This window comes from Erythrobacter sp. SD-21, from assembly GCF_000181515.1.
In the GTDB taxonomy this organism is placed as follows: Bacteria; Pseudomonadota; Alphaproteobacteria; order Sphingomonadales; family Sphingomonadaceae; genus Qipengyuania.
Map to the genome: position 1 here is coordinate 1 of NZ_ABCG01000003.1, position 220,539 is coordinate 220,539.

The 220,539-nt window shown below is 63.7% G+C and carries 242 protein-coding genes, 1 tRNA gene, 1 pseudogene and 1 riboswitch (1 of these 245 only partly in view); of the genes and pseudogenes, 118 read left to right on the forward strand and 126 right to left on the reverse strand.

What is annotated here, in order from left to right; all coding sequences use genetic code 11:
* Positions 1–85: 85 nt before the first annotated feature.
* The 5 genes from ED21_RS06000 to ED21_RS06020 are packed head-to-tail and all read right to left on the reverse strand — an operon-like array spanning position 86 to position 4,299.
* Positions 86–1,672 (reverse strand): GMC family oxidoreductase, encoded by a 1,587-nt coding sequence (locus tag ED21_RS06000; RefSeq protein ID WP_006832952.1) that lies wholly within the window; start codon positions 1,670–1,672, stop codon positions 86–88.
* Between the two features lie 25 nt (positions 1,673–1,697).
* Positions 1,698–2,642, reverse strand: a complete 945-nt coding sequence (locus ED21_RS06005; protein WP_006832954.1) for a sterol desaturase family protein — start codon at positions 2,640–2,642, stop codon at positions 1,698–1,700.
* 9 nt (positions 2,643–2,651) lie between these two features.
* Positions 2,652–3,047, reverse strand: coding sequence for a hypothetical protein (locus ED21_RS06010; protein ID WP_006832955.1), 396 nt, complete (start codon positions 3,045–3,047; stop codon positions 2,652–2,654).
* A 1-nt stretch (position 3,048) separates the two neighbouring features.
* Entirely contained in the window at positions 3,049–3,489 is a 441-nt protein-coding gene (locus ED21_RS06015; protein WP_006832956.1) for a TIGR01244 family sulfur transferase, read from the reverse strand.
* Between the two features lie 3 nt (positions 3,490–3,492).
* Complete coding sequence (locus ED21_RS06020) at positions 3,493–4,299, reverse strand: TerC family protein (protein ID WP_034921775.1); 807 nt, start codon at positions 4,297–4,299, stop codon at positions 3,493–3,495.
* 258 nt (positions 4,300–4,557) lie between these two features.
* Here ED21_RS06020 and ED21_RS15940 point away from each other — a divergent pair, with 258 nt between their 5' ends.
* From ED21_RS15940 to ED21_RS06060, 7 genes are all read left to right on the forward strand, one after another.
* A complete protein-coding gene (locus ED21_RS15940) occupies positions 4,558–5,349 on the forward strand; it encodes a cold-shock protein (protein WP_006832958.1) in 792 nt (263 codons plus the stop codon).
* Positions 5,350–5,483: 134 nt separating this feature from the next.
* Entirely contained in the window at positions 5,484–6,674 is a 1,191-nt protein-coding gene (locus ED21_RS06035; RefSeq protein ID WP_006832959.1) for an aspartate aminotransferase family protein, read from the forward strand.
* The gene (gene argF, locus ED21_RS06040; RefSeq protein WP_006832960.1) at positions 6,674–7,639 is read left to right on the forward strand and encodes an ornithine carbamoyltransferase; all 966 of its coding nucleotides are present in this window, start codon (positions 6,674–6,676) and stop codon (positions 7,637–7,639) included. Before ED21_RS06035 ends, argF begins: the two co-directional genes overlap by 1 nt.
* Positions 7,640–7,694: 55 nt before the next feature.
* Positions 7,695–8,600, forward strand: a complete 906-nt coding sequence (locus ED21_RS06045; protein WP_006832961.1) for an Hsp33 family molecular chaperone HslO — start codon at positions 7,695–7,697, stop codon at positions 8,598–8,600.
* Between the two features lie 144 nt (positions 8,601–8,744).
* Positions 8,745–9,125, forward strand: coding sequence for a hypothetical protein (locus tag ED21_RS06050; protein ID WP_233995717.1), 381 nt, complete (start codon positions 8,745–8,747; stop codon positions 9,123–9,125).
* A 36-nt stretch (positions 9,126–9,161) separates the two neighbouring features.
* Positions 9,162–9,878: a 7-cyano-7-deazaguanine synthase QueC gene (gene queC, locus ED21_RS06055; RefSeq protein WP_006832963.1), complete on the forward strand. Its 717-nt coding sequence runs from the start codon at positions 9,162–9,164 to the stop codon at positions 9,876–9,878.
* 4 nt (positions 9,879–9,882) lie between these two features.
* Positions 9,883–11,466 (forward strand): MFS transporter, encoded by a 1,584-nt coding sequence (locus ED21_RS06060; protein WP_006832964.1) that lies wholly within the window; start codon positions 9,883–9,885, stop codon positions 11,464–11,466.
* On the opposite strand, the gene ED21_RS06065 is transcribed toward ED21_RS06060, so the two are convergent.
* The 19 genes from ED21_RS06065 to ED21_RS06155 form a co-directional block, all read right to left on the reverse strand.
* Entirely contained in the window at positions 11,467–11,994 is a 528-nt protein-coding gene (locus tag ED21_RS06065; RefSeq protein WP_006832965.1) for a superoxide dismutase family protein, read from the reverse strand.
* Positions 11,995–12,087: 93 nt separating this feature from the next.
* Complete coding sequence (locus ED21_RS06070; protein ID WP_034921711.1) at positions 12,088–13,188, reverse strand: OmpA family protein; 1,101 nt, start codon at positions 13,186–13,188, stop codon at positions 12,088–12,090.
* A gap of 199 nt (positions 13,189–13,387) precedes the next feature.
* Positions 13,388–13,840 (reverse strand): DUF2793 domain-containing protein, encoded by a 453-nt coding sequence (locus ED21_RS06075; RefSeq protein WP_006832967.1) that lies wholly within the window; start codon positions 13,838–13,840, stop codon positions 13,388–13,390.
* 29 nt (positions 13,841–13,869) lie between these two features.
* Positions 13,870–16,044, reverse strand: coding sequence for a phage tail protein (locus ED21_RS06080; RefSeq protein ID WP_006832968.1), 2,175 nt, complete (start codon positions 16,042–16,044; stop codon positions 13,870–13,872).
* An 8-nt stretch (positions 16,045–16,052) separates the two neighbouring features.
* Positions 16,053–16,463 carry an NlpC/P60 family protein gene (locus ED21_RS06085; protein WP_006832969.1) on the reverse strand — a complete coding sequence of 137 codons (411 nt, stop codon included), beginning with the start codon at positions 16,461–16,463 and terminating at the stop codon, positions 16,053–16,055.
* Positions 16,460–17,275, reverse strand: a complete 816-nt coding sequence (locus ED21_RS06090; RefSeq protein WP_006832970.1) for a DUF2163 domain-containing protein — start codon at positions 17,273–17,275, stop codon at positions 16,460–16,462. The genes ED21_RS06085 and ED21_RS06090 overlap by 4 nt, the downstream gene beginning before the upstream one ends.
* A complete protein-coding gene (locus tag ED21_RS06095; RefSeq protein WP_006832971.1) occupies positions 17,272–19,578 on the reverse strand; it encodes a DUF2460 domain-containing protein in 2,307 nt (768 codons plus the stop codon). The genes ED21_RS06090 and ED21_RS06095 overlap by 4 nt, the downstream gene beginning before the upstream one ends.
* Positions 19,579–19,730: 152 nt before the next feature.
* Complete coding sequence (locus ED21_RS06100) at positions 19,731–20,327, reverse strand: hypothetical protein (protein ID WP_006832972.1); 597 nt, start codon at positions 20,325–20,327, stop codon at positions 19,731–19,733.
* Positions 20,317–20,511, reverse strand: coding sequence for a phage tail assembly chaperone (locus tag ED21_RS06105; RefSeq protein ID WP_006832973.1), 195 nt, complete (start codon positions 20,509–20,511; stop codon positions 20,317–20,319). The genes ED21_RS06100 and ED21_RS06105 overlap by 11 nt, the downstream gene beginning before the upstream one ends.
* Position 20,512: 1 nt before the next feature.
* Positions 20,513–20,815, reverse strand: a complete 303-nt coding sequence (locus ED21_RS06110) for a gene transfer agent family protein (protein WP_006832974.1) — start codon at positions 20,813–20,815, stop codon at positions 20,513–20,515.
* Entirely contained in the window at positions 20,815–21,222 is a 408-nt protein-coding gene (locus tag ED21_RS06115) for a phage major tail protein, TP901-1 family (RefSeq protein WP_006832975.1), read from the reverse strand. Before ED21_RS06115 ends, ED21_RS06110 begins: the two co-directional genes overlap by 1 nt.
* Positions 21,223–21,227: 5 nt before the next feature.
* Positions 21,228–21,656: a DUF3168 domain-containing protein gene (locus ED21_RS06120; RefSeq protein ID WP_233995718.1), complete on the reverse strand. Its 429-nt coding sequence runs from the start codon at positions 21,654–21,656 to the stop codon at positions 21,228–21,230.
* Positions 21,657–21,783: 127 nt separating this feature from the next.
* The gene (locus ED21_RS06125) at positions 21,784–22,074 is read right to left on the reverse strand and encodes a head-tail connector protein (protein ID WP_006832978.1); all 291 of its coding nucleotides are present in this window, start codon (positions 22,072–22,074) and stop codon (positions 21,784–21,786) included.
* A gap of 68 nt (positions 22,075–22,142) precedes the next feature.
* Entirely contained in the window at positions 22,143–23,291 is a 1,149-nt protein-coding gene (locus tag ED21_RS06130; RefSeq protein WP_006832979.1) for a phage major capsid protein, read from the reverse strand.
* Positions 23,292–23,366: 75 nt separating this feature from the next.
* Positions 23,367–23,777: an HK97 family phage prohead protease gene (locus ED21_RS06135; RefSeq protein ID WP_006832980.1), complete on the reverse strand. Its 411-nt coding sequence runs from the start codon at positions 23,775–23,777 to the stop codon at positions 23,367–23,369.
* The gene (locus tag ED21_RS06140) at positions 23,774–24,082 is read right to left on the reverse strand and encodes a DUF6127 family protein (protein WP_006832981.1); all 309 of its coding nucleotides are present in this window, start codon (positions 24,080–24,082) and stop codon (positions 23,774–23,776) included. Before ED21_RS06140 ends, ED21_RS06135 begins: the two co-directional genes overlap by 4 nt.
* Entirely contained in the window at positions 24,079–25,233 is a 1,155-nt protein-coding gene (locus ED21_RS06145) for a phage portal protein (protein ID WP_006832982.1), read from the reverse strand. Before ED21_RS06145 ends, ED21_RS06140 begins: the two co-directional genes overlap by 4 nt.
* Positions 25,234–25,311: 78 nt before the next feature.
* Entirely contained in the window at positions 25,312–26,646 is a 1,335-nt protein-coding gene (locus ED21_RS06150) for a DNA-packaging protein (RefSeq protein WP_006832983.1), read from the reverse strand.
* A 1-nt stretch (position 26,647) separates the two neighbouring features.
* Positions 26,648–27,109, reverse strand: a complete 462-nt coding sequence (locus ED21_RS06155) for a hypothetical protein (protein ID WP_006832984.1) — start codon at positions 27,107–27,109, stop codon at positions 26,648–26,650.
* 225 nt (positions 27,110–27,334) lie between these two features.
* On the opposite strand from ED21_RS06155, the gene ED21_RS06160 reads away from it, so the two are divergent.
* Entirely contained in the window at positions 27,335–27,997 is a 663-nt protein-coding gene (locus ED21_RS06160) for a YqaA family protein (RefSeq protein WP_006832985.1), read from the forward strand.
* Here the strand turns inward: ED21_RS06160 and ED21_RS06165 are convergent.
* Complete coding sequence (locus tag ED21_RS06165; protein ID WP_198005819.1) at positions 27,984–28,676, reverse strand: Crp/Fnr family transcriptional regulator; 693 nt, start codon at positions 28,674–28,676, stop codon at positions 27,984–27,986. The two genes, ED21_RS06160 and ED21_RS06165, sit on opposite strands and share 14 nt — an antisense overlap.
* Before the next feature lie 56 nt (positions 28,677–28,732).
* Here ED21_RS06165 and ED21_RS06170 point away from each other — a divergent pair, with 56 nt between their 5' ends.
* Positions 28,733–29,572, forward strand: coding sequence for a sterol desaturase family protein (locus ED21_RS06170; protein WP_006832987.1), 840 nt, complete (start codon positions 28,733–28,735; stop codon positions 29,570–29,572).
* Positions 29,573–29,623: 51 nt separating this feature from the next.
* Here the strand turns inward: ED21_RS06170 and ED21_RS06175 are convergent, their stop codons facing one another.
* The 3 genes from ED21_RS06175 to ED21_RS06185 form a co-directional block, all read right to left on the reverse strand.
* Positions 29,624–30,880, reverse strand: coding sequence for an aminotransferase class I/II-fold pyridoxal phosphate-dependent enzyme (locus ED21_RS06175; RefSeq protein WP_006832988.1), 1,257 nt, complete (start codon positions 30,878–30,880; stop codon positions 29,624–29,626).
* Positions 30,877–31,122: an acyl carrier protein gene (locus ED21_RS06180; protein WP_006832989.1), complete on the reverse strand. Its 246-nt coding sequence runs from the start codon at positions 31,120–31,122 to the stop codon at positions 30,877–30,879. Before ED21_RS06180 ends, ED21_RS06175 begins: the two co-directional genes overlap by 4 nt.
* A gap of 115 nt (positions 31,123–31,237) precedes the next feature.
* Positions 31,238–31,606, reverse strand: coding sequence for a response regulator (locus ED21_RS06185; RefSeq protein WP_034921715.1), 369 nt, complete (start codon positions 31,604–31,606; stop codon positions 31,238–31,240).
* 60 nt (positions 31,607–31,666) lie between these two features.
* On the opposite strand from ED21_RS06185, the gene ED21_RS06190 reads away from it, so the two are divergent.
* From ED21_RS06190 to ED21_RS06210, 5 genes are read left to right on the forward strand one after another with little or no spacing between them, the layout of a single operon-like run.
* On the forward strand, positions 31,667–31,951 hold the full coding sequence (locus ED21_RS06190) for a DUF3572 domain-containing protein (protein WP_083800387.1): 285 nt from the start codon (positions 31,667–31,669) through the stop codon (positions 31,949–31,951).
* A complete protein-coding gene (locus ED21_RS06195; protein ID WP_006832992.1) occupies positions 31,948–32,577 on the forward strand; it encodes a hypothetical protein in 630 nt (209 codons plus the stop codon). The genes ED21_RS06190 and ED21_RS06195 overlap by 4 nt, the downstream gene beginning before the upstream one ends.
* A complete protein-coding gene (locus ED21_RS06200) occupies positions 32,574–33,032 on the forward strand; it encodes a RidA family protein (RefSeq protein WP_006832993.1) in 459 nt (152 codons plus the stop codon). The genes ED21_RS06195 and ED21_RS06200 overlap by 4 nt, the downstream gene beginning before the upstream one ends.
* A complete protein-coding gene (locus ED21_RS06205; RefSeq protein WP_006832994.1) occupies positions 33,010–33,777 on the forward strand; it encodes a glycerophosphodiester phosphodiesterase family protein in 768 nt (255 codons plus the stop codon). Before ED21_RS06200 ends, ED21_RS06205 begins: the two co-directional genes overlap by 23 nt.
* Positions 33,774–34,910: a GNAT family N-acetyltransferase gene (locus ED21_RS06210; RefSeq protein ID WP_006832995.1), complete on the forward strand. Its 1,137-nt coding sequence runs from the start codon at positions 33,774–33,776 to the stop codon at positions 34,908–34,910. Before ED21_RS06205 ends, ED21_RS06210 begins: the two co-directional genes overlap by 4 nt.
* A 1-nt stretch (position 34,911) precedes the next feature.
* On the opposite strand, the gene ED21_RS06215 is transcribed toward ED21_RS06210, so the two are convergent.
* Positions 34,912–35,241 carry an SEL1-like repeat protein gene (locus ED21_RS06215; protein WP_006832996.1) on the reverse strand — a complete coding sequence of 110 codons (330 nt, stop codon included), beginning with the start codon at positions 35,239–35,241 and terminating at the stop codon, positions 34,912–34,914.
* A 292-nt stretch (positions 35,242–35,533) separates the two neighbouring features.
* On the opposite strand from ED21_RS06215, the gene dksA reads away from it, so the two are divergent.
* The 11 genes from dksA to ED21_RS06270 all read left to right on the forward strand — a co-directional run bounded on the left by dksA (position 35,534) and on the right by ED21_RS06270 (position 43,622).
* Positions 35,534–35,992 (forward strand): RNA polymerase-binding protein DksA, encoded by a 459-nt coding sequence (gene dksA / locus ED21_RS06220; protein ID WP_006832997.1) that lies wholly within the window; start codon positions 35,534–35,536, stop codon positions 35,990–35,992.
* A gap of 141 nt (positions 35,993–36,133) precedes the next feature.
* On the forward strand, positions 36,134–36,478 hold the full coding sequence (locus ED21_RS06225; protein ID WP_050784729.1) for a PilZ domain-containing protein: 345 nt from the start codon (positions 36,134–36,136) through the stop codon (positions 36,476–36,478).
* A 50-nt stretch (positions 36,479–36,528) separates the two neighbouring features.
* On the forward strand, positions 36,529–37,992 hold the full coding sequence (locus tag ED21_RS06230) for an ABC transporter substrate-binding protein (RefSeq protein ID WP_006832999.1): 1,464 nt from the start codon (positions 36,529–36,531) through the stop codon (positions 37,990–37,992).
* A 5-nt stretch (positions 37,993–37,997) separates the two neighbouring features.
* Positions 37,998–38,468 (forward strand): DUF4112 domain-containing protein, encoded by a 471-nt coding sequence (locus ED21_RS06235; protein ID WP_006833000.1) that lies wholly within the window; start codon positions 37,998–38,000, stop codon positions 38,466–38,468.
* 37 nt (positions 38,469–38,505) lie between these two features.
* Positions 38,506–39,297 carry a tryptophan 2,3-dioxygenase gene (locus tag ED21_RS06240; protein ID WP_006833001.1) on the forward strand — a complete coding sequence of 264 codons (792 nt, stop codon included), beginning with the start codon at positions 38,506–38,508 and terminating at the stop codon, positions 39,295–39,297.
* Positions 39,294–39,941 (forward strand): arylformamidase, encoded by a 648-nt coding sequence (gene kynB / locus ED21_RS06245; RefSeq protein WP_034921719.1) that lies wholly within the window; start codon positions 39,294–39,296, stop codon positions 39,939–39,941. Before ED21_RS06240 ends, kynB begins: the two co-directional genes overlap by 4 nt.
* Positions 39,934–41,166: a kynureninase gene (gene kynU, locus ED21_RS06250; protein WP_006833003.1), complete on the forward strand. Its 1,233-nt coding sequence runs from the start codon at positions 39,934–39,936 to the stop codon at positions 41,164–41,166. Before kynB ends, kynU begins: the two co-directional genes overlap by 8 nt.
* Positions 41,167–41,275: 109 nt before the next feature.
* Complete coding sequence (locus ED21_RS06255) at positions 41,276–42,208, forward strand: CsgG/HfaB family protein (RefSeq protein ID WP_006833004.1); 933 nt, start codon at positions 41,276–41,278, stop codon at positions 42,206–42,208.
* Positions 42,205–42,510 carry a hypothetical protein gene (locus ED21_RS06260; RefSeq protein ID WP_006833005.1) on the forward strand — a complete coding sequence of 102 codons (306 nt, stop codon included), beginning with the start codon at positions 42,205–42,207 and terminating at the stop codon, positions 42,508–42,510. Before ED21_RS06255 ends, ED21_RS06260 begins: the two co-directional genes overlap by 4 nt.
* Positions 42,511–42,541: 31 nt before the next feature.
* Positions 42,542–42,901 carry a DUF4810 domain-containing protein gene (locus ED21_RS06265; protein ID WP_006833006.1) on the forward strand — a complete coding sequence of 120 codons (360 nt, stop codon included), beginning with the start codon at positions 42,542–42,544 and terminating at the stop codon, positions 42,899–42,901.
* The gene (locus ED21_RS06270) at positions 42,891–43,622 is read left to right on the forward strand and encodes a GNA1162 family protein (RefSeq protein ID WP_006833007.1); all 732 of its coding nucleotides are present in this window, start codon (positions 42,891–42,893) and stop codon (positions 43,620–43,622) included. Before ED21_RS06265 ends, ED21_RS06270 begins: the two co-directional genes overlap by 11 nt.
* 228 nt (positions 43,623–43,850) lie before the next feature.
* Here ED21_RS06270 and ED21_RS06275 read toward each other — a convergent pair whose 3' ends face one another.
* Positions 43,851–44,459 (reverse strand): HNH endonuclease, encoded by a 609-nt coding sequence (locus ED21_RS06275; protein WP_034921721.1) that lies wholly within the window; start codon positions 44,457–44,459, stop codon positions 43,851–43,853.
* Positions 44,460–44,588: 129 nt separating this feature from the next.
* On the opposite strand from ED21_RS06275, the gene gluQRS reads away from it, so the two are divergent.
* The 5 genes from gluQRS to ED21_RS06300 all read left to right on the forward strand — a co-directional run bounded on the left by gluQRS (position 44,589) and on the right by ED21_RS06300 (position 47,596).
* Positions 44,589–45,419 (forward strand): tRNA glutamyl-Q(34) synthetase GluQRS, encoded by an 831-nt coding sequence (gene gluQRS / locus ED21_RS06280; RefSeq protein WP_006833009.1) that lies wholly within the window; start codon positions 44,589–44,591, stop codon positions 45,417–45,419.
* A 9-nt stretch (positions 45,420–45,428) separates the two neighbouring features.
* Positions 45,429–45,659, forward strand: coding sequence for an HIG1 domain-containing protein (locus ED21_RS06285; protein WP_006833010.1), 231 nt, complete (start codon positions 45,429–45,431; stop codon positions 45,657–45,659).
* 11 nt (positions 45,660–45,670) lie between these two features.
* Positions 45,671–46,249, forward strand: a complete 579-nt coding sequence (locus tag ED21_RS06290) for a cob(I)yrinic acid a,c-diamide adenosyltransferase (RefSeq protein WP_006833011.1) — start codon at positions 45,671–45,673, stop codon at positions 46,247–46,249.
* A gap of 61 nt (positions 46,250–46,310) precedes the next feature.
* Positions 46,311–47,183 carry a 3-hydroxyacyl-CoA dehydrogenase NAD-binding domain-containing protein gene (locus tag ED21_RS06295; protein ID WP_006833012.1) on the forward strand — a complete coding sequence of 291 codons (873 nt, stop codon included), beginning with the start codon at positions 46,311–46,313 and terminating at the stop codon, positions 47,181–47,183.
* A gap of 53 nt (positions 47,184–47,236) precedes the next feature.
* Positions 47,237–47,596: a hypothetical protein gene (locus ED21_RS06300; protein ID WP_006833013.1), complete on the forward strand. Its 360-nt coding sequence runs from the start codon at positions 47,237–47,239 to the stop codon at positions 47,594–47,596.
* On the opposite strand, the gene ED21_RS06305 is transcribed toward ED21_RS06300, so the two are convergent.
* The 3 genes from ED21_RS06305 to mutS are packed head-to-tail and all read right to left on the reverse strand — an operon-like array spanning position 47,597 to position 51,081.
* On the reverse strand, positions 47,597–48,007 hold the full coding sequence (locus ED21_RS06305) for a YidH family protein (RefSeq protein ID WP_006833014.1): 411 nt from the start codon (positions 48,005–48,007) through the stop codon (positions 47,597–47,599).
* 38 nt (positions 48,008–48,045) lie between these two features.
* Entirely contained in the window at positions 48,046–48,432 is a 387-nt protein-coding gene (locus tag ED21_RS06310) for a hypothetical protein (protein ID WP_006833016.1), read from the reverse strand.
* 24 nt (positions 48,433–48,456) lie between these two features.
* Positions 48,457–51,081 carry a DNA mismatch repair protein MutS gene (gene mutS, locus ED21_RS06315; protein ID WP_006833017.1) on the reverse strand — a complete coding sequence of 875 codons (2,625 nt, stop codon included), beginning with the start codon at positions 51,079–51,081 and terminating at the stop codon, positions 48,457–48,459.
* Positions 51,082–51,196: 115 nt separating this feature from the next.
* Here mutS and ED21_RS06320 point away from each other — a divergent pair, with 115 nt between their 5' ends.
* From ED21_RS06320 to ED21_RS06330, 3 genes are all read left to right on the forward strand, one after another.
* Positions 51,197–53,461, forward strand: a complete 2,265-nt coding sequence (locus tag ED21_RS06320) for an NADP-dependent malic enzyme (RefSeq protein WP_006833018.1) — start codon at positions 51,197–51,199, stop codon at positions 53,459–53,461.
* A gap of 12 nt (positions 53,462–53,473) precedes the next feature.
* Positions 53,474–54,616, forward strand: a complete 1,143-nt coding sequence (locus ED21_RS06325) for an aminotransferase class V-fold PLP-dependent enzyme (protein ID WP_006833019.1) — start codon at positions 53,474–53,476, stop codon at positions 54,614–54,616.
* A 116-nt stretch (positions 54,617–54,732) separates the two neighbouring features.
* Complete coding sequence (locus ED21_RS06330) at positions 54,733–55,335, forward strand: outer membrane protein (RefSeq protein WP_006833020.1); 603 nt, start codon at positions 54,733–54,735, stop codon at positions 55,333–55,335.
* A gap of 15 nt (positions 55,336–55,350) precedes the next feature.
* On the opposite strand, the gene ED21_RS06335 is transcribed toward ED21_RS06330, so the two are convergent.
* The 4 genes from ED21_RS06335 to ED21_RS06350 form a co-directional block, all read right to left on the reverse strand.
* Entirely contained in the window at positions 55,351–55,998 is a 648-nt protein-coding gene (locus tag ED21_RS06335) for an SDR family NAD(P)-dependent oxidoreductase (RefSeq protein ID WP_006833021.1), read from the reverse strand.
* An 11-nt stretch (positions 55,999–56,009) separates the two neighbouring features.
* Positions 56,010–57,377, reverse strand: a complete 1,368-nt coding sequence (locus ED21_RS06340; RefSeq protein WP_006833022.1) for an NAD-dependent succinate-semialdehyde dehydrogenase — start codon at positions 57,375–57,377, stop codon at positions 56,010–56,012.
* 56 nt (positions 57,378–57,433) lie between these two features.
* On the reverse strand, positions 57,434–58,135 hold the full coding sequence (locus tag ED21_RS06345; protein WP_006833023.1) for a tRNA (guanosine(46)-N(7))-methyltransferase TrmB: 702 nt from the start codon (positions 58,133–58,135) through the stop codon (positions 57,434–57,436).
* A gap of 61 nt (positions 58,136–58,196) precedes the next feature.
* A complete protein-coding gene (locus tag ED21_RS06350) occupies positions 58,197–58,643 on the reverse strand; it encodes a response regulator (protein WP_006833024.1) in 447 nt (148 codons plus the stop codon).
* Positions 58,644–58,866: 223 nt separating this feature from the next.
* Between ED21_RS06350 and ED21_RS06355 the strand changes: the two genes are divergently transcribed.
* Positions 58,867–60,090, forward strand: a complete 1,224-nt coding sequence (locus ED21_RS06355; RefSeq protein ID WP_006833025.1) for a mechanosensitive ion channel family protein — start codon at positions 58,867–58,869, stop codon at positions 60,088–60,090.
* A 5-nt stretch (positions 60,091–60,095) separates the two neighbouring features.
* Here ED21_RS06355 and ED21_RS06360 read toward each other — a convergent pair whose 3' ends face one another.
* The 4 genes from ED21_RS06360 to lptB all read right to left on the reverse strand — a co-directional run bounded on the left by ED21_RS06360 (position 60,096) and on the right by lptB (position 64,223).
* Complete coding sequence (locus ED21_RS06360; protein ID WP_006833026.1) at positions 60,096–60,521, reverse strand: response regulator; 426 nt, start codon at positions 60,519–60,521, stop codon at positions 60,096–60,098.
* A gap of 379 nt (positions 60,522–60,900) precedes the next feature.
* Positions 60,901–61,596 carry a response regulator transcription factor CtrA gene (gene ctrA / locus ED21_RS06365; RefSeq protein ID WP_006833027.1) on the reverse strand — a complete coding sequence of 232 codons (696 nt, stop codon included), beginning with the start codon at positions 61,594–61,596 and terminating at the stop codon, positions 60,901–60,903.
* A gap of 359 nt (positions 61,597–61,955) precedes the next feature.
* Complete coding sequence (rpoN, locus tag ED21_RS06370; RefSeq protein ID WP_006833028.1) at positions 61,956–63,410, reverse strand: RNA polymerase factor sigma-54; 1,455 nt, start codon at positions 63,408–63,410, stop codon at positions 61,956–61,958.
* Positions 63,411–63,437: 27 nt separating this feature from the next.
* Positions 63,438–64,223, reverse strand: a complete 786-nt coding sequence (gene lptB, locus ED21_RS06375) for an LPS export ABC transporter ATP-binding protein (RefSeq protein WP_006833029.1) — start codon at positions 64,221–64,223, stop codon at positions 63,438–63,440.
* A 173-nt stretch (positions 64,224–64,396) separates the two neighbouring features.
* Here lptB and ED21_RS06380 point away from each other — a divergent pair, with 173 nt between their 5' ends.
* The 3 genes from ED21_RS06380 (at position 64,397) to ED21_RS06390 (ending at position 67,581) form a co-directional block, all read left to right on the forward strand.
* On the forward strand, positions 64,397–64,783 hold the full coding sequence (locus tag ED21_RS06380) for a hypothetical protein (protein ID WP_006833030.1): 387 nt from the start codon (positions 64,397–64,399) through the stop codon (positions 64,781–64,783).
* Positions 64,784–64,852: 69 nt separating this feature from the next.
* Positions 64,853–66,199 (forward strand): TldD/PmbA family protein, encoded by a 1,347-nt coding sequence (locus ED21_RS06385; protein ID WP_006833031.1) that lies wholly within the window; start codon positions 64,853–64,855, stop codon positions 66,197–66,199.
* Complete coding sequence (locus ED21_RS06390) at positions 66,196–67,581, forward strand: mechanosensitive ion channel family protein (protein ID WP_006833032.1); 1,386 nt, start codon at positions 66,196–66,198, stop codon at positions 67,579–67,581. Before ED21_RS06385 ends, ED21_RS06390 begins: the two co-directional genes overlap by 4 nt.
* 44 nt (positions 67,582–67,625) lie before the next feature.
* On the opposite strand, the gene ppa is transcribed toward ED21_RS06390, so the two are convergent.
* On the reverse strand, positions 67,626–68,162 hold the full coding sequence (gene ppa, locus ED21_RS06395; protein WP_006833033.1) for an inorganic diphosphatase: 537 nt from the start codon (positions 68,160–68,162) through the stop codon (positions 67,626–67,628).
* A 218-nt stretch (positions 68,163–68,380) separates the two neighbouring features.
* Between ppa and hisS the strand changes: the two genes are divergently transcribed.
* The 6 genes from hisS (at position 68,381) to metK (ending at position 75,656) form a co-directional block, all read left to right on the forward strand.
* The gene (gene hisS / locus ED21_RS06400; protein WP_006833034.1) at positions 68,381–69,613 is read left to right on the forward strand and encodes a histidine--tRNA ligase; all 1,233 of its coding nucleotides are present in this window, start codon (positions 68,381–68,383) and stop codon (positions 69,611–69,613) included.
* A gap of 324 nt (positions 69,614–69,937) precedes the next feature.
* Positions 69,938–71,005: a peptide chain release factor 1 gene (gene prfA / locus ED21_RS06405; protein WP_006833035.1), complete on the forward strand. Its 1,068-nt coding sequence runs from the start codon at positions 69,938–69,940 to the stop codon at positions 71,003–71,005.
* Positions 70,998–71,828: a peptide chain release factor N(5)-glutamine methyltransferase gene (gene prmC, locus ED21_RS06410; protein ID WP_006833036.1), complete on the forward strand. Its 831-nt coding sequence runs from the start codon at positions 70,998–71,000 to the stop codon at positions 71,826–71,828. Before prfA ends, prmC begins: the two co-directional genes overlap by 8 nt.
* A 240-nt stretch (positions 71,829–72,068) precedes the next feature.
* Positions 72,069–72,728 carry a DUF4167 domain-containing protein gene (locus ED21_RS06415; RefSeq protein WP_006833038.1) on the forward strand — a complete coding sequence of 220 codons (660 nt, stop codon included), beginning with the start codon at positions 72,069–72,071 and terminating at the stop codon, positions 72,726–72,728.
* A gap of 62 nt (positions 72,729–72,790) precedes the next feature.
* Positions 72,791–74,368 (forward strand): apolipoprotein N-acyltransferase, encoded by a 1,578-nt coding sequence (gene lnt, locus ED21_RS06420; RefSeq protein ID WP_006833039.1) that lies wholly within the window; start codon positions 72,791–72,793, stop codon positions 74,366–74,368.
* Positions 74,369–74,417: 49 nt separating this feature from the next.
* Positions 74,418–75,656: a methionine adenosyltransferase gene (gene metK / locus ED21_RS06425; protein ID WP_006833040.1), complete on the forward strand. Its 1,239-nt coding sequence runs from the start codon at positions 74,418–74,420 to the stop codon at positions 75,654–75,656.
* Between the two features lie 63 nt (positions 75,657–75,719).
* Here metK and ED21_RS06430 read toward each other — a convergent pair whose 3' ends face one another.
* The 6 genes from ED21_RS06430 to ED21_RS06455 all read right to left on the reverse strand — a co-directional run bounded on the left by ED21_RS06430 (position 75,720) and on the right by ED21_RS06455 (position 80,273).
* Complete coding sequence (locus ED21_RS06430) at positions 75,720–76,127, reverse strand: hypothetical protein (protein WP_006833041.1); 408 nt, start codon at positions 76,125–76,127, stop codon at positions 75,720–75,722.
* A gap of 85 nt (positions 76,128–76,212) precedes the next feature.
* Positions 76,213–76,761: a GbsR/MarR family transcriptional regulator gene (locus ED21_RS06435; protein ID WP_006833042.1), complete on the reverse strand. Its 549-nt coding sequence runs from the start codon at positions 76,759–76,761 to the stop codon at positions 76,213–76,215.
* Positions 76,762–76,837: 76 nt separating this feature from the next.
* The gene (locus tag ED21_RS06440) at positions 76,838–77,980 is read right to left on the reverse strand and encodes a CaiB/BaiF CoA-transferase family protein (protein WP_006833043.1); all 1,143 of its coding nucleotides are present in this window, start codon (positions 77,978–77,980) and stop codon (positions 76,838–76,840) included.
* 7 nt (positions 77,981–77,987) lie between these two features.
* Positions 77,988–78,653, reverse strand: a complete 666-nt coding sequence (locus ED21_RS06445; RefSeq protein ID WP_006833044.1) for a 3-oxoacid CoA-transferase subunit B — start codon at positions 78,651–78,653, stop codon at positions 77,988–77,990.
* 1 nt (position 78,654) lies between these two features.
* On the reverse strand, positions 78,655–79,569 hold the full coding sequence (locus ED21_RS06450) for a 5'-nucleotidase, lipoprotein e(P4) family (RefSeq protein WP_006833045.1): 915 nt from the start codon (positions 79,567–79,569) through the stop codon (positions 78,655–78,657).
* Positions 79,566–80,273: a CoA transferase subunit A gene (locus ED21_RS06455; RefSeq protein WP_006833046.1), complete on the reverse strand. Its 708-nt coding sequence runs from the start codon at positions 80,271–80,273 to the stop codon at positions 79,566–79,568. The genes ED21_RS06450 and ED21_RS06455 overlap by 4 nt, the downstream gene beginning before the upstream one ends.
* Positions 80,274–80,345: 72 nt before the next feature.
* Between ED21_RS06455 and ED21_RS06460 the strand changes: the two genes are divergently transcribed.
* A complete protein-coding gene (locus tag ED21_RS06460) occupies positions 80,346–80,672 on the forward strand; it encodes a hypothetical protein (RefSeq protein ID WP_006833047.1) in 327 nt (108 codons plus the stop codon).
* A gap of 425 nt (positions 80,673–81,097) precedes the next feature.
* Positions 81,098–83,422: a CDC48 family AAA ATPase gene (locus ED21_RS06465; RefSeq protein ID WP_006833048.1), complete on the forward strand. Its 2,325-nt coding sequence runs from the start codon at positions 81,098–81,100 to the stop codon at positions 83,420–83,422.
* On the opposite strand, the gene ED21_RS06470 is transcribed toward ED21_RS06465, so the two are convergent.
* The 3 genes from ED21_RS06470 to polA are packed head-to-tail and all read right to left on the reverse strand — an operon-like array spanning position 83,423 to position 88,646.
* Positions 83,423–84,502, reverse strand: coding sequence for a mechanosensitive ion channel family protein (locus tag ED21_RS06470; protein WP_006833049.1), 1,080 nt, complete (start codon positions 84,500–84,502; stop codon positions 83,423–83,425).
* 14 nt (positions 84,503–84,516) lie between these two features.
* Positions 84,517–85,815, reverse strand: a complete 1,299-nt coding sequence (locus ED21_RS06475) for a sensor histidine kinase (RefSeq protein ID WP_006833050.1) — start codon at positions 85,813–85,815, stop codon at positions 84,517–84,519.
* Positions 85,812–88,646 (reverse strand): DNA polymerase I, encoded by a 2,835-nt coding sequence (gene polA, locus ED21_RS06480; RefSeq protein WP_006833051.1) that lies wholly within the window; start codon positions 88,644–88,646, stop codon positions 85,812–85,814. Before polA ends, ED21_RS06475 begins: the two co-directional genes overlap by 4 nt.
* 244 nt (positions 88,647–88,890) lie before the next feature.
* Between polA and ED21_RS06485 the strand changes: the two genes are divergently transcribed.
* A complete protein-coding gene (locus ED21_RS06485) occupies positions 88,891–89,142 on the forward strand; it encodes a hypothetical protein (RefSeq protein WP_006833052.1) in 252 nt (83 codons plus the stop codon).
* 97 nt (positions 89,143–89,239) lie between these two features.
* On the opposite strand, the gene ED21_RS06490 is transcribed toward ED21_RS06485, so the two are convergent.
* The gene (locus ED21_RS06490; RefSeq protein WP_006833053.1) at positions 89,240–90,259 is read right to left on the reverse strand and encodes a serine hydrolase; all 1,020 of its coding nucleotides are present in this window, start codon (positions 90,257–90,259) and stop codon (positions 89,240–89,242) included.
* A gap of 132 nt (positions 90,260–90,391) precedes the next feature.
* Positions 90,392–90,799: a host attachment protein gene (locus tag ED21_RS06495; protein ID WP_006833054.1), complete on the reverse strand. Its 408-nt coding sequence runs from the start codon at positions 90,797–90,799 to the stop codon at positions 90,392–90,394.
* Between the two features lie 102 nt (positions 90,800–90,901).
* On the opposite strand from ED21_RS06495, the gene ED21_RS06500 reads away from it, so the two are divergent.
* From ED21_RS06500 to ED21_RS06525, 6 genes are all read left to right on the forward strand, one after another.
* Positions 90,902–92,251, forward strand: a complete 1,350-nt coding sequence (locus tag ED21_RS06500; RefSeq protein ID WP_006833055.1) for a phosphotransferase — start codon at positions 90,902–90,904, stop codon at positions 92,249–92,251.
* Positions 92,251–93,543: an acyl-CoA dehydrogenase family protein gene (locus ED21_RS06505; RefSeq protein WP_006833056.1), complete on the forward strand. Its 1,293-nt coding sequence runs from the start codon at positions 92,251–92,253 to the stop codon at positions 93,541–93,543. Before ED21_RS06500 ends, ED21_RS06505 begins: the two co-directional genes overlap by 1 nt.
* A gap of 91 nt (positions 93,544–93,634) precedes the next feature.
* The gene (locus ED21_RS06510) at positions 93,635–95,836 is read left to right on the forward strand and encodes a DUF305 domain-containing protein (RefSeq protein WP_006833057.1); all 2,202 of its coding nucleotides are present in this window, start codon (positions 93,635–93,637) and stop codon (positions 95,834–95,836) included.
* 72 nt (positions 95,837–95,908) lie between these two features.
* A complete protein-coding gene (locus ED21_RS06515) occupies positions 95,909–96,178 on the forward strand; it encodes a metal-sensitive transcriptional regulator (protein WP_006833058.1) in 270 nt (89 codons plus the stop codon).
* Positions 96,175–96,774 (forward strand): DUF2231 domain-containing protein, encoded by a 600-nt coding sequence (locus ED21_RS06520; protein WP_006833059.1) that lies wholly within the window; start codon positions 96,175–96,177, stop codon positions 96,772–96,774. The genes ED21_RS06515 and ED21_RS06520 overlap by 4 nt, the downstream gene beginning before the upstream one ends.
* Before the next feature lie 22 nt (positions 96,775–96,796).
* Positions 96,797–97,276 carry a DUF411 domain-containing protein gene (locus ED21_RS06525; protein WP_034921802.1) on the forward strand — a complete coding sequence of 160 codons (480 nt, stop codon included), beginning with the start codon at positions 96,797–96,799 and terminating at the stop codon, positions 97,274–97,276.
* Positions 97,277–97,369: 93 nt separating this feature from the next.
* Here ED21_RS06525 and groL read toward each other — a convergent pair whose 3' ends face one another.
* Positions 97,370–99,019: a chaperonin GroEL gene (gene groL, locus ED21_RS06530; RefSeq protein WP_006833061.1), complete on the reverse strand. Its 1,650-nt coding sequence runs from the start codon at positions 99,017–99,019 to the stop codon at positions 97,370–97,372.
* A 54-nt stretch (positions 99,020–99,073) separates the two neighbouring features.
* Positions 99,074–99,361: a co-chaperone GroES gene (groES, locus tag ED21_RS06535; RefSeq protein ID WP_006833062.1), complete on the reverse strand. Its 288-nt coding sequence runs from the start codon at positions 99,359–99,361 to the stop codon at positions 99,074–99,076.
* 222 nt (positions 99,362–99,583) lie between these two features.
* Here groES and ED21_RS06540 point away from each other — a divergent pair, with 222 nt between their 5' ends.
* Complete coding sequence (locus ED21_RS06540) at positions 99,584–100,417, forward strand: mechanosensitive ion channel family protein (protein ID WP_034921805.1); 834 nt, start codon at positions 99,584–99,586, stop codon at positions 100,415–100,417.
* On the opposite strand, the gene ED21_RS06545 is transcribed toward ED21_RS06540, so the two are convergent.
* Both ED21_RS06545 and ED21_RS06550 read right to left on the reverse strand, forming a co-directional pair.
* Positions 100,398–101,822, reverse strand: a complete 1,425-nt coding sequence (locus ED21_RS06545) for an MATE family efflux transporter (protein WP_006833064.1) — start codon at positions 101,820–101,822, stop codon at positions 100,398–100,400. The two genes, ED21_RS06540 and ED21_RS06545, sit on opposite strands and share 20 nt — an antisense overlap.
* A gap of 94 nt (positions 101,823–101,916) precedes the next feature.
* Positions 101,917–102,282 carry a hypothetical protein gene (locus ED21_RS06550; protein ID WP_006833065.1) on the reverse strand — a complete coding sequence of 122 codons (366 nt, stop codon included), beginning with the start codon at positions 102,280–102,282 and terminating at the stop codon, positions 101,917–101,919.
* A 135-nt stretch (positions 102,283–102,417) separates the two neighbouring features.
* Between ED21_RS06550 and ED21_RS06555 the strand changes: the two genes are divergently transcribed.
* Positions 102,418–103,308: a PilZ domain-containing protein gene (locus ED21_RS06555; RefSeq protein WP_198005823.1), complete on the forward strand. Its 891-nt coding sequence runs from the start codon at positions 102,418–102,420 to the stop codon at positions 103,306–103,308.
* A 131-nt stretch (positions 103,309–103,439) separates the two neighbouring features.
* Here ED21_RS06555 and ED21_RS14665 read toward each other — a convergent pair whose 3' ends face one another.
* Together ED21_RS14665 and ED21_RS15340 are read right to left on the reverse strand one after the other, a co-directional pair.
* Positions 103,440–103,931 carry a prepilin peptidase gene (locus ED21_RS14665; RefSeq protein ID WP_006833067.1) on the reverse strand — a complete coding sequence of 164 codons (492 nt, stop codon included), beginning with the start codon at positions 103,929–103,931 and terminating at the stop codon, positions 103,440–103,442.
* A gap of 20 nt (positions 103,932–103,951) precedes the next feature.
* Entirely contained in the window at positions 103,952–104,152 is a 201-nt protein-coding gene (locus tag ED21_RS15340) for a Flp family type IVb pilin (RefSeq protein ID WP_156787367.1), read from the reverse strand.
* Between the two features lie 336 nt (positions 104,153–104,488).
* Here ED21_RS15340 and ED21_RS15605 point away from each other — a divergent pair, with 336 nt between their 5' ends.
* Positions 104,489–105,022, forward strand: a complete 534-nt coding sequence (locus tag ED21_RS15605; protein WP_006833069.1) for an acyloxyacyl hydrolase — start codon at positions 104,489–104,491, stop codon at positions 105,020–105,022.
* 106 nt (positions 105,023–105,128) lie between these two features.
* Here ED21_RS15605 and rplL read toward each other — a convergent pair whose 3' ends face one another.
* The 6 genes from rplL to ED21_RS15905 form a co-directional block, all read right to left on the reverse strand.
* Positions 105,129–105,506, reverse strand: a complete 378-nt coding sequence (gene rplL / locus ED21_RS06575) for a 50S ribosomal protein L7/L12 (RefSeq protein WP_006833070.1) — start codon at positions 105,504–105,506, stop codon at positions 105,129–105,131.
* An 84-nt stretch (positions 105,507–105,590) separates the two neighbouring features.
* Entirely contained in the window at positions 105,591–106,106 is a 516-nt protein-coding gene (gene rplJ, locus ED21_RS06580; RefSeq protein WP_006833071.1) for a 50S ribosomal protein L10, read from the reverse strand.
* Positions 106,107–106,404: 298 nt separating this feature from the next.
* A complete protein-coding gene (locus tag ED21_RS06585) occupies positions 106,405–106,662 on the reverse strand; it encodes a hypothetical protein (protein WP_156787368.1) in 258 nt (85 codons plus the stop codon).
* A 54-nt stretch (positions 106,663–106,716) separates the two neighbouring features.
* The gene (locus tag ED21_RS06590) at positions 106,717–106,953 is read right to left on the reverse strand and encodes a helix-turn-helix transcriptional regulator (protein ID WP_006833073.1); all 237 of its coding nucleotides are present in this window, start codon (positions 106,951–106,953) and stop codon (positions 106,717–106,719) included.
* Positions 106,953–107,492 carry a DUF2975 domain-containing protein gene (locus tag ED21_RS06595; protein ID WP_006833074.1) on the reverse strand — a complete coding sequence of 180 codons (540 nt, stop codon included), beginning with the start codon at positions 107,490–107,492 and terminating at the stop codon, positions 106,953–106,955. The genes ED21_RS06590 and ED21_RS06595 overlap by 1 nt, the downstream gene beginning before the upstream one ends.
* 23 nt (positions 107,493–107,515) lie before the next feature.
* On the reverse strand, positions 107,516–107,644 hold the full coding sequence (locus tag ED21_RS15905) for a hypothetical protein (RefSeq protein WP_006833075.1): 129 nt from the start codon (positions 107,642–107,644) through the stop codon (positions 107,516–107,518).
* Positions 107,645–107,831: 187 nt separating this feature from the next.
* On the opposite strand from ED21_RS15905, the gene ED21_RS14670 reads away from it, so the two are divergent.
* A complete protein-coding gene (locus ED21_RS14670; RefSeq protein WP_083800391.1) occupies positions 107,832–108,503 on the forward strand; it encodes a DUF4956 domain-containing protein in 672 nt (223 codons plus the stop codon).
* A 9-nt stretch (positions 108,504–108,512) separates the two neighbouring features.
* Here the strand turns inward: ED21_RS14670 and ED21_RS06605 are convergent, their stop codons facing one another.
* Complete coding sequence (locus tag ED21_RS06605; protein ID WP_006833077.1) at positions 108,513–109,538, reverse strand: hypothetical protein; 1,026 nt, start codon at positions 109,536–109,538, stop codon at positions 108,513–108,515.
* Positions 109,535–110,620: a metallophosphoesterase gene (locus tag ED21_RS06610; RefSeq protein ID WP_006833078.1), complete on the reverse strand. Its 1,086-nt coding sequence runs from the start codon at positions 110,618–110,620 to the stop codon at positions 109,535–109,537. Before ED21_RS06610 ends, ED21_RS06605 begins: the two co-directional genes overlap by 4 nt.
* Positions 110,621–110,987: 367 nt before the next feature.
* Here ED21_RS06610 and rpoB point away from each other — a divergent pair, with 367 nt between their 5' ends.
* The 6 genes from rpoB (at position 110,988) to ED21_RS06645 (ending at position 125,713) form a co-directional block, all read left to right on the forward strand.
* Positions 110,988–115,169, forward strand: coding sequence for a DNA-directed RNA polymerase subunit beta (gene rpoB / locus ED21_RS06620; RefSeq protein WP_006833080.1), 4,182 nt, complete (start codon positions 110,988–110,990; stop codon positions 115,167–115,169).
* Between the two features lie 60 nt (positions 115,170–115,229).
* The gene (gene rpoC, locus ED21_RS06625) at positions 115,230–119,555 is read left to right on the forward strand and encodes a DNA-directed RNA polymerase subunit beta' (protein ID WP_006833081.1); all 4,326 of its coding nucleotides are present in this window, start codon (positions 115,230–115,232) and stop codon (positions 119,553–119,555) included.
* A gap of 226 nt (positions 119,556–119,781) precedes the next feature.
* On the forward strand, positions 119,782–122,133 hold the full coding sequence (locus tag ED21_RS06630) for a bifunctional diguanylate cyclase/phosphodiesterase (protein WP_006833082.1): 2,352 nt from the start codon (positions 119,782–119,784) through the stop codon (positions 122,131–122,133).
* The gene (locus tag ED21_RS06635; RefSeq protein ID WP_006833083.1) at positions 122,130–122,582 is read left to right on the forward strand and encodes a hypothetical protein; all 453 of its coding nucleotides are present in this window, start codon (positions 122,130–122,132) and stop codon (positions 122,580–122,582) included. The genes ED21_RS06630 and ED21_RS06635 overlap by 4 nt, the downstream gene beginning before the upstream one ends.
* Before the next feature lie 28 nt (positions 122,583–122,610).
* Complete coding sequence (gltX, locus tag ED21_RS06640; protein ID WP_006833084.1) at positions 122,611–123,969, forward strand: glutamate--tRNA ligase; 1,359 nt, start codon at positions 122,611–122,613, stop codon at positions 123,967–123,969.
* Between the two features lie 34 nt (positions 123,970–124,003).
* Positions 124,004–125,713 carry a SulP family inorganic anion transporter gene (locus tag ED21_RS06645; protein WP_006833085.1) on the forward strand — a complete coding sequence of 570 codons (1,710 nt, stop codon included), beginning with the start codon at positions 124,004–124,006 and terminating at the stop codon, positions 125,711–125,713.
* A 3-nt stretch (positions 125,714–125,716) separates the two neighbouring features.
* Here ED21_RS06645 and pyk read toward each other — a convergent pair whose 3' ends face one another.
* Positions 125,717–127,186: a pyruvate kinase gene (gene pyk / locus ED21_RS06650; RefSeq protein WP_006833086.1), complete on the reverse strand. Its 1,470-nt coding sequence runs from the start codon at positions 127,184–127,186 to the stop codon at positions 125,717–125,719.
* A 49-nt stretch (positions 127,187–127,235) separates the two neighbouring features.
* Between pyk and ED21_RS06655 the strand changes: the two genes are divergently transcribed.
* The 3 genes from ED21_RS06655 (at position 127,236) to ED21_RS06665 (ending at position 128,273) form a co-directional block, all read left to right on the forward strand.
* Entirely contained in the window at positions 127,236–127,547 is a 312-nt protein-coding gene (locus ED21_RS06655; protein WP_006833087.1) for a DUF1244 domain-containing protein, read from the forward strand.
* 83 nt (positions 127,548–127,630) lie between these two features.
* The gene (locus ED21_RS06660) at positions 127,631–127,867 is read left to right on the forward strand and encodes a DUF2312 domain-containing protein (protein WP_006833088.1); all 237 of its coding nucleotides are present in this window, start codon (positions 127,631–127,633) and stop codon (positions 127,865–127,867) included.
* 58 nt (positions 127,868–127,925) lie between these two features.
* On the forward strand, positions 127,926–128,273 hold the full coding sequence (locus ED21_RS06665) for a heavy metal-binding domain-containing protein (protein WP_006833089.1): 348 nt from the start codon (positions 127,926–127,928) through the stop codon (positions 128,271–128,273).
* A gap of 1 nt (position 128,274) precedes the next feature.
* Here the strand turns inward: ED21_RS06665 and trpS are convergent, their stop codons facing one another.
* From trpS to secB, 3 genes are read right to left on the reverse strand one after another with little or no spacing between them, the layout of a single operon-like run.
* Positions 128,275–129,327: a tryptophan--tRNA ligase gene (trpS, locus tag ED21_RS06670; protein WP_006833090.1), complete on the reverse strand. Its 1,053-nt coding sequence runs from the start codon at positions 129,325–129,327 to the stop codon at positions 128,275–128,277.
* A 4-nt stretch (positions 129,328–129,331) separates the two neighbouring features.
* Positions 129,332–130,936: a murein biosynthesis integral membrane protein MurJ gene (murJ, locus tag ED21_RS06675; protein ID WP_006833091.1), complete on the reverse strand. Its 1,605-nt coding sequence runs from the start codon at positions 130,934–130,936 to the stop codon at positions 129,332–129,334.
* Between the two features lie 21 nt (positions 130,937–130,957).
* A complete protein-coding gene (secB, locus tag ED21_RS06680) occupies positions 130,958–131,491 on the reverse strand; it encodes a protein-export chaperone SecB (RefSeq protein WP_006833092.1) in 534 nt (177 codons plus the stop codon).
* Positions 131,492–131,753: 262 nt separating this feature from the next.
* On the opposite strand from secB, the gene ED21_RS06685 reads away from it, so the two are divergent.
* From ED21_RS06685 to ED21_RS06695, 3 genes are read left to right on the forward strand one after another with little or no spacing between them, the layout of a single operon-like run.
* Positions 131,754–132,410, forward strand: a complete 657-nt coding sequence (locus ED21_RS06685) for a Tim44/TimA family putative adaptor protein (protein ID WP_006833093.1) — start codon at positions 131,754–131,756, stop codon at positions 132,408–132,410.
* A gap of 25 nt (positions 132,411–132,435) precedes the next feature.
* On the forward strand, positions 132,436–133,620 hold the full coding sequence (locus ED21_RS06690; RefSeq protein ID WP_006833094.1) for a murein transglycosylase A: 1,185 nt from the start codon (positions 132,436–132,438) through the stop codon (positions 133,618–133,620).
* On the forward strand, positions 133,617–134,177 hold the full coding sequence (locus tag ED21_RS06695) for a Smr/MutS family protein (RefSeq protein WP_006833095.1): 561 nt from the start codon (positions 133,617–133,619) through the stop codon (positions 134,175–134,177). The genes ED21_RS06690 and ED21_RS06695 overlap by 4 nt, the downstream gene beginning before the upstream one ends.
* Here ED21_RS06695 and ED21_RS14675 read toward each other — a convergent pair.
* From ED21_RS14675 to aroC, 6 genes are all read right to left on the reverse strand, one after another.
* Positions 134,158–134,772 carry a Pr6Pr family membrane protein gene (locus ED21_RS14675; protein ID WP_006833096.1) on the reverse strand — a complete coding sequence of 205 codons (615 nt, stop codon included), beginning with the start codon at positions 134,770–134,772 and terminating at the stop codon, positions 134,158–134,160. The genes ED21_RS06695 and ED21_RS14675 overlap by 20 nt on opposite strands.
* Before the next feature lie 164 nt (positions 134,773–134,936).
* Positions 134,937–137,153, reverse strand: coding sequence for a catalase/peroxidase HPI (katG, locus tag ED21_RS06705; protein ID WP_006833097.1), 2,217 nt, complete (start codon positions 137,151–137,153; stop codon positions 134,937–134,939).
* A 203-nt stretch (positions 137,154–137,356) separates the two neighbouring features.
* Positions 137,357–138,946, reverse strand: a complete 1,590-nt coding sequence (gene ahpF / locus ED21_RS06710; protein ID WP_006833098.1) for an alkyl hydroperoxide reductase subunit F — start codon at positions 138,944–138,946, stop codon at positions 137,357–137,359.
* Positions 138,947–139,119: 173 nt separating this feature from the next.
* On the reverse strand, positions 139,120–139,686 hold the full coding sequence (gene ahpC / locus ED21_RS06715; RefSeq protein ID WP_006833099.1) for an alkyl hydroperoxide reductase subunit C: 567 nt from the start codon (positions 139,684–139,686) through the stop codon (positions 139,120–139,122).
* Between the two features lie 197 nt (positions 139,687–139,883).
* The gene (locus ED21_RS06720; protein ID WP_006833100.1) at positions 139,884–140,405 is read right to left on the reverse strand and encodes a septal ring lytic transglycosylase RlpA family protein; all 522 of its coding nucleotides are present in this window, start codon (positions 140,403–140,405) and stop codon (positions 139,884–139,886) included.
* A 152-nt stretch (positions 140,406–140,557) separates the two neighbouring features.
* Positions 140,558–141,625: a chorismate synthase gene (aroC, locus tag ED21_RS06725; RefSeq protein ID WP_006833101.1), complete on the reverse strand. Its 1,068-nt coding sequence runs from the start codon at positions 141,623–141,625 to the stop codon at positions 140,558–140,560.
* Between aroC and ED21_RS06730 the strand changes: the two genes are divergently transcribed.
* The 4 genes from ED21_RS06730 (at position 141,624) to ruvB (ending at position 144,361) form a co-directional block, all read left to right on the forward strand.
* On the forward strand, positions 141,624–141,881 hold the full coding sequence (locus tag ED21_RS06730; protein WP_006833102.1) for a hypothetical protein: 258 nt from the start codon (positions 141,624–141,626) through the stop codon (positions 141,879–141,881). The genes aroC and ED21_RS06730 overlap by 2 nt on opposite strands.
* Before the next feature lie 15 nt (positions 141,882–141,896).
* Entirely contained in the window at positions 141,897–142,502 is a 606-nt protein-coding gene (gene ruvA, locus ED21_RS06735) for a Holliday junction branch migration protein RuvA (protein ID WP_006833103.1), read from the forward strand.
* A 5-nt stretch (positions 142,503–142,507) separates the two neighbouring features.
* Positions 142,508–143,056, forward strand: coding sequence for a DsrE family protein (locus ED21_RS06740; RefSeq protein WP_034921837.1), 549 nt, complete (start codon positions 142,508–142,510; stop codon positions 143,054–143,056).
* 264 nt (positions 143,057–143,320) lie between these two features.
* Positions 143,321–144,361 carry a Holliday junction branch migration DNA helicase RuvB gene (gene ruvB / locus ED21_RS06750; RefSeq protein ID WP_034921840.1) on the forward strand — a complete coding sequence of 347 codons (1,041 nt, stop codon included), beginning with the start codon at positions 143,321–143,323 and terminating at the stop codon, positions 144,359–144,361.
* Here the strand turns inward: ruvB and ED21_RS06755 are convergent.
* The gene (locus ED21_RS06755; RefSeq protein ID WP_006833107.1) at positions 144,358–145,083 is read right to left on the reverse strand and encodes a 2OG-Fe(II) oxygenase; all 726 of its coding nucleotides are present in this window, start codon (positions 145,081–145,083) and stop codon (positions 144,358–144,360) included. The genes ruvB and ED21_RS06755 overlap by 4 nt on opposite strands.
* 18 nt (positions 145,084–145,101) lie before the next feature.
* Positions 145,102–147,777, reverse strand: a complete 2,676-nt coding sequence (acnA, locus tag ED21_RS06760; RefSeq protein WP_006833108.1) for an aconitate hydratase AcnA — start codon at positions 147,775–147,777, stop codon at positions 145,102–145,104.
* A gap of 231 nt (positions 147,778–148,008) precedes the next feature.
* Between acnA and ED21_RS15345 the strand changes: the two genes are divergently transcribed.
* The gene (locus ED21_RS15345; RefSeq protein WP_006833109.1) at positions 148,009–148,176 is read left to right on the forward strand and encodes a hypothetical protein; all 168 of its coding nucleotides are present in this window, start codon (positions 148,009–148,011) and stop codon (positions 148,174–148,176) included.
* Here the strand turns inward: ED21_RS15345 and ED21_RS06765 are convergent.
* Positions 148,173–149,063 (reverse strand): DMT family transporter, encoded by an 891-nt coding sequence (locus ED21_RS06765; protein WP_006833110.1) that lies wholly within the window; start codon positions 149,061–149,063, stop codon positions 148,173–148,175. The two genes, ED21_RS15345 and ED21_RS06765, sit on opposite strands and share 4 nt — an antisense overlap.
* A gap of 161 nt (positions 149,064–149,224) precedes the next feature.
* Here ED21_RS06765 and ED21_RS06770 point away from each other — a divergent pair, with 161 nt between their 5' ends.
* Positions 149,225–150,634: a L,D-transpeptidase family protein gene (locus tag ED21_RS06770; protein ID WP_156787369.1), complete on the forward strand. Its 1,410-nt coding sequence runs from the start codon at positions 149,225–149,227 to the stop codon at positions 150,632–150,634.
* Positions 150,635–150,654: 20 nt separating this feature from the next.
* Here ED21_RS06770 and ED21_RS06775 read toward each other — a convergent pair whose 3' ends face one another.
* From ED21_RS06775 to ED21_RS06800, 6 genes are read right to left on the reverse strand one after another with little or no spacing between them, the layout of a single operon-like run.
* Complete coding sequence (locus tag ED21_RS06775) at positions 150,655–151,362, reverse strand: murein L,D-transpeptidase catalytic domain-containing protein (protein WP_006833112.1); 708 nt, start codon at positions 151,360–151,362, stop codon at positions 150,655–150,657.
* Between the two features lie 6 nt (positions 151,363–151,368).
* Entirely contained in the window at positions 151,369–152,310 is a 942-nt protein-coding gene (locus ED21_RS06780) for a histone deacetylase (RefSeq protein ID WP_006833113.1), read from the reverse strand.
* Positions 152,310–152,735, reverse strand: a complete 426-nt coding sequence (locus ED21_RS06785; protein ID WP_006833114.1) for a hypothetical protein — start codon at positions 152,733–152,735, stop codon at positions 152,310–152,312. Before ED21_RS06785 ends, ED21_RS06780 begins: the two co-directional genes overlap by 1 nt.
* 3 nt (positions 152,736–152,738) lie before the next feature.
* A complete protein-coding gene (locus ED21_RS06790) occupies positions 152,739–153,233 on the reverse strand; it encodes a thioredoxin family protein (RefSeq protein ID WP_006833115.1) in 495 nt (164 codons plus the stop codon).
* Positions 153,230–154,369, reverse strand: a complete 1,140-nt coding sequence (ispG, locus tag ED21_RS06795; RefSeq protein WP_006833116.1) for a flavodoxin-dependent (E)-4-hydroxy-3-methylbut-2-enyl-diphosphate synthase — start codon at positions 154,367–154,369, stop codon at positions 153,230–153,232. The genes ED21_RS06790 and ispG overlap by 4 nt, the downstream gene beginning before the upstream one ends.
* 56 nt (positions 154,370–154,425) lie before the next feature.
* Positions 154,426–155,733, reverse strand: coding sequence for an OmpP1/FadL family transporter (locus ED21_RS06800; protein ID WP_006833117.1), 1,308 nt, complete (start codon positions 155,731–155,733; stop codon positions 154,426–154,428).
* Between the two features lie 92 nt (positions 155,734–155,825).
* On the opposite strand from ED21_RS06800, the gene ED21_RS06805 reads away from it, so the two are divergent.
* Entirely contained in the window at positions 155,826–156,827 is a 1,002-nt protein-coding gene (locus tag ED21_RS06805; protein WP_006833118.1) for a zinc transporter ZntB, read from the forward strand.
* 3 nt (positions 156,828–156,830) lie between these two features.
* On the opposite strand, the gene ED21_RS06810 is transcribed toward ED21_RS06805, so the two are convergent.
* The 5 genes from ED21_RS06810 to ED21_RS06830 all read right to left on the reverse strand — a co-directional run bounded on the left by ED21_RS06810 (position 156,831) and on the right by ED21_RS06830 (position 162,289).
* Entirely contained in the window at positions 156,831–158,609 is a 1,779-nt protein-coding gene (locus ED21_RS06810; protein WP_006833119.1) for a DUF885 domain-containing protein, read from the reverse strand.
* 76 nt (positions 158,610–158,685) lie between these two features.
* Positions 158,686–159,327: a DUF1109 domain-containing protein gene (locus ED21_RS06815; protein ID WP_006833120.1), complete on the reverse strand. Its 642-nt coding sequence runs from the start codon at positions 159,325–159,327 to the stop codon at positions 158,686–158,688.
* A gap of 1 nt (position 159,328) precedes the next feature.
* Positions 159,329–159,859, reverse strand: coding sequence for a sigma-70 family RNA polymerase sigma factor (locus tag ED21_RS06820; RefSeq protein ID WP_006833121.1), 531 nt, complete (start codon positions 159,857–159,859; stop codon positions 159,329–159,331).
* A 72-nt stretch (positions 159,860–159,931) separates the two neighbouring features.
* Positions 159,932–160,894: an SDR family NAD(P)-dependent oxidoreductase gene (locus tag ED21_RS06825; RefSeq protein WP_006833122.1), complete on the reverse strand. Its 963-nt coding sequence runs from the start codon at positions 160,892–160,894 to the stop codon at positions 159,932–159,934.
* Positions 160,895–161,026: 132 nt separating this feature from the next.
* Positions 161,027–162,289, reverse strand: a complete 1,263-nt coding sequence (locus tag ED21_RS06830; RefSeq protein WP_006833123.1) for a mechanosensitive ion channel — start codon at positions 162,287–162,289, stop codon at positions 161,027–161,029.
* 109 nt (positions 162,290–162,398) lie between these two features.
* Between ED21_RS06830 and ED21_RS06835 the strand changes: the two genes are divergently transcribed.
* The gene (locus ED21_RS06835) at positions 162,399–163,496 is read left to right on the forward strand and encodes an isoaspartyl peptidase/L-asparaginase family protein (protein ID WP_006833124.1); all 1,098 of its coding nucleotides are present in this window, start codon (positions 162,399–162,401) and stop codon (positions 163,494–163,496) included.
* A 15-nt stretch (positions 163,497–163,511) separates the two neighbouring features.
* Here ED21_RS06835 and ED21_RS06840 read toward each other — a convergent pair whose 3' ends face one another.
* The gene (locus ED21_RS06840; protein WP_006833125.1) at positions 163,512–164,405 is read right to left on the reverse strand and encodes a prephenate dehydratase; all 894 of its coding nucleotides are present in this window, start codon (positions 164,403–164,405) and stop codon (positions 163,512–163,514) included.
* Positions 164,406–164,539: 134 nt separating this feature from the next.
* Here ED21_RS06840 and ED21_RS06845 point away from each other — a divergent pair, with 134 nt between their 5' ends.
* Entirely contained in the window at positions 164,540–165,247 is a 708-nt protein-coding gene (locus tag ED21_RS06845; protein WP_006833126.1) for a cytochrome c family protein, read from the forward strand.
* Between the two features lie 73 nt (positions 165,248–165,320).
* Here ED21_RS06845 and ED21_RS06850 read toward each other — a convergent pair whose 3' ends face one another.
* A complete protein-coding gene (locus tag ED21_RS06850) occupies positions 165,321–165,980 on the reverse strand; it encodes an RlmE family RNA methyltransferase (RefSeq protein WP_006833127.1) in 660 nt (219 codons plus the stop codon).
* Positions 165,977–167,212 (reverse strand): Ppx/GppA phosphatase family protein, encoded by a 1,236-nt coding sequence (locus ED21_RS06855; protein ID WP_006833128.1) that lies wholly within the window; start codon positions 167,210–167,212, stop codon positions 165,977–165,979. Before ED21_RS06855 ends, ED21_RS06850 begins: the two co-directional genes overlap by 4 nt.
* 191 nt (positions 167,213–167,403) lie before the next feature.
* Here ED21_RS06855 and ED21_RS06860 point away from each other — a divergent pair.
* The 9 genes and pseudogenes from ED21_RS06860 to ED21_RS15350 all read left to right on the forward strand — a co-directional run bounded on the left by ED21_RS06860 (position 167,404) and on the right by ED21_RS15350 (position 178,022).
* Positions 167,404–167,477, forward strand: a tRNA-Gln gene (locus ED21_RS06860).
* A 235-nt stretch (positions 167,478–167,712) separates the two neighbouring features.
* A pseudogene (locus ED21_RS15775) lies at positions 167,713–167,766 on the forward strand (hypothetical protein); the annotation flags it as partial.
* Between the two features lie 16 nt (positions 167,767–167,782).
* On the forward strand, positions 167,783–168,496 hold the full coding sequence (locus tag ED21_RS06865) for a calcium-binding protein (protein ID WP_369765685.1): 714 nt from the start codon (positions 167,783–167,785) through the stop codon (positions 168,494–168,496).
* A complete protein-coding gene (locus ED21_RS14680) occupies positions 168,417–168,686 on the forward strand; it encodes a hypothetical protein (protein WP_050784731.1) in 270 nt (89 codons plus the stop codon). The genes ED21_RS06865 and ED21_RS14680 overlap by 80 nt, the downstream gene beginning before the upstream one ends.
* Positions 168,687–169,016: 330 nt before the next feature.
* Positions 169,017–171,899 carry a M10 family metallopeptidase C-terminal domain-containing protein gene (locus ED21_RS14685; RefSeq protein WP_006833131.1) on the forward strand — a complete coding sequence of 961 codons (2,883 nt, stop codon included), beginning with the start codon at positions 169,017–169,019 and terminating at the stop codon, positions 171,897–171,899.
* A 203-nt stretch (positions 171,900–172,102) separates the two neighbouring features.
* Entirely contained in the window at positions 172,103–172,699 is a 597-nt protein-coding gene (locus ED21_RS14690; RefSeq protein WP_198005825.1) for a TetR/AcrR family transcriptional regulator, read from the forward strand.
* 290 nt (positions 172,700–172,989) lie between these two features.
* The gene (locus ED21_RS06880) at positions 172,990–174,636 is read left to right on the forward strand and encodes a calcium-binding protein (RefSeq protein ID WP_006833134.1); all 1,647 of its coding nucleotides are present in this window, start codon (positions 172,990–172,992) and stop codon (positions 174,634–174,636) included.
* A 119-nt stretch (positions 174,637–174,755) separates the two neighbouring features.
* A riboswitch (TPP riboswitch) is annotated at positions 174,756–174,864 on the forward strand.
* A gap of 35 nt (positions 174,865–174,899) precedes the next feature.
* Positions 174,900–176,810: a phosphomethylpyrimidine synthase ThiC gene (gene thiC, locus ED21_RS06885; RefSeq protein ID WP_006833135.1), complete on the forward strand. Its 1,911-nt coding sequence runs from the start codon at positions 174,900–174,902 to the stop codon at positions 176,808–176,810.
* 159 nt (positions 176,811–176,969) lie between these two features.
* The gene (locus tag ED21_RS15350) at positions 176,970–178,022 is read left to right on the forward strand and encodes a hypothetical protein (RefSeq protein ID WP_156787370.1); all 1,053 of its coding nucleotides are present in this window, start codon (positions 176,970–176,972) and stop codon (positions 178,020–178,022) included.
* A gap of 251 nt (positions 178,023–178,273) precedes the next feature.
* Here ED21_RS15350 and ED21_RS06895 read toward each other — a convergent pair whose 3' ends face one another.
* A complete protein-coding gene (locus tag ED21_RS06895; protein WP_006833139.1) occupies positions 178,274–178,894 on the reverse strand; it encodes a DUF2726 domain-containing protein in 621 nt (206 codons plus the stop codon).
* A gap of 195 nt (positions 178,895–179,089) precedes the next feature.
* On the opposite strand from ED21_RS06895, the gene ED21_RS06900 reads away from it, so the two are divergent.
* Both ED21_RS06900 and ED21_RS06905 read left to right on the forward strand, forming a co-directional pair.
* Entirely contained in the window at positions 179,090–179,380 is a 291-nt protein-coding gene (locus ED21_RS06900) for a hypothetical protein (RefSeq protein WP_006833140.1), read from the forward strand.
* A 62-nt stretch (positions 179,381–179,442) separates the two neighbouring features.
* A complete protein-coding gene (locus ED21_RS06905; RefSeq protein ID WP_006833141.1) occupies positions 179,443–179,622 on the forward strand; it encodes a hypothetical protein in 180 nt (59 codons plus the stop codon).
* 6 nt (positions 179,623–179,628) lie between these two features.
* On the opposite strand, the gene ED21_RS15910 is transcribed toward ED21_RS06905, so the two are convergent.
* Positions 179,629–179,760 carry a hypothetical protein gene (locus ED21_RS15910; protein ID WP_255347525.1) on the reverse strand — a complete coding sequence of 44 codons (132 nt, stop codon included), beginning with the start codon at positions 179,758–179,760 and terminating at the stop codon, positions 179,629–179,631.
* Positions 179,761–179,863: 103 nt separating this feature from the next.
* On the reverse strand, positions 179,864–180,331 hold the full coding sequence (locus tag ED21_RS06910; protein ID WP_006833143.1) for a YaiI/YqxD family protein: 468 nt from the start codon (positions 180,329–180,331) through the stop codon (positions 179,864–179,866).
* 94 nt (positions 180,332–180,425) lie between these two features.
* Here ED21_RS06910 and ED21_RS06915 point away from each other — a divergent pair, with 94 nt between their 5' ends.
* The 4 genes from ED21_RS06915 to ED21_RS06930 all read left to right on the forward strand — a co-directional run bounded on the left by ED21_RS06915 (position 180,426) and on the right by ED21_RS06930 (position 182,053).
* The gene (locus ED21_RS06915) at positions 180,426–180,749 is read left to right on the forward strand and encodes a hypothetical protein (protein ID WP_198005826.1); all 324 of its coding nucleotides are present in this window, start codon (positions 180,426–180,428) and stop codon (positions 180,747–180,749) included.
* 224 nt (positions 180,750–180,973) lie between these two features.
* Entirely contained in the window at positions 180,974–181,186 is a 213-nt protein-coding gene (locus ED21_RS06920) for a cold-shock protein (RefSeq protein WP_006833145.1), read from the forward strand.
* An 89-nt stretch (positions 181,187–181,275) separates the two neighbouring features.
* On the forward strand, positions 181,276–181,491 hold the full coding sequence (locus ED21_RS06925) for a hypothetical protein (RefSeq protein ID WP_006833146.1): 216 nt from the start codon (positions 181,276–181,278) through the stop codon (positions 181,489–181,491).
* Positions 181,492–181,708: 217 nt separating this feature from the next.
* Entirely contained in the window at positions 181,709–182,053 is a 345-nt protein-coding gene (locus ED21_RS06930) for an HPF/RaiA family ribosome-associated protein (RefSeq protein WP_006833147.1), read from the forward strand.
* Between the two features lie 159 nt (positions 182,054–182,212).
* On the opposite strand, the gene ED21_RS06935 is transcribed toward ED21_RS06930, so the two are convergent.
* The 3 genes from ED21_RS06935 to ED21_RS15975 all read right to left on the reverse strand — a co-directional run bounded on the left by ED21_RS06935 (position 182,213) and on the right by ED21_RS15975 (position 183,530).
* Positions 182,213–182,641 carry a hypothetical protein gene (locus ED21_RS06935; protein WP_006833148.1) on the reverse strand — a complete coding sequence of 143 codons (429 nt, stop codon included), beginning with the start codon at positions 182,639–182,641 and terminating at the stop codon, positions 182,213–182,215.
* A 3-nt stretch (positions 182,642–182,644) separates the two neighbouring features.
* Positions 182,645–182,992, reverse strand: coding sequence for a hypothetical protein (locus ED21_RS15355; protein ID WP_006833149.1), 348 nt, complete (start codon positions 182,990–182,992; stop codon positions 182,645–182,647).
* A gap of 292 nt (positions 182,993–183,284) precedes the next feature.
* On the reverse strand, positions 183,285–183,530 hold the full coding sequence (locus ED21_RS15975) for a helix-turn-helix transcriptional regulator (RefSeq protein WP_083800393.1): 246 nt from the start codon (positions 183,528–183,530) through the stop codon (positions 183,285–183,287).
* Between the two features lie 213 nt (positions 183,531–183,743).
* Between ED21_RS15975 and ED21_RS06940 the strand changes: the two genes are divergently transcribed.
* Positions 183,744–184,319, forward strand: coding sequence for a fasciclin domain-containing protein (locus ED21_RS06940; protein ID WP_006833150.1), 576 nt, complete (start codon positions 183,744–183,746; stop codon positions 184,317–184,319).
* A gap of 76 nt (positions 184,320–184,395) precedes the next feature.
* Here ED21_RS06940 and ED21_RS06945 read toward each other — a convergent pair whose 3' ends face one another.
* Positions 184,396–184,815, reverse strand: a complete 420-nt coding sequence (locus ED21_RS06945) for a pyridoxamine 5'-phosphate oxidase family protein (protein ID WP_006833151.1) — start codon at positions 184,813–184,815, stop codon at positions 184,396–184,398.
* 76 nt (positions 184,816–184,891) lie between these two features.
* The gene (locus ED21_RS06950; protein ID WP_006833152.1) at positions 184,892–185,485 is read right to left on the reverse strand and encodes a hypothetical protein; all 594 of its coding nucleotides are present in this window, start codon (positions 185,483–185,485) and stop codon (positions 184,892–184,894) included.
* A gap of 199 nt (positions 185,486–185,684) precedes the next feature.
* On the opposite strand from ED21_RS06950, the gene ED21_RS06955 reads away from it, so the two are divergent.
* The 4 genes from ED21_RS06955 (at position 185,685) to ED21_RS06970 (ending at position 188,474) form a co-directional block, all read left to right on the forward strand.
* Positions 185,685–186,587, forward strand: a complete 903-nt coding sequence (locus tag ED21_RS06955; RefSeq protein WP_006833153.1) for a hypothetical protein — start codon at positions 185,685–185,687, stop codon at positions 186,585–186,587.
* A gap of 76 nt (positions 186,588–186,663) precedes the next feature.
* On the forward strand, positions 186,664–187,584 hold the full coding sequence (locus tag ED21_RS06960) for an alpha/beta hydrolase (protein WP_034921739.1): 921 nt from the start codon (positions 186,664–186,666) through the stop codon (positions 187,582–187,584).
* Positions 187,581–188,009: a COG3650 family protein gene (locus ED21_RS06965; protein ID WP_006833155.1), complete on the forward strand. Its 429-nt coding sequence runs from the start codon at positions 187,581–187,583 to the stop codon at positions 188,007–188,009. The genes ED21_RS06960 and ED21_RS06965 overlap by 4 nt, the downstream gene beginning before the upstream one ends.
* Positions 188,010–188,021: 12 nt before the next feature.
* A complete protein-coding gene (locus ED21_RS06970; protein WP_006833156.1) occupies positions 188,022–188,474 on the forward strand; it encodes a DUF3429 domain-containing protein in 453 nt (150 codons plus the stop codon).
* Here the strand turns inward: ED21_RS06970 and ED21_RS06975 are convergent.
* Positions 188,471–188,803, reverse strand: coding sequence for a DUF962 domain-containing protein (locus tag ED21_RS06975; protein ID WP_006833157.1), 333 nt, complete (start codon positions 188,801–188,803; stop codon positions 188,471–188,473). The two genes, ED21_RS06970 and ED21_RS06975, sit on opposite strands and share 4 nt — an antisense overlap.
* A gap of 41 nt (positions 188,804–188,844) precedes the next feature.
* Entirely contained in the window at positions 188,845–190,284 is a 1,440-nt protein-coding gene (locus ED21_RS06980; protein ID WP_006833158.1) for a S41 family peptidase, read from the reverse strand.
* Between the two features lie 171 nt (positions 190,285–190,455).
* Between ED21_RS06980 and ED21_RS06985 the strand changes: the two genes are divergently transcribed.
* Together ED21_RS06985 and ED21_RS06990 are read left to right on the forward strand one after the other, a co-directional pair.
* Positions 190,456–191,136, forward strand: a complete 681-nt coding sequence (locus ED21_RS06985) for a YbhB/YbcL family Raf kinase inhibitor-like protein (RefSeq protein ID WP_233995720.1) — start codon at positions 190,456–190,458, stop codon at positions 191,134–191,136.
* A 32-nt stretch (positions 191,137–191,168) separates the two neighbouring features.
* Positions 191,169–191,420 (forward strand): SWIB/MDM2 domain-containing protein, encoded by a 252-nt coding sequence (locus ED21_RS06990; RefSeq protein ID WP_006833160.1) that lies wholly within the window; start codon positions 191,169–191,171, stop codon positions 191,418–191,420.
* Between the two features lie 4 nt (positions 191,421–191,424).
* On the opposite strand, the gene ED21_RS06995 is transcribed toward ED21_RS06990, so the two are convergent.
* From ED21_RS06995 to ED21_RS07010, 4 genes are read right to left on the reverse strand one after another with little or no spacing between them, the layout of a single operon-like run.
* Positions 191,425–191,826: a DoxX family protein gene (locus tag ED21_RS06995; protein WP_006833161.1), complete on the reverse strand. Its 402-nt coding sequence runs from the start codon at positions 191,824–191,826 to the stop codon at positions 191,425–191,427.
* Positions 191,823–192,065, reverse strand: coding sequence for a DUF3253 domain-containing protein (locus ED21_RS07000; RefSeq protein WP_006833162.1), 243 nt, complete (start codon positions 192,063–192,065; stop codon positions 191,823–191,825). Before ED21_RS07000 ends, ED21_RS06995 begins: the two co-directional genes overlap by 4 nt.
* Positions 192,062–192,496 (reverse strand): cupin domain-containing protein, encoded by a 435-nt coding sequence (locus ED21_RS07005; RefSeq protein WP_006833163.1) that lies wholly within the window; start codon positions 192,494–192,496, stop codon positions 192,062–192,064. Before ED21_RS07005 ends, ED21_RS07000 begins: the two co-directional genes overlap by 4 nt.
* Positions 192,493–192,783 (reverse strand): DUF427 domain-containing protein, encoded by a 291-nt coding sequence (locus ED21_RS07010; RefSeq protein WP_006833164.1) that lies wholly within the window; start codon positions 192,781–192,783, stop codon positions 192,493–192,495. The genes ED21_RS07005 and ED21_RS07010 overlap by 4 nt, the downstream gene beginning before the upstream one ends.
* Before the next feature lie 86 nt (positions 192,784–192,869).
* On the opposite strand from ED21_RS07010, the gene ED21_RS07015 reads away from it, so the two are divergent.
* Positions 192,870–194,144 carry a dipeptidase gene (locus tag ED21_RS07015; RefSeq protein ID WP_006833165.1) on the forward strand — a complete coding sequence of 425 codons (1,275 nt, stop codon included), beginning with the start codon at positions 192,870–192,872 and terminating at the stop codon, positions 194,142–194,144.
* 36 nt (positions 194,145–194,180) lie between these two features.
* On the opposite strand, the gene ED21_RS07020 is transcribed toward ED21_RS07015, so the two are convergent.
* From ED21_RS07020 to ED21_RS07065, 10 genes are all read right to left on the reverse strand, one after another.
* Positions 194,181–194,624: a DUF1810 domain-containing protein gene (locus ED21_RS07020; protein ID WP_006833166.1), complete on the reverse strand. Its 444-nt coding sequence runs from the start codon at positions 194,622–194,624 to the stop codon at positions 194,181–194,183.
* Positions 194,624–194,815 carry a DUF3008 family protein gene (locus ED21_RS07025; RefSeq protein WP_006833167.1) on the reverse strand — a complete coding sequence of 64 codons (192 nt, stop codon included), beginning with the start codon at positions 194,813–194,815 and terminating at the stop codon, positions 194,624–194,626. Before ED21_RS07025 ends, ED21_RS07020 begins: the two co-directional genes overlap by 1 nt.
* Positions 194,815–195,048, reverse strand: a complete 234-nt coding sequence (locus ED21_RS07030) for a DUF2945 domain-containing protein (protein WP_006833168.1) — start codon at positions 195,046–195,048, stop codon at positions 194,815–194,817. The genes ED21_RS07025 and ED21_RS07030 overlap by 1 nt, the downstream gene beginning before the upstream one ends.
* A 24-nt stretch (positions 195,049–195,072) precedes the next feature.
* On the reverse strand, positions 195,073–195,408 hold the full coding sequence (locus tag ED21_RS07035; RefSeq protein ID WP_006833169.1) for a hypothetical protein: 336 nt from the start codon (positions 195,406–195,408) through the stop codon (positions 195,073–195,075).
* A 92-nt stretch (positions 195,409–195,500) separates the two neighbouring features.
* Entirely contained in the window at positions 195,501–196,325 is an 825-nt protein-coding gene (gene dapD / locus ED21_RS07040; RefSeq protein WP_006833170.1) for a 2,3,4,5-tetrahydropyridine-2,6-dicarboxylate N-succinyltransferase, read from the reverse strand.
* Between the two features lie 48 nt (positions 196,326–196,373).
* On the reverse strand, positions 196,374–197,459 hold the full coding sequence (locus ED21_RS07045; RefSeq protein ID WP_006833171.1) for a phosphotransferase family protein: 1,086 nt from the start codon (positions 197,457–197,459) through the stop codon (positions 196,374–196,376).
* Positions 197,459–198,547 (reverse strand): Zn-dependent alcohol dehydrogenase, encoded by a 1,089-nt coding sequence (locus ED21_RS07050; RefSeq protein WP_006833172.1) that lies wholly within the window; start codon positions 198,545–198,547, stop codon positions 197,459–197,461. Before ED21_RS07050 ends, ED21_RS07045 begins: the two co-directional genes overlap by 1 nt.
* Positions 198,547–199,899 (reverse strand): acyl-CoA dehydrogenase family protein, encoded by a 1,353-nt coding sequence (locus ED21_RS07055; protein ID WP_006833173.1) that lies wholly within the window; start codon positions 199,897–199,899, stop codon positions 198,547–198,549. The genes ED21_RS07050 and ED21_RS07055 overlap by 1 nt, the downstream gene beginning before the upstream one ends.
* Before the next feature lie 87 nt (positions 199,900–199,986).
* The gene (locus tag ED21_RS07060; protein ID WP_006833174.1) at positions 199,987–201,477 is read right to left on the reverse strand and encodes an MFS transporter; all 1,491 of its coding nucleotides are present in this window, start codon (positions 201,475–201,477) and stop codon (positions 199,987–199,989) included.
* On the reverse strand, positions 201,477–202,328 hold the full coding sequence (locus ED21_RS07065) for an SDR family NAD(P)-dependent oxidoreductase (RefSeq protein WP_006833175.1): 852 nt from the start codon (positions 202,326–202,328) through the stop codon (positions 201,477–201,479). Before ED21_RS07065 ends, ED21_RS07060 begins: the two co-directional genes overlap by 1 nt.
* Before the next feature lie 171 nt (positions 202,329–202,499).
* Here ED21_RS07065 and ED21_RS07070 point away from each other — a divergent pair, with 171 nt between their 5' ends.
* From ED21_RS07070 to ED21_RS07080, 3 genes are read left to right on the forward strand one after another with little or no spacing between them, the layout of a single operon-like run.
* Positions 202,500–203,681 (forward strand): acyl-CoA dehydrogenase family protein, encoded by a 1,182-nt coding sequence (locus tag ED21_RS07070; protein WP_006833176.1) that lies wholly within the window; start codon positions 202,500–202,502, stop codon positions 203,679–203,681.
* A 3-nt stretch (positions 203,682–203,684) separates the two neighbouring features.
* The gene (locus ED21_RS07075) at positions 203,685–204,824 is read left to right on the forward strand and encodes an acyl-CoA dehydrogenase family protein (protein WP_006833177.1); all 1,140 of its coding nucleotides are present in this window, start codon (positions 203,685–203,687) and stop codon (positions 204,822–204,824) included.
* A gap of 14 nt (positions 204,825–204,838) precedes the next feature.
* Positions 204,839–205,645: an SDR family oxidoreductase gene (locus ED21_RS07080; protein WP_006833178.1), complete on the forward strand. Its 807-nt coding sequence runs from the start codon at positions 204,839–204,841 to the stop codon at positions 205,643–205,645.
* Positions 205,646–205,654: 9 nt separating this feature from the next.
* Here the strand turns inward: ED21_RS07080 and ED21_RS07085 are convergent, their stop codons facing one another.
* From ED21_RS07085 to ED21_RS07100, 4 genes are all read right to left on the reverse strand, one after another.
* On the reverse strand, positions 205,655–207,283 hold the full coding sequence (locus ED21_RS07085; protein ID WP_006833179.1) for a TIR domain-containing protein: 1,629 nt from the start codon (positions 207,281–207,283) through the stop codon (positions 205,655–205,657).
* A gap of 82 nt (positions 207,284–207,365) precedes the next feature.
* Positions 207,366–208,013 carry a guanylate kinase gene (gmk, locus tag ED21_RS07090; protein ID WP_006833180.1) on the reverse strand — a complete coding sequence of 216 codons (648 nt, stop codon included), beginning with the start codon at positions 208,011–208,013 and terminating at the stop codon, positions 207,366–207,368.
* A gap of 52 nt (positions 208,014–208,065) precedes the next feature.
* Positions 208,066–208,503, reverse strand: a complete 438-nt coding sequence (locus ED21_RS07095; RefSeq protein ID WP_006833181.1) for a hypothetical protein — start codon at positions 208,501–208,503, stop codon at positions 208,066–208,068.
* A 39-nt stretch (positions 208,504–208,542) separates the two neighbouring features.
* Entirely contained in the window at positions 208,543–209,043 is a 501-nt protein-coding gene (locus ED21_RS07100) for an SspB family protein (RefSeq protein ID WP_034921744.1), read from the reverse strand.
* 114 nt (positions 209,044–209,157) lie between these two features.
* On the opposite strand from ED21_RS07100, the gene hisB reads away from it, so the two are divergent.
* From hisB to pal, 13 genes are all read left to right on the forward strand, one after another.
* Positions 209,158–209,751: an imidazoleglycerol-phosphate dehydratase HisB gene (gene hisB, locus ED21_RS07105; RefSeq protein ID WP_006833183.1), complete on the forward strand. Its 594-nt coding sequence runs from the start codon at positions 209,158–209,160 to the stop codon at positions 209,749–209,751.
* On the forward strand, positions 209,744–210,370 hold the full coding sequence (gene hisH, locus ED21_RS07110; RefSeq protein WP_006833184.1) for an imidazole glycerol phosphate synthase subunit HisH: 627 nt from the start codon (positions 209,744–209,746) through the stop codon (positions 210,368–210,370). The genes hisB and hisH overlap by 8 nt, the downstream gene beginning before the upstream one ends.
* The gene (hisA, locus tag ED21_RS07115; protein ID WP_034921876.1) at positions 210,367–211,092 is read left to right on the forward strand and encodes a 1-(5-phosphoribosyl)-5-[(5-phosphoribosylamino)methylideneamino]imidazole-4-carboxamide isomerase; all 726 of its coding nucleotides are present in this window, start codon (positions 210,367–210,369) and stop codon (positions 211,090–211,092) included. Before hisH ends, hisA begins: the two co-directional genes overlap by 4 nt.
* Entirely contained in the window at positions 211,092–211,322 is a 231-nt protein-coding gene (locus ED21_RS07120; protein ID WP_006833186.1) for a hypothetical protein, read from the forward strand. The genes hisA and ED21_RS07120 overlap by 1 nt, the downstream gene beginning before the upstream one ends.
* The gene (hisF, locus tag ED21_RS07125) at positions 211,319–212,092 is read left to right on the forward strand and encodes an imidazole glycerol phosphate synthase subunit HisF (RefSeq protein ID WP_006833187.1); all 774 of its coding nucleotides are present in this window, start codon (positions 211,319–211,321) and stop codon (positions 212,090–212,092) included. The genes ED21_RS07120 and hisF overlap by 4 nt, the downstream gene beginning before the upstream one ends.
* Positions 212,093–212,111: 19 nt before the next feature.
* Entirely contained in the window at positions 212,112–212,426 is a 315-nt protein-coding gene (locus tag ED21_RS07130; RefSeq protein ID WP_006833188.1) for a phosphoribosyl-ATP diphosphatase, read from the forward strand.
* Positions 212,426–212,800 carry a histidine triad nucleotide-binding protein gene (locus ED21_RS07135; RefSeq protein ID WP_006833189.1) on the forward strand — a complete coding sequence of 125 codons (375 nt, stop codon included), beginning with the start codon at positions 212,426–212,428 and terminating at the stop codon, positions 212,798–212,800. The genes ED21_RS07130 and ED21_RS07135 overlap by 1 nt, the downstream gene beginning before the upstream one ends.
* A gap of 100 nt (positions 212,801–212,900) precedes the next feature.
* Positions 212,901–213,353 carry a YbgC/FadM family acyl-CoA thioesterase gene (locus tag ED21_RS07140; RefSeq protein WP_006833190.1) on the forward strand — a complete coding sequence of 151 codons (453 nt, stop codon included), beginning with the start codon at positions 212,901–212,903 and terminating at the stop codon, positions 213,351–213,353.
* Positions 213,353–214,051, forward strand: coding sequence for a protein TolQ (gene tolQ, locus ED21_RS07145; RefSeq protein ID WP_006833191.1), 699 nt, complete (start codon positions 213,353–213,355; stop codon positions 214,049–214,051). The genes ED21_RS07140 and tolQ overlap by 1 nt, the downstream gene beginning before the upstream one ends.
* 1 nt (position 214,052) lies before the next feature.
* Positions 214,053–214,532 (forward strand): biopolymer transporter ExbD, encoded by a 480-nt coding sequence (locus ED21_RS07150; RefSeq protein ID WP_006833192.1) that lies wholly within the window; start codon positions 214,053–214,055, stop codon positions 214,530–214,532.
* A gap of 9 nt (positions 214,533–214,541) precedes the next feature.
* A complete protein-coding gene (locus tag ED21_RS07155; RefSeq protein WP_006833193.1) occupies positions 214,542–215,336 on the forward strand; it encodes a hypothetical protein in 795 nt (264 codons plus the stop codon).
* The gene (gene tolB / locus ED21_RS07160; RefSeq protein ID WP_006833194.1) at positions 215,333–216,715 is read left to right on the forward strand and encodes a Tol-Pal system beta propeller repeat protein TolB; all 1,383 of its coding nucleotides are present in this window, start codon (positions 215,333–215,335) and stop codon (positions 216,713–216,715) included. Before ED21_RS07155 ends, tolB begins: the two co-directional genes overlap by 4 nt.
* Before the next feature lie 79 nt (positions 216,716–216,794).
* On the forward strand, positions 216,795–217,310 hold the full coding sequence (gene pal / locus ED21_RS07165; protein ID WP_034921748.1) for a peptidoglycan-associated lipoprotein Pal: 516 nt from the start codon (positions 216,795–216,797) through the stop codon (positions 217,308–217,310).
* A 75-nt stretch (positions 217,311–217,385) separates the two neighbouring features.
* On the opposite strand, the gene ED21_RS15360 is transcribed toward pal, so the two are convergent.
* Positions 217,386–217,532: a hypothetical protein gene (locus tag ED21_RS15360; RefSeq protein ID WP_006833196.1), complete on the reverse strand. Its 147-nt coding sequence runs from the start codon at positions 217,530–217,532 to the stop codon at positions 217,386–217,388.
* A 149-nt stretch (positions 217,533–217,681) separates the two neighbouring features.
* Here ED21_RS15360 and ED21_RS07170 point away from each other — a divergent pair, with 149 nt between their 5' ends.
* Both ED21_RS07170 and ED21_RS07175 read left to right on the forward strand, forming a co-directional pair.
* Positions 217,682–218,215: a J domain-containing protein gene (locus ED21_RS07170; RefSeq protein ID WP_006833197.1), complete on the forward strand. Its 534-nt coding sequence runs from the start codon at positions 217,682–217,684 to the stop codon at positions 218,213–218,215.
* Positions 218,216–218,303: 88 nt separating this feature from the next.
* Complete coding sequence (locus tag ED21_RS07175; RefSeq protein ID WP_006833198.1) at positions 218,304–218,579, forward strand: PilZ domain-containing protein; 276 nt, start codon at positions 218,304–218,306, stop codon at positions 218,577–218,579.
* Between the two features lie 5 nt (positions 218,580–218,584).
* Here the strand turns inward: ED21_RS07175 and ED21_RS07180 are convergent, their stop codons facing one another.
* The 3 genes from ED21_RS07180 to ED21_RS07190 form a co-directional block, all read right to left on the reverse strand.
* The gene (locus ED21_RS07180; protein ID WP_006833199.1) at positions 218,585–219,367 is read right to left on the reverse strand and encodes an SDR family NAD(P)-dependent oxidoreductase; all 783 of its coding nucleotides are present in this window, start codon (positions 219,365–219,367) and stop codon (positions 218,585–218,587) included.
* Positions 219,368–219,377: 10 nt separating this feature from the next.
* A complete protein-coding gene (locus tag ED21_RS07185; protein WP_006833200.1) occupies positions 219,378–220,076 on the reverse strand; it encodes a RimK family alpha-L-glutamate ligase in 699 nt (232 codons plus the stop codon).
* 182 nt (positions 220,077–220,258) lie between these two features.
* On the reverse strand, positions 220,259–220,539 hold the 3' portion of the coding sequence (locus ED21_RS07190; RefSeq protein WP_006833201.1) for a cystathionine gamma-synthase family protein. It continues 1,033 nt past the right edge of the window; the window shows 281 of its 1,314 coding nt (coding positions 1,034–1,314); its start codon lies beyond the right edge, outside the window; it ends in the stop codon at positions 220,259–220,261.

Here is a 220,539-nt window from a genome sequence, read left to right on the forward strand (position 1 = left end):
CAGCAGGACCAGTCCAAGTGCGGCCGCTGCTGCCAGCCAGAGCGCGAGGACGTCGCGCTTTAGGGCCCGAGCCCAATCGGAGAGCCTACCCAGCGAGCGCGTCTTTTACGAAGTCGGCGCAGCGTTCGCCGATCATGATGCTTGGCGCATTGGTGTTGCCCGACACGAGCCGCGGCATGATCGAGGCATCGGCGATCCAGAGCCCATCCACCCCGCGTGCCTTGAGCGTGGGATCGACCACGTCGTCGTCGCCCGCGCCCATGCGGCACGTGCCGACCGGGTGGTAGACGGTATCCGCGCGGTTCCGGATAAGCTCGTCGAGCTGGTCTTCATCGTCGAGATCGACCGGGTAGCGTTCGGTCGGCCCGAAGTCCTGCAGTGCGGGCGAACTCGCGATCCGGTGCGACAGGCGCACGCCTTCGCGCAAGGTGGCGATATCGCGGTCGTCGTCGAGGAAATTGGGATCGATGCGCGGCGCGTCCTTCGCATCGCCGCTCGCCAGCCGCACCGTGCCCCGGCTTTCGGGACGCAGGACGCAGGCGTGGAGCGAGAAGCCGTAGCCTTTAACGCTCGTACGCCCGTGGTCTTCCAGCATGGCGGGGACGAAGTGCCACTGGATGTCTGGTGCAGGGGCGTCGGGCATGACCGTCCAGAACCCGCCCGCCTCGGCATAAGGCGTGGTCATGGGGCCAGTGCGGTGGCGCCGGTGTTCTACCAGCGCCTTGGCCATCTTGAATGTGCCGGCCAACGTCGAGCCGATCATTTCCTTGCTCTCGGTCTGCCAGCTGGACACGTAGTCGATATGATCCTGCAGGTCAGACCCGACCGCCGGCTTATCGACGAGGACGTCGATGCCGTGCTCTTTCAGGTGTCCGGCCGGCCCGATGCCCGACAGCATCAAGATTTGAGGCGAATTGAAGGCTCCGGCGCAGAGCACCACGCCGCCGCGCGCCTTCACCGTGCGGCTGCGCTTGCCCACCGTGTAGGTCACGCCCGTCACGCGGCCATCGTCGATTTCGAGCTTCTGCACCGTCACGCCGATGCGCGTGTCGAGATTCTTCGAGCCACGCTGCGGTTCGACATAGGCGCGCGCGGCGGACCAGCGTTCGCCGTCCTTCTGAGTCACCTGGTAGAGGCCGAAACCTTCCTGTTTCTCGCCGTTGAAATCGTCGTTTCTCGGCAGTTGCAACTGGGCCGCCGCCTCGACGAAAGCGAGGCTGCCCGGGTTCATGTACTTCTGGTCGCTGACCCACAGCGGGCCGTCTTCGCCGTGATAGTGGTTTTCCCCGCGCACATTGTGTTCGGCGCGCTTGAAGTAGGGCAGAACGTCGTCAAAGGCCCAGCCGCTGCAGCCGAGCGAGGCCCAATTGTCGTAATCCCACTTGTTGCCGCGGATGTAGACCATGGCGTTGATCGCGCTGGAGCCGCCGAGGCCCTTGCCGCGCGGCTGGTAGCCGACCCGGCCGTTGAGGCCTTTCTGCGGGACGGTGTCATACATGTAGTTCGCCGCCTTGTTCGGGATGGCGAGCATGCCGGGCGTGGTGATGCGCATCCCATTGTTGCGCCCGCCCGCTTCGAGCAGGCACACGCTCTTGCCCGCCTCGGCTAGCCGTCCGGCAACCGCGCTGCCGCCGCTGCCGCCGCCGACGACGACCACATCAAACTCATCCATGAAGAACTCCTCTCGATTCGAGAGGTTAGGCAGCCTCGGGCTTGCCTGCAATCGGGTTTTGGGATGCAACCTGTTCGGGAGTCTCGCCCGCGCCCTGCCGCGCCAGCCACGCCTCGCGGATCTGGTCGCTGGTTTGGCGGCTGCCGTCATGCGTCCAGCCCGGTTCGCGCAGGAGATAGGACAGCTTGTGCTTCCACGGGCTGCGCCACATGTCCTGCGCAATACCGATCCATTCATGGAAGACGGCCCACAGCAGATTGAAGCTGCCCAGCTGCTTGACGATGCCGTAGCGAATCTTCTCGTTCCTGATCTCGGGCTCGAAGGTGCCGAACATCTTGTCCCAGACGATGAAGACGCCTGCGTAATTGCGGTCGAGATAGCGCGGGTTGGTCGCGTGGTGGACCCGGTGGTGGCTGGGCGTGTTCATCACCGCCTCGAACCAGCGCGGCATCCGATCGATCGCCTCGGTGTGGATCCAGAACTGATAGATCAGATTGAAGCCACCGCAGATCGCGATCATCGCCGGGTGGAAACCGAGCAGCACCAGCGGCAGTGCGAAGACGAAGCCCAGCGTCAGGAAACCAGTCCATGTCTGGCGCAGCGCGGTCGAGAGATTGTAATGCTGCGAGGAGTGGTGGTTCACATGGCTCGCCCAGAACCAGCGCACGCGGTGCCCGAAGCGGTGAACCCAGTAATATTTCAAATCGTCGAGCACGAAGCAGGCAATCCACGCCCACCACGCCCAGCCGATTTCGAACAGGCGGTATTCCCACAGGAACAGGTAGAGCGCGAAGAACAGTCCGCCGAAGAGTAGGCCGGCCACCGTGCTTCCCAGCCCGAAAGCGAGGCTGGTGAGCGTGTCCTTCGGTTCATAGGCCGCAGGCTTACGGCGCCAGGCCCAGATCATCTCGATCAGGACCAGGGCGACGAAGCCGGGCACGGCGTATTCGGTGGGCGAGAAATCGGGCATGGCGTGGCGCTACCGTATCGCCTCTATTCGCTGAACCCAAGCTTGCGGATTGTCTATCGCAAGATGCGCTGTTCCGAAGCGGCGCTCGGCGGTGTCGATCGCAAGCCCGCCGTCCTCCAGGCGCACGCGAGCGGCGGGAGTGAGGATACGCCCCGCGAAGTGCGTACCGTGAGGACGCAGGAGCAGCACCTCCCCCGCGGCATTCGCGAGGAGCGCGCCACTTCCCTCTTTATCGAGACCGATATGCGTTGGATGGAACCCGTCCGCGGCTTCCTGCGAGGCGGTGCGCGCCTCGTCCTCGCTCGCTAGCCGGGGGGAAGGGCCCAGCTTCAGCCATCGGGCGATCGCCGCCAGCACGAGGATGGCCGCCAGCGAGCCGAGGAATTGCAGCAGCTGGCCGGTCATGTCATCCTGTGGATTGCTGCTTGAGCATTTCCATGGTCGGTCGCACCGCCGAAGTGTCGTATCCGGCCTCCCGGGCTTCACTGGCAATTTCGTCGAGGTCACGCCCTTCCTTCGCCTGGGCGAGCGCCCAGAGCATCGTGGAGCGGGTGCCCGATCGGCAAAAGGCGAGTGTCCGACCCTGCGTCGATTTGAGTGCGGACTGCATCTCGTCGACCTGCGGCAGGCTGAAGCCCGCCGAACCCACCGGGATAGATTTGTAGGCAATGCCGTTCTGCCTCGCTGCGTCCTCGATCTCGGCGCCGCTGGGCTGGCCGGGAGCCTCCCCGTCGGGGCGGTTGTTGATGATCAACGTTACGCCCTCTGCGGCGGCCTGCGCGACATCTTCGACCGAAATCTGCGGAGAGGCGAACACGCGCTCGTTAAGCCGTTTGAATTCCGCCATGGCTCAATTCACCTCGCTGCTTACTGCCGGTACGCGCCGCCTGCGCTGGACGATGTTGAGGATCTCCACGCCGACCGAGAAGCCCATCGCGGCGTAAATATAACCCTTCGGCACGTGGAAGCCAAAGCCGTCGGCGATCAGCACAAGGCCGATCATGACGAGGAAGGCGAGCGCCAGCATGACCAGCGTCGGGTTCTTTTCGATGAAGCTGGCAAGCGGATCGGCCGCCACCATCATGATGCCGACGGTGATGACCACGGCGGCGACCATGATCGGAATATCGTCGGTCATGCCCACGGCGGTGAGGATCGAATCGACCGAGAAGACGAGATCGATTGCCACGATCTGGGCGATTACCGCACCGAATGTGGCCTTGACCGCGTCGGCCGGGCCCGGGGTCTTGTCGAGCAGGTCGCCCGAATTGTCTTCGGGTTCCATCGAGTGATGGATTTCCTTGGTCGCCTTCCACAAGAGGAACAGGCCGCCCGTAAGCAGAATCAGGTCGCGCCCCGAAAAGGCCGTCTCGAAGGTAGGCTGGCCATAGGGTCCCGGTTGCCCTTCGATCCCGAGGTCGAACAGCGGCGTCTGCAAGGTCACGAGCCAGCCGATCAGCATCAGCATGCCGATCCGCATGATCAGCGCCAGCGACAGCCCGATTCGCCGCGCGCGCTGTTGCTGGTGGTCGGGCAACTTGTTCGACAGGATCGCGATGAAGATGAGGTTGTCGATCCCCAGCACCACCTCGAGCGCGATGAGCGTGAGAAGGGCGAGCCATGCGGCCGGGTCGGAGAGAAGCGCCAGTATGTCCATGGCATGCGCGATGCCCAAGCGCAGGCTTTCTGGCAAGAGCATCGTAAGGCCAAATTAGGCTTCGGAACTGTCACATTTCAGGCACACAAGGGTGGCAAACGCTAAATCGTTCGCATCGCGCCATCTTTCGCGCTATGCGTTGGGCGATGCGGGAAGATTTCGGGAGCGAGATCGTAGCGCACCAGCGATCGGCACGTCTTGCAGTCCGCGTGCCTTCGCTTCGATTACGGGGCTGCACGACAAGGTATTTTAGGACTTATGGGTTACGACAGAGGGCGGCGCCGCGGGAAGGACAAGCGGGACAACATCGGCGAGGATAGCTACGATCCCTTCGGCGGTCCCCCGAGCGATTTCGGCCAGGGCGGTGGCTTTGGCGGTGGAGACCGCGGCGGCTTCGGCGGCGGCGGCGGCGATCGCGGTGGTTTCGGCGGTGGTGACCGCGGCGGCTACGGCGGTGGAAATCGCGGCGGCGGTGGTGGCGGCTTCGGCGGCGGCAACCGCGGCGGTGGCGGCTTCGGCGGCGGCCCGCGCGGTGGCGGTGGCGGCGGAGGAAACCGCATGCCCGCACAGGTCGTCGGCACCGGCAAGGGAACGGTAAAGTTCTTCAACAGCCAGAAGGGCTTCGGCTTCATTCAGCAGGAAACCGGCGGCGAAGACATTTTCGTCCATATCAGCGCGGTCGAACGCGCGGGTCTCGAAGGCCTGGCCGAAGGTCAGGAACTCGAATTCAACCTGGTCGATCGCGGCGGCAAGGTTTCCGCACAGGATCTCCAGGTCGTCGGCGACGTGATCGCGGTGGAAGCGAAAAGCGAAGCTCCGCGCCGTGAACTCACGGGCGAGAAGGCGACCGGAACGGTCAAGTTCTTCAACTCGATGAAGGGCTTCGGCTTCCTCACCCGCGACGATGGCCAGCCGGATGCGTTCGTGCACATCAGCGCGGTCGAGCGTTCGGGCCTCAGCCAGATCAACGAAGGCGAGCGCTACGAATTCGACCTCGAAGTCGACCGACGCGGCAAATATTCCGCGGTCAACCTGGTCCCCGCCGAATAAGGCGAGAGACCGCCCTTCGCATGGTGTTTGACCAAACCCGTGCGAAGGCATAGATCGCTGGTAAACACGCAGATGGCGGCTCCCGATCCGGGGCCGCCATTTGTCTTTGAATTCCCAAGGGAGAGCTTGAAGAAATGTCGATCAGCCCGCTGATGCCCGTCTACCCCCGCTGCGGCGTGCGCCCCGTGAAGGGCGAACATTGCCACCTGATCGACGAGGACGGCACGCGTTATCTCGACTTCGCCAGCGGCATCGCGGTGAACCTGCTCGGCCACAGCCATCCGGGTCTGATCGGTGCGATCCAGCGCCAGGCCGAGACGCTGATGCACGTCTCGAACCTCTACGGCAGCCCGCAGGGCGAGGACCTTGCCCAACGCCTCGTCGACAAGACCTTCGCCGATACGGTGTTCTTTACCAATTCGGGTGCCGAAGCGATGGAATGCGCAATCAAGACCGCGCGCGCCTATCACCAGCACGAGGATGGCGATTCGAACCGCACCGAGCTGATCACCTTCACCAACGCCTTCCACGGCCGGACGATGGCGACCATCAGCGCTTCGAACCAGGAGAAGATGCACAAGGGGTTCTACCCGATGCTCGCCGGGTTCCAGTATGCCGAGTTCGACAATCTCGAAAGCGCCAAGGCGCTGGTCAGCGACAAGACCGCCGGCTTCCTCGTCGAACCGATCCAGGGCGAGGGCGGCATCCGCCCGGCCTCGGACGAATTCATCCATGGGCTGAAGGCGCTGTGCGACGAACACGATCTCATGCTGGTGTTCGACGAAGTCCAGTGCGGCGTTGCCCGAACCGGCAAGCTCTACGCCTATGAGCATTACGGCATCAAGCCCGACATCATGGCCAGCGCCAAGGGTCTTGGCGGAGGCTTTCCCGTCGGTGCCTGCCTCGCGACCGAAAAGGCCGCGCGTGGGATGGGCTTCGGCACCCATGGCTCGACCTATGGCGGCAACCCGCTTGCCATGGCCGCCGGCGTGGCAGTCATGGAAGCCGTCGCCAACGACGAATTCCTCGCCGAGGTGACCGAGAAGGGCGAGCGCCTGCGCAGCCGCCTCGAGCAGTTCATCGGCAATTACCCGGACCTGTTCGATTTCGTACGCGGCAAGGGTCTGATGCTCGGCATTCGCATGAAGGTCGAAAGCCGGCCGTTCTTCGTCCACCTGCGCGACAACCACCAGCTGCTCACCGTGGCTGCAGGCGACCAGACGCTGCGCGTGCTGCCGCCGCTGGTGGCCGACAACGCCGAGTTCGACGAATTCATGGACAAGCTTTCGGCGGGCGCTGCAAGTTTCGTTCCGGCCGCAAGCTGATGGCCGGCGGCGGCGCGCTCGACCTGGCCCCGGCGGTGAGGAATCTCCTCGATCTCTCGGACGCAGGCGGAGACGCGATCGCCGCCATGCTTGCCGACGCGCAGGATCGCAAGGCGGCGCGGCGCGGGTGGCCCAAGGGCCAGCCGGACAGCGACGCGCCGCTCGCAGGGCATGTGCTCGGCATGATCTTCGAGAAGAACTCCACCCGGACGCGAGTGAGCTTCGATATGGGCATGCGCCAGCTCGGCGGCAGCGCGCTGATACTCGATTCGGGCACCAGCCAGCTGGGTCGCGGCGAAAGCATCGCCGATACGGCGCGGGTTCTCAGCCGCATGGTCGATGCGATCATGATCCGCACCGACGATCATGCGAAGGCGGAAGAACTGGCGCATCACGCGCATGTGCCCGTCATCAACGGCCTGACCGACCGCTCGCACCCCTGCCAGATCGCCGCCGACCTCCTGACCATAGTCGAGCATGGAAAAGCGTTGCCCGGTCTTGAGGTCGCGTGGCTGGGCGATGGCAACAATGTGCTTCATTCGATCCTCGAGGCGGCGGGCATCTTCAAGTTCAACGTGCGTGTCGGTGTCCCGCATGGCTACGAGCCGGAGAGCGAGTTCGTCGACATGGCGCGCAAGGGCGGAGCGACTATCACGCTCACACGCGACGCCGCCGAAGCGGCGCGGGGCGCGGATATCATTGTCACCGACACGTGGATATCGATGGGACAGGATCACGCCGAGGCCAAGCTCGCCGCCATGCAGCCCTTCCGCGTCGACAGCGCGCTGATGGCGTTCGCCAAGCCTGATGCGAAATTCCTTCACTGCCTCCCCGCCCATGTCGGCGACGAAGTGACCGGAGGGGTCTTCGAAAGCGCGCAGTCGGCCGTGTTCGACGAGGCGGAAAACCGCATTCATGCGCAAAAATCGATCCTGCTCTGGTGCTTCGGGAAGATCGGCGCCTAGTTCTCCGGCGGGCCACCCCTGTTCAATTCTCGATGGCGCTCCCATATGCGGGGCCATGACCGACACATCCCCCGCTATCGAAGAAATCTATTCGGGCCGCACCCTCGCTTTCACCATCCCCTCGCGCGACACGCGCGGGCGTATCGTCCGGCTCGACACCACGCTTGATGCGATCCTTGCGGCACACGACTATCCGGCGCCGATCACGCATCTGCTCGCCGAAGCGCTCGTGCTGACCACGCTGATGGGATCGCTGCTGAAGGATGACGGCTCTCAGGTCACCATGCAGGCCCAGACCGAGGCAGGCGCGGTGAACCTGCTGGTCTGCGACTACAAGGGTGGGGAATTGCGCGGCTATGTCGATTTCGACCATGGGAAGCTCGCCGAACTGGGTTCGAACCCCTCGCTCTTCGCGCTGTTCGGCAAGGGTTATCTCGCGATTACCTTCGACATCGCCAACGGCAAGGGCCGCTACCAGGGCATCGTACCCCTCGAAGGCGAGACTCTGGCCCAGGCTTGCGAGACCTATTTCTTCCAGTCCGAACAGGTGCCGACGCTGATCCGAACGGCCGTGCGGTCGGACGGCGGCAAGTGCCTTGCGGCCGGAATGCTCATCCAGCACCTCCCCGATGGCGAGGAGGGGCGTGAGCGCCTCCACGCGCGGCTCGACCATCCCGAGTGGGAGCATGTCGCCATTCTCGGCGGATCGGTCAAACACGAGGAGCTGGTCGATACGGACCTCTCGCTCGAGGCCATTGTTTGGCGGCTTTTCCACGAAGAGGACGAGGTGCGGATCGAGCCCGGCGCGATGATCGACAAGGGCTGCCGCTGCTCGGTCGAACACTATCGCGAAGTGCTCGCGAAATTCCCGGAAGCCGACCGTGCCGAAATGCGTGATGACGACGGGATCATTGTGGTCGATTGCGCATTCTGTTCTCGCAAGTTCCCGATTGAAGCTTAACGGGCCTTGCGGGGTTCGCTTCTCCCGACACAGTTCGTCGCTGATCCGAAACGGTTCATCGCCGAGATATACTACGTTCGGTAAGGAGATCGGTGCAGCGAATGTGCTATAGGTAGTGAAATGAAAGCGATCTCGAATCGAAAAATGGCGGCACTGGCCGCGTTGACGGTGACCGTCCTGGCAGGCCCCGCTCTTGCGCAGGCCTCGCTCGCGATGCTCGGCACGCTTGATCGCGGCGGTTGGGAGGTGCGCTATCGCGACGGTTCGGCCCCGCGCAATATCTGCGTGCGCAGCGGGCAGGAATTCATCCAGCTTCGGCACAGCGAAAGCGGCTGCAACCGCTTCGTGGTAGAGGATGGCAAGGACCAGGTCACAGTGCAGTACACGTGTCGTGGCAATGGCTATGGCCGCACAAACATCCGCAAGGAAGGCGCCGGCCTCGTCCAGATCGACAGCCAGGGTATTGCCGATGGCCGTCCGTTCCAGTTTTCGGCCGAAGCCCGCCGCACCGGGGCGTGCCGCTGACTTGCCCCGGGGCACGCCAAGCTCTAGCTGGCGCGCATGACATCCCAGACTAGCGAAAATCCCGGTCCGGCCGTCGTCCTTCTTTCGGGCGGCCTCGATTCCATGGTCACCGCCGCGCTCGCGCGTGAACGAGGACATGCTCTTCACGCGCTGACGATCGATTACGGCCAGCGCCACATGCGCGAGCTTCAGTCGGCCAAGTCGATTGCCGAAAAGCTGGGCGTCGAGCGCCATGTCGAATTGCCGCTGGACCTCCGCCGCTTCGGTGGCTCGGCGCTGACGGCCGATATCGACGTGCCCAAGACCGGCGTGGGGAACGATATCCCGGTGACCTATGTGCCCGCGCGAAACCTTGTGTTCCTCGCGCTGACCACGGCCTTCGCCGAGACTTCCGGCTCGCGCGACATCTTCATCGGCGTCAACGCGCTCGACTATTCGGGCTATCCCGACTGCCGACCGGAATTTATTGCCAGCTTCGCCGAAACCGCGCGCCTCGGCACCAAGCAGGGCGTGGAGGGCGAGCCCTTCTCGATCCACGCGCCGCTTCAGCACATGAGCAAGGCGGACATCGCGCGCGAGTGCCACAGGCTCGCTCTCGATCCTGCGTGGAGCTGGTCCTGCTACGATCCGACGCCTGAAGGCACGGCCTGCGGGGCCTGCGATTCCTGCCGCCTTCGCCGAAAAGGGTTTGAAGATGCGGGGCTTGTCGATACCACGGTCTATTCCACGGATGCACCGACCCTGACGGAGTGAGAGATTGAGCCAGCCCGCTGCCCCTGAAGAGTCCGTAATCCCCGAAGGCGCAGCAGAGGCCAAGGTCCCCGCCTATAGCTGGTACGCGCTGGGCGTGTTGGTGGTCATCTATGTCCTGAACTTCGTCGACCGGAACATAATTTCGATCCTCGCCGAGGACATCAAGGCGGACCTGGGACTGCGCGACGACCAGATCGGGTTCCTCTATGGCACTGCCTTCGGGGTGTTTTACGCTCTGTTCGGCATCCCCCTCGGCAAGCTGGCGGATAGCTGGCACCGCGTCCGGCTGATGACCATCGGCCTCGCGGTCTGGTCTGCCTTCACGACGCTTTCGGGTTTTGCGAAGAATTTCGCCGCGCTCAGCGTGGCGCGCATCGGCGTGGGCGTTGGTGAAGCGACGGCCAGCCCCAGCGCTTATTCGCTGATCTCGGACTGGTTTCCGAAGAACATGCGCGCCACTGCGCTCGCGATATATTCGTCGGGGTTATACATTGGTGGCGGCATTTCTTTGTTGATTGGCGGTGCAATCGTCGAAAACTGGAATGCGGCCTATCCGGTCGATGCGCCGCTGGGTCTCGCCGGTTGGCAGGCGGCCTTCATCATCGTTGGCCTGCCCGGGCTGCTGCTGGCGATGCTCGTCTTCACTCTTCGCGAACCTCTGCGCGGCCAGAGCGAAGGGATCGTCTCGCCGCCGCCGAAGGATCCGTTCCGTGGCTTCTTCAAGGAACTTGTCGCAGTTATTCCGCCCTTCACACTGATCGGAGCCGCGCAAGCCGGTACGCGGGGAATCCTCATCAATCTTGCGGGTGCGCTGGTCATCGGCGGCGTCGCCTGGCTGATGGCCGACTATACCGGCAACGCCCAACAATGGGGCGCAGTGGGCATTGGATATTACGCGATCTACTCATGGGCGACGACGCTCAAGAGGCGCGATGCCCCGACCTTTGGTTTGATCTGGGGAACGCCTGCCTTCCTCACCACGATCCTTGGTTATGGCATGGTCGCATTCATGTCTTATGCAGCCTCTTTCTGGGCGGCGCCCTATGCCATCCGCATTCTGGGCGAGGCGCCTTCGGTAGCAGGTTGGTGGATCGGTGGTCCGGGCGCGCTAGGAGGGTTCCTCGGCGTGATCGCTGGCGGCTGGCTAGCCGACTTCCTGCGCAAGCGACTTGCCGCGGGCAGGCTTATCGTTGTCGCTGTTGGCCTCGTCGGCGCAGCGCCATTTCTGTATGTGATGTTCACGACGCAGGACACCACGACTTTCTACATCGCGGCCTTCTTGCAATCACTGTTCGGCAGTTCCGCGCTCGGCGCGGCGGCCGCAACCACCCAGGACCTCGTTCTGCCAAGAATGCGCGGGACCGCGACGGCCACCTTCTTCCTGTCCACGACGCTCGTCGGCCTGGCGCTCGGGCCCTACATGGCAGGACAGGTGTCGACGATGTCGGGAAGTCTTTCGACTGGGGGGCTGAGCCTGCTCATCGCTGTGCCGATTGGGCTCGTCCTTCTACTGGTCGCCTATCGGACCGTGCCGAAGGCCGAGCAAACCGTCCTCGAACGCGCGCGCAAAGCGGGTGAAGAGGTCTAGTCAGCTAGCAGCGGTCAAGACCCCGCAGGCAACACGCGCACCCGCATCACCGGCGGGGTCGCTGCGATAATCATCCGCGCCTGCGTGGATGACGATCGCAGTGCCGTCGGCATCGAAAATGCTGTCTCGCAATTGAGCCGTATCGACGCCGAGATCGACTTGCGTGCTGGTACTGCGCGACGCTCCGACAACCAGATTGGGAAGATCGCCAAGGTGCTTGCCTTGTGGATTGAGTGAGCCGTGTTCGCGGTCCGCAGGATTGAGGTGTCCGCCGGCACTCTTGAAGTCGGGTGCTTCACAGCGTCCGGTGGTGTGAAGGTGAAAGCCATGCTCGCCCACTGAAAGGCCGGTGGCCGCGATGGCCAGCGTCATGGTCTGGCCGTCCGAGATTAACTGGGCGGTACCCGCAGGGACACCATTGGCAAAGCTCAGCCGAGCCTCGGCGACGCGCTCGCTCGGTAGCGTATCGAGCGTAGTGCACGCGCCCAGCGATGCACAGGTGAGAATTGCTGCAAGGATCCGACGCATGAAACTGTTCCTTTTCCAATGGAGTTCGACACACCAACGAAAAAGGGGCCGGATTGCTCCGGCCCCTTCTCGGTGTTCAACTCCGGAGAGTTATTACATGCCCGAACCCGGACCGTAGGTAACTTCCACACGGCGGTTCTGCAGTTCGCGGACACCATCGGCGGTCGGAACGCGGAGCTGGTTTTCACCAAAGGCTTCGCTGCTGATCCGGCCATCGGGAATACCGCGAGCCGAGAGGTAGTCGCGAACCGACGAGTTACGACGCTCGGCAAGACCCATGTTGTACTGAGCCGAGCCCGAGGTGTCGGTGTGACCAGCGAGCATGACCGAAGCCATGCCGCAGTTGGCGTAAGCCGAAACCGCGTTGTCGAGGATCGTCGCTGCTTCCGGCGTGATTTCCGATTCGTCCCAGTTGAAGAAGACGATGTACGGACCCTGCTGGCACACCGGAGCCGGCGGAGGCGGCGGCGGAGGCGGCGGGGGCGGCGGAGGCGGCGGCGGGGGCGGCGGAGGCGGCGGGGGCGGCGGCGGAACCGGCGCACCGAAGTTGAATGCCAGCGTACCCATCAGCGAGTGGCTGCGAAGCTTGCCTTCATACTCGTCACCGAAGTTGGTCACGATGTTGACGTCTTCCGCTGTGAACATGCGATAGCGCAGACCGACGTCGATGCTGTCGGTAAGCGGCGCACGAACACCCGCGAGGAGCTGCCACGCCAGGTCGCTCGACGAATCGTCGATCACCACGTTGTTGCCAATGCCCGGAACGAAGAGTTCCCCGTCGACGCTCGTGCGTGCGACGCCGATACCGGCACCAGCATACGCCTGAAGACCGTCATCGGGCCCGAAATCGAACATGCCGTTGAGCATGAATGCCAGCGAACTGGTCGAACCATCAGCCGGGACTACTCCAGCCGGCCCAACGTCAACCGTTTCGTGATCAGCTTCACGATAGCTGACCTCGGCTTCCAGACGGAAAGCACCGAAATCGTATCCGACGTAACCGCCGCCATCGAAACCGCGATCGAAATCGATCTGCGCGGTATCGGTGCTGGTTTCATCGATAAGGTCGAAATCGACATCTTCGACGAGCATGGGGCCGAATTCGCCCCCGATGTACCACGAATTGTCTCTGGCGAGGGCAGGCGACGCAAGCGCCGTGGATGCCATCGCCATTCCTATGACTAGTTTCCGCATTATTTATTTCCCCTTTTTGCGAATTGGAGCCACCGAGTGAAACTTATGTATAGTCGCACCCGCTAGGTGGCAAGTAGACATTGATCGGGAACTGTTGCAAGAATGTCGCTCTTCCCGACCGTTTTCAGAGATATCCGGGTTCAAGATCCCTCCTCAGACGCTGGCCCAACGTAGCTCGCGCGGACTGGTTCCAGCAAATTTACGCCAGCACTCCCAGTGTTTTCAGTGCATCGACGAGTTCGGTGATGGTGGCGCGGGCCTCGAGATCGATCACGCTGCCGCCGTTCGGTTCGACAGGTGTCGCAACGCTCGTCCAACTCCCGATGAAATGTCGCACCTGCAATGAGGTGTTGTCGTAAAGACGCATCCCGTTTCTGGGCGCGACGAAGGTCCATTGGTTGCCGTCCCAACCAGCAATCGCGCCGTCCTGGCCAGCGAAAGCGCCGGTAGCGTCGTTAGCCACCAGGTAACAATCGCCGGTGATCGGCTCCTCGGGCGGGGCGGACAGCGATCCGGAGACCGCTGGATGGAGGAGAAGGTCAATCCGTGCGAGCGCTTCGTTGACCGTAAACTCCTTCTGCGCCTGTCCGGCGAAAAGAATTGGGAGTGCGTGGCGGGGTGTTGCGTAAAGGAAATCTGCTGTTTGGGTCATACTAGGGTCTCCATTCGAGAGCTGCATGTTCAGGCGAGGGTGCCGAGAGCGATGGCGCGGGAGCGGGAGGTGTCGCCGATCTGGCGTACCCACAGGCCCTGCGATCCGTGAGAGGCAAGCAAGCCAATGACGGTCTCGCTCGAGATTTGGAGCCACGGCGCGGCGACCACCCACTTTTCGAGCGGGAACGTCACCGGGCCGTAGCCGACTTCGTAGCTTTCGGTTTCCTCGACCACGGGCAGGTCGACCTCGTCGGGCCAGAGCCACTGTCCCCGCGCCCGGCGCGTCCAGCGCAGACTGGCCGAGCCATCGGCATTCCATTCGAGGCGTGCGTGAACCGGGGAGGGTGGGCGAAGGCTCGCTCCTGCGTTTTCGAGTGTGGCGAGCGCCGGTTCCTCATCCGCAATGCCTATGGCCGCGAAGCTTCCCGTTGATGCGGAGAGATACATGTCGGACAGTTCGGCGAGCCGGTCGTCGAGCAGCACCACGGATTCACCTTCGGCGTGCCCCGCTGCGGCCTCAAATTCGGTCCCGCCCCGGCCGCGCAGCAGCCCGGACAAGTGCCAGCGCCCGTCGCCGAGGGGGTCGGCGTCACGGTATTGGACGATTTCCCTTCCGATCAGCATGCGGTTCTCCCCCTGGGCGAGCCCGGTGATATCCGTCGAAGCGAGAGCAGCATTTGCATTGGCCAGATCGATCACGCAGGAAGATGCCGGCTCAAACCTCACAGCGTGCGAGGGCCCGAGCGCCGAGCCGAGCGTGCCCGTCACCGCACGCTCGCCGACAGATCGGTCGAGTGGGACAAGCGCTCCATCGCGCAAAGCATAGAGCGCGCAGCCTGGCCACCGTCCGGCCGGTGCATCCGCCGCCGCATAGGCCCGGCGCTGGTTGCCGCTGCCCTGGCCGTCCCAAGGCACTTCGAAGACGCGCAGGAGCGTTGCCGAGGCCAGGCGGTCGAGCGGGGTCCGCGCCGCACCCGGGTCGGCGGCGGGGTTAGTATCGGCGGGAGTGCTGTGGCGGACAAGCTCAAGCTCGATCCCGGCCTCGCGCCACTCCCATGCCGCGATCTGCCAGATGCCTGCGATGCCCGGTGCCCGGACCAGTGCGCCGGGGACGAGATCGGGATCGAGCTGCGTGCAGCGCCAGAGCATGCGGTCCCGTCGGACCCTCGCGCGCGTGGCGGCCTGCCGGGCAAGGCGCTGCGCGTTGGCGGCCGAAAGCGCACCGGGGAACTGGAAGGTCCGCGTGTCGCCCTCGCTGTATCCGGCCAGTTGCATGCCGGCCTGGAAGTCGCGGGCGGGATCGTAATAGCGCAGGACGGCGAAACCGTGGGCATCCTCGGAGGACCGCTGCCGCACGTAGCCCGCCTGCACGCCGAACTCGCCATCGCTCCACGCCGCGGCAGGGGGAAGGAGGGTCGCTTCCGGCGGCTGGGCGGTCGAGACTGTCAAGGCGACGCCCGTGCCGTCGACCCGCGCCTCGAGGGGATGCAGACGGTCGATGAGGCGGACGATGTCGCGCACCGGACCGCCTTCGTAGCTGTAGCCGACGAGTTCGGGGAAGCGTGTGTGCTGGGTTGCCGCAAGACCCTCTCCCTCGGACAGCGTTTCGACGACAACGCTCCCGCTCCCCGCAAAGATCTCGAAGCTGAGCGCAGGGATGCGATTGCCGAAATCGGTGAGGTCTAGATCCTCGAACACGGCAAAGGCCTGGCCGCGAAAACCGGGGCAGCGATCGCCGAGATGCGCCTGCAGCAAAGGGTCGCAGGGCTGGTCGCCGTGACCTTGGTAGATCCGCAGCGTACCGGCGCTCTTCAGGTCGCCTGCCGTTCCGCGCAGCAAGTTTCCGTCCGCCCAGATCCGTCCGATGCGGTCGATGGGGCCGCTCGAAAGCGCGACGGCGAAGGAGACCGAGTAGCTGTAGCTGACTGTCTTGGGCTGGCCCTTGCCGTTGCTGTGCTTTTCGCGGTGTTCCTCGAGGTCGGTTGCCCAGACGATGGTGCCGGGCGCGCGGACCTGGCCGAACTGGCGGGCGATGGGAGTCCCGTAGCTCGACCCGGTCACGGCCAGCTCCTTCAGCCGGGCGCCTTCGATGTCGTTGGAGCCGAAGAGCGCGTTGTCGATCGCGTTGCCGGCGAGGGTGCCGACGATCTGGCCGACCGGGCCGAAGAGCCTGCCGACCGATGAAAGGACGAGTGTCGCCATGGGAATTCCTAGGGTTGGGCAAGGCGCCAGTGGTGGAGGACGGGCCAGCCGGAGAGACCCGTCTGGAGGATCACCCGGCACAGCCCGGCATGCGCATGGACGAAGCGATCATCGCCGAGCGCGATAAGCAAATGGTGCTGCGCCGGGCCGGGGCGCACGAGGACCATGTCCCCCCGTTCGATCGCGCCGTCCGCGGCCGCGAAACCGGAAAGCGCCACGCAGGCGAGCTGCCGCTCGATGGCGATGCTGCGCAGGCTGTATCCCGCAGGTGAGACACTGCGCAGCCCCGCACGGTCGAGCGCGCAGCAGGCAAGGCCGAGGCAGTCGAGCCCGGTCGCCGGATCGCGGCCGTGAAGGCGGAATGGCGCTCCTGCCAGACGCTCCGCTTCGGCCGCGAAGCGCTCGGCAGGGCAGGTCATCGCGGTTGCGGGTAGCGGGTGAGGAGATCGTTGCCGGGCAGGTCCGGTTCGCCCCGGAAGTTAATGGCGTTGCCGAAACGCGCCGCGCAGGTGGCGATCGTGTGGTCGCAGCCTTCGCGTAGCAGGGCGCGGTGCCCCACGGCGCAGCCGGCATCGAGCGTCTCGTCGAATTCCAGCGCCGCGCCGCGCCGCGCAATCGCGCGCATCGGCAGCCCGGTCTGCGGCCCGTCGAGCCAGCGCATTTCGCCCAGAAGAAAGGGCTCGGGATCGGGCAGGTCGAAGGTCACCGTATTGGCGTCGAGGTCGACCTCGGTGGCCGTGACGCGGCGGGTAAAGCGGTCGGCGGAAAGGCCGCAGCCGGGTCCGCAGAAGCGTGCGCGGCAGGAGGGGCTGGCGCGCGGAACGGGATCGACGCCGAGATCGGCCTTGGCGGATTGGAGCCGGGCGGAGAATCCGCCGGCGTCCTGGCTCACCCCGGCGATCGAACCCGAATAGAGGCCCGCATGCTCGAGGCTCGCCCAGTCGACGACGCCGCTCTCGATCCGCGCCCCGTCGAAGCGGCCCGCGGCAAGATCCTCCGCCCGGATGGTGTCGTGTCCGAGAGCGCCTTCGACTTCGGCCTCGTCGTCGCCCAGTTCAATAGTGCGGCGGATGGCGGAGGGCAGCATGCCGGGCGCGGCACGGTGCAGCACGCCGCCGAACCACAGGTCGCGGTCGTGCGTGGTGAAGCCCAGCGTGACGCCGTCCCGGCGATGTATGCGCCACCAGCTGGCCGCCGTGTCGAGCTCGGCCGCGAAGAAGGTCCGGCTCATGACGCCTCGCGGATTTCGACGAGCGGGACCGAGGGCGCTTCGCCGGCAGCGAAGGTGGCACCGGAAATGTCGATCCGGTCCTCGGCGAAGCGGACGGGCACGTCGAAGCGGAAACCGGCCCGCACTTCGGTACCTACGGCAGGTGGCGTATCGAAGCGGATTACGCCCTTCCCGGCATGGCTCCAGCCGCTCGCCGCAACGCCGTCGAGGCTGACGAGGATGCTGCCGGGTTCGGGCCGGGTGATCGGCCTGCGCTGTTCGCCGTAATTGCGGACCAGCTGGAAGTCCGCCGCCACGCCATCGCCGATCCCGAGGAGCTCGTCGCCCGGGCCCGGTTCGCCATCACCACCGTTGGAGCTGTAATCAAAAGGATCGCGCAGGCGAAACCCGCGCGCGGGGCCGTAGCGGGCGCGAAAGAAATCGAGCAGTACGCGCAGTTCGGCCTGCGAACGCACGCCGGGGCCGACGTCGTAGCGCATGCGGGCATCGCTCCACAGCGCGTTGCGGTGCTCGTGGCCCGAGGAGGTGACCGCGACGCTGGTCGAAAACTCGGGACTGACCGAGGCGTCGCGCCCCAGCGCAAGCGGATAGGTGACATCGTCGAAAGGGTTCATCTCGTCCTCGTCGTAAGTGGGAAGGCGCGTGTATCCGTCGCGCGAAACCTGCGGCAGCGCCCAGACGAAGCGCTGGGTCACGCCGCGTGCGCGCGCTTCGTCGAGCGCGGCGTCGATCCGCGGCCAGACGGCATGCGCATCGGCCGGGTCGAGCACGAAACCGGCGAGATAGTCCTGCCGGTCGATGGGGTAGCCCAGCCACTGGTCGACGAACTCGCGCGCGGAGCGGCGGGCGGCGTCGCCTCCCGCGGTCAGCCAGTCGTAGTCTTCCAGCTGCAACCGGTCGAAGGCGGGGTAAGCCCAGCCTGCCGGGAGGTTGGCGCGGTAAAGCTCGGGCATGGCCGGATCGAGCACGGTCGGGGTGAAGGCGAGCAGCAGCACGTGCGCAGGGCCGCTTGCCGCATCGCGAACGGCCTGCGCCAGCTCGCCGGTGGAGGCGGCCAGCGCGTCCCCCGCGCGGTCGAGCAGGCGTTTCTGAGCCTCGTCCAGCGGGGCGCGCATGTCGGTGATCTCGACCAGGTCCTCGCCCCATTCGGCGCGGGCCTTCGCATCGTAGATGCACGGAGCGCCGGTGCCGGGCTGGACCCACCACCAGGGCTCGCCGATCTGGAAAAGGACCTCGGCGCCCGCCGCTTCCAGCAATTCCACGAATTGCGCGGCGATCGATTTCAGGAAACTCATCGCGTCGGGCTGCAGCGGGGAAAGCAGCGCGGACGGCGGGTTCCATCCGGTGCGGCCATAGCCCCAGCCCCAGTCGCGCTGCTGCCACCAGTTGGGGCAATCCTGCGCCAGCAATTCGTAGGACAGCGAGGCGATCGGCGCGAAACCCACCGCCGCCGCGCGGGCGAAGAAATCGGCATGCCAGGCGCGCGCCGGTTCGCACACCTGCCCGGCATAGCGAACCTGCGTCTTTGAATTCTCGAGCCGGTAGTAATGGCTCATGCCGACGTAATGGACGATCCGCCCGCGATAGCCGAGCTGTTCGATCTGGCGCAGCAGGCGGGCCGGGGTCTGGTTGAAGGCGTCGTCATAAGCCGTCGCCATCTGTTCGCCATGCGCGGGCAGGATGACATCGCCGATTGCGATGCTGGCCCGGTCGCCTTCGCAGGAGAGGGCGGAAAATTCAGCCCAGCCATCGACGCGGGCGGGAAAGCGGCTCGCCGATCCCTCGACATAGCCTTGCGGGGCGAGGCTGATGAACATGCGGTCGATGTCCGCAGGGTGGATCGCCTCTCCCGGCAGCCCATAGCCCGATTGCAGTTCCGAAAACGGCAGCACGATCTCGGCATCGGTGGGCGCGCCCGATGCGTAGTTCCACAGCCGCACATACCAGCTGCGCGCCGCCCCTTGCGCATCGCGGCCCTCGATGGTGAGCGTCGGACCGTTCGGCTGATCGAGCGGGACGAGGCCCGAGGACCGCCAACGAAAGCGCAGGATGCAATGCGAATAATCGCGCTCGGTTCGATAGGCGAGCAGCGGGTGGTCGAGCGCGTCCTCGCTGTCCCAGATCAGCCCGGCCAGTTCGCCTTGGTGGTAGAATTCGCAACTGACGCGCAGCGCGTCATGCGCCGCGCTGACGACGCTCGCCATCATCGGACGCGGGAAATTGACTGTCCAAAAGCGCGGATCGAACCGCATGATCCAGTCCGAATGCTGTTTGCGCCGCTCGGACGCGAGCCAGAATGCCATAAGTTTCTCCTTTAGCGCCGAACTGTGTCGGGTCGCCCTCGGCGGGGCCTCCTTCGGCCCGGTTCCTGGTCACGGCAGTCAAAGGCCGACCGGCCGTCGCGCCGAATGGCGCGGTAGCCTAAGGGCCCGGACGGGCCCGCCGGCGTCTGAGGCTATACAGAAAGCGCCCGGCGAAGGGCGCTGGCCACCTGCCGCGAGGACCGTTGCAGCGCGGCGGGCGCGGATGTCCCGCGTTCTTGACCAAGGTTGATCGATACGCGCACGTCGTTGCGTGTCCCGCCGAGCGCGCCCGTCGGCTCGATATGGCCCGCTGCGGTGGGGACGAAGACTTCCGGCCCGCGCTCGCCGACCAAAAAGGGGCGGTCGGGGCCGACGAGGCCCCCGAACGCGCGGCCCGGGAGGCCGAAGAAGCTTCCCACGCTGGAAGCGAACAGCTGGGCCAGCTGGCCGAGGCCGCTGCCGCCGCCGGAGGCTCCGCTGGCATTCCCCAGCAACTGGTCGAGCCCGCTGCCGATCGCCTTGGCGGCAATCTGGTCGAGCACGGAAAGCGCGACGCGCTTCAAATCCTCGAATTCCAGCTTGCCGTTCCTCAACGCGCTCGAAAGGCTCTTTTCCAGCACCTTCCCGGCAGCATCGAAACCGCCCAGGAGGCCGCTGTCGAACTCGCGCTTCATCGCGGCGACGTCCTGCGCGAAGCCGGAGGTTTCGGCGCGTACCGAGACCACCAGCTCATTGAAATCATCGTCCATGTCCGTCCCTTTCGATCAGTTCCGCGATCTCCTCGCGGGTCGGGGGTGCCTCTTCGCGCAAGCGCGGGGCAAGGCAGGTGGCCAGTTCTTCCGGCGTCGCGTTCCAGAAGGTGTCCGGCGTCCAGCCGAGCGATTGCGCGCTCAAACCGGCCAGCGCGCGCGCCGTGTCGGCAAAGCGGTCCACCTCACCGCCCGCGCAGGATCTGCGTCAGGAGGAGCTTGAGCGGGTGCGCGGCCTTGGCCAGCCCCATGGCCAGCACCGCCTCGCCGATCTCCTCGCGGGTGACGAGGCCGGGCTGGGCGAGGCAGTGCCAGAAAAGTGCGGCGATCTCGCCGAGGCGGAACTGGCTCTCGCCCGCTCGTTCGACGAGCGCGAAAAGGGAACCCAGTTCCTCTTCCGCCCGCACGAGCGCATCGAAACTGGGGCGCAGGAGGACTTCGCGGCCCTCCACGTGGATCGCCGCTTCCCCGCGCGTTGTATTCGCCATCAGGAAGGCACCACCGCGCCCGAGCTTTCGAGCTGGATGGCGTAGGTGCGCTCGCCGTTGAAATCGCCCGCATAGTCGAGCCGCTGGACGATGAAGGACCCGCGCATCTTGGCCCCGTCCTCGAAGCTCAGCTCGTAATCGTCGAGCGTTCCGGCGAGGGCATGCGTGCGTAGCGCGTTCTCGGCATCGGATCCGAGGAAGATCCCCGAAGCGCTGACCGAGACCGAGCGCGTGCCTGCGCCCGACAAAAGCTCGCGCCAGCCACCGCTGCCCTTGTGGGTGACGACGACCGTATCGCCATTGACCGACATCTGCGTGGTGCGCAGTCCGGCGACGGTTTCGTAAGTGGCGGGCGTGCCGCCATCGCCGACCTTCAGGAGGAAGGCGGCACCTTTCTGGGCTGTCATGTGATTTACTCCGTGGGCAGTTCGAGAAGTTTGAAGCGGTATTCGAGCAGGGCGGCGTTGAGGCCGTTGCCGCGCCGCTCGACCCGGCTGCGAAGGAATTGCGTGGCGACCACGCGAAAGCCGTCCTGGTCGGGCGAGAGAGTGGCGATGCGCTCTTCGATCCGCGCGGCGGTGGCGGCGGCGGAAAGCAGCCGGTCGTGCCGTTCGACCAGCTCGAACGCGAGGCGCACTTCGCGCCCTTTCGTGGTCTTGGTCGACCAGTCCGCCGAGGCGCTTGCCGCGATGGAGAGGGTCGGCGCGGGCGCGGGCGAGGGGCCGTCCTCGACGATTGCGTTGAGACCGCCTGCAAGCTCGGCATCGCCGCGCAGCCAGTCGATGAGGACAGTCCTGAAAGCGTGTTCCATCATCGGCTCCTCGTCATGAAGGTCGGCCACAGCAGGCCGGCATTGCGCCAGCGCGCGGTTCCCTGCAGCCGCTTCCTGCGGCCGTGCGCCTTGGCGAGTGCTGTAGCCCGCTCGCCGAGCAGTTCGGCAAGGCGCGCGAAGTTCGGTTGGCCGCGCATCACAGGCGCATCCGACGGTAAGGGCGCCAGAGCGCGGCAATGGCTGCCGGGAGATGGTCGGAAGGACCCGCGTCGCGCTCGCGGTACTGGTGGGCAGCATGGCGGATCACGCCGTGCCGCAGGCCCGCATCCATCGAGGGCCAGTCGCTTGCCTCGACCCCGGTAAACTGAAAGCATAGCTGCCAGGCTGTTTCGAGCAGGCGAAGCAACAGGGCATCGTCTTGCACGGTGGTCACGGCCAACCATTGTTTCAATTCGTCGAGCGGTTGCCCGGACAAGTCTATCGGCATGGAATATTGTCCCGATTGTCGAAGAATGGGGTGCCCGCGCCGAAGGGGCGCGGCGCGGGCAGGGGCGATCAGAGCTCGATCTTGAGGAGCTTGATCGCGTTGGAATCGAGCACCTGTCCGCCCACGCGCTTGGTGGCGTAGAAGTGCACGAAGGGCTTGTTGGTGAAGGGATCGCGCAGGACCTGCGTGGCGCTGCGTTCGGCGATGAGATAGCCGTGGCGGAAGTTGCCGAAGGCGATGGGATATTCGCTCGCGGCAATGTCCGGCATGTCCTCGGCCTCGACCACCGGATAGCCGAGCAGGCGGTCGGGCTGGCCCTCGACGAGCCCCGGCTGCCACAGGAAGGCCCCGTCGGCGGTCTTGAGCTTCCGAACTTCGGCGAGCGTGGCCGAATTCATCACGAAGCTCGCGCCCTGGCGGTGGCCGGCCTTGAGCGTGTGGACGAGATCGATCAGCTTCGCATCGGGATTGGCGCCGAAGCCGTCGGCATCGCCCGAGCCGACATATTGCAGGCTGCCGAAGCTGCGCGTGCCGTCCTCGCTGGTCGAGACGGGGGCCGAAAGGAAGCCCATCGGCTGGTTCACGCCGTTGCCGCCGACGAAGGCTGCGCCTTCCGCGCGGGCAAACTCCATCGCGATCTCGCTGGCAAGCCAGCTTTCGAGGTCGAACCCCGCATCGTCGAGCATGGCCTGAGATGCGGCCGGATTGGCGTAGAGCTCGCCCGTCGGCGGGGCGATTTCGGCGAAGCTGGGCGTGTCGGTCTCGGGGCGACCGGCGGTCTCGCTGACCCAGCCCGAGGCCGTGCCGCCGGTGGCGACGAGCTTGCGATAGCCCGCGCTGCCGGTCTGAACGACCTGGGCAATGGCGCGGATCGGGCTGATCTCGGTCAATTCGCGGGCGATCATCGCGTCGATCTGGCGCGGCACGGCATAGCCGCCGTCGGACGGGGTCGCGCCGCTGATCGACTTGTATTCCGTCGTCGCGCCACGGCGAAGATAGCTGTCGACGAAGCCCTTGACTTCGGGAGCAGCCTCATCGGTTCCGCCGATGGCAGGGCGCGCCGCAGCACGGCCAATCTTGTCGACGCGCGCCTTCACCTCGTCGACATCGGTGCGTAGCGAAACGACATCGGCCTCGGTCTTGTCCTGGCGGGCGACGATATCGAAGCTCGCTTCGGCCGGATCCGGGGCCTGGTCGGTGGAAGTGGTTTGATTCATGGGTATTCCTCTTTCTTCAGGGCACAAAAAAGCCGCCCGGAAGGCGGCGAGGGGAAATGGAGTTTTCTCGGTGCGTCAGGTCACGAAATGGACCCGCGCGTGGTGTTGCAGCGGGTGAGTGACGACACTCACCTCGAACAGTTCGATATCGGCGAGTTCGCGACCGTCGACCGTGTTGAGATAACCGCGGGCGCGGTAGCCGAAGCTGAGGCCGTTGACCGCGCGCTTGCGCAGCAGCTTCGCAGCGCGGCCTTGCGGGTTGTCGATGCTGGCGACGATGCGCAGGCCCCGCTCGTCCTCGCCCGCCGTTTCGACCCAGCCGATGCGCTGGTCCGGGCGGTGTTGCCAGAACAGCGGGAAGGGTTCGCGCCGCTCGCCCAGCGTGCGGGCGAAGGCGCCGGGCCGGATCGTGTCACGCGAGGCGTCGGCCTTGTCGAACAGCGCGGCATAACCGGCGATGCGCAGGCTGGGCTTGGGCGCGCTCACGAGAGCATCTCGCCGACACCCAGCCGCACCGCGATCCCGACCAGCAGCAGCGCCAGCACCCCGCGCACCAGCCATTCGACCGTTGCTTTCCATGCGGAGGCCTTGGCATCGCGCCAGGCGGAGAGGAGCTCGCGGAGTTCGTCGATGTCGCTTTGCGCGTTCTCGTCCTCAAGTCCCAACCTCCCGAGCACGCGGCGCGCGCCCAGCTCGGAGCTTTCCTCGACGATGGCGCGCAGCGTCACGAGGTCCGCGCCCTGCGTATCGGCCTGCGCGACCAGCCGCGCGAGCATGTCTTCACGGGTCATTTCGTGTCCTTTCGTGGGGTAAGGCCGAGCAGCTCGCGCTTTTCCTGCGCGTCGAGGAAATCGGCGGAACTCACCTGGCTCCAGAGCTTCTCGCGGTCCTCGGCCAGCGCGGGCACGCGGTCGAGGTCGACGCTCGGCGCCTCGGCAAACCAGTCGCTCATGCCCGCCTGCAGGCCTTTCAAAATCTTCGAGAGCAGCGGCAGTAGGGTGAGCCGCCACAGGGCGCGGTTGGCCTCGCGATAATTGGCGTAGGTGTTGTCGCCCGGCAGGCCGAGCAGCATGGGCGGGACACCGAAGGCGAGCGCAATGTCGCGCGCCGCAGCGGCCTTGAGCGTCGCGAAATCCATGTCGGCGGGCGAGAGGCTCATCGCCTTCCAGTCCAGCCCGCCTTCGAGCAGCATCGGCCGCCCGGCATTGCTCTGGCCCTGGAAGGCTGCGGCGAGCTCGGCCTTCAGCCGGTCGAACTGCTCGGCCGACAGCCCCGCCGCATCGCCGCCGTCATAGACGAGCGCGCCACTGGGCCGCGCCGCGTTGGCAAGCAGCGCGCGGTTCCATTCGGACGCCGCGTTGTGGATCGCCACCGCCGGGGCGGCCGCAGCAAGGCAGCCTGCACCGTAATGGTCGTCGGTCGGGTGGAAGCCTTTCAGGTGGACGACATTGGGCCAGCCGTTCTCGTCCTCCAGCGCAATGGTCAGGGTGCGGTCGGCGAGGATGTAGCGATAGGCGCTGGGCCAGCCGTCCGGCCCCGCGACCACCTGCACCCGCTCGGGCCGCAACGGATAGAGTTCGACTGGAACACCCGCCCCGTCCTTGACGATCTGGACATAGGCGTTGCCGTGCAGCGCCAGATGCGCAGCAAGCACCTCGAGAAGCGGCTGCGAGCCGCAGGAACATTCGACCAGCGCCTCGAACCTAGGGTCGGTCCAGGCGACAGGCGCTCCGCCCACCCCCTCGGCCACGATCCGTACGGCGCGCTGCGCCACCGGATTTGCGAGATAGGCCTCGCCCACCTCGCGGGCATAATCGAAGGGCGCGCGCCCCGGCGTGGCGTCGAAAGCCGTGGCCCATGGCGAGACGAAACCGCGGCTGACAGGCACGCGCGATTGCCCCCCGCCCTTGAAGGCGGTGGCGAGACTGGTGAGGAAGGACATGGGGTTTCCTTTAAGTAATTGTATTTCCGAAAGTCGTCATTCCGGCGCAGTCAGGAATGACGGATGTGAGGAGCGGCATTAAACCGCCCGCACCCGCGGCCTCTTCGCTTTGCCAAGCATCAATTCCGTAAGCGCCCAGACGAGCGCATCCGCCCTGTCCGGCGAGCGACCCGGCCCTTCGTAGCCGCCGCCCGCCATCAGCCCGCAGAGCTGGTCTTCCAGCTTGGCGAACATGCCCGCGTGGCGCACGCGGCCTGCTTCGTAGAGCGCGGCGACCGGTTCGGCACGGGCGGCCTTGCCGCGTCTGGCGTGGACCAGTTTCAATGGCAGCGAGACGTCGGCGGCGCGCAACACGCTGCCGACCATCTGGCCGCCCTGGTTGGCCTCGGCGACCACGCGGTCGGCGTTCCAGGCGCTCGCCGCCTCAGCTGCGGCGCGCGCCCATTGTTCGGGCGATGCGGGACCGATCGAGCAATCGGCGAGCACTATGCCACTGCCAGTCTCGTCTTGCCCGCAAACCACGATGCCGCATTCATCGCCATGCGCGCTGGCGGGCGGGTCGACGCCCACCACGACGCGGCGCAGATCGTCCTCCGCGCACGCACCACGGCGTTGTTCGAGCAGTGCGCGACTCCATAGCGCGCCCTCGATTTCTTCCAGCAGCAGCCCATCGAGTTCCTGCAAGCCCAGCGCGGAATTGCCGAATTCGGCATCCATCGCGGCGAGAAACTTGGTCGGCAGGTTGGCCGCGTTGTCGCGCGTCGCTCCTCCGGTCAATACGAGGCCGTGCGTGCGCTCGGCATCGAGCAGACGGCGCAGCAGTGGCACGGAGCGCGGGGTTGTTGTCGCCATGATCCGCTGGTCCTTGCCCAATCTCAGGCCCAGGAGAAGGTTGTCCCAGCTGCGCGAGGCGCGCTCATGGCTGTTCGACCACTTCGCGACCTCGTCGCACCAGGCATGGCTGTGCTGCGGTCCTCGCAGGCTCTCTGACTCGGCGGCAGAATAGAGGAAGGCCTGCGCCCCGTTGGGGAAGTGAACAGTCCGCAAGGACGGCTGGTAGTCGGGCGCCCGCCATGGTGGGGAACAGGCCAGTATGCCGCTTTCCCCTTCCACCATCACGGCGCGCACTTCCCCGAGCGAGGCGCCCACCAGTGCGATCCTCGCAAAAGGATCGGCTTCGGCCGTTTCGAGCACCCATTCGGCCCCGGCGCGCGTTTTGCCGAAGCCGCGCCCGGCCATCACCAGCCATGTCTGCCAGTCGCCTTCTGGGGCCCGCTGGCTTTCGCGCGCCTGCCTGCGCCAGTGATAAGGCCATTCCGCCCGTTCCTCGGCAGTGAGTTTGCGCGCTATGGCGCGGGTGTCCTCCGGCGCCATCGTCTTCATCCAGTCCGCCGGTTCTGCCGCCTTTTCCATGTCAGGCGGACCCGGCCTGCGCCTTCTCGCGCGCGGCGACCTTTTGGCGGATTTGCTCGACCTTGCGATCGATCGAGGCGCGAATTTCGGCGACACTGGTGTTGACACGCTGCGCGCGGACCTTGGCGACGCTCTCGCGGTGCGCGGCGAGAACGCGCAGGGCCGAGGCGAAATCGTACTTGTTGCCGTCCTCGGTGACGAAGTCGCCTTCGCGCAGGCGGCGCAGGACTTCCAGTTCGAGATGATCGTATCCCTCGCACAGCGCCGCCTGCCAGCGCTCGTAGAACTTCGGCTGCTCGCGCCGTTCGCGGTAGGCCGCGGCCGGATCGATACCGGCCGCCCGGGCGGCCTTGGTGACGTTGGATGTCTGGCCCAACGCCTCGATAAACGCCTCGCGCCAGCGTGTGTTGATCGCCTTGCCCTTGTTCTTGCCATATCGCTGCGGCTTCTTTTGCCCGGCCATGACGCAGTCTCCCGATTTGGGGCGACAGGGTGAAACGCAAAAGGGCGACCTGTCCGGCCGCCCTTGCTGGGTGAATCACACTATCGCGATGTTCTGTATTGCTAGCCAAATAGCGTGACGATGTCAAGAAAAAAGAACCAAATAGGTTCGTGCGAGAGCGTTGCCAACAGCCTCGCGCTGGCGTAACCCCGCCGCTTTCCAAGGGACCTCGGGAATCACCCTCAGATGCTGATGAAACCGCTGCGCGGGCTTTACGACTGGACGATGGACAAGGCCGCGCATCCGCACGCCGTGTGGTGGCTGGCGTTCTTCTGCTTCGTCGAATCGAGTTTCTTTCCGATCCCGCCACACCCGCTGCTGGGGCTGATGTGCCTGGCCGAACCGAAGAAAGCGGTGAAGTTCGCAGCTGTCGCCACGCTGTCCTCGGTCGCGGGCGCGCTGCTGGGCTATGCGATCGGCTGGGGGCTGTACGATACGGTCGGCGTCTGGCTGATCTCCACGCTCGGGCTCACCGAAGCTTTCCCCATCGCCGCCTGCCATCTGCGCGAATACGATTTCGAGGCGATCCTGATCGCCGGCGCCACGCCGGTGCCGTTCAAGCTGCTGACGATCACCGCCGGTTTCGTAAGCATGAACCTCGTCACCTTCGTCCTCTCCAGCTTCTTCGCCCGCGCGCTGATCTTCATGACCGTCGGGATCCTGTTCCGCGTCTTCGGCGCGCCGATCAAGAATGTGATCGAGAAATATCTCGGCCTCGTGACCACGGGTTTCGTGGTGCTGGTGGTCGGTGGCGTGCTGGTCCTGACCCAGCTCGGCGGCAGCGAGGGCGAAGAGGGCGGGGTGTGCTCGGGCGCAGAGGTGGTGAATCCGGCCGCTACGCCTGGCTGAGCGCGTACCGCCCCAGCATCGGCGGATCGGGAATGCGGATCGCGCCATAGCCGCGTTCGACAAGGGCGTGCTTCTGAAGCTCCTTCAGCGCGGCGTGGGCCGTCGCCCGCGTCACGCCGAGGAGGTCGGCAAGTTCCTGCTGGGTGATGGTAATCTGCGCCGCCTCCGCGCTGTCGCCCGCCATGGCCGACAGGAGGCCCGCCAGCCGCGCGGGGTTCGTCCCGTGGCGCAGCCCGGCGAGGATCGCGAGCGTGTCCTGCAACTGCTCGGACAGGGCGCCGAGCAGCGCACGGGTCGAGGCGGGGTAGTTCGCGAGCGCATCGAGGAAGGGGCGGGCCGCGATCAGCCGCACCCGGCTTTGCCCGCGCGACACGGCATCGACAATCCGCGGCTTGCCGGAAAAGACCGCCAGCTCGCCATAGGAATCGCCAGCGCCCAGCAGCGCCACTGCGCGGAACTCGCCATCGGGAAGGAACTGGCCGACGCGCACCGCGCCTTCCTCGATCAGCCAGAAGCCGTCCGCGGGATCGCCGCGCTGCTGGATGATCTGCCCGTCGTCGAATAAACGCTCGCGCGAGGTCCTGACCAGATGCGCCTGCAGGGCGCTGTCGAGCGCGGAAAACAGCATCGGCGTGACAAGCGAGCGCCGAGTCGCGTTCAATTGTAAAATTCTGGACATTCTTTCGCTTCGGTAAAGGCTAGGCCGGGATTCGACAAGACAGCCGGGAGCGACCCATGCCCTCATCGACCCTCGCCATTATCGCCATCTACCTCGGCTACGCCGCGCTCGAGCTGTGGCGTTCGAACCTGTTTTCGAAGCAGGAGCAGACCCGCGACGACGGGATCGTCGAGGCGGTCAGCATGGTGGTGCTGCTGGGATTTACCCAACCGATGGTCCTCTTCTCGGCGGCGGGCCTCGCGGGCCTCATCGCCCCGCAATACGAAGGCGCGCTAGCGGGGATGAACCTCTTCGCCGCGATCGGCCTGTTCCTCGTGCTCGACGACATGATGCAATACTGGTGGCACCGCGCCGCGCACTCTTTTTCGTGGCTCTACAACCTCCACCGCCCGCACCATAACGCGCGCTACATGAGCGTGCGGCTCGTCTACCGGAACAACCTATTTTATTACATGATGATGCCCGGCATCTGGCTGTCGGGCGTGCTGATCTACCTCGGCCTAGGCTGGGTCTATGCGGGCTATATCGTGGTCAAGCTGGCGGTCATTACCGGCGCGCATTCGGACGTCGCCTGGGACAGGCCGCTCTACAAGGTGAAGTGGCTGTCACCGCTCATGTGGCTGGTCGAGCGCACGATCTCGACCCCCGCCACGCATCACGCGCACCATGGCCGCCATGCGAGCGATCCGGCGGTCCATTACAAAGGCAATTACGGGAACCTGCTTTTCTTCTGGGACGTGCTGTTCGGCACGGCGAAGATCACGCGGAGCTATCCGGAAAGCTATGGGGTCGAGAACCTGCCCGAGACCTCGCTCGGCGAACAGCTGGCATGGCCGCTGTTCGGCAGCATTCCGCAGGAACAGGTTGGTGAGGGGCAGTCGCATAGCGCCGCCTAAAGGAAAGGACCGGCCGGGTACTGGCGACCCGCCCGGCCGGTTCTTTCGTTGTCAGATTATGCCGGTTTGCTTGCCCGACTTCTCAAAGATCTCGAGAATCTGGCCGACCTCTTCCTCGCTATGTTCCGCGCAGAGCGAGCAGCGCAGCAGGGTCATGTTGGCGGGCGTCGCGGGCGGCCTTGCGAGGTTCACATAAAGGCCGTTGCGGATCAGCGCTTCCCACATATGCGCGCCCTTTTCGAGGTCGGGCATGATCACCGCGATGATCGCGCTTTGCGGCTCATCCGTGCCGAGCTGGAAGCCGAGCTTGCGCAGCCCTGCGTGGAGGTTCTTGGAATTCTCCCACAGATGCGCGCGTTTGTTGGACCCGTGCATCAGCTTACGGATGCTGGTCGCCGCGGTCGCCACGACGCTGGGCGGCAGCGAAGCGGTGAAGACATAGGGACGGCAGACGAGGCGCATGATCTCGAACTTGGGATGGTTCGAGACGCAGAAGCCACCGACAGTGCCGACGCTTTTCGAGAAGGTGCCGATGATGAAATCGACATCGTCGATCACGTCCGCATCCTCCACCACGCCGCGGCCGTTTTCGCCGATGAAGCCCATCGAATGCGCTTCGTCGACCAGCACCATGGCGCCGTATTTCTTGGCGACCGCGACCATCTCCTTCAGCGGCGCAATATCGCCCAGCATCGAGTACACGCCTTCGAGCACGACCAGCTTGCCCGCGCCTTCGGGGATGCGCTTCAAACGCTTTTCCATCGCCTCGACATCGTTGTGCTTGAACGGCACGACTTCGGCATTGCCCATCGCGCAGCCATCCCAGATGCTGGCGTGGCTGTCGATGTCGAGGACGATGTAATCGCCCTTGCCCGCGATGGTGGAGATGATCCCGAGATTGGCCTGGTAGCCGGTCGAGAAGACCATCGCATGGTCCATCTGGTAGAAATCGCGCAGCGCTTCTTCGCATTCCTTGTGGCCCTGGTAGGTGCCGTTGAGGACGCGGCTGCCGGTGGTACCGGTGCCGAAATCGGCGAGCGCCTGCTTGCCCGCCTCGACCACGTCGGGGTCGAAGGTCATGCCCATGTAATTATAGGTGCCCAGCAGGATCGTCTCGCGCCCGTTGCAGATCGCGCGGGTGGGCGAGAGGACCTTCTCCATGACGAGGCTGAACGGGTCCTCGCGTCCCTGCGCCAGCAGCCCTTCGCGCAGCGCGATGATGTCGTCGAACTTGGAGAAGAGGTCCTTGTCGCCCGCGTGACCTTCAAGTTCCTGCGGCTGGTCCGGCTGGGAGATGCCTTCGCTCATGCGTCGGCCTGCAGCTTGTGCACCGCGTCGACGAGCTGGCCGTAATTCTCGATTTCCGCTTGCTGATTCATCGAAATGATGATGTCGAACTCGTCCTCGATCTCGGCGACGAAATCCATCACCGTCAGGCTGTCGAATTCGAGATCGTTCTGGAAAGTGGTCTCTTCCTTGATCTCGACACCCTTCTTGTTGAAAGGTTCGATGAGGTTGCGGATCTTGGCGTCTACCTCGGCACGGTCCATGAATGGGTCCAGTTCTTCAAATGCAGTGCGACCCGCGGGGTTGCAGGCCTTAACGAATGGGGCGGCAAAGCGGTTTCCGCAGCGCTTTGTCAAGTTTTTGGACGCGCCAGGTTCGCTAGTCCGACAGCAGCTTGCGCACAGCGGCCATGAAGGGGCCGATCGAAACCGGCTTGGCGAGATAGTCCTGCGCGCCGGCTTCGCGAATGCGTTCCTCGTCGCCCTTGCCGGCATAGGCGGTGACGGCGAGGACCGGCACGCCGTGCATTCCCGAATCGGCCTTGAGGTCGGTAATCAAATCGACGCCGCTGACATTGGGCAGCTGGATATCCATGATCACTAGCTGCGGATCCGACTTCTTCGCGGTGGCGAGAAAGTTGTTTCCGTCCGAAACCGGTACCACCTCGTAACCGTTGGCCTTCAGCACGTCACAAAACAGCTTACGGTTGAGGTCGTTGTCCTCGACAACGAGGATTCTCTTTGCCACGGGGCGGGTCACTCCTGTCACTTCGTGGGCAGGGCCTAGGCGTTAGCAGGAGGACTGACAATTCACACGGGCGAGAAATCGGCGGATGGAGAAAACCGGACGGCGGAGGTTCTCGCGCTGGAGGCGCTGGGCTGGGCGCTGACCGACGAAAGGCGCGCGGAACGGCTCCTATCGCTCACCGGCCTGACGCCCGAACGGCTGCGCCACGGCATCGACGATCGCGGGGTGCAGGCGGCGGTGCTCGAATTCCTCGCCAATCACGAGCCGGACCTTATTGCCGCCGCAGACGCTTTGAACACGAAACCCGACACGCTTGTCGCCGCCGCGAGGGAATTGAACGCATGAGCCGCCCGCTGATTATCTCCGATTGCGACGAGGTGCTGCTCTACATGGTCAGCCCCTTCAAGGACTGGCTGGCCGAGACGCAGGGCGTCGAATTTCGCATGAACGGCAACGATTTTTCGCAGGCGCTGCGCTGGCAGGACAGCGGCGAGGTGCTGGAGCCGGACGAGATCTGGAAGAAACTCGGCCTGTTCTTCGACACCGAGATGTATCGCCAGGACCCGATCCCCGGCGCCATTGAAGGTATTAACACGCTGGCGGAGGACGCCGACGTGGTCATCCTCACCAACCTCGTCGACAAGCGCCAGGCGATGCGGGCCGAGCAGCTTGCCGGACATGGCCTCAACGCGCGGGTTTTCACCAATCAGGGCCCCAAGGGTCCGGCGCTGCAGAACATCCTTGTGGAATACCAGCCCTCCAAGGCGATCTTCATCGACGATCTCGCGCAGCACCACCGTTCGGCGCGCGAAACGATTTCCGGTATCACCACATTACACCTGTGCGGCGAACCCATGCTCGCCCCGCTGATCGATTGCGCCCATAGCTCGGGCCATGCCGATGCGCGGATCGACAGCTGGGTCGAAGCGCTGCCGTGGTTGCGCCAACAATTGCAGAAGGAAAACGCATGAGCATCGAGGCTAAACTCGAGGAACTGGGCATCACCCTGCCCGAAGCGGCGGCGCCGGTTGCCAGCTACCAGCCGCTCGTCGTCTCGAACGACGTGGCGTATATTTCGGGACAGCTGCCCTTCATCGACGGCACGCTCGTCACCGGCAAGCTGGGCCAGGACGTGACGCTCGAACGCGGGCAGGAAGCGGCGCGCGCCTGCGGCCTGATGATCCTTGCCCAGCTGAAGGCCGCGGGCCTGCTCGAGCGGGTGGAGAAAGTCGTGAAGCTCGGCGGCTTCGTCGCCAGTGTGCCTTCCTTCACCGATCAGCCCAAGGTGGTGAACGGCACCAGCGATTTGATGGCCGAGGTTTTCGGCGAAGCGGGCCGCCATGCGCGCAGCGCGGTGGGCGTCCCGGTCCTGCCGCTCGACGCTGCGGTCGAGGTCGACGCGATTGTCGCCCTTCGCCCCGCTTGACCGGCTGATCGTCGCCGCTCCCGACCCTGACCGGGTCGGCTGGCTGCGCGACTGGACCTACGCCCACCGCGGTTTGCACGGGGCGGGCGTGCCCGAAAACTCGCTCGCCGGTTTTGCGCTGGCGGTCGAGCGGGGGATGGGCATCGAATGCGATATCCAGCGCAGCCGCGATGGCTGCGCCATGCTGGTCCATGACTGGGAGCTGGAGCGCCTGACCGGCGTCCACGGGCCGCTGGCCGAGCACAGCGCCGAGGAACTGGCGCAGATCGCCTTCCTCGACAGCGAGCACAAGCTGGCGCGGCTCGACGATTTGCTGCCGATTGTTTCGGGGCAGGTGCCGATCCTGATCGAGATCAAGTCGAAGCGCGGCTACGATGTCCAGCGCAGCTGCCGCGCCGTTGCCGAGGCTCTGGAAGGTTATGTGGGCAAGTATGCGGTGATGAGTTTCGATCCGCGGGTGTGCATCTGGTTCGCCGAACATGCGCCAGATACGGTGCGAGGTCTCGTCATGCGCGAGGACGAGGTCGGGATGACGCAAAAGGCCTGGCAGCGCCATATCGCGCTGTGGGCGGCGCGCCCCGAATTCATCGCCTATCATGTAGCCGCCTTGCCAAACCCGATGGTCGCGGCGATGCGGGAGCGTGGGCTGCCGGTGCTGACATGGACCGTGAACTCGCCGGAATCCCGCGCGCATGGAGGCAGGCACGCCGACGCGCTGGTCGTCGAGGGGGACGGGCTGGCGTGAGCGAGGAGGGTCTGGCCGCGCGCATGGCAGGATCGGTCGGAGCTTTCGACCGGTCGGCCTGGAACGCGCTAGCGGGCGACAATCCCTTCATGCGCCACGAATTCCTCACCGCGCTGGAAGACTCGGCCAGTGTCGGGGCGGGGACCGGTTGGCAGCCCGTGCCGCTGGTAATCTCGAGCGAAGGCGGACCGCCGCTGGCCGCCATGCCCGCCTATGCCAAGGGGCACAGCCAGGGCGAATATGTTTTCGACCACGCCTTTGCCGATGCCTATGAGCGGGCAGGGGGCAATTACTATCCCAAGCTGCAAATCGCCGCGCCGTTCACGCCGGCGACGGGTCCGCGCCTGTTGCTGTCCGATCCCGCGCTGGCTGCGCCCTTGCTGTCGGCGGCCGAGCAGGTGTGCCTGCAGAATGGCTTTTCGTCCGCCCATGCGACCTTTATCGCGCCGGAGCAGCTCGGGTTTTTCGAGGAGGCGGGCTGGCTGCTGCGAAGCGATATCCAGTTCCACTGGCTCAACCATGAGTTCGCGACTTTCGACGACTTCCTCGCCACCCTGACTTCGCGCAAGCGCAAGGATCTGCGCAAGGAACGCGCCGCCGCGCAGCAGGGGCTGGAGATCGTCCGGCTATCGGGCGAGGCAATCCGGCCCGAGCATTGGGACGCCTTCTGGCATTTCTACCAAGATACCGGAGCGAGGAAATGGGGCCAGCCCTACCTCACCCGTGCAGCCTTCGACCTCTTGGGCGAACGGATGGGCAACAGGATCGTGCTGGTGCTGGCGCTGGAAGAGAGCGAACCGATTGCCGGCGCGCTCAATTTCGTCGGAGGCGATACGCTCTACGGCCGCTACTGGGGCTGCACGAAGCAGGTTCGCTTCCTGCATTTCGAGCTGTGCTATTACCAGGCGATCGACGTCGCCATTGAGCTAGGCCTGGCGAAAGTGGAGGCGGGCGCTCAGGGCGGGCACAAGCTCGCCCGCGGATACGAACCGGTCGAGACCGTCTCCGCGCATTGGTTCGCCGATCCCGGCTTCCGCGCGGCGGTAGCGGAGTACCTCGAGCGCGAGCGCGAAGGCGTGGCCGCCGACCGCAATTATCTCGAGCGACGAACGCCCTTCCGGAAAATCGGTTAGGTCAGGCAACCTTGCGCGCACCGTCGCTGAGCCATTCGCGCGCCCGGCGCTGGGCCTCGGCGATTTCGCGGGCGGTCATTTCGTCGGAAACATCGGCGCGGCACCAGGCGGCTTCCTCATGACCCTTCGATGCGGCGATGTTGAACCACTTGTGCGCCTCGATCATATCGGTGGTGCAGCCGTGGCTGCCGGTCGAAAAAGCGACGCCCAGATCGTAGAGCGCGTCGATCGAGCCCTTGGCATACTCGTTCAGATATTCCGCAATGGTGACGAGAGCTTCGTCACCCTGTTCGATACGGCCTTTGCCGCCTTCGATAGCCTTGAGTTGCATGTCACAAACTCCCCCAAATTCCTGCCGACCCCCCGCCGACAAGACTTAAATTCGGCGCTTATGGTCAATAATTGGTTAACGCGGATCGCAACTAATTGCGGATAGGCCGCGCGCGGTAGGCTGCGCTTAATGTGTCACAGGCTATAGAGATTTCCGGAAACCCGCTTGCGGGGGTCCGGCGGCCTCCGTATAGGCCGCGCCATCGGGGCGTCGCGGGTACCGGAAAAATCCGGGCCGGCGGGAAGTGCGGCGCTCCGTTCGATGAGGATTGGGAAGAAGGGTACCAGGCTCAATGGCCACCATGGCATCGAATGTTTCCGAAAAGCTCGCCAAGGCGAAAGCCGCCGTCGACCCCGATTATACGCCGTCGGACGACGAAGAATATATGGGCGACAAGCAGCTCGATTACTTCCGCATGCTGCTGCTCGACTGGAAAAAGTCGATCCACGATGCGGCGGGGCAGACCCTGCAATCCCTGCAGGACGGACCGATCCGCGAGCCCGATCTTAACGATCGCGCCTCCTCCGAAACCGACTGGGGCATAGAGCTGCGCACGCGCGATCGTCAGCGCAAGCTCATCTCCAAGATCGATTCCGCGCTGCGCCGTATCGACCAGGGCGAATACGGCTGGTGCGAAGTGACGGGCGATCCCATCGGCCTGCGCCGCCTGATCGCGCGCCCGGTCGCCACTATGACCGTCGAAGCGCAGGAAGCGCACGAACGCCGCGAGAAGATTTCGCGCGACGATTGAAGGCTTGTTCGGAAAGGTTAGCGAATTAACCTTGTTAGCCAACCAATGCTTATCATTCTTCGCTCTATGGTCGTTGCCTAGGCTCCGGACTCGGTAACGCAACAGGAAGCGGTAAAAATGACTTCCATCGATACACGGAATATGAAGCGGGAGAGCCTGTTGATGATGGCGGACGTCTGTCTCGACGGCAGCGCGCAGTCGGCACGTGTCAAGGTTCGCAATCTCTCGAATGCCGGGATGATGGTCGAGGGGCCCTTGGTGGCCGCTACCGGCCAGCGGGTCGTGGTGACCCTCAAGCAGATCGGCAGCGTTGGCGGTCGGATCGCATGGACGCAGAGCGCACGGGTCGGCATCTCCTTCGACGAACCTGTCGATTCCAGCAAAGCGCGTACAAAACTGATCGGCGAAATGCCGGAAGCGCCGCGTTATGCGCGCCCCGCTGTTGCACCTGAAGAGCCCAGCCCGTGGACCGCGCGTAAAATCTGACTACGCGTGCGCCTTGCGCGAAGCATGCGGGGTGCTAATCCGACCCATCCATGCTTCGTCGCCTGACCGCCCTTGCTACCTGCTTTCTGCTCACTGCCTGCGGGAGTGGAGCCGACGACGGGGTGGTCGATGTCGCCTATATCGGCGATGCGGCCAGCCTGTACTCCTCCGGCGTCGAACTTTCGCCCGGTGCGCGCCTGATGCGGTCGGCACAACGGCAGGGCCTAGTGCGCTTCAACGCAAGCGGTGAGGTGATCCCGGCGCTCGCCGAACGCTGGATCGTTACCGACGATGGTCGAAGCTATATTTTCCGGATCAACGAATTCGACCTGCCCGACGGCACGCGCCTCAGTGCGGGCGCGGTGGCGCAGGAACTCAACCGCACTCGCACCCGCCTGGCCGGGACCAGCCTCGGCCTCGATCTTGCCAAGGTGTCCGACATCAGGGCGATGACGGGCCGCGTGATCGAAATCCGATTGCGCAGCCCGATGCCGGGTTTTCTCAGCCTGCTCGCCCAGCCCGAACTGGGGGTGGCCCTGCGCGAGGCCGATGCGGGACCTATGGTCGCGCGGATCGAGGACGGGGTAGCGCTGCTCTCCGCAATGCCACCCGAACAGCGCGGCCTGTCGGCGCAGGAAGACTGGGAAGGGCTAGTCAGCGAGGTCCACGTATCGGCCTTCGAAGCGCAGGAAGCGGCGCGGGCCTTTTCGCAAGGCCGGGTCGACATCATCCTCGGCGGACATCTCGAGAGCCTGCCGCTCGCAATCACCGGCGCCTTGTCGCGCGGGACAGTCCGGCTGGATTCGGCGATCGGCCTGTTCGGTATCGACGTCGTCCGTCCCGAGGGCTTTCTCGCCTCGCCGTCAAACCGCGAGGCGCTGGCAATGGCTATCGACCGGTCCACCCTGCTGACGCAATTCAATGTCGGCGGATGGACCGGATCGACACGGATCGTGACCGGAGGGCTTCCGGGTGACGACGGAGGGGTGGACGAGCGCTGGGAAAACCTTTCGCTGGAACAGCGCCGCGCCCGTGCGCGCGCCGTCGTGCAGCAATGGCAAGCGGCGTCGGGAGCCTCTCCCTCGCTTTCGATAGCTCTCCCGCAAGGGCCGGGCGCGCGCTTCCTGTTCGAGGCGCTTGCCCGGGATTTCACGGCCGTTGGCGTCACTCTTCGCCGTGCTTCCACGAACGAGCCCGTGGATTTGCGCCTGCGCGACACGGTTGCCCGCTACGCCGGGGCGCGCTGGTACCTGAACCAGTTCAATTGCGAGCTGTCCGCCCCCGTCTGCTCGCCTGACACCGATTTTCTCGTCCAGCTCTCGCTCGACGCGGCCGACCCGGCCGAAGAGGCCTCCTACCTATCCGAAGCGGAGCAGACGTTGACTGCAACCAATCTCTACATTCCGCTCGGCAATCCCATTCGCTGGTCGCAGGTGCGCGCCGGGGTCGAGGGGTTTGCCGAAAACAGCTGGGCTTTCCATCCCTTGTTCCCGCTCTCGCGTGCCCCCATCTAGGGTTTATGGAAGACAATCGCCTCACGCCGATCGAACCGGAAACTTCGCGACAGGAGGGTTTCGGACCGCAGGGCCAGACCGGCCCGCTGCGCTTCGATTTTCCGACCGGAAACGATCCCCAGTCGGTCCGCCGTAGGATCGAAGCGATGGAGATGATCCTCGAGCGCAGCATGGTCCTGCCCGGCACGAATTATCGCATCGGTCTCGACACCATTGTCGGCCTCGTGCCGGTCGTCGGCGATATCATCACCGCAGTCATGGGCAGTTACCTCGTCTGGGAAGCGCGCAATCTCGGCCTCCCGAAATGGAAGCTGTGGCACATGATGGGGCGCATCGGGCTCGACACGGCGGTCGGCTCGGTGCCGGTGGTCGGCGATGCCTTCGACCTGATGTACCGATCCAACAGCAGGAACCTGAAGACAGTCAAGAGGCATCTCGACAAGCATCACCCCGAAACGAAGGTTATCGACCAGTAGTTTCATTGGTGACCAAGGCACGCTAGGGCTCTCGCCCATGGCATCCGACGTTACTTATTCGAGCTATCTCGACCTCGACCGTATCCTCTCGGCGCAGCATCCGGCCAGCGATGCGCATGACGAGATGCTCTTCATCATCGTACACCAGGCGAGCGAGCTGTGGCTCAAGCTGTGCCTGCACGAGCTGTTCGAAGCGCGCGAATGCATTCAGGCCAACAGGCTGCGCCCCTCTTTCAAGATGCTCGCGCGCGTAGCTCGTGCGCAGGGTCAGTTGATCCAGAGCTGGGATGTGCTCAGCACGATGACGCCGCATGATTACTCAACGATCCGCCCGTTTCTCGGGGGCTCGAGCGGGTTCCAGAGCGCGCAGTACCGAATGATGGAATTCCTTCTCGGCGGGCGCAATCCCGACATGATCACTATGCATGAAGCTGTTCCCGAAGTCGCCAAGGCCCTTCGAAAGGAGCTCACACGCAAGAGCATCTATGCCGAGGCGATCGCGCTGCTCGCGCGGCGTGGCTTCGCTATTCCAAAGGAAGTTCTGGAGCGCGACCATGGTTCGGCATGGGAACATTCGCCCGAGGTCGAGGCGGCTTGGGCCGAAATTTATCGCGACCCGAAGGAATATTGGGATCTCTATGAACTTGCTGAAAAGCTGGTCGATCTCGAATACCATTTCCAGCGCTGGCGCTTCGGGCATCTGAAGACGGTCGAACGGATCATCGGCTTTAAGAAGGGCACGGGCGGGACACCGGGCGTGCCCTATCTCGCGGGGGTGCTCAAAGCTGCCTTCTTCCCTGAATTGCTGAGCGTGAGGACCGCGCTGTGAGCAGTTGGAGAAGCACCCGCCGCATCTGGGACATCAGCCAGGTCCTGCGCGCCGGTCTCCCCGTGTGGCCGGGCGATACCGCATTTGCGTTTGAGCGGACGTGGCGGATGGACGAAGGCTCGCCGGTCAATGTCGGCCGGATGACCATGAGCACGCATTCCGGCACGCATGCCGACGCGCCGCTGCATTACGCTGAAGACGGGTTGGACGCCGCCGGCATGGAACTCGATCCCTATATCGGCACCTGCCTCGTGGTCGATGCGCGCGGCGTGTCGGGCGAGGTGGACGTTGCCGATCTTCCGCATATCGAGAGCGTCGACCGTGTGCTCTTCCGCACTTGGGACGCATTCCCGCACGCGCAATGGCGCAGCGACTGGTTGCCGATTGCCGCCGAGACGGTGGAGTGGCTCGCGCTGCAGGGCGTAAGGCTGATCGGCACCGACGCGCCGAGCGTCGACCCGCAGGAAAGCAAGACGATGGACGCGCATCACGCGGTGCTCAAACACGACATGCGCATCCTCGAAGGGCTGGTCCTCGATAATGTGCCGGAGGGCCAGTACGAATTGGTCGCCCTGCCATTGAAGGTCGGCGGCGGCGATGCAGGGCTATGCCGCGCGATCCTGCGGGAGTTACCCGATGCTTGACCGCGCACAAGTCCTCGATGCGGGCGATCCGCTGGCCGTCTATCGCGAGAGCTTCGATCTGCCCGAGAGCGTGATTTACCTTGATGGCAATTCGCTCGGCTGCCTGCCCAAGGCGACGGCAGGGCGGCTGGAGGAGGTGGTGCGCGAGGAATGGGGCCGCGATCTCATTCGCAGCTGGAACACCGCAGGGTGGATCGACCTGCCCGCCAGGGTCGGCGGCAAGATTGCTCCGCTGATCGGAGCCAAGCATCATGAAGTCATCGTCGCCGACAGCGTTTCGGTGAACCTGTTCAAGCTCATTTCCGCAGCCTTGGCGATGCAAGCGAAAAAGCATGGAGCGGGTCGCAAGATTGTGCTGAGCGAACCGGGGAATTTTCCGACCGACATCTACATGATCCAGGGGCTGGAGAGCCAAGGGCTTGCAACACGGCGGCTGGCCGCGCGCGAGCAGATCCATGCAGCGCTGAACGAGGACGTGGCGCTGTTGCTGCTCACCCATGCGCATTACAAAACCGGCGAACTCTTCGACATGGTCGAGCTCACCCGCGCTGCGCATGAAGCGGGCGCGCTGGTGCTGTGGGACCTGTCGCATTCGGGCGGCGCGCTGCCGGTGGACCTCAACGCTTGCGAGGCCGATTTTGCAGTCGGTTGCGGCTACAAATACCTGAACGGCGGCCCCGGCGCGCCCGCTTACGCCTTCGTCGCAGAACGGCACCTGGAGGCAGCAGAACAACCCCTGAGTGGCTGGATGGGGCACGCAGCGCCCTTCGCCTTCAGCGACGATTACACGCCCGCGCCCGGCATCGAACGGCTGCTCTGCGGCACGCCCGGAATCCTCGGGCTCTCCGCGCTGGAGGTCGGCGTCGACCTCATCGCCGAGATCGGCGTCGAAAACCTTTACGCCAAGTCGCAGAAACTGTCCGAATTCTTCCGCCAGTGCCTGGCCGAGCGCGGCATCGACCTCGAACTCGTCAGCCCGACCGACCCGGCGCAGCGCGGTAGCCAGCTGTCCTTCCGTCACGAGCAGGCCTACGCGATCTGCCAGGCCCTCATCGCGCGCGGCGTGATCGGCGATTTTCGCGATCCCGACATCCTGCGCTTCGGCTTCGCGCCCGCCTATTTGCGTTTTGCCGACATGGCCGAAGCCGCGCGTCACCTTGGCGAAGTGCTCGAAAGCGGGGAGTGGCAGCGCGAGGAATTTCGGACACGACCGATAGTTACTTGAGAAAAACCCTCAACAAGTAGAATAAAAAATCCTTTAACAACTTCGATATCAATCCTTGACCGGATTGGGCGATTGCTAGATCAAGCGCTCATATCATTTAGGGGGCAACATGTTAGATTTTAGGGTTGCAGCAGCGGCTATCGCCGCTCCGCTGGCGATGATCGCTCCAACGGCGGTCGCGCAAGAAGTCTCTGCGTCACAACAGGTGGCTGCGTCAGGAGACGAAATTGTTCTCAAGCGTCGAGTTGCTATCGGTCGTTTCACGAACGAAACAAGGTATGGACAAACGCTTCTCCGCGACAGTGACCTCGATCCGCTGGGTAAGCAGGCGGCCGACATCATGGCGGCTTATTTAATCGATTCGAATGCGTTTATTGTGGTGGAACGTACTGACGCAAACGAAGTGCTCAAGGAGCAAGGCGTTGGTGGAGAGACTAGCGGCCTAATAGGTGCCGACACCATCATTGTGGGTTCGATCGTCGAGTTCGGTCGGGCTGATGAAGGCGAGCGGGCAGTCTTTAAGCGCGAGCGAACGCAGAAAGCATACGCTAAAGTCGCAATTCGCCTCGTTGATGTTCGCACAGGAGTGGCATTTCATTCGGCTACCGGCTCCGGTGAAGCAACTACAACCACAAAGACAAAGCTATTTAGCGGTACCACCGCGCGATATGATGGCACACTAACCGACAAGGCGTTGTCAGTCGCTATCGAAGACGTTTTGGAGGACCTGATCAATTCTCTTTCTGCAAGGGAATGGAGAACAGATATTCTCGCAGTCGAAGGGGGCGAAGTCTTCATTGCAGGCGGTGAGACGCAAGGCTTGCGGCCTGGTGATACGCTAGTCGTTAAACAGAGGGGCCGGTCGATAAAGAGCCGCCAAACTGGAAGCACGATCGAACTTCCCGCTGCAACGGTGGCAAGGCTTACCGTCGATAGCACTTTTGGTTCTGGCGAACTGAATGAGGGCTCTGTCACGCGAGTTACTAGCGGGTCAATCGACGGAATTCCCCTTGGAGAACTGTTCGTGAGTGTAGAATCATGAAGAAACTGATGATTGCGATTGCACTAACGCTTCCTGCGGTGAGTGCTTGCGCCCCCCCGATCGAGAGCGTTTCCACACGTATTGATGCAGTGTCGAGCGTTCACCTTATCAATGGTAGTGACGGAGACCTATTGATCGTTGGTGACCATAGCCGTTCGGTAGTCGACGGCGTTGCAAGCATTGACGTTGAGGATGGGTGGCACGAAGTCACGGTCACCAGAAATGGAAGCGAATTCGTCACGCGTCGCGTATTTGTGCAGGACGGCACTCGGCGCGTGATCGACTTGTCCAAACAACCTTAAATATCAAACTTACCAAATTGGGGGCAATTTTATGAAGCTTTTTGCGGCGTTAATCCCTGCTGTCGCACTCGCGGGATGCGCAACAGGTCCGAAACCTATCTATGAGTGGGGAAGTTACCAACCGAGCCTTCTCAAATACACGAAGTCAGCGGATGCCGCTGAGTTCGAGAAGGAGTTGTTGGAAACAATCGAGAAGGGAGAAAAGGACGGAAAGGTCCCTCCCGGCGTCTATGCTGAACTCGGTTATCTTCTGATGGCTAACCAACGGGCAAGCGAGGCTGTCATTTGGTTCAAGAAAGAACGGGATGCGTTTCCAGAATCAGCGGTCCTGATGAATAAGATGGTTGCGGGAGCGGAAGCCGCCACGCAGGGGGAAAACAATGCTTCGTAAGTCTATCATGGTGCTAGCCGCTGCGTCCTTGGGCGCGTGTACGACTACTGGCCCCGAGCCGAAAGACTACACTGCCATCAACACTGAAGCTCCTCGGTCGATCTTGGTCGTGCCGGTGGTGAATCACTCGAATGAGGTTGATGCCGCCAACTTGTTCCTGACCACTCTGGCAGTGCCGTTGTCCGAGCGCGGCTACTATGTCTTTCCGACTAACGCGTCACGTCAGTTGATGGAGGCCGAAGGCCTTGGTGATGCAGGCCTTGTTCACGGTACCGAGACGTCCCGGTTAGCCAGTGTTTTCGGCGCTGATGCAGTTCTTTACGTCGAAGTGCTGAAGTGGGAGTCTGGATATAATGTATTAAGCAGTGATACGACCACGGCGATGCTATACACTTTGAAGAGCGGCAAGACGAACGAAGTACTTTGGCAAGATGAGCAAGAGTACGTTCATAGCTTTTCGGCCAACACGGGAAATATCTTCGCGGATTTGATCGCAAATGCTGTTTCGGCGGCAATCGACAGTACCCGCTCTGATTTCACCCCCGTTGCCATGGGTGCTAACATTACGGTCCTTACTCCGGCGGGGAGTGGTCTGCCCTTTGGTCCGTACGCGCCTTCCACAACGGAAAATGCGAAATTGTTCCCTTCGTCGGGTACCGGAAAGATATCTGACGCGTCTCAAGAGGCAATTTCAGCGCCGGGTGTTGGTGCCCCTGAGTAAGGGCAACCAAATCAACCAGAAGAATTTAGAGGGGCGAATCTTCGCCCCTCTTTTTTGTGGTGTTTTCCTACCTGACCGCTTTGTGCAATCTACACTTCATGAACTCGCATCAACTCACGGCGTGGAAACTTAACTCCAGAAGCAGTCAGTCGCCCCCCGACTATTTCTCTCTAGGACTGTGTTCCAAGCGTTCCAAAGTTCAGATTGATCCACGCGAACCTGAACGGCCTATTCCTCCAGCTCGATGTCCCAATAAAGCCAGTCGCGCCAGGTTTCGTGCAGGTAATTGGGCGGGAACTGCTTGCCGTGCTGCTGCAACTGCCAGTGCGTGGGGCGGATCGGCTCGGCATATAGCTGCATGCCCGCCTGTTTCGGCGTGCGGCCGCCCTTCTTCATGTTGCAGGGCGCGCAGGCGGTGGCGATGTTCTCCCACGTCGTCTTGCCGCCCAGCCGGCGGGGCACAACATGATCGAAGGTGAGGTTGTTCTGGTCGCCGCAGAACTGGCAGGCGAAGCGGTCGCGCAGGAACAGATTGAAACGCGTGAAGGCCGGAAATTCGCTCGGCTTCACATATTGCTTCAGCGCGATCACACTGGGGATTTTCATGTCGAGATTGGGCGAATGGACCTCGCGGTCGTAGATCGCGATCACATCCACCCGGTCGAGGAAGATCGCCTTGATCGCGGTCTGCCAAGGCCACAGGCTGAGCGGGTAATAGGAAAGCGGAGTGTAATCCGCGTTCAGCACGAGGCTGGGGCAGGATTGCAAATTGCGCGTCGGATCGTCCTCGGCGCTGCGAAACCGTGCGGCTCTCTCAAGCAGTTCGGCCCTGAACACTACGCGTTCCTCCCGATACTCTTGTCCCCTAGACATCCACTTGCACGGCAAAGCGTCAAGTCTGTTGCCAACCAGCTATCCACAGTCTTATCCCGTGCATATCAACAGGGAGGCAGTTAGAAGGCGCGGATGGTGGTCACGCGCTTTGCTCCCAGTCCGAACGGTTCGCTGCATCTCGGCCATGCCTTTTCGGCCGTGACCGCGCATGATCTGGCAAAGGAGCGGGGCGGGCGATTCCTGCTGCGGATCGAGGATATCGACGGCGATCGCTCGCTGGAAGACAAGCCCGACGAGTTTCGCGAAGACCTCGCCTGGCTCGGCCTCGAATGGGAAGAAGTGCCGGCGCAATCGACCCGGCTTGCGTCCTACGAGAAGGTGGCAAGCGATCTGATCCATCGCGGCCTGCTCTATCCTTGCACCTGCACGCGCAAGGACATCATGGCGCTGGAGCCGCGGCTGGGGCCTGAAGGCGCCGTTTACCCGGGGACTTGCAAGGGGCGGGTGCTCCACCCTGAGAAGTCCGCGGCGCTCCGGATGGATGTCGACCGCGCCATGGCGGAACTGGGCGAGCTGTTCTGGGAAGACGAGACCAATGGCACGCAGATCGCCAATCCGCGCGCCTTCGGCGACGTCGTGCTGGTTCGCAAGGACGCGCCGGCAAGCTATCATCTCGCCGCCACGCTCGACGACGCCGCCGACGGTGTGACTCTGGTGACGCGCGGGCAGGACCTCTTCGCCATGACGCATATTCACCGCGTGCTGCAGGAACTGCTCGGCCTGCCGGTGCCGCTATGGCACCACCATCCCATCCTCATCGGGGCGGATGGCGAAAAGCTCGCCAAGCGCCGCAATTCGCCCAGCCTCGCGGACCGCCGCAAGGCAGGCGAGGACGGGCGCGCGCTGGCCGAGCGGCTCAGGGCGGGCCAATTCCCCGCTGGAATTACGCTGGCGAGTGCCTAAGTAGGGGCCATGAACACAGTCTTTGTCATCATCCTGCTCGCCGCCATGGTCATGGTCGTCGTCTCGCTCGTGCGCGGAGTGGTCGCGTTCCTGCAAAGCACCAAGGTCGATCTCGAAAGCGGCCAGCAAGTCGACGCGACCGAGATGCAGCTGAAGCAGAACAAGGCTATGATGGCGCGTGTCAAATGGCAGGCGGTGGCGATCGTGGTCATGGCGATCATGCTCGCCGTCGCGAGCTGACGTCCGCGCTCTTGGTCAAGCTCAACAAGATCTACACCCGCACAGGCGACGATGGCACGACCGGACTCGTCGATGGATCGCGCCTGCCCAAGCACGCGGCCCGGATGGACGCGATCGGCGCGGTAGACGAAGCGAATTCCGCGCTTGGCCTCGCCGCCGTCGCGTGCGCGGGAAGCGATCACGCAGAGGCGCTCTTCCGTATCCAGAACGACCTTTTCGATCTCGGTGCCGACCTCGCGACACCGGCGGGCGAGGACGAGGATTTCGCGCCGTCCGAAATGGTGCTCAGGATCGTGTCGGCGCAGGTCGACTGGCTCGAGGCGGCCATCGACGCGCTCAACGAAGGCCTCGAACCTCTCACCAGCTTCGTGCTTCCCGGCGGAAGCGAAGCCGCAGCCCGGCTCCACATTGCCCGCGCCGCTGTTCGCCGTGCCGAACGCAAGATGACCGCCATGGCGGCCGTGGACGCGACCAATCCCCAGGCGCTCGCCTATATCAACCGCTTGTCGGACTACCTCTTCGTCCTTGCACGTGTCGCGAATGACGGCGGCAAGGGCGATGTGAAGTGGATTCCCGGCGCTAACCGCTAGCCAACCCCTTTCCTCGTCGCTATCCCCTCGCGCTTTGCTGCACATGCGAAGGGATTTTTCGATGAGCAAGACGATCGCCATTATCGGCGCGGGCCAGATGGGCTCGGGTATCGCGCAGACGATCGCCCGGCACGGCATGGATGTGCTTCTGTCCGACGTGAGCCTCGAAGTGGCCGAAAAATCGGTCGCCGGCATCGACAAGGCGCTCGGCAAGCTGGTCGGCCGCGGGAAGATCGAGATCGCCGAGGCCGAAGCCGCGATGAAGCGCATCACCCCGGTCGGCGACTACGACCGCATGACCGAGGCCGAGTTCATCATCGAAGCGGCGACCGAGAAGGAAGCGATCAAGCAGGCGATCTTCGAGAAGGTGGGCGAGAAGCTCGCGGCCGATGCGATCATGGCCTCGAACACCAGCTCGATCCCGATTACGCGCATGGCCAATTATTCGCCGGATCCGGCGCGCTTTATCGGCCTTCATTTCTTCAACCCCGTGCCCGTGATGGGCCTGATCGAGGTCATCCCGGGCCTCGCGACCGCCGCGACCACGACCGACCGCACTAAGGCCTTCGCCGAGGCGCTGGGCAAGGATGTGGTGCTAAGCCAGGACGAGCCCGGCTTCGTCGTCAACCGCATCCTCCTGCCGATGATCAACGAGGCGGTCTTCGTGCTCGGCCAGTCGACTGCGGGGATCGAGGATATCGACAAGGGGTGCCGCCTCGGCCTCAACCACCCGATGGGGCCGCTGCAGCTGGCCGATTTCGTCGGTCTCGACACCTGTCTCGACATCCTCATGGTGCTCTACAAGACCACCCGCGACACCAAGTACCGGCCCGCGCCGCTGCTGGTTAAATATGTCGAGGCCGGCTGGCTCGGGCGCAAAACGGGGCGCGGCTTCTACGACTATTCGGGTGAGGAGCCCCAGCCGACGCGCTGACGGGAACGCCCCCACCGTGCCGGCCGTTCAAGTGGAAAGGAGAATTTTCCGCCATGAGCGACATCAACACCAACACTCCCGTCGGCAAAAGCCAGGAAGCGCGCCAGTCGGGCCTCGCGCCAGAAACGCATAACGACGAGCAGGACGACCACCGCAGCCAGGCCCAAGAAGTGGCCGAGCAGGCACGCGAAAGCGGTAGCGCCGGTTCGCCGACCGAAAGCGAGAAGGGCGACAATTCGTCAGGCCTTATGGGCGATTCCACGCAGGACACCGTCGATCACATGCGCGACATGGAAAGCTCGGGCCGGATCGACATGAACGCTTATCGCGGCGAACCGAACCACGACGATAACGAAGGCAAGTACGGGAAGAAAAACGAAGTCGACCCCGACCTGCCCAACGAAAACGACTGATCACTCGGCAATATCGCCGTCATTTAGGATCCATAGGCCCGCCGTAAGCACCGCCGAGCCGGCTGCGACGGCGAAGGCCATGATCCGGAAATTCGGTCTAGAAATTCCCTCGTACCGATGGGGATCGAGGCGCGCCATGGTTTTGCAGGCGCGCCTTTCGGCTGTAATGGCGAGCCACCCGCCGCCGATGATGAAGAGCGTGGCCACTGCCTTAGCCAGCCACGGCGGCTCGAACTCGCCGAACACGGCGCGAAAACCCAAGCCGATACCGATGGCTGCAAAGGCGGTGCGCATCCAGCCAGCGAAGGTGCGCTCCATCGCCATGATGTTGCGGTCCTCGGCCAGATCGGTGCGGAACTCTGCCCACTGGGTGCTTCGGTCGCGTTCGTCTTCGGGGTCGTCCTGAGCCATGGCCCTTAAAGCGGGCCAACGACGCGGCGGTTCCAGAACTAACCGATGGGCGCGCCGTCCGAATAGGGTTCGGCGGTGTCGATGAGGTAGTCGTTGTCAACCGGCGTCGGATCAACGGGGCCCTCGCTGCTACCTGCTGAGGCGTACCATGCATCCAGCGTCAGGGGCTGTTCGTCTCCAGGCGCTTCGACTGCCGCGACCTCGATTTCCGGCTCGTCCCACGAGACTTCGGGGGGCGGCGGCGTCGGCAAGGCCTTCTCGCTTGCACTTGGAGCAGCGGCTCCGGCCTCGTGGCTGGTTAGAAAAGCCCGCTCAGCGTTGCGCATCTGGCTCTCGCGGCTGAAATAGCTCTGCAGCGCATAGAGGCTGCCGCCGCACAGGGCGACGATCAGAAACATCCCGATGAGAGTCGAGCGCAGGTTCATGGGGCTCTTGTGCCCCGCCAATGGTTAAGATCGGCTTTTCGCCGCCTCGGCCTTGAGCCGATAAAGCTCGTCCAGAGCCTCGCGCGGGGAGAGCGAATCGACATCCAGCGCGTCGAGCGCCTCGCGCAGCGCGTCGCACTGTTCCTCCTCGGCCTGCGCGGTCACGGCGAACAGCGGCAGATCGCCGAGCCCTGCTGCCAGACCGCCCGTTTCAGCGCGGCCCTTCTCCAGCTTGTCGAGCACCGCCTTGGCGCGCTTGATTACCGGCGGCGGCACACCCGCAAGCTTGGCTACCGACAGGCCATAACTGCGATCCGCCGCGCCCTTTGCCAGTTCGTGGAGAAGAACGAGATCGCCCTTCCATTCGCGCGCCCGGACATGGTGCAGGCTAAGCGCATCGCAGGTGTCGGCGAGCCGCGAGAGTTCGTGGTAGTGCGTGGCAAAGAGGCACCGGCACTTGAGCTGTTCGTGCACCGCCTCGACCACCGCCCAGGCGAGCGCCATGCCGTCATAAGTCGAGGTGCCGCGCCCGACTTCGTCGAGAATGACGAAGCTGCGGTCGGTGGCCTGGCTGAGGATGGCGGCGGTTTCGACCATTTCGACCATGAAGGTCGAGCGTCCGCGCGCCAGATTGTCCGACGCACCCACGCGGCTGAAGAGGCGGTCGGCAAGGCCGATGCGCGCCGCGGTCGCGGGCACGAAGCTGCCGGCCTGCGCGAGCAGCATGATGAGCGCGTTCTGCCGCAGGAAGGTCGATTTACCGCCCATGTTGGGGCCGCCAATCAGCCATAGCCGGTCGTCCGAGCCCAGCGAGCAATCGTTGGCGACGAACCGCTCACCCGTCTTCGCCAGCGCTTGTTCGACCACGGGATGGCGTCCGCCGGTGACCTCCAGACACGGCTCGTGGAGAATGGCGGGCCGTGCCCAGTCGCCCTCGACCGCGCGTTCGGCCAGCGCAGCGGAGACATCGATCCGGGCGAGCGCGGCGGCGGTGGCGGCGATTCCCTCGCGCGCGGCGGTGACTTCGCCGACCAGCTCCTCGAAATGGGATTCCTCGGCGGCCAGCGCATGGGCGCCCGCTTCGGCGATGCGGCTGGCTTCCTCGTGCAGGCCGACCGAATTGAAGCGCACCGCGCCCGCCATGGTCTGGCGGTGGGTGAAGCCGCTGTCCTGCGCCATCAGCTTGTCGCCGTGCTTCGCGGGCACTTCGATGAAATAGCCGAGCACCTTGTTGTGCTTGATTTTGAGCGAGGGCGTGGCGGTCTCCTCGCGGTATTTCGCTTCGAGCGCGGCAATCGCCTTGCGCGCGTTGCCGCTGGTTTCACGCAAGGCGTCTAGCGCATGGTCGTAGCCGCTGGCGATAAAACCGCCCTGGCTGCGTTCGGTCGGCGGGGAGGGCACCAGGGCGCGGGCAAGGTGATCGACCAGCGCGGCATGGCCTCCGAGCGCGTCGATCGTGCGGACGAGCAGCGGGGGCAGGTCCGTGCTGGCGGAGAGCATGTCGCGCACGCGCCGCGCTTCGGACAGGCCATAGCGGATCTGGCCGAGATCACGCGGACTCCCGCGTCCCGCCACCAGCCGTCCCAGCGCGCGGCCGATGTCGGGCGCCTGCCGCAGCACGGCGCGCAAATCGGCACGCAGCAAGGGGTCCTCATGGAAATGCTGTACGCTGGCGAGCCGCATTTCGATTGCGGCAAGGTCGGCGAGCGGGGCGGAGAGATCCTCCGCTAGCTGCCGCGCGCCCGCGCCCGTGGCGCAGCGGTCGATGCAGGCGATGAGGCTTCCTTCGCGCCCACCGTTCTGGGCAGCGAGGATTTCGAGGCTCGAGCGCGTGGCCGCATCCATGGCGAGATGCGCCCCGCTTCCGCGCGCGACCGGCGGCAGCAGGAAGGGCAGCTTCCCGCGCCCTGCATGGTCGAGATAGGCGATGAGGCCCGCGGCGGCGGCCAGCATGGGGCGCGAGAAATCGCCCAGACCTTCGAGCGTGGCGAGGCCGTGCAGCGCTTTGAGCCGCGCCTCGCCATCCTCGCTGCGGAAATCGTGGCGGGGGCGGGAAATCGTATCGAAGGGCGCGTCCTCCCAATCGTCCGGCCCCACGACCTCGCTCGCCCCGAGCCGCGCCAGCGCCGCATCGAGCCGCTCGGGACCGCACTCTTCCAGTTCCAACCGCCCGGTCGAGATATCGCAGGCCGCGATGCCCACACCGTCGCGCACCGGGGCCACGGCCACCAGCAGGTTCGCGCGCCGCGGCTCCAGCAGCGCTTCCTCGGTCAGCGTACCGGCGGTGACGAAGCGCACGATATCGCGCGAGACCAGCGCCTTGGAAACCGGCTTGCCCTCGCGCTTGGTGCGCTCCTTGGCTTCGTCGGGCGTTTCGGTCTGCTCGGCAATGGCGACGCGGCAGCCGCCCTTGATCAGCCGCGCGAGATACCCTTCCGCCGAATGCACCGGCACGCCGCACATCGGCACGGGCGCGCCGCCATGCTCGCCGCGCGTGGTCAAGGCGATGTCCAGCACTTGGGCAGCGCGTTTGGCATCGTCGAAGAACAGCTCGAAAAAATCGCCCATCCGGTAAAACAGCAGCGCCTCGCCTGCCTCTTCCTTAAGGGCGAGGTATTGCTGCATCATCGGGGTGGGTTTGTCGGCCATTGTGTCCAGCCGTAGCGGCCCACCGCGCGATTCGGGAAGCGATGCCGCCGGTGTTTCCCCTATGACTTGGCGAAAAATAGCCTTAGGGGCAGGGCCGTAACGTCAGAGGACCCTTATGGCCGAAGAAAAGCAGACCGGTTTCAACACGCGCGAAGCGCTCTTTTACCACGAGACGATCCGTCCCGGTAAGATCGAGATCATCGCCAGCAAGCCGATGGCAACGCAGCGCGATCTCGCGCTTGCCTATTCGCCCGGCGTTGCCGCACCGGTCGAGGCGATTGCCGCAAATCCGCAGGATGCGGCACGCTATACCGCCCGTTCCAACCTCGTCGCGGTGATTTCCAACGGCACGGCCATCCTCGGCCTCGGCAATCTCGGCGCGCTGGCGTCGAAGCCGGTGATGGAAGGCAAGGCAGTCCTGTTCAAACGCTTCGCCGATGTCGATTCGATCGACCTCGAGCTCGATACCGAGGACCCGGAAGCCTTCATCAACGCGGTCGCCCTGATGGAGCCGAGCTTCGGCGGCATAAACCTCGAAGACATCGCCGCACCCGAATGCTTCATCATCGAGCAGGCGCTGCGCGAGAAGATGAACATACCCGTGATGCATGACGACCAGCACGGCACCGCGATCATTTCCGCCGCCGGTCTCATCAACGCCTGCCACCTGACGGGTCGCGATCTCGACACCGTCAAGATGGTGGTGAACGGCGCAGGCGCCTCGGCGCTGGCCTGTACCGCGCTGATCAAGGCGATGGGCGTCCGGCACGAAAACGTGATCGTCTGCGACCGCGCCGGGCCGATCTACCCGGGCCGCGACAATGTCGACCAGTGGAAGAGCGCCCATGCGGTGGAAACGCCGCACCGCAGCCTCGAAGAAGCGCTCGAGGGGGCGGACGTCTTCCTCGGCCTGTCCGCGGCCGGTGCCCTGAAGCCCGAGTGGGTCGCGAAGATGGCCGACAAGCCGATCATCTTCGCCATGGCCAATCCCGTGCCCGAGATCATGCCGGAAGACGCCAAGGCGGTGCGCCCCGATGCGATCATCGCCACGGGCCGTTCGGACTATCCGAACCAGGTCAACAACGTGCTTGGCTTCCCCTTCATTTTCCGCGGCGCGCTCGACGTGCAGGCGACCGCGATCAACGAGGAAATGAAGATCGCCGCCGCGCGCGCCATCGCCGAACTCGCCCGCGAGCGTGTGCCCGAGGAAGTGGCCGCCGCCTATGGCGTGACGCATCAGTTCGGCGAGGAATACATCATCCCCGCCCCCTTCGATCCGCGCCTGATGGATGTCGTCTCTTCCGCCGTGGCGCAGGCCGCGATGGACAGCGGCGTTGCGCAGAAGCCGATCGAGGACATGGACGCCTACCGCCACCAGCTGAAGGCGCGTCTCAACCCGACCACCGGCGCCCTCACCAATATCTACGAGCAGGCCAAGGCCAATCCCAAGCGGATGGTGTTCGCCGAAGCCGAAGAAGACGTGGCCCTGCGCGCAGCCATCCAGTACCGCGACTATGGCTATGGCGAACCGATCCTGGTGGGCCGTACCGAGAAGGTTCTCGCCAAGCTCAAGGAGCTGGGGGTCGACGATCCGGACGACTGGATCATCGAGAACTCGAACGTGTCGGACAAGGTCCCGGCCATGGTCGACTATCTCTACAAGCGCCTCCAGCGCCGCGGCTATACCGAGCGCGATGTGGGCCGCATGGTCAACCAGGAACGCAATGTCTTCGCCGCCCTGCTGGTGGCGCTAGGACACGGGCACGGCATGGTTTCGGGTCTCACCCGGACCTTCGCCCAGACCGCACGCGAGGTGGCCCGCGTGATCGATCCCAAGCCCGGCGCGACGCCGTTCGGCATTCACATGATGGTCGGCAAGAACCAGACCACCTTCCTTGCCGATACCACGATAAACGAACGCCCGACCGCGGCCGAGCTGGCGCATATCGCCAAGGAAACCGCCGCCGTGGCGCGGCGCATGGGGCATGAGCCGCGCGTCGCCTTCCTGTCCTATTCGACCTTCGGCAATCCGTCCGGCCAGTGGCTCGGCAATATTCGCGATGCGGTAGCGCTGCTCGATGCGGAGGAGGGCCTCGATTTCGAATACGAAGGCGAGATGGCTCCCGATGCCGCGCTCAACCCCAAGGTGATGGCGCTTTATCCCTTCAGCCGCCTGTCGGGTCCGGCCAATGTCCTCATCATGCCCGGTCTCCAGTCGGCCAATCTCTCGGCCAAGCTGCTGCGCGAACTGGGCGGGGAAACCACGATCGGCCCGATGATGATCGGCAGCGAAAAGCCGGTGCAGATTGCCCCGATGACCGCAATCGCGCCCGATCTCCTGACCCTGGCCGTGCTCGCGAGCGCGGGCGTGGTGGGCTGAGGACACAACGCTTTGGCCCGCATCGCTTCGCAGCGGCATCGCTTCGCGATTCCGCAAGACGTCCACTACCTGAACTGCGCCTATATGGGGCCGCTCAGCCATGAGGTGAGCGAGGCGATGGTCGCGGGCGCGCGGGCAAAGGAACAGCCGTGGAATTTCCGCCCGGCGGATTTTTTCCGCATCACCGAGGATTTCCGCAGCCGCGCCGCCAAGCTAACCGAAGTTGATGCAGACTGCATCGCGGTGGTCCCTTCAGTTAGCTATGGCCTCGCCGTGGCGGCTGCAAACCTGCCGGTGGCGCGGGGCCAGACAATCGTAACGCTGGGTGACCAGTTCCCCTCAAACGTCTATATCTGGCAAGAGAAAGCGAAGCACTGCGGCGGTGACGTGATCGCGGTCGCGCGTGCCTCGCACGATTGCTGGACCGAGGCGGTTCTGGACGCCATCGGAGCGGATACGGCGGTGGTCGCCGTGCCGCATAACCACTGGGCCGATGGCCGGATCGTCGATCTCGTGCGGGTTGGAGAGAAAGCCCGCGAACACGGGGCCGCGCTGGTGCTCGACCTCACGCAATCGCTGGGCGCGATGCCGCTCGATTTCGCACAAGTGCAGCCCGATTTCGCCGTCGCCGCCTGCTACAAATGGCTGATGGGGCCCTATGGCGTGGGCATGCTCTATGTCGCCCCGAAGCATCACGGCGGCGAGCCGATCGAGCACAATTGGATCAACCGCGCGGGCTCGGAGGATTTCGCGCGGCTGGTCGATTACCGCGACGATTTCCAGCCCGGCGCGCGGCGTTTCGACATGGGCGAGAAATCCAACGCCCCGCTGCTGATGGGCGCAGGCGCGGCGCTCGATTTCCTGATGGAATTCGGTGTGGAGGCCATCCCGGAGGAGCTGGGCGAGCGCACCGAGGAACTCGCCCGCGAAGCCGGTTCGCTGGGCCTTACATCGGCCCCTCTCGGCACGCGTGCCCCGCATTTCCTGTCGTTGGGATTCCCCGAAGGCGTGCCGGAGGGCCTGACCGAGACCCTGGCCGAGCGGCAGGTCCACGTTTCGCTGCGCGGCACCTCGTTGCGAGTCACGCCGCACCTCTACAACACGCCTGCCGATACCCAGGTGCTGATCGAAACGCTGCGCGACTGCCTCGGCTGACCGAAGCTTCGCAACGGCTCGTCTACCGCCCTTGGCGCGGTTCACATTTTGGCAAGCGGCCGGGCGGTTAAGCGCCTTTCCACGTGCAAGGGATCGCACACAGCAAAGGACAATTCATGAAGAAGATTATCGCCACCGCCGTCCTCGGCGCCGGCCTCGCCGCAACCCCTGCCATGGCGCAGAGCACCGCGCCCGGCGGCCTCTACGTCGGCGCCATCGGCGGCTATGAAGGCGTCGATGTCGAGAGCGCCGATGGGACGGCCACGGCCAGCGCCGACAGCGCGGTTTACGGCATCAACGCCGGTTACGACCTCAGCCTTGGCGGCGCTTTCGTCGGCATCGAAGGCGAGCTTTCGACCAGCAATGGCGACACGAGCTTCCCCGACAGCTTTGGCGGCGCGCGCGAAGGTCTGGAAACGGGCGGCCAGTATTACATCGGCGCCCGCGCCGGTTTCGCGCTGACCCCCGGCATCGCCGCCTACGGCAAGGTCGGTTACACCGCGCTCGACACCACCGCCTTCACCTCCAGCGGTTCGCTGGGCGATCTGAAGGAAAACGCTGACGGCCTGCGCTATGGCGCCGGTCTTCAGGTCGCGCTGCCCGGCCCGCTCGAAGCGCGCCTCGAATATCGCCGCTCGAAGTACAACGATCTCGCCGATGTCGACCAGGGCGATGCCATGACCGACCAGGTTGTCGCGGGTCTCGCGGTTCGTTTCTAAGGCGCCAGCGCTCAGCTAGAACGGCAGGGCCTTGCCGGTGTGGTCGACATATGCGTAGCCCCCTTGCGCGTTCTCGACGACATCGGCGAGGCCCTTTGCGCTTTCCTCGACCGTGATCTTTGCGTTCGGCCCGCCCATGTCGGTCTGCACCCAGCCGGGATGGAGCGAGAGCACGGCGATATCACGCTCGGCCGCGTCCTGTTCGGCGATGCCCTTGGCGAGCATGTTCTGTGCGGTCTTGCTAGTACGATAAAGTTCGTAGCCGCCCGAGCTGTCCTCGATCGAACCCATCAGCGAGCTCATGAAGGATAGCGACCCGCCGTCCCTGATTTTCGGGAGCAGGGTCTTGCCGAGATGCGCAGGACCGAAGGCGTTGGTCATCATGACCTTGGCGACTTCATCGGCTGTCGCCTTCTCACTCGATTGATGTTCGGCGCCCGTAATTCCGGCGTTGACGATCACCGCGTCGAATTCGCCGTCGATGTCGAAGGTCGACGGATCGGTCACGTCGAGCGTGGCGACGTTCACGCCGTCGAGCGCGTGAAGGTCGTCGCTCTTCGAGCGTTCGGTGCCGGTCACCTCCCACCCGCGCGACTTGAATTCCTGCGAGAGGCCGAGGCCGATGCCGCGCGATGCGCCGACGATAAGGATATGCTTGCTCATTCGTGTGTCTCCTAGGCCGGGTGGACCAGCGTCTTGAGGTTCATGAATTCATGGAGGCCGAACTCGGCCAATTCGCGCCCGTGGCCTGAGCGCTTGATGCCGCCGAAGGGCGCTTCGATCTTTGAGCCGTTGACCGCGTTGAAGGTGGTCATGCCCGCTTCGATGGCGTTGGCGAAGTGCTCCTTCTCGTCCTCGTCATTGGTCCAGACCGCCGAGCCGAGGCCATAGGGGATGGCGTTGGCGATGGTGGTCGCCTCCTCGATATCCTTCGCCCTGTAGAGCTGCCCGACGGGGCCGAAAATCTCATCTGTTCCCGTTTCGCCTGCGAGCGGGACGTCGGTGAGAAGGCCGGGGGTCATCCAGGCGCCCGGCTGGTCGATCTTCTCCGCGCCGAACAGCAGGGTGCAGCCCTCTTCTTTGGCCTTCTCGACCTGCTGCAGCACCGTGTAGCGCTGGCCTTCGCTCGACAGCGGACCGAGTTCCGTGTCGTCCTCCATCGGATCGCCCAGCTTCACGTCCTTCAGCGCAGCAATGAACCGCTCCGCGAAATCGTCGTAAATATCGGCGTGGACGATGGTGCGCTTGCCGCAGATGCAGGACTGGCCGTTGTTCTGGATGCGCGCGGTGACCGCGTCCTTCACCGCCTGCTTCATATCGGCCGAAGGCATCACGATGAAGGGATCGGTCCCGCCCAGTTCGAGCACGACCTTTTTCAGGTTCTTGCCCGCGCGCTCCGCCACGGCGCTGCCCGCGCTCTCGCTCCCTGTGAGCGTGGCGGCGACCACGCGCGGGTCGTCGATCACCGCGCCGATGGGGTCGGAGGATACGCACAGGTTCTGGAACAGGCCCTCGGGCCCGCCGGCCTCGAGCACCAGCTCTTCCATCCGCGCGGCGACGCCCTGCACGAGGCTGGCGTGCTTCAGCAGCCCGACATTGCCCGCAAGGATTGTTGGCGCGAGGAAGCGGATGACCTGCCAATAGGGGAAGTTCCATGGCATCACAGCCAGCACCGGGCCCTGCGGCAACCAGCGCCCTTCTGCGCGGCCGCCATCGGACAGGTCCCAGAACTTCGATTGCAGCATCGGCGGCCCGTGCTCGGCGTAGTACTGCAGCAGGTCCGCGCATTTCTGCACTTCGGCGCGCGCCTGCGTGATCGGCTTACCCATTTCGTCCACTGCGAGGCGGGCGAGCTCTTCCTTGTTGCTCTCGTAAAGGTCGCCGAGCGCAGTCAGGACTTTCGTGCGTTCGTCCAGCCCGGAGGTCCGCCAATCACGATAGGTGCGCGTCGCGGCCTCCAGTTTCCGGTCGATGCCGTTCTCGTCGAGCGTCTCATAGGTGGCAATAGTCTCGCCGGTCGCGGGATTGGTGGTGGTGATCAAGGAAGGGCTCCGGGTTGGATAGTCCCTTCATCAATCGCCGCAGCCCTTGCGCGTTCCTACTTCCGCCGGAAACGGAAGTACCAGACCTCGTGGTCATAGGTGGTGCGCGCCTTGTGTTCGTAGCGCGTCTCGCACCAGCCCGAGGGGCGGGCTTCCCAGCTGTGCCGGTCGTCGACCACCCACTCGAACACGTCGGTGAAGCGGCGCATGACCATCAGCGCGTGGCGCAGGTAGACGGGGTGGTCGGTGCCGAAGCGAAACTCGCCGCCCGGTTTCAGCTTATCGGCAAACATCTTCACCGGCCCATCGTTCATCATCCGGCGCTTGGCGTGCTTGTTCTTGGGCCAGGGGTCGGGATGGAGCAGGTAGAGCATGGTCAGCCCGCCATCGGGCACACGGGCCAGCGCATCCAGCGCGTCGCCATGATGGATGCGGACGTTGGCAAGGCCTCCCTCGCGGACATGGGTGAGCGCTTGCGCCACGCCATTGAGGAAGGGCTCGGCGCCGATGAAGCCGTGGTTGGGCAGCATGTCGGCGCGGTAGGCCATGTGCTCGCCGCCGCCGAAGCCGATCTCGAAGTGCAACGGGCGGTCGAAGCCGAACAGCCCCTCGGCCGTCACCGGGCCTTCGGTGGGCACGGCGATCTGCGGCAACAGTCTGTCGACCAACTCCTGCTGTCCGCTGCGCAGGGGCTTGCCCTGGCTGCGGCCATAGAGCCGGTTGAGCGTTGTCGGATCGCCTTCCTTGAATGCAGACATGACCGCCGCGCTAAGCAAATCGGCCTGCGCTTGTCCAGCACGAGGAGGTGGCGGGTCGCGCCTAGTGCGAGCGACCGGGGCTTGCTGCCATGCTCGGCTCTAGCGCCACTTGCGCGCTGGCAAGCTCGCGCAACTCCTGGATGTGCTCGATCACTTCCATAAGGACATGCGGCAGTACCGGTTTGCGCAGGATGCGGTCGGGCTGCTTGCCTTCCATCCGCGAGGCGATGTCGTTGATGTCCCACGCCGTCACCAGGATGGTGCTGAGTTTCGGATGGCGTTCCTTCGCCTCCGAAATTAGTTCCAGCCCGTTACGGTCACCCTCGAGATTGAAATCGAGGATAAGGAAATCGGGTTTCTCCCACTCGACGAGGCGCATCGCCTCGTTCGCGCTCACGGCGCTGCCGGCGACGGGAAAGCCCGCCGAACGGCACATTTCGCCCATCATGAAGGATAAAATTGGATCGTCTTCGACAATGACAACTGTCGGGTGTGTTTCCTGCGACATGAACCATCTCTTTCGCCCTGTGAAAGCCGGTTCGTTGCGCCGCCCCCCCAGACGAACGATTGCGATATGTTTATGGTACTGCGAAACCCTTTACAGCCAATTACTTATACCGTTACTCCTTTTTTACGAACTCACCAAGCTTCTATTTGCGGCAGGGCGAGTCGCTCTTGCGGCAGTGCGTGCACTTGAGGCGATCCGGGCAGGCGGCTAGGGCGCGCCAGCTATGGATGATATTCTACTCGACTATCTCGCCCTCGCGCCCTGGATGCAGGCGGCAATCGCCCTTTTCGCGCTCTTGCTCGTCGCGCTGGCGATCAACTGGCTTATCAAGCGCGTACTTCTGAAGTTCGCCGCGCCCTATCTCGATACACGCAGCGACACCGCCGACCGCGCGGCCGCATGGCTGGCTACGGTCGTTCCGCTGCTGGTCATGTCGCGCGGTGTGCTGCTGGTGCCGCACCTGCCGGAGGCGGTCGTTACCGTCACGATCAACGTGTTGCAGGCGCTTATCGTGTTCTCCGTCGCGATGGGGATCAGCTGGGCGCTCAATTACGTGAACGAGCTCTACGCGCGCCGCCCGGAGGCCCGCAGCCGACCCATCAAGGGCTATGTCCAGGTCCTCAAGATCGCGGTGTTCTGCGGCGCGGCGATCCTGATGATCGCGGTGCTGATCGAGGAATCGCCGCTGCTCCTGCTCTCCGGGCTGGGTGCGATGGCCGCCGTGTTGCTGCTGGTGTTCAAGGACACGATCCTCAGCCTCGTCGCCAGCGTCCAGCTGACCAGCAACGACATGCTGCGCGTGGGCGACTGGATCGAGATGCCGAGCATGAACGCCGACGGCGACGTGATCGACATCGCGCTGCACACGGTGAAGGTCCAGAATTTCGACAAAACCATCACCACCATCCCGACCCATCGCCTCATCGCCGACAGCTATCGCAACTGGCGCGGTATGAGTGAGAGCGGCGGACGGCGGATCAAGCGCAGCCTCGTGATCGACCAGAACTCGGTTCGTTTCCTCGGCGAAGAGGAGATCGCCGGGCTGCGGCGGTTCAAGCTGCTGGACGATTATCTCGCGCGCAAAGCGGAGGAGATCGCCGAATGGAACCGGCACGAGCTGTCGAGCGATTGCGACACGATCAACGCGCGGCGCATCACCAACATCGGCACGCTGCGCGCCTATGTGATCGCCTATCTCAAAAGCCACCCACGGATTGCAGGCGAGCGTTTCACTTTGCTGGTGCGCCAGCTGCCGCCCGGACCGGAAGGGCTTCCAATCGAAATCTATTGCTTCACCGACACGGTCGACTGGGGTGAATACGAGGCGATCCAGGCGGACATCTTCGACCATATGCTCGCCATACTGCCCGAATTCGGCCTGCGCATCTTCCAGCAGCCGAGCGGTCTGGACTTCGCTGTAGCCTTAGGCACACGAGGCGAGCACTAGGCCCGCTAGCGAACGCCTATCAATCCTTCCTCTTGGTCGCGACGATCTTGTTTCGCGGCGAAGCTCTTCTCGATGAGGTCGATGAGAACATGCGGCATGACAGGTTTGCGCAAAATTTGATCGGGCTGGATGCCGTCAATTCGTCCGGCGATATCGTTGAGGTCCCAGCCGGTCACAAGGATGGTGAACATTTCGGGACTGGTTTCCTTCACAGCCTCCAAAACGTTCAGTCCGTCCTGTTTCCCATCGAGCGCAAAATCCAAGATCAAAAAATCGGGAGAGGCATTGTGGAGCAGACGCAAAGCATCGCGCGCGTTGCCGACGCGTCCTATTACCCGGCATCCCGCTGATTTGCAGGTTTCATCGAGCATGAAGGCAAGGATCTCGTCATCTTCGACGATTGCGACCGTAGGCTGTCGAATTTCAGGCATTGCAAATCCTCCGGTATCCGGCAAATGAGTCGCATGCGCACCCCATCGCGCTCGACCGGATGCTCCCCGTGTAGAATTTCTCTCCAAGGAGCCTTTCGTATTGAATTTTAATACATTCCCAAGCTCATACCGTTCCCGTTGAAGGGAGATACGACAGCGTGGGCGGAAGGCCTAGGGCTGGAGCCCTTGCGCCGGAATCGAGACGAGATGCAAAACAAAACGCCCGGGAACCGAGGTTCCCGGACGTTTCGCTGTCCCATCCAAGGAGGATGTCTGAATCTCGGATCGCTTGCGATCCGCAAGGCCGACCGGCCGTCGCGCCTTTTGGCGCGGAAGCCTGAGGGGCCGGATGGCCCCGCCGGCGCCTGAGGCAACCGGATTAAGCGGCCTCGGCCTCTTCGTTCGGGTCGCGCAGAACGTAGCCGCGGCCCCAGACGGTTTCGATGTAGTTCTCGCCGCCGCAGGCATGGCTCAGCTTCTTGCGCAACTTGCAGATGAATACGTCGATGATCTTGAGTTCGGGCTCGTCCATGCCGCCATATAGGTGATTGAGGAACATTTCCTTCGTCAGCGTGGTGCCCTTGCGAAGCGAGAGAAGCTCCAGCATCGCATATTCCTTGCCCGTGAGGTGGACGCGGGCGCCGTCGACTTCGACCGTCTTCGCATCGAGGTTCACGGCCAGCTTGCCGGTGCGGATGATCGACTGGCTGTGGCCCTTCGAACGGCGCACCACGGCGTGGATGCGGGCAATCAGTTCTTCGCGGTGGAACGGCTTGGTGACGTAATCGTCGGCGCCGAAGCCGAAGCTGCGGATCTTGCTGTCCATCTCGGCAACGCCCGAGAGGATAAGGACCGGCGTCTGCACCTTGGCGACGCGCAGCTTCTTGAGCACGTCGTAGCCATGCATGTCCGGCAGGTTCAGGTCGAGCAGGATGATATCGTAATCATACAGCTTGCCCAGATCCAAACCTTCCTCGCCGAGGTCGGTAGAATAGACATTGAAGCCTTCGGTGGTGAGCATGAGCTCGATGGCTTTCGCCGTTGTCGGCTCGTCTTCGATCAGCAGTACACGCATGGGTTCGTCCCCCCTAGCCCTGGTTTGCGATGCCTCTCCCCCTGAGAAAAGGCGTTGTCCCTTGTTAACCATTTGGGGTGTGAATGGAAAAGGTTAACGTGAAGTAAAAGGCGTTAACTTTTTTGTGTGATTTTTTCGCCTCAGACGCCGGCGTTCGCCTCCGCTCACTCAGGCTTTCCTCGCTCATGCGACCTCACGGTCGCGTCGCTGCGAGCGGCCGGTCGGCCTTGCACTCGCCTGCGGCTCGCGTTCTGCCTCCTGCCGGAATTGAGGCAGTCAAAGGGCGACCGCCCGCACGCAGCGGGTGCAGCTTGCTGCACGTCTAGCGAGGACGCGACGACGGAGGTCGGCGCGCACAACTATAAGTTTTTCAGCTTCTTTTCGCGGCGCCGTTGCGCGCTCGAACCGATTCCGATCGCCTCGCGATACTTGGCCACGGTGCGGCGCGCTAGGTCGAACCCTTCCTCGTTGAGCATGTCGGCAAGCTTCTGGTCGGACAGGACTTTCTTCGGGTCTTCGGCATCGCACAGTGCACGAATGCGGGCCTTGATCGCTTCGCTGCTGGCGCCTTCGCCATCGGCTGCCGCCACGCCGCTCGAAAAGAAATACTTCATTTCGAAGGTGCCGCGCGGACAGGAAAGGAATTTGTTGCTGGTGACGCGGCTGACGGTCGATTCGTGCATTTCGATTCGCTCGGCCACTTCGCGCAAGGTGAGGGGCCGCATGGCGGAGACGCCCTCGCGGAAGAAACCTTCCTGCAAGGTCACGATCTCGCTGGCAGTCTTCAGGATCGTCTTCTGGCGCTGGTCGAGCGCGCGGATCAGCCAGTCGGCCTCGCCCAGCTGTTCGTTGAGCCAAGCGCGGCTGGCCTTGTCGCGCGCGCCCGCTTCCAACTCGATGTAGTACTCGCGGTTCACCACGAGGCGGGGCAGGCTCGCCTCGTTGATCCGGATCTGCCAGCCGCCGCCCTTGCCGGGCGTGACGAGGACATCGGGCACGATCGCCGCCTCGCCGCCGCCGCCATAGCGGCAGCCGGGCTTGGGATCATAGCTGCGCAGTTCGGCGAGCATGTCGGCAATGTCTTCCTCGTCCACCTCGCACAGCCGCCTGAGCCGCGCGATATCGCCGCTTGCAAGCAGGTCGAGATTGTCGATCAGCCGCGCCATGCACGGATCGTAGCGATCCGCCTCCTTCGCCTGAAGCGCAAGGCATTCGGAAAGGCTGCGCGCGCCCACGCCAGTCGGCTCAAGGGACTGGACCAGATCAAGGCCGCGTTCGATCTCGGCGAGCGGCGCACCCAGCTCCTCCGCGAGTTCGCGAAGTTCCATGTGGAGATAGCCCGCTTCGTCGAGCTCGTAGACGATGCGCCCGGCGATCAGTGCCTCGCGCGCATCATGCGCCAGCGCGCCGATCTGGCCGGAGAGGTGTTCGGCAAGGCTCGGTCCTTCGGTCGAGCGGTTTTCAAGATCGGGCAGGTCCTCGCCGCCAAGGCCCGTGCCGCCGGCCTGCGCCCAGTCGCCGCTGTCGCCGGGAGCGGCTTCGGGATCGCGCGCGTAGTCGGCAATGTCGAGCGCCGCGTCGCCGTCGAATTCGGGAGTCGCTTCATGCTCCCCCGCCGAAGCCTCGGGCGTGTCGTCGCCTTTCTCGCGGCTGACCTCGCCCACTTCGAGCAGCGGATTGCTCTCCAGCGCTTCCGACACGAAGCTTTCGATTTCGAGATTGGACAGCGCCAGCAGCTTGATCGCCTGCTGCAACTGCGGCGTCATCACCAGCGACTGTGTCTGCCGTAGGTCTAGCCTCGGACCGAGCGCCATGCCTTCACCTCCAGGCGCGCGCCGACATCACAGCGTAAAGTTCTCGCCGAGGTAAAGGCGTTTCACATTTTCGTCCGCCACCAGCGCTGCGGGCGTACCGGCAAACAGAACCTGGCCGCCATAGATGATGCAGGCGCGGTCGACGATCTCGAGCGTCTCGCGCACATTGTGGTCGGTGATCAGCACGCCGATCCCGCGCGTCTTGAGGTCTTTTACCAGGTCGCGGATGTCACTGATCGACAGCGGATCGATGCCAGCGAAGGGTTCGTCGAGCAGCATGATCGAGGGCTTGGCGGCCAGCGCGCGTGCGATTTCCGCCCGTCGGCGTTCACCGCCCGACAGCGCCATCGCGGGGCTTTCGCGCAGGCGAGTGAGTCCGAATTCGTCGAGCAGCCGGTCAAGCTCGGCGGCGCGCGTATCCTTGTTCGGCTCTACCATTTCGAGCACGCAATTGATGTTCTGCTCCACGGTCATGCCGCGAAAGATGCTGGTTTCCTGCGGGAGATAACCGAGGCCGAGGATCGCGCGGCGATACATCGGCAGCTTTGTCACATCCTCCCCATCCATCAGGATGCGGCCCGCATCGGGACGCACGAGGCCCATGATCGAATAGAAGCAGGTCGTCTTGCCCGCGCCGTTGGGGCCGAGCAGGCCGAGCACCTCGCCCTTGCCGACGGTCAGCGAAATATCGGTGAGGACCTGTCGCTTGTCGTAGCTCTTGGCGATCGAAATGACTTCCAGCCCGCCCTGCGGGATGGGCGGGGCGGCATCGTGGACGGCTTCGTTGTCCGCGCTCAGGAGTTCATCGGCCATGGCTCGCGCCATAGCACGCGATACGGGGAGGAAAACCCCAAGGTCGAGTGAATTGTGCCGATTTGGCAGGATTTGTGCAGGGAATGCTTGTCCGGCGGCAATCCGCGGTTCATGCCTTGCCAGATGCGCGCAAGTTTGAAACATTGCCATGCAGAAAATGTCTGGGGAGACAGATGATGGTCGACACGATCGATAAGGGCAGCGAGCTGGAAGCGCACGAGGGCAGCCATGCGCCCGACTGGCGCAAGGGGATGAGCGACAATGTCGCGCTGGCGCTGGTCGTTTACACCTGTCTGACCATCTTCGTCACCGTCAACGCCCTGAAGCAGGGTGTTTCGTCGACGCTTCCCTATTTCGCCCTCATCATCCTCGTCGCGCTGATCATCCCGGCCTGCCATGCGTTCGAGAAGCGCTGGCGCGAACTGCCCAAGGAAAAGGCGCATGACCCGGAACTGCGCGGGGCCTATCGCCGCGACCAGGCGATCATCTGGGCGCTCGCCATCGGGCTGCCCCTGCTGATTACCGCGATCCTCAAGGCGCTGTTCCTTACGCTTGCCTGACCCTTGCGCCCGCCGCGCCGGATGCCTAGCCGGAAGCGACACTGCGAATGCTAAGGGTTTTGAGCTGACATGATCGATACCGACACCGCGCTGGCGCGCTGCCAGGACCTCGTTGCGCTGGCGCAGCGCATGGGGGCCGACGCCGCCGATGCGGTCGCCCGCGCAAATGCCTCCGAATCGGTGAACATGCGGCTGGGCGCGCTGGAGGAAGTCGAACGCTCCGAAAGCGAGGAGATCGGCCTGCGCGTCTTCGTCGGCAAGCGCTCCGCCTCGATCCACACCAGCGATTTTGCGCCAGAGGGCCTGAAGGCGCTGGCAGAGCGCGCGGTCCAGATGGCGCGGCACGCGCCGGAGGACCGCCATGCCGGCCTCGCCCCTGTCGAGGCCCAGCTTTCCGGCGACCTGCCCGATCTCGAGCTTGCCGACACACGGCGCAGCGATCCCGAAGCCCTGCGCGAAGCGGCTCTGGCGGTCGAAGAGGCCGCCCGCAGCGTCGATGGCGTGACCAACAGCAATGGCGGCAGCGCGAGCGCGAGCCGTTCGGTCGCCGCGCTGGCGACCTCCACCGGCTTTGCGCACGGCTATGCGGGCAGCGGCTTCTCGCTCTCGGCCAGCGTGATCGCGGGCGAGGGCGGGGCGATGCAGACCGACCACGCTTCACGCAGCGCGCGCTTCCTTGCCGACCTCGTCTCGCCCGAGGAAGTCGGACGCGAAGCGGGGACACGCGCCGTGGCGCGCCTTAATCCTGTTTCCATGCCGAGCCGGAAGCTGCCGATCGTCTTCGAGCCGCGCATTGCCGGCGGTCTGGTCGGGCATTTGCTCGGCGCGATGTCCGCTCCGGCCATTGCGCGAAAAGCGAGCTTCCTGCTCGACCGTGAGGGCGAGCAATTGTTCGACAGCGCGGTGCGCATTCTCGAAGAACCCCTGCGCAAGCGCGGAATGCGCTCGCGGCCCTTCGATGGCGAGGGGGTGGCTTGTTGCCCTCGCGCGCTCGTCGACGGCGGAAAGCTGACCGGCTGGCTCACCAATGTGTCGAGCGCCGACCAGCTCGGCCTTGGCCTCACCGGACACGCTTCGCGCGGGTCTGGCGGTTCGCCCGGCGTCAGCGCCAGCAACGTCCACATGGAAAAGGGTAGCGTTTCGCCGCAGGAATTGATGGCCGATATCGAGGACGGGCTCTACGTCACCTCGCTCTTCGGGCAGGGCGTCAACGGGGTCACCGGCGATTACAGCCGCGGCGCGACCGGGTTCCGCATCCGCAAGGGCGAGATCGCCGAACCGGTTGCCGAGATCACGATTGCGGGTAATCTCCTCGAGATGTTCCGCGCGCTGACCGCTGCCGACGATCTCGAAATGATCCGCTCGATCAACGTCCCGACGCTGCGGATCGACGGCATGACGGTGGCGGGCGAGTGAGGGCGCTCCTTTCCGGTTTCGCTCTTTTCGCCGCGGCACCCGCCGCCGCTCTCCTTCCGGCCGGCCCCGAAACCGAAGCCCCGGCCGAGCCCGGGGCCCCGGTCCAGACGATTGACGACAGGCAGGAAGAAGGCGCCGACGAGCGAATCGCCGGGCGTATCTCCGGCATCTTCGCCGAACTGCCTGCGTTTCAGGGCGTCTCCGTCGCTGTCAGCGAAGGCGTGGTCACGCTTTCGGGCGAAGTCCCCAAGCAGGACGATATTGACCGCGCCGAAGCCATCGCCGCGCGCGTCTCGGGCGTGGTGACGGTCGAGAACGGTCTCGAGCGCGACGTTTCGATTTCGGCGGAGGGGACGGGCCTGTCCTCGCTTGCCGACCGCTGGAACGGGCTGTTGGCGATGTTTCCGCTGATTGGGCTGGCTATGTTGGTCTGGGCGGGGATTTCGCTGCTCGGCTATCTCATCGCCAGCCTCGGCACGCTGTGGCACCGGCTCGCGCCCAACAGCTTTCTGGCCGAGCTTATCGCCAGCGCGATCCGCTTTGTCTTCGTGATAGGCGGCCTTGTCGTGGCGCTCGACATGATCGGGGCGGGTGCGCTGCTTGGTGCGGTGCTGGGCGGGGCAGGGGTGATCGGCCTCGCGCTTGGTTTCGCCTTGCGCGAGACGATCGAGAATTACCTCGCATCGCTGATGCTGAGCCTGCGCCAGCCTTTCCGCGCCAACGACTGGGTGCTGATCGACGACCTCGAAGGCCGGGTGATCCGCCTCACCAGCCGGGCGACGGTGCTGATGACGCTCGACGGCAATCACTTGCGCATTCCCAACGGGCAGGTCTTCCGAGCGGTGATCACCAATTTCACCCGCAACCCGCAGCGCCGCTTCCAGTTCGACCTCGGCGTGGATGCCGATGACGATGCGCGCGCGGCGCGCCAGCTGGGCCGGGACACGCTGGCCGAACTCGACTTCGTGCTCGACGAGCCTGCGCCCGAGGCGCGAATTATGGAAGTGGGCGATTCCAACGTGGTGATCCGCTTCCTCGGTTGGATCGACCAGGACAAGACCGATTGGTGGAAAGCGCAGAGCCGCGCGATTCCGGCAGTGAAAGAGGCGCTGGAAGAGGCGGGCTTCGGCCTGCCCGAACCCATCTATCGCCTGCGCTTCGACCCACGCTCGGCCACGCTGCCCTTCGAGAATATCGCCGAAGCCGGACGCGCGAGCGAGACGGCACCGCCGAAGAAAGCCGTACGGCCGGTGTCCGTTACCGAGGCCGACGAAGATGTGCGGCCTTCGAACGAGATCGCCGAAATGGTGGAGAAGGAGCGCCGGGAAAGCGGCGGGGAGCAGGACAAGGACTTGCTCGATTCCTCACGGCCCGTCGAATGACCGGCGCGGAATAGGAAAGGGGCGCTTCGCAGCGCCCCTTTCGCTTATTTCTTGGTGGCTTCGTAGCGCTCGATGCACTCGTGCACGATGCGCTTGGCATCGTCTGCGTCGCCCCAATTGCCGATGCGGACCCACTTTTCGGCTTCCAAATCCTTGTAGTGGGTGAAGAAGTGCTCGATCTGCTGGAAGATGATCGAGGGCAGGTCCTTCGTCTGGCCCACGTCGGAATAATAGGGGAAGGTCGTGTCGACGGGCACGCAAATCAGCTTCTCGTCGCCGCCATGCTCGTCTTCGAGATTGAGGACGCCGATCGGGCGGGCGCGCACGACGCAGCCCGGGATGAAGGGCGAGCGCGAGATCACCAGCGCATCGAGCGGATCGCCGTCGTCCGACAGCGTGTGCGGTACGAAGCCGTAGTTGGCCGGATAGCGCATCGGGGTATGGAGGATACGGTCAACGAAGAGCGCGCCGCTCTCCTTGTCGAACTCGTACTTCACCGGTTCGCCGCCGGTGGGGACTTCGATGATGACGTTGAGACTTTCGGGCGGATTGTCGCCCACGGGGATCATATCGATGCGCATGGATGCTCACTCTAGTGGTTGGCGGTTCCAGCCCGCTCCACCTCCCAGCCACCCGATCATGCCCTGATAGCGTATCGGGTGGCTGGGAGGTGGAGCGGGCCGGCACCGTTCCGCCGCAAGGCGGAGAAAGACGGCCCCTCTCCCCAGAAAGACTTTCGCGGCCCGATAGCGTCCCAGCGATATTGCGGCAACCTGTTCTCTCGACTAAGCGCGCGGCCATGGCAAAAACCCCCCAAGCAATCCGCGGCACGCAGGATATTTTCGGTGCCGACGCCGAGGCCTTCGCCTTCGTGCTCGAAACCTTCGAACGCGTCCGCAAACTCTACCGCTTCCGCCGCGCCGAAATGCCCGTTTTTGAAAAGACGGAAGTCTTCGCCCGTTCGATCGGGGAGACCACCGATATCGTGTCGAAGGAAATGTATTCCTTCGAAGATCGTGGCGGGGAATCGCTGACGTTGCGGCCCGAGTTTACCGCCGGGATCGCGCGCGCCTTCATGTCGAACGGCTGGCAGCAGCACGCGCCGCTCAAGCTGGCGACCCACGGCCCACTGTTCCGTTACGAGCGTCCGCAGAAGGGCCGCTATCGCCAGTTCCACCAGATCGATGCGGAAATCCTCGGCGCCGCCGAACCGCAGGCCGATGTCGAATTGCTCGCCATGGCCGACCAGCTACTGAAGGAACTGGGCATCAAAGGCGTGACCCTGCACCTCAACACGTTGGGCGATGGCGATAGCCGCGAAGCCTGGCGCGCGGCGCTGGTCGACCATTTCCGCGCGGTGAAGAGCGAGCTTTCGGAAGATTCGCAAGAGCGGCTCGAAAAGAACCCGCTGCGCATCCTCGACAGCAAAGACCGCCGCGACCAGAAGTTCGTCGCCGACGCGCCGAAGATCGACCAGTTCCTGTCCGACGATGCGCGCGCGTTCTTCGATGCCGTCACCAGCGGCCTCGACGCGGCAGGCGTGAAGTGGACGCGCGCGGAAAGCCTGGTGCGCGGGCTGGACTATTACCGCCACACCGCCTTCGAGTTCATCCCCGACGAGGGCAGCGAGGCGGCGAGCAAGCTTGGTAGCCAGAGCACGATCCTCGGCGGCGGGCGTTACGACGGCCTGATGGAAAGCCTCGGCGGCGCGCCGACACCGGCGGTCGGCTGGGCCGCAGGTATCGAGCGGCTGGCAATGCTCGTTGGTGAGAAGAGCGACCCAGCTTCCGATCTCATCGTGGTCGTCGAGGATGATGACCGTATTGCAGAGGCTTTCGGGGTATTGAAACGCGCACGTTCCGAAGGCTTCACAGCTGAGATGATCTCAGGTGGTTCACCCCGCAAACGCTATGACAAGGCCGTGAAACGTGCTCCGAAGGTCATACTCTCGTTACAGAGAGATATGGGACACAGCGTCAGCCACGATAATCTTGACGAGCCTGTTCTCAGCGCCATCACTGCCTATAGCTAGCCGTCACACCGGACTTGATCCGGGGTCCCGCTTATCTTGCTGCGCGCCGGAAGTAAGCGGGATCCTGGCTCGGGGACCGGTATGGCGAGCAGAGAGAGAGAGAGAGAGAGAGAGAGAGAGAGAGAGAGAGAGAGAGAGAGAGAGAGAGAGAGAGAGAGAGAGAGAGAGAGAGCGGTCTCTTTCCTACCTTGCTTCTTCAGCGCTACTGAGCACCAATGTTCGACAACCCAGATAATCCCGATGACGGCCACCTGCCCCCTTCGAATTTTTAGTCACTGGACCGTGTTCCAAGCGTTCCACCATTCAGGAAACTGAGCCAAAACCTTGCAAATCCCCGCCGAACGCCTTGACCAGATCGCCCATCGCTTCGCCGAGCTCGAGGCGCGGATGGCGTCGGGCACGCTCGAGGGCGACGAGTTCGTCCAGGCGAGCCGCGACTATGCCGAGCTCGAACCCGTCGCCAAGGTAGCGGCCGAAGTGAAGGCCGCGCGCGAGGAGATCGCGAGCCTCGAGGACATGCTCGCCGATCCCGAGATGAAGGCGATGGCGGAGGAGGAGCTCGCCGAACTCCAGAAGCGGCTGCCCGCCGCCGAACGCCAGCTCGCCATCGCCATGCTTCCGCGCGACAGCGCCGACAACAAGCCCGCCATGCTCGAAATCCGCGCCGGTACGGGCGGGGACGAGGCGGCGCTGTTCGCTGGCGATCTGTTCCGCATGTACGAACGCTATGCCGCCGAGATGGGCTGGAAAGTCGAACCGGTCAGCATGAACGCAAGCGAGGTCGGCGGCTTCAAGGAAATCGTCGCCAGCGTCACCGGTCCCAATGTCTTCGCCAAGCTGAAGTTCGAAAGCGGCGTCCATCGGGTTCAGCGCGTCCCCGAAACCGAAAGCGGCGGGCGCATCCATACCTCGGCGGCGACCGTGGCCGTGCTGCCCGAGCCGGACGAGGTCGACGTGCAGCTCGACCCGACCGAATTGAAAATCGACACCTATCGCGCCAGCGGGGCGGGCGGCCAGCACGTCAACACCACCGACAGCGCGATCCGCATCACGCACCTTCCCACCGGCACGGTGGTGACCTGCCAGGACGGGCGCAGCCAGCACAAGAACAAGGAAAAGGCGATGCAGGTCCTGCGCACGCGCCTTTACGATGCCCAGCGCGAGGCGACGCAGGGCGCCGAGGCGGAGGCGCGAAAGGCCATGGTCGGCAGCGGCGACCGTTCCGAACGCATCCGCACCTACAACTATCCGCAGGGACGCGTCACCGATCACCGGATTGGCCTCACCTTGCAGAAACTGCCGCAGATCATAGCCGGGCCGGGTCTGGCCGAACTGGTCGAAGCGTTGATTGCCGAGGACGAGGCGAAGCGCCTTGCCGCCATGAATGACTGAGACGAACAGCGTCGGCGAGGCCATCCGCGCCGCCGCCGGCCGTCTTGCCGCGACCAGCGAAACGGCGCGGCTCGATGCCGAACTGCTGATGGCCCACGCGCTGGGGACCGACCGTTCGGCAATGCTGCTTCGATCGATGCGCGATCCCGCGCCGCAGGGCTTCGAAGCCCTCGTCCAGCGCCGCGCCGCGCACGAGCCTGTCGCCCATATCCTCGGCCACCAAGAGTTCTTCGGCCGCAGCTTCAAGGTCACCCCCGACACGCTGATTCCGCGCGGCGACAGCGAGGTGCTGGTAGAGGCCGCACTCGAGCTGCAGCGCGATGCCGCGCGTGTGCTCGATCTCGGCACCGGCACCGGTGCGCTGCTGCTCTCCGTGCTGGCGGAAACGCAGGCGCAGGGCGTGGGGACCGATCGTTCGCCCGCCGCGCTCGCCGTAGCGCATGACAACGCCGACCTCCTGGGCGTGGAGCACCGCGTGCGTTTCCACCTGCTCGACTGGACGGAGGATGGCTGGGCTGCCGATCTGGGGCAATTCGATCTTATTGTGTGCAACCCGCCCTATGTCGAGGACGAGGCTGATCTCGATCCCGATGTCTGCGGCCACGAGCCGCATGGCGCGCTATTCGCAGGACCCGAAGGGCTCGACGATTACCGCATCATCCTTCCGCAACTGCGTAGTTTGATGAGCGTGAGCGCGGCCGCGATTCTCGAAATAGGACACGAACAATCGCCCGCCGTAAGCGAAATTGCGCGGGCAGTAGGGTTCGCTGTCGAATTGCGCCGTGACCTCGCCGGACGGCCCCGCGCCCTCATTCTGACATAAAGGGGTTGGCAAAGCCGATTCGAGGCTTTAGTTCTGGCCATAGGCCAGTGGTGCGCGGACTATTCCGACCCGCCGGTTCTGAGCTCCGACATGGCAGTTTTGGTGCACGGCTTCGGCTTACGCATACCATGCTCAGACAGGAGCGCGCATGCCGCGAGAGGGTGCGGCATGCTCGATGGACAACGCGGAAGAGAAGCAGGCCGAGGGTCTGTACCGCGCCATGAAAAGGACGAGTATTCCTTGAACAACAATCGCAACAACCGTCGCCGCGGTCGTAACAACAACAACCGTAACCAGGGCGGCGGCAATTCGGCCAACCGGATCGACAGCCGGGCGCGCGGCAATGCCCCCCAGATGCTCGACAAGTACAAGAAGCTTGCGCAGGACGCCCAGCACAATGGCGATCGCGTGCAGGCCGAGTATTACCTGCAGTTCGCCGACCATTATTTCCGCGTGATCGCCGACAACAAGGCACGCCAGGAAGAGGCCAAGGCCAAGCGCCAGGACGAACGCGGCAACCAGTCGGACGATGACGACGGTGACGAGGACGGCGACGACAATCGCAAGAACCGTCGCCCGCGCGGTCGCCGCGAGGACGATCAGGGCCAGAACGAGGCCCGTGGCCGCAAGCCGCGCCGCAAGGCCGATGACGCAGACGACGCGGACGATTTCGAGCGCGGGGACAACCCCTTCACCCGCAAGGACGGCGAGGACGAGGCACCCAAAAAGCGCCGCGCTCCGCGCAAGGCCAAGAAGGGCGAAGAAGGCGTTCCTGGCAACGAAGGCGAAATCGACGTGATCGTCCTTCCGCCCGCCATTGGCGGCGACGAGGAAAAGCCCGCTCCGCGGCGCCGCAAGCGCAAGAGCGAAGAAGGCGAGGATGTGAGCGCGGGCGGCTGATCGCGCTCCACCTGCCTGTTTTCCTTGCCATCCACGCGTCCTGATTTAACAGTCGCGAGGTGATGGATCGTATCCCGGATTTCCTGCAGCGCCACCCGAAATGGAGCGCGCTGGTGCTAGGCTTCGCCTCGGCGACCGGCTTCCAGCCCCTGCACCTGTGGCCGCTGGGCCTTGCCGGCATGGCGGCCTTCGTCTGGCTCGCCTTCCGGCAGGAGAGCGGCAAGCGCGCCTTTCTCCTCGGCTGGCTGTTCGGCGTTGCGCATTTCACGCTGACCAACAACTGGATCGCGACGGCCTTTACCTATCAGGCGGAGATGCCCGCCGCGCTTGGCTGGGCTGCGGTCCCGCTGCTTTCGCTCTACCTTGCTGTCTGGCCCGCGCTGGCGGTGCTTGGCGCGTTCCTGCTCGCACGGGGACGCGGCCTCCCGGCCTTCTCGCTCGCGCTGGGCGCGTTTTGGATCGCGGCGGAATGGCTGCGCAGCTGGGTCTTCACCGGCTACGCTTGGGGCCCGTTCTCGCTAATGCTGCTGGGCGACTGGGAGCGGCCCGGCCTGGCCATGGCACTGCCGTGGCTAGGCACCTACGCCCTCTCGGGTCTGGCGGTGGCGCTGTGCGGGCTGATGGCGTGGATGATTGCGGCTCGGCGCTGGCTGCCGCTTGGACTGAGCCTCGCGGCCGTGCTGGCCGGCATGTTCATTCCCGCAGGCGCGGCGCGGGAAGGATTTCTCCCAGTGACGCTGGTCCAGCCAAACCTGCGACAGGAAGAGCTCGATGATCCCACGAAGTTCGAAGAACAATTCGTGCGGATAGCCTCGCTGAGCACGCCGGAACGTCCGGTCAGCCGCCGCCTGGTGCTGTGGCCCGAAAGCGGCGTTCCCGACTATCTGCGCGACGGCTATCCGCAGCGCTACTACATCCAGATGACCGCCGGCGGAGACCCGTCTTTTGCCCGCTATCGGATCGCCCAGGCTCTCGGGGATGGCGGGTTGTTGCTGACCGGCGCGGTCGATCTCGAAATCGCCACGGTCGACGGGGGGCGCAAGGCCATAGGCGCGTATAATTCGGTCACGCCGATCGACGCCGAGGGCAATCTCGGTCCGCGCTACGCCAAGGCGCACCTCGTGCCCTATGGCGAATACCTGCCGATGCGCGCGCTGCTCGAGCCGCTGGGCCTTTCGCGGCTGGTGGCGGGATCGATCGACTTCATCCCAGGGCCCGGGCCGCAGACCTTCGATTTCGGACCGCATGGCAATGCGGGAATGCAGATCTGCTACGAGATCGTCTTTTCAGGTGAAGTGGTCGATCGGGCCAACCGCCCCGACTATATCTTCAATCCTTCCAACGACGGCTGGTTCGGCGCATGGGGGCCGCCCCAGCATCTCGCGCAAGCGCGTCTGCGGGCAATCGAGGAGGGTCTTCCCGTGCTGCGCTCTACGACCACGGGAATCAGCGCAATCATCGACGCGCGCGGCGTAGTCCGTGACCATATCGGACGGGCGCAGGCGGACCGCATCGACACGCTGGTCCCGCCTGCGGCTGCGCCGACGCTGTTCGCGCGTCTCGGCCACTGGCTTTCGCTTGTCTGGGGGATAGTGCTTCTAGGCGCATCGCTGGTTGCAAGTCGCCGCGCGCGGCGCTAGGAGATGCGCCACACTTAAAGCTATCTTTATATCCTTTACTGGGGTCTTCATGCGCACTAATTACCTGTTCACCTCCGAGAGCGTCTCGGAAGGCCATCCCGACAAGGTTTCCGACCAGATCAGCGACGCCATCGTCGACCTGATGCTGGCCAAGGATCCCGAATCGCGCGTCGCCTGCGAAACCATGACGACCACGCAGCGTGTGATCCTCTCGGGCGAAATCCGCTGCGCCCCGATGTATGACAAGAATAATCCTGACTGGGCCGACAATGGCGGCTGGGCTCCGGGTGCTAAGGACGAGATCGAAAAGGCCGTGCGCCGCACCGTCCGCGAAATCGGATATGAGCAGGATGGCTTCCACTGGGAAACGCTGACCTTCGAAAATCACCTTCACGGCCAGTCGGCTGAAATCGCGCAGGGCGTCGATGCCAGCGGGAACAAGGACGAAGGCGCCGGCGACCAGGGCATCATGTTCGGCTTCGCCTGCGACGAGACGCCCGATTTGATGCCGGCAACGCTCGATTATTCGCACAAGATCCTCGAGCGCCTCGCCGCCGATCGCAAGAACGGCACCGCACCCTTCCTTGAGCCCGACGCCAAGAGCCAGCTTTCGCTGCGCTACGAAAACGGCAAGCCGGTCGCCTGCGCCGCGATCGTCGTCTCGACCCAGCACGGCAAGGGCTATCACGAGGGCGAGAAAGAAGCCGAACTCAAGGCCTATGTGAAGAAGGTCGTGAACGAGATCCTGCCTGAAGGCTGGGTCTCGGACGAGACCGAATGGCACATCAACCCCACCGGCGCCTTCGAGATCGGCGGCCCGGACGGCGACGCTGGCTTGACCGGACGCAAGATCATCGTCGACACCTATGGCGGCGCGGCCCCGCATGGCGGAGGCGCGTTCAGCGGCAAGGACCCGACCAAGGTCGACCGCTCGGCCGCGTACATCACGCGCTATCTTGCCAAGAACATCGTCGCGGCCGGCTTTGCCAAGCGCTGCACGATTCAGCTTTCCTACGCGATCGGCGTCTCGAAGCCCCTGTCGCTCTATGTCGACACGCATGGCACCTGCGCAGACGGCGTGACCGACGAAGCGCTGGAAAACGCCATCGCCGGCATCGAGAAGCTCGGCGGCCTGACCCCGCGCGGTATCCGCACGCACCTCGGCCTCAACAAGCCGATCTACCGAAAGAGCGCGGCCTATGGTCATTTCGGTCGGCAGGCCGAAGGCGATGCCTTCCCGTGGGAGCGCACCGACCTCGTCGACGACCTCAAGGCGGCGATGGGCTGACCCGGAACTCTACGGACACGATAAGGGCGGCCTCTCGGGGCCGCCCTTTTTTGTCGCGAAGGATCAGTCGAGAATGCCGCGGCGTACGTCCGGTCGGATGTCGTTGCCAAAATCGTCGTCGCGGAACCACTGGCCGACCTTGCGACCGAACTTGGCAACCGCGCTCATGTTGAAGAAGTGCATGATACCGAGCGCGACGACCACCAGACCGATTTTGGTCGAGAGGAATTCGAGCGTTTCGGCCCAGCCCTGAGGCGGCGTCCCGAAGCGCAGCGTGAGCAGGATCCAGCCGAGATTGACGAGGTAGAAGCCGACCACCAGCAGATGGTTGGTCGAATGGGCGAGTGTGTCGTCATGCCCGAAGCACTCCTTCAGGAACACGATCCCGTTTTTCGAAAGCGTGCGGGCGACCCAGATCGTCAGCGCGATGCTGACGACCAGATAGGCGATATAAGCCGGGACGAGATACATAAGACTTCTCCTCTAATCTCTGAAATTTGAGAAATTCGTAGCGGCGGTGTTGGTGAGTGGATCTCCTCCTTTAAAAACGGGGTGGTCAGTCCTTCGGTTTGCCGCCGGGGAGGAGGCGCGCAACGCGGCTCCCGAGTTTCATCAGCGTCACCAGGGTCGACTTGGGCAAGCGGCGGACATCGGCATACCAGCCGGCAAGGTTGCCGATGAACTCATGCATCCGGCCCACTCGCTCCCGGATATGGGCGGGCACGTCACCGCGCTTCTCCAGACTTTCCGACAATTCGCCAAGGAGCTGGATCGTGGGATCGATCTCGCGGCGCTTTCGCTCGGCCGTGATCTTCATGAGCATGTCCCACAGATCCGTAGCGGCGGTAAAATGATCGCGGCGATCGCCTTCGACATGCACACGCCGGACGATCTGGTAGGATTGCAACTCCTTCAGTCCGTTCGAAACATTCGAGCGCGCAAGACCGAGTTTCTCGCAGATATCCTCGGCATGGCGCGGGCGGTCGGAGAGGTAGAGCAGAGCGTGAATCTGCGCGACCGACCGGTTGACGCCCCATTCGCTCCCCATTTCACCCCAATGGAGGATGAATGCGCGCGCTTCGGGAATATCTATGATGTCGGCCACGACTCAAACCTCCTTTTCTCAATTTCTGTAATTACAGAAATTCTAGGTTGGATCAAGGCATGTCTGGACTTTGTGGCTAGTCGTCTTGCCCCTTGGTCGGCGAAGCTCTCTCGGAGGCCAGCTCCGCATCGGAAAATACGAAGGGGCTGCGAACCGAGGGCATGCCGTCGATCTCCAGCTTCATCCCGCGCGCCACGATCTGGCGGTCGGCGAAGACTTCGTCGATCTCGTTGATTGGACCGGCAGGAATGCCAGCCTTGGCGCAAGCGGACAGCAGGTCTTCGCGCGACCATTGCGCGGTCGCCTCGGCTATCAGCGCGTCGACCTCGCTACGCCTCTCGACGCGGGCCGCGTTGGTGGCGAAGCGTTCGTCTGCGAGAAGGTCCTCGCGGCCAAGGACGGTCAGCAGCTTGCGGAACAGCGCGTCGTTGGCAGGGGCCAGCACCACCTGCCCGTCGCTGGTCGGGAACACGCCATAGGCGCTCACCTGTGCATGCGCGTTGCCCATGCGTGGCGGATTTTCACCGGTCGCGAGATAGCTCATCGCCTGGTTGGCGAGAAGTGCTACCGAACTGTCGAGCAGACTCATATCGATCCATTGCCCCTTGCCGGTGCGGTGGCGCATCAGCAGCGCGGCCTGCACGGCGTTGGCCGCCCATAGGCCGCAGGACAGATCGCTGATCGAGACGCCCATCTTCATCGGCTCGCCCTCGGGCTTCCCGGTCAGGGCCATGAAGCCGCTCATCGCCTGAATGACGAAGTCGTAGCCGGGTTCGTCGCGACGGGGTCCGTCCTGCCCGAAGCCGGTGATCGAGCAATAGACGAGCGCCGGGTTGGCCTTGGCCAGCGTGTCGTAATCGAGCCCGAATTTCACAAGACCGCCGGGCTTGAAGTTCTCGAGGACCACGTCCGCCCCGGAGGCGAGGTCTGCCACGCGGGCAAGGTCGGCCTCGTCCCTGAAGTCCGCGACCACGCCTCGCTTCCCGCGGTTGCAGGCGTGGTAATAGGCGCTGGTCGTCTCGCCCCCATGCTCGACCCAAGGCGGGCCCCAGATGCGCGTGTTGTCGCCTTCGGGGCTTTCGACCTTGATCACGTCCGCGCCGAGATCGGCAAGGATCTGGCCCGCCCACGGCCCGGCTAGGACGCGCGCGAGTTCGAGCACCTTCAGCCCGGCCAGCGGGCTGTCCTCGTTGCGCGGTCTGGCGAGCCAGTCGGCCATGGTCGGATTATCCGAGCGCAACCTCGTATTTGGCGGTCGTACTGTGGGCGATGTCCTGCTCGCTCACACCCGGCGCCAGTTCGACGAGCTGGAAGGTGCTCTCGTGGTCCTTGCGGCGGAACACGCCGAGATTGGTAACGATCATGTCGACCACGTTCTGCCCTGTCAACGGCAGGGTGCAGGCCGGGATGAACTTCGCGCTGCCGTCCTTGGCCGTGTGGTCCATTACCACTATGATCTTCTTCACGCCCGCGACGAGGTCCATGGCGCCGCCCATGCCCTTGATCATCTTGCCCGGAATCATCCAGTTGGCGATGTCGCCATTCTCGGCCACTTCCATCGCGCCCAGCACGGTGAGATCGATATGGCCGCCGCGGATCATGGCAAAGCTTTGCGCGCTGTCGAAATAGGCGCTGTGGGCCAGTTCGCTGATGGTCTGCTTGCCGGCGTTGATCAGGTCGGCGTCTTCCTCGCCCTCATAGGGGAAGGGGCCGATGCCGAGCATGCCGTTCTCGCTCTGCAGCGTGACGTGCATGCCATCGGGAATGTGGTTAGCGACCAGCGTCGGAATGCCGATGCCGAGATTGACGTAATAGCCGTCTTCCAGCTCCTGCGCGGCGCGGGCGGCCATCTGGTTGCGATCCCAGCCGGTGCGGACGTTCGTATCGGTCATGTCAGTTGCCTTCGTTCATGATTGCAGGCGCAGCGGAAGGAGCGGTCGCGGGCGACCAGCGGGTGCCTTCGGGGTAGACCTCGCCCACCGTGCCCTTCAGCGAATCGCCGTAGACGGGGTTGGGCAGAACGAACCAGCCGTTGCCCCACAGTTGCGCGAGATCGCCGCGCGCCGCCAGTTCGCGGCGCTCGGCTGCGGGCAGGTTGTCGTCGTTGAAGATATCGGCGAAATCGCCGAGATTGTCGCCCGCCAGCGCGATCACGCAATAGCGCTCGGCGATCAGGGCGCGTCGCCCGTCCTTGTCGCCGCTATCCACGCCATCATCCCCGCGCAGGAACAGCGTTTCGCGGTGGACTGCCTCGCCGAGACCGGCGGCTGCGATCGCCTTGGCCGCGCCCTCGGGGCTGTACTGGCGGTTTGTGTTGAAGACCGGGGTGATGCCGGCCTCGCGCAGGCGGCGCAGGCCGGTGACCGCGCCCGGGACGGGGCGAATGTAGCTCGCGCCGGTTTCTTCCCACAGCTTCCACGTTTCGCGCGAGTAGCTGTTGCCGGTCGCGGCGACCCAGTATTCGTAGCCCGTGTTGAGCAGGACGGTTTCGTCGACATCGAATACGACCGCCAGCGGCTTGATCGTCTCGCCGTCGGAGCACAGCTGCGGCGCGGCCACCACTCCGCCCACGCCCATGGCGACCGATTGCGGCACGCGGCGTTCGCGGCTGCGGGCAACGGCGTAATCGGCAAGGCCGCGCCAGGCCTGGATTGAGGCCCCGGCGGCTTCGCCCGAACCGTAGAGCCACTGCATGCTGTCGGGTGCCTCGGCATCGAGTCCCGGTGCGATCGGCGCTTCGGGAGCGGGAATGGTCGCACAGGCGCCCAGCGCCAGCGCGGCGAGCGATACGAGAGTGCCGCGCATCATGCGCTCTCCCGCTCGCGCGTGGTCACGAATTCGATCTTCTTGTCGTACGGCGCGCCGACGATCATGCGCTGCACATAGACACCGGGCAGGTGGATGCAGTCCGGATCGAGGCTGCCGGTCGGGACCACTTCCTCTACTTCGACGACGCAGACCTTCCCGCAGGTGGCGGCGGGCAGGTTGAAATTGCGTGCGGTCTTGCGGAAAACGAGGTTGCCGGTCTCGTCGGCCTTCCATGCCTTCACAATGGCCAGATCGGCGAAGATTCCGCGTTCGAGGATGTAATCCTCGCCATCGAAACTCTTCACTTCCTTGCCCTCGGCAACCTGGGTGCCGACGCCAGTTTTGGTGTAGAAGCCGGGGATGCCCGCACCGCCGGCGCGCATACGCTCGGCCAGCGTGCCCTGGGGACAAAATTCGACTTCCAGCTCGCCGGAGAGGAATTGCCGTTCGAATTCCTTGTTCTCGCCGACATAGGACGAGATCATCTTCTTCACCTGCTGGGTGCGCAGCAGCATGCCGATCCCTTCGTTGTCGACCCCGGCGTTGTTGCTGGCGAAGGTCAAGCCCTTCACCCCGCTCTCGCAGATCGCCTCCAGCAGGCGTTCGGGGATGCCGCACAGGCCGAAGCCCCCGCTGGCAATCAGCATGTCGTCATGGAGCAACCCGTCGAGGGCGGCAGCGGCGTCGGGAAAGAGCTTGTTCATCGGACCTCCGTTACGGCTTGGCTGCTAGCGCCCAGTTTGTGATAAGTCACCCCCGGAACAAGGAGATGCACGATGCGCGCATGGTCGATGCTGCTTTTCCTGCCCCTGTTGGCAGCCTGTGAGCCCGAGCCTGCTCCCCAACCCGAGCCGAGACAGGCGGATCCGATGGTCGTAAAGCAGGAAACCGAGCGACGCGACCTGCTCACAGGGGCGGCGCGCGCGGGCGATTTCAAGGCCAACTTCGGCGAGCCCTTCATCCAGTTCGAAAACCGTGGCAGCCGCATGGCGATCAGCCAGAGCTACGGCGGACCCGATTACCAGGTCATCAACGTGGCGCGCAGCGTCGATGGCGGCACAACGGTCTTTCGGGCGCAGGAAGGAGCGGTGCCGGGCTCGTAACCTTTCGTCCTCACGATCGAGAAGGGCGCCTGCACCAATGAATTTTCGGGCGAGCGCACCGATTATCGCGCCTTTCTGGGCACGGCGAGCAATCCCCGGCAGTTGCAGTCCTGTGCTGCGCCTGCGAAATAGCCAACCTCACCGGAATAGGTAATTCAGGGGCTTATCCCTTCAACTTGCGTCTCACGCAACAAACCTTGTTCTTTTCGCACTTGCACAAAACGGTGCGTCCGCGCATATCTCTACCTGCCTTTCAGGCATCCTCTCCCAAGACTTTTCCAGCCCGGTTGGTTCGCCAGCCGGGCTTTTTTTCTTGCGCCACGTCCCTCGACTTCGGACCCCTCATGGCGCTCGCTCATTGCATTGGCATGATCCGGTCCCATCTGGATGGGCGGTTGCGCGAAGAAAAAGGGAGATAGCGCCATATGGCCGATGCGAACGCTGCGACAGCAAGTGACGAGAAGACGGTCAGGCTGCAGGTCGCCGCGGCACGGCAGGAAGAAAGCGGGCAGGGCATCGTCCGCATGCCGCGCTCGGCCTTCCAGGCGCTGGGCGTAACCGAAGGCGATCCGGTCGAGATCGTCGGCAAACGCGCCACGGTCGCAATCGCGATGTCGGCCTATGATGAAGACCAGACGATCGAGGTCATTCGCCTCGACGGCCTCCAGCGCGGCAACGCCGAAGTCGGTTCGGGCGAGCATGTGGTCGTGAAAGCCGCCGAATCGCGACCCGCCACCCGCGTCGTCTTTGCGCCCGCCAACCGCGATATGCGGCTGCAAGGCCCGTCGCAGGCGCTGAAGCGCAACTTTGCCGGCAAGCCGCTTCTGGCCGGCGACCTCGTGGCGACGACCGGCCAGCAGCCGGTCCGGAACATGCCGCCCGAAGTGCGCCGCATGTTCAACGCCCCCGCCTACGCGCTGACGCAAATCCGTCTATCGGTCGTGTCGACCACGCCCAAGGGCATCGTCCATATCGACGAGAACACCGAGGTCGAACTGCGCGCCGAGTTCGAACCCCCGCGCGACGCGCGCGCCGTGGTCAATTACGACGATGTCGGCGGTATCGACGACACGATCCAGGCGCTGCGAGAAATGGTCGAACTGCCGCTGCGTTATCCCGAGCTTTTCACCCGTCTTGGCGTCGATCCGCCTAAGGGCGTGCTGCTGCATGGCCCGCCGGGGACCGGCAAGACCCGCCTCGCACAGGCCGTCGCCAACGAAAGCGATGCCGAGTTTTTCACCATCAACGGTCCGGAAATCATGGGCTCGGGTTATGGCGAGAGCGAGAAGGCCCTGCGCGAAGTGTTCGAGCAGGCCACCAAGGCTTCGCCCGCCATCATCTTCATTGACGAGATCGATTCCATCGCGCCCAAGCGCGACCGCGTGCCGGGTGAGGCGGAGAAACGTCTCGTCGCCCAGCTGCTGACGCTGATGGACGGGCTCGAAGCACGGTCCAATCTCGTAGTCATTGCCGCGACCAACCGCCCCGAGGCCATCGACGAGGCGTTGCGCCGCCCGGGCCGCTTCGACCGCGAGATCGTGGTCGGCGTTCCCGACGAAAAGGGCCGCCGCGAAATCCTCGGCATTCACACGCGCGGCATGCCGCTGGGCGACAAGGTCGACCTCACCGAACTGGCCAAGGCCACCTACGGCTTCGTGGGTGCGGATATCGCCGCACTGGCGCGCGAGGCGGCCATCGATGCCGTCCGCCGCATCATGCCAAAGATCGATCTCGACGAACGCACGATCCCGCCCGAGGTCCTCGATGAGCTCTATGTGGGACGCGAGGATTTCCTCTCGGCCCTCAAGCGCATCCAGCCGAGCGCCATGCGCGAGGTCATGGTGCAGGTCCCCAATGTCGGCTGGGACAATATTGGCGGTGTCGGCGATGCGATAGACAAGCTGAAGGAAGGCATCGAACTTCCGATGAAGAATGCCGACGCCTTCCATCGCCTCGGCATCCGCCCAGCCAAGGGCTTCCTTCTCTATGGCCCCCCGGGGACCGGCAAGACGCTGCTGGCCAAGGCCGTGGCCAAGGAAGCGGAGGCTAACTTCATTTCGATGAAAAGCTCGGACCTGCTGTCCAAATGGTATGGCGAGAGCGAGCAGCAGATCGCCAAGATGTTCAAACGCGCCCGCGCCGTTGCGCCTTGCGTGATCTTCATCGACGAGATCGACAGTCTCGTTCCGGCGCGCGGTAGCGGGCAGGGCGAACCGCAGGTTACGGGCCGGGTGGTCAACACCATCCTGGCCGAGATGGACGGGCTGGAAGAATTGCAGTCGGTGGTCGTCATCGGGGCGACAAACCGGCCGACGCTGGTCGATCCGGCGCTGCTAAGGCCGGGCCGCTTCGACGAACTCGTCTATGTGGGCACGCCCGACAAGCCGGGTCGCGAGCAGATCCTCGGCATCCACACGGCCAGTATGCCGCTTGGCGACGATGTCAGCCTTGCCGCAATAGCGGGCAAGACCGAGCGTTTTACCGGGGCTGATCTGGAAGATGTCGTGCGGCGTGCCGGCCTGAACGCGTTGAAGCGCGCAGGCGACGATGTGCAGAACGTTGCCGCCGGGGACTTCGACGAAGCGCTCAAGGACAGCCGCGCCACGGTAACCAGCAAGATGGAATCCGAATACAAAAAGATGCGCGGCGAACTGAAGAAGCGCGCCGCCGAAGTGCAGCCTATCGGCTTCATCCACGAAGGCATGCTGGAGCCGACCCGCGACCGCAAGCACGGTAGCACCGAAAGCTGATCAGCCGCCCTTCGTCCGCTGGTTCGCCGCTTCGACTTCGAGCCGGTGGCGGATCAGCGCGTCGGGCTGTTTCTCACTCAGCCACGCCAGCATGTGCTCGCGGACGTCGCAGCGCAGGGTGAAGAGGTCGCCGATCGTGTCAGCGCTCATCGACAGGCGCAGTTCGATGCTCTCGGGATACGCCTCGGTCATGAGGAGGGCGAGATTGCGCCCGTCCCACAAGGCATGACCCTTCACGAACCGCTCGAATTCCTCGCGGATCGGCTCGATCTTCGCGACGGGATCGAGGTGCAGCATCACCGGCCCGGTCAGCTTCTCGCTCACGCGCGACCAGTTTTCGAAGCTTTGGTCGAGAAAGCGGCTGGTGGGCACCACGAGCACCCGCTCGTCCCATGTGCGGACGGTCACGAAGCTCATGCGAATTTCCTCCACGCGCCCGGCCTGCCCGTCGACCTTCACGAGATCGCCGATCCGCAAGGGCTGGGTCAGAGCCATCTGGAGGCCGGCGATCAGCGACTTGAGCGCCGGCTGCGCCGCCGCACCCACGGCCAGGGCCGCAAGACCGGCCGATGCCAGCATGGTCGTCCCGACATCGCGCACACCCGGTATGTTGAGCATGATGAGTGAAATGGTGACGATGAGGATGCCGACCCGCGCGGTACGCGAGAGGATTGCGATGCGCGTGCGGTAGCCTCGCTTGGCGACTTCGTCGCCCTCGGCCTCGAGCTGGCGTTCGTATCCGGCGGCGAGCCCCTTGACGAGAGCAAAGGCAACCCAGCCGATCACGGCGGGCGTGACGAAATCGGCGAAGACGTCCCAGCCATTGCCGACCAGCGCGTCGTTCTCGGCGGCGATCGATAAGGCGAAGCCGATCATAGCCCAGCGCACGGGACTGCGGATCTTCGCAACGACGACGTCGTCCATCAGGCTGGACGAGGCCTTGGTGAACTTGCGCAGGATCGCGAACACCACCCAATGCAGGATCAAGGCGGCCGTGATTGCGCCGCCCAGGGCGATCAGCGTATGGACGAGGCCTTCCTGCGAAACGGGCCAATTGTCGGGATGATAGCGGTCGAACATTCGCGCTATGCCTATTAAGCGAGCGGCTCGTCCGCAAGCATGGCGGGGCCCTTCTCGTGCGGGATTTCGATCGTAACGACCAGTCCGTCTTTCGTGAAGTCGCGTTTCACGCTGCCGCCGAACTGCCGCGCGGCGCTGTCCATCAGGAGGCTACCGAACCCTTTACGTTCCGGCTCCCCGTCGATTGCCACACCGGATTCGTGCCAGACGAGCGTGACGAGGTTTGCTTCCTCTTCCCACGATACGTCGATGGTGCCGCCATGCGCCCAGGCGCCGTATTTCACCGCGTTGGTGGTCAGCTCGTGCAGGACGAGACCGAGCGGGGTGATCCGCTTCGCGGGCAGCAGCACCTGTGGGCCAGAGACGGTCGCGGCCTGCGTCCGCGAGCGATAGGGCGCGAGCGTGGTGTCGATCAGCGCTGCCAGCGAGGCGAGCTCGCGGTCGAGTTCGCCTTGGCTCACCTCATGCGCTGTCAGTAGCGCGCGGATGCGGGCATCAATGGCATCGGTCACCGGCTTCGCCTCGGGCTTGTCGCGGGCGCTCATCTGCACGATCGCGAGAACCACGGCGAAGAGGTTCTTGACCCGGTGGTTGAGCTCGCGCGCAAGCAAGTCGGCCCGGTCGCGCGCTTCGCCGATAGCGGCTGCCTGGGCGGCTTCGGCTTCGGCCCGCGCGGCGCGCGAGACCAGCCGCGAACCGATGAGGATGGCCAGCAGCAGGAGAGTGATCAGCGCGCCCAGGAGGGGCAGGACACGACCCTCGATCCGCGCGGTTTCGCTGCGCTGGTCGGCCAGGATCCGCCGCTCGATCTCTTCCATTTCGCCGATGGCGCGGTTGAGACGTTCCATGGTTTCCTGCCCCTCGTCGGTCAGGACCTGCCGCCGCGCATCGAGCAAGCGCCCGTCTTCCAGCAGGATCACGGAGGATTCCATCTCGTCGAACTTCGCGCGCGAGAGCGCGTCGATTTCGTCGAGCAACTCTTCTTGCCTCGCCGTGGCGTTTTCGCTCAGCAATACGCGCAGGCGGTCGAGGGTGGGCTCGATCTGCTCGCTGCCTTCCTGGTAGGAACGCAGGTACCGCCGGTCGAGCGTGATCAGATAGCCTCGCTGGCCGGTTTCGCCGTTCAGGGCTGCCTTCTGAACGCGTTCGAGCTGGTCGAGGACATCGGCGGTCAGGGCCGCTTGGTCGCGCTCTTCTCGTTCCGCTTCCACGGTCTGGTACACAAGGTAGATCAGGCCGAGCATCGCGCCGCTGATGAACAGTAGCAGGACGGCGTTCGGCCAGCGCGGCAGGGTCCAGTTCGAACCGATCAATGCGCGGCTCCCCAGCTCTTGCCGGTCCCGATCTCAACCCCGAGCGGGACCGATAGCTCGACATATGGCTGAGCAGCCCCTGCCATGACCCGTTCGATGATCGCACTTGCCGCCGCCACATCCGCTTCGGGCAGCTCGAAGACCAGTTCGTCATGCACTTGCAGCAACATGCGGACATGGCCGAGGCCGGCCTCTTCCAGCGCGGAGTTCATCCGCACCATTGCGCGCTTGATGATGTCGGCGCTGGTACCCTGGATCGGCGCGTTGATCGCCGCGCGCTCGCTGCCCTGCCGTTCGGCCTGGTTCTTGGAATTGATCCGCGGGAACCACGTCTTCCTGCCGAATAGCGTCTCCGAATACCCCTTCTCGCGCACATACTCGAGCGTGTGGAGGATGTATTTCTGGATTCCGGGGAAGCGTTTGAAATAGGTGTCGATCATCGCCTGCGCCTCGTCGGCCTCGACTCCGAGCCGGCCTGCGAGGCCCCAGCGGGAAATGCCGTAGAGGATCGCGAAATTGATCGTCTTGGCGCGCGCGCGCGTGTCGCGGGTAACTTCGCCGAACATTTCGGTCGCGGTGCGCGCGTGGATATCCTCCCCTTCCGCAAAAGCTTCTTTGAGCGGGGCAACATCCGCCATGTGCGCGGCGAGTCTAAGCTCAATCTGCGAATAGTCGGCGGCGAGCAGGACATTGCCTTCCTCGGCCACGAAGGCGTCGCGGATCTGTCGCCCGATCTCGGTGCGGATCGGGATGTTCTGCAGGTTCGGATCGGTCGACGACAGGCGCCCGGTCTGCGCGCCGACGAGGCTGTAGCTGGTGTGCACGCGGCCGCTGCGCGGGTTGATCGCTTCCTGCAGCGCGTCGGTATAGGTCGACTTCAATTTGGCCAATTGGCGCCATTCGAGCACCTTGGCGGCGATTTCCGCGCCGTCGCCCGACAGCTTCTCCAGCACCGACTGGTCGGTCGAATACTGGCCGCTCTTGCCCTTCTTGCCACCCTTGAAGCCGAGCTTGTCGAACAGGATTTCGCCGAGCTGCTTGGGGCTGCCGACCGTGAATTCCTGACCGGCTATCTCGTGGATCTCGCCTTCGAGCCGCTTGGTCTCGGTGGCAAATTCCTCAGACAGTTTGGCGAGCCGGGCGCGGTCGACCTTGATGCCGTGACGCTCCATCCCGGCGACGACCGGGACCAGCGGGCGGTCCACCCGCTCGTATATCTTCGTGCCGCCTTCCACCGGGAGACGGCGCTTGAGCATCGCATGGAGGCGCCAGGTGACGTCGGCGTCCTCCGCAGCGTATTCGGTTGCCTTGTCGAGCGGGACCTCGGCGAAGGGAATCGCCTTCCTGCCCGTACCGCACAGCTCCTTGAAGCTGATGCAGGGGTGGCCGAGGTGGCGCTCGGCAAGTTCGTCCATGCCGTGTCCGCCGCCGATCCCGCTCTCACTGCGCCCGGCGTCGAGCGCGAAGCTGATGATCATCGTGTCGTCGATGGGCGCGACCGCGATGCCTTCGCGCGCGAGCACGTTAAGGTCGTATTTTCCGTTCTGGAAGACCTTCAGCACCGCATCGTCCTCGAGCAGCGGTTTCAGCGCAGCGAGCGCCTCGGCCTTGCCGATCTGTTGGGGCTTCTCGGCAAACATGTCGCTGCCGCCATGGCCAAGCGGGATGTAACAGGCCTGGTTGGGGCCCGTTGCAAGGCTGACCCCGACGAGGTCGCAAAGCATACAGTCGAGCGAGGTCGTTTCCGTGTCGACAGCGACAAGGCGCGCAGACCGTGCACGGGCAATCCATTCTTCCAGACGGTCCATCGACTGGACGCACTCATATTTTGCGCGATCCACCTCGGGTAGGTCGGGGAGCGGCTGGACGTTGCCTTGCGCGCTGGCCTCGGCTCCTTGCGTTTGCTGCTTGGGCGGGTTGAGGTCGGTCGCTCGGTTGGGGCTGCCGGTTCCCGCGTCGAGCCGACGCAGCAGGCTGGTGAAGCCGTGCTTTTCGAGGAAAGCGGCGAGCGGCTCGCTCGGCACGCCGTCAAGCTTCATGTCGTTGATCGCGATGGGAAGCGGGCAGTCTTCCTTCAGCGTCACGAGCACCCTGCTGAGTTCGGCGTCCTCGCGGTGCTCGATCAATCGCTCCTTGAGCTTGCTCTTTTTCATGCCCTCGGCCGCGTCGAGGGCAGCGCTGAGGTCGCCATGCTCGGCAATGAGCTTGCTCGCCGTCTTGGGCCCCACGCCGAAGATGCCGGGAATATTGTCGACCGAATCGCCCATCAGCGCGAGGACATCGCCCACCTTTTCGGGCGGCACGCCGAACTTCTCCTGCACTTCATCGATATAGATGCGAGCGCTCTTCATCGTGTCGAGCATGTCGATCCGCGCGCCGTCCTTTTCGCCGACGAGCTGCATCAGGTCCTTGTCGGAGGACACGATGGTCACGTTCCAGCCCGCGTCCTGCGCGGCGCGCGCGTAGGAGGCGATCATGTCGTCCGCCTCGACGTCGGGTTCTTCGACCAGCGGCAGGCTGAAGGCGCGGGTGGCGTCGCGAATCAGTGGGAATTGCGGCACCAGGTCTTCGGGCGGATCGGGGCGGTTCGCCTTGTACTGGCCGTAAATCTCGTTGCGGAAGGAGTGGCTCGACTTGTCGAGCACCACGGCGAGGTGGGTCGGGCCGTCCGCCTTGTCGAGATCGTCGGCGAGCTTCCACAGCATTGTCGTATAGCCGTATACCGCGCCGACCGGCGTGCCTTCGGGGTCGGTCAGCGGCGGCAGGCGGTGGTAAGCCCTGAAGATATAGGCGGAACCATCGACGAGATAGAGGTGCTGCTTGTCGGCCATCGGCACGGCGTTAGCAGCGAGTCGAGCGATTGGGGAGCGGCAAAGGCAGGAAAAATGTGGGCTGGAAAAGGGTGGAATTGCGTCGAATTGAGGCAAGATGATGGCGAAATGTGGCGAATCCGCTTGCTAGGCCACAATCCGGCCACTATTTAGACACTGTAAGGCCCGAATTACCGGACCTTGCGCGAGGGGATTGGATCACTTTTCCTTCGCACCAGAACTCGCTGACTAAGGATTACATATTATGCGCAAGATCGCACTCGTCGCCGCCGCTTCGGCCGCCGCTCTCTCGCTCGCAGCTTGCTCGGAAGCAACCGAAGACTCGGCTGAAGTAACCGCTGAAAACGCTGTTGCAGACGCTGAAACGAACATGGACGAAGCTGCTACCGATCTGGAAACCGCTGGTGACGAAGTCGCCATGGAAGCCGACGACGCTGCTGCTGAAGTCGAATCGGAAGTCGAAGGCGAAACCGAAGCTGAAGCACAGGCTGACTAATCAGTCCGGCTTCGCAACGGTTTACCGTTACGAAAGGCAAAAGGGCGGCACCGCGAGGTGCCGCCCTTTTCCTTTGCCGGTTGGAATCTAGGGAGGCCTAGCCGCCGTAATCGGCGTCGGCCCAGACCCTTCCGTCGTTCTCCTTGGCGGCAAAGCCGCGGTAGAGCGCGCCGGCGATCGTCGATATCCGGGCATCGCGCATTTGGCGTGCCTGGAGTTTAAGGCCGCGATTGCCGTTCTCGGCCGCCATCGAGGAACTCTGGCCGGTCACATAGATTGCCGCGGCAATCGCACGGCCATCGGGCGTGTGGAAGATACCAATGTCGCTTGCCGTACGGCTCAGCGTGCCGGTCTTGTGGGCCAGCCCCGCGCTGACCGGAAGGGCCGAACGCATACGCTTTTTGCCGGTCGTCGTCGCGCGCATAGCGTTCATGATCACAGCGCGGGACGAGGGGCTAAGCCACTTGCCCTGATAGATTCCGGCGAGCAACTGGCCCATGGCGCGCGGCGTCGCGCTATCGCGTAGGTCAACGCTCGAGGCCGGATCGATCCGGCCATCCTCGCGCACGAGCGAGGCGATCGTCCGGTCGAGCTGGAATTCCTCGATCCCGGCCTTGCGCATCCAGGCGTTCACGGCGCGAGGGCCGCCGACCGCGTCGAGCAGCGCGTCGGTACAGGCGTTGCAGCTCTTGCTGATCATGAGATCGAGATGCTGCTGCGCCGAAAGATAGGCACCGCCAGGACGGGGGAGGCGCCATTCGCTCGAGAGCGTCCATTTGCCTGCATCGACGCCGGCGAGATAGACCGCAGCGATCGCCACCTTGCTGGTGCTCGCCATGGGGAAGCGCTGGTCGGCTAGTACGCCAATTTCCTGCCCGGTGCTAAGATCGATCGCGTAAACGCCGATCCGCCCGCGAGACCCGTCGGCAAGTTGCGCAACGGTGCGCTCCAGCGCGCTGTCGTGGCGTGCGTCGAAGCTGGCGGGCGTGCGAACCTCGGTGCCGAGGATCTGGTCGAACTGCGCGGAATATCCCGCCTTCGCCTGTTGCGCCTGTGCGGGCGATGCGAGCGCTATCGCACCCGCCGCCAGCAAACTCCCGAGTTTCATGATCCGCATGGCACTCCCAATACCAAATTCGTGGTTATCCAATTCTTAACGCAGGCTACAATTCCTGCACAAGAGGGATAACCGCGAATTGTGTCGTGCATGCGGCGAGGTATTTCAGCGCAACGAAATTTCCTGTCCGTGTCACGCCGCAGATATGACTTGCTCGATCCGCGAAGTGGGTTCTCCTGTCACGGTCTTGTCGATTTCGCCGACGATCCGCTTTTCCAACTCGGAGTGGTAGTGGCGACGCATTTCGCCCAAAGTCTTGGGATCGGCGATAACGAGTACATCGCTGATCTCGCCGGAAATAGCCTTGGCGTTGAGCCATTCGGCCGCCGCGGCGCCATGGGCCAGTTCGTTAAGGTCGGTCGCACCGCGGCGCTGGCCGATATCGTCCTGGTGCTTAACCCCGGCGCTGAAATTTGTCGCCGTGAGATCGGGTTTCTGGGCGCTGCCGAGCCTGGGTTCGAAGGGCTGGCCGCTGTTCTGCATGACAGTGAAATGCGTTCCATCGACGATTGCGACATGGGCCTTGTGTGGCAGCTTCATGGGGATGGTCTCCTCGTTTCCTTGGGGTTTGGCAATCCAACGGTCGAGCGCGGTTTGAGGTCCGCACTTGTAGGGATTCCCTCTCTGCGCCACACATGCTGCATGGGAGAGAGCGAGGGCGAGAGCCTGCTGCATGTTGGATTGACCCGCGCGCTCGCTCGTGCAGGCCTCGGCGCGCCCGTGCGGCTGCGGCGTCTCACCGGCGGCGCCACGATGGAGAGCTGGCGCTTCGAGGCCGATGGCGAGGCCTTCGTCCTGCGCCGTGCTCCGAGCCCTGCTTTCATGGAGGAGCGCCCCTTCGGCCATCCAACCGAGGCGGCGATTATCCGCGCGGCGAAGGCGGCCGGTGTCACCGCGCCGGAGGTCCTTGTCGAGCTTCAAAAGAGCGATGGCATCGGCAGCGGCTTCGTCATGCGCGCGCTTCCCGGCACGCCCGATCCGCGCGCCATTCTGGCCAGCGCATCGCCGGCACAATTGGTTCAACAGGCGGCACAAGACCTTGCACGCATCCATTCCATCGGCGCGGCCGACTTGCCCGCCGATGTTCCCACGCTCGATTATCGGGAAGGCGTCGAAAAGCTGCGCGAGCAGTTCGAGGAGGCGGGTGGCGATCGTCCGATCATTGCGCTGGGCCTGCGCTGGCTGTTGGACAATTTGCCAGAGCCGGTCGAGCCGGTGCTCAACCACGGCGATTTCCGGCTGGGCAATCTGCTGGTGGAGGATTCGCAGTTGACCGGCGTGCTCGATTGGGAACTGGCCCATTTCGGCGACTGGCACGAGGATCTCGCCTTCGGCTGCATGCCGGTGTGGCGGTTCGGGGCCTATGACAAGCCTGCGCTGGGGCTGGGGTCGTTGGATGAGTATTTCGCAGCATACGAAGCAGTTGGCGGAAGGCCGGTCGATCCGGAGCGCTTCCGCTTTTGGACGGTCTACCGCACAGTCTGGTGGGCATTGGGCTGCCTCAAGATGGCGGCCTACTGGCGCAGCGGGGAAGACCGGATGTTGGAACGGGTCGTCATTTCGCGACGGACCAGCGAGCAGGAACTCGATCTGCTGCTCATGCTGGAAAAAGAAGCGCTCGAAGAAGAACGACGCATCAAATTTCAACCTTTTGAGGGATTCGGAAATCATTTTGGCGAAGCGGGTGTAGAAGAACTTGCAGTAGCCATCTCGGAGTGGCTTGAAAGCATCAAGCCTGCCATGACCGGGCATGACAGGTTCCAACTTGCGGTTGCGCGTAACGCATTGAGCATCATTGGCAGGAATGACCGGATCATGCCTGCTGGGGGTCTAATCGAGGATTGCGACCGAATCCTCGAAGGTGAGTTGGGTTTCAAGACGCTCGGCTTCCTAGAAGAACGCCGCAAAGAGGCGCTCGAAAAGGTCGAGGTGGATTCGCCCAAATATCCCTCGCTCGCGGTGGCGCGGCGCAAATGGCTGGGAGACGATTGATGGACTTTTCAATCCCGCATGACCTCGAGGACTATTACGCCGAACTCGTCCAATTCATCGAGGCCGAGATCAAGCCGTTGGTCGCGAAAGACGACAATATCCGCTTCTTCGACCATCGCCGCGAGAACGCGCGGACCGATTGGGAGCGGGGTGGGCTGCCCAACCATGAATGGGAAGACTTGCTGCGGCAGGCGCGCAAACTGGCGGACAAGGCGGGCCACTGGCGCTTCTCCGCGCCCGAGAAATACGGCGGCAAGGACGGCTCGAACCTCTGGATGGCGGTGATCCGCGATCGCTTCGCCCAGCGTGGGCTGGGCCTCCACAACGATCTCCAGAACGAGCATTCGATCGTGGGCAATTTCCCCTTCGTCGCCATGTTCGAACAATGGGGCACCGAGGAGCAGAAACAGGAATTCATCCTCGGCGGTTTCGAAGGCACGCGCCGCGTCGCCTTCGGCCTGACCGAGCCCGACCACGGCAGTGACGCCACCCATATGGAAACCACCGCCGTGCGCGAGACCCGCGATGGCGTGGACGGTTGGCTGATCAATGGCGAGAAGATGTGGATCACCGGCATGCATGTCGCCACCCATTGCGCGATGTTCTGCCGCACCAGTGGCGAAGCGGGGGATGCGCGGGGGATCACCTGCCTGCTCGTGCCGAACCCGACCGAGGGGCTGGAGATCGAGGAGTGGATGTGGACCTTCAACATGCCCACCGACCACCCGCGGCTATCGGTGACGGATGTCTGGGTGCCCGAAAGCGCCATGCTCGGCCGCGAAGGCCTCGGCCTCGCGCTGGCGCAAAGCTTTGTCCACCAGAACCGCATAAGGCAGGCCGCGAGCAGTCTTGGTGCAGCAACCTACTGTGTCGAGGAAAGCGTCAAATACGCCCGCGAGCGAAAACCTTTTGGCGAGGAACTGGCGCGCAACCAGGCCATCCAGTTCCCGCTGGTCGAGCTGGCCACCCAGTGCGAGATGCTCCGCCTCCTGATCTACAAGACCGCCTGGGAAATGGACAACATGCCGCATGAGGAGATCGAGAAGACGATCTCCGACAAGGTCTCCATGTGCAATTACCGGGCGAATCGGCTGGTGTGCGAGGCCGCCGATCGCGCGATGCAGGTGCATGGCGGCATCGGGTATTCGCGGCACAAGCCGTTCGAGCACATCTATCGCCACCACCGCCGCTATCGCATCACCGAGGGCGCGGAAGAGATCCAGATGCGCAAGGTCGGCGCGTATCTGTTCGGCTATCTCGGGCCGCGCAAGGGGCGCTACGCCTCCGGTTAGTCCCCGCTCCCATGTCGTTGGCAGAAGTTCGGCTTGACCGGGCCTTCTGCATTTGCCTCATTCGCCCTTCACTTTTCGGGGACTTACAATCATGACCAATCTTCTTCGCGTCGCAGCGGCCGGCCTGCTCGTATCGACCTCCACCGCAGCGCTTGCGCAGGAAGTCCCCATCGTGCTGCCCGGTGCACCTGGGCAAGCGCCCCGCGTGATCGGCGAGGCCGAGGCCGTCGCGCTTTCCGACACACGCTATTCGCCCGCCGACGTCGCCTTCATGCAGGGCATGATCACGCACCACCAACAGGCAGTCGACATGGCGCAGCTGGTCGAAGAGCGGACCAATAACGACGCGATCCTGAAGACCGCCGACCGGATCGAGGCGGGTCAGAAGGACGAGATGAAGTTCATGCGCGAATGGCTCGAGCAGCGCGGCGAGCCGCTCGCCCAAACCCACGGTCAGAACCACTCCATGCATAACGGCCATAGCACGATGAAGGGCATGGCCAGCCCGCAGCAGATGGCCGAACTGGCCGCCGCCAACGGCACCGAGTTCGACCGCCTCTTCCTCAAGCTGATAGTGGCCCACCACCAGGGCGCGCTCGACATGGTGCGCGAACTGCACGAAGCGCCGGGCAGCGCCTACGAGCCGGTGATGTTCGAATTCACCAACGAGGTTGTCAGCGACCAGGAGGCGGAAATCGACCGCATGAACGCGGTCCTCGCCGAGCTTTCGACCGATCCGCGTGCCACGCTGGCGGCTGGATTCACCGACGCCGGCGAAGCGATCCTCAATCTGCGCCACGTCGCCTTCCAGCCCAAGCCGACCGGTTTCTTCGATCCCGAGAATCCCGCCCAGCTCCAGCCGCTGATCGAGAAGGATGACGAGGAAGAGGACAAGAAGGAAGCCAGCGACGAAGACGGCGAAGAGGGCGAGCCGCAGTTCGGCAAGCGTGGTTCGCTGCTCAGCTTCGCCAATACCGACATCGCTTTTTCGGGCGACCTGATGGTGGCGGGCAGCTACCACGGATTCAACGCCTATCGCCTCGGCGAGGACGGCGTACCGCAGCTGGTCTCCAGCACGGTTTGCCCCGGCGGACAGGGCGACGTATCGATCGTCGGCGATTTGCTCGTGATGAGCGTGCAGGACAGCCGCGCGCGCGTCGACTGCGGCCTTCAGGGGGTGACCGGCGACGTCAGCGACCAGCGGTTCCGCGGCCTGCGCATCTTCGACATTTCCGACATTACCCGACCGCGCCAGGTCGGCCAGGTGCAGACCTGCCGCGGCAGCCACACGCATTCCATCGTGAGCGCCGATGATGCGCGCATCGTGGTCTACAATTCGGGTACGTCCTATGTCCGCGATGAGAAGGAGCTGGAAGGCTGCCTCGACTCCGCCGGTGACGATACCGCGCTGTTCAGCATCGACGTGGTCGAAATCCCCATCGCGGATCCGGCGGCCGCCCGCATCGTCGACAGCCCGCGGGTCTTCGCGCGCGACGGCCAGATTGCCGGGCTATGGCGCGGCGGCGACCATGGCGAGGGCACGCAGCGCACCAGCGTGACCAACCAGTGCCACGACATCACCGTCTTCCCCGCGAAGAACCTTGCCGCCGGCGCGTGTTCGGGCAACGGCATCATTCTCGACATTTCCGATCCCCTGAAGCCGACCCGTATTGCCGACGTGACCGACAAGGGCTTCGCCTACTGGCACTCGGCCACCTTCAACAACGACGGCACCAAGGTCCTCTTCACCGACGAATGGGGCGGGGGCGGACGTCCGCGCTGCCAGGCCGGTGATCCGATGAACTGGGGTGCCGATGCTTTCTACGCGATCGAGGACGGCAAGCTCGAATTTCGCGGGATGTACAAGCTGCCCGCGCCGCAGGGCGACAAGGAGAACTGCGTCGCGCACAACGGATCGATCATCCCCGTGCCGGGCCGCGATATCTTCGTGCAGGCGTGGTACCAGGGTGGCATTTCGGTGATCGATTTCACCGATGCGACCAATCCCTTCGAGATCGCCTATTTCGACCGAGGGCCGATCGATAAGGACCAGCTAATCACCGGCGGCTATTGGTCGGCCTACTGGTACAAGGGCCGCATTTACGCGACCGAGATCAGCCGCGGGCTCGACATCTTCGCGCTCGAGCCGAGCGCGTTCCTGACGGCAGAGGAAATCGCCGCTGCCGAAGCCGCGCGATATCCGGGCGAAGTCTTCAACCCGCAGACGCAGACGCAGGTCAACTGGCCCGCCGACCTCGTCCGCGCGGCCGAGAACAGCCGCAAGGGGGGCTAGCCCGCGCCTTGCGGCTCTCGGCGCTTGTGGTCTAGATGTACCCCCGGGGGGTATAGAGAAGGCGTAGGCGAGATGAGCGAGGGCAATGAGGACAAGATCCGGCGCTTGAACCGCGTCGCGGGGCAAGTGAACGGCATCGCCCGCATGATCGAGGAGGAGCGCTATTGCATCGACATCCTCCACCAGATCCAGGCGGTCCGCTCGGCCCTCGCAAAGGTGGAAAGCCAGGTGCTGAAAGACCACGCCGCCTCCTGCATCGCCGAGGCAATCTCCAGCGGGGATGCCGGAGAACAGGAGCGCAAGTTCGGCGAGCTCATGGAGCTGTTCGAGAAGCGCAAGTGACCCGCGCGCTCGGCTTAGTCCTTGCGACCGCGGTGCTCGTGCTCGCGATGATCGCGGCCGTTCCGGCAAGGGCGCATGGGCCGGAGGGGCATGAAGAGGAGGCGGCGCCAACAGAGACGGTCGAGGCCGCTGCAGATGCGCCCGGGGCGGCGGATGGGGAAGAGCCGGTCGTCGTGGCCGAAGTCCCCGCTGCGCCGGTCATGACTTTCCTGAAAACGCTCCATCCCGCAACCGTCCATTTCCCTATCGCGTTCCTGCTTCTGGCAGGCTTGCTCGAAGCCCTGGGCTTAGCGCGGGGTGACGCACGGTTCGAGCAGACCGTCCGGCTGCTCGTCATCGCGGGCGCGGTCGGCGCGGGGATCGCCGCGCTGTTCGGCTGGATCCATACCGGGCTCTGGCTGGGCGGCGAACCCGCCATGCGCTGGCACCGGTGGACCGGCACGGGAATTGCGATCGGGTCCATCCTGCTCCTCGCTTTCTCGCGCCGCGATTCTCGCACGATTTTCCGCGCCTTACTCGCGCTGCTCTGCGTTGCCCTCGTCCTCCAAGGCTATTGGGGCGGCGAACTGGCGCATGGGGCGGGACATCTGGTATGAGCCGCTCAAGGAGACCGAAACGATGACGCTATCCGCCCTGACCCGAAGCCCGCTTGTCCTCTCGCTCGGCCTCGCGCTGACCGCGTGTGCCGGGGCAGCCCAAGCGACCGAGATCGCCATGTACCGCGACCCCAATTGCGGCTGCTGCCTCGCCTGGCTCGACCATGCGAAGAGCTGGTTCGGGGAAGCGGAGGACGGGGTCACGACCCGCACCATCGAAAGTCAGAACCTCGCCTCGGTAAAGGAAGAGTTCGGCGTGCCGGCCGATCTCGCGTCTTGCCACACGGCTATCGTCGAGGGATATGTGATCGAGGGGCATGTCCCGGCCGCCGATGTCCAGCGGCTGCTTGCCGAACGTCCCGAAGGCGTGACGGGGCTAGCCGTACCCGGCATGCCCGTCGGCTCTCCCGGCATGGAAATGGGCGACCGCAAGGACGCTTACCAAGTGATCGCCTTCGGCCCCGAAGGCCGCGCGGTCTGGGCGAGCTATCCGGCCAGCTGATCGCTCTCCGGCGCAATAGAAACGCCACGCAAAAGGCCCGGCAGGATCGCTCCCGCCGGGCCTCTTGTTTGCCTGTCGGCTTGGGTGCTGAGCTTAGAAGCCCATGCCGCCCATACCGCCCATGCCGCCCATATCGGGCATTGCGGGGGCTGACGACTTGTCTTCCGGCTTGTCGACGACTGCAGCCTCGGTGGTGATGAGCAAGCCAGCAACCGAGGCGGCGTTCTGCAAGGCAGTACGCACGACCTTGGTGGGATCGATGACGCCGGCCGACACGAGGTTTTCGTAAGTGTCGGTGGCGGCATTGAAGCCCAGGTTCTCGTCATTGCTGTCAGTCAGCTTGCCCGAAACGACCGCGCCATCGTGACCGGCATTGGTCGCGATCTGGCGCACAGGAGCCGTCAGCGCACGGCGGACGATGTCGATGCCGCGGGTCTGGTCATCGTTGCCGCCCGAAAGGCCGTCGAGGGCCTTCGAGGCATAGAGCAGCGCGGTACCACCGCCCGGGACGATGCCTTCTTCAACGGCTGCGCGGGTTGCGTGCAGCGCGTCGTCGACGCGGTCCTTGCGTTCCTTCACTTCGACTTCGGTTGAACCGCCGACCTTGATCACGGCCACGCCGCCAGCGAGCTTGGCAAGACGTTCCTGCAGCTTTTCGCGGTCGTAATCGCTCGAGGTGTTGTCGATCTGCGTGCGAATTTCCGAAACGCGGGCTTTGATGTCGTCTTCCGAGCCTGCACCGTCGACGATGGTCGTGTTGTCCTTGTCGATGGTGACGCGCTTGGCTTCACCGAGCATGCCCAGCGTGACGTTTTCCAGCTTTATGCCGAGGTCTTCGCTGATCATCTCGCCCTTGGTGAGGATCGAGATGTCCTGCAGCATGGCCTTGCGGCGATCGCCGAAGCCAGGTGCCTTGACCGCAGCAACCTTGAGGCCGCCGCGCAGCTTGTTGACCACGAGGGTCGCCAGCGCTTCGCCTTCGATGTCTTCCGCGATGATCAGCAGCGGACGGCCCGACTGGACAGCCGCTTCGAGCACCGGCAGCATCGCCTGCAGGTTCGATAGCTTCTTTTCGTGGATCAGGATGTACGGATTTTCGAGTTCGACCGTCATCTTTTCCGGGTTGGTGATGAAGTAGGGCGACAGGTAGCCGCGATCGAACTGCATGCCTTCAACGGTTTCGAGCTCGAATTCGAGACCCTTGCTCTCGTCGACGGTGATCACACCTTCCTTGCCGACCTTTTCCATGGCTTCGGCGATCTTTTCGCCGACTTCACGGTCGCCATTGGCCGAGATGATGCCGACCTGCGCGATTTCGCTCGAGCCGGATACGTCCTTGGAACGGCTCTTGAGGTTTTCGACAACCTTTTCGACAGCGAGGTCGATGCCGCGCTTGAGGTCCATTGGGTTCATACCTGCCGCGACCGACTTCATGCCTTCGGTCACGATCGACTGGGCAAGCACGGTAGCCGTGGTGGTGCCGTCACCGGCGGCGTCGTTCGACTTCGACGCGACTTCCTTGAGCATCTGCGCACCCATGTTCTCGAACTTGTCCTTCAGTTCGATTTCCTTGGCGACGGTAACGCCATCCTTGGTGATGCGCGGCGCGCCGAAGCTCTTGTCGAGCACGACGTTGCGGCCCTTGGGGCCCAGCGTGACCTTTACGGCGTTGGCGAGGGTATCGACGCCGCGCTGAATACCTTCGCGCGCGTCACGGCCGAACTTTACGTCCTTGGCAGCCATTGGTGTTTCTCCTGGATTTCTAGTGAATTGTTGGAAGCGTCAGGTGGTCAGGACTCAGCCCATGATCCCCATGATGTCGCTTTCCTTCATGATCAGCAGGTCTTCGCCGTCGAGCTTGATCTCAGTGCCCGACCACTTGCCGAACAGCACGCGGTCGCCAGCCTTGACGTCGAGCGGGGTGACCGTGCCGTCCTCGGCCTTGGAACCGGAACCAACAGCGACGATCTCGCCTTCGCTCGGCTTTTCCTTGGCGCTGTCGGGAATGATGATCCCGCCGGCGGTCTTTTCTTCTGCTTCGATGCGGCGCACGAGAACGCGGTCGTGCAACGGACGAAATGCCATAGTGATGACCTTTCAGTTGGTTTGATATGTTCGTTGGCACTCCCGGGGTGAGAGTGCCAGTGGCGCGGATATGTTGATGCGCCTGCGCGGAGTCAACGGGTGGACATGCAAAAAATTTCCGCTTGATGGGCTGGCCCGTGGCCGGGGGTGGCCAGAGTGTGCCGCAACTCCTATCGAGCCGCGCAAATTTGCCCTTTTATCCACTTCATGGGAGTGTATTTCATGCAAACCGAAAAAGCCGTCTCGGCCCTGACCATCCCCGAGCAGGCGCTACTATGGCTGCGCCTCAACATGATGGATATCGCTGGCGCCTTTGCAGTGCTGATCTTCGGCCTGCTGGCCGCCAAGCTGATCTCAAGCTGGGTCGAACGGGCGCTGGCGCGCTCTGACCGCTTCGATGCGACGGTAGCGAACTTCCTCTCCAACCTCGTCAAATACGCGCTCTGGGCGCTGGTAGTCGTTACTGTGCTCTCGCAATTCGGAGTCGAGACGACTTCCATCCTGGCGGCGCTTGGCGGCATGGCGCTCGCTGTCGGCCTCGCGCTGCAGGGTACGCTGAGCAACGTGGCCTCGGGCGTGATGATCCTCGTCCAGCGCCCCTTCAAGATCGGCGAGGCGATCTCGGCGGGTTCGGTCACGGGTACCGTCCAGCAAATCGGCCTGTTCACAACCGAGCTGAAGCAGTTCGACGGCCTCTTCGTGATGGTCCCCAATTCCGAGCTGTGGAATCAGGCAATCGTCAACTTCCATCGACACCCGATCCGCCGCTTCGAGCTGATCGTCGGCATCGCTTACTCGGACAGCATGGAGCAGGCGCGCAACGAACTGCTGGCGCTGGCCGCTGCGGACGAGCGTGTGCTGGATGACCCCGAGCCGGTCGCCTTCGTCGCCTCGCTCGACGACAGCTCGGTGGGCATCGGCTTGCGCGTCTGGTGCACCACGGGCGATTTCGTCGCGGTGAGCTGGGACCTGACCGAGAGGGCCAAGGCGCGCTTCGACGATGTCGGCATCTCTATCCCGTTCCCGCAGCGCGAGGTCACGCAGCGGGCGGCCTGACGGTCAGCCCCAGCCGGTCGCGGCGTATCCAACGGTACGTCAGCAGGATCGCGGCCACGGTCAGGCCGGTCGCAAGGCCGATCCACACACCCTTGCCTTCGAGCGGGGTGTAAAAGCCGAGATAAAGGGCGGTGCCGATCCCCGGCACCCAGTAGGAAAAGGCCGCGATCCACATCGGTACGCGCGTGTCCTGCAGTCCCCGCAGCGCCCCGGCGGCGACGGCCTGCATGCCGTCGAACAGCTGGAAGGCGGCGGCGATCACGATGTATTGGAGCGCAAAGCCCACCAGCACGGCATTCTCCGGGTCCCATGGGTCGATGTAGATCGCCAGCAGCGGTTTGGGGATGACGATCATCGCCAGCGCGGTTGCCACCATGAAGCCGGTCCCGATCGCGATCCCCGCCCAGCCGGCGCGGCGCATGCCCTCGCGATCGCGCGCGCCGTAGAAGTAACCGACACGGATTGTGGCCGCCTGTCCGACACCGAAGGGCACCTGGAACGCGAGCGCGGCGATCTGCAGCGCGACCGTGTGTGCGGCGAGTTGGGTCGCGCCGATATTGCCCATCAGGAAGGCCGCGGCTCCGAAGATGCCGGCCTCGGCGGTGATGGTGAGCGCGATCGGCGTGCCGATGCGAGTGATGTGCCAGAACCGCGACCAGTCGGGAGACCACCATCGCCCGAAAATGCGGTACCGATGAAGCCTCGGGTCGAGCCGGATCGCGGCGACATAGGCGGCCATCGTCACCAGCGTGGTGATGATCGTCGCCACGCCCGCTCCGCGCAGGCCCAGTTCGGGCGCGCCGAAATTGCCGAAGATCAAGGCGTAATTGGCCAGCGCGTTGACGAAGATCCCGCCCGCCGTGATCGCGGTGGCGAAGATCGGGCGGTCGAGCGTCGAGACGAAGCTGCGCAACACGTTGTTGATCAGGAAGGGGACCATGGAGAACACGAGGATCGTGTTGTATTCCAAAGCGAGCGCGATGATCTCGCCTTCCTGTCTTGTAGCGCGCATCAGCGGGCCGAGCAGAAGGCAGATGCCCATTCCGGCGACACCGCTGAACACGGCCAGCCACAGCGCCATGCGCACCGAGCGGCGCACTGGCCTCAGTGCAGGGGCGCGCTCGCCCAGTTCGGCCGCAGCGACCGGGGCGACAGCGCCGGTCAGTCCCGAAAGCGCCCACATGACGAGGCCGAACAGCGCGATGGCGAGCGCCGAGGCGGCAAGCTGGTTCTCGCCCAGCCGCGCGATGAAGATCACGTCGATGGCATAGGTCAGCATCTGCAGCAGGTTGGCCGCCGCCAGCGGCCAGCTCAGCTTCAAGGTCGCGACAAATTCGCTGCGCCAGCCATCGCTGCCGGGTCCCGTGTCGGGGGGCAGGGGCTTGGGGAGGATCGTGTCCGTCAAAGTCTCGCGCCCTTTTCGCGCCAGACGCAAAAGAGCCGACCCGCATAGGCGGATCGGCTCCTTAGCTCAAACGCTCAATTTTGCTGAGGTGCGATCAGCTGCTCACGGCAAGTTTCTCACCAGTAGCCACGCTCCCCGCGCGGCGATCGCTCTTGCGGCGGTTCTGGCGGCGGCGGCTGTAGCCGAAATAGGCGTAAGCGTATTCGTCGCCCGACAGCAACTGGCGGCCCGACAGCGCCTCGAACAGGCTGCGGACTATGCGATTGCCGAACTTGCGCAAGGCGTCGACCGTCATGATTGCGTCGACCACCAGCAGGATGGGCAGGACCATGAACAGCGACAGGTGTTTGCGGACCTGTCGCGAACTGTGCGCGCGCGGTGCAAACCGCACGAGCAGGGCGCTGAGAAGAAAGGTGCCGAGCAGATAGGTAGGCACCCCGATGAGGGCAGCAAAGGTCATGTCACGATCCCGATGACGATTGGTCTTGTTCCGCAACCGGTAATGCCAGCTAAGTGTAAACCGAAAGCTACCAGTTGAGAGAATCTTCAGACCTATCGAGACTTGGAAAGGCAGCCGCACCTCCGTTTGGGAGACGTGCTCCGAGAAATTTCTCAACGATATAAGGGTTTTGTTTCACCTACGCCTTCGCGTCGCAAAGGGTTAACATTCTTCTGCCGGAACTTTGAAATTCTGTGCATTTGGGCCAAGGAATGTTCTAAGGGGAACACGTTTCGCGAGCGCACGAAGCGCAAAAACATGTTAGGCGGAACCCAAAGCAAGGAAAAAGCAAGCGGGATGCAAGTGACTGACGGGGACCAGATGGATCGGCGCCAACCGCGCCTGGTATTGCGCCTCAATACAGGTGTGGGGCAGGCTGGGCGTGCATTCGATGCCGAAATACTGAACCTTTCGCGCAACGGCATGCTGGTGAAGACGCAAGCCGACCTGTCCCTCGATGATCCGCTCGAAGTTGTCCTGCCGTTCAGCGGGGCGGTGGGGGCCAAAGTCGTTTGGGGCGCAAACGAACTTTATGGCTGCAGCTTTGCCAAACCGATTTCCGAGGACGAACTCGAAGCTGCCAATGAAGTCGCATCTCTGGAAGACGATCCCGAACATCGTTTCGGCGTCGACCATGAGACCCTTGGGACCCGGATCAAGCGTCTGCGCACAACGCGGGGTTTCACCATGTGCGGTCTTGCTGAAAGCGTAGGCGTGAGCAAGCCAACCCTGTGGAAATGGGAGGGCGATCAAGTACGCCCGCGCCATGAAACGATGCAGCGGCTCGCGAAGCAGCTTGATGTGAGTGAACTCGAGCTTGTCTATGGCGCTCCTGGTCTCGGCAAGGCGGTCGCTTTAGCCGAAGGCGGATTGGATTCGGGAGCCTCGCTGGCCGATCTCATCCGCGCCAGTCGCCGACGGATTGCGCAGGCGGCCGGGGTGGACGAGGCTAGTGTCGAAATAAACATCAATTGGGACGCCGATTAGGAAACCACCGACCAGATTACCCTGCTGAACCGATACGGTAGAAGTCAGCGTCGTATTGCTGGCCCAAGGTCCGCAGTATCAGGCCGGTCTATCCCCTTACCATGTAGCCTGCGCAACGTGCCTACGGGCGCTCAGCCAATCGGCGCGCAGCAAGATTCCGGCATTCTAAGGGCGGCAAAAGCTATGGCGCCCGCGGCGATGGCCACCCCATAGGGCAATTTGGCGAAGTCGCTTCGGTCCTTTGGGCGGGTGCGCAGGCTGCGCTTCATGAATACCCACACCAGCAAGAGTAGAAACCCGGCCCCGGTGATCGCTACGAAGAGACCGAGCATGTCCCACAGAGGAAAGAATCCGGCTGTTGCGGTATAGAACTTGGCATCGCCTGCGCCGAACGTCCCGACCAGATAGAACAGGTAGCCCAGCAGGAAAGCCGCCGCGACGTGCGCAAGACCGAGCGCCAGGGCTGGCCAGCCTCCGCCGACGAAAGCGAAGGTAAGCCCGGTCGCCAGCATGATCGCACAAAGTATATTGGGCAATTTCCTGGTACAGACATCCAGCAGCGCGCCTGCCGAGGCCAGAATGCCCAAAGCACCAAACCATGCGGCCGCAAAAACCATCGCCATGCTCGTCGCGGACGTTGTCTCTAAACGCAAGCGCTCTCGTCGCTGCCGGCGTCGCAGGAAATTGCTTGCGATGATGCCGGATAGATGACGCGCTCGATGGCATCGCTCACCGTAAAGACAGCGAATGCCAACCCGGCACCAACGATAGCCAGGATCAGCGCGTATTCGGCTGCTGAAGCGCCGGACTCGTCACGAAGAAAGTTGGTGAGCATCTTAGTCATCCCAAGTTCCAATCCGGAATGCCCCCCCTTCATGGATTGCTCGTCTCGCAAGGCACAGGTTCCGCATCGCTCGGCCTGAGGGCCGACTCTCGCATGCACGTCGCCATTGCAGCATCTAAAATCTTCCCGAAAAACGGGCTCGGGTCAACCTTTTTGCAACGAACAGCTAATTTTACAGCAATAAGGCCAGTCCATAAGGCGCGATATGGGGAGGGGCGCGTGATGGGAGTTTCCCCCGGCGAGCGAGCCGGGGTCCGGGGCCTTGCTTCAGCCCAGCGAAAGGTCGCCGCCAATACTCATAAACGCCTACTACATGAAAATCCGGGATTTTTACTGATGCGCAATCTTGTTCCGCTGTGCTTGCTGGCCGTTACCGGCATCCTGTCGCCGGCATCCGCCAAAGCGCAGGAGGCTTATGGCGGCGTCTACCTTCACGCGGTGGATACGCCCTTCACCTTCGAAACGGGCGAAGGCGGGACCGATCTCCAAGCGGGTGTCCGGTTCGACGAGATCGATGCGCTTGTGGGCGCGCAGCCCTATGTTTTCGGATCGGTCAATCTGTCAGGCGACGCCAGCTTTGCCGGGGTCGGGGTCAGTTGGAAGGCGGAACTGGGCAAGGTCTACGTCCGTCCCGGTGTCGGCCTCGTAATCCATGATGCGCCGGCGCTGCGGGTCGACCCGCAGACGGGCTATCGTACCGATTTGGGTAGCCGGGTCCTGTTCGAGCCGGAACTGGCTCTTGGTTTCGATGTGTCTGAAAACTGGTCGGTGGAGGCCAGTTGGGTCCACATCAGCAATGCGCGGATTTTCAACAGCAAACAGAATCCCGGCATAGATACGATGGGAATTCGGGTGAACCGCCGGTTTTAGGCTTCCCCCCGGAAGCTTCCGGGGTCTGAACACGCAAAAAGGGCGGCGCCCTGCGGTGCCGCCCTTTCCGTTTGATTTCTCGAGGAAATCGAAGCGTAAGCGAAGCTTACTTGAGTTCGACGGTACCGCCGGCTGCTTCGATCTTGCCCTTGATTTCTTCGGCTTCAGCCTTGTTGACGCCTTCCTTGATGGCCTTGGGAGCGCCTTCAACGAGAGCCTTGGCTTCGGTAAGGCCGAGACCGGTGATGGCGCGGACTTCCTTGATGACCTGGATCTTCTTGCCACCGTCGCCGGTGAGGACGACGTCGAATTCGTCCTTTTCTTCAGCAGCAGCTTCACCTGCGCCGCCGCCGGCGGGGCCAGCAACAGCAACAGCAGCAGCGGCGCTCACGCCCCACTCTTCTTCAAGTGCCTTGGCAAGCTCAGCGGCTTCCATGACGGTCAGCTTCGACAGTTCTTCAACAAGCTTGGCGATATCAGCCATGATGTTTCACTCCAAAATAATAGGCCGGGGTGCCGTGAAAGGCTCTGCCCCGATGAATATGTGTTCTTACGCGAGAACCGGCTCTTACGCGGCTTCCTTGGCGCCATAGGCACCGAAGACGCGAGCGAGCATCGAAACGGGTTCCTTGATCGTGCGGACAACCTTGGTTGCCGGCGCGTTGACCAGGCCCACGATCGTGCCACGCAGTTCGTCGAGGCTCGGCATCGAGGCAAGCGCCTTGACCCCAGCTTCGTCGAGTGCGGTCGCTCCCATGGAGCCGCCGACGATTTCGAGCTTGTCGTTCGTCTTGGCGAATTCCACTGCCACCTTGGCAGCTGCAACCGGGTCTTCGCTGTAAGCGAGGCCGGTCGGACCGCTGAGGTGATCGGCGATACCGGTGTAATCGGTACCGTCGAGAGCGAGCTTGGCGAGACGGTTCTTCGCAACCTGGTAGGACGCACCGGCTTCACGCATCTTCGTACGCAGTTCGGTCGACTGCGCGACCGTCAGGCCCAGGTTGCGGGTCACGACGACCACGCCAGCCTGGTTGAAGACTTCGTTGAGCTGGGCGACCGAATCGGCTTTTTGCGAACGATCCATGCCATACTCCTTCACTATGGCCGCCCCGGAGACTTCCGCGACGACCGGCTACGTTTGTCCGTGCCGAAAAACGACACGGGCGAGTCCGTTGAGGGGGGAAGGAGTGCGCCGATTGGCGCGAAACGGCGGGTCTTGCAGCCCACCTGAAAATCTCTTTTCCCCGTCTAGGCTGGAAATTAAGACCGGCAGATCCCGGTCACCAACTGTCTCGGACGGATGAGGGCGGATACAAAGAGACCCGCCTTCGGTGGCGGGCCTCTAAGGATTTGAGTGATTCTGTCAAGCCAAAGCTTAGTGTCTACATCGCCGCTTCTTCATCGACTGCCGGATCATCTTCAAGAGATTCCTCGGTCGTATATTCCGTGTCGTCAACCAGACCATCGGACTGTAGCGGGCCATCCTCGTCGGGCCTGTATTCGGCCGCGCTGGTATCAGTTGTTTCGCCGGATACAGCGTCGGGAGCCATATCGGCGGTGTCGCTTCCGTCGATGGGCTCTCCGCAGGCGGCGAGGCCGATCGTCAACGACAGGGCTGCGGCAAGGGCGGGCAGTTTCATCGTGTTCTCCATAAGTATCCTCCCTGCAACGCTCCGAAGGCCCTGGCCGTTCCGTTAGTCTGACACGTATGCCAGCAGGTCGCCCGGCTGGCATTCCAGTTCGCGGCAGATCGCTTCGAGCGTCGAGAAGCGGATCGCCTTGGCCTTGCCGGTTTTGAGGATCGACAGATTGGCGAGGGTGAGGCCCACACGTTCCGCCAGCTCGGTAAGCGTCATGCGGCGGGCGTGGAGCAGGTCGTCGAGTTTGACCACGATGTTGGTTCCTTCTGAGCCAGATGTCTTGGGGGCCATCACACGGTCCCTTCGAGATCGGCGCGCATGGTGGCGCCATGGCGGAAGACGCGGGCGAGGATGAACAGGACGACGACCAGCACGATGCCGCTGAGGTCGAGACCCGCATCAATGGTCATGCCTTCCTGGTCCTCAAAAATCTTGGCGACGTAGAGCGCGGCCCCTGCGGCCGGGATCGCGAGCAGCTGCGCCGCCAGCGCGAGCCAGCCCATGAGCGTCAGCCGTTCGGCGTTTTCGGGTACGAAGGGATCGCCTTCACCGACCGTGTCGATGATCTTGCGCAGGAGACGCAGGAACCAGAAGGCTCCGGCAAGGAAGAGGACGGCAAAGGCCATAATTCCGAGCACCGCACCGAGCGGAAAGACGAAGTCGGGATTGGCGTATTCGATCCGCGCCTCGGCGGTAATCCGGTCGCGCAGGAAGACGACGAGCGGCATGCCGATGGCGAGGACCACCGCGGCGAAACCGAGGATCGCCTGCATGACGATGACGATCAGCCGGCCTGCGAGAAGCAGCGGGTCGTTGGGACGGGAAGGCATAGGGTTTCTCCGGAAACGCTGGATCAGGCGAGTTTCGGCGCGTCGATGACCGCCAGCTGGGTCGGCGGCACGCTGGTGATGGTCTGCAGCGAGACGATGGTGATGATGATTGCGGCAAAAGCGGCGGCGACATTTGTCGAAAGGCGAGGCATTTATCGAACTCCTTGATGGTCAATATCGATTATCAATAAGCCAAGTTGGATTATTGTCAATCGATAATATCGAAATTCGATATGTAGTGGCCAACGGCCAACGCGGTGGGCGCAAAGCGCGCCGCGCGCCGGTTTGTGACCTGCCGCGCTAGCAGCTATAGCTCCGGCCAGGGGAGAATGAGCGTCTATGGTTTTTCGCACGTTGTTCGTCCGGCTGACGCTGTTCTACCTCCTGGTGACCGGCGTGGTGATGGGGCTGGTGGAACTTGCCCCCTCGCTCGCGCACTACCTCCCGCTTGGCGGGGCGCAGACGCTCCTCACCCAATCGGGCGCCGATCCACTGTCGGGCGTGCAGATCGGGGCCAAGAACATCGCCAATCTCGGCGAGTCGATCCTCTGGCTGTTCATCGCGGTCGGCGGGGCGATGCTGACCACGCTGCCGGTCACCTGGACCTACATGGCCAGCCGGAGCCGGTCCGAATACGACCAGGCGCTGGTCGAGACGATGATCGTCCTGCCGATCGCCGTGACCGCCATCGTGGTGATGGTCCACAATTCGCTGGCACTGGCCTTCTCGCTGGCCGGCATCGTGGGCGGCGTGCGGTTTCGCAATACGCTGAAGAGTTCCGGCGACGCCATCTACATCCTGCTCGCCATCGGCATCGGACTGGCAGCGGGTATCGGCGCGCTGGAAATCGCGCTCGTTATGACGATCATGTTCAACTACGCCTTTGCCTGCCTGTGGCGGGCCGATTACGGCGGCAAGGACGGCACCCATCGCTATCTGCGTTCACCCGGCCGGGAGCCCGCCCGCGAAGGAGAACCCGAACACGACCAGTCGGGCGAGGGGAACGAATAGGCAGGCGGCCTAGCGGCAGTCGCTCAGGATCGTGCCATCGAGGTCGGCCATGTCCTCGTAAAACCCTTCGAGATAACTCGCCATGCTCGCACGCGTCCGGTCCGTCGCCTGCGGGATCGCGGCGATTTCGTCTTCGAACTCGCGGCGAAGGGTGCGCAGCCGCTCGGCCTCGGCCGGGACCAGCGCGTTGAAGCGGCACAGACCCCGGTAGACCCGCTGTCGGACCGACCGCGTGCCAAGCTGTTCGCTGGGAACGGCATACCGCGCGTCCACCAGCCCGGCATTGTCGAAGTCATAGGGTATCGGAGTCAGCTCCGCGCGCGCATCCTTGCCGTCCCCGACCAGCCGCGAATTGTGGCAACAGCGGTCTCCGGGAGGCCCCATGGCCATGGCCCAGTCGGTGTTGCCGATCATGTACTGGAACAGGGCGTAGCGCGCTGCATCCTGCTGGTCGAGCGCGGCCACGGGTATTTCGACGACATCCACTTCCTGGCGGCCCAGCCGCCGTGCGGCATCGTCGACGTCCTCGATGAAGAACCCCAGGCGCTCGGCGATGGTCCTGTTCCCGTCCACGTAGGAAATCCGCGCCAGCCGGACGCGCAGGCTTTCCGGCGTTACGCGGTTGTAGAGCCGGTAGGCCGCGTATTCGCGCAGCATCGTCTGCTCCGACCGGTCTTTGTCGCGGCAATGCGTGACCAGCTTGATCCGGCCCTGCTTGTGAAACAGCGAACCCTTGTCCGGCTTTTCGGGAAACGCGATCCGCAGGGGTGGAAACGCGCAATTGTCCTTCTGACGGCGCGACTTCCCGCGGGCGGCAAGGGTGATGCCATGCGTTTCGCCCGCCGCTTCGAGCCGCGCGACCATGGGAGCGGTCGATGTCTCGGCGCGCCGCGCGATTTGTCGGATCGGGCCGCTGACGGTGACATCGAGGACGGCGTCGGACGCGAAGAGGGGCGTGACATCACCTTCGCTTTCCTGCGCCGACAGCGCCGAGGCCGCGAAAAGGGAGAGCAAGAGGAAGGCCGACCTGCTCATGAAGCGGTGACTTCCAGGTCTTGCTCAACCCATTCCCCGTCCGGAGTGCGCCTATAGGCCCGGAGCGTGTCGTCCCCGATTTCGAGGTAGCTAGCCGGGCCGCCATAATAGGAGGAAATGCCGGTATCGATGCGGATCAGCCTGCCGCCAAGTTCGGCAACGATTCCCGTCATCGAAGGCGTGTGCGCGACGACCAGTTGGCGGGCGCCGTAGCGCGACAGCACGAGTGCGAGCTCTTCTACCCGTCCGAGGCGCGGCGTGTCATCGCCGCCCGCTTCTTCGTCCGCCGCTTCGACGGGCGCGGGCTGGCGCATCACGTTGCCGCGGTACCATATCGGTCCGAGCGGGTCCTCGAGGATGGCCCGGTCCGTAAGCGGGTCCGCGCCGAGCGCATAGCGGTAGCGCGCGTTGAGCGCATCGATCGGTTCGCGGGTTCGTTCTTCGCTGAGACCGCCATGCGCGAACAGCGTCGCCCCGATCCGGACCACGGCGGGAAGGGCGGATGCCCAGCTCCCGAGTTCGCCGCCGGGGCTCCACGCGCGGCGATGGGCGAGCAGGCCGAGCGGGGTTTCGGCGATCCATTTGGCCTTCGCCTCCCTCACGCTGAGTTCGGGATCGTCCTGCCGATAATAAGCGAGGAGTTTCTCCCGGTTTGCCTTCCATGTCGCCTCGCGCCGGCCCTCCGACCGGCGGTCCTCGAACGCTTCGTATTCGCCGGGATGGACATAGCGCAGGTCGCCCAGGACATTCATCGCCTCGTGATTGCCGAGCAGCACGACAACCGCGCCGCCGGCCTCGGCGGCCTCTTCCTGCAAGGCCTGCAACTGGCGGATGATCCTGAGAGAGTCCGGACCGCGGTCGGTAATGTCGCCCAGCTGGACCAGGGTGGTCGTACCGCCCTTCCAGTGGCCGCCTTCATCCACCAGTCCGGCCGCCCGCGCGATCTCTTCCCACGCGTCGTAATCGCCATGGAGGTCACCGACCGCGACAATCCGCGAAGGGCCTTCATCTCCATCGCCGGCCGTCAGGGGCGCGGCGACCAGGCCCAACAGCGCGGCCAGCAGGAGCAGCGTATGCCGCATCTCTCATCCCCTAGTTTCCCGGGCAGGCTTAGCACAGATTTCCTCTCCCGGCTTGGCGTAGAGTTCGACCCGTCGAAGGGCGTTTGACAAAGGCCGGGCTGCTTCCTACATGCCCCCTCGACCGCACGCTTCGAGCGAGTCCGATTCATGCGCGGGGATCGGACACAGGATGGAAGCGGCGTTTCCATATCGCGACGCTTTTCATGAGCTGCAGCTGCCGCCGCTATGGGCGTGCATTCGCTGCGGCCTTTTTGCGTCTCGCGATACGGTTCTCACGCGCATGAGACTTACAGATTTCCGGCTCTTCTTTCGCGCCCGCAAGCGGAAGATCCGGGCCGGCGAACACGAGAAGAGGTAACTACCCCTTATGGCTACCAAGGCGAAGGCACCCCGCAACACCGCGTCGGGCACTGCAAAGCGACGTATCCGCAAGATTTTCGGCGACATCCACGAAGTCGTCGACATGCCCAACCTCATCGAGGTGCAGCGCGAGAGCTACGAACAGTTCCTGCGCAGCGACAAGGCCACCGGCCATGTCTCGGGCCTCGAGAAGACGCTGCGCTCGGTCTTCCCGCTGCGCGACTTCGCCGGCACCGCCGAACTCGATTTCGTCCATTACGAACTCGAAGCGCCCAAGTACGACATCGTCGAATGCCACCAGCGCGGGATCACCTACGCGGCCCCGATGAAGGTCACGCTGCGCCTGATCGTCTTCGAAGTCGACCAGGAAACCGAGACCCGCTCCGTGCTCGATATCAAGGAGCAGGACGTCTACATGGGCGACATGCCGCTGATGACGGACAACGGCACCTTCATCATCAACGGTACCGAGCGCGTCATCGTGTCGCAGATGCACCGTTCGCCGGGTGTGCTGTTCGACCATGACCGCGGCAAGACCCACAGCTCGGGCAAGCTCCTCTTCGCGGCCCGCATCATTCCGTACCGCGGTTCGTGGCTCGACTTCGAATTCGACGCCAAGGACGTCGTCAACGTGCGTATCGACCGCAAGCGCAAGCTGCCGGTCACCGCGCTGCTCTATTCGCTCGGCCTCGATGCCGAGGACATCCTGTCGCACTTCTACGACAAGGTGACCTGGAAGCGCGCCAAGGACGGCTGGGAACTGCCCTTCGTCGCCGAAAACTGGCGCAACCAGAAGCCGGCTTTCCCGCTGGTCGATGCCAAGACGGGCGAAGAAGTCTTCCCCGCAGGACAGAAGATCAGCCCGCGCGCGGCCAACAAGGCAGCCAAGGACGGTCTTGAAACCCTGCTGCTGCCGACCGAGGAAATCTTCGGCCGCTATGCCAGCGAAGACCTGATCGACGAGTCGACCGGCCGCATTTACATCGAAGCCGGTGACGAGGTGTCCGCCGAGAATCTCGAAGTTCTCGACGCCGCTGGCGTCGACAGCCTCGAACTGCTCGACATCGACCACGTCAACACCGGTCCCTGGATCCGCAACACGATGAAGGTCGACAAGGCCGAGAACCGTGACGAGGGTCTGGAAGCGATCTACAAGGTCATGCGTCCGGGCGAACCGCCGACCAAGGAAACCGCCGAAGCGCTGTTCGAAGGTCTGTTCTTCGACGGCGAGCGCTATGACCTCTCGGCCGTCGGCCGCGTCAAGCTCAACATGCGTCTCGAGCTCGATGCCGAAGACACCGTCACCACGCTGCGCAAGGAAGACATCCTCGCCGTGGTCAAGGAATTGGTCGACCTCAAGGACGGCAAGGGCGAAGTCGACGACATCGACAACCTCGGCAACCGCCGTGTCCGCTCGGTCGGCGAACTGCTCGAAAACCAGTACCGCGTCGGCCTGCTGCGCATGGAGCGCGCCGTGAAGGAGCGCATGAGCTCGGTCGACGTGTCGACCGTGATGCCGAACGACCTCATCAACGCCAAGCCCGCCGTGGCCGCGGTGCGCGAGTTCTTCGGTTCTTCGCAGCTCTCGCAGTTCATGGACCAGACCAACCCGCTGTCGGAAGTCACCCACAAGCGCCGCGTTTCGGCGCTTGGCCCGGGCGGCCTCACCCGTGAGCGTGCCGGCTTCGAAGTGCGCGACGTTCACCCGACGCACTACGGCCGTATCTGCCCGATCGAAACGCCGGAAGGCCCGAACATCGGCCTGATCAACTCGCTCTCGACCTTCGCGCGCGTGAACAAGTACGGATTCATCGAAACGCCGTATCGCAAGGTGAAGGACAACAAGGTCACCGACGAGGTCATTTACCTCTCGGCGATGGAAGAGCAGAAGCACACCGTCGCACAGGCTTCGGCCGATCTCGACGAAAACGGCGGCTTTGTGGAGGAGCTGGTCTCGGCGCGCCAGAACGGTGACAACCTGATGGCGCCGCGCGAAACCATCACGCTGATGGACGTCAGCCCCAAGCAGCTCGTCTCGGTCGGTGCATCGCTCATTCCGTTCCTGGAAAACGATGACGCGAACCGCGCGCTGATGGGCGCCAACATGCAGCGCCAGGCCGTTCCGCTCGTACAGGCGGAGGCGCCGTGGGTCGGTACCGGCATGGAAGAAACCGTTGCGCGCGATTCGGGCGCGGCCATCACCGCCAAGCGCGGCGGCGTGGTCGACCAGGTCGATGCGACGCGTATCGTCATCCGTGCGATCGGCGATGTCGAACCCGGCCAGTCGGGCGTCGACATCTACACGCTGCAGAAGTTCCAGCGTTCGAACCAGGACACCTGCATCAACCAGCGTCCGCTGGTGAAGGTCGGTGAAACGGTCGAGCCGGGCGACGTCATCGCTGACGGTCCTTCGACCGACCTTGGCGAACTGGCGCTGGGCCGTAACACGCTCGTCGCCTTCATGCCCTGGAACGGCTACAACTACGAGGATAGTATCCTCATCTCCGAGCGCATCGTGAAGGACGACGTCTTCACCTCGATCCACATCGAGGAATTCGAAGTCATGGCCCGCGACACCAAGCTCGGCCCCGAAGACATCACCCGCGACATCCCGAACGTCGGCGAGGAAGCGCTGCGCAACCTCGATGAGGCGGGCATCGTCTACATCGGCGCCGAAGTGCATCCGGGCGATATCCTCGCGGGCAAGATCACGCCGAAGGGCGAAAGCCCGATGACGCCGGAAGAAAAGCTCCTGCGCGCCATCTTCGGTGAAAAGGCCAGCGACGTGCGCGACACTTCGCTCCGCCTGCCGCCGGGCGTTGCCGGCACCGTCGTCGAAGTCCGCGTCTTCAACCGCCACGGTATCGAGATCGACGACCGTACGCGCGCGATCCAGAACGAGGAAATCGAACGCCTCCGCAAGGACGCCGCCGACGAACGCGCCATTCTCAACCGCGCGACCTACAACCGCCTGCGCGATATGCTCGTCGGCCAGACGGCTTCGGCCGCACCGAAGGGCGTGAAGAAGGGCTCCGAGATCACCGAAGAGGTGCTCGAAGGCGTCGACAAGCACGAGTGGTTCAAGTTCGCCGTTGCGGACGACAACCGCCAGCAGCAGATCGAAGCGGTCAAGTCCCAGTACGACGAGAGCGTGAAGGTCATCGACGACAAGTTCGAAGACCGGAAGGAAAAGCTCGAGCGTGGTGACGAACTGGCACCGGGCGTGCTCAAGATGGTCAAGGTCTTCGTCGCGGTGAAGCGCAAGCTGCAGCCTGGCGACAAGATGGCCGGCCGTCACGGGAACAAGGGCGTCATCAGTCGCATCCTGCCGGTCGAGGACATGCCGTTCCTCGCCGACGGTACGCCGGTCGACATCGTGCTGAACCCGCTGGGCGTGCCTTCGCGCATGAACGTCGGGCAGATCTTCGAAACACATCTCGGCATGGCGGCCCGTAATCTGGGCATGCAGATCGGCGAGCAGCTCGAAGACTGGAAGAAGGCCAACCCGAACGCTTCGGAAGATTACGCCAAGGCGAAGCCGCCTGAAGCCGTGATCGAGCGCCTGAACGACGTCTATGGCGATCGCTATGCCGAAGACCTCAAGGCGCGTTCGACCGAGGAAATCGTCGAACTGGCCAGCAACCTGCGCTTCGGCGTCCCGATGGGCACCCCGGTGTTCGACGGCGCCCGCGAAGGCGATGTGACCGTGGAACTGGAGCGTGCAGGTCTCGACGCGGACGGCCAGTCGGTCCTCTTCGACGGACGTACGGGTGAAGCCTTCGACCGCAAGGTCACCGTGGGCATCATCTACATGCTCAAGCTGCACCACCTCGTCGACGACAAGATCCACGCCCGTTCGATCGGCCCCTACAGCCTCGTCACCCAGCAGCCGCTGGGCGGTAAGGCGCAGTTCGGCGGCCAGCGCTTCGGTGAGATGGAGGTCTGGGCACTCCAGGCCTACGGCGCAGCCTACACGCTGCAGGAAATCCTCACCGTGAAGTCGGACGACGTGATCGGCCGTACCAAGGTCTACGAAGCCATCGTCAAGGGTGACGACACCTTCGAGGCCGGCATTCCGGAGAGCTTCAACGTGCTCGTCAAGGAAATGCGCAGCCTGGGTCTGAATGTCGAACTCAAGTCGCTTGCCGACGACGAGGACGACGACGGCCTCGCGATCGCGGCGGAATAGGGGAGCGCGCCGCTCCCCACCGCTTTCCGCCCAATAGAAATACCCTTAGGGAATTACGTCATGAACGAACTGACCAAATTCACCAACCAGCTCGCGAAGCCCGAAACCTTCGACGAGATCCAGATCGGCATCGCCAGCCCCGAGCGCATCCGCTCGTGGTCCTTCGGCGAAATCAAGAAGCCGGAAACGATCAACTACCGCACGTTCAAGCCGGAACGTGACGGTCTGTTCTGCGCGCGCATCTTCGGTCCGGTGAAGGACTATGAATGCCTGTGCGGCAAGTACAAGCGCATGAAATACAAGGGCGTCGTTTGCGAGAAGTGCGGCGTCGAAGTCACCGTGACCAAGGTCCGCCGCGAGCGCATGGGCCACATCGAGCTCGCCGCTCCGGTCGCGCACATCTGGTTCCTGAAGTCGCTGCCGAGCCGCATCGGCCTGCTGCTCGACATGCAGCTGAAGCAGCTGGAACGTGTCCTCTACTTCGAAAGCTACATCGTCACCGAGCCGGGTCTGACCGCGCTCGAGAAGAACCAGCTGCTGACCGAAGATGAAATGCTCGAAGCGCAGGACGAGTATGGCGAAGACGCCTTCTCGGCCGACATCGGCGCCTCGGCGGTCAAAACCATGCTCATGGATCTCGACCTTGAGCATGAACGTGACGAACTGCTGGAAGAGCTCGCGACCACCAAGTCGAAGCTCAAGCCTGCCAAGATCATCAAGCGCCTCAAGGTCGTTGAAAGCTTCATCGATTCCGGGAACCGCCCGGAGTGGATGATCCTGGAAGTCGTGCCGGTCATTCCGCCCGAATTGCGCCCGCTCGTCCCGCTGGACGGCGGCCGCTTCGCGACGTCGGACCTCAACGACCTCTATCGTCGTGTGATCAACCGTAACAACCGCCTCAAGCGCCTCATGGAGCTGCGCGCGCCGGACATCATCGTCCGCAACGAAAAGCGCATGTTGCAGGAAGCCGTCGACGCATTGTTCGACAACGGCCGCCGCGGCCGCGTGATCACCGGCGCCAACAAGCGTCCGCTGAAGTCGCTGTCCGACATGCTCAAAGGCAAGCAGGGCCGCTTCCGTCAGAACCTGCTCGGCAAGCGCGTCGACTATTCGGGCCGTTCGGTCATCGTGACGGGCCCGGAACTCAAGCTGCACCAGTGCGGCCTGCCGAAGAAGATGGCGCTCGAGCTGTTCAAGCCCTTCATCTACGCCCGTCTCGACGCCAAGGGCCTCTCGATGACCCTCAAGCAGGCGAAGAAGTGGGTCGAAAAGGAGCGCAAGGAAGTCTGGGACATCCTCGACGAAGTCATTCGCGAGCACCCGGTCCTCCTCAACCGCGCACCGACACTCCACCGTCTCGGCATCCAGGCCTTCGAGCCGGTGCTGATCGAGGGCAAGGCGATCCAGCTTCACCCGCTGGTCTGTGCCGCCTTCAACGCCGACTTCGACGGTGACCAGATGGCCGTCCACGTTCCGCTGAGCCTCGAGGCGCAGCTGGAAGCGCGCGTCCTGATGATGTCGACCAACAACATCCTCTCGCCCGCCAACGGCAAGCCGATCATCGTGCCTTCGCAGGACATGGTTCTCGGCCTCTACTACCTGTCGATGGAACGTCAGGAAAAGACGCCCGAATTCATCGAGGGCGACGATGGCGAGAAGCACGAGCAGCTGCCGATGTTCGCGGACATGGCCGAAGTGCACCAGGCTCTGGAAGTGAAGTCGGTTACGCTTCACTCGAAGATCATGGCGCGCGTGCCCCAGGCCGACGAGAAGGGCAAGGTCGAGATGAAGCGTTTCGTCACGACGCCGGGCCGCATGCTCATCGGCGAATGCCTGCCGAAGAACCACAAGGTTCCCTTCGACATCGTCAACCGCCTGCTGACGAAGAAGGACATCGCCGACGTGATCGACGAGGTCTACCGTCACACCGGCCAGAAGGACACGGTGCTGTTTGCCGACGCCATCATGGTGCTGGGCTTCCGCCACGCGTTCAAGGCCGGTATCTCCTTCGGCAAGGACGACATGATCATTCCCGACAGCAAGGCGGGCATGGTCGACGACACCAAGGCGCTGGTTGCCGACTACGAGCAGCAGTATCAGGACGGCCTGATCACGCAGCAGGAAAAGTACAACAAGGTCATCGACGCGTGGAGCCAGTGCGGCGACCGCGTGGCCGACGCCATGATGGAAGAAATCCGCTCGCAGCCGGTCGACAAGGACGGCAAGGAAGCGCAGATCAACTCGATCTACATGATGTCGCACTCCGGTGCCCGTGGTAGCCCGGCGCAGATGAAGCAGCTGGCCGGTATGCGCGGCCTCATGGCCAAGCCTTCGGGCGAGATCATCGAAAACCCGATTATCTCGAACTTCAAGGAAGGCCTGAACGTCCTCGAATACTTCAACTCGACCCACGGCGCCCGCAAGGGCCTCGCGGATACGGCGTTGAAGACGGCGAACTCGGGTTACCTGACCCGCCGTCTCGTCGACGTGTCGCAGGACTGCGTCATCGTCGAAGAGGACTGCAAGACCGACAACGCGCTCGAAATGCGCGCCATCGTACAGGGCGGTAGCGTTATCGCCTCGCTTGGCGAGCGTATCCTCGGCCGTACGGTTGCCGAAGACATCGTCAACGCCGCCACCGGCGAAGTGATCGTCAAGGCCGGCACGCTCGTCGACGAGCCGATGGTCAAGCAGATCGAGGAAGCCGAAACGCAGGTTGCCAAGATCCGCTCGCCGCTGGTCTGCGAAGCCAAGCAGGGCGTTTGCGCGACCTGCTACGGCCGTGACCTTGCTCGCGGTACGCCGGTCAACATCGGTGAAGCTGTCGGCGTCATCGCTGCGCAGTCGATCGGTGAACCGGGCACACAGCTGACCATGCGTACCTTCCACATCGGCGGTGCCGCACAGCTCAACGAGACCTCGCATCTCGAAGCCGTGTCGGACGGCAAGGTCGAATATCGCGACATGCCGACCATTACCGACAAAAAGGGTCGTATCCTGTCGCTCGCCCGGAACGGCGAACTGGCCGTGATCGACGCCGAAGGCCGCGAACGCGAAATCCATAAGGTGCCTTACGGTACCGTGCTGATGCACAAGGATGGCGGCAAGGTGAAGGAAGGCGAACGTCTCGCCGAGTGGGATCCGTTCTCGCTCCCGATCATCACCGAGCAGTCGGGTGTGGTCCGCTTCCAGGATCTCGTCGACACGCAGACGATGGAAGAACGCGTCGACGATGCCACCGGTATCGCGCAGCGCGTGGTCACCGAATTGCGCGCCACCGGCCGCAAGAAGGACGACCTGCGTCCGCGTCTTACGCTCTTCAACGATGCCGGCGACGACAGCGAAGCGGCGCGCTACATGCTCGCTCCGGGCACGGTGCTGTCGGTCGACGACGGTCAGGAAGTTCAGGCAGGTGATATCCTTGCCCGTGCTTCGCGTGAAGCCGCCAAGACCCGCGACATCACCGGTGGTCTGCCGCGCGTGGCCGAACTGTTCGAGGCCCGCGTGCCGAAGGACAATTCGATCATCGCCAAAATTTCGGGCAAGATCGAATTCGTTCGCGAATACAAGGCGAAGCGCAAGATCGCGATCGTTCCGGAGGAGGGTGATCCGGTAGAATACCTGATCCCCAAGACCAAGATCATCGACGTCCAGGAAGGCGACTTTGTCAAGAAGGGCGACACGCTCATTTCGGGCTCGCCGAACCCGCACGATATCCTCGAAGTTCTGGGTGTCGAGGCGCTGGCCGAGTATCTCTGCACGGAAATCCAGGAAGTCTACCGACTGCAGGGCGTGAAGATCAACGACAAGCACATCGAAGTGATCGTTCGCCAGATGCTGCAGAAGGTCGAAATCACCGACAGCGGCGATACCGTGCTGCTGCCGGGCGAACAGGTCGACCTCGAGGAAATGAACGAGACCAACGCGAAGCTGGCGAAGAACAAGGAGCCTGCCAAGGGTACCCCGATCCTTCTCGGCATCACCAAGGCCTCGCTCCAGACGCGTTCGTTCATCTCGGCTGCGTCGTTCCAGGAGACTACTCGCGTGCTCACCCAGGCTTCGGTCGAGGGTAAGAAGGACACGCTGGTCGGCCTCAAGGAGAACGTCATCGTGGGCCGTCTCATCCCCGCCGGTACCGGCGCGGGCATGAACCGCATGCGCGTGACCGCTTCCAGCCGCGACGCTGCGCTTCGTGCCCAGTGGAAGAAGGCCCAGGAAGCGATCATCGCCGCAAACACTGCAGCCGAAGAGCACGAGGCGGAACTCGCCCAGGGCCCCGAAGCGGCGATCGGCGACGATCCGCTGGCGAGTATGGAAGGGGAAACCCACGGCACCGATGCCGATGCGGGCGACTACCTCAACGAAGACGCGAAAGACGGCGAATAAGCCAGTCTATCGCGAGTGACGAATTGGCCCCGCTGGAGAGATCCGGCGGGGCTTTTTCGTATCATAGCTTGGGTTGGCCCAATATTTCGCATGACTCTCTTTGCTTGACCGTCGTTGGGCGAGGTTGCACCATTGCCCGGCAGCCGGGGGATAGGGGCTGCGAAGCGAGAGCTTTCGGGGGACTGGAGTGCTGCAACCAACGACCGTTAGCGAACATCCGGGGGCTATGAGCGAGCTGCGGCCGGACGATCCGCTGGCGCGGTTCCTCCTCTATCGGCGTCTTAAGAACTTCAGCTCTGGCGCAACCACCTCGCTGCTGCCGGCCTTCGCCTCCATCTTCGGCCTGCTGTGGACCTTCTGGAACGGCGTCCCGCAAATAGCCATTGCGATCTGGGCGGCCATCCAGGCCGCGCAGCTGTGCTTTTTCGTGTGGCTCGACCGGCAGATCGACTTCGACGATGCCACCGTTCCCGAAATGGAGACGCAATGGCGGCGTATCCTGATCCTGCAGGCGATCGGAAGCACGATCTGGTTTGTCGTCTTTCCCTATCTCGCCCCCTATGCCGAGGGGCTCGAAATCGCCGTCCTCGGCATTATCGGGACCGCTATCCTGTGCGGGACGCTGCTCGTCCATCGCAACGCCCCGCAAGCCGCGCTTTTCCATACGCTGACCATGGCTCCATCGCTTGCCGTTGCGGCCGTCATGATCGGGGGATGGGGTGCATGGCCTTCGCTCATCCTCATCGCCAGCTTTGCCGTGGCCCTGATCGGCGAAACCCGCACGCAGGAACGTTACTTCGTCGGTGCGGCTAGGGCGGAGATCGAACGACGCGAGAACAACGCGACAGTGCGAATGCTGTTGAACGATTACGAGGAGCAGAGTTCCGACTGGCTGTGGACTGTGGGCCCGCGCGGAAACATGCGCGACGTAACCGAACGGCTGGGCGCGGCCTTGTCGACCGACCCCGACCATCTCGAAGGCATGCCCTTTCTTGACCTCTTCGTTGCGGGCGAGGAACGCGATGCGCTGGCTACGCGGCTGCTCGAGCGCAGTCCGTTCCGCGATCTCATCGTGCGGCTCCGCGTGAAAGGCGACGTGCGCTACTGGCGCATTTCGGCACGCCCGCGCGATGACGGACGGATGAGCGGTGTGGCGCGCGACGTCACCGCCGGCCGCCTGATCGAGGAGCGGGTCGCCTTCATGGCGCATTACGACAACCTCACCGGGCTGGCGAACCGCTACCTGTTCAACGAGCGCCTGCGGTCGCTGGCCGGCGAGCAGGCCTCGCGCGGGTCGAACATCGCGCTGTTCTACCTCGACCTCGACGATTTCAAGGCGATCAACGATACGCGCGGCCACCTCGTAGGCGACCGAATGCTGCGCGAAGTCGGCACGCGGCTCGAACAGGAGGTGCGCAGCGAGGATCTCGTCGCGCGCCTCGGCGGGGACGAATTCGCGGTGCTGATCGAGACCCGCGCCGGCGACGGTCTCCTGATCGAGCGCGCGCACCGCTTCCTCTCGGTCGTCCGGGCGCCCTACGAGATCGAAGGCCACAGCTATCGTGTCTCGACCAGCGTCGGCGTGGCGCGCTGCACCGACGGAGATTGCGATGCCGAGGAGCTAATGCGTCGCGCCGACCTTGCCCTTTACGCCGCCAAGGAAAAGGGGCGCGACAATCTCGCGCTATTCGAACCCGCGCTGGACCGGATCGCCCGCGAACGCCGCGAAACCGAGATCGACCTGCGCGAGGCGTTGACCCGTGGCCAGATGCGGATGCACTACCAGGCTATAGTCGACCTCGACACGGGCGAAACGACTGGGCTGGAAGCCTTGCTCCGCTGGTATCATCCCCAGCGCGGGATCATTCCTCCCGGCGATTTCCTCACCATTGCCGAAGAAACGGGAATGATCACCTCGCTCGGCGAATGGGTCATTCGCCAGACCTTGAGCGATGCCGCCGCGCTGCCGGGCAATTTCCGCATCGCCATCAACCTGTCGCCGACGCAGGTGAAAAATCCCAACCTCGTCGCCACCGTCGCGCAAGCGATCCACGCCACCAATATCGCCCCCGAGCGGGTCGAGCTCGAAATCACCGAGCACGTGCTGATGGACCAGGGCGCGGCCGGGCACGTCACGCTGCTGCGCCTGCGTGAACTGGGCATCCGCATCGCGCTCGACGATTTCGGGACGGGCTATTCCTCGCTCGGCTACCTGCGCCGCTTCCCTTTCGACCGGATCAAGATCGACCGGACTTTCGTAACCGATGTCGCCAGCGATCTCGGCAGCCAGGCGATCGTTTCCACCATCACCCGCCTCGCCGATGCGCTGGGCATGGATACGACGGCCGAGGGCATCGAAGACCAGCGCCAGCTCGACCTCCTGCGCAAGCTCGGCGTTCAGGAGGCGCAAGGCTTTCTGATCGGTCGCCCCGTGCCGCCCGAAGAGATCGTCATTCGCGAGCGACCGGCTGCCGGGAACGAGGCGCAGGTCGAGACCGAAACGGGCGAGGAATTCCTCGAATACCGCAACAAACGGCAGGCCATCGCGCGCCGCCGGGGCGGGAGTGCGGTAGAGTGAGCCGCAGCGCGTTGCTGCTCCTGCCGCTGCTCCTGCCGCTGATTGCCGCCTGCCGCCCCGCCTCGCAGGGCAGCGGGGATGAACCTGTCGCGCAAGCCCGGCCCTCGGCCCCGGCCCCCGCGGTCCAGCTCGCCGGCGCCTGGCGCGTAGCGGGTATCGATGACGAACCCTTCGACCGCTCCTACGCCATCGCCCTCGTCGCCGACGAAACGAACATCTGGTGGCAGCCCGAATGCGCGCTGCAGTATCGCGAATACAGCATATCGGGCTCCCGCTTCGCCGCGCCCACGCGCCCCAACGCCAATATCGAGGTGTGCGACATCGGCTATCCGGAGGAACTGGACCAGATTTGGTCCGCGCTGGAGGCCGCCGACACGATCGAACGGACGCCCGAAAACGGGGTCCTGATCCACGGAAACGGACGCAGCCTACTCCTCTTCTCGCAATAACGGGCGGCATGCGCTATCGGCGCGCTCCATGACCACGATCACCCGCTTCGCGCCTTCTCCAACCGGGCGCCTCCATGTCGGCAATATTCGCACCGCCCTGCACAACTGGCTGCTGGCCCGCAAGGCCGGCGGCACCTTCCTGCTGCGTATCGACGACACCGACGCCGCGCGCAGCCGCGAGGAATATGTCGCGGCGATTCGCAACGATCTCGCTTGGCTGGGGCTGACGCCCGATGGCGAGGAGCGCCAGTCTGAGCGGCTGGCAAAATACGAAGCGGCCTTCGAGGCGCTCAAGGCAGCGGGCCGGATATATCCGGCCTACGAAACCGCGCAGGAACTGGAGCTGAAGCGCAAGATCCAGCTCGGGCGCGGCCTGCCGCCGATCTACGATCGCGCCTCGCTCGCGCTGAGCGAAGGCGAGCGCGCGGCGAAGGAAGCCGAAGGCATCGCGCCGCACTGGCGCTTCAAGCTCGATCACGACGAGGCGATCCGGTGGGAGGACGGCGTGCGCGGCGCGCAGAAGTTCGATCCCGCGCAACTCTCCGACCCGGTCATCCGCCGCGCGGACGGCAGCTGGCTTTACATGCTGCCTAGCGCGGTCGACGACCTCGACATGGGCGTCACCGACGTTCTGCGCGGCGAAGACCATGTCTCGAACACCGCCGTGCAAATTCAGATGTTTACCGCTCTTATTGCTGCACAATACACTGCAGCACACATGCCGCGTTTCGCGCATGAGGCCTTGCTGGTCGGGCGCGAGGGGAAGCTGTCGAAACGGCTCGGCTCGCTCGGCTGCGATGCCTTTCGCGACCAAGGGTTCGAACCGATGGCGATCGTCTCGCTGCTGGCGCGGCTCGGTACGAGCCAGCCGGTCGAACCCTTCGTGAAGGTCCGGCCGCTGATCGAGACGTTCGACCTGTCGACTTTCGGTCGCGCCCCGGCAAAATTTGATGAGGCCGAACTCGCGCGGCTTAATGCGCAGATCGTCCACCAGCTGCCGTTAGAGGCGGTGCAGGGTTTCGTGCCTGCGGATTTCACGCCCGAGGCCTGGCACGCGATCCGGCCGAACCTCGAGAAGGCCAGCGAAGTCGTCGAATGGTGGCAGGTCGTGACAGGGCCCATCCCGGCGCAGGACTTCAGCGACGAGGATCGCGCCTATCTTGCGCAGGCGCTTGCAGCGCTCGAGTGGAGCGAGACGCCTTGGCAGACGCTCACCGCGTCCCTGAAAGCCGCGACGGGTCGCAAGGGCAAGGAGCTGTTCCTGCCCCTGCGCCGGGCGCTGACCGGCATGGACCACGGCCCCGACATGAAAGAACTCCTGCCGCTGATCGGGGAGGCCGAAGCGCAGGCGCGGCTGGAACAGGGAGCAAAGCCGCCGCGTTCCTAGGCGAGGGGCAAACAGGCAAGGGAATCGCGAAGGAATGGCAGGCGAAGCGCTGGTTCCCACGATAAAATGGCTGGCGGCATCAACTCCGCGCAGCCTGCTCCGCGACGTGATCGCGGGCCTCGTTCTTTCCATCCTTCTCGTGCCGCAGGCCATGGCCTATGCGCAGTTGGCGGGCCTGCCGCCGCAGATGGGGCTCTTCGCCGCGCTCACCCCGCCGCTGCTCTACCTCGTCTTCGGGACCAGTCCCTTCGTTTCGCTCGGCCCGGTCGCGCTTGTCTCTCTGGTGATTGGCGAAGTGGTCGGCTCCACATCGCTTGCGCCCGAAATCGGGGCGGAGATCATCGCGATCGAGGCCGGTCTCTTGCTCCTCCTGCTTGGCGGGTTCGGGCTCGGCCGGTTGGTCAATTTCATCAGCGAGCCGGTGCTTCTGGGCTTCACGGCTGCGGCGGCAGTGCTGATCGCGGCGAGCCAGCTGCCGACTCTGCTCGGCATCAACGCGGCGCGGGCCGGAGATCTCCCCACCGCCCTCGGCGGGCTTTGGGTGCGCTTCGGATCGATCAAACCGGTAACCGCCGCGATCGGCCTTGCGGCGCTTGTCACGCTGGTGCTGGCGGGCCGGTATGCGGCGCCGCTGCTGTGGAAGATGGGAGTGAAGCCGCCGTTCCGCCTCGCGCTCGCCAAGTCCTTCCCGCTGGTCGTGATCGTGGTTGCGGGCCTGGTGGCCAGCTCCAGCGCCGCGCCGGTGCCCATGGTCGAGGCCGTCGAGGGCGGACTGCCCGAGCCGGTCTTCCCGTTCGTGCCACTGGAATACTGGCTCCAGTTGCTGCCCGGCAGCTTTGCGGTCGCGATCATCATTTTCGTGACGGCAACGGCGGTTGCCAAGGCTCTCGCGGGGGAAGACCGGAGCAATCTCGACACCAGCCGCGAAGCGGTGGCGCTGGGGGCAGGCAATGTCGTGGCAGCGGTGACGGGCGGCTATGCGGTCGGGGCCAGCCTCAGCCGTTCCGCGCTGGTGCGGGACAGCGGGGGACATAGCCCGCTGGTCACGGTCTGCGCATCAGCTGTAGTCGTAGCGGTGCTGTTCTTCCTTGCCCCCCTGCTTGCCTATCTTCCGCAGACCGCGTTGGCCGCGCTCGTCATCAGTGCCGTGTTCGGCCTGGTGAAGACGCGCGACATCAGAATGGTCTGGCAGCACGACCGGGTGGAGGGGCTGATCATCGGAGCAGCTTTCGTGGCGACGCTGCTGTTCGGTGTACAACTGGGCCTCGCGATCGGGGCTGTGCTGGGGCTGGCGCACTTCCTGTGGTTTTCCTCCACCCCTCGCGTCACGCAAATCGGCACGGCGGACGGGGGCACGACTTATCGTTCAGTCCGGCGTGACGATGTCACGATCAAGACGCTGCCCGTGCTGGTCGTGCGGATCGACCGGACCATCTATTTCGGGAACAGCGAATATTGCGAGGACCGCATCGTGAAGCTGGTCGCCCAATACGAAGGTGTCGAGCACCTCGTCCTCGACATGCGGGCGGTAAATGCGGTCGATGCCAGTGGGGCGGCGATGCTGCTCCGCCTTGTGCAGCGAATGCGCGATTATGGCGTGATCGTACATTTTGCCGCTACGCACGAGCCGGTAGCGCAAAAGATCAGGCCCTATGGAGGGGAAAGGAGCGACTTTCACCGCACCGTGTCCGACGCGCTGGAAGCCTGCGGCGTGCCCGAGGAGGGGCCGATTCCCTATACCTGACCCCTAACCTTCGTGTTTGTCCAGCTCGTTGCCGCTGATAGTGACGACATGCATGAGGTTGGTCGACCCCGGTGTGCCGAAGGGAACGCCTGCGAGCGCGATCAGCTTGGAGCCGGCGCTGCCGAAACCGTGACGCAGCGCCATGCGCTTGCCCTTGGCAATCATCTCTTCGAAGCTGCCGATGTCCTTGGTCGCCACCGCGTGCGCGCCCCACAGCAGGCCTAGACGGCGCGCCGTGGTCATGCTGGGCGTGAGCACCAGCATCGGCACGCTCGGCCGCTCGCGCGCCACGCGACGGGCAGTCGAGCCGGAGCCGGTGAAGACCGTGATCGCCTCTATGGCCACCGTATCGGCCACGGTCATGCAGGCATGCGCGAGCGCGTCGGCCGTGGTCTTGTCGGGCGGCGTGTCGAGGAAGCGCACACGTTCGAGATAGGCGTCGTCCTTTTCCACCTGCCGCGCAATCTTGTGCATGATCGTCACCGCTTCTTCGGGCCAGTCGCCCGCGGCGGTTTCGGCCGAAAGCATCACCGCATCGGCGCCGTCGTAAACCGCGTTCGCCACGTCGGAGACTTCGGCGCGGGTCGGAGCGGGGCTTTCAATCATGCTTTCGAGCATCTGCGTCGCCACGATCACCGGCTTGCCGGCGGTACGGGTCGCGTTGACGATGCGCTTCTGGAGCGGCGGGACTTCTTGCGGTTCGAGTTCGACGCCCAGATCGCCGCGCGCGACCATGATGCCGTCCGACATCTCGATGATCTCGTCGAGACGGCGCACCGCCATCGGCTTTTCGATCTTGGCGCAGAGCGAACCCTTGCCGCCCATCAGGCGGCGCGCTTCGGCAAGGTCTTCGGGGCGCTGGACGAAGCTGAGGCCGATCCAGTCGACGCCCTGGCTCATGGCGAAGGCGAGGTCCTTGCGGTCCTTGTCCGTCAGCGCGGGGATCGGCACCTCGGCATCGGGGACATTGACGCCCTTGCGGTCCGAGATGACGCCACCGACCTCGGCCGAGCAGAGGATCTCGTTCTCATCGGCGCGGATTACCTTCAATCGGATCTTGCCGTCGTTGATCAGCAGGCGCTGGCCCTTTTCGAGCAGGCCGAAAAGCTCGGGATGCGGCAGCTGGACGCGGGTCTCGTCGCCCGGCTCCGGATTGCGGTCGAGCGTGAAGTGGCCCGAGTGGCGGATCACCGCCTGTCCGTCCTTGAACTTGCCCACGCGCAGCTTCGGACCTTGCAAATCGGCGAGGATCGCGATCGGGCGATGGAAGTCCTTCTCCATCTGGCGAATGGCGCGGATGGTTTTCTCGTGGTCGGCGTGCTCGCCATGGCTCATGTTGACGCGGAATGCATCCACCCCGGCCTTGTACAGGCGGGCGAGCATTTCGGGCGAACGGCTGGCAGGGCCGACAGTGGCGAGGATCTTGACCTTGCGGCCCCGGGGATCGACGCGTTTGGGATCGAGCTTTTGCATGGACACCGCCTATGGCAGAGACGTGTGGCAACTCAAGGACTAGTAATCGATGGATACCAATTCAGACACCCTCGCAAACCTCCCCGATGACGTAGCGGCAGCGGCCTTCCGCCGGCTGGTGCGCCACTTGCAGCATCGTCACGATGCGCAGAACATCGACCTCATGGGCCTTTCCGGTTTCTGCCGCAATTGCCTCGCCGACTGGATCATGGACGCCGGCTTCGAAGGCGACAAGCTCGCGGCGCGCGAGCTGATTCACGGCATGCCGCAGGACGAGTGGAAAGCGACCCGCCAAACGCCCGCTACCGAGGAGCAATTGGCGCGCATGAAAGCGAGTGTCGCGAAAAATCGCGTGGACTGACGAGTCGCCGCCTTCACCCCGCGCTGGCGGATGGCTATCGAACCCGCCAACCGATTCTCACCTTTACTGGAGTTTTCACGAAAATGGCCGAAGCCACCGACGACCGCCTGCGCCTTCTGATCGAGCGTATCGAACGCCTCGAGGAAGAAAAGAAGGGCATCGCCGACGACATCCGCGACGTCTACGCCGAAGCCAAGGCGGTGGGCTACGACACCAAGATCATGCGCCAGATCATCAAGCTGCGTAAAATGAAGCCCGACGAGCGCAGCGAGCAGGAAACCATTCTCGACACCTACAAGGCCGCACTCGGAATGGGTTGATTTTGCGGGGCTGCGTCCTATCTCGATAACACACCGATCGAGATAGGAGGAACTGCACATGCCCGGACCCTGGAAAGACGCACGCGGCGTCACCGTCACCACCACGCCCACCATCGAAGGCCGTCCGATCCAGGACTACCTCGGCATCGTCACGGGCGAGGTAATCGTGGGCGCGAACCTGTTTCGCGACCTCTTTGCCAATATCCGCGATATCGTTGGTGGCCGCTCGGGCAGCTACGAGCGCATCTTGCGCGATGCGCGCGAGCAGGCGATCGAGGAATTGCAGGCGGAAGCCGCAACGCGCGGCGGCAACGCCGTGGTCGGCGTCGATCTCGATTACGAAGTGATCGGCGATACCGGTTCGATGCTGATGGTTTCCGCCAGCGGGACCGCGGTAAAGATCTGACCTAGCCGCGTACGAGGCCCAGCGCCTCGTAAGTCGCGCCCAGCGTGGGCACCGCGATTTCGCGGGCCTGCGCAGCGCCGCGTGCGAGGATGGCGTCGAGCGCCTCGCGGTCTTCGAGCAGCTCGTTGAACCGCGCCGAAATGGGCCGCAGCGTTTCGACCAGCATTTCGCCCAGCGCGGGCTTGAACGTGCCGAAGCCTTCGCCGCCGAATTCGCCGAGAACGTCGTTTACGCTCCTGTCGGTCAGCGCGGCGTAGATCGTCACGAGGTTCAGCGCCTCGGGCCGGTCTTCCAGACCCTTTTCCTCACCCGGAAGCGGCTCGGGATCGGTCTTGGCCTTCTTGACCTTCTTCATCACCTCGTCGGCGTTGTCGGCAAGATTGATGCGGCTCATGTCGGAGACGTCCGACTTGCTCATCTTCTTCGACCCGTCGCGCAGGCTCATGATGCGCGCGGCCTGTGGCGGCACGATCGGATCGGGCAGGGTAAATACAGGCGCGTCTTCGGAAGCGAAGTCGTTGTTGAACTTCTGCGCGATGTCGCGCGCCAGCTCGAGATGCTGCTTCTGGTCTTCGCCCACCGGCACATGCGTCGCCTGGTAAAGCAGTACGTCGGCGGCCTGCAGGACGGGGTAGGTGAACAGCGCGACCGACTGGCCTTCGCGGTTTTTGCCCGCCTTGTCCTTCCACTGCGTCATGCGGTTGAGCCAGCCCATGCGTGCCGTTCCGCCCAGCAACCATTGCAGCTCGGCGTGCTGCGGGACTTGTGCCTGGTTGAACAGCACGCTTTTGGCCGGGTCGATTCCGCAGGCAACCAGCGCCGCGGCCATTTCCAGCGTGCCCTTTTTCAGTTCCGCCGGATCATGCGGCATCGAGATCGCGTGCAGGTCTGCCAGGAAGAATAGACACTGATTGTGTGCGCTACCGCCTTCAGCTGCTTGAGCGAGGTTCGCGTCTTCCATATCGTCCTGCATCCGCACCCAATTGCGGATCGCCCCCAGGTAGTTACCGAGGTGGAGATTGCCGGTTGGCTGGATGCCGGAGACTACTCGCATTGAATCAGGATACTTTCTTCTTGGTGAGGGCAGCGATGCGCTGCCTGTCGATGGCGCCGACCGCAAAGGCCACGCCGAAATAGACCACTGCCGAGCAGCCCACGAGCACGAGGAGCGCGCCGAGGCGCTCGAACAGGCCTGCGGAATACCATCCGGTTAGCAAATCGCGCGCGAACCACAAGGCAGCGCCCATGGCCGCGGCGGCCACGAGCTGGCGCGCAACGCGGCCCAGCAATGCAAACGGCACCGAATAATAGCCGCGCCTGGCGAGGATCGCGTAGAGATAGCCGACGTTAATCCACGCGCCGATGACACTGGCGGCGGCGATGCCGGGGACGCCGTAGCCGAGCGGCTCGATCGTGAAGCCGGGAAGGGTCAGGCCGATGTTCCAGATGCAGCTCGCCACGAACACGCCGAGCGAGATGAAGGCGGCATAGACCGGCGTCCGCGTGTCCGATCGCGCATAGAAGTTTGGCACCAGCACCTTGACCAGCACATAGGCCGGCAGGCCGAGCACAAGGACCGCGAGCACGGCTCCGGCAGCGGCGGCGTCTTCCATCGTGAATCGCCCGCCCTGGAAGATCATGGTGATGAAGGGCGTCGCGCACACGGCCAGCGCCACGGCGGCCGGAATGGTCAGCAGCATCGACAGCTCGATCGCATCGGACTGGATGCGGTCGGCCCCTTCCTTGTTGTCGCTCCCGACGAATTTCGACAGCGTCGGCAGGATCGCGGTCGACAGGGCAATGCCGATAATGCCCAGCGGCAGCTGATTCAGCCGGTCTGCATAATTCATGTGACTGACCGAGCCGTTGTATAGCTGGTTGAGGAAATAGAGCTGGACCAGCGTGTTGATTTGGTAGGCTCCGCCGCCGATGGCAGCCGGCAGCGCGATGATCGACAAACGCTTCACCTCGGGCGTGATGCGCGGCCACAGGATGCGGGGGCGAAAGCCCTCGACTCTTGTCCAGATATAGAGCCAGACGAGCTGCAACAGGCCCGCCACGGGCACCGCCCAGGCGATCGCATAACCGACCCGCTCCACGCTCCATCCAAAGCGGGCGGCCGCGTATTCGCCGCCTAGCAAGGCCGTGATCAGTACGATATTGAGAATGATGGGAAAGCTTGCCCCTGGCGCAAACCGGCTCACCGAATTGAGCATGCCGGTGAACAGCGTGACGAGGCTGACCAGCAGAATATAGGGGAACATTATCCGCGCGAAAGCGACCGCGATGTCGAATTCGGCTGGATCGACCGGCTTGTCCGCAAGGATCCAGATGACGCCCGGCATGGCGATCATCATCACCGCGCAAAGCAGGATCAGGACCGGCAGGAAGATGCTGAGAACGTCGTCGGAAAAACTGCGTGCGTCATCCAGCCCCCCGTCCCCGTGGAGGCGCTTGGAAAACATCGGCACGAAGGCCGCGGAAAAAGCACCTTCCGCGAACAGGCGGCGGAAGACGTTGGGTATGATGAAGGCCTGGAACCACGCGTCGGTCACGGCATTGGCGCCGAGCACGCGGCTGAAGATCATCTCGCGCACCATGCCGGCGACGCGGCTCACCATGGTGAGCGAGCCAATCGTCCCGACATGTTTGAGCAGGCTCATGGCCTAGCTAAGCGCTTGTGATCAGGCGTCGCCGGTCGGTGCCGCAGGCGCGCCTTCGCCCTGCTGCGCCGCACGGGCTGCAAGCTGCTGCTGGTAAAGCGCGCCGAAATCCATCGGGTCGAGCATCAGCGGCGGGAAGCCGGCGTCGCGCACGGCATCCGAAACGATGGCGCGTGCGAATGGGAAGAGCAGGCGCGGCGCTTCGGCGAACAGGAAGGCGTGGGCATGCTCGTCGGGCAGGTTGCGGATGCCGATGAGGCCGCAATAGGCCAGCTCGATCAGGTAGAGATTGCCCTTGTCGGTATCGGCCCGCACGACCAGCTTGAGTTCGACCTCGTGGATCTCGTCATTCACCTTGTCGGCCGCGATGTTGACCTGCACGTCGACACGCGGCTGCTCCTGCCACTGGTAGCTGCCAGGCGCATTCGGGTTCTCGACCGAGAGGTCCTTGATGTACTGGTTGATCACCCCGACCGTGGGGCGGTTGTCCGCGCCGTTGGCACCGGCTGCGGGGTCCATGTTGAGATCGGTCAGTACGTCGTTTTCGTCGGCCATGGGAAAATCACTTCTTTCGCGAATATCGAATCGGAGAGGCCGGAATGCGCCCGTTCGGCAGCCCGGCTGGTTCGGCGCGCGCCTAGCACCCCCGTGCGCGCGGGGCAATGCGGCACGCCCGCTTCGCTTCGACCGGACGCAAACGGCGCGTACTCGGCCATTGCCCGTTTGTAATTCATACCTATCTAGGGCACGTATGAATGGAACTGCCTCGCCGTGTGGCGCGTAGGCAGGAAAGACAGCTTCGAACGGACAAGTATCTGTGATCTACGAGATCGTAATCCTCGCCGCCATCGCCGCCTTCCTCGGGCTGCGCCTCTATTCGGTGCTCGGCGAACGCTCCGAGCATGAGGAAGAACCGGCGCGCCACCGGTTCGACGCGCCCGATGCGGTGCCGCCCGCGGCCGAGCGACCGGCGGCCCCGGCGCGCGAGTCCGTGCGCCTACGCAGCGTCGACAACGCCTCGTCGGCAAACGAAAACGCGATCCGCGCCATTGCCAGCGCCGATCCGCGATTCGACCTGCTCGCTTTCCTCGAAGGGGCGAAGGCGGCTTACGGCATGATTCTCGAAGCCTTCTGGAAGGGTGACAAGGACACGCTTCGCGATCTTACGGACGACGATGTCTACGCGGGCTTCTCTGGCGCTATCGACGCGCGCGATACCGCCGGTGAAAGTCTGGAAAACCGTCTTGTCCGTATCGAGGATGCGACGATTCATTCGGCCGAACTGGACAATCGCACCGCGCGCATTTCGGTGCTTTTCGTGTCGGACATCGCCTCGCTCACGCGGGACAAGGACGGGAATGTCATCGCCGGCTCGCTCGACGACGCTGTCGAAAGCCGCGACATCTGGACCTTCACCCGCAATGTCGACGCGATGGACCCGAACTGGGTGCTCGACGAGACCGATCAGGGCTGACGCCTTTTCCGATACCGGAGGACGCATGCGTATTCTCGCCGGGCTGGCTGCAGCCTTCAGTCTCGCGGGATGCGCTTCCATTCCCGACGCGCGTCCGCCGATGGACACGGGCGCGGTGGAAGCGCCCGAGCCGATCCCTGCCGATACCGCGCTGGCCGCAACGTTGTCGCCGGGTCCGGCCATCGACACCATGCCTTTCGCCGGTTGGGACGCCGCCCCCGCGCTCGCAGCTTTCAAGCGATCCTGCGACAAGATCCTCTATCGCGAGGATACCAGCGGCCTGACCCGCCGGGTGGACTGGCAGGCGCCCTGCGGCGCTGCCGCCAATTGGTCGAGAGATCCTGTCGCCTTCTTCAAGAGCCAGTTCGAAACCGTCGTGGTGGGCGACGGCAGCGCCTTTGCCACCGGCTATTACGAGCCGGAAATACTCGGCAGTCGCACCCGCGCGCCGGGATACGATGTGCCGATCTACGCCATGCCGACTGACCTCGAGCGCGCCTGGCCCGCCGATATGCCCGAGGATGAACGCACGGGCCGCCCGCCGCTCGGCCGCTACAACGAAAACGGCGAGTTCGTGCAATATTACGAGCGTTCCGAAATCGTCGCAGGGGCGCTGGAGGACAAGGTCCCGGTCATCGCCTGGGCCGCCGATCCGATCGAGTTCTTCTTCCTCCAGATCCAGGGCAGCGGCCTCCTTCGCTTGCCCGATGGCGAGGTAATGCGCATCGGCTATGCCGGGCAGAACGGCCGCGAATATGTCGCCATCGGCCGGCCCATGCGAGAGCAGGGACTGATCGGCGACGGGACGGACTATCCGACATCGATGCAGGGCCTCATGGGTTGGCTGCGCGACAAACCGGCGCGCGCGGACGAGATCATGAACCTCAACAAGAGCTGGATCTTCTTCCGCACCCTCGACACCGAAGGGCCGCTCGGCTCGCTCGAAGTGCCGGTGTTCCGGCAGGACAGCGTGGCGGTCGATCCGAAATTCGTGCCCTATGGCGCGCCGGTCTGGCTCGACATGGAGGCCGACATCGCAGACGGCCTCTGGATTGCGCAGGACACGGGCGGCGCAATCAAGGGTGCGAACCGCTTCGATACTTTCTGGGGCAACGGGAGGGATGCGCGCGAGATCGCGGGCGGCATGAGCAGCCGCGGCAGGGCATACCTGCTGCTGCCCAAGGGGACGCTCGCGCGCCTGAAGCAATGACCGCGCCCCGGGGGCTCACGACGGAAGAGGCGGAGGCCTGGGAGAAGGTTGCCGCAACCGTCGCGCCTTTGCACCCGGCTGGCCTGCGTTTGGAAAAGCCGAAGCCTGTCGTGAAGCTCCCGCCAGCGCCACAGCCCAACGCGAAGAAGGTGGCGGCACGGCCTGCACCAGCCCCAGCGCGGCCTTCACCGCCGCCGCGTCCACCGCAGAACTCGCTCGACTCCACCTGGGACAAGAAGCTGAAATCCGGCAGCATCCAGCCCGATGTCACGCTCGACCTTCACGGCCACGGCCTCGATGCGGCCTATGACCGGCTGATGAGCGGCGTTGCACAGGCCCGCGCCATGGGGGCACGCACGATCCTGCTGGTGACGGGCAAACCGCGCCCTGTCGACCCGGCGGATCGCGGCAGCAAGCGCGGGGCTATCCGCGCCAAGGTGCTCGACTGGCTCGCAGCCTCGAGCCACCACGCGGCCATCGCCGCCGTACGCCGCGCCCATATCCGCCACGGCGGCGATGGCGCGCTTTACATCGTGCTCAGGCGGGAGCGCGGATAAGCTTGCGGATCGCCAGCAATAACGCCGCGACGAACAGGAAGAGGAATGCCAGCCCTACCATGTTGAGCAGCACCATTCCGAGTCCCAGCTTCGGCTCGTCGAGGAAGAAATAGGGATAGAACCCGGTCAGCACGCCGTTCACCAGCGCAAAGCCGCCGTAGACGACCGGCACCAGCATCACGATGGGGAGCGAGCGCCATCCCGCTAGGCCATCGCGCGAATAGGCCAGCCACCACAGCACACCGCCTGCCGGCACCAGTGTGTGGTGCGCGAGGTTTGTCCACCAGTCGGCGCCCTGCGGGTCGTGCGCGGAGGCCAGCAGGATGTGGTAGACCGCCGCGATGATGACCAGCGCTGCGGCGAGCGCAAAGAGGATGCGCGGCTCGATCCGCCCGCGAAGCGCGATCCAGCCGAAGAACACGCTCGCGGCGACATTGCCCCAGATGGTGAACCAGCGCAGCATCGCGCTCCACGCGGCCAGCATCGTTCCGTCGCGTTCGAGATTACCGACCGACTGCGCTACCAGCGAGACGATGGCGATGAGCGAAACGAGCGCCGCGCAAAAGCGAGCGGTGCGGGAGAAGGCGGTGTCCATTCCCGCCTCCTAACGTTCCCTCTCGATTAAGCCAGCACGCCTGCAGGCCTATTCGACGGGTTCGTCCTGCCACGCCACTGCCTCCACGATATTTTCCGCCGACGAAAAAGCCCCCCGACATCGCTGCCGGGGGGCTTGGTGCGGCCCAAAAGGCTATTGGCCCCTTACTTGTGGTACTTCGCGTAAGTCAGGTCGAAGCGATCGGCGTCCATGACCTTGGTCCAGGCCTTGACGAAATCGCGCACGAACTTCTCTTCGTTGCCGTTCTCGGCATAGACTTCCGCCACTGCGCGCAGGCGCGAATTGGAGCCGAAGACGAGGTCGGTGCGCGTGGCGCGCCACAGCTCCTTGCCGGTCTTGCGGCAGGTGCCGACGAATTCCTCGTCGCCGCTGTCGTCGACCTCCTTCCAGATCACGCCCATGGCGAGCAGGTTTTTGAAGAAGCTGTTGTCGAGCTTGCCCAGCGTCTCGGTCAGCACGCCAATACGGTCGCCGTGGGTGGTGTGTTTGGTCACCGCACCCATGGCGCGCAGGCCGCCGACCAGCACGGTCATCTCGGGGATCGAGAGGCCGAGCAGGTGTGCACGGTCGACCAGCATATCCTCGGTCTTCACCGAAGCCTTGGTCTTGAGGTAGTTGCGGAAACCGTCGGCAAAGGGCTCCAGCGGCTCCCAGCTTTCGGCGTCGAAGTCCTCGCGCTTCGCATCGCCGCGACCCGTTGTAACGGGCACGGAAATGTCGAAACCGGCGTCCTTCGCCGCCTTCTCGACTGCCGCCGAACCGGCAATGACGATGGCGTCGGCCATCGAAATGCTGCCGCGGATTTCATCGAGCTTGGAGAGGACCTGGCCCAATTCCTCGGGATCGTTGACCTTCCAGTTCTTGATCTCGTCGAAGCGGATATGCGCGCCATTGGCGCCGCCGCGATGGTCCGAGTTGCGATAGGTCGAGGCCGAGGCCCAGGCCGCCTTGACGAGTGCCGCAAGGCCGAGGCCGCTGTCGAGGACCTTCGACTTGAAGGCGGACAGGTCGCTGTCCGAAACCTGCGAACCGGCGGGGACGGGGTCCTGCCAGATCAGGTCTTCTTCGGGCACTTCGGGGCCGAGGTAGCGGACCTTGGGACCCATGTCGCGGTGGCACAGCTTGAACCATGCGCGGGCGAAAGCATCGTCGAGCGCCGCCTGGTCGTCGCGGAAGCGTTCGGAAATCTTGCGATATTCCGGGTCGCGCTTCAGCGCCATGTCGGCGGTGGTCATCATGGTCGGGACCTTCTTGGACGGATCGCGCGCGTCGGGCGTCATGTCCTCGGGGTCCGGATTGACCGGCTGCCACTGGTTCGCGCCCGCAGGCGACTGGACCAGCTCGTAATCGTATTTGAACAGCAGGCGGAAGTAGTCGCCGCCCCACTGCGTCGGGTTCGGGGTCCACGCGCCTTCGATGCCCGAAGTCGTGATGTGGCCCTTGCCGATTTCCTCGGGGTCGGTCAGCCAGCCGAAGCCCATCGAATGGAGGCCTTCGCCTTCCGGAGCGCCGCTGAACGTGTCCGAGGGCTTGGCGCCATGCGCCTTGCCGAAGGCGTGCCCGCCCGCGGTCAGCGCGACGGTTTCCTCATCGTTCATGGCCATTCGGGCGAAGGTCTCGCGCATGTCGCGCGCCATGCCCTCGGCGTCGTGCGGGTTGCCGCCCGGTCCTTCGGGGTTAACGTAGATGAGGCCCATCTGAATCGCGGCGAGCGGGTTTTCGAGCGCGCGACCCTCATCGGGATGGATGCGGGTTTCGGCGCCCGTATCGACCCATTTTTCTTCCGTCCCCCAATAGACGGTTTCGGGATCGAACACGTCCTTGCGGCCGCCGCCGAAGCCGAAGACGGGGCCGCCCATGCTCTCGATCGCGACATTGCCGGTGAGGATGAAAAGGTCGGCCCAGCTGATATGCTTGCCGTATTTCTGCTTGATCGGCCACAACAGGCGGCGCGCCTTGTCGAGGTTTCCATTATCGGGCCAGCTGTTCAATGGGGCGAAGCGCTGCTGGCCACTGCCGCCGCCGCCGCGCCCGTCGCCGGTGCGATAGGTTCCGGCTGCGTGCCAGGCCATGCGGATGAAGAAGGGGCCGTAATGACCGTAGTCTGCCGGCCACCACTCCTGGCTGTCGGTCATCAGGTCGGTGAGGTCCTTTTTGAGCGCCTGGTAATCGAGCGCGTTGAAGGCCTCGCAATAATCGAAGTCCTCGCCCATCGGATCGGCCGCGCGGCCGCCTTCGGTAAGGATTTCGAGATCGAGCTGATCGGGCCACCAGTCGCGGTTGCGGCGGCCGAAGAGGTCGCGTGTGCCGCTGTCTCCGGTGAAGGGGCAGCCGCTGATATCTCCGGTTTTGGCGTCCATGTAATCGCTCTCCTCTCAAATAAAGACTCGGTCTCCCGTCCGAGAATGAAAGCGACCCTGAACCTCCCCCGGTAATTCGTCCAATCGATTAAACGGGTCAAATTGATTGGCTGAGGCGATTTTGCGGTGCGGCGAGCCATCCATGCGAAAAGCGCCGCCATCCCGCTGGAATGACGACGCTTTCATGTCCGGTTGGTGACCGATCAGGCGGCTTCGGCGATATCCTCGACCGGTTCGGTGCGGATCAGATAGTCGAAGGCGGAGAGGCCGGCCTTGGAGCCTTCGCCCATCGCCACCACGATCTGCTTGTAGGGCACGTCGGTCACGTCGCCCGCGCCGAATACGCCGGGCAGGTTGGTACGGCCTTCCTCGTCGGTGACAATCTCGCCGAACCTGGTCAGTTCGAGACCGCTGCCCTCGAGCCATTCGGTGTTGGGCACCAGGCCGATCTGGACGAAAACGCCTTCCAGGTCGATGCGGCGCTCATCGCCCGATGTGCGATCCTTCAGCACGAGGCCGTCGACCTTTCCGTCCGTGCCGGTGATTTCGGTAGTCTGGCCGCTGGTGACGATTTCGACATTGCTCATGCTCCGCAGCTTTTTCTGGAGCACGTCGTCGGCGCGAAGCCTGTCGTCATATTCGATCAACGTCACATGGCCGACGATCTTGGCAAGGTCGATCGCGGCCTCGACACCCGAATTGCCGCCGCCGATCACTGCGATGCGCTTGCCCTTGAACAGCGGGCCGTCGCAGTGCGGGCAATAGGCCACGCCCTTGTTGCGATATTCCGCCTCGCCCGGAACGCCGAGGTTGCGCCAGCGCGCACCCGTCGCAAGGATAAGGCTGCGGGCCTTGAGGCTTGCGCCATTGCCCAGCTCGACTGTGTGCAGGCCGCCTTCTTCCTTAGCCGGAACGAGCTTCACGGCTTTGGCGAGGTTCATCAGGTCGATTTCGTTCTCGCCGACCTGGCTTTCGAGCTGGCCAGCCAGTTTCGGGCCTTCGGTATAGGCGGTGCCGGGCAGGTTCTCGATGCCGAGCGTGTCGTGCAGCTGTCCGCCGAAGCGTTCGGCCGCGATGCCGGTGCTAAAGCCCTTGCGCGCGGTGTAGATGCCGGACGCCGCACCTGCCGGTCCGCCACCAACGATAAGCACCTCGAAGGGCTCCTTGGCCGACAGTTTCTCGGCCGCCTTGGCGTCCGCTCCGGTGTCGATCTTGGCGAGGATCTCGGCCAGTTCCATCTTGCCGTTGTAGAAGGGCTCGCCGTTGAGGAAGGTTGCGGGCACGGCCATGACGTCGCGCTTTTCGACCTCTTCCTGATAGGTGCCGCCCTCGATAAGCGTCGCGGTGATGCGCGGATTCTCCAGCGCCATCAGCGTCAGCGCCTGCACCACATCGGGGCAGTTGTGGCAGGAAAGCGAGAAATACATTTCGAAATGGAAATCGCCTTCGATCCCGCGAACCTGTTCGAGGAGGTCGGCGTCGACCTTGGGCGGATGGCCGCCGGCCCACAACAGGGCGAGCACCAGCGAAGTGAACTCGTGGCCCATCGGCAGGCCGGCAAACCGGATCCATTTTTCCGCATCGCTCGCGCGGCGGATGACGAAGCTGGGCTTGCGTTCGTCGGTGCCGTCGAAGCTGGCGCTGACCATCTCGTGCAGCGCGGCAATTTCCTCGAGCAGTTCACGCGTTTGCCGCGATTTGTCGTCATCGCCCAGCGAGGCGACGAGTTCGACCGGCTCACGCAGGTTCGTGAGGTAGGTCTTGAGCTGCTGGGTAAGGTTCGCATCGAGCATGGACGGACTCCGGGCGTGGGTTGCGGACGGGGTTTTGAAGATCAGGGGAGTTGGAAAAGGCCCGGGGCGGGGGGGAGGGAGATGCCCCGGGCCTTCCAGCGACCCAAGTTATGGGCTCGGGCTCTTGTAGGCGAGCGCCTCTATGTGCGCCCACCTTAACGGGAGATTTCCGCTTAGATCTTGCCGACGAGATCGAGCGAAGGTGCCAGCGTGTCGCTGCCTTCTTCCCACGCGGCCGGGCAGACCTGGCCGGGGTTGGCGCGGACGTACTGGGCGGCCTTGATCTTGCGGGCGAGTTCGTTGGCGTTGCGGCCGACGCCTTCGCAGGTCTGTTCCATGATCTGGATCACGCCGTCCGGGTCGACAACGAAGGTCGCACGATCGGCAAGGCCAGCGCCTTCACGCAGCACGTCGAAATTGCGCGCAAGGACGTGGTTCTGGTCGCCGAGGAAGGGGAAGTTCAGCTTGCCGATCTTCTCGCTGGTGTCGTGCCAGGCCTTGTGGCTGAAGTGCGTGTCGGTCGACACGGCGTAGACTTCGACGTCCATTTTCTGGAGCATGTTGTACTGCTCGCCAAGGTCTTCGAGTTCGGTCGGGCAGACAAAGGTGAAGTCGGCCGGATAGAAGAAGAAGACGGCCCACTTGCCCTTCACGTCTTCGTCGGTGACGTCGAAAAAGTCCTTGCCGGCCTGGAAGGCGGTAGCGTTGAACGGCTTGATGGTGCTTCCGATGATACCCATGGTTTTCTCCGTTAATCGGGTTTGAAACTGATGGGCTTCAGATAGGGGCTGTTGCGATGCACAAAAGCGATATGTTGCGATTGCGAGCATCGGAATAATCGATTAACTGCATCGAACTTTCGAAAAGTGCAACGAAGCCTCTGGAGGGTTGCGTTTTTAGCAAGGCTGCCTCGCGCAAATCGTTGACGGGGTGGTTCTCAGTCGAGAAGAAGTGCCAATCGTACACGTCCGGTACCGGAGCGGATCAGCCCGATCTTTCGGGCCGCAGCGGTCGAGAGATCAATGACGCGGTTGCCGTGGAAAGGGCCCCGGTCATTGATGCGAACGACGACTGCTTGACCACTGCGGGGGTTTGTTACGCGGACCTTGCTGCCAAGCGGCAAGAAGCGATGCGCAGCGGTCAGCTGCGAAGGGTCGAACGCCTCCCCGCTGGCAGTAAGGTTTCCAGCCAGTTCGCTACCGTAATAGCTGGCCTCTCCATCGGCCATCGGGCTTTCGGAGGCGGCGGGCTCGGGTTCGGTTGTGGGCCGCTCTGCAATCGTCGTCCGCGGTTCGATGTCGGCTACCTTCTTTGCATCGACACTCGCCAGGCCCTTGCCCAATCTCACGACTTCGGGCGACTGGCTTTCGCTGAATGCGACCCCGCCCAGGGCCAGGCCCAGCGCGGTCACAGCGCCAAGGCCGATAGCCAGGTTCCTGCGTTGCGCCTTCAAGCGCATGAACGCCTTTAATCGTTCACGACGGGAGGGCATTGAATGGGTGTGTTCGGTTGTTTCTTGCGGTCTACTCACGCTGAATAAAGCGGCTGACGCAACGCGATGTTCCGAAGTCGTTCCGCGGCAACGGCTTTCGAGCCAAGGCGGGGTTCGATTCACCCACACTGCGCCCGGTGGAGCAGTTTGTGATCTGCCAGCACCAGCGCCATCATCGCTTCGACCACCGGCGTGCCGCGGATGCCGACGCAGGGATCGTGGCGGCCCTTGGTGCGCACTTCGGTGGCCTTGCCTTCGCGGTCGATGCTGGCGACGGGGGTGAGGATCGAGCTGGTCGGCTTGAAGGCCACGCGGCAAACTACCGGCTGGCCAGTCGAGATCCCGCCTGCGATACCGCCTGCGTGGTTGGCCGCGAACTCGGGGCCGTTCTCGCTGGGCGACATGGCATCGGCGTTCTGTTCGCCGGTCAGGCGTGCCGCGTCGAAGCCGTCGCCGATCTCCACGCCCTTAATGGCGTTGATGCTCATCATGCCGCCCGCCAGGTCGCTGTCGAGCTTGGCATAGACCGGAGCACCCCAGCCAGGGGGAACCCCCGTCGCCACGCATTCGACCACTGCGCCGAGCGAGGAGCCGGCCTTGCGGGCATCATCGACCAGCTTTTCCCAGCGTTTCGCGGCCTCCGCATCGGGGCACCAGAAGGGATTGCGGGCGATTTCGTCGCGGTCGAAATTGGCCGGGTCGATCCGGTCGCCGCCAATTTCCGCGACATAGGCGAGGATGCGTACCTCGCCGATCACCTTGCGCGCCACCGCGCCTGCCGCCACGCGCATCGCCGTTTCGCGCGCGCTCGACCGTCCACCGCCGCGGTAGTCGCGAAAGCCGTATTTCGCGTCATAGGCGTAGTCGGCGTGGCCGGGCCGATAGGTGTTGGCGATCTCCGAATAGTCCTTCGATCGCTGGTCCGTGTTTTCGATCAGCAGGCTGATCGGCGTGCCGGTCGTTTCGCCCTTGAACACGCCCGACAGGATGCGGACCGCGTCCGGTTCCTTGCGCTGGGTGGTGAATTTGTTCTGCCCCGGCTTGCGTGCATCGAGGAAGGGCTGGATGTCGGCCTCGCTCAGCGCGATGCCCGGCGGGCACCCGTCGACCACCGCGCCGATCGCGGGGCCATGGCTTTCGCCCCAGGTAGTGAAGCGAAGCACGCGTCCGAATGTGTTCCAGCTCATGCCCCGTGTCTTAGCGCATCGCGCCCCGCTGTCGAGCGGAGCGCGCGCCAAGATTTTCCTACCCGGCATGAAGGCGGCATGGTGGCGCCATGACCAGACCCCAAGCTTCCGCTCCGGCGATTCCTTCCCCAGGACCGTGTTCCAAGTGTTCCAGCCTGACGGGTCCGCCCCCGTGGTTCACAACTTCGATCCAACACTGGCCAAGCGCGCGGCGTTGGGGCAGGAACAAAACGCGCTCAAGCAGCGCAAGCGGTAGCGCAGAAAGAGACTCATGATTGCAAAGCTGAAGGGCCTGCTCGACGAAACCGGCGCCGACTGGGCGGTGATCGACGTCTCGGGCGTCGGTTATCTCGTCCACTGCTCGACCAAGACGCTCTCCAAGCTGGGCGAGAAGGGCGAGGCCTGCACCGTCTACACCGACCTGCAGGTGTCCGAGAACGACATGCGCCTGCTCGGTTTCGCCGAAGCGGCCGAGCGCGACTGGTTCCGCCTGCTCACGCAGGTGCAGGGCGTGGGTAGCAAGGTCGCACTGGCGATCCTCTCCGCGCTCTCGACCGGCGAGGTGCAGCAGGCCTGCTCCAACGGCGATGCCGCCACGGTGGCGCGCGCGCAAGGCGTGGGGCCGAAGCTGGCCGGACGGATCGTCAACGAGTTGAAGGACAAGGCGGGCGCGCTTCCGGGCGGCGGCGTTGGGGGCGGAACGGCTCCAGCCACACCCGCTGGCGGCGCGAGTGCCGATGCTGTGAGCGCGCTCGAGAACCTCGGCTTCAAGCCCGCCGTAGCTGCGCGCGCAGTGGCGGCAGCGCAGGGCGAACTGGGCGAAGGCGCGAGCGAGGGCGACCTCATCCGCGTCGCGTTGAAGAGGGCAGCGGGATGAAAAGCATGGCATTGAAGCTTGGCCTGATGAGCGCAGCGGCGGCGCTGCTGGCGACTGCGGTGAGCGCGCAGGACATGAGTGCGTTCAAAACCGGTCCGGTATTCGAGGGTTTCGGCCCTCATGCGCCGGTCGAGGGCGTCGAGATGTTCGCGCCCGATGCCGAACTTGCGCACAGTTTCGACGTCGCAGAACCCGCCAAGGACGGCAGCCGCAACCGCGGCTTCGAGAGCGCGGCGCGCTTCATCAACATGCATGTCGGGCATGGCGTGGCCGAAGAGAACATCCGCGTCGCCGTGGTGGTGCATGGCAAGGCGGTCCACGACTTGCTCTCGGCCGAGGGCTGGGCGGCGCACGATCTTGAAGGCGATCACGGCAGCGCTGCCATGGTCCGCGCGATGCTCGACCAGGGCGTGCGCTTCATCGTCTGCGGCCAAAGCGCGGCAGCCTATGGCGTGACCTGGGACGAGTTGATCGAGGGCGTCGAGATGGACCTCTCCGCCATGACCGCCCACGCCAGGCTCCAGCAACGCGGCTACACGGTGAACCCGTTCTGATGGTGGGACTGTGATTTTCGTTCGCGGGATAATGGGCGACATCAAGCTCAACCCAGCGATAAAGCTGTGGGGCGGTCTGGGCTTGTTTCTGCTTGTTGCTGTCGGGGGTCTAGTGTTTCGAGTAGTAGACTACATGGAGAAGGCAGAAGAGTGCGCAGAAAAAGGCGGCGCTTGGACGGGAAGCTTGGTACCAGCGCGTTTGGGGACGTCGATATCCCTATCTGACGCGTGTGTATTCGAGCACGAACAGCCTGGAGAAGAGTGGTGACCGAACCCGTTGCCCTCCATTCGCCCGACCGGCAGCCGGAAGACCCGGATGCGGCGCTGCGGCCCAAGAGCCTCGCCGAGTTCGTCGGGCAGAAGGCGGCGCGCGAGAATTTGCGCGTGTTTATCGAAGCGGCCAAGAACCGCGGCGAGGCTATGGACCATGTGCTGTTCTTCGGACCTCCGGGCCTCGGCAAGACCACGCTGGCGCAGATCGTTTCGAAAGAACTGGGCGTCGGCTTCCGCGCTACCAGCGGACCGGTGATCGCCAAGGCGGGCGACCTTGCCGCGCTGCTCACCAATCTCGAGCCGAACGATGTTCTGTTCATCGACGAGATACACCGGCTCAATCCGGTGGTCGAGGAGGTGCTCTATCCGGCGATGGAAGACCGCGCGCTCGACATCATCATCGGGGAGGGGCCCTCGGCGCGCAGCGTGCGGATCGATCTTCCGCCCTTTACGCTGGTGGGCGCGACAACGCGACAGGGCTTGTTGACCACACCCTTGCGCGACCGTTTCGGCATTCCGGTGCGGCTCAATTTCTACACCGAGGACGAACTTCTCAAGGTGGTTACTCGCGGGGCGGGGCTGCTCGGAATGGGGATCGACGAGGGCGGTGCGCGCGAAATCGCCCGCCGTTCGCGCGGAACCCCGCGTGTCGCCGGGCGCCTGATGCGCCGCGTGCGCGATTTCGCGTCCGTGCTGGGCGAGCCGGTGGTGACCACCAGGGTCGCGGACGAGGCGCTGACCCGGCTGGAGGTCGACAGCCTCGGCCTCGATGCAATGGACCGCCGCTACCTCACCATGATCGCCACCACCTACAAGGGCGGCCCGGTGGGCGTGGAGACGCTGGCAGCGGGCCTCAGCGAACCGCGCGATACGGTGGAGGAAGTGATCGAACCCTATCTGATCCAGCTCGGCCTGATCGCGCGTACCGCGCGTGGGCGGATGCTGAACGATGGCGGCTGGAACCATCTGGGAATGCGACCCCCGCAGGCTTCTCAGCCGCCGCAGCGCGGTTTGTTCGAAGACGACGCCTAGGCGTTTTCGGCCGGTCCCGGACTGCGGCACCAGTCTTCCATCCGGTACCACTGGGTCACGACATATTTGCGCCCGGCTTCGACCGGCATCCCTGCGTGGAGGGTCGCCGGGTTGGGATGACCGTGGCGGTCGACATTGTTCCAGGCGATGAGCAATCCCGGTTCGGGCGCGACGCTCAGGTCAAGCACGGGAAAATCTGTCTCGCCGCCAGCCTCTATCGCGTTGAGGTAGACCATGGCCGACCATGTCCTCTGGCCGCCACGGCGGCGTTCCAACTGCCAGTGCTCGCGTTCGACCCGGAAGAAGTCGCGATGGTGGCGGTATTCCTGCCCGACGTCATAACGCTGGCCCTGAACGGTTTCGGCTTGCCGCCGTTCGAGGCCGAGAAGATCGTCGAGCTTCGCGCCCAGCGCCGCGACTTCAGGCTCCTCGGCGGAGAAATAGTGGGTCTGGCTGGTGCGCGCGCCGGTTCCGGTCGGGTCGGAAAACAGGGGCGAGGGAAGCAGATTGCTTTCGATCAGCTCGATCAGCCGCGTGCATTCCGCTGGCGCGAGGAAGCCCGGCATCAGGAACAGTTCGGCCTTCTTGCCGCCCCGCTCGCTTACGCCGTCGGTTGCGCGCAACCGATCTGCCACCCTCCGGCCAATAGCGGAAAGGCGCGCGGGATCGGCTTTCTCGTCGAACTTTCCGAAGGCGAGGCGGCGGCGCAGCCAGTTCAGCATTGCCGCCGCCCTGTTAGTTTACGAGGCCGCGAGCTTGCGCAGGACGTAGTGGAGGATGCCGCCGTTGCGGTAATACTCCATCTCGTTTGCGGTATCGATGCGGCAGAGTGCGGTGAAGCTGGCCTTGGAGCCGTCTTCATGCGTTACTTCCACTTCAACGTCTTGGCCCGGGGTCAGGTCGGCAAGGCCTTTGATCGTGAAGGTATCGTCCGCGCCGAGGCCCAGGCTCTGGCGGGTGTCGCCATTTTTGAACTGGAGCGGGAGCACGCCCATGCCGATAAGGTTCGAGCGGTGGATACGCTCGTAGCTTTCGACGATGACCGCGCGCACGCCGAGCAGGATGGTGCCCTTGGCGGCCCAGTCACGGCTCGAACCCGTGCCGTATTCCTTGCCTGCGACGACCACCAGCGGCGTGCCGTCTTCCTTGTGCTTCATCGCCGCGTCGTAAATCGGCATCTGCTCACCCTTGTAAGTGGTGATGCCGCCTTCGACGCCCGGGACCATTTCGTTCTTGATGCGGATGTTGGCGAAGGTGCCCCGCATCATGACTTCGTGGTTCCCGCGACGCGAACCGTAGGAGTTGAAGTCCTGCTTCGAAACCTGGTGGTTCTTCAGATATTCGCCTGCGGGGCTGTCTTCCTTGATGGAGCCAGCGGGCGAGATGTGGTCGGTGGTGGTCGAATCGCCGAGGATGGCCAGCGGCTTCGCATCGGTAATGTCGGTGACCGGTGCCGGCTCCATGTCCATGCCTTCGAAGAAGGGCGGGCTGGCGACATAGGTGCTGGTCGGGTTCCAGCGATAGGTGTCGGAGGCCTCGACCTTGATGGACTGCCAGTGCTCGTCGCCCTTGTAGACGTCGGCATAGCGGCTTTCGAACATCTGGCGGTCGATATTGGCCGCGCGGTGCTGGGCGATTTCATCATTGGTCGGCCAAACGTCGGCGAGCATCACGTCGTTGCCCTGCTGGTCCTGGCCTAGCGGGGTTTCGGTGATGTCCTTCGTCACTGTGCCGAGGATGGAATAGGCGACCACCAGCGGCGGCGAGGCGAGGAAGTTGGCGCGCACATCGGGCGACACGCGGCCTTCGAAGTTGCGGTTACCTGAAAGGACCGACGCGGCAACGATATCGTTGCCGTTGATGGCCTTCGAAATCGGCGGAGCGAGCGGGCCGGAGTTTCCGATGCAGGTTGTGCAGCCATAGCCGACGAGATCGAATCCCATGGCATTTAGGTCTTCCTGCAAGCCCGATTTCACGAGGTAGTCGGTGACCACCTGCGAGCCCGGTGCGAGGCTGGTCTTGACCCACGGCTTGGGCTTCAGGCCCTTCTCGTGCGCCTTCTTGGCGACGAGGCCGGCGGCAATAAGCACATCGGGGTTGGAGGTGTTGGTGCAGCTGGTGATGGCCGCGATTACCACGTCGCCGTCGCCGACATCGTGATGCGTGTCTTCCACGTCCACGCGCAGCGGCTGGTCTTTGCCGTAAATCGACTTGAGGTCGGTGTTGAACAGCTCGTCCACCTGCGGCAGCGCGACGCGGTCCTGCGGGCGCTTGGGGCCGGCGAGGCTGGGGACGACCTTCGAAAGGTCGAGGTCGAGCGTCTTGGTGAAGACCGGCTCGTTTTCCGGCGTGAACCACATGCCCTGTTCTTTCGAATAGGCTTCGACCAGCGCGATGGTTTCTTCATCGCGGCCCGTGAGGCGCATGTATTCGAGCGTCTTGTCGTCGATGCCGAAGAAGCCGCAGGTCGCGCCATATTCGGGGGCCATGTTGGCGATCGTCGCACGGTCGGCCAGGGTCAGGTTGGCAACGCCTTCGCCGTAGAATTCGACGAAGCGGCCGACCACACCGACTTCGCGCAGCATCTGGACGCAGGTCAAGACGAGGTCAGTGGCGGTCACGCCTTCCGCCATTGCGCCGGTCAGCTTGAAGCCGACGACTTCGGGAATGAGCATCGAGATCGGCTGGCCGAGCATGGCCGCTTCGGCTTCGATACCGCCGACACCCCAGCCAAGAACGCCCAGACCGTTGATCATGGTCGTGTGGCTATCGGTGCCGACGCAGGTGTCCGGGTAGGCGACGGTCATGCCGTCAGGGCCTTCGGAATTCCACACGCCCTTGCCGATGTATTCCAGGTTCACCTGGTGGCAGATACCGGTGCCCGGGGGCACGGCGGAGAAGTTCCTGAAGCTCTTGGAACCCCATTTGAGGAAGTCGTACCGCTCGGCGTTACGAGCGTATTCGAGTTCGACGTTCTTCTCAAAGGCCTTGGGGTGGCCGAATTCGTCGACCATGACCGAGTGGTCGATCACGAGGTTCACGGGAACCTGCGGGTTGATCTTGGCGGTATCGCCGCCGAGCTTGGAAATCGCGTCGCGCATGGCGGCGAGGTCGACCACGCAGGGCACGCCGGTGAAGTCCTGCAACAGCACGCGCGCCGGGCGGTACTGGATTTCCTTGCCGGTGGCCGGATTTTTCTGCCAGTCGGCAATCGCCTGCACATCGTCGGTCGAGACAGTGAAACCGCCGTCCTCGAACCGTAGCATGTTCTCGAGAAGGACCTTCAGGCTGAACGGGAGCCTGGACACATCGCCGATCTTCTCGGCCGCCTTGGCGAAGGAATAATAGGCGTAATCCTTGCCGTTCACCGTGAGGGTTGAACGAGTTCCGAGCGTGTCCTGGCCGACCTGGGTCATGCGGGGCGTTTTCCTTTCGAGTGTGGGTTCGTCACCTGACCAATGGGCAGGGCGGTGAAATGTGCCGCGCCTGTGCGCCGGACAATGCAAAAAATCAAGGGTCGCCGCCCCTCAGAAACGCTTCATCGGGAACCAGAAAAGCTCTTCATCGGTTATTAAGGCACAATCTGGGCAATCGTTGTGCACGGCCAGGACGCCGGAAGCGCGCGGCCCACATGAGGAGTTTGTTATATGAGTGCCCTGTTGGACGCGACCGATACGTCGCGCCGAACCCTGCGTGTCGCTGTCATCACTGCCGCCCTCGGCGTGGCAGGCATGTTCACCGCCGCAGCGACTTTCGCTGCCGACGAGGCGCAGGCAGAGGAAACGCCGTCGCAAATCGCATCGGTGGAGCGCTAGAGCGAGCTTTGCTCCGGCCGCTTCTTTCGGGTGGCCACCCAGCATCCCATCACGATGAGCACCGCACCCATGATGGTCGCGGCGCTCACGCCTTCGCCGAAATAGAGCCAGCCGAACAGCGAAGCCCAGAGAAAGCCGGTGTATTCGATCGGCACGAGCCGCTGCGTTTCGGCGCGTGCATAGGCCCAGGCGAGGAACAGCGCCGCTCCCACGGCGAGCAGCGCTCCTGCGCCGATCTCCAGCCACGCGCGCCCTTCCGGCCAGACGAGCAGGAAGGGGGCGCCTCCGAGCAGGACCAGCGTGACGACACCGTTCTGGAACGTGGTGACCTCGGCCGGTCTGGACACGAGCGCCTGCTGGCGTTGCAGGACGAGGTTCCATGCATAGAGCAGCGCCGACAGCCCGATAAGCAGTAGGCCCACCGTCGCGTCCTCCGTGAGTTTCTCGCGCCCGATCCTTCCGCCGATGATGACTACCACGCCCGTGAGGCCGAGCAGGGCCGCAAACACCGCGCGGCGTTCGACCCGTTCGCCCAGCAGGAGAGCGGCGAGATAAAGCGCGATGAGCGGGGCTACGAAACTGATCGCGATCGCCTCGGCTAGCGGCAGTCGCACAAGCGAGGCGAAAAAGGTCCAGCCCATGAACGCGACGACAACCCCGCGGATGATGTGGACGCGCAAGACCGCCTTGCCGGGCATCCGCCCTCCGCGCAGCCACCAGATCGGCGCGATGACGAGGAAGCCGATAGCGCAGCGCAGCAGGTAGGCGCTGTAGGCGCCCACGGCGATGCTTGCGCTTTTCATGACGGCGTCCATTGCGGAAAACAGGGCGATCCCCGCCATGGTGGCCAGGATAGGCCGGATCGAATGATCGGGGTTGCGCATCATCGCTGCCCTAGTGCGCTTTGCCTCATGCGTCACCCGGTTCAGCGGTGGGTAAGCCTCGATACTCGATTGTAGGGACAGGTATAGTATAGATAGCGCCGGGAACGCGGTTCGATTATCGCGCTCGATATTTACTGGTGGGCCCAATGAAACGACTGACGACCATGACCGGAACCGCACTTGTTGCGGTCCTCCTCGCTGCTTCGGCCGGTGCGCGGGAAGCTGCGCCGGAGAGCCTGTTGCCGCAGCCCAAGCCGGCGACTGCTCCCGCATCGCCGCCCGAGCCCGCGCCGGCTCCGGCTCCGGCGAAAGGCCAGACGGTCGATGAGGCATTTGGCGATATCCGGATGTCGAGCGGGGAGATCGTGCAGGAAATCCCCTCGCTGGAAGGCGTGTGGACCGTGGCGCAGGCGCAGGAATTGCTCGACTTCATTCCGGGGATGAAGGCGGAAGGACTCAACCCATCGGACTACCGGGTCGAAGCGCTGACCGCCGCCATTGCCGCAGGCGAAGGCGAAAAGCTAAGCAAGCTGGCCAGCGAGATTTTCGTCTGGCTGGTCGAGGACCTGCGCGACGGCCGCACGCCGATGGATTCGCGCCGCCAGTGGTTCGTCGTCGATCCCGATGCGGACCGCCTGCCGACGTGGAAGCTGCTCGAAGACGCGCTGGCGAGCGGAGACATTGCCGCCACGCTGACCTCGCTCAATCCCAAGCATCCCGATTACGCCGCCCTGCGCGCGGAACTGGCAACCGCGACCGATCCGGCGCGCATCAAGCTGATCCGTGCGAATATGGATCGCTGGCGCTGGCTGCCACAGGATCTGGGGCGCCAGTACCTCGTCACCAATGTGCCCGAATATATGCTCCGGCTGACGGTCAACGGCCGGATCATCAAGAGCTACCGCACCATCGTAGGCAAGCCGGGCCGCACGGCGACCCCGCAGCTGGCCGAAATGGTCGAGGCTGTCATCTTCAATCCCACCTGGACCGTGCCGCAATCGATCGTGGTCGGCGAAGGGCTGGGCAACAAGGTACTGAATAACCCGGGCTGGGCGCGCAACGCCGGCTACAAGGCGACCAAGGGCGCCAATGGCTGGATTACTGTTGTCCAGCAGCCCGGACCGACCAATTCGCTCGGCCTGATGAAACTCGACATGCCCAACGAGCACGCCATCTTTCTCCACGACACGCCCAGCCGTCACCTTTTCAACCAGGACGCGCGCGCGTTGAGCCATGGCTGCATCCGCGTGAAGGGCGCGCGCGAACTGGCGATGACCATGTCCATGCTCGGCAACGCAAGCAACCGTGCCGATATTCCCGCGATCCAGGAGGAAGTCTCCGAGATCACCATGAGCGGCGAATACACGCGCTACGAAATGAAGAAGCAGTGGCCGGTCTACATCACCTACTTCACCATGGCGACCGATGTGAATGGCGAGATGAAGACCTTCAGGGACATTTACGACCGCGACAAGCCGGTGCTCGCAGCGCTCGATGCACCGCGTCAGGAAAACCGTGCGCGGGAAACCAGCGAAGAAGCGGTCGAAATCATCGACGACATGCAGACGAGCTAGACGATCGCTCCGTCGGCCTGTCAGAAGACTCCGGGGTTGGTCCGCTCGAAGGTCCCACCACCCGGGCCACGGAGCAATTCCGTCTGGGTGACCGGCGGCGCGACGCGGCTGCCGTCTTCGGCGAGGCCAAGGCTTTCCGCATAGAGCAGGCGACCGCCCGACAGCTTCAGCAGCACCGCGTCGAACTGGTCGGGCCCAAGCGCGAAACAGCCGTTGGAGCGCCCGAGGCGGCCCCAGCGGTCGATATGTTCGGGCCGCGCGTATTCGGCCTGGTGCATGACGATGGCGCGCGGCAGGGCCATATCGTTGGTCGGGTCGAGCCCGTCGAGGCGGATCGAGGTGCCGTAGAGGCCCGTGTACCAGCTGCGCGTCATATAGGCGCCGCGGCTGGTTGCCTCGCTGCCTTCGATGTTGGAATAGCGTTTGAGCCAGCCGTCATGTTCGCTGTCCGAACCGGTCCCGTGGCTGACGTGATAGCTTTCGACCCGCTCGTTCACGAGGTCGACGAAGTGGAAGCGGCGCCGCGAGGAATGCAGGCCGAAGTCGGCGATCCCGACGATGTCCCTCTTCCAGATGCCATCACCGACCCGGGCCAGCTGCTCGCGCGCGATGCCGATCAGCTGGGCGTCGCGGCTGGCCGTCGGGCGCGCCTGCGCAAACACCTGTGCCGGCGCGAGCGTGGCGACGCTGGCGGCGAGGGAGGTCTTGAGAAGGTCGCGGCGGTTCATATCGTCCTATCCTATAGCATGGCCATTGCTACCGATAGCTGAACGCGCGAATTGGGCGTTCGTTCTGGCGCATGTCACCATCGAACGGGCGTGCCGCGCGCCGATTTCCCGCGGATCGGCGCCATATCCGCCACCCAGCGAGCTGGCGAGAGGCGCTCCGCGCGAGCGAACCGCCTGCACGACATAGGCGTCGCGGCGGTCCAGCCCCTCGTCGCTGAGATTTATGCGCCCAAGCCTGTCATCGCCATGGACGTCGACTCCGGCCTGATAGAGCACGAGGTCGGGATCGAAGCTTGCCAGCACTTGAGGCAGATGCCGGTCGAGCGCGTCGAGATAGCCATCATCGTCGATCCCGTCGGCCAGCGGCACGTCGAGGCTGGAGCGGGCCTTGCGGACCGGGAAGTTCTTCTCGGCGTGGAGCGAGAGCGTGAAGACATCGTCGCGCGTCGCCGTCAGGCTGGCCGTGCCGTCACCCTGATGCACGTCGAGATCGACGATGAGGATGCGCTCCGCATCGCCCTCGGCGATCAGGCGGTTGGCGGCGACGGCGAGGTCGTTGAACACGCAATAGCCCGCCCCGGTGTCGAACAGCGCATGGTGGCTACCGGCGGCCGAATTGGCAGCATAGCCATGGGGGCGCGCCAGCTGGGCGGCGAGCCATGTGCCGCCGTTGGTGTGCTGAACCCGCTGCGCGATATGCGGGGTGACGGGGAAGCCGATGCGCCGCTCCTTCGCTTGGGGGACACTGGCGGTGAAGACCTCGTCGACGTAATCGGGGCAGTGCACCGCCTCCAGCCAGCGGCGCGGCATCGGCGGCGGGGCATGTTCGCTCAGCGGATAGCCGCTGGCCCTCAACGCCTCCATCACCGCCATGTATTTGTCGAACCGGAAAGTCCCGCGCGTGGGCGCAGGCGCCATGTAATCCGCGTGGTGAACGACGTGGAGCATCAGCTTGGTTCTATCGGCCGCCCGTTGATCAGCGGACCCTTGCCTTGTTTCACGACAATGGGTGGAGCGGCACTGCGACCAGCACTCCTGCCGCCGGCGGTGAGGAGCCACACGAGGAGGCGCTTCAGTTTCTCGCCCGCGAGCACGGCGACCAGCGGCGCGAAAAGGAACACGACAAAGGCCTCGGCCTCGCGGTATTCGCGCATCAGGTGGAGGCCGGCCACCAGCCCGGCAAGCGGCGGGAGGCCGATCATGACCAGCGTCGGCAACGTGCCGAGGGCCTGTGCGAACTGCCCCGGCCTCTCGCGGCCCATCCAGGCAAGCACGGCATGGATGACCGCGAGGAGGATGATCGCGCCGAACCACAGCAACAAGGCCTCGCGCCAGTAGGGCGAGAGCGAGCGCAGGAAGGCTTCGGCCATCATGGGTCAGCCGGCCAGTGCGGCGAGTTCTTCGTAGATCGCATCCTCGCTGCGGCTGGCGGCGTTGCGCCAGCTGGTCGCGGTCTTGGCGTTGAGAAGGGTGCCGAAAGGCGAGAGGACGAGCACATTGGGGGTGCCGGGCAGGTCCTCGAGGCCGAAGCGCGCGGCGATGTCGAGGTTATGCCCGTCGCCCGTCTGCGGCATGCCGACGTTGACGAAGACCAGTTCGTATTCGCGCTCGAGCAGTTCGGCAAAGCGCGGGGTCTCGAACAGGCCCGCCAGCGCGCGGCTGTCGTGCCACCAGTTGGCCCCCATCACCAGCATGACCTTTTTGCCATTCGCCAGAGCGCGCTCGAGTGCGGCATCAACTTCGGTCGTCGCATCGCGCGACGTATCATAGGCGCGCGCTTCGGGGTGATGGTCCCCCGCGGTCCTCGGCGCCGACATGGCGCAAGCAGCAAGCGAAAGCGCGGCAGCGAGCGCCATTGCGATGCGCTTCACTCGGCCGCCTCCGCGTGCGGGTCGAAGGCGATCTCTTCGCCGGCTTCAATAGCGGCGGCCTTTTCCTCGACGAGGCGGACGATGTGGTCGAGCATGTCCGCGCTTTCGATGTGGTGGTCCTTCACGCCGGAAAGATAGACCATGTGCTTGCCCGAACCGCCACCGGTGAGGCCGATATCGGTCTCGCGCGCTTCGCCGGGGCCGTTGACCACGCAGCCGAGGACCGAGAGGCTCATCGGCGTCTTGATATGTTCAAGGCGCTTTTCCAGCGTTTCCACCGTGCGAATGACATCGAAACCCTGGCGCGAACAGCTGGGGCAGGAGACGACGCGCACGCCGCGGGTGCGCAGGCCGAGCGCCTTCAGCATTTCGAAGCCAACCTTCACTTCCTGCTCCGGCTCGGCGGACAGGCTCACGCGAATGGTGTCGCCGATGCCCGCCCACAGCAGGCTGCCGATGCCGATCGAACTCTTCACCGTGCCGCCGATCAGGCCGCCCGCCTCGGTGATGCCGAGATGCAGCGGGCAGTCCACCGCCTCGGCAAGGCCGTGATAGGCCGCCACGGCGAGGAACACGTCACTGGCTTTCACCGCGACCTTGTATTCGTGGAAATCATGGTCCTGCAGCAGCTTGATATGATCGAGCGCGCTTTCGATCAGCGCTTCGGGACAAGGCTCGCCGTATTTCTCCAGCAGGTCCTTTTCGAGGCTGCCTGCGTTCACGCCGATGCGGATCGCGCAGCCGTTGGCCTTGGCCGCGCGCACGACTTCGGCGACGCGTTCGCTGCTGCCGATATTGCCCGGATTGATGCGCAGGCAGGCCGCGCCCTTGTCGGCGGCTTCGAGCGCGCGCTTGTAGTGAAAGTGGATGTCCGCGACGATCGGCACATTGGCCGCGCGCGTGATCTGGTCGAAATTCGCGGTCGATTCCTCGGTCGGGCAGGACACGCGAATGATGTCCGCGCCCACGTCCTCGCAGCGGCGGATCTGGTCGATCGTCGCGCCCACATCCTCGGTGGGCGTGTTGGTCATGGTCTGCACCGAGATCGGCGCATCGCCGCCGACAGGGACATTGCCGATCATGATCTGGCGGGACGGACGGCGCTCGATATCGCGCCAGGGACGTACGGAAGACATGGGCGCGATATAGAGCGCCTAATGTGAAGGGGCAATGACGCGCCGTGCGGCGTGGATCAGAAGCGCGCGCCCAGCGAAAAGGCGAGCACGTCGGCGTCGCCGCTGCTGTTGGAGCGGATGCGGGCGTCGATGGCGGCCGGCGTGCCTTCGAAGAAAGTATCGGTGCGGTCGATCGGCTCGCTCTTCACAAAGACATGCGCATAGGCGAGGCTGGCGGAGAAGCGGTCGTTGATATCGTAGCTCGCGCCGACCGACAGCCAGGTGCGGTCGCCATCGGGCACGCGCGTCGAACGAAACTCGTCGGTGATCGGCGAGGCGTCGAACATGGTGCCGGCGCGCAGGGTCAGCCGCTCGTTCACATCGTATTCGGCACCCAACGCCATGGAATAGGTGTCGCGATAGAACTGCTCGTTCACCTGCGGCTCGACGCCCTCGGGCTCGACGCGGATTTCGTCGAAATTGCTCCAGTTGTACCAGCGCCAGGTGCCGTAGACGCGCCACGGCGTGTCGGTGCCGAAGAGGACGCTGACCGTGGCGATGTCGGGGGTCGAAAGCGGCGCGGCGGCAGGCGTGGTGACGTTGTTCTCGGCCAGCAGGCCGGTGAGGCCGGAGAGGTCGAATTCGCCTTCCAGATCGTGATCGATGGCCGAACGGTAGTGCGCGCCGATGCGCACCGGATCGAAAGTGGCGGTGAAGCCGGCGTTCCAGCCGACCGAGATATCGTCACCGGTAATGCGCAATTCGGCATCGGGGTCGGCCGGATCGGGGTTCGGCACGGCGTTGGCCAGTTCGACTTTGATATACTGGATGTCCACTCCGGCGCCGATCGAGAAATTGTCGGATATCTTGTAAGCGACGCTCGGTTGGGCGTTCAGTGTGAAGAGATCCGAGGTGACGGAATCGTAACGGCCGAAGAAGTCCTCGTCGTAATCGACGACGACGCCGAAGGGGCTGTTCACGCCAAGGCCGACCCACAAGCTGTCAGTGACCTGCGCGCTGGCGTAGATCGAGGGCACGACCAGCGGCTGGGCGAATGGACTGCCGCCGTCGCTGCCGGTTACGGGCAGGGTGGCGGGCAGGCCGGGCACGCTGCGCGTTGTGCCGGCGTCGGACTGGCGCGCGGTGACGAAGAGCGCCTGCGCGTTGGCCTCCACCTGGATGCCTTCGAGCTCGGTCATGCCGGCGGGATTGAAGAAGATCGTCGCCGGACTGTCGGCGGCCACCGCATTGCCCGAATAGGCTCGTCCCGCCTCTTTGGTCGATTGCTCCTGGATGTAGAAGCCGCCCGCATGGGCGGGGCTTGCGAGGACCATGCCGAGGCCGATGGCGAGGGCGGACGAAGCGGTTTTGGATGGGGGCGTCATGGGCGAGGAACGCGCCAGCCGCGCGAGTGGTTTCCACCGCCCACTGCGCGGGACGCTGGCAATGGGCCACCGCTTGCGGCATCACTCCGGCGATGAGCGAAGCAACCGACGACAACCAAACGGAAACTCCGCTGCTCTTCGGGCGCGTGCTCGACGGGAAGGGTGGCGCGAGGCCGATCGACTGGGCCGAAGCGCAAGGCTGGGGGCCCGCCGCGCAAGGAGAGGTGCTTTGGCTTCACCTCTGCCGCAGCCGCGAAGGCGTGCAGCAATGGCTCGAAACCGAACTCGGCATTCCCGAACCGACGGCGGAACTGCTCACCAGCGACCAGACCCGCCCGCGCGCCTTTCGCGAAGGCGCGACGCTGGTCGGCACTTTGCGCGGCATCAACTTCAACCCGGGCGCGGAACCGGAAGACATGATCTCGATGCAGCTGTGGTGCGACGGCAACCGGTTAATCACGCTGCGCCGCCATCCGCTGCAGACGCCGCGCGAAGTCGTCGCCCAGCTCGACAGCGGGTTCGGACCGGTCGATGCGGGGGCTACGATAACCCTGCTCGCCGAATACATGATCGCGCGCATGAGCCAGTCGATCATCGACATGAACCAGGTGCTCGACGAGTTGGAGCATGACGATCCCGAAGAGCATGCCGAGGCGATGCTGAAGCGCATCTCTACCATTCGCCGCAATTGCCTTGCTCTAAAACGCCACATGGCGCCGCAGCACGAGGCGTTGGAACAGATCAGCCGTGACGCTCCGCACTGGTTCGAGGAGGAGGACCGCCGCGAGATCGCCGAGAGTATTGCGCGCCTGCGCCGCTATCTCGACGATATCGATATCAGCAAGGAAAGCGCGCTGGTGCTGCAGGACGAATTGCGCGCCCGCAGCCTCGCTTCCTCGGAACACGCGACCTACATGCTCACCATCGTCGCCGGTATCTTCCTGCCGCTGGGGTTCCTCACCGGCCTTCTCGGTATCAATGTCGGCGGCATGCCGGGCATGGACGATCCAGACGCGTTCTGGGCCGTGGTGGTGCTCTGCGGTTTCCTGTTCGTAGCGCTGATCGTGGTCTTCCGGCGGCTGCGCTGGCTGTAGCGATCAGCCGCCGCGCTGTTCGGGAATGAATTCCTCGCGCACTGCCTTGGCGATCAGTTCGAGCGGGATGATGCCTTGGCCGAGCAGGAAGTCGTTGAACGCCTTCTCGTCGAAATCGTCGCCCAGCGCCACTTCGGTCGCGATCCGGAGGTCGACCAGCTTGCGATAGCCGTAGTAATACGAGCCCGCCTGACCCGGCATATTGAACTGGTAGCGATCAAGTTCCTGTTTCGCCATCGGGCGCGAGAGGAGGACGTCCTCAAGCAGCACCTTCTCGGCGTCCTCGCGGGTGATCATGCCTAGGTTGAGCATCGGGTCGAGGAAAGCGCGGGCCGCGCGCAGCAGGCGGAACTGCTGGGCGACGAACTGGCCCTCGATCGGTTCGTGCGGCAGCATTTCGGCCTCGGCATAAAGCGCCCAGCCTTCGACATTCACGCTGTTGAAGGCGTAGAGCAGGCGGGCGAGGCTGACACCCTGCTCGACCAGCGCAGCGAACTGCATTTCATGGCCGGGACGCGCTTCATGCGCGCTCAGTGTCCAGCTAGCAGCCGCGAAGTTGAAATCGTCATAGACCTCGCCTTCTCCCGCGCTCGGATTGCCGACGGTGAGAACGAAGGTGCCCTGTTCGCCCGTGTTCCCGATGAGGCGCGGCGGGCGCATGTGCGGGGCGGGCTGGGCGGCGCTTTCGGCTTCCGAGGCGAGCCGCATCGCCAGCTCGTATTCGGGAAGCGAGACGATGTCGTTCTGGCGGATTTTCTCCTCCAGCTGCGCGTTCACACCGCGGTAGTAAGCCTCGATTTCGTCATTCGGGATGGTGCGGCTCTTCAGAGCGCGCATGACCCCCTGGTAGCTGGTGTCTTCCCAGCCGTTTTCGGCCGCGATCTGCGGGGCGAGCGCTTCCATCTGGGCGCGGATTTCGTAGAAGCCGCGGCGCGCCTGCGCCATGGTTTCGCGCGGATCGGCGTCGATCCCCCAGGCCTTGAGGCTGTAGGCGTAGAGCTCTTCCGGCATCCGCGGATCCTCGCGCGTCAGCGGCAGGACAACCTCTTCGGTCCATTCCTTGTAATCGGCGAATTGCGCATCCATCGCCGCCAGCGCCTCCTCCGCGCCTTCGATCTCGTAGCGGGCGAAGAGTTCGCGGATGCCTGCGGCGTAGGTATCGATCTTGGGCAGGCCTTCGCGCACCTCGACGACGTAGGGGCCCATTTTTCCGTCCGCCCGGCTGGCTTCGAAGCGGCGCTTGGCGAGCTCGGTCATCGGTTCGGTATCGGGCCAGGTGCCGGTAAAACGCTGCAGCAGGTCGAGCGCCTTGGCACGGCGGTTCGCCGCCGTCTGGTCGGAGAGGAGCAGCCCGACCGATTGGAAAACATCTTCTGGCACATTGCTGAACTCGAGTGAATATTGCTGGTCGAGTTCGACCCCGCGAATGCTCTGGTCGAGCGAGTCGATCAGGATCTGCAAATCCTGCTGGACATAGGGGTTGGTTTCGGCCTGCATGGCGGCTGCGAATTCGGCGCGCAGGGCACGGGCGCCGGCGAGGTAGCGCTCGTCCCGGTCGGGTGCCATGTCGCTCACGAGGCCGTCATACTGCTCGTAGCCGGAGGCCGAGGCGTTGATCGGGAAGAACTCCGCCTGGAAGGTGATCAGCTTCTGCGTATAGGCGTTGCTGGTCTCGACCCATTCCGGCGCTGCGGGCGCTTCCTGTGCGGCCAGCGGCGCTGCGGGAAGGGCGAGGGTGGCGGTTGCGGTGGCGAGCGCGATGGCTGCGGCAAAGGTTTTCATGAAGGCCTCTCCTGTTTCGAGAGGCGGGGTGCGCTTTTCCCCCTAGCTTTGCAAGCGGCAGCCCGACGAACGCGCCTTACCAGCGGACCAAGGGCGGGATGGCGAAGCGGCCGACCAGGCCGGAAAGCACCACCGGCGCGACATGCCAGATGCCGAGGTGGCCGATATCGTCCACCGGGCAGGCGAGGCCGAAGGCAAAGCTGCCAATCGCGCCGGCCGCAATGCCGGTATAGGTGCCTGCGGCCTTCAGCGATACGGGCGCACCGCGCCGCAGCCAGAGGGTAAGTGCAGCAGCGGTGGCGAGCCCGAAGGCGCTTCCCGCGACGAAACAGCCGAGCCCGTACATATCCTGCGTCAGCGCAGCGGCGAACCCGCCGAAGCCGAGCATCACGAGCGCAGTGAGCGGCAGGAGGGTCAGCATGCCCGCAGACCAGCGCGCGCCCTCGTGGCTGTTGCCGACATGGGGCGTCGCCATGCGCAGCACGGCGTAGGCCGAGGCGGCGCCGAGCAGGCCGAGCATGCCGTTGGTCATGAAGAATTCGGTGGAGGGCGCGCCGTCCAGGATTCCGCGCCACAGCCCTTCGATCAGTTCGACGAGGACCACGGTACCGATGGCGGCCAGCGCCACCAGAGCGACACCATGCGACAGGCGGATCGGGCGGACAGGCGCGAGATCCTGCGCCAGAGCGTCAATGAGAGGGGTGGAGACCCGGTTCATGTCATTCGGCCTTTTCTACTAGCGCGGACAGCTTCTTCAGACCGCGATGGATATTCACTTTGACCAGGCTTTCGCTCTGGCCTGTTCGCTGGGAGGCTTCGGCGATGCTCAATCCCTCGATCTTGACGAGTTCGATGGCTTTCGCCTGCTTGTCGGGCAGGTGGACGAACAGCCGTTCAAGGCTCATCCGCGCCATTACCGCCTCTTCCTCGCTGTCTTCGGCTACGTCGTGATCGCCCAGCTCGTCTTCGGCAGAGCGGTAGACCTTGCGCAGGTGGTCGACCCAGCGATAGCGGGCGATGGCGGCAAGCCAGGGATAGAAGGCGCGGCGGTTGTCCCAGGTCGCGCGTTTCTTGTGCACCGCCAGCAGCACATCCTGCACGAGGTCATCGAGCTGGGAGGGCGGCACGCGCCGCCTGTAATAGCGTTCGAGCCAGAGCTGCACTTCGGCCAGAAGCGCGCGGTACATGGCCGCATCGCCATTCTGGGCGGCGGTCATCATCTGCGCCAGGCTGGCCTCATCGGCCATCATCGACCATCTCCTGCACCAGAGCGTGCTGGACCGAAGTTCGGACGGGTGGTCGTAAAGGTTACAGCTGCCCGATCAATAGGCGAAGGTCTGGCCGACCATTTCCTCGCTGATGGTCCAGAGCCGGTCTGCATTTTCCTTGTCGACAGCGTAGCTGCGCACGCCGCCGCCGGTGTCCTCATTGTCCTCGTTGGCGACGTGACAATCCTCGCAGTAGAGGCCGCCAGCGCCTTCGAGTTCGTCGGTCGTGGCGACCCAGCAGGTGGTCGCCGCGCCTTGCGGGATGGTCTTGAAGGGCTGCGGTTCCTCGCCGCGTTCCTCGGCGGCCTTCTGTATTCGCGCCATCAGGTTTGCGACGTCTTCCTCGCTCATGTGGCGGCCGAGATTGGTGTGGATGCCGCCCGGGTGCAGTGCATAGGCGTGGATGCCCTTGTCCGTGAGCCGCTCCTCCAGCCCCACGGCGAAGAGGACGTTGGCGGTTTTCGACTGCCCGTAGCTCACCCATTTGTCGTAAGCGCGGTTTTCGAAATTGGGATCGTCGAAATCGACCGGCGCGATGTGGTGGCCGCGGCTCGACAGATTGACGATGCGGGGGCGCTCGCCCTTTTCGACCAGCGGCATGAGCAGATTGGTGAGCAGAAAGTGGCCAAGGTGATTGGTCCCGAACTGCATTTCGAAGCCGTCCTCGGTCTTCGCCTCGTCGCAGGCCATGACGCCGGCGTTGTTGATGAGGAGATCGATCTTCTCGAAGCGATCGTTGGCTTCCTTGCCAGCCTTGCGCACGCTGTCGAGCGAAGCGAGGTCGCAGACCAGAGTATCGACCTTGGCGCCAGTCGCGGTAGCAAGTTCGTCGGCGGTGGCGGACAGCTTGGTCGCGTCGCGTCCGGAGAGGATGATGTGCGCGCCCTTTGCAGCCATCGCGCGGGCCGTTTCCTGCCCGAGGCCGGAATAGCCGCCGGTGATGAGCGCGGTGCGGCCCTTCAAGTCCTTGTCCGCCAGCACCTCGTCCGCCGTGCTCTCGAATCCGAATTCGCTCATGTCTGGCCCTCTCTTCCGGTTGCAAATCGGGACGTAGCACAAAGAAGGGGGCGCACAACGAAAAGGGGGCGCGGAGATTTCTCCCCGCGCCCCGCCGACACCCTCTCTCCCTGGTGTCCTGTCAGTCCCGCATCAGGCGCCCGGAGGTAGCGGGTCGTCGCTCTTGGGTGCAGCCGCCTTGCGGCGCTTCGGCTTGGGCGCTGCGGGGCTGCCGCCTGAGGTGCCCCCACCGAGGTCGCTGTCCATCTGCTCGAGCTTACGCGCCGCCCAGTCGCGGCCACCGAGGCCGAAGGCAAGCGCGCCGGCCACCGCGACGCCGCCGATCAGGATCGTCAGCGCGTTGGCCGGGATCATCCCGCCGATGCCGGTGAACTGCAGGCCCATGAAGACGAACAGGATGATCGTCGCCCAGCGCACGATGGTCGCCGCGGTTCCGTTCTCGCCTGCGTCGCCAGCGATAAGCCGGGCGAGCAGGTTGGCGATGAAGAAGCCGAAGGCGATCACGACTGCGCCGAAAATCACGCGCCCGCCAAGTTCAAGCACCTGGTCGAGAATGGCGGTGAGTTCGGGGAAACCCAGGAGGCGTGTGGCGGCGATGGCGAAGAACAGGATGATCGCAACCTGCACGACGCGGGCGATGATGCTGGATGCGCGCGTGCCTTCCGCCATCATGCCGCTTTCCGCCAATGCCCTGTCGACGCCGAGGCCGGGCAGCACTTCCTTCAGCACCTGCACCACGAACTTGCTGATGAGGTAACCGATGCCGAGCAGGATCGCGGCCGCGATGATGTTCGGGATGGCGTTGAAGATAAGGGTCAACATGCCGCTTGCGGGTCCGGAAATGCTTTCGATGCTGAGAGCTTCCAGCGCCATGATCGAGACGAAGATCACTATAATTGCATAGACGATTGTGGCGATGGTCTTGCTGATCGCGGTGTTGCCGGTGACATTGTCCACCCCGCCGCGATTAGCCCATTTGTCGAAATCGACCGTCTGCAACGTGGTAGTGATGAGATCGCGCACGATCCGCGCCACCATCATGCCGATGAAGAAGATCAGGCCCGCACCCACCAGATTGGGGATGAAGTCCACTATGTTCTCGAGCAGGCTGTCCACCGGCCCTGCCACGGCGCCGAGGCCGAGGATCTGAAGGATCACGAGGAGGCCGAAGAGCCAGATCAGCAGGCTCACGATCTTGCCCAGCGATTCACCCAGCGACGATCCGTTGCCGGTGCCGCGCTGGAAGAAAGAAATGTTGTCGACGAGCTTGGCGAAGGCCCACTTCGCGGCCTTGGCCGCCGCCCATGTGATAAGCAGGACGATCAACGCGAGACCGATTTTCTCGATCACGTCCATCGCGACCTGCTGGTCGAAACGATAATTACCGATACGCATGAAACCTCTCCCTCATGGTTTCTTCCGCGGCAGGGCTATCACCCTTGGCGGTTTTATCCAAAAAGTCGGCGGGGATTGAGTGGATAACTTTCGGTGCTATCCCAGAGGGATGAGAGGTTTCGCATCCCCGCTCGCCGCTAGTCTTGCGCTGGCCCTGTCCGTTTTCGCCGCGCCCGCGGCGGCCGAGGACGAGGCGACGCGCTGGTCGCTCGCCATCCATGGCGGGGCGGGGACGATCGCTCGCGCCGACATGACGGCAGAGGAAGACGCGGCCTATCGTGCCTCGCTGCAAGAGGCGCTTGATGCCGGCGCAAAAGTGCTGGCCGAAGGCGGCGAGGCGCTCGACGCGGTCGAGGCGGTGATCCTGATCCTCGAGGACGACCCCAAGTTCAACGCCGGGCGTGGAGCGGTTTTCACCTGGGAGGGCGGGCACGAACTCGACGCCTCGATCATGGACGGCCGCAACCGGGGCGCAGGCGCGGTGGCGGGCGTTTCGGGCATCCGCAACCCGATCCTGCTCGCGCGCAAGGTCATGACCGACAGCCCGCACGTGATGCTGGCGGGCGAGGGGGCGGAGGTTTTCGCCGCCGAAAACGATCTCGAACGCGTGCCCAACGAATGGTTCGACACCGACTTCCGCCGCGAGGCGCTGGAGCGGGTGAAGGCGGAGAAGCTCTCTTCGCTCGATGTCGATGCCAAGTTCGGTACGGTCGGTGCGGTGGCGCTCGACACGCATGGCAATCTTGCCGCCGGAACCTCGACCGGAGGCATGACGGGCAAACGCTGGAACCGCATCGGCGACAGCCCGGTGATCGGCGCCGGCACCTATGCCGACAACCGCAGCTGCGCTGTTTCGGCAACGGGCTGGGGCGAGTATTTCATCCGCGTCGGGGTGGCGCACGAGATATGTACGCGACTGCGGCTGGCGCAAAGCCTTGATGAGAATACGCTCGTGAGGGCGATGGAGCGGAACGTGGAGGCCGATGAGGGCGAGCTGGTCTACAACGTTGGCAGGATTGCGGCGGATGAAGCGCAGGAAATTGGCGATGCCGTGTTGCGCGACGTCAAGGCGCTAGGCGGCGACGGCGGTATCATCCTCGTCACGCCCGAAGGCCACGCGCTTTACAGCTTCAACACCGAGGGCATGTACCGGGGCCGCGCGACGAGCGAAGGCACGAGCGAAGTCGCAATCTACGGCGACGAATAGCCGGACTGCCGCGGCCTAGCCCCGCTTGCGGGCCTGCGCATAGCTGCCGAGCAACCGTACATCGTTGGTCTGAAAGACGAGCTCCTCCAGCGCGCTATCGACGCCCGGATCGCCTGGCGCGCCTTCGATATCGGCATAGAACCGCGTAGCGGCGAAGCTGGCGCCCTTCTGGTAGCTCTCCAGCTTGGTCATATTGACGCCATTGGTCGCAAAACAGCCCAGCGCCTTGTAGAGCGCGGCGGGCACGTTCTTCACCTCGAAGATGAAGGTCGTCATCTTCGTCGCCGCCTCGATAAGCGCCGGATCGCGCTGCTCCTTCGCCAGCACGACGAAGCGCGTGGTGTTGTCGGCGGCGTCCTCGACCGCCTCTTCCACGATATCGAGACCGTAAAGCTCGGCCGCCATGGGCGGGGCGATGGCGCAGAATTTGGGATCGCGCAATTCCGCGATATAAGCCGCCGCCCCGGCCGTATCGGCATGGGCAAGGGCGACGATGCCGCGCTGCTGGAGGAATTCGCGCGACTGGCCGAGCGCCTGCGGGTGGCTGTAGGCCGCCTCGAACGGACCCGGCCCGGTGGCCATCAGCGCGTGGGTAATGCGCATGAAATGTTCGGCCACGATTGCGAGGCCACTTTCGGGCAGCAGGAAATGGATGTCCGAGACACGGCCGTGCTGGCTGTTTTCGATCGGGATCATTGCGCAGCCTGCCTTGCCGCTCTTCACCGCGTCGAGGGCATCCTCGAAGCCGAGATAGGGCAGCGGCAGGCATTCGGGGTCGAACTGCATCGCGGCCTGGTGCGAATTGGAGCCGGGCGCACCTCCGAAGGCGATAGCGCGCGCAGGATCGGCCGCGGCGGCGCGGCGCATGGTGTCGACCATATCGACGGCGGGCTTGGCAAAGGTACGCATGGAAACGGCTGTGTTAGCGACGAATTCCCGCCCCGCAAGCTCTATTGCCAGTTGTGCACTTGCGCGAAAAGGCCTGTCGCACTAGAGCGACGCGCAACCATCAGACCACACGGATTCTCGCAGGCACACACGCAATGGACGACCGTTTCAATACCGCTTCCGGCTGGGTTCTTTTCGCCGGCATCGTCGCGCTCGGCGCTTCGATCGGCTCGGGTATGTATTTCCACGCCGACAGCCATGAATATCCCGAAGGCCAGGACTGGGGCTATTTCGTGGAAGGCGCGGAAGAAGAAGGCGACGCAGATGCGGGGCCCGATCTCGGCACGCTGCTCGCCAGCGCCGATGCGGCTGCGGGCGAAAAGGTCTTCGCCAAGTGCACCGCCTGCCACACGATCGACCAGGGCGGCGCAAACGGCATCGGCCCAAATCTTTACGGGATCATGGGTAAAGCTGTCGGCGGCGGCGCGGCCGGTTTCGCTTACTCTTCGGCTCTGGCGGATCACGGCGGCCAGTGGACCTGGGAAAACATGGACGCATGGCTCAAGAGCCCGCGCGCCTTTGCCAGCGGCACCAAGATGAGCTTTGCCGGTCTCTCCAAGCCGGAAGACCGCGCCAACGTGATGGAATTCCTGTCCACCTATGGCGGCGCTCCGGCCAAGCCCGAACCGGCTGCTCCGGAAGTGGAAACGGGTGAAGGCGAGGACTTCCCCGGCGCCGGTCCGGGACCTGTCGAAGGGGTTCCGGTAGAAGGTCCCGAAGCGGCCACCGGCATGAGCGCAGACCAGCCGGTTCCCAGCGAAAACGCGGCCGGCGACAACGAAGGTGCGACCAAGATCGACTGATCTTCTCGAGCTATCGCGATTGAAAAACCCCGCCTTCGAGCGGGGTTTTTTGTGCCTGACGAGGAGGGGGGCCCTAACCCTTGAACCCTTGCGCGATGACATACCACTCGCTCGAGCCTTTGCGGCTGGCGGGAGGCTTGGCGTGCTTGACCGTCTTGAAGTGCTTCTTGAGCAGATCGAGCAGGTCCTTGTCGGTCCCTCCGGCAAGAACCTTGGCCAGGAAGGTCCCGCCCGTATCGAGGTTCTCGACCGCGAACCAGGCCGCCGCCTCGACGAGGCCCATGGTGCGCAAATGGTCGGTCTGCTTGTGGCCGACGGTGTTGGCCGCCATGTCGCTCATCACGAGGTCGGCCTTGCCGCCCAGCGCCTCTTCCAGCACCCGCGGCGCGTCGTCGTCCATGAAGTCCATCTGGAAGATGGTGACGCCCTCGATCGGCTCGGTCTCGAGCAGGTCGATGCCGACAACGGTGGCCTTGGGCCGCACCTTGCGCGCCACCTGGCTCCAACCGCCCGGCGTGATGCCGAGGTCGACGATCCGGCTGGCGCCTTTCAGCAGGCCGAACTTCTCGTCCATCTCGATCAGCTTGTAGGCCGCGCGGCTGCGATAGCCGTCCGCCTTGGCCTGTTTCACATAGGGATCGTTGAGCTGGCGCTGCAGCCAGCGGGTAGACGATTCCGACCGCTTCTTCGCCGTGCGGACACGCGTGTCCTTGTCCTTCCCCGAACGGCTCATACGTCCTGTTCCTTCATGCGTTGGAGCGCGGCGCGGCTGCGATCGCCTGTCGCATCGGCAGCCATCAGGCTGCGCAATATGCCCTCGCGTATGCCGCGGTCGGCCACGCCCAGCGTTTCCGAAGGCCAGATATCGAGGATGCTTTCCAAGATCGCGCAGCCGGCCACTACGAGGTTGGCGCGATCATCCCCGATGCAGGGAAGCTTGCGGCGGTCCACCCCGCTCATATGGCTGAGCCGGACCGAGATGTCGCGCATCGCCTGCGCGGGAAGAATGAGCCCGTCGACTGCCTGCCGGTCGTATTGCGGCAGTTCGAGATGGAGGCTGGCGAGCGTAGTGACCGTGCCGCTGGTGCCGAGCAGGCGGATCGGGTGTGGGCCTTTGGCGAACTCGCGCACTCGCTCGGCAAAGGGCTTGAAACTGTCGCGCACTGTCTTGCGCATCCGGCGGTAGCGGTCGAGCCGCTCGTCCTCGCTGTCGTCAGAGCCTGTCACGGTATCGGTCAGCGACACCACACCCCAGGGGACGCTCATCCAGTCGATGATGCGCGGGACCGCGCCGCTCGGTTCGACCAGCACCAGCTCCGTCGAACCGCCGCCGATATCGAAGATGACCGCCGGGCCTTCGCCGTCTTCCAGCAGGATGTGGCACCCCAAGACGGCGAGGCGCGCTTCTTCCTGGGCTGAGATGATATCGAGCACGATGCCTGTCTCGCGGCGCACCCGTTCGATGAACGCCTCGCCATTGGAGGCGCGGCGGCAGGCTTCGGTCGCGACCGAACGGGCAAGGTGGACGTGCCGGCGACGCAGCTTTTCGGCGCAGACGTGCAAGGCCGCCAGCGTGCGGTCCATCGACTCGTCCGAGAGGCGGCCGCTTGCCGCCAGTCCTTCGCCGAGGCGCACGACACGGCTGAAGGCGTCGATCACGGTGAAATTCTCGCCCGAAGGTCGCGCGATCAGAAGGCGACAATTGTTGGTGCCGAGATCAAGCGCGGCATAGGCCTGTTTGCGGCCACGCGGGATCGGCGTCACATTTGCGCTCTGGATTACGGAGGGTCGGGCACCGGGCGCTTTCGCGTCGTGCGAAGCCGAGCCGATGCGCGCGCCCTTGTTCTTGGGGCGCTTGTCGGGCCGGGAGGGGCGCTTGTAGCGGAAATCGGCTACCTTGCCGGACGTGCCGCCCCTTGGTTTTCCGTGCCCCCGTTTCATGTCCGGCGGAGACTGTTCCGCCATGGGGATATCTTTCGTTATTCCTCCCGCGCAAAACCACCTCGCGCGGGGACCTGTTACCGATGCTAGCGGCGGAAGGGCGAAGGGGCAAGCGTGCATGACTGGCTTGGGGTTGACCTTGTGCGCGCACGAAACTAGATGCGCGGCCTCTCTTGCGACGGCGAGACGATTCTCGCGAGTTGCCGCATGGCTGATGCCCCGTCGTCTAATGGTAAGACTACGGACTCTGACTCCGTCAATTGAGGTTCGAATCCTCACGGGGCATCCACTTTTCCCTCGCTGCCAACTCGCCACGCCCGTTCATGACCGGCGTGCCATGGCATGTGCAGCAGGTGTCGGCGGGAATACGGAATCCACAAAATATCCCGATTCAGGACGGCAAGTTTTTACCTTTCGCCGCGAAAGAGGCCCCCGGACGAAACCAAGGGGTCTCGACCGTGAAAAAGAACAAGTCGTACTTGCCGGAGGACAAGGTCCTTCGCCAGGAACTGCCCGGATCGGGAATGGCCGACGAGATTGTCGGCACCGAAGGTGACGACACGATCTCGGGCTATGCGGGCCAAGACCATATCGATGGCGGCGCGGGTGCCGACACGATCTACGGCGGTCTCGTACGGCGGCGCGGATGCCGATACGCTCTACGGCCAGGAAGACAACGATCGCCTCAACCGCGACGGTGGCAACGACTTCCTTTATGGCGGCACCGGCAACGATATCCTGAGCGGCGGCTGGGGGACCGACTTCGTCTCCGGTGAGGAAGGCGACGACACCGCCACCGGCGGCGAGGGCGACGACAAGCTCTATGGCGGTGACGGGATCGACAATCTGTCGGGCGATAACGGCAACGATCTCGTCCTCGGCTTTGCGGGCTTCGATTTCCTCTACGGCGGTCTCGGGAACGACCGCATGTTCGGCGGCGAGGATGACGATGTCATCGACGGCGAAGATGGCGACGACAGCGTCTATGGCGGCGACGACAACGACGAACTGGTTGGCGCAGACGGCATCGACTGGCTGTATGCGGGATCGGGCAACGACCTCGTCTACGCCGGTGAGAACGACGACACCGTGTATGGCGGGGACGGGCATGACACACTGCTCGGCGAAGAGGGCAACGACCGCATCGAAGGCGGGGCCGGCTACGACTATATCATTGCCGGCGATGGCGATGATGTGATCTTCGGCGGCAACGACAGCGACTATTTGTATGGCGATGCCGAACTTCCAGCTGGGCACCGAAGCCGACGATGCCGACGACAGGATTATCTACGACCAAACCACCGGTAATCTTTATTTCGATGCCGACGGGAACGGCGAGGGCGAACAGATCCTCGTCGCCAATCTCGGCAAAGGTACAGTGCTCGAATACACCGGTATCTTCTCTGGTGGCGGACAGGCCTCGGAGCCGGCCAAGGTGAGTGAGCCGGTCATCGAGCCGATCCAGGACCTCGCCGTCTGGGACATCTTTATGGTGTGACCCGGACAGGGTGAGGCGCAGCGCCTCCCCGACCGAAGCGCGGGCGCCGTTCCTTTCCAGGGAGCGTCGCCCGTTTTCGATTCCCGTCGTAAGCGAATCGGGTGGGCAGCTATCCCCGGGTCGTTAACAGTTTAGGGCCCCGCAATTCCCTGTTAACCATAATTCGACGTAATACCGTGAAATAACATGTGATTTTTCGCATTTTTCGGGAAATACGTAGTCCCTCGTTAACGTTTGGAGGCCATAACCCAGCGTGACGAAATCCATGGTTGGGGGCCATTCATGGTGCGCATGTGCCGGCCCCTGCCTTTTACGGACGGGAAGACGCAGATGGCACAGAAGGACTACAAGCCGTTCGACGAGAGCGCACTTGATCCTGCCAATGGCAATGGTGGCGGCAACGGCAACGGCAACGGCAACGGCAACGGCAACGGCAACGGCAACGGCAACGGCAACGGGAACGGCTCGAGCAACGCTGGCGGCAATGGCGCCGACAACGGTCGTGCGGGCGAGAACGGCAACGGCGCGACCAACGGCAATGCCGGAAGCGGGGCAACCGGCAATTCTTCCGGTTCGTCGAACGGAAACGGCAATGGTAATGGCAACGGTGCCAGTGCTGACGCCCAGGCGGGCGATGCGACCACCACCGGCATCCTTGCAAGTGGCGAAACCGTTGCCAGTGCGATCGACACCCGCACCGACGTCGACTGGTTCGCCGTCGAACTGACGGCAGGTACGAGCTACCAGTTCGCCACCAGCGCCGGTGACACCGGCTCGATCGGCGACACCGTCCTCGCACTGTACGACGCCGACGGCAATCTGGTTGCCGGCAATGACGATTCCAACAACGGCGCCTTCTCGACCCTGCTCCACAGCGCGGAAGCCGACGGCACCTATTACGTGTCCGTCCTCGGTTACCAGGGCGACAGGGGTTCCTACGAGGTCTCGATGAACGAGATCGACCTCAACGACGCCTTTTCGGCCGGAGTGGACACGACGGGCACGATCGCGGCCGGCGAGACGCTGGAAAGCCAGCTCGATTACGCTGGGGACAGCGACTGGTTCGCCTTCGATATCTCGCTGGGACAGGCAATCTCCTTCTCGACCGCAGCCGGATGGGGCGCAGCCGCCAACGACACCGTCATCACCATCTACGATGCCGACGGCAACGCGCTGCTCACCAATGACGACAACGGCACCGATCTCTATTCCTTCGTCGATTTCGCGGCGGAAGCGACCGGCACCTATTACGTCGAGGTCAGCGGGTTCGACGGCGTGGCGACGGGGAGCTACTCGCTCACCGCGTCGCTGTCGCACAACGCCGTGGAAGGCAGCGTCGACCAGATCAGCGAATATCTCTCCTCGCGCTGGTTCGACGATATGGGCCAGCAGGCGGGCGGCTGGGCGCTCGACGCCTCGCGCACCATCACCTTCGACCTCTCCGGCCTCGATACTTCGTTGCACGACACGGTGCGTGTCTCGCTGGCGGCCTGGGGCGATGCGGCCGGGATTACTTTCGTCGAGGCAGCGGGCGGCGCGATGCAGTTCGTCACCGGTGCCGAGAACGATGCCTCGGTGACGCGCGTCGGTGGCTTCATCGAAAGCGCCACCGTGACCATCGATCCGGCCACCCCCGGCTTCGCCTCGGAAACGCGCGCCTACCAGGTGGTGATGCAGGAAGTCGGCTTCGCGCTCGGCCTCGGCCACGCGGGCCAGTACAACAACGGCCAGTACGTGTCCTACCGCGCACACGACCTCGTCTATCTCAACGACAGCAACATGCTGACGGTGATGTCGGGCTTCGACAATTCGTCGAACGTCCTGCTCGCCTCGCAGGGCTATTCGAGCTTCGATGCCATCACTCCGATGATGGCCGACGTTGCCGCGATCCAGGCGATCTACGGCGCGCCGACCGAAACCCGCACGGGCGACGACACCTATGGCTTCAATTCCACCGCCGGCGATCTCTACGATGCGGCGGTGACCACCAATGCGGCCTATACGGTCGTCGACAGCGCCGGGGTCGATACGCTGGATTATTCGCAGCACGCCCAGAGCCAGGTCATCAACCTTGTTTCGGGCCGCCTGATGAATGTCGGCGGGATGACTGGCAATGTCTCGATCGCTGCCGGCACCGTGATCGAGAACGCCATCGGCGGCTCGGGCAACGATTTCGTGCGCGGCAACGATGTCGCGAACCTTATCCAGGGCCTCGCGGGGAACGATACGATCCGCGGCCTGGGCGGCAACGACACCGTCGAAGGCGGCGAGGGCGACGACCTCATCTACGGCAATAACGGCAACGACTTGCTGAGCGCCGTTTCGGGCTTCAATCGCATCTTCGGCAACGCCGGCGACGACGTGATCCTCGGCGGCTCGGGCTTCGACAAGATCTTCGGCGGACCGGGCAACGACCAGATGTTCGGCGGCGCGGGCGATGATTTCGTCATGGCCTGGGACGGCAACAACCACATGGAGGGCGGCCTCGGCAGCGACGTAATGGTCGGGGGCCGCGGCAACGACACCTTGCTCGGTGGAGACGACCATGGCTGGGACAAGCTGCGCGGCGGCGACGGTGACGACGTGCTCATCGCAGGCTGGGGTAACGACCAGCTGACGGGCGGTACAGGCAACGACTGGATGGACGGCGGCGGTGCGCACGACTTTCTCAACGGGAAGGAAGGCAACGACACCATGTTCGGCGGTCGCGGCACCGACATCCTGTGGGGCGGCGACGGTGACGACATCATCGACGGCGGCCTTCACGACGACCGCATCAACGGCGAACAGGGCAACGACCTGCTAACCGGCGGCGGCGGCGCGGACGTCTTCGTCTTCAACAACTACGCCGGTTTCGACACGATCACCGACTTCGAAAGCGGCGTCGACCTGATCGAACTGCTGCGCCCGGCCTTTACCGAAATCCGGTTCGGCACGCTGTGGCAGTCGGCCTTCACCGAAGGCACCCAAGCCGCGGATGCGGGCGACCGGATCATCTACGACAAGGCGACCGGCAACATCTGGTACGACGCCGACGGCACGGGTGCGGGCGAGCAGGTGCTCTTCGCCCAAGTCGAGGCCGGTACCGAACTGTCGCATGCGGACTTCTACGCGACCGGTTCGTCGCCGACCTATTCGCCCAAGGCATTGGTCACCGAAGCACCGGCCATCGGCCTGGTCGACCTGACCGCATCGGACGGTATCTTCTTCTAGGTGCGGTCCTGCTCCGACAGGAAGTGTTCGCAAACGAATGGGGACGGGCGTCGGCGCTGCCGGCGCCCAATTCGTTTGTGCGCGGAAGATTACCCGCGATAGTCCCCCGAAAACTGGATTTGCCTTCTAGAGTGACAGCGGTTGGCAACTGTGCCAGACCTCGCCCGATGGTGCAGGAACGAAGCCGGACAACGCGCGCAAACGTGCTCAAGGCGGCGCGTGAGCTCATTGTCGAGCATGGGCATGAACAGGTTTCCCTGAAGCAGATCTGCGAGCGTTCCGGCGTGTCCAACGGCAGCGTGTTCCATCACTTCGGCTCGAAGGAAGGCATCGTTCGCGAGCTTTTCCGCGAAGAGCGCGGAAAATACCTCCATGTGATCGCCGATGCGATCATCGGGCACAAAGGTGATCCCTGCGATGCCTTCGCCGCCGGGACCCGTGCAGCCCTGACGTACCAAGCGAAGAATCCGGTGCGTTACGAGCGGCTAATCGCCGAATTTATCGATGGTGAGTGGATGCGACACAATGTCGATGTTTGGCTCGAGGTGGCATCGAAGGAAGAAGCCCCCGTAATCCAGTGGGCCGCCGAACATTTCGCCAACGGCGCTCTTCCAATACTGCCGCCCGCCTTCTTCCAAGCCAGCTTTCTCGGCCCGGTCGACCTGCTCGCCCGCGCGCATCGACAGGGGCGGCTTTCGGGTGAACTTGATGAGTATGGAGAAGCGCTAGGCAATGTTGTCAGCAACGGGCTTAAGGCCTTGCGCGGAAATATTTCAGAAGGTGCCGGGACCTCAGATTAACAGGACAAGGTTCCTAATTCGCACGCATAAAATGCACGTGCGTCAAGTGCAAATTCCATGGACACAGTCGAGAGAATCAACGAAAATACGCATTTGCGTCAACACCCGAATGGGGCTGGGCCGGGGCCGATTTCCCGCTGATCTGATTGCCGATCATGAGCATGAGAAAGGGGCGCTGCCGTAAGGCATGCGTCCCTTTCGTCGTTTCCTGAACCGTCATTTCAGGGCGAATTCAGGATCGTAGCCGCAGGTTCTGACCAACAGTTCAGGACGCCTCGCAGGAGAAACTCATGACGGAAAAACCCTTGTACCAGGCCCTCATCGGCAGCGACTTCGCAGAGGTGATCTACGGCACCTATTACGACGATCTGATCGAAGCCTTTGGCGGTGACGACGAAGTCTATGCCGGCGCAGGTCAGGATCTCGTCTATGGCGACGCGGGCGACGACATCCTCTTCGGCGACGACGGCAGCGACATCATCTATGGCGGAACCGGATTCGACACGATCTACGGCGGTTTTGGCTGGGACCTCCTGTTCGGGGAAGACGGCGACGACGATATTTTCGGCGGCAATGGCAATGACATCCTGCGCGGCGGTTATGGTTGGGATCTGCTTGCCGGTCAGAATGGCGACGATCTGCTGCTGGGCCAGAACGGCAACGACTTCCTTGTCGGCGGCAACGGCGCGGACGAACTCTACGGCGGGAACGGTGCCGACACGCTGTGGGGCGGCATGCATGGCGACTGGCTCGAAGGCGGGCCCGGCGCGGATATCCTGCGCGGCGATGCCGGTGTGGATGTGCTGTGGGGCGGGGCCGATGACGACGAACTCTATGGCGGCGACGACCACGATACGCTGTCGGGCGAGGCGGGGCACGACGACCTCTACGGCAATTTCGGCGACGACGTGATTTCCGGCGGCACCGGCATCGACTTCCTCGATGGCGGTACGGGCAACGACATCCTCGAAGGCGGGCTCGATGCCGACAGCCTCTATGGCAATATCGGCGATGATTATCTCGATGGCGGGGATGGCGACGATTTCCTCGCGGGCTTCAACGGCGACGACACCATCTACGGCGGGGACGGAGCCGACCAGATCTATGGTGGTACGGGTATCGACGTGGTCTTCGGCGGCTTCGGCGCGGACGAGATCTATGGCGAATCCCAGGACGACATTCTCACCGGCGAACAGGGCGACGACCGCATCGACGGCGGCTACGGTCATGACGCGATCGACGGCGGTATCGGCGACGACTTCCTGATTGGCGGCTTCGGCAACGATGTGCTGCTCAGCCAAACCGGTCTCGACGCGCTGTATGGCGGCGTCGGCAATGACGAATTGTCCGGCGGCGACGGCAACGATTCGCTCTTCGGCGAGGACGGCGACGACACGCTCTTCGGCGATCGCGGGGCGGATTTCCTGGGTGGCGGCAATGGCGACGACGATCTCTATGGCGGCGCAGGCAACGACCGGATCGTCGGCGGGGCGGGCAGCGACCTGATCACCGGCGGACGCGGCAGTGACGAGATGTCCGGAAATGCGGGCGCGGACATCTTCTACTGGGAGTTCGTCGCGCGGAACGGTGATGTCGATACCATCACCGATTTCACCAGCGGCGAGGACTTCCTCGAATTCGGCGCGCTGTACTTCGGTTTTCTCACCGGCGGGGCCTTGCCCGAGGAGTTCTTCCATCTTGGTAGCAAGGCGATCGATGCGGACGATATCTTCATCTACGACCAGGCGACCGGGAACCTGTTCTTCGACAATGACGGGGCAGGCGGGGAGGACCAGGTGCTGATGGCCAATCTGGGTGCGGGTACCGGCTTGGCCGCGAGCGACATCTATATCTTCGACAACGCCGCAAGCGCTTCGGCCGCGGATGCGGGCGCATTGCAGGCTGCGATTGCCATGGCCGGAATGCAGATCGGCTGAGGCCTCGCCCACAACCCGTCGCATGCAGGGGCGTTTCCAGTGGGAGGCGCCCCTTTTCCTTATCCGGGTGTGAGTCGTTCTTCCCCGCTGGACGCTCGCGCGCAATGCGCCTACACCGCTGGCCATCCCCGGGGAGCCAGCGCTGGCTGAGAGGGAGGTCTCGCACCCTCCGACCCGTCGAACCTGAACCGATTAGCATCGGCGGAGGGAGTGGAGCGGCGCGCGCAAACCCGCTCTTCCTCCGCCTCATGGAGAGAGCACGCATGGCCGACATCAACAGCAAATTCGACATCGGCGTTACCACCGGACCCATTCGCGGCAGCCGCAAGGTCCATGTTGGCGCGAAGTCCGGCAGCGGCGTGCAGGTCGCCATGCGCGAGATCGATCTCGAAGGCGGCGAGCCCAGCGTGCGCGTTTACGACACCTCCGGCCCCTACACCGATCCGCAAGCGACGATCGACATTCGCAAGGGCCTCGAACAGAAGCGCCGGGAATGGATCGTCGCCCGCGGCGATGTCGAGGAATACGACGCGCGCGAAGTGAAGCCCGAAGACAACGGCCAGCTCGGCCCCGACCGTTCGGGCGGCGTCCCCGGCTTCCCCAATGTCGCCCAGCGCGTCCTGCGCGCCAAGCCGGGCATGAACGTCAGCCAGATGCACTACGCCCGCCGCGGCATCATCACGCCCGAAATGGAATATGTGGCGGAACGCGAGAACCTCGGCCGCGAGATGCTGCGCGAGGAAGCCGCCCGCCTCACCGCGCGCAACGATGGCCAGCCCTGGGGCGCCGAACTGCCCGATTACGTCACCCCCGAATTCGTCCGTGACGAGGTGGCGCGGGGCCGTGCGATCATCCCCTCCAACATCAACCACCCCGAAACCGAGCCGATGGCGATCGGGCGCAATTTCCTCGTCAAGATCAACGCCAACATCGGCAACTCCGCAGTGGCCTCCGACGTGGCGAGCGAGGTCGACAAGATGGTCTGGTCGATCCGCTGGGGCGCGGACACCGTCATGGACCTTTCGACGGGCCGCAACATCCACGACACGCGCGAATGGATCATCCGCAACAGCCCCGTCCCCATCGGCACCGTGCCGATCTACCAGGCGCTGGAAAAGGTCGGCGGCATTGCCGAGGACCTGACCTGGGAGATCTTCCGCGACACGCTGATCGAACAGGCCGAACAGGGCGTCGACTATTTCACCATCCACGCCGGCGTGCGCCTGCCCTATGTGCCCATGACCGCCAAGCGCGTCACCGGCATCGTGTCGCGCGGCGGCTCGATCATGGCGAAATGGTGCCTCTCCCACCACAAGGAGAGCTTCCTCTACGAACATTTCGACGACATCACCGAAATCTGCAAAGCCTATGACATCGCCTATTCGCTGGGCGACGGCCTGCGCCCCGGCTCCATCGCCGACGCCAATGACGAAGCCCAGTTCGCCGAGCTCTACACGCTTGGCGAGCTGACCAAGCGCGCCTGGGAACAGGACGTGCAGGTGATGATCGAAGGCCCCGGCCACGTGCCGATGCACAAGATCAAGGAGAACATGGACAAGCAGCTGGAAGCCTGCGGCGAAGCGCCCTTCTACACGCTCGGCCCGCTCGTCACCGATATCGCGCCGGGTTACGACCACATCACCAGCGGCATCGGCGCGGCGCAGATCGGCTGGTACGGCACCGCCATGCTCTGCTACGTCACGCCCAAGGAACACCTCGGCCTGCCCGACCGCGACGATGTGAAGGTGGGCGTGGTGACCTACAAGCTCGCCGCCCACGCCGCCGACCTCGCCAAGGGCCACCCGGCCGCCAAGGTCCGCGACGATGCGCTGAGCAAGGCCCGCTTCGAATTCCGCTGGCGCGACCAATTCAACCTCAGCCTCGACCCCGACACGGCCGAGCAATATCACGACCAGACCCTCCCCGCAGAAGGCGCCAAGACCGCGCATTTCTGCTCCATGTGCGGCCCGAAATTCTGCTCGATGAAGATCACGCAGGAAGTGCGCGATTTCGCCGCCAAGCAGAACTCGGACAGCTACCTTGCGAGCGAGAACATCAAGCGCGAGACACCGCTCGAAGCGCGAGAGAACGCCGAGGAAGGCATGGAAGAGATGTCCCGTCGCTACAAAGAGAAGGGCGAGCGGCTCTATCTGCCCGAAGAGGAAGTGGACTGAAGAGCGCTAGGGTATGGGGGGAGTCGGAGCGCTCCCCCGGAGCGCGGAGACGTGCAAAGCATAAATGAGCGAGGTGTACCGGGAGAAAGGCGAGAAGTTGTAGTTGCCGGAGGGGTACGGCTTCTCGCCCACGTGGGCTATTGATCAATCGAGGTGAGAATGACGGTCTGTATTGGCATATCTCCTGATGCCTTTTGTATGCCTTTGCTGGTAACGGACACGCAAGTGACTAGTGAACACGGATCGCTCTTCGAGCAATTGCCGGGACGCAACGAACTCAAAGGTTGTCGCAAGTTTCTCGCTCGCAAAACAGAAATCATCAATGACGTTGCGGCAGTTGCTTGCGCAGGTCGAGTCACAGCCATCGCAGACTTCTTACAATACGCAGATGTATTGGTTGGCGATGGGACCGGCGAAAGACCTCTAAGGGGCCTTTCTGAACGTGCGGGAGGCTATCCGAAGGGGCACCTTAACGCGATCGCATATCTACCTAGAGTGCGTGAATGTGGCGCAGTCGAACTAGCATTCTTCAAGCCATTATCGATAGAACTAAGTGAATCAGACCTCTTTGGTAAAGTGGCGGCGATTGGCTCTGGATCAGCTGAGGCACTAAACCTTATTGAAGAATTGGCTCAAAACCATGAGAACATTTACGCTGAAAAGACTGGAAAATCCCTAGTTGCTCACCACGTGTTCTTAGTAGATCAGCTAAATATGTTGGTTCTTGGCGAAGAGATATGGGTTAAGTTTGATGAGTTCGATGAAAACCGGCAGTCTTGGGGCGGTTTTCTTGAGTACACATATTTTGACATTCATGTCAAAAAGTGGAGAAGGCAGCCGCGAACAATCTATCTATTCTATCAACTCGATTTTGAGACCGAATATCGGCACTCTGGCACCCCAAATCTAATAGACCGTTTGTACTTTTACGACCCCGGCGGTTCAAATGGGCGACTACTTGCTATTAGCTCGAGCCAAACTCGAGGGGTCTACGAAAACGAGTACATCTTCAAAAGCTTGTTGGCTAAAGATGATCTGCGCGAGTTTGATTGGACTGCGTGGCAGCCAGAGAAAGTGTGCGTGTTGGTCAATGGCTTGTTGGAACGCGAGGGTAAATCGGAAGTTGTTTACCGTTATTCCGGCACCTACGCTTGCGATCAAGACAATGGTGTAACGATTTATCCAAGAGGAGGGGACAGGGCGCTATGGTAATTCGAACCTTTTGGCCCATCTTTCGATAAACTTATGTATGACATGCTTTCAAGAGTTTGAGATACCTTGAAAAATATCATCGTTTCGCCGGAACCAGCTTCTCCACCAGCGCCCTGAGTTCGCTCGGCGTGGTGTGGCCGGCGACGATCTCGTGATAGCCGATGCCCGCCTCGCGCGCTTTTCGACCTATCGCTGCGCTGCTTGAGGACGGGCTTCCTTCTTCACCGCATCGCGCGAGGCGGCGCTATGGCTCAGCTTGCCTTGCGACCGAACTGCGCGACAGGACCAGTGCCAGCTCCTGCCGGAACCAGCTTCTCAACAAGAGCCCGCACTTCGCTTGGCGTGGTGTGGCCCGCGACGACTTCGTGATAGCCAATACCAGCCTTGCGCAGCGCCTCTTTCTTTACGGCATCGCGTGCGGCGGCGCTGCCCTGATGGTGGCCTGTGCCTTGATATTCGATAGCGTGAACCACGCGGCAGTTTTCGTCCATCAGGGCGAAATCGACGCGTTTGGAATTGACGCACCCATAGGCATTGCGGTCGGGTGAGGAAAGAAATTCGCCCAGCGACACTTGCGCCATCACCTGCCAACGCGGATTACGACCGATCACCGCATCGTCAAGCGCTTTGAAAACAGAGGCTTCCGGCCGATTGAGCAGCGGGCGCGGCTTGAAGTCGGCAGCCATGACGATTTCGAGCTGGTTCGCAGCACTCGAAAGCTTGGAGTTATCGGCTCCCCCGCCTTTGCGGTTGTAGCGGCGATTGTTGTTTTTGCGCCTGCGGTTGCTGTTCTTCTTTCCGGCCTTGCTCCATTCGACAACAAGAAAGACGACAAGGGCCATGAGTCCGATCATGACGACCTGACTGGTCATTGCACCTTTGAATAGAGTCTCGAACACTTGGGCCTCCGCTTAGCAGCCTACATTGGCTTTGCTGCCCCAATTATCGGGAAAACCTTTTGATTTTCCTACTCGGGTAGAATCGCCACTTCTTCGCCGCCTCCCCCGCAACCAACCACCCCTCCCACCGTTGTTGCAGTGCAGCATCTCGTTGCCGGAGTATCTCCCATGACCAAGACCCCCACAAAAACCTGGCCCGAACTCGCGATCGAGGGGTGGATGCTGGGGGCGGAAATGTCGGCGGTGATCTGGCTGCGCAGCTTGCGGATGATGACGGGCGGCAGGCTGGCGACGCGCGAGGCGGAGCGGATGGTGGGCGAGAAGATTAACGCCGCCATGACCCTCGTCCCCGAAGTCCTCGTGGGCGGCCTCGGCCAGTCGGCGGAGGAAGCGACAGGCCGCGCCATTGCGCATTACAGTAGGCCCGTTCGCGCCAATCGCGAGCGCCTGAGTCGGTAAGTCCCGGCACCGCTGGCTTTCCGGGTGCTGGCTTTTCAAGGCGCCAGCGCCCATAGCGGCGCATGGCCGATCTCTACCGCAAGAACCTCGAATCCGAACGCCGCAAGCTGTGGGGCGAATGCCGCCTCAAGGGATTGAAGCGCGACACGCCCGAGCGCTTGCGCATTGCCGAGATCGACCGGCTGCTGGCGGAGCACAAGGCAAAGAAGCAGCAGCCGCCGGTCGAGCGCGAAGAAGGCTGAAGCCGCCTAGTCGTTACGCATATTCTCCAGCCCCTTGATCGCGCCGGGCTTGGTGCTGGGGTTGGAAGCGTTGGTCTTCACCTTTTCCTGCTTGGGTTTGCGGTTCTCGCGGCTCTTCTTCTGCTGGCCCTTGGCCATGGTCTTTTCCAATCGGAGCGGAATGCCCCGGCCGCACTATGGGCCGATTGCAGGGAATAGATAGCGAAACCGGCGGGTGGCTCCGGTCCGGCCGGTTTCACCCTCACTCCATCCTCACCAGCACCCGGTCCAGCGCCTGCAGGAAGTTCGACCGATCCGTCTTGCTGAACGGCGGCGGGCCGCCACCAACTCCGTCCATCCCGGCGCGCAGGTCTTCCATGATCGCGCGGGTGGCGATGGCGCTGCCGATGCTGGCGGCGTCGAAGCTCTTGCCGTCGTGGCGCAGCACCGTCGCGCCTGCCTTGAGGCAGCGTTCGGCCAGCAGGATGTCGGCGGTGATGACCACGCTTCGCTGTCCCGCGTTTTCCGCGATCCAGTCATCCGCAGCATCGAAGCCGTCCGAGACCACCACGCGCTTCACCCGCTCGCTCACCGGCACGCGGAAAGGGCTGTTGCTGACCACGCGGACGTGTGCCTTGCGGCGGCTCGCCACGCGATAGACCTCTTCCTTCACCGGGCAGGCATCGGCGTCGACGAGGATGGTGACGGGGGTATCGGCGGATGGGTTCATTGCGCGGGCGATAGCGCAAATTCACATGCGGGGTTTGGATTTTTCGGGCGCACCGCCTAGGCCTTGCTTCCGCACAGCCATGGGGAGCCGCATCATGCCGACAACCGAACCCACCACCGTTCTCGACGACAAGCGCGAACGGCGTCGCCTGCCGCTGATCGGGCTGGCGCTGACGGCGCTGTATCTTGCCGGTCTGGTCGTTTACCTGGCGGTGCAGGGGCAGAACCCGGCCGACCTCAGGCTCAACGAACTGGGCGATTTCCTGGGCGGCGTGTCGAGCCCGCTGGCCTTCCTGTGGCTGGTGCTCGGCTTCTACCAGCAGAGCCGCGAGATCCGGCTGTCCTCCACCGCGCTGCACCTGCAGGCGGCCGAGATGAAACGGTCGGTGGACGAGCATCGGCGCATCGCGGAAGGCTGAATCCGCGAATAGGTTAGGTGATCGGGGAAAGCCGTGCTAGAGCGCGCTCGCTGACGTCGGAATTTGCGACGGATGTCGAGATTTGAAGACCGCCGCTTGCCCGAGCATTCGCTCACCGGCCCCGGCGTAAACCAGGCGACGATTTCCTTTCTTCGGACGACTTTTTGCATACCCGCCCCGCATGTCGCGGCGCGGCAATCACTTGTTCTCGAAAGGAACATCACATGGCCAAGACCGGCACCGTAAAATTCTTCAACTCCGACAAGGGCTATGGCTTCATCCAGCCCGACGATGGTTCGGCCGACAGCTTCGTTCACATCAGCGCCGTGCAGGCCGCCGGCATGCAGACGCTCGATAAGGAACAGCGCCTCAACTACGAAGTCGAGCAGGGACGCAACGGCAAGGAAAGCGCCGTGAACATCTCGGCTGCCGACTGACACCCGACTTCGAGGCTCGCGCGCCCCGGCCTGGGATATCCCGCCGGGGTGCGCGGCACCTCCTCATACCTGTCCCAAGGAGTTTGCCGATGAGCCAGTCTTACGAATTCTACATTACCCGTGCCGATGCCTCCCGCAAGGCGGCCGAAGCGGCGACACTCGACAATGTCCGCAACCGCGAATTGCGCGCGGCAAAATCCTGGGCCGAGCTGGCCGAACACGCCCGCGGCGTGGCCGAAGCGCGGATCAAGACCGAACGCGAAAAGCGCGAGGCGCGCGAGGCCTTGGCAGCCGCAGAGGCCTGAGCCTTTCCTACAGGACGACGTGCGGGCTACGCCCCTCGCATGAGCCTGTCCTACCCCCACGAACCCGCGCGAAACCGGGGCTTTGCGGCCTTGCGGAGTTTTTCGCCCTGGACTGTGCTCCATGCGCTCCATCCTGTTGGAAAGCGTGTCGGCCACGGGAAACCCCGGCGTGCCCCACTCGTTGATTGTATAGACAACAACAAGAGGAGCATTCGCTATGCAGGTCCAGTTCAACTCCGACAGCAGCGTGATGGGCACCGAGAACGTCGCAACACGGATCGAAGCGCGGGTGCGCGAGAAGCTGGCGCGGTTCGAGGACCGACTGACGCGGCTCGAAATCCATGTGCGCGACGAGAACGGCGCCAAGGGCGGGGCCGACGACAAGGCCTGCACCATCGAGGCACGACCCACAGGCGGTGCGCCGGTAGGGGTTACGGGACACGCAGCGACGGTCGACGATGCGGCGAACAAGGCAGCTAATACGCTCGCCCAGCGCCTTACCCGGCACTTTGGCAAGGAAAACCGCCACGGCCACGATCCGCGCCCCGACAAGGTAATGTAAACCGTGGGTTGGGGCGGAAAAAGGCGTTGGAGGATCAAGCTACGAGGTCGGTGATCGTTCGTGCCTGTGCGCGCTTGGACTGCAATCGACCACGCAGTTCATCGCTTGGCCAAGAAAGCAGAACGGCGCAATTTCAAGACGCTATAAAGAGCTGAACGATCACATGCCGTATTCTTCCGCATCCATCTTATGCCTGTCGATCAAGAGCCCCAGTGTCATGCTCAGGAGCGCCGGCATCGACCAGAAAGCTCCAAGCCGCCAAGCCAACATCATGTATTCTCCGGGGAGCACCAGGGCTGCGAGTTCGAAGAGGACAGTGGCAGACTGAAAGCCACAGAACCAGATCGGCCAGAAGCGTCGACTGGTTCGTGCAAATGCAAAAACGAATAGCAAGAGTGCGATATCAATCACGCTCACAAACAGAAGCGCAGGTTCTGCCTCGAAAAGTGAAAAAACCGCAGCAGACATCATCGCCGCGGCCACAATTCCCATGATCATCCGTCGATCATGCCGATCTCCTGCCCGCCAACTGATGACCAACGCTCCGAGGAGGAACAGCCAGAAGGCAAGCAGGAAAATACTCGGCATCGCTTATCCTCGCTTGTGCGCAAGCTCACGATTGGATGCGCTACCCATGGGTTGATATTCGGGCGGACATCCAAAGTTGACCGTCTGCAAAGTCGAGGCGTTCTGAATTTTGCGCAACTCTCTTGTAGCCTGACTGAGATCTTCTCGTGTCCCGATCACTCTGTTCAAACCTTCACCCGCGTTTGCCAGCGCACTCTGGACAGTAGTTATCGGGAGTCGAGACGCATTGCTGACCTCGACGATGCTGGCACACAGGTGGGAAAGCGAGATCACAGCCCTGTTGACGGCGTCAACGGAGTTTTGAGTATCTGTGGCGATTACCTGGCCAACGGACTGTTCGATATCGTGCATTAGATGGTCCTTCCTTGCCTTTCCGGGATTGGTTGGGCGAAGGAATTAAATCAGTGGTCTAAGTACGAAGCTAAGTCTGATAGCCCCAAAATGGATAGAACCAGCAAACAACTCGCCATAGCAGACAGGATCCCTATCCGCATAATCCATTGGAGCCGCGTCCTTTTCGTATGGCAATTGGGGCGGCCACCCAAAGGCGGGAAAATCGAGCTATCTTCCGAAGTCGGTTTCGTTTTGACCTTGGTGCACAGGCTAGCAGAAAAACCGCTGTTGAGATCAATGAATCGCGCGGTCAATCCGGGGCCGTTTCCCGGTTTCCCGGTTTCCCTTCCAGCTCTTGAAGCCGTTCGACTGCTGCCAATCGATTGTTGACTTGTAATCTCTCGATCACGGCAGCGATATGCTGGTCGACGGTTCGGGATGAAATCCCGAGTTCCCTGCCAATCTGTTTGGAAGTGTAGCCTTTTCGAACGAGCCTTATACAGTCAAACTGACGGCTCGTTAGTGAGGGTATCGCTCTTTCTCCGTGCGCGTTCATCGCGCTTCTCCAACAATTCTCCTACGGTCTATAAAACTTACGCTTTATCGCGAACATCGTGCCGCAAGACGGTTCGTCTCGCCTGAATGTCAATTCAGCATGTAAGAAAAGACCTTGGAAACATCCATTGAACTCTTTCGTTCGTACCTTGAAGCACCAGCCGGGTGGGCCGGCTGCGACAATGCTGATTCCACGAAAGAAAAGGGAACTATCATGAACAAGATAACACTCGCGCTCGCCTCGGCCGCATCGCTCGCTCTCGCCGCCTGTGGCGGGGAAACCGAAGAACCCATGGCCGACGACACCGCCATGGCCGACCAGATGGCCAACGACACGGCGGAAACCGGCACCATAGTCGACGTCGCACAGGGCGACAGCCAGTTCTCGACGCTTGTGAGCGCGGTGACCGCAGCCGGTCTCGGCGAAACGCTGTCGGGCGAAGGTCCGTACACCGTCTTTGCGCCGACCAACGATGCCTTCGGCAAGATCCCCGAAGCGACGCTGACCGAGCTGACCACCAACGACACCGAGACGCTGGGTAACATCCTCCAGTACCACGTCGTCGAAGGCAATGTGGACGCTGCCACGCTGACGCAGGCGATCACCGATGCAGGCGACGCAGGCTACACGATCAACACCGTGGGCGGCGGCACGCTGACGGCCAACGTGGTCGATGGCAACGTTGTCCTCACCGATGCCGCCGGCGGCACCTCGACCGTAACGGCAACCGATGTCGCGGCGTCGAACGGCGTCATTCACGTCATCGATACCGTGCTCATGCCGCAGTAAGCGCGGGTAGCCGACAACGAAAAGGCGGCCCTTCGACCGGGCCGCCTTTTTTGTGTTTGCTCTCCGGAAGAGCGGGTCAGAACGTCAGCTGCCCTTCCTCGCGGCCTTCCCACCAGTCGATCCGCTTGGGGCTGACTTCGATAAGGATCAGGCCTTCGGTGTCGAGACCATTCGCGAACCAGGCTTCGAGGTCCTTTACCCAGTGCCTTTCCAATATCGCGCGGTCGCGGTGCAGCTTGCCGGTTCCCTGCACCGCGCAATAGAACTCGTCGCTGGTATAGGTAGCGCCGCATTGGTCCGAGTTCTTCAGATCGTCGTCGATCCGGCCGTCGTCGGTGGCGAAGTGGTAGGAGGTGCCGTCCTCCTCGCTCACATCTTTGTTGTTCGACATCGGCCGCGCGGCAATAGCACCCTCGCTGCCGGTTTTGGTGACCAGCATGGCGATATCGATGGATTTGAGCTTCTCGGCAATCTGGGAAACCGAACGGTCGGACATAAACGCGACTCCTTCAAGGGTGTTGGGGGTGAAGGAGTAACGGGCGAACCCGTTAAGTGTGCCGCCCGCTCCGCCTTCAATTCCTGCGAGCGAGGGCCGCACTGACGTTGACCGTCTTGGAACTGCCCACGCTGGTCTCGCTGGCGGACGGCTGAGCGGGTTGCACCTGTGCTGCAACCTTCACCGGTTCGGCCAGCGCCATCGGCGCTTCGGCACGGGTCATGCGCCCCGGGACGGCTTGGACAGCTCGTTCTTCGCGGTAGGCGTATTCAGCGTCTTCGCGCGCGCCTTCCTGGAAAGCCAGCAGGCGGCGTTCGTGTTCGATGCGTTCGGGGCTGGCTGTCGCGTAGAAGTCGTACTCCGCCGACATACGGAGCGCATCGTCTTCGCTACGCTCCCACCACATATCGCCGCCGCGGTCGCGAAGGCGACCGTGGAGCGCGAGTTCGCCCACTTCGATCGTGCCCTTGGGCGTTTCGAGCGGGTAGTGATCAGGCGGGCGCTGCGAAGTACGCACGGCTTCGTTCGAGGCGGCCACGAGCTGGGCCTCGGGCAGGGTGTCGGTATGCCCTCGTTTGAGGACGGGGCTGTCTCCAATGGTGGCGCCACTAACGGCTCCGGCAATTGCCACCACGGCCACCGCGCCCAGCATCTGGGGGGTGAATTTCATGGCTGTTTCTCCGCATAATGCGTCTTTCCCACGCAACGCCTCCCGGGCGCGCCGTGTTCCCGCCCGGCGGGTCTTCCCGCTTCACCGCTCTTTAACGACAGCCGGTAAGGGGGCGGCAAAGCTTGGATGCCAAAGTTAATGGGATAGTGAGATTTCTGCGCCATGAGCTGGCGTTCAAGGGGCTGACGGACCGCAAAGCATGCATGAATTACAAACACAGTTCGCGACGCAGGAGGGCGAAGACGCCTGGAACGCGGTAATGCACGAGCATTTCCACTCGGGTCAGCTAGGGGAGGCACAGGCCTATCTTGTCTCGCAGCTGGAGACGCTGGGTACGGAACTGGCGACCCGCTGCCTGATCGACGATCCGGACCGCGTCTCGATCACCGGCTGGTACGAACTGATCGAAGCGATCGAATTGCACGAGGGCGAACCGATTACGGGCGTGACACTTGCCATAGCCAACGAAGCGGATCGTGCCTTCGAAAAGGGCCAGGTCCACTACCCCTACATGTTGCTCGGCCTCTACAGCGACGAGCCCTTTGCCTTTAGCTGTGCCGATAGTGCCGCCATGATCGGGCAGGCCCTCGACGAGGAAGGCCCTGCTTGGGCGGGCTATGACGAGGACATAGAGGTTTTTCTTGAATGCGAGGGACTCTCGGCGATCAACACGGCGCTGGTACATCACAAGGAACGCCATTTCTTCCGCGACGACGCGCCCGAGCATGCGCCCGCGCGCTATGTCGAATACGTCCTGGCCTGCTGGTGGCGCGCGCTCCTCTTCCACCGTGCGGTCGAGAAGATCTGCGCGCAGAAGCCGTTGCCGCACAACGTGCCCGTGCTCGCCGGGATGGTCGACATGAAACCCGAAGCAGTGGCCGTCCACGGTTTCGTCGAAGGCGCACGCCCCGCCGTGCGTGACGAAAACGAAGGTCCGCAGATGGCTGAGATGCTGCCTTCCTCGATGATCACTCGCCGCGAGGTGGCAGAGGTGAAGGAGCCGCCGACCGGTGTCGACCTGCGCCGCCGCGTCGCGGAATCGGCCGAGGTTGAGCAACCGGCCAAGAAGAGCCTGATGGCGCGCATTTTCGGCCGCGGTTGACCGCTCGTTTCATGGCGCCTCTTGCGCGGAGGCGGCGCTTCGGTAGGCTCTTTCGTCCAAGAGGGAGGAGCCTGTCATGCCAAGCTTGCGCGCACGCCTAGTGGAATTTGCGCTTCCGCTGCTGGGCATAAAGCGCTTCTTTTCGCAACCCGACCGGCTTGACGAGCGCATTGCGAAGCTGCGCTTCCGGAAGTCACCCCGCCCACGAGGCAAATGGCATCGGCTGTTCGCAATCGAGGAAACGCGCTTCCAAGGCTTTCCGGTCCTGACCCTGAGCCCGGCTGGCGGGGCGAGGGAAGGCGCGCCGCACCTGTTTTATCTTCACGGCGGCGGCTATGTGATGGGTATCGCTGCTATCCACTGGGAAGCGATCGCCTATCTGTGCGAACGGCTGGGTGCTTCGGCCACCGTACCGATCTATCCGCTCGCCCCCGAACACAAGGCGGGCCAGACGCTTCCGGCCATGCGCGCGCTCTACGACGCGATTGCGGCCACCCAGGGCGCCCGGACTGTCACCATGATGGGGGATAGCGCCGGGGCGGGCATGGCGCTGGCGCTGGTACAGGACCTGCTGGCGAGCGGCGCGCCCATGCCATCCCGCCTCGTCCTCTATTCGCCCTGGCTTGATGCCACGGCTTCGGGAGAGGAGCAGGCGGCAATCGAGCCCCAGGACTGTATGCTCGCGATTGCCGGGCTCGAAGCCTGCGCCCTGCGCTACGCTGGCGGGCTGCCGCTCGAAGACCCGCGCCTCAGCCCCCTGTTCGGACCTATCGCCGACCTGCCACCCACCGCGATTTTTGCCGGAACTCATGATATACTGCTGGTCGATGCGCGACGGTTCGCGGAAAAGCTGGCCGGATCGGGAACGGACCACCTCTACCGGGAATATGACGGTATGTTCCCCGACTGGATGCTCTTCCCGATCCCGGAAGGCCGACAGGCGCTGGACGAGACAATTGGGTTCATTTCCGGTGCGAGGGTTGGAGAGGGTTCGTGAGATCGCAATATTCAGCAGCGCTGTTCGGACTTGCCCTGGCGGCATGCCAGTCGGGCGAGAGCGCGCCGGCCAGCGGCCCCACCGAGGCGTTCTCCGGCATTGCCCTGGACGAGACGGTTTACCTCACCGGGACGGAGCCCTTCTGGAACGCCGAGGTCAGCGCTTCCAAGGCGATCTATTCCACACCCGAAAACCAGGACGGGGTTTCCTTCAAGGTCGATCGCTTCGCGGGGAACAATGGCCTCGCCTTTACCGGTTCCATCGATGGCGCAGCGTTCGATCTCACTGTCACTCCGGGGGAATGTTCGGACGGCATGAGCGACCGAACCTATCCTTATACCGCGACACTCAGGATCGGTGAGGATCAGCGCAACGGATGCGCCTGGACCGATCTCCAGAACTTCTCCGGACCCGCCCACCCGTGACGAGGCGCGCCGATGGGTAAAGTTCCCCTTTGGCCGCGCCTGCTCGGTCTTGCCGGGCTCCTGCCGCAATTTGTGCTTCTCGGTCTGGCGTATCTCGGTACCGGTCCGCTGGCCGAGACGGCGGGAGTGCTCGCCGCGTTCTATGCCGCGCTGATATTCACGTTTCTCGGCGGGACATGGTGGGGCATCGCAGCCGGTGCCCCGGCAGCCGAAAGGCGCGACGGTCTCGGCTGGCTCTGGGTCGCCGCGGTCGTGCCGAGCCTCCTCGCCCTCGCAGGCCTTGGCACATGGGCGATCGAACTGATACCGCTGGAGCCGCTGCTGGTCATGCTGGGGGCCGGACTGCTGATGGCGCTGGTTGTCGATATGCGCATCGGATCGCTTGGTCCGCGCTGGTGGCTCGGCCTGCGCGCGCCGCTGTCGCTCGGCCTGGGTCTTGCGACCCTCGCTATAGCCTTCGCCTAGGTTTCGACCCCGGCCTTGCGTAGCTGGGGGCCAAGCCTTCCGGTGAGCCAGAGCCACCACATCCTGAAATCGGCTGCCAGGCTCCACAGCGGATAGGTGAAGGTCGCAGGGCGGTTCTTCTCCACCCCGAAATGCGCGACCCAGGCAAAAAAGTATCCGGCCACCGGCAAGGCGGCGAAAAGCACAAGACGACCCGTGAAGAGTGCGGCTATGGCGAGCACGACGACAAGCGAGGTGCCGAAGTAGTGCAGGGCCCGCGTGCGCGGCTTGGAATGCTCGCGCAGGTAGAACGGCCAAAACTCGGCAAAGGTCGCGTATTTCTTGTTCATCGCTCTATCTCAGCGCCGTGGAAGGGACGCGTCAAGCCAACTCAGAAAAGGCCGGGATTTTCGTGCTGTGCCGCGCTGGGGAACAGCGGCTGGAGCAATTCGCGGCGGCCGGCTTCTGCCTGGACCCTGCCATCCTTCGCCGCGGCGCTGATGGGCGTGCACGTTCGGCCGGCGATGAAATCGAGAGCGACAGAAACTGACTGCTCGTTGGGATCGCCAAGCTGGTTGGAAATATCGTCGCCAGCGATGCAGGTGTTGGGCATCACGCTGGCAAGACCACCGAAATAGTCGCCCTGTCCATTGGCGTTGACGGTCTTGAACGTCACCGCGCGCAGGCGGTCGTCGCATGCCGAACGATCAAAGGCGTTCTGCCCGACTGGTTTGCCGTAAGTGTCGGTGCCGACCAGCGCGATATTGTCGCCGAGGTAGGGAATCATCGAATTCGAGACCAGTTCGCTTGCGGAGGCCGTACCGCCCCGGCCGATAATCGCCAGCCTCATCGGGGCGATCTGCTGGGCCTGCTCCTGGAACAACTCGATACTGTCGTTGGCGGATTTCGACGGGCGGTAATTGGTTTCCGAGAACACTTGGCCTTCGAGGCCTTCGCCCATCAGATCTCCGAGCAGATCGGCCACCGAGACCAACCCGCCACCGTTGTAGCGCATGTCGAGGATGATGTTGCTGATACCCTGGGTGCGGAACTGCTGGAAGGCATCGATAAGCTGTGGCCCTGCGTCCTGGACGATGAAGGTGCGCAGGTTGATATAACCGACCTGGCCGCCAGCGCCGTCGCTCAGGACGCGCACGCCGTAGCGATCGGAGATGGGGTCGAGAGAAAATTCTTCCTTGGTGACGCTGGCATTCTGCTGCACTCCGGACACGCTCCGGATCACGAAGCTGCGCGTGACCCCGGGATCGCCCGGCCCGAGCGCGTCCACGACCGCTCCGGGTCCGCCGCTCGCCATCAGCGCCGACACCGATTGTCCGCCGATCTGGAGAATCTCGGTTCCACGGTCGAAGCCCACTAGAAAGGACGGACCATTCTCGAACGCCTCGACCACGAAGACGCGGTTGTTCAGGGTGTCGTAGGTCAGGCGAATCCCGAAGCCCGCGTTGGAGCCGCTGTTGATTAGCTCGTTCTCTTCTTCGATCGAGGTGATGTAGGTAAAGGTCTTTGACGGCAAGCCATCTGGGTTGAACAGGGCCTGCCCGGGCGCGGTCACCGCGTTCAGATAGCCCTGCAGCGTGGTGTAGTCGGCCTTGTTGACGCTCGTATTGAGAAGGTCGGGGTAGAGGTACCATTCCTGCAAAACCGAAAGCGCCCAGTCCTGCCGCGCGGAAAGCGAGCAGGTAGCGACATTACCGATGCCTCCCCCGTCGCCGCCGCCGCCGATTGGCCCGCTATTGTTCGAATCCCCGCCACCGCAGGCGGCAAGTGACACTGCAAGAAGTCCGAAAAGTGCGGTGCGACCCAATTTCATTGTTACTACTCCCCGGGTTTCGGCTGCCAGAATTTCCCGCAGCGGATGCAGATTATGGATGGCCAATTAACCGCCTCTGAGCAAGCGCGATGTCCTTTGATGTCCCCTCCGGGGTGCGAAATGACCGATTACAGTGGAAAACCACGATGAAACGGGCTCAAAACGGTGCAAATGCGTCGCCCGCTTATGGCCATCGCCCCGTCGCTGTGCCTACGCTTACCGTTCGACACGCGCTTTTGCGCATGGATCAAGGTATTCGGAGTAGGTAATTTGAGCAGTGGGACGCCCGAATGGGTCCGGCAGGCAATCGGCGTCGAGGCCAAGGCATCGCTGACCATCGGCGAAGTGGCTGAGGAAAAGCTGCTCGGCAAATCGGGTTTCACGCTGACCAGCGCGGCGTTCCGCAACGGCGGCGAACTCGACCCAAGCTTCACCGCGATCGAAGACGATGCGGTCGCCCCGCCGCTCGAATGGACCGCACCCCCTCCCGGTAGCCAGGAACTCGTGCTGGTCGTGGAAGACGCCGATGACGGCAAGGTCCACTGGCTCGTCTGGGGCCTGAAGGCCCAGAAGGGCGCGCTGTTCGAAGGCGAGGCACCGCCGCGCACGGGCAAGAACGCTCACGGCAATTCGGAATGGCTGCTGCCCGACCCGCCGCTGGGCGTCCAGCACACCTATGTTTTCCAGCTCTACGCGGTCGACCTGCCGCTGACACTGATGCCCGGTGCGGGCTACGAAGAATTGCGCAAGAACATCAAGGGACACGTCACGGCTGCCGCCGTTCTCACCGCCCGTTTCGAAGGGCATGAGATCGAGGAGCTGGACGCGGAAGACTTCGATATCGAAGACTAATGATAAGCATAGCCAACTGAAAGGAACCTGAAATGGCTGGCAAGAACAACGCACTGCAGAAGCCGGTGAACCTGTCGCCGGAACTCGAGAACGTGGTCGGCAAGGGTCCCATGACCCGCGCCCAGGTCACCTCGAAGGTGTGGGACCACATCAAGGCGAATGACCTTCAGGATTCGAAGGATCGTCGCATGATCAACCCCGACGACAAGCTCGGCGCTGTCATCGGCAAGGAACAGATCTCGATGTTCAAGATGACCGGTGCTGTTTCCAAGCACATGTCGTAAGTGATCAGGTACGGCGGCGCCATGGCCAGTCCGTGACGCCGCCGACCCACAGGGCCAGCCACACAAGCACCGGCTGCGTGATCATGCGCGGCACGTGATAGGCAAGTCCGAACCCGCCGTCCGCGCGCGCCATGTCCATGATGAAATGGTTGATGTTGGCCGGAAAGACGCAGACCGCGTAGAGCGCGAGCCCGATCGCGCCCGCTTTCCGCAATCCTTCAGAAAATGGTTGGATCAGCGCCGCTGCGCCAAGCAATTCCGCCATGCCGGTCCAAAAGACGATTGCTTCGGGCGCAGGCAGGGCCTCGGGCATGATCGCGAGGAATGGCTCCGGCCGCGCGATATGGGCATAGCCCGCATAGGCATAGAACAGCGCAAGCAGGATGCGGAGCGCAGCGCGGATCATTCTTTCGCCCTCGCTATGCGATAGGGGCCGTCACGTCGTTCCAACGCTGCGCCTTTCCAGCTGAGCCTGATGCGTCCTTCTTCCACCAAACGATCCACTGCGCAGTGCACATCGTCCATGCGCAGGCGCCAGTCGTCATCCTCGCCCGCGATTTCGCGTGCGGCTTCGCTTGGACAAATCGTTGCATCGGGCGCGCGCTTCGAAAGCAGTCGCAACACCGCATCTTCTTGCCGGGTCATCCGGGCGACCAGCCCGGCGGAGCAAGCTCGAAACCGGAAAATTCGAAACCCGGCGAAACGATGCAGGAAACCAACGTATAGCCATGTTCGCCCCGGACGGGGGCAGCGGCCTGCCAGTAACCGGCGGGAATAACATGCTGGACAGCTTCGCCGCCCAGAACGTCGCCGCCCATGCGGATTGTCTCGGCCGCGGCATCATCGCTGGCGGCGACGGAAAGCCGGAGCGGATCGCCCGAATGCCACAGCCAGATTTCCGCGGCATCGACGCGGTGCCAGTGCGACGACTGGTCCTCTTCGAGAAGGAAATGGATCGCCGTCGCGCTTGCTCTTTTCCCGTCGCCTGCGGGAGGGCGCCATGTCTCGCGATACCAGCCACCCTCAGGATGGGGCGCGAGGCCAAGCGTGTCGATGAGCGCGCGGGCAGACGTCACTCCTCGGTCACCTCGACGCCATTCCAGAAGGCGATACGGTTTTTGATTTCGGCAGCGGCTTCCTTGGGCTCCGGGTAATACCAGGCCGCGTCCTTATTGATGGCGCCGCCAGCGTTGATCGAGTGGTACTGCGCGGTGCCCTTCCACGGACAAACGCTTGTCCGCTCGCTCGGCACCAGCGCCGACCGTGCGACATCGGGCGCGGGGAAATAGTGATTGCCCTCGACCACCACCGTATCGTCGCTGCGGGCGATCTCTTCGCCGTTCCATCTGGCCACGACCGTCATTGGCACTCCTTTCCATAATCGTCCCATTCGTTAGAAGAGCCGCTGAGACCGCCACCGGTTCCGAAACAGATAAACGGAGTTCGCCCATGCCCAAGTTCCGCACCCTCGTTAGCCTTGCCGCGCTGGCAGTGGCCGCAAATCCGCTGGCTGCGCAGACCCCGGAGGATGTGGCCGCGGCAGCGCTCGAGGCGACACCGGTGTGGGACGGGCACAACGACGTCCCGATCCAGCTGCGCGCCCGCTTCGCGAACATGATCAACGCGTTCGATTTTGCCGATACGCTGGATACCGCGGAAGGAGAGCGTGCGGCAATGCACAGCGACCTGACGCGGCTATCGCGCGGCAAGGTCGGGGCGCAGTTCTGGTCCGTCTACGTCAGTGCCAGCCTGCCCGAACCCGAAGCGGTGCAGGCCACGATCGAGCAGATCGATGTCACCAAGCGGCTGATCGCGCGCAATCAGGGCCGGCTGCAGCTCGCGCTGACCGCAGACGATGTCGAGCAGGCGATCGCGAAAGGGAGGATCGCTTCCCTGATGGGAATGGAAGGCGGCCATTCTATCGGTAACAGCCTTGCCGTGCTGCGCCAGATGTACGATCTCGGCGCGCGCTACATGACGCTGACGCATGGCCGCACGCTCGATTGGGCCGACAGCGCCACCGACGCTCCCCGCCATGATGGCCTTAACGCCTTCGGCATGGATGTGGTTCGCGAGATGAATCGTATCGGGATGCTGGTCGATTTGAGCCACGTCAGCGAAGCCGCAATGCACGATGCGCTCGACGCGGCGCGCGCTCCGGTGATCTTTAGCCACTCGGGCGCGCGCGCGATCAACGGCCACTTGCGCAACGTACCCGACAGCGTGCTGCGGCGGCTCCCGCTCAACGGGGGAGTGGTGATGGTGGTGGCGCTGCCATGGTTCCTCAACGAGGACCTGCGCCAGCACGCGGCCGACGAGGCGGCCGAGAAGGCGCGCCTCGAGGCGCTGTTCCCCGGCGCTCCGGATGAGGTCGAGGCGCGCATGGCGAAATGGGATGCGGAGAATCGCGAGCCGGTCTCCACCATCTCCGACATGGCCGACCACATCGACCACATCCGCAATGTTGCCGGGATCGACGCGATCGGTATCGGCGGCGACTATGACGGGATGCCGCACGGGCCGGTAGGTATGGAGGATGTCAGCGGTTATCCCGCGCTCTTCGCCGAATTGGCGCGGCGCGGCTATTCGCAGGAAGATCTTGAGAAAATTTCGATGCGCAACATGATGCGGGTCATGCGCGAGGCCGAGGTTTTCGCCGCGAGCCAGGAGGGCGTGGCGCCGGTAGAATATCCTGTGGGCGCACCGCGCGACGAAGAGGGGTGAGAGCGCCGGCGGCGTATTCGCTGCCTCAAACCGTGATCAGACTTTTTCGCGTGTAAGCGGGCAGCGCTCGCCATCAAAGAAGGCTTCGATAGCGTCGGCAAAGACCTGCGCGTCCTCATCTCCGCAGGCGGCCTCGAACAGGGTCATTGAGCTGCGAAACTTCATCGCGTCGACCTGGCCAAGAATGTCCTCGGCACTCATCGTGCCGGCCCATTCGAGCATGGCCTCGGTCGCTTCGAACAGGCGCGGTCCCAATTCCTCATGCGTGCAATAAGCGTGGGCTTCTTCCTGTCCGTCGAGTGCGAACTTGCGCGCCGTGGCGGAAGTCCCAAGTCCTTTGAGCTGGGGGAAAACGAACCATATCCAGTGACTGGACTTCTCGCCAGCGGCGATCTCTTCGAGTGCTCGCTCGTAAGCCCTGCCACGATCTTGCGCCTTGAGAAAATGGGCAAAGGAGTCGCCGTTCCCGTTCGCGCCCATCAGCTGTCGTCCGCAGTCTCGGGCAGGTCGGAGCGATCGGTCGACGCCATTTCGTCGAGCTCGTCCTCGCTCATGGATTCGTACATCTGGAGGGACGCGCCCTGGAGATCGGCCTTGTCGGTTTCGCCGCGCTTGGCCGACAGGGCCGCTCCGGCAGCCCTCTGCTGCGCCTTGCTCGATGCTTTCGGCATCAGTCCTTGTCCCAGGCCGACAGTTCGCTCCCGCGCTTGAGAACCTCGTCCCCGTCTTCCTGCTGGATGAGGTAGGCGGGATTGTCCTCGTCACCGTCCTTGGTGACTTCGCTGCCCTGCAGCGTGCGGGTCACTTCGCGTTCGAACCGCTCCTTGATCTGGCCATGGCCTTCGCCATTACCCCAGTTCCATTTGACGTACTGGTCCGACTGGTAGCTGTTCGAATTGCTCATGCGACCTCTCCAAAAGTTCTGCGCTTAGTTTTCGATGACCTCGATGCCGTTTTCGGTCGTCGTCTGATCGCCTTCCCCGGCTGTGTCGCCGAGTTCGGTCTGCGTGCTGCCGACGTCGGCATCGGTGCCGATAATGCTGTCGGTGCCGTCGCCATCATCTTCGGTGGAGCGGATCTCGCCACTCACCGTGGCTTCTTCCTCGATATCGCCTTGCGTCAATGCGCCGGTGATCCAGGTGACGGATAGGAGAAGTATCACCAGAAGCGTACCCCCGAGCAGGACCCAGCGCACGACGCCCTCTTTCGAGCCGCCGCTGGCTTCCGTATCGGTTACGTGAATTTCGTCGCCTTCCTTGTGCACGCATCATACTCCCTGTTATCGCGATCCCGCGGGTTTCAGGCAGTTCTACGGTCAGGCTTGGCGAATGTTCCCCTCGCGCGGGGCGGGCGCAATCAATCGCGGAGGAGGTCGTTGATCCCGGTCTTCTCGCGCGTTTGGGCGTCCACCGTCTTCACGATCACCGCGCAGGCAAGGCCGGGGCCGCCATCCTTGCCGGGCAGCGTGCCAGGCACGACGACCGAATAGGGCGGCAAGTGGCCGCGGATCACTTCGCCGGTTTCGCGATAGACGATCTTGGTCGACTGGGTGATGAAGACGCCCATCGAGACGACGCAGCCTTCGCCGACGATGACGCCTTCGACGAGTTCCGAACGCGCGCCGATGAAGCAATTGTCGCCAATGATAGTCGGATTGGCTTGCATGGGTTCGAGCACGCCGCCGATGCCTGCGCCTGCGGAAATATGGCAATTTTCGCCGATCTGGGCGCAGGAGCCAATGCTGGCCCAAGTGTCGACCATGGTGCCCTTGCCGACATAGGCGCCAATGTTGACGAAGCTGGGCATCAGCACACAGCCGGGCGCGATATAGGCGCCTTCGCGGGCGACAGCGCCCGGAACGACGCGAAACCCGGCTTCGCGGAAGCGGGCATCGTCCCATCCAGCGAACTTGCTTGGCACTTTGTCGAAGGCGGGATGGCCGGCGCTGCCGCCTTCCATCACGCGGTTGTCGTTGAGGCGGAAAGAGAGCAACACGGCCTTTTTGAGCCACTGGTTGACGGTCCAGGCACCCTTGCCATCGGGCTCGGCGACCCGGCCCGTGCCGCTGTCGAGCATCTCGAGTGCAGCGTCGACCGCCTCGCGCACGTCGCTCGATTGCGGCGTGACATTGGCGCGGTCTTCCCACGCGGCTTCGATGCGGGTTTCGAGGTCGGCACTCATGCAAAATCTCCGTTGGTGTGCGGAGAGCGCGTTAGCAGCGTGGGCGCGCTAGTCCATCCCTGCGGCGAGCGCGAATTCATAAGCGCGGTCCACCAGCGGGCCGACGCGTTCGCTCATCGCCTTTGCGTGGGCGCTGGACGCGGTGCCGTCGATCACGCGTTTCTTGATACCCTGCATGATCCCTGCAAGCCGGAAAAGGTTGTAGGCGAAATACCAGTCCATCGGCGGCACCGGATAGCCGGTGCGCGCGACATAGCGTTCTACCGCTTCGTCCTGCGAGGGAATGCCCAGCTCCCCCAGATCAAGGCCCAATAGACCTGCTCTGCCATCATGGGGATTATGCCAGTTGAGCATGAGATAACTGAAGTCGGCAATGGGATCGCCCAGAGTCGACAGCTCCCAGTCGAGTACGGCGAGGACCTTGTTCGCGTCCTTCTCGAAGATGAGGTTGTCGAGCCGGTAGTCGCCATGGACCACGCTGCTTTCGTGCTGCGGGGGAATGGTCTGCGGCAGCCATTCGATCAGCCGCTCCATCTTCTCCATGTGCTCGGTTTCGGACAGCTTGTACTGCTTCGACCAGCGGGCGATCTGACGCGCGCAATAATCGGTTGGCTTGCCATAATCGCCGAGACCGATTTCGTCCGGCTTGCGCAGGTGCAGCTCGGCCATGGTGTCGATCATGGCGTTATAGATTTCGCGGCGCTCTTGCGGAGTGTTGTTGGGCAGGGCACCGTTCCACAGGCTCCGCCCGTCGGCGAGGCCCATGACGAAGAACTTGCTGCCGATCACCTCGGGGTCTTCACAGAGACCATAGGTCTTGGGCACGGGGAAACCGGTCGGCCCCAGCGCGGACATGGCAGCATATTCGCGGTCCACCGCATGGGCGCTCGGCAGCAGCTTGCCGAAGGGCTGGCGCCGCAGAACGTAGGAGCGCCCCGGCGTGTCGATGCGATAGGTCGGGTTCGACTGGCCGCCCTTGAACTTCGAATAGGAAATCGGGCCTTCGAAACCTTCGACATTGGCCTCGAACCACGCGGTCAGCGCGCCCAAGTCCATCTGGTCGCGCTCGGGCACTTCGATGGTGCCGACCATTTCCTTGTCGAAATCGATCTCGGGCATGCCAGTCTCTGCCATCAGTCGAACACCACCACGCTTCGGGCGGACGTGCCCTGTTTCATCTTTTCGAAGCCTTCGTTGATCTTCTCGAGCGGAATGCGCTCGGCGATGATCGTGTCGAGATCGAGCAGGCCGCGCAGGTAGAAATCGACGAGCCGCGGCAGGTCGACGGGGAAATGGTTCATCCCCATGATCGCCCCCTGCAGCTTCTTACCCGAAAGGAGGTCCATCGCGCCGAGGCCCACCTTGCAGTCCAGCGGCATCATGCCGAGGATGGTCGCGGTGCCGCCGCGGCGGAGGATTTTCACGGCCAGGTCCGCCGAAGCCTGACGGCCGACCGCCTCGATTGCATGGTGCACGCCGCCGCCGGAGATCTTCATCACCTGTTCGACGGCGTCATCGGCCATGGCGTCGACCGTGTGGGTGGCGCCGAGCGTTTCGGCGAGCGCGCGCTTTTCGGGGATCGGATCGATCGCGATGACCTTGCCCGCACCGGTAATCTTGGCCGCGTTGATCGCGGCCAGCCCGACCCCGCCGCAGCCGACCACGGCAACGGCTTCGCCCGGGACGACCGAGCAGGCGTTGAAGATCGCGCCCGCGCCCGTCGTCACGGCGCAGCCGATCACGGCGGCCCGGTCGAGCGGCATGTCCTTGTCGATGGCGACACAGGCGTGCTCGTGGATGAGCATCTGTTCGCAGAAGGACGACAGGTTGAGCATCTGGGCGACCGGTGCGCTGCCGTCCGCGCGCATGATCCGCGGCGCGGCGGTCTGCGGGCGGCGGGTGTCCGCCCCCATGCACAGGGCCATGCGGCCGGTGACGCAGAATTCGCAGTGACCGCAAAAGGCGGAGAGGCAGGTGACCACGTGATCGCCCGGTTTCACCGTCTTTACCTCGCTGCCCACCGCCCGGATCACGCCTGCGGCCTCGTGGCCGGGAATGGCGGGCAGGGGATGCGGGTAGGCGCCGTCGATGAAGTGAAGGTCCGAATGGCACAGACCGCAGGCCTTGGTGTCGATCAGGACTTCGTGAGGGGCCGGATCGGCGAGTTCGACCTCGCCGATGGTGAGGCCGCCGACCTGCTCAAGTATCGCTGCCTTGGCCATCAGCGCGTGGCCCCCACGTCGCCGCTGCTCATCCCGGCCGAAGCCGCCGCGCTGCCAGCGCTGGCCGACTGGGCGTTGCCGCCGCGAAGCGCGTTTGAGGACGGCCCTTCCTTGGGCATGTGCTTGGCAAATTCCATCCGCGCGATCGAGCGGGCATGGACCTCGTCCGGCCCATCCGCCAGGCGCAGGGTGCGCTGGTGGGCATAGGCGTTGGCTAGCCCGTAATCGTTCGAGACGCCGCCACCGCCATGGGCCTGGATCGCATCGTCGATGATCTTCAGAGCCATGTTGGGCGCCTGCACCTTGATCATCGCGATTTCCTGCTTGGCGCTCTTGTTGCCGACCTTGTCCATCATGTCGGCGGCCTTGAGGCACAGGAGGCGGGTCATGTCGATATCGATCCGGGCGCGCGCCACACGCTCTTCCCAGACCGAGTGCTTGTAGATGGGCTTGCCGAAGGCTTCGCGTTCCTGCAGGCGGCTGCACATCTTGGAAAGCGCTTCCTCGGCCACGCCGATAGTGCGCATGCAGTGGTGGATACGACCCGGGCCGAGGCGCCCTTGCGCGATCTCGAAGCCGCGGCCTTCGCCCAGCAGCATGTTGGTGACCGGTACGCGGACATCGGTCAGCTCGACTTCCATGTGACCGTGTGGCGCGTCGTCATATCCGAAGACGGGGAGGTGGCGCAGGACCTTCACGCCCTTGGCGTCCATCGGCATAAGGATCATCGACTGCTGCGCATGGCGGCCGGCCGAAAAATCGGTCTTGCCCATGACGATCGCAACCTTGCAGCGCGGATCGCCCACGCCCGAAGACCACCACTTGCGGCCATTGATCACATATTCGTCGCCGTCACGCTCGATGCGTGTCTCGATGTTGGTCGCGTCCGACGAGGCGGTGAAAGGCTCGGTCATCAGGAAGGCCGAACGGATCTCGCCGTTCATCAGCGGGGTCAGCCATTCGTCCTTCTGTTCGCGCGTGCCGTAGCGATGGAAGACCTCCATGTTGCCGGTGTCGGGCGCGGAGCAGTTGAAGACTTCGGAGGCAAAGCCGATGCGGCCCATTTCCTCGGCGCAAAGCGCGTATTCGAGATTGGTGAGGCCGGGGCCTTCGAAATCATAGCTCTCGTCGACATGGTGGTGGCCGTCGTTGCGCGGCGGCATGAATAGATTCCAGATGCCCTGGCCCTTGGCTTTGGCCTTCAGGTCCTCGACCACCTGGATGACCTTCCAGCGTTCGCCTTCGGCGTCCTGCTCTTTGTAGGTGGGGACCGCGGGGCGGACATGGTCCTCGATGAAGTTCTTCACCCGGTCGCGCCAGTAGACTTGCCGTTCGGTGGGTTCGAAATCCATGGGTATGTCCTCTCTCTTATAATCCGTTTCGGCTTGAAACTGGCATAGGGCGACGCCTCGCGCCAAGCCATTTTTCGCAAGAAATTGTCAGGGCACGATGGTCCCTGCGTCAACATCCCCGCGTGCCGCAGCGTCAATTGCGATTGCGCGGCGCTCAGCCAGGGTCTGCAATCGGGCCTCGTGCTCCTCGCGGCTGATCGGGAATCGGCCGAGCCAGTAGGCCGCCACGACTGCAAGCAGGATTCCGGCGCAGCCGTAATAGATGATCATGTCGGTCAGGACTCCCTGCTCGACATTGCCTGCCCGCGCTCCATCAGGCAGCTGCGCCGCGGCCACGATCTGACCGGTGGTGAAAATGCCGAGGCCTGTCGCGCACTTCTGGATCAGCCAGTTGCCGGAATAAAAGGCCCCTTCGGCGCGCCGATGCGTGCGCTCCTCGAACGCCTCCACGATCTCCGCAATCATGGACGTCGCCGAAATCATCATGATTACGCCGAACATGTTGGCGAACAGCAAGGTAGCGAGAAAGGCGAAGGAGGACGCCGGCGTGCCGACCTCGGGCCACAAGCCGGCAAGCAGCAGCAGGTAGGGGGCAAGCGCGAGGACGATGCTGCAATAGGCGCCGATCGCCGCGCTTTTCGCCTTGCCGTAGGTTCGGTGCATCTGTCCGACCACCAAGAACATCAGCACGACCGACAGGAACAGGGTGAGGGCATAACCGAGCAGGCCCGTCAGCCATTCGGGTCCGCCCTCGATCAGCGGCTGGTCCAGCTGCCACACGAAGACGTTGAGGTAGTTGGAGATCGAGAAAGTCATCCCCTGGTTGACGTAGGCCGCCAGCGCACCGGCCGCGAAGATCAGGAAGCTTTTCTCCGAGAAGGCGTCGAAGATTTCGTCGAAGGCGCCGCGCAGCGAGAATGGGGCAGGGCGACGTTCGGGCCAGTGGGCGACAAGGCGGTGCTGGCCCAGCGCCGAACCCACTACCGAAAGCACCATCAGCGCAGCGCCAAATACGGCGAAGCCCAGATAGCCTTCCTGCTCTAGCAACCCGTCGGGGCCGGACATGAAGACCGTGTAGGCAAGGATCATCATTACGATGCCGCCCAGCCATCCCGAAAGGAAGCGGTAGCGGAACAGTGTGGTGCGATCGTCGTAATCCTGCGTGATTTCGGGCACGAGGCTGATCGAAGGCACCTCGCAGGCCGACAGCAGGATGCGCACGCCTACGGCGATAACGATCAGGCCGAAGAAGCCCGGAGCCTCGCCTCCGGGCGGATGCCACAGGAGCACCCACATGACCGCGAGCGGCACCGGGGCGAGATAGAGCCACGGCAGCCGCCGCCCCCATCGTGTGTAAGTGCGGTCGGATAGATTGCCGATGATGGGATCGATGACCGCATCGACCAGCAGAGCGATCAGCAGAGCGAGGCTGACGAGCCGCGCGTCCATGCCGAGTACCTGATTGTAGAAGATCAGCAGGAAGAAGCTGAAGCCGAGGTCCTTCACCCCGAAGGCGACCGACCCGAAACCGTGGACGATCTTCAGCCGCTGGGACAGGGGACCTTTAACGAAAGCCATCAACCGCCGCTCTGGGCCTGTTTCTCCATCGCTTCAAGCGCCTCGAACATCGTCGGCGTGTCCGGGTCCCAGCTGTGGCGCGGGCCCAGCGTAATCCCGCCATCGACCAGCATGGATGCGCCAGTCATGAAGCTGGCCGCGTCGCTGGCGAGGAAGGCCACTGCCTCGGCAATGTCGCGCGGCTGGCCTCCGCGGGCGACGGGTTGCGCGTTGGAGGACATCTGCGCGATGACGGCCTTGGCGACGTGCACCATGTCCTCGGGCATATCCATCGAGGAGGTGAAGATGTTGGTGTTGATGAAGCCCGGCTGCACCGCGTTTACGCGGATGCCGTGCCGTGCAAGATCGGTCGCCGCGCATTTGGTGAGGTGCAACACGCCCGCCTTGGCGACGGCGTAGGTGGTCGGCGAATAGCCCGGTCCCACCGCAGCGACGCTGGAGACGTTGACGATGCTGGCGCCCTTGCGGCCCTTCATGTGGGGCACGGCGTAGCGGATGCCGAAGGCGACCGAGCGCAGCAGCAGGTCCATCGTGCGGTCCCAGTCCTCGGGCTCGACCTCGTCGATGGGCGCGCGCGTGCCGCCGGCCCCGGCGTTGTTGAAGACGGTATCGATCCCGCCGGTCTCGGCCGCAGCTCCGTCCATCAGCTGGCGGATGTCCTCGGGGCTGCAGACATCGCAATGGCGATAGCGCACCTCGCCCTCAGTCTCTTGTTCGAGCGTCTTGCCGCCCTCATCGTCGATGTCGGAGGCGTAGACCACCGCCCCTTCGCTGGCGAAAAGCTGCACGGCCTGCGCGCCGATGCCGGATGCCGCACCGGTAATGATCACGGTCTTGCCGTCAAAACGCATCGGTCTCTCTCCCGAAAATGCTGGGCTACAAGCTTAGGCGCGCCGCACCTTTCGTCAACGCAAACCGCCTGACGCTACGGCATGGCGCTTCATCATGATCGCCCTTGCGGGAGCCTCGCGAATCACCCTAACGTAAACGTCAACCGAGGAGATCTGAGAGAGGAGTCGGTCATGTCCGATCTGGAAAGCTTCCGCGCCGAAACGCGCGAATGGCTCGAAGCCAATTGCCCCCCCGAAATGCGCAAGCCTGTCCGTGACGAGGCCGATGTCTACTGGGGCGGCCGCAACGCGACTTTCAAGAACGACGCGCAGAAGGCGTGGTTCGAAGTGTGCCGCGACAAGGGCTACACCGTCCCCGAATGGCCCAAGGAATATGGCGGTGCCGGCCTTACGCCTGCCGAGGGCAAGGTGCTGCGGCAGGAAATGGCCCGCATCGGCGCGCGCCCGCCGTTGTCCAGCTTCGGCATCTGGATGCTTGGCCCGGCGCTGCTGCACTTCGGCACGGAAGGGCAGAAGAAGCGCTTTCTCAGCGAGATCGCGGCTGGCGAAATCCGCTGGTGCCAGGGCTATTCGGAGCCGGGCAGCGGCTCGGACCTCGTCTCGATGCAAACCTTCGGCGAAGACAAGGGCGATCACTGGGTCGTAAACGGCCAGAAAATCTGGACCTCCTACGCCGATGAAGCCGACTGGATCTTCTGCCTCGTGCGCACCGACAAGCAGAACAAGTACCAGGGCATCACCTTCATGCTGTTCGACATGGCGGGCAGCGGTGTTTCGACCAAGCCGATCAAGCTAATCAGCGGCAACAGCCCGTTCTGCGAAACCTTCTTCGACGATGTCGAGGTGCCCAAGTCCTATGGCGAGGATTGCCCCGGCTATGTGGGCGAAATCAACCGCGGCTGGGACGTCGCGAAATACCTCCTCGGTCACGAGCGCGAGATGATTTCGGGCGCTGGCGGCGGCGACCGCACGGCGGCCATCGGTGCGGCGCTCAAGCGCAACGCGGGCGAGATCGACCCCGTGCTGCGCGCCGAGCTTGCCCAGTTCGATGTGGACGCGCTGGCATATTCGGCCATGGGCGAAAAATTCCTCGACGAACTCAAGGTCGGCAAGGCGCATCCCGCCCAGCCGAACATGATGAAATACGCCGGGACCGAGCTCAACAAGCGCCGCCACGAACTGATGATGGCAGCCGGCGGCAGCCGCGCTCTGGAATGGGAGAGCGAGGAAACCGGCGGCGGCAAGGGCGCGCGCAACTGGCTGCGCACCAAGGCCAATTCGATCGAGGGCGGCACGAGCGAAGTCATGCTCAACGTCATCTCGAAACGTATCCTCGACCTGCCGGGAGCCTGATCGATGCCTCTTTATTACGACGACGACCAGGCGATGCTCGCCGAAACGGCCCAGCAATTCATGGCCGAGGAAGGCGCCATTGCGAAACAGCTGCGCCACTGGCGTGACCGCGATTGCAAGGACGGCTTCGGCCATGGCCTATGGAAGCAGTTTGCCGAAATGGGCTTCACCGGCATGCTGGTGGACGAAGACGACGGCGGGCTCGGCATGGGCCATGTCGAGGCCGGAATCGTGCTCGAGAATATCGGGCGCAACCTGACCCCGTCGCCCTTCCTGTCCTCCTCCGTCCTAGCAGCCACCGCCTTGAAGCACGGCAGCGACGATGTGCGCGGCCGCTGGCTGCCGGGCCTGATCGAAGGCGAAAAGGTCTATTCCGTCGCCATCGACGAAGGCGCGAAGCACCGTCCGGAGACTATCGCCTGCAAGGCGGAGAAATCGGGCAACGGCTTCAGGCTCTCGGGCAAGAAGGACTTCGTGGTCTACGGCGCATCATCCGAGATGATCGTCGTGGCTGCGCGTACTTCGGGGAGCGACAGCGATAGCGACGGTATCACGCTCTTCGCCGTTCCGCGGGACGCCGATGGCATGGCCCATGACAGCGTGCGCCTCGTCGACAGCTCGATGGCGAGCCATGTGACCTTCGACGGGGTCGAACTGGATGGCGACGCCGTGATTGGCGAAGTCGACGGCGGGCGCGAAGTCCTGAACGCCATGCTCATGGCGGGCCGGGTGGGCGCCTCTTCCGAGGGCGTGGGCGTCGCGCAGGGGGCGATGGACATGACGGTCGATTACCTCAAGCAGCGCAAGCAGTTCGGCAAGCTGATCGGCGAATTCCAAGCGCTCCAGCACCGCGCCGCGCATCTTTATTCCGAAGTCGAGATTGCCCGCGCGGTCACCATCAAGGCAGCGCAGCTGCTCGACGGCGGCAGCGAGAAGGCCGACCTCATGGCCTCGGTCGCCAAGGCCAAGGTCGCCAAGGCGGCGGGGCTTGCGGTCAAGGAAGGCGTGCAAATGCACGGCGGCATCGGCATGACCGACGAATACGATATCGGCCTCTACATGAAACGCGACCGGGCGCTGCAGGAATTCCTCGGCGACCAGTATTACCACGCCGGGCGCGTCGCCGAGATGAGCGGTTACTAAACGGGAGAGATGATATGAACCTCGAAGACATGTTCAGCCTTGAAGGGCGCATCGCACTCGTCACCGGGGGCAGCCGCGGCATCGGCCGCATGATCGTGGAAGGCTTTCTCGCCGCAGGCTGCGAGCGGGTCTACATCACCGCGCGCAAGGGCGGCGAATTGCACGAAACGGCCGAGGAACTGGGCGAGCGGGTCGTGCCGATCCAGGGCGATATCTCGACCATGGAAGGCATCGACGAGTTGGTGACCGAGCTCACGGGCAAGGAAGACCGGCTCGATATCCTCGTCAACAACGCAGGCGCGGCCTGGGGAGCGGACTATCTCGACTTCCCCGAAGAAGGCTGGGACAAGGTCATGGACCTCAACGTCAAGACGCCCTTCTTCCTGACCCAGAAGCTCCACGCCCTGCTGACCGCCGAGGCGAGCCAGGACAAGCCCGGCAAGGTGATCAACATCGCCAGCATCGACGGCCTCAGGATCAACCCGTGGGAAACCTACAGCTACCAGGCGTCCAAGGCCGCGCTGATCCACCTGACGCGCCGCATGGCGGCCCGGCTGGTGAAGGACCACGTGTACGTAACCGGCATCGCGCCGGGCGCATTCCCCTCGAACATGAACAAGGTCGCGCGCGACCATGCCGAGGCGAGCGCCGCGGGCATTCCCAACAAGCGCGTGGGCGACAAGTTCGACATGGGCGGAAGCTGTGTCTACCTCGCCAGCCGCGCGGGCGACTACACGGTGGGCGAGACGATCGCGGTCGATGGCGGCATCGTAAACGCGCATTTGCCGACGCATTTCGCGGATCCGGCGGGTGGTCGTTAGGTCGTAACGCTAACGCTCGGTGACCTGCTCGCTGGCCCGAGGCATCCCCGCCTCTGCCAGCGCGCGGGCGCAACCCTTCATGTTGGCAGGGTCGCGGTAGAAATCGGGCGTGCAAAAGCGCTCGACGGTGTATTGGGGGTCGATGCGCAGGACCTCGTCGACAATTTTGCGCGCGCCATCCATGTCTCCTTTCAAAGCAAACGATGAGGCGAGCCCTGTATAGCCGAAGAGGAATTGAGGTTCCCGCTCGATAAGCTTGCGGAAGATCTCGATCGATTTGTCGAAACGAAGCGCATTGCGATAGGATGTTCCGGCCACACCCAATCTTACGGCGCTGGGGATCGGAGCGAGGCGGAGTGCTTTCTCGAGACTTACGATTGACTGGTCGAATCGGCCGAGAAACATCTCCACCCATCCACGCGCGAACAGCGCTTCGTCGGAACTCGGCGCACTGCGCACGGCGCGTTGCGCGAAGTCATGTGCGACATCCAGATTGCCCGTCAGCACGTGGAAATAGACATTACCTATGAGCGCCGCCGCATTGTCGGGTTCGATGGCAAGTGCCTTGGCCGCATTTTCCTGCATCGCGGGCAGCGCATCCTCGGGCGCTTCCCATTGAACCAGTAGCGATGCGGCCCAACTGGTTGTCAGCCACGCATAGCCGAGCACCGAATCCGGTTCCATCTCGACAAATTCGCTGAACAGCCGCCGCGCGTGGAGCATGGATTCTGGTTCAAAGCGGTGAACTTCGAATACGCCGCGATAGAAGATATGCCCTGCCTCCGCCGACCTGAAGCGACTTCGATCCAGACGCGCTTGTTCGCCGTGCACCAACTCGACGTCTAGCGCGGTCACGATTTCCCGAGTCAATTCGTCCTGAACGGCAAAAACGTCTTCCAGCGTTCGGTTGAAGGTCTCCGACCAGATAATCATTCCGCTATCCGTGTCCACCAGTGCTGCGGAAATGCGCGCGCGATCACCTGCTCGCCTGATGCTGCCGGTCAGCACCGCAGTGGCGCCCAGGCGCCTGCCGATGGCATCCGGTGGTGTCGGGCTATCCTTGAATTCAAAGGCGGTGCTTCGCGAGATAACTTGCAATTGTCGGATATGCGACAGTTCGGAAGTCACATCCTCGATCAGCCCATCGGCGAAATAGTCGTCGGTTGCTTCTCCAGCGGGTTGCCGGAAGGGAAGGATCAAGAGCGTTTTTTCTGTCGCCCCGGTTTTCGCCGCGCGGTGGGGAACCGGAATTGCGACCTTGAGGCATTCGGCCACGCCCGCCAGGAGCTGTCCAATTTCACCCTCGCGGTTGGGCCACCCTGCAAGGTCGGGCGTGTGTGAGGAACGAAATCCCAGCGGCGGCAGAACGTTGTCGATCCGGAAGGGTACCAGTACGTTACGCTCTAGCCCCACCGCGGCTTCATCGCGGCACCAGTGCGATGCGACTGAATGCTCAGACCAAGCGACGAGCACGCACTCGGCCTTGGATAGTTCTTCTGCAATGCGATCGGCAAAGGCCGGGCCAGCAACCAGTTCACGATCCCACCAGACGGAGCGGTCGCGTGCGCGCAACTCATCGACAAGGGGCGCGAGGCGCGCCTTGTCCTTTGACGAGTAGGACAGGAAGATATCGGCCATTCTCGAGCTCCGGATGGCGACCGGATTTTTGTCGATTATTGAAGCATAACCCCTGATGTCGCGCAAGCGAGTGCGGAGCGGCTTAACTCATCAACTCCCGCACGAACGGTATCAGCCCTGTCTGGCGTTGGCGTTTCATGCGTTCGGCATCGAGGATTTCGCGGACCTTGGCGAAGCAGTCGTTGGCGCTTTCGTTGATGACCACGTAGTCGTAGGCGTCCCAGTGGCTGATCTCGCTGCGGGCGCGTTCCATGCGGGCCCCGATCACCTCTTCGGCATCGGTCCCGCGGCTGCGCAGGCGGCGTTCCAGTTCTGCGATGCTGGGCGGCAGGATGAAAACGCGCACCACGTCCTGCTGGTCCTTCTGGTAGAGCTGCTGCGTGCCTTGCCAGTCGATGTCGAAGAGGAAGTCCTGCCCTTCCTTCAGCGCGTTGCGGATACGGCCCTTGGGCGTGCCGTAGCGATGGCCAAAGACATGCGCCCATTCATAGAAATCGTCTTCCTCGACCATGCGGTCGAATTCGGCGTCGTCGACGAAATAATAATGGACCCCGTCGACCTCGCCTGGGCGTGGGGGGCGGGTGGTGACGCTGACCGACAGCCTGATCTCGTCATCGGCACCCAGCAGCATGCGGCTGATTGTCGTCTTGCCCGCGCCGCTGGGCGAGGAAAGGATGAACATCAGCCCGCGGCGGGCCAGCTTGTCGTTATCGGGTGCGGAATCGGCCATGCGCGCTAGTGGCGCATCGGGGCGGGCGGAATCAACCCCGCCTGACTCGGTTTCAGACGGCGGTCTCGCCCTTGGATTGCTTGCGCAGCGCCTTTTCGCCGCTGCGGCGCGAGCGGCGGCGCGAGGTACTGCGGTCAAAGATCGTCTTGGCGAGCAAACCTGCCCCAACCAGCATTGCGCCCGGCACGGACTTTGTCGCGACCTTCGTCACGCCATAAGCGGCGAGCGTCTGGACCAGAGAACGGTTCTCCACCACTTCCTTGGCGAACTTGCTGCCGTACTGCCGGCCGAGCAATGCCTTTTCCAGCGTCTGGCGGGTCAGGCGACCGGCACTGCGCAGCAGGATATCGTGAATGATAAGATTGGTGGACGGGTTCGGGCTGGGGCCGGGAATCGCGTTTTCCCCGCGTGCATCCTTCTTCGCACCCGCGATCTCGTCGCTCACCACATCGGTGAGGTGGTTCGGTGCCTTTTCGCTCGAAAGTCCCATGCTCGCCCCTGCGTCTGGCGGGGCGGAGAGGCCCCGTGTCTAATTCTTGCGGCCGAAATCGACCGTGACGACGTTAGATCCGTCTTCTGCTCCTTCAACGGGCGGGCTCTCTGCCTGTTCCTCGTCATTTCCGGCTTCATCCGTCGGAGCAGGGGCCATGTCGGCGACAGTGGCCTGGAACTGCAGCCCGAAATCGACCGCCGGATCGACGAACTGGGTGATCGCGGCATAGGGAATGTCGAGCTCGGCCGGGATCTGGTTGAAGGACAGGCCGACCGAGAAACCGTCTTCGCGCACGTTCAGGTCCCAGAACTTGTTCTGGAGCACGATGGTCATTTCGTCGGGGAAGCGCTCGCTGAGGTGTGCGGGAATGGATACCCCAGGCGCATGCGTCTTGAAGGTGATATAGAAGTGATGCGTGCCGGGCAGCTCGCTGCCGCCCTGCTCGATTTCGCCGAGCACCCGGCCAACCACGGCGCGCAGGGCTTCCTGCACGATGGTGTCGTAGGGGATCAGGCTGTCGGGCGTATCGTCACTCATGCCCGCATAATTGGAACTCGGCGCGGCGCGGGTCAAGCGGTTTAAGCCGGTCTTTACCCTGCCGATAGGCGCTATTTCTTGCGCCCTCGTACAGCGCCCCTATAGGCAGGCACCATGCGTAGAGGCCGTATCGAAAGAAACACCGCGGAAACCAAGATCCTGGTCGAGGTCAATCTCGACGGGAGCGGAAGCTATGACGTCCAAACCGGCATCGGTTTCGTCGACCACATGGTCGAACAGTTTTCCAAGCATTCGCTGATTGACGTGACGATGAAGGTTGACGGCGATCTCCATGTCGATCAGCACCACACGACCGAAGACAGCGCCTTGGCGCTGGGCCAGGCGATTTCGCAGGCGCTCGGCGACAAGGGCGGCATCGCGCGCTACGGCAGCGCCTACTCGCCGATGGACGAGACGCTGTCGCGCGTCGCGCTCGATATTTCGGGGCGGCCCTATTTCATCTGGAAAGCCGGTTTCACGCAGGAAAAGCTGGGTGAATGGGACACCGAGCTGATCGAGCACTGGTTCCATTCGGTGGGCCAGACCTGCGGGCTGACGCTGCACATGGAACTGCTCTACGGAACCAACAACCATCACATTTGCGAAAGCCTCTACAAGGGCTTCGCCCGCGCCATGCGCGCAGCGGTGGAGATCGATCCGCGCAAGGGCGGCGCGATCCCCAGCACGAAGGGGCAGCTGGGTGGCTGAGGTTGTCGCTCTCGTCGATTATGGCGCGGGCAATCTTCACTCCGTCGAAAACGCGCTGAAGCGGGTCGGGGCGAAGGTGAAGGTCACCGCCGATCCCAACGTGCTGCGCGCGGCCGATCGGATCGTTTTGCCCGGTGTCGGCAGCTTCGGAGCCTGCGCGGCGGGCCTGCGCGCCGAGAAGGGCGTTATCGAGGCGATGCGCGAGCGCGTGTTCATGGGCGGCGCGCCGTTCCTTGGCATCTGCGTCGGAATGCAATTGCTCGCCACGCGCGGTCTGGAGCATGGCGAGACGCCCGGGCTCGACTGGATCGAGGGCGAGGTGCGGCTGATCGAGCCGACCGATACATCGGTGAAAGTCCCGCACATGGGCTGGAACGACGTCGCGCTGACCCCGCACGCACGCGACCATGAATTGCTCGATACGGGGGAAGCCTATTTCCTCCATTCCTATCACTTCGATGCGAAGAGCGGGAAAGACGTGCTCGCCATGACCGACCATGGCGGCGGGCTGGTGGCCGCGATCGGCCGCGACAATATCCTCGGGGTGCAGTTCCACCCCGAAAAGAGCCAGAGCTACGGCCTCGGCATTCTCGAACGTTTCCTGGAGTGGCGGCCATGATCGTCTTTCCCGCCATCGACCTGAAAGCCGGCCGGGTCGTGCGCCTCGCCGAGGGCGATATGGACCGCGCCACCGTCTATGGCGACAACCCCACAGAGCAGGCGACCCTCTTCGCCCAAGACGGGGCAGGGCATCTGCACGTGGTCGATCTCGACGGAAGCTTCGCCGGATCGGCGCAGAACCGCGAGGCGGTGGAGCAAATCGTCGCGGCCTTCCCGGGGCATGTGCAGCTTGGCGGGGGCATCCGCACACGCGTGGATGTCGAGGGCTGGTTCGACGCGGGGGTCTCGCGCGTGGTGATGGGCTCGGCGGCCTTGAAGGACCCCGAATTCGTGAAGGACATGGCGCGAGAATTCGAAGGCGGCGTGGTCGTCGCGGTGGACGCGAAGGACGGCATGGTCGCGACCGAGGGCTGGGCGGAAGTGTCCGACGTCCCCGTGGTCGACCTCGCTCGCCGGTTCGAGGATGCGGGCGTCGCCGCGTTGCTCTTCACCGACATCGGGCGCGACGGGCTCTTGAAGGGTGTGAACCTCGACGCGACGGTGGACCTTGCCCGGCAGGTCGACATTCCCGTGATCGCCAGCGGCGGTGTGAAGGGGATTGACGACATCCACGTCCTCTCGCTCTATGCGAAAGACGGCATCGAAGGCGTGATTACGGGCCGCGCGCTCTATGACGGGCGGCTGGATTTGGCAGCGGCTCTGGCCATGGCGGCGCGGTGATGGTCATCTTCACCCTTCTTGCCTTTGCAATTGTCATTTCCATGGTGGTCGGACAATTCCGGATTGCCAAAGAAGCACTTCAGGAACGCAAAGCCGGAATTGGAAGGTTCACCTACTCGATTGATGAGGCGCCACTCTCGTTTTGGGGGGTGCTGATCTTGGAATGGGTCGGATTGATTATTGTGTTCGCATACCTGCTGGCGCTTATCGTCGGAGTGCTTTTCCCATGACCGTCCGTATCCGTGTCATTCCCTGCCTAGACGTGCGCGACGGGCGCGTGGTGAAGGGCGTGAACTTCGTCGACCTCAAGGATGCCGGCGATCCGGTCGAGCAGGCGCAGGCCTATGACCGCGCTGGCGCCGACGAGCTGTGCTTCCTCGACATCTCTGCCAGCCACGAAGGGCGCGGGACGCTGCTCGACATGGTGCGACGCACGGCAGCAGTGTGCTTCATGCCGCTCACCGTCGGCGGCGGGGTGCGCAGCGTCGAGGATGCGCGCGCGCTGCTGCTGGCAGGCGCAGACAAGGTGGCGGTCAATTCCGCTGCCGTCTCGCGGCCGGAACTGGTGCGCGAGATTGCCGAGAAATTCGGCAGCCAATGTGTCGTCGCGAGCGTGGATGCGCGCGCGCGGACCGAGGGCGAGGGGTTTCGTGGCTGGGAGATCTACACCCATGGCGGCCGCAAGCCGACCGGGATCGACGCGGTCGAACACGCGCAGCGCCTTGCCGAACTCGGCGCGGGCGAGCTGCTCGTCACCTCGATGGATGGCGACGGGACGAAGCAGGGCTACGACCTCGAACTGACCCGCGCGATTGCCGACAGCGTCTCGGTGCCCGTCATCGCCAGCGGCGGCGTCGGCACGCTCGACCATCTCGTCGAAGGGGTGACGCAGGGCCATGCCAGCGCCGTGCTGGCCGCCTCGATCTTCCATTTCGGCCAGCATTCGATCGGCGAGGCGCACCGCGCGCTGCGCGCCGCAGGCTTGCCCGCGCGCGGCTGAAGGCCCAAGGAGAAGCCCGATGGACACGCTGACCCGCCTCGAAAAGACGATCGACCAGCGCCGCAAGGCCGACCCCGGTCAGAGCTATGTCGCGCATCTCAACCATCGCGGCCTGCCGGTAATGGTGCGCAAGTTCGGCGAGGAAGCGGTCGAAACCTGCGTTGCCGCTCTGTCCGGCTCTCGCGAGGAGCTGATTGCCGAAGCCGCCGACAGCATCTTCCACCTCATGGTATTGCTCGCGGCCAAGGGCGTGAGCCTCGACGAAGTCATGTATGAACTTGACCGGCGCGAAGGCGTGTCGGGCCACCAGGAAAAGGCCAGCAGGAGCGAGTAATGCCGATCGACCCCACGCAGCCTTACGATGACGACAATATCTTCGCGAAGATCCTGCGCGGCGAGATCCCCTCGAACAAGGTTTACGAAGACGAGTGGGCCTACGCTTTCGAGGATATCAACCCTCAGGCCGAAGTGCACACGCTGGTGATCCCCAAGGGGCGCTACGTCAGTTGGGACGATTTCAGCGCCAAGGCTTCCGTTGAGGAGATCGCGGGCTTCGTGCGCGCCGTGGGCGCGATCGCGCGCGGCAAGGGGCTTGTCGAGCCCGGCTACCGGATGATGGCCAATGTGGGCATGCATGGCGGACAGGAAATTCCGCATCTGCACGTCCATCTTTTCGGCGGGCAGCCGCTCGGCCCGATGATCGCATGATAATTTCGTCGCGCTAGCCTCTCGTTTCACCGCCGTTCATATAGAAGAACCGATTGGCGGCTTTGCAGCGAATCCCCGCTGCGCTAGAGCGCCTCGCTGAATGACCCGGCCCAATTCCCCCGATGGCGTACTTGACGGCGACACGCATCTCTACGCGGTGCGCGCCTATTACGAAGACACCGATCTTTCGGGAATCGTCTATCATGCCAATTACTTGCGCTGGTTCGAGCGCGCGCGGTCGGACCTGTTGCGCCGGCTCGATATCGACCAGCGCGCGGCAATCGAGGCGGGCGAGGGGGCCTACGCCTTGTCCGAGGTCAATTTGAAGTACCTGCGCCCCGCAAAACTCGACGACGACATCCTGATCGAGACGCGCTGCACCGAACTGAAGTCCGCCTCCTGCCGGATGCACCAGAAGGCTTTCCGGGGCGAAGAATTGCTTGCCGAGGCACATTTGCGCGTCGGTTTCGTTTCACCCAACGGCCGGCCCATCCGCCAGCCGGAAGAATGGCGCGCGGCCTTCGCGCGCTTCGTCAATCCGAGCGGAGAGTGATGAACCACCTGTCCCTTATTGCTGTTGGCGCCCCGACGCGCCTCGATCCGGTCCAGCTTTTCCTCGACGCCGATATCGTCGTCCAGGCGGTCATGGCGGGTCTTATTCTTGCCAGTATCTGGGTATGGGCGATCATCGTGTCTTTCAGCCTGCGCATGAACAAGCTGAAGAGTGTCCAGCGCAATTACGAAACCGAGTTCTGGCAGGCCGATCAGTTCGACCGCTTCATGGCGGAACGGGGCAATCGCGACATCCCTTCTGCCCGTGTGGCGCAGGCCGGCGTGGCCGAATGGCGCCGCTCGACCAAGGGCGAAGTGCGGGATCGTGAGGCCCTGCGCGGACGGATCGCCACCGCGATGGACAGCCAGATTGCGCAAGAGGCCGACGATGTGGCCGAGCGCCTGAACTTCCTTGCCACGGTCGGCGCGGTCGCGCCCTTCGTCGGCCTTTTCGGCACGGTCTGGGGCATCATGAACAGCTTCTTCCAGATCGGCGCGCAGGAAAGCTCCTCGCTTGCGGTTGTCGCGCCGGGCATCTCCGAGGCGCTGTTCGCCACCGCCATCGGCCTGTTCGCCGCCATCCCGGCGGTGATCGCCTACAACCGCTTCAGCCATACGGTCGAACGCTTCGAGAGCCGTCTGCACCGCTTCGCCGACAAGCTGCACGCCAGCTTCAGCCGCCAGCTGGAGCAGCGCTGAGATGGGCATGGCGCTCGCCTCTGGCAAAGGCACGCGCCGCCGTCGCGGGCGCGGCGGCCGGCGGCCCATGGCCGAAATCAACGTCACGCCTTTCGTCGACGTTATGCTGGTGCTGCTGATCATTTTCATGGTCACCGCGCCGCTGCTGACCGCAGGCGTGCCGATCCAGTTGCCCGACAGCCGCGCCAACGCGCTGCCGCAGGAACAGCAGCAGGTGTCGATCAGCATCGACAGCGAAGGTTTCGTCTATATCGACGATACGCAGGTCGCTGTTGGCGGACTGCCGCAGGCGCTCGAAGGCATCCCCCGCACCGGCGAAGGTCCGGACATCACCCTGCGCGCCGACCGCAGCCTCGACTACGGGCGCGTGATGGCGGTGATGGGCGAACTCAACCGCGCCGGCCTCAACCGCATTTCGCTAGTGACGAACGGAGGCCAGTCGAGCCCACCGGTCAACACCGGTTCAGCATCCGAGGAATAGCCGGAGACAATGGAGAGGACAGGCATCAGGGCAGAGGAGCGCACGGGACTGATCGTCGCCGTGGCACTGCACCTTGCGCTTCTTGCCGCCCTCGTCATCCAGGCCCTGTTCGAAGCGCCGGCCGTGCCCCCGGTCGAGCGTATGACGGTCAGCCTTGCCGAAGACGTCGGCCTTGAGGCGACCGCGCCCGATCCGGTCCCCGAAAGCCGCGCCGCCATCGCGCCGAACCTTTCGGATGCGCCTGCCCCCGCACCCGAAATCCTCGAAGCGCCGAGCGAACCGGTGGTCCAACGCCCGACACCGCGGGTGCAGTCGCCCGTTCCCTCGCCTGCGCGGACCAGCACGCCGCGCCGCGAAACGCCGCGCGAGACGACCCGCCCCAAGCCGAGCGAGCGCGGTGGCGGTTCGCGCATCGGCAGCGATTTCCTTGCTGGCGGCGGCGACAGCACGACAACCAACGAGACGCGCGCGCCGGCATCCAAGATCGGGGCGAGCACCAAGGCCTCGCTGTTCCAGGCGGTCGGCCGCCAACTTCGCCCGCACTGGCGCCCGGTGGACGGTGCGGATCGCGAGCTGCTCGTCTCGCAGGTTCGCTTCCGTCTGAATCCCGACGGCAGCCTTGCCGGCGCCCCCCAATTGCGCGGGCAGCGCGGCATCACCGATGCCAATCGCGCCCAGGCATCCCGCCACGCGGAAAACGCAATCCGCGCGGTCCAACTCGCAGCCCCTTTCGACCTGCCCGAAGAATATTACGAGGCGTGGAAGGTGGTCACGGTAGATTTCGACTGGAAGCTATCCCAATGAAGAAATTGATTTTTACGACCCTCGCCCTCATCGCCAGCCCGCTGGCGGCGCAGAACCAGGATCTCGGCGAGCCGATCGCGGAAGGCCAGGACGTCGAGACCATCGAAGAGGAAGAAGGCCTGTCGGGCTCCGTCAGCTTCGAGGGCAATCTCGACGATCTCGGCATCGCCATTCCCGCCTTCGCGACCGACCGCAATGTCGCTACCCCGGCGAACGCCAGCGGCACCGAGGCGCTGGGTCTCGAAATGGCGCGGGTGATCACCGCGAACCTGCGCAACAACGGGTTGTTCAAGCCGGCCGGTCCGGATTCGCTGCCCCGTCCCGAATTCGCCAATATCACCTCGCCCGTCTGGGGCACCTGGAGCGTGCGCGGGGCGGAAATGCTGGTCCACGGCTATGTTCGCGCGCGCAGCGACGACCGGCTGACGGTCGGCTGCTATCTCTACGACATGGCGCTGCAGCAGCGGCTCGTGGCGGAAGGCTGGGTGGTTTCGCCCGCCGACTGGCGCCGCGCAGCGCACAAGTGCTCGGACCTCATCTACTCGCGCCTCACCGGCGAAAGCCCGTTCTTCGACAGCCGCATCGCCTACATTGCCGAAACCGGCCCCAAGGATAACCGCGTCAAGCGCCTCGCCATCATGGACAGCGACGGCGCGAACCATCGCTTCATCACCACGGGCCGCTCGACTGCGCTCACCCCGCGCTATTCGCCCGATTACAAGCGGCTGGTTTATCTCAGCTATGTCGACGGCAATCCGCGCATTTACGTCTACGACATCGGCACCGGCAGTCAGACGCTGGTCACGCAGAGCGATAACCCGACCTTCGCCCCGCGCTGGAGCCCCGATGGCCGCTGGATACTCTATTCGATGGCGGTGGGCGGCAATACCGACATCTACCGCGTCTCGGCGCAAGGTGGCCGTAGCGAGCGATTGACCGACACGCCCGGCATCGACATCGGCGGCTCTTATTCGCCCGATGGCCGCCGGATCGTGTTCGAAAGCGACCGTTCGGGCGCGCAGCAGTGCTACGTGATGGATGCCGACGGTTCCAACCAGCGCCGCATCAGCTTCGGCGGGTCGCGCTGCGCGACGCCCGAATGGAGTCCGCGCGGCGACCAGATCGCCTTTACCAACGCCAGCAGCTTCAACATTTCGGTCATGAGCCCATCGGGCGGGAATGTCCGCACGCTGACGCGCGGTTGGCAGGACGAGGCGCCTACCTGGGCGCCGAACGGGCGCATCATCCAGTTCTTCCGCACCGAGCGGAACAGCGGCAAGACCTCGCTTTGGCAGGTGGACCTCACCGGCGAGAACGAACGCAGCCTGCCCACGCCGGTCGATGCCTCCGATCCGGCTTGGGGACCGATCCTGCCGTAAGATCATTCCTTTATCCATGGGGACGGATAAAAACCGGGGGCCAAAAGAGTTCCACCGCTGTTTAAAAGGGGACAGCACTATGAATAACCGTATTGCCACCACTGTGATGCTTACTTCAGCGCTCGCGCTGGCGGCCTGCCAGAAGAAGGCACCTGAAGAAATCCCGCCGCCGCCAATCGAAACACCGACCCCGGCACCGGCACCGACGACACCCGCCGGCCCCTCGGTCGGCAGCATGGAGCACTTCATGCAGGCCGTGGGCCAAGCGAACACGGTCGTCTATTTCGACACCGATCGTTACAACATCGATGCCGAGGATAGCGCCAAGCTACAGACGCAGGCGCAATACTTCAGCCAGTATCCGAATGTGAACTTCACCATCGAAGGCCATGCCGACGAGCGCGGTACGCGCGAATACAACCTCGCGCTGGGTGAGCGCCGTGCCAATGCGGCGAAGAACTACCTCGTGTCGCTGGGCATTCCGGCCAGCCGCATCCGGACCATCAGCTACGGGAAGGAACGTCCGGTGGCTCTCGGCTCGAACGAGGCGGCCTGGGCGCAGAACCGCCGCGCGGCGACCGTGACGATCAACTGATTGCTCACCGCAATCCGACCAAGAAAAAGCCCCGGTTTGCGCCGGGGCTTTTTCATGTCGCCTGTCGCCGCAAGATCAGCGCGCCGCGTCGAACCCGGCGAAGGGCACCTGCGCCGCGTGGTGCGCGCCGGAAGCCTCGATATTGCCGAAGGTTGCCGCCAGCGCGAGGGCAGCCATGCTCAGCACGGCGAGAGTGGCGGAGAGGGTCAATTGCTTGCTCATGGCTAGGCCTCTAGTCCCGAAATTCCTAAGGTTTCGTTGCATTGCAGCATTTCACATTGCAACTGGTTCCCACAGCCTTGCGAACTGCGCCAGCATCCCTAGATTGACCGCCATGCCCGCTCGACAAACGACATACCTGGCGCACGCCCGTGCCTAAGGCGCGCCGCTCCAACGATTGGGGGTTTCCGCGCTGGCGTGGCTATGACGAGAGCCGCGAGGCGGCGACCGTGCGCCTGTGCGATCGCCACGGCTGCGAGGAAAAGGGCGATTGCCCCGCGCCCAAATCGCCCAACAGCCCCGAGCGCTGGTATTTTTGTCAGAAGCACGCCGCGGAGTACAATTCCAAGTGGGACTATTTCGAAGGTCTCGACAAGGCGGAGAAGGCGGCACGCGCCAAGTCGGAGCAGGCCGAGAACGCCGGCTATGCCGAGGCACAGCATTATGGCTGGGGCGGGTCGGGCGACGGATCGCGCAGCGCCGACGAGATGCGCGCGCTGGAGGTGCTCGAACTGGATGCCGATGCCGATTTCGCCGCGGTGAAGAAGGCCTGGCGGGTCAAGGCCAAGGCGGTGCACCCGGATGTGAAGCCCGGCGACAAGGAGGCCGCCGACCTCTTCCAGAAATACCAGCTCGCCTACGAGGTGCTGAAAGCGGCCGATGAAAGGCGCGAGTGGAAGGGCTGAGCGCAATCCGTCCGCATGTATGAAACCGACATTAACCCTTTCTTCGTCGATCCCCTGCTAAACAGCAACCCGCGACCAAGGGCTAGACATGCAGACCAGAACCACCAACCGTCAGGGCAGCGATATCGTGCTCAATTGCCGCGCGCCGGTCCAGCCTGCGCAGGCTATCCTCTGCGATATTTCCGAAACCGGCTGCCGCATCGAGCTGTTCGATGGCCATGTGGACAAGGGCGCCACGATCTTCTTCGAGATCGACGAGCGAAACGAAATCGCCGGACAGATTGTGTGGGTGCGGGGCAACGAGGCGGGCGTGAAATTCATGCACAAGCTTGGCGGCGCGGTCCGTCGCGCGCTCGAACTCTAGGACAATCAGGTCGCGATCTTCGGATCGGGATTGTCGTTCCACCAAGGCACATCGCTGAACGGGCGCACATCCACTTCGTGGGTCCAGCAATTGCGCGGCTGGTGCGCGAGGTGCCAATAGGTTTCCGCCAGGGCCGCCGGATCGATGACCCCGTCCTCGCCCTTCATCGCCTTGTAGTCATCGAACCGGTCACCGAGCAGCTTGCCCAGCGTATCGGGCGCGTCGACCGAGCCGTCGACCACGACATGCGCCACGTGGACGCCCTGCGGCGCGAATTCCGCGTTGAGCGTCTGGCACAGCATCCGCCGCCCGCCCATCGCTGCTGCGTGGCCGTGCTGTCCCGCGTTTCCCCGCACCGCCGCGGTGGCGGACGTGACGAGGATGGTACCAGACCCCCGCGCCACCATGTGCGGGGTCAGGGCATGGGCCAGCCGGAAGAGGCCGAAACAGCCCAGCCGCCAGCCCAGCTCGAAGGTGCGGTGCGGCGTATTTGCCAGTCCGCGGGTCCCGATCTGCGCGCCGAGGTTGTAGAGCACCATTTCGATCGGGCCGATATCGCGTTCGGTCCGCTCGACCAGATCCTCGATCGTACCGTCGGCAGCCGCGTCGAGCAGCGTTCCCGATGCCGTGCCCCCGGCCTCTTCGATCGCGCCAACAAGGCGATGCAAACCCTGTTCGTCCGAGCGGCGGGCGAGCACGGCGTGATAGCCGCCTTGCGCAAAGCGCGCCGCAGTCTGCCCTCCTATGCCGGCACCCGCGCCGATTACCAGGAACACCTTCTGCGTCATACGCGCCTCCTCAAATGCGCGACAGGATAGCCTTTGCGAGGCGTTTGCCCAGCCTTGGACCCTGTTCGGGATAGAGGTAAGGCTCGATCGCCTCGGCCTCCATCACCGCCAGTTCGCCCGAAGGCAGGCGCGCCATGTCAATGCGGCAATAGAGCAAATCGTCGAAGGGCAGGGCCGCCACCACGGCCTCTGCCTGCGCGAGGTCTTGGGGCGAGGGCGTATAGTCGAACTCGCTGCCGCCATAGAGCGACTGGATCCGGTATTCGCCTTCGGCCGCGCGTTTGAGAACGCCGTGGCTGAAAGCGCCATCGATGAAGACGAAGGTGTATTCGCCTTCCTCCATCACGCTCGGTAGGAAAGGCTGGATCATGCAGGGTTGCCCCATGCGCCAGCCGGTTTCGGGCAACGCGTCACGGGCAAAGCTGTGCTGGCCGAGCCCGCCGGCACCGACCTGCCGTTTGACTACGACGCGGTCCCTTTCGAAGGCATCGAGCGCGATGGCCACATCGCTACGGGTCGCGTCGTCGAACCACAGTGTCGGGATCGTCGGGAGACCGTGGTCGGCCAGCGACTTGAGATAGCGCTTGTCCCCATTCCAGCGGACGACTTCGGGCGGATTGCAGACCGAAATGCCTGCTTCGCTCAAGGCTTCCAGCTTTGCGAGGAATTCGGGCAGGTGGTCCTGGTAGTCCCATGCGGTCCCCAGCAAGACCAGCCCAAGCCCGTCGAAGGCTTCAAACGGCGCGCGCCAGTCGATCTCGACCAGCTCCAGCCCCGCCGCTTCGAAGGCCGGACGCAGCGCGCCGACCTCGATGTCGTGCTCGAACGCGTCTCCCCGGCGCGGTCCTTCGCCGGGGAGCGTGTCCTTGCAAGCCAGAAAGCCTATGCGGTTCAGACCGCCTCCAGCGCCTGCTCGAAGTCGGCGATGAGGTCGTCCGCGTCTTCAATGCCGATCGAGATGCGCACGAGATTGTCCGAAATGCCCAGTTCCGCGCGGCGACCTTCGGCGACCGAGAGGTGGGTCATCGAGGCGGGGTGGCTGGCAAGCGTCTCGGTCCCGCCGAGGCTGACGGCCAGCTTGGCGATCTTCAGCGCGTCGAGGAAGCGGAAGCACTCCGCCTCGCCGCCCTTCAGCAGCAGCGAGAAGGTGGAGCCGGCGCCGAGGCAGTGAC

Bases quoted from the DNA above. Each gene is read 5' to 3' on its own strand.
- ED21_RS06000 (WP_006832952.1), bottom strand. From the start codon at position 1,672: ATGGATGAGTTTGATGTGGTCGTCGTCGGCGGCGGCAGCGGCGGCAGC.
- ED21_RS06005 (WP_006832954.1), bottom strand. From the start codon at position 2,642: ATGCCCGATTTCTCGCCCACCGAATACGCCGTGCCCGGCTTCGTCGCC.
- ED21_RS06010 (WP_006832955.1), bottom strand. From the start codon at position 3,047: ATGACCGGCCAGCTGCTGCAATTCCTCGGCTCGCTGGCGGCCATCCTC.
- ED21_RS06015 (WP_006832956.1), bottom strand. From the start codon at position 3,489: ATGGCGGAATTCAAACGGCTTAACGAGCGCGTGTTCGCCTCTCCGCAG.
- ED21_RS06020 (WP_034921775.1), bottom strand. From the start codon at position 4,299: ATGGACATACTGGCGCTTCTCTCCGACCCGGCCGCATGGCTCGCCCTT.
- ED21_RS15940 (WP_006832958.1), top strand. From the start codon at position 4,558: ATGGGTTACGACAGAGGGCGGCGCCGCGGGAAGGACAAGCGGGACAAC.
- ED21_RS06035 (WP_006832959.1), top strand. From the start codon at position 5,484: ATGTCGATCAGCCCGCTGATGCCCGTCTACCCCCGCTGCGGCGTGCGC.
- argF (WP_006832960.1), top strand. From the start codon at position 6,674: ATGGCCGGCGGCGGCGCGCTCGACCTGGCCCCGGCGGTGAGGAATCTC.
- ED21_RS06045 (WP_006832961.1), top strand. From the start codon at position 7,695: ATGACCGACACATCCCCCGCTATCGAAGAAATCTATTCGGGCCGCACC.
- ED21_RS06050 (WP_233995717.1), top strand. From the start codon at position 8,745: ATGGCGGCACTGGCCGCGTTGACGGTGACCGTCCTGGCAGGCCCCGCT.
- queC (WP_006832963.1), top strand. From the start codon at position 9,162: ATGACATCCCAGACTAGCGAAAATCCCGGTCCGGCCGTCGTCCTTCTT.
- ED21_RS06065 (WP_006832965.1), bottom strand. From the start codon at position 11,994: ATGCGTCGGATCCTTGCAGCAATTCTCACCTGTGCATCGCTGGGCGCG.
- ED21_RS06070 (WP_034921711.1), bottom strand. From the start codon at position 13,188: ATGCGGAAACTAGTCATAGGAATGGCGATGGCATCCACGGCGCTTGCG.
- ED21_RS06075 (WP_006832967.1), bottom strand. From the start codon at position 13,840: ATGACCCAAACAGCAGATTTCCTTTACGCAACACCCCGCCACGCACTC.
- ED21_RS06080 (WP_006832968.1), bottom strand. From the start codon at position 16,044: ATGGCGACACTCGTCCTTTCATCGGTCGGCAGGCTCTTCGGCCCGGTC.
- ED21_RS06085 (WP_006832969.1), bottom strand. From the start codon at position 16,463: ATGACCTGCCCTGCCGAGCGCTTCGCGGCCGAAGCGGAGCGTCTGGCA.
- ED21_RS06090 (WP_006832970.1), bottom strand. From the start codon at position 17,275: ATGAGCCGGACCTTCTTCGCGGCCGAGCTCGACACGGCGGCCAGCTGG.
- ED21_RS06095 (WP_006832971.1), bottom strand. From the start codon at position 19,578: ATGGCATTCTGGCTCGCGTCCGAGCGGCGCAAACAGCATTCGGACTGG.
- ED21_RS06100 (WP_006832972.1), bottom strand. From the start codon at position 20,327: ATGGACGATGATTTCAATGAGCTGGTGGTCTCGGTACGCGCCGAAACC.
- ED21_RS06110 (WP_006832974.1), bottom strand. From the start codon at position 20,815: ATGGCGAATACAACGCGCGGGGAAGCGGCGATCCACGTGGAGGGCCGC.
- ED21_RS06115 (WP_006832975.1), bottom strand. From the start codon at position 21,222: ATGACAGCCCAGAAAGGTGCCGCCTTCCTCCTGAAGGTCGGCGATGGC.
- ED21_RS06125 (WP_006832978.1), bottom strand. From the start codon at position 22,074: ATGCCGATAGACTTGTCCGGGCAACCGCTCGACGAATTGAAACAATGG.
- ED21_RS06130 (WP_006832979.1), bottom strand. From the start codon at position 23,291: ATGAATCAAACCACTTCCACCGACCAGGCCCCGGATCCGGCCGAAGCG.
- ED21_RS06140 (WP_006832981.1), bottom strand. From the start codon at position 24,082: ATGACCCGTGAAGACATGCTCGCGCGGCTGGTCGCGCAGGCCGATACG.
- ED21_RS06145 (WP_006832982.1), bottom strand. From the start codon at position 25,233: ATGTCCTTCCTCACCAGTCTCGCCACCGCCTTCAAGGGCGGGGGGCAA.
- ED21_RS06150 (WP_006832983.1), bottom strand. From the start codon at position 26,646: ATGGAAAAGGCGGCAGAACCGGCGGACTGGATGAAGACGATGGCGCCG.
- ED21_RS06155 (WP_006832984.1), bottom strand. From the start codon at position 27,109: ATGGCCGGGCAAAAGAAGCCGCAGCGATATGGCAAGAACAAGGGCAAG.
- ED21_RS06160 (WP_006832985.1), top strand. From the start codon at position 27,335: ATGCTGATGAAACCGCTGCGCGGGCTTTACGACTGGACGATGGACAAG.
- ED21_RS06165 (WP_198005819.1), bottom strand. From the start codon at position 28,676: ATGTCCAGAATTTTACAATTGAACGCGACTCGGCGCTCGCTTGTCACG.
- ED21_RS06170 (WP_006832987.1), top strand. From the start codon at position 28,733: ATGCCCTCATCGACCCTCGCCATTATCGCCATCTACCTCGGCTACGCC.
- ED21_RS06175 (WP_006832988.1), bottom strand. From the start codon at position 30,880: ATGAGCGAAGGCATCTCCCAGCCGGACCAGCCGCAGGAACTTGAAGGT.
- ED21_RS06180 (WP_006832989.1), bottom strand. From the start codon at position 31,122: ATGGACCGTGCCGAGGTAGACGCCAAGATCCGCAACCTCATCGAACCT.
- ED21_RS06195 (WP_006832992.1), top strand. From the start codon at position 31,948: ATGAGCCGCCCGCTGATTATCTCCGATTGCGACGAGGTGCTGCTCTAC.
- ED21_RS06200 (WP_006832993.1), top strand. From the start codon at position 32,574: ATGAGCATCGAGGCTAAACTCGAGGAACTGGGCATCACCCTGCCCGAA.
- ED21_RS06215 (WP_006832996.1), bottom strand. From the start codon at position 35,241: ATGCAACTCAAGGCTATCGAAGGCGGCAAAGGCCGTATCGAACAGGGT.
- dksA (WP_006832997.1), top strand. From the start codon at position 35,534: ATGGCCACCATGGCATCGAATGTTTCCGAAAAGCTCGCCAAGGCGAAA.
- ED21_RS06225 (WP_050784729.1), top strand. From the start codon at position 36,134: ATGAAGCGGGAGAGCCTGTTGATGATGGCGGACGTCTGTCTCGACGGC.
- ED21_RS06230 (WP_006832999.1), top strand. From the start codon at position 36,529: ATGCTTCGTCGCCTGACCGCCCTTGCTACCTGCTTTCTGCTCACTGCC.
- ED21_RS06235 (WP_006833000.1), top strand. From the start codon at position 37,998: ATGGAAGACAATCGCCTCACGCCGATCGAACCGGAAACTTCGCGACAG.
- ED21_RS06240 (WP_006833001.1), top strand. From the start codon at position 38,506: ATGGCATCCGACGTTACTTATTCGAGCTATCTCGACCTCGACCGTATC.
- kynU (WP_006833003.1), top strand. From the start codon at position 39,934: ATGCTTGACCGCGCACAAGTCCTCGATGCGGGCGATCCGCTGGCCGTC.
- ED21_RS06255 (WP_006833004.1), top strand. From the start codon at position 41,276: ATGTTAGATTTTAGGGTTGCAGCAGCGGCTATCGCCGCTCCGCTGGCG.
- ED21_RS06260 (WP_006833005.1), top strand. From the start codon at position 42,205: ATGAAGAAACTGATGATTGCGATTGCACTAACGCTTCCTGCGGTGAGT.
- ED21_RS06265 (WP_006833006.1), top strand. From the start codon at position 42,542: ATGAAGCTTTTTGCGGCGTTAATCCCTGCTGTCGCACTCGCGGGATGC.
- ED21_RS06270 (WP_006833007.1), top strand. From the start codon at position 42,891: ATGCTTCGTAAGTCTATCATGGTGCTAGCCGCTGCGTCCTTGGGCGCG.
- gluQRS (WP_006833009.1), top strand. From the start codon at position 44,589: ATGGTGGTCACGCGCTTTGCTCCCAGTCCGAACGGTTCGCTGCATCTC.
- ED21_RS06285 (WP_006833010.1), top strand. From the start codon at position 45,429: ATGAACACAGTCTTTGTCATCATCCTGCTCGCCGCCATGGTCATGGTC.
- ED21_RS06295 (WP_006833012.1), top strand. From the start codon at position 46,311: ATGAGCAAGACGATCGCCATTATCGGCGCGGGCCAGATGGGCTCGGGT.
- ED21_RS06300 (WP_006833013.1), top strand. From the start codon at position 47,237: ATGAGCGACATCAACACCAACACTCCCGTCGGCAAAAGCCAGGAAGCG.
- ED21_RS06305 (WP_006833014.1), bottom strand. From the start codon at position 48,007: ATGGCTCAGGACGACCCCGAAGACGAACGCGACCGAAGCACCCAGTGG.
- ED21_RS06310 (WP_006833016.1), bottom strand. From the start codon at position 48,432: ATGAACCTGCGCTCGACTCTCATCGGGATGTTTCTGATCGTCGCCCTG.
- mutS (WP_006833017.1), bottom strand. From the start codon at position 51,081: ATGGCCGACAAACCCACCCCGATGATGCAGCAATACCTCGCCCTTAAG.
- ED21_RS06320 (WP_006833018.1), top strand. From the start codon at position 51,197: ATGGCCGAAGAAAAGCAGACCGGTTTCAACACGCGCGAAGCGCTCTTT.
- ED21_RS06330 (WP_006833020.1), top strand. From the start codon at position 54,733: ATGAAGAAGATTATCGCCACCGCCGTCCTCGGCGCCGGCCTCGCCGCA.
- ED21_RS06335 (WP_006833021.1), bottom strand. From the start codon at position 55,998: ATGAGCAAGCATATCCTTATCGTCGGCGCATCGCGCGGCATCGGCCTC.
- ED21_RS06345 (WP_006833023.1), bottom strand. From the start codon at position 58,135: ATGTCTGCATTCAAGGAAGGCGATCCGACAACGCTCAACCGGCTCTAT.
- ED21_RS06350 (WP_006833024.1), bottom strand. From the start codon at position 58,643: ATGTCGCAGGAAACACACCCGACAGTTGTCATTGTCGAAGACGATCCA.
- ED21_RS06355 (WP_006833025.1), top strand. From the start codon at position 58,867: ATGGATGATATTCTACTCGACTATCTCGCCCTCGCGCCCTGGATGCAG.
- ED21_RS06360 (WP_006833026.1), bottom strand. From the start codon at position 60,521: ATGCCTGAAATTCGACAGCCTACGGTCGCAATCGTCGAAGATGACGAG.
- ctrA (WP_006833027.1), bottom strand. From the start codon at position 61,596: ATGCGTGTACTGCTGATCGAAGACGAGCCGACAACGGCGAAAGCCATC.
- rpoN (WP_006833028.1), bottom strand. From the start codon at position 63,410: ATGGCGCTCGGTCCGAGGCTAGACCTACGGCAGACACAGTCGCTGGTG.
- lptB (WP_006833029.1), bottom strand. From the start codon at position 64,223: ATGGCCGATGAACTCCTGAGCGCGGACAACGAAGCCGTCCACGATGCC.
- ED21_RS06380 (WP_006833030.1), top strand. From the start codon at position 64,397: ATGATGGTCGACACGATCGATAAGGGCAGCGAGCTGGAAGCGCACGAG.
- ED21_RS06385 (WP_006833031.1), top strand. From the start codon at position 64,853: ATGATCGATACCGACACCGCGCTGGCGCGCTGCCAGGACCTCGTTGCG.
- ppa (WP_006833033.1), bottom strand. From the start codon at position 68,162: ATGCGCATCGATATGATCCCCGTGGGCGACAATCCGCCCGAAAGTCTC.
- hisS (WP_006833034.1), top strand. From the start codon at position 68,381: ATGGCAAAAACCCCCCAAGCAATCCGCGGCACGCAGGATATTTTCGGT.
- prmC (WP_006833036.1), top strand. From the start codon at position 70,998: ATGACTGAGACGAACAGCGTCGGCGAGGCCATCCGCGCCGCCGCCGGC.
- lnt (WP_006833039.1), top strand. From the start codon at position 72,791: ATGGATCGTATCCCGGATTTCCTGCAGCGCCACCCGAAATGGAGCGCG.
- metK (WP_006833040.1), top strand. From the start codon at position 74,418: ATGCGCACTAATTACCTGTTCACCTCCGAGAGCGTCTCGGAAGGCCAT.
- ED21_RS06430 (WP_006833041.1), bottom strand. From the start codon at position 76,127: ATGTATCTCGTCCCGGCTTATATCGCCTATCTGGTCGTCAGCATCGCG.
- ED21_RS06440 (WP_006833043.1), bottom strand. From the start codon at position 77,980: ATGGCCGACTGGCTCGCCAGACCGCGCAACGAGGACAGCCCGCTGGCC.
- ED21_RS06445 (WP_006833044.1), bottom strand. From the start codon at position 78,653: ATGACCGATACGAACGTCCGCACCGGCTGGGATCGCAACCAGATGGCC.
- ED21_RS06450 (WP_006833045.1), bottom strand. From the start codon at position 79,569: ATGATGCGCGGCACTCTCGTATCGCTCGCCGCGCTGGCGCTGGGCGCC.
- ED21_RS06455 (WP_006833046.1), bottom strand. From the start codon at position 80,273: ATGAACAAGCTCTTTCCCGACGCCGCTGCCGCCCTCGACGGGTTGCTC.
- ED21_RS06460 (WP_006833047.1), top strand. From the start codon at position 80,346: ATGCGCGCATGGTCGATGCTGCTTTTCCTGCCCCTGTTGGCAGCCTGT.
- ED21_RS06465 (WP_006833048.1), top strand. From the start codon at position 81,098: ATGGCCGATGCGAACGCTGCGACAGCAAGTGACGAGAAGACGGTCAGG.
- ED21_RS06470 (WP_006833049.1), bottom strand. From the start codon at position 84,502: ATGTTCGACCGCTATCATCCCGACAATTGGCCCGTTTCGCAGGAAGGC.
- polA (WP_006833051.1), bottom strand. From the start codon at position 88,646: ATGGCCGACAAGCAGCACCTCTATCTCGTCGATGGTTCCGCCTATATC.
- ED21_RS06485 (WP_006833052.1), top strand. From the start codon at position 88,891: ATGCGCAAGATCGCACTCGTCGCCGCCGCTTCGGCCGCCGCTCTCTCG.
- ED21_RS06490 (WP_006833053.1), bottom strand. From the start codon at position 90,259: ATGCGGATCATGAAACTCGGGAGTTTGCTGGCGGCGGGTGCGATAGCG.
- ED21_RS06495 (WP_006833054.1), bottom strand. From the start codon at position 90,799: ATGAAGCTGCCACACAAGGCCCATGTCGCAATCGTCGATGGAACGCAT.
- ED21_RS06500 (WP_006833055.1), top strand. From the start codon at position 90,902: ATGGGAGAGAGCGAGGGCGAGAGCCTGCTGCATGTTGGATTGACCCGC.
- ED21_RS06505 (WP_006833056.1), top strand. From the start codon at position 92,251: ATGGACTTTTCAATCCCGCATGACCTCGAGGACTATTACGCCGAACTC.
- ED21_RS06510 (WP_006833057.1), top strand. From the start codon at position 93,635: ATGACCAATCTTCTTCGCGTCGCAGCGGCCGGCCTGCTCGTATCGACC.
- ED21_RS06515 (WP_006833058.1), top strand. From the start codon at position 95,909: ATGAGCGAGGGCAATGAGGACAAGATCCGGCGCTTGAACCGCGTCGCG.
- ED21_RS06525 (WP_034921802.1), top strand. From the start codon at position 96,797: ATGACGCTATCCGCCCTGACCCGAAGCCCGCTTGTCCTCTCGCTCGGC.
- groL (WP_006833061.1), bottom strand. From the start codon at position 99,019: ATGGCTGCCAAGGACGTAAAGTTCGGCCGTGACGCGCGCGAAGGTATT.
- groES (WP_006833062.1), bottom strand. From the start codon at position 99,361: ATGGCATTTCGTCCGTTGCACGACCGCGTTCTCGTGCGCCGCATCGAA.
- ED21_RS06540 (WP_034921805.1), top strand. From the start codon at position 99,584: ATGCAAACCGAAAAAGCCGTCTCGGCCCTGACCATCCCCGAGCAGGCG.
- ED21_RS06550 (WP_006833065.1), bottom strand. From the start codon at position 102,282: ATGACCTTTGCTGCCCTCATCGGGGTGCCTACCTATCTGCTCGGCACC.
- ED21_RS14665 (WP_006833067.1), bottom strand. From the start codon at position 103,931: ATGGCGATGGTTTTTGCGGCCGCATGGTTTGGTGCTTTGGGCATTCTG.
- ED21_RS15340 (WP_156787367.1), bottom strand. From the start codon at position 104,152: ATGACTAAGATGCTCACCAACTTTCTTCGTGACGAGTCCGGCGCTTCA.
- ED21_RS15605 (WP_006833069.1), top strand. From the start codon at position 104,489: ATGCGCAATCTTGTTCCGCTGTGCTTGCTGGCCGTTACCGGCATCCTG.
- rplL (WP_006833070.1), bottom strand. From the start codon at position 105,506: ATGGCTGATATCGCCAAGCTTGTTGAAGAACTGTCGAAGCTGACCGTC.
- rplJ (WP_006833071.1), bottom strand. From the start codon at position 106,106: ATGGATCGTTCGCAAAAAGCCGATTCGGTCGCCCAGCTCAACGAAGTC.
- ED21_RS06585 (WP_156787368.1), bottom strand. From the start codon at position 106,662: ATGAAACTGCCCGCCCTTGCCGCAGCCCTGTCGTTGACGATCGGCCTC.
- ED21_RS06590 (WP_006833073.1), bottom strand. From the start codon at position 106,953: ATGGCCCCCAAGACATCTGGCTCAGAAGGAACCAACATCGTGGTCAAA.
- ED21_RS06595 (WP_006833074.1), bottom strand. From the start codon at position 107,492: ATGCCTTCCCGTCCCAACGACCCGCTGCTTCTCGCAGGCCGGCTGATC.
- ED21_RS15905 (WP_006833075.1), bottom strand. From the start codon at position 107,644: ATGCCTCGCCTTTCGACAAATGTCGCCGCCGCTTTTGCCGCAATCATC.
- ED21_RS14670 (WP_083800391.1), top strand. From the start codon at position 107,832: ATGGTTTTTCGCACGTTGTTCGTCCGGCTGACGCTGTTCTACCTCCTG.
- ED21_RS06605 (WP_006833077.1), bottom strand. From the start codon at position 109,538: ATGAGCAGGTCGGCCTTCCTCTTGCTCTCCCTTTTCGCGGCCTCGGCG.
- ED21_RS06610 (WP_006833078.1), bottom strand. From the start codon at position 110,620: ATGCGGCATACGCTGCTCCTGCTGGCCGCGCTGTTGGGCCTGGTCGCC.
- rpoB (WP_006833080.1), top strand. From the start codon at position 110,988: ATGGCTACCAAGGCGAAGGCACCCCGCAACACCGCGTCGGGCACTGCA.
- rpoC (WP_006833081.1), top strand. From the start codon at position 115,230: ATGAACGAACTGACCAAATTCACCAACCAGCTCGCGAAGCCCGAAACC.
- ED21_RS06630 (WP_006833082.1), top strand. From the start codon at position 119,782: ATGAGCGAGCTGCGGCCGGACGATCCGCTGGCGCGGTTCCTCCTCTAT.
- gltX (WP_006833084.1), top strand. From the start codon at position 122,611: ATGACCACGATCACCCGCTTCGCGCCTTCTCCAACCGGGCGCCTCCAT.
- ED21_RS06645 (WP_006833085.1), top strand. From the start codon at position 124,004: ATGGCAGGCGAAGCGCTGGTTCCCACGATAAAATGGCTGGCGGCATCA.
- pyk (WP_006833086.1), bottom strand. From the start codon at position 127,186: ATGCAAAAGCTCGATCCCAAACGCGTCGATCCCCGGGGCCGCAAGGTC.
- ED21_RS06655 (WP_006833087.1), top strand. From the start codon at position 127,236: ATGGATACCAATTCAGACACCCTCGCAAACCTCCCCGATGACGTAGCG.
- ED21_RS06660 (WP_006833088.1), top strand. From the start codon at position 127,631: ATGGCCGAAGCCACCGACGACCGCCTGCGCCTTCTGATCGAGCGTATC.
- ED21_RS06665 (WP_006833089.1), top strand. From the start codon at position 127,926: ATGCCCGGACCCTGGAAAGACGCACGCGGCGTCACCGTCACCACCACG.
- trpS (WP_006833090.1), bottom strand. From the start codon at position 129,327: ATGCGAGTAGTCTCCGGCATCCAGCCAACCGGCAATCTCCACCTCGGT.
- murJ (WP_006833091.1), bottom strand. From the start codon at position 130,936: ATGAGCCTGCTCAAACATGTCGGGACGATTGGCTCGCTCACCATGGTG.
- secB (WP_006833092.1), bottom strand. From the start codon at position 131,491: ATGGCCGACGAAAACGACGTACTGACCGATCTCAACATGGACCCCGCA.
- ED21_RS06690 (WP_006833094.1), top strand. From the start codon at position 132,436: ATGCGTATTCTCGCCGGGCTGGCTGCAGCCTTCAGTCTCGCGGGATGC.
- ED21_RS06695 (WP_006833095.1), top strand. From the start codon at position 133,617: ATGACCGCGCCCCGGGGGCTCACGACGGAAGAGGCGGAGGCCTGGGAG.
- ED21_RS14675 (WP_006833096.1), bottom strand. From the start codon at position 134,772: ATGGACACCGCCTTCTCCCGCACCGCTCGCTTTTGCGCGGCGCTCGTT.
- katG (WP_006833097.1), bottom strand. From the start codon at position 137,153: ATGGACGCCAAAACCGGAGATATCAGCGGCTGCCCCTTCACCGGAGAC.
- ahpF (WP_006833098.1), bottom strand. From the start codon at position 138,946: ATGCTCGATGCGAACCTTACCCAGCAGCTCAAGACCTACCTCACGAAC.
- ahpC (WP_006833099.1), bottom strand. From the start codon at position 139,686: ATGGGTATCATCGGAAGCACCATCAAGCCGTTCAACGCTACCGCCTTC.
- ED21_RS06720 (WP_006833100.1), bottom strand. From the start codon at position 140,405: ATGCGCTTGAAGGCGCAACGCAGGAACCTGGCTATCGGCCTTGGCGCT.
- ED21_RS06730 (WP_006833102.1), top strand. From the start codon at position 141,624: ATGCCCCGTGTCTTAGCGCATCGCGCCCCGCTGTCGAGCGGAGCGCGC.
- aroC (WP_006833101.1), bottom strand. From the start codon at position 141,625: ATGAGCTGGAACACATTCGGACGCGTGCTTCGCTTCACTACCTGGGGC.
- ruvA (WP_006833103.1), top strand. From the start codon at position 141,897: ATGATTGCAAAGCTGAAGGGCCTGCTCGACGAAACCGGCGCCGACTGG.
- ED21_RS06740 (WP_034921837.1), top strand. From the start codon at position 142,508: ATGGCATTGAAGCTTGGCCTGATGAGCGCAGCGGCGGCGCTGCTGGCG.
- ED21_RS06755 (WP_006833107.1), bottom strand. From the start codon at position 145,083: ATGCTGAACTGGCTGCGCCGCCGCCTCGCCTTCGGAAAGTTCGACGAG.
- acnA (WP_006833108.1), bottom strand. From the start codon at position 147,777: ATGACCCAGGTCGGCCAGGACACGCTCGGAACTCGTTCAACCCTCACG.
- ED21_RS15345 (WP_006833109.1), top strand. From the start codon at position 148,009: ATGAGTGCCCTGTTGGACGCGACCGATACGTCGCGCCGAACCCTGCGT.
- ED21_RS06765 (WP_006833110.1), bottom strand. From the start codon at position 149,063: ATGATGCGCAACCCCGATCATTCGATCCGGCCTATCCTGGCCACCATG.
- ED21_RS06770 (WP_156787369.1), top strand. From the start codon at position 149,225: ATGACCGGAACCGCACTTGTTGCGGTCCTCCTCGCTGCTTCGGCCGGT.
- ED21_RS06775 (WP_006833112.1), bottom strand. From the start codon at position 151,362: ATGAACCGCCGCGACCTTCTCAAGACCTCCCTCGCCGCCAGCGTCGCC.
- ED21_RS06780 (WP_006833113.1), bottom strand. From the start codon at position 152,310: ATGCTCCACGTCGTTCACCACGCGGATTACATGGCGCCTGCGCCCACG.
- ED21_RS06785 (WP_006833114.1), bottom strand. From the start codon at position 152,735: ATGATGGCCGAAGCCTTCCTGCGCTCGCTCTCGCCCTACTGGCGCGAG.
- ispG (WP_006833116.1), bottom strand. From the start codon at position 154,369: ATGTCTTCCGTACGTCCCTGGCGCGATATCGAGCGCCGTCCGTCCCGC.
- ED21_RS06800 (WP_006833117.1), bottom strand. From the start codon at position 155,733: ATGACGCCCCCATCCAAAACCGCTTCGTCCGCCCTCGCCATCGGCCTC.
- ED21_RS06805 (WP_006833118.1), top strand. From the start codon at position 155,826: ATGAGCGAAGCAACCGACGACAACCAAACGGAAACTCCGCTGCTCTTC.
- ED21_RS06810 (WP_006833119.1), bottom strand. From the start codon at position 158,609: ATGAAAACCTTTGCCGCAGCCATCGCGCTCGCCACCGCAACCGCCACC.
- ED21_RS06815 (WP_006833120.1), bottom strand. From the start codon at position 159,327: ATGAACCGGGTCTCCACCCCTCTCATTGACGCTCTGGCGCAGGATCTC.
- ED21_RS06820 (WP_006833121.1), bottom strand. From the start codon at position 159,859: ATGATGGCCGATGAGGCCAGCCTGGCGCAGATGATGACCGCCGCCCAG.
- ED21_RS06825 (WP_006833122.1), bottom strand. From the start codon at position 160,894: ATGAGCGAATTCGGATTCGAGAGCACGGCGGACGAGGTGCTGGCGGAC.
- ED21_RS06830 (WP_006833123.1), bottom strand. From the start codon at position 162,289: ATGCGTATCGGTAATTATCGTTTCGACCAGCAGGTCGCGATGGACGTG.
- ED21_RS06835 (WP_006833124.1), top strand. From the start codon at position 162,399: ATGAGAGGTTTCGCATCCCCGCTCGCCGCTAGTCTTGCGCTGGCCCTG.
- ED21_RS06840 (WP_006833125.1), bottom strand. From the start codon at position 164,405: ATGCGTACCTTTGCCAAGCCCGCCGTCGATATGGTCGACACCATGCGC.
- ED21_RS06845 (WP_006833126.1), top strand. From the start codon at position 164,540: ATGGACGACCGTTTCAATACCGCTTCCGGCTGGGTTCTTTTCGCCGGC.
- ED21_RS06850 (WP_006833127.1), bottom strand. From the start codon at position 165,980: ATGAGCCGTTCGGGGAAGGACAAGGACACGCGTGTCCGCACGGCGAAG.
- ED21_RS06855 (WP_006833128.1), bottom strand. From the start codon at position 167,212: ATGGCGGAACAGTCTCCGCCGGACATGAAACGGGGGCACGGAAAACCA.
- ED21_RS06865 (WP_369765685.1), top strand. From the start codon at position 167,783: ATGGCGGCGCGGGTGCCGACACGATCTACGGCGGTCTCGTACGGCGGC.
- ED21_RS14680 (WP_050784731.1), top strand. From the start codon at position 168,417: ATGGCGATGCCGAACTTCCAGCTGGGCACCGAAGCCGACGATGCCGAC.
- ED21_RS14685 (WP_006833131.1), top strand. From the start codon at position 169,017: ATGGCACAGAAGGACTACAAGCCGTTCGACGAGAGCGCACTTGATCCT.
- ED21_RS06880 (WP_006833134.1), top strand. From the start codon at position 172,990: ATGACGGAAAAACCCTTGTACCAGGCCCTCATCGGCAGCGACTTCGCA.
- thiC (WP_006833135.1), top strand. From the start codon at position 174,900: ATGGCCGACATCAACAGCAAATTCGACATCGGCGTTACCACCGGACCC.
- ED21_RS15350 (WP_156787370.1), top strand. From the start codon at position 176,970: ATGACGGTCTGTATTGGCATATCTCCTGATGCCTTTTGTATGCCTTTG.
- ED21_RS06895 (WP_006833139.1), bottom strand. From the start codon at position 178,894: ATGACCAGTCAGGTCGTCATGATCGGACTCATGGCCCTTGTCGTCTTT.
- ED21_RS06900 (WP_006833140.1), top strand. From the start codon at position 179,090: ATGACCAAGACCCCCACAAAAACCTGGCCCGAACTCGCGATCGAGGGG.
- ED21_RS06905 (WP_006833141.1), top strand. From the start codon at position 179,443: ATGGCCGATCTCTACCGCAAGAACCTCGAATCCGAACGCCGCAAGCTG.
- ED21_RS15910 (WP_255347525.1), bottom strand. From the start codon at position 179,760: ATGGCCAAGGGCCAGCAGAAGAAGAGCCGCGAGAACCGCAAACCCAAG.
- ED21_RS06910 (WP_006833143.1), bottom strand. From the start codon at position 180,331: ATGAACCCATCCGCCGATACCCCCGTCACCATCCTCGTCGACGCCGAT.
- ED21_RS06915 (WP_198005826.1), top strand. From the start codon at position 180,426: ATGCCGACAACCGAACCCACCACCGTTCTCGACGACAAGCGCGAACGG.
- ED21_RS06920 (WP_006833145.1), top strand. From the start codon at position 180,974: ATGGCCAAGACCGGCACCGTAAAATTCTTCAACTCCGACAAGGGCTAT.
- ED21_RS06925 (WP_006833146.1), top strand. From the start codon at position 181,276: ATGAGCCAGTCTTACGAATTCTACATTACCCGTGCCGATGCCTCCCGC.
- ED21_RS06930 (WP_006833147.1), top strand. From the start codon at position 181,709: ATGCAGGTCCAGTTCAACTCCGACAGCAGCGTGATGGGCACCGAGAAC.
- ED21_RS06935 (WP_006833148.1), bottom strand. From the start codon at position 182,641: ATGCCGAGTATTTTCCTGCTTGCCTTCTGGCTGTTCCTCCTCGGAGCG.
- ED21_RS15355 (WP_006833149.1), bottom strand. From the start codon at position 182,992: ATGCACGATATCGAACAGTCCGTTGGCCAGGTAATCGCCACAGATACT.
- ED21_RS15975 (WP_083800393.1), bottom strand. From the start codon at position 183,530: ATGAACGCGCACGGAGAAAGAGCGATACCCTCACTAACGAGCCGTCAG.
- ED21_RS06940 (WP_006833150.1), top strand. From the start codon at position 183,744: ATGAACAAGATAACACTCGCGCTCGCCTCGGCCGCATCGCTCGCTCTC.
- ED21_RS06945 (WP_006833151.1), bottom strand. From the start codon at position 184,815: ATGTCCGACCGTTCGGTTTCCCAGATTGCCGAGAAGCTCAAATCCATC.
- ED21_RS06950 (WP_006833152.1), bottom strand. From the start codon at position 185,485: ATGAAATTCACCCCCCAGATGCTGGGCGCGGTGGCCGTGGTGGCAATT.
- ED21_RS06955 (WP_006833153.1), top strand. From the start codon at position 185,685: ATGCATGAATTACAAACACAGTTCGCGACGCAGGAGGGCGAAGACGCC.
- ED21_RS06960 (WP_034921739.1), top strand. From the start codon at position 186,664: ATGCCAAGCTTGCGCGCACGCCTAGTGGAATTTGCGCTTCCGCTGCTG.
- ED21_RS06970 (WP_006833156.1), top strand. From the start codon at position 188,022: ATGGGTAAAGTTCCCCTTTGGCCGCGCCTGCTCGGTCTTGCCGGGCTC.
- ED21_RS06975 (WP_006833157.1), bottom strand. From the start codon at position 188,803: ATGAACAAGAAATACGCGACCTTTGCCGAGTTTTGGCCGTTCTACCTG.
- ED21_RS06980 (WP_006833158.1), bottom strand. From the start codon at position 190,284: ATGAAATTGGGTCGCACCGCACTTTTCGGACTTCTTGCAGTGTCACTT.
- ED21_RS06985 (WP_233995720.1), top strand. From the start codon at position 190,456: ATGCGTCGCCCGCTTATGGCCATCGCCCCGTCGCTGTGCCTACGCTTA.
- ED21_RS06990 (WP_006833160.1), top strand. From the start codon at position 191,169: ATGGCTGGCAAGAACAACGCACTGCAGAAGCCGGTGAACCTGTCGCCG.
- ED21_RS06995 (WP_006833161.1), bottom strand. From the start codon at position 191,826: ATGATCCGCGCTGCGCTCCGCATCCTGCTTGCGCTGTTCTATGCCTAT.
- ED21_RS07000 (WP_006833162.1), bottom strand. From the start codon at position 192,065: ATGACCCGGCAAGAAGATGCGGTGTTGCGACTGCTTTCGAAGCGCGCG.
- ED21_RS07010 (WP_006833164.1), bottom strand. From the start codon at position 192,783: ATGACGGTCGTGGCCAGATGGAACGGCGAAGAGATCGCCCGCAGCGAC.
- ED21_RS07015 (WP_006833165.1), top strand. From the start codon at position 192,870: ATGCCCAAGTTCCGCACCCTCGTTAGCCTTGCCGCGCTGGCAGTGGCC.
- ED21_RS07020 (WP_006833166.1), bottom strand. From the start codon at position 194,624: ATGGGCGCGAACGGGAACGGCGACTCCTTTGCCCATTTTCTCAAGGCG.
- ED21_RS07025 (WP_006833167.1), bottom strand. From the start codon at position 194,815: ATGCCGAAAGCATCGAGCAAGGCGCAGCAGAGGGCTGCCGGAGCGGCC.
- ED21_RS07030 (WP_006833168.1), bottom strand. From the start codon at position 195,048: ATGAGCAATTCGAACAGCTACCAGTCGGACCAGTACGTCAAATGGAAC.
- dapD (WP_006833170.1), bottom strand. From the start codon at position 196,325: ATGAGTGCCGACCTCGAAACCCGCATCGAAGCCGCGTGGGAAGACCGC.
- ED21_RS07045 (WP_006833171.1), bottom strand. From the start codon at position 197,459: ATGGCAGAGACTGGCATGCCCGAGATCGATTTCGACAAGGAAATGGTC.
- ED21_RS07050 (WP_006833172.1), bottom strand. From the start codon at position 198,547: ATGGCCAAGGCAGCGATACTTGAGCAGGTCGGCGGCCTCACCATCGGC.
- ED21_RS07055 (WP_006833173.1), bottom strand. From the start codon at position 199,899: ATGGATTTCGAACCCACCGAACGGCAAGTCTACTGGCGCGACCGGGTG.
- ED21_RS07060 (WP_006833174.1), bottom strand. From the start codon at position 201,477: ATGGCTTTCGTTAAAGGTCCCCTGTCCCAGCGGCTGAAGATCGTCCAC.
- ED21_RS07065 (WP_006833175.1), bottom strand. From the start codon at position 202,328: ATGCGTTTTGACGGCAAGACCGTGATCATTACCGGTGCGGCATCCGGC.
- ED21_RS07070 (WP_006833176.1), top strand. From the start codon at position 202,500: ATGTCCGATCTGGAAAGCTTCCGCGCCGAAACGCGCGAATGGCTCGAA.
- ED21_RS07075 (WP_006833177.1), top strand. From the start codon at position 203,685: ATGCCTCTTTATTACGACGACGACCAGGCGATGCTCGCCGAAACGGCC.
- ED21_RS07080 (WP_006833178.1), top strand. From the start codon at position 204,839: ATGAACCTCGAAGACATGTTCAGCCTTGAAGGGCGCATCGCACTCGTC.
- ED21_RS07085 (WP_006833179.1), bottom strand. From the start codon at position 207,283: ATGGCCGATATCTTCCTGTCCTACTCGTCAAAGGACAAGGCGCGCCTC.
- gmk (WP_006833180.1), bottom strand. From the start codon at position 208,013: ATGGCCGATTCCGCACCCGATAACGACAAGCTGGCCCGCCGCGGGCTG.
- ED21_RS07095 (WP_006833181.1), bottom strand. From the start codon at position 208,503: ATGGGACTTTCGAGCGAAAAGGCACCGAACCACCTCACCGATGTGGTG.
- ED21_RS07100 (WP_034921744.1), bottom strand. From the start codon at position 209,043: ATGAGTGACGATACGCCCGACAGCCTGATCCCCTACGACACCATCGTG.
- hisB (WP_006833183.1), top strand. From the start codon at position 209,158: ATGCGTAGAGGCCGTATCGAAAGAAACACCGCGGAAACCAAGATCCTG.
- hisA (WP_034921876.1), top strand. From the start codon at position 210,367: ATGATCGTCTTTCCCGCCATCGACCTGAAAGCCGGCCGGGTCGTGCGC.
- ED21_RS07120 (WP_006833186.1), top strand. From the start codon at position 211,092: ATGGTCATCTTCACCCTTCTTGCCTTTGCAATTGTCATTTCCATGGTG.
- hisF (WP_006833187.1), top strand. From the start codon at position 211,319: ATGACCGTCCGTATCCGTGTCATTCCCTGCCTAGACGTGCGCGACGGG.
- ED21_RS07130 (WP_006833188.1), top strand. From the start codon at position 212,112: ATGGACACGCTGACCCGCCTCGAAAAGACGATCGACCAGCGCCGCAAG.
- ED21_RS07135 (WP_006833189.1), top strand. From the start codon at position 212,426: ATGCCGATCGACCCCACGCAGCCTTACGATGACGACAATATCTTCGCG.
- ED21_RS07140 (WP_006833190.1), top strand. From the start codon at position 212,901: ATGACCCGGCCCAATTCCCCCGATGGCGTACTTGACGGCGACACGCAT.
- tolQ (WP_006833191.1), top strand. From the start codon at position 213,353: ATGAACCACCTGTCCCTTATTGCTGTTGGCGCCCCGACGCGCCTCGAT.
- ED21_RS07150 (WP_006833192.1), top strand. From the start codon at position 214,053: ATGGGCATGGCGCTCGCCTCTGGCAAAGGCACGCGCCGCCGTCGCGGG.
- ED21_RS07155 (WP_006833193.1), top strand. From the start codon at position 214,542: ATGGAGAGGACAGGCATCAGGGCAGAGGAGCGCACGGGACTGATCGTC.
- tolB (WP_006833194.1), top strand. From the start codon at position 215,333: ATGAAGAAATTGATTTTTACGACCCTCGCCCTCATCGCCAGCCCGCTG.
- pal (WP_034921748.1), top strand. From the start codon at position 216,795: ATGAATAACCGTATTGCCACCACTGTGATGCTTACTTCAGCGCTCGCG.
- ED21_RS15360 (WP_006833196.1), bottom strand. From the start codon at position 217,532: ATGAGCAAGCAATTGACCCTCTCCGCCACTCTCGCCGTGCTGAGCATG.
- ED21_RS07175 (WP_006833198.1), top strand. From the start codon at position 218,304: ATGCAGACCAGAACCACCAACCGTCAGGGCAGCGATATCGTGCTCAAT.
- ED21_RS07180 (WP_006833199.1), bottom strand. From the start codon at position 219,367: ATGACGCAGAAGGTGTTCCTGGTAATCGGCGCGGGTGCCGGCATAGGA.